This is a genomic window from Clostridium mucosae, assembly GCF_024622765.1.
GTDB lineage: Bacteria > Bacillota > Clostridia > Clostridiales > Clostridiaceae > Clostridium.
The window spans coordinates 288,358-519,043 of the sequence record NZ_JANKAF010000001.1 but is presented as its reverse complement, the minus strand read 5'-3'; the positions used below and the strand labels follow the sequence as shown (position 1 = coordinate 519,043).

Below are 230,686 nucleotides of genomic sequence, written 5' to 3'. Positions count from 1 at the left end.
TGATCAATTGCTAATGTAATTAAACAACTTCTCTTTTAAATATTACTGAACCATCATCAGGCTTTGGAATCCAACCTACTCCTTCATGAGGTTTTGTTAACCCTCCTACTAACTCCCAACCTAAATTTCCATAATTATTAAGTTCTTTTTGTAATTCTTCTTGATTTCCTAACCCTTTCAATGAGCCCATTTCGACAACTTTATATTCCCATTTCATAAAACATATAACCTCCTTTCTATTATTAATTTATTCAATATTATTCTTCCCACATATTTAACTCTATATCTCATTATTTTCAATTTTCTTAGTTAAATTCTTTATCTTTGATTCTATAGTTTTTGCTACTTTAATAAATTCTTCATCAGGTTTACCAGTAGGATCATCTAATCCCCAATCCTCAACATAACTAGCTGATATATTAGGACATACAACATTACATCCCATTTTTATTACAATATCTATATCTGGTATATCAGTAAGTAGTTTAGACTTTTGAGTTTCATTCATATCTACATTATATAAATCCTTAATTATTCTTACTGCATCTTGATTAATTTTGGGTTTTGTTTCAGTTCCAGCTGAATAACTTTCAAAAACTTCACTTCCATATAATTTTCCTAACGCCTCCGCCATTTGTGATCTACAAGAGTTATGAACACATATAAATGCTACTTTCTTTTTCATTTTTCAGGGTCTCCTTTTACTTATTATTTTTACAATTTGTTTCTTTTTCTTTGCAAATGCATTCTTCAGTATCAGTGATAATCTGCATTAAATTTAATATTAATCTGTTAGCATTGGTTATATGTAATTTATAATAATTCCATATTCCTTCTTTTCTAGACAATACTAATCCACATTCAGTTAAAACCTTTATATGATGTGATAATGTAGGTTGAGTAAACTTAAAACTTTCTAACAACTCACAAGCACATTTTTCTCCACAAGATAAAATATCTAATATTTTTAGCCTATTAGGATCTCCTAACGCTTTAAATATTTTAGCATTTTCTTCATAATCTCCATTCATACTCCCACTCCTTAAATAGATATTAATCTATCTATAAATATAGATCAACTTCCATAAACTGTAAATTTCACTTTAATATCCGCCTCTAAAGAATAACACATAGATATATATCTATATGTTATGACTAAAAAAATAATTTGTTACTATAAAAATAAAAAATCTTAACAAATAAAAATATTGTTAAGATTTTTATATAATATAATTATTTAAAATGAAAGTTTAATTTGCGAGAAATTTTTCCTTCCATGTTTTATTAATTATATATTTATTATTCACTATCAATCACTAATTATATATTATCAATTGCTACAATATACTTCCCATCATAGGATAATCATCTTCTCCATTTCCACCATTTATGGCTTTTATACCAGAATGCAAGAATGTTGATCTAATTACTGAATAGTTCCCATATCTTTCTCTAATAGAATCTATGGTTTTATCTAAAGCGCGTTGTTTTTCTAATCTTTCATTATCAAATAGAGAACTTTGGAAAAATTCATTACTACAAAGATTCGTAACTCTTACGCCTAACTGTCTTATTGGTTCTCCTCCCCAAGATTCATTAAATGCTTTTACAATTTCTTTATATATTTCCTCTGTACAATCTGTATAATTTGATAATGTCCTTTGATGTATATATCTTTCAAAATTAAATCCTTTTATAGATATTGAAATTACCTTACATAAACTCTTATTGTTTCTTAATCTTATACAAACTGATTCTGTAAGTGATAAAATTATTTTTAAGGCTTCTTCTTTTGAAGTTACGTCCCAAGCTATAGTAGTAGAATTTCCTATTCCTTTGACATTTATATAATTATATTTTCTAACTGACGATTCTTCTATTCCGTTTGCATAGTTATAAATAACCTTACCATGGCTTTTAAAAATGCTTTCCAGAATCCCTATATCAAAATTTGCAAGTTCACCTATAGTATTTATATTTAACTTATCCAACTTGCTTTTTGTAGCTCTTCCAACCATGAATAAGTCATCTACAGGTAGAGGCCACATTTTATCTTTAATTTCTTCTTTAAATAATGTATGAATAGCATTTTTAGGATCAAAGTCACTTGCCATTTTTGCAAGTAATTTATTAGTACTTATTCCTACATTAACATTAAAACCAAGTTCACTTCTTATTTTACTTTGTATTTCAATTGCTTTTTCAATATAATTTTCTTTAAAATGACTCATATCCATAAATACTTCATCTACAGAATACCTTTGAATCTTGGGTGAATATTCACAAAGCAAATTATACATAGCATTACTACAATCCATAAATAATCTATAATTAGGTTTAAATATTTTTAAATCAGGACATTTCTTTAATGCATCTACAACTGGCTCACCTGTTTTTATCTTATACTTTTTCGCAGGAATGGACTTAGCTAATACAATTCCATGCCTTTCATCAGTATTTCCACCTACTATTGATGGAATTTCTCTAATATCTTTTGTAGTTTCCCCTAGTTGTAACATCCTTACTGCTGTCCAAGAAAGATAAGCTGAATTAACATCGATATGAAAAACTATTCTTTCTTCCACAAAAGCACACTACCTTTCTAATACTTAAATAAAATCCACTTATAATTAGTTGCATCATATTTAATTTCAAATATTTTTTCTATACCATCTATACAGCTACTACATACAAACTTTTCCATTACCTTGCCTGATAGTTTTTCTTTCTCTCTCTTTAAAACCTTTTCTATCTTTATGACTTTACTTTCTTCTTCAAGTACTTTGAATCTAATGGGATTAATGGATCCATCTTCATTAAACCATGCTATCATTTGTATTGGTTTAGCTATAACCTTCAAGGATATCCCTCCTCTGGAAATTCTTAAATTAATTATATCGAACATATGTTCTTTTGTAAAGATAAATATATTATATGTTTTTATTGTATAAATTACTCATAATCTTATTAAAATACTAATTTAACTTATTAAGTATAGTACTTATTAGAATTTATAGAATTTTAATAATATATAATATGTATATACTATTTATATTACTTTTATATTTGTTAATATGATTTATTAATAAAATTACTTTGAAAATTTACATAATAGAAAAGTAGCTAACTATAAAATTATAATTAGCTACTTTGTATAAAACTTTATTTATATATTTTTTATTATTTTGGCAACTTTATAATTGTTTCCATAAAGTAGGAACTGTTCCTGGTAACCATCCCATATGTGATGTGTGAGCATATATACACTCATAAGTTTTTCCTTGATAAGTTACCTTATCTCCTAATTTGTAACTAACTCCTGATTGCCATTCTTGTACTGATGGTACTTCAACTTCTTTAACTTCTACTACGCAGTTTGCTGAAGTTACAGATACACCAGCTGCATCTTTTACTGTTACTGAGTAAGTATAAGTTCCATAAGCCTTATTCGTAAAATCCTTTTTAACTGTTTGAACAGATGTTAATCCTGATGTTAATGCACCTGTTGCTATAGATTTGCCATTTTCAAATAGCTCATATGATGTTGCAGTATTATAAGCTGGCACATTAATAGCTAATGAGTAGCTTTTATTAGCAACTGCTGATGCTTTAACTGATGCCGCTTTTAGTGATGGTTTTTCTGGAACTACTTCAGATAATGAATCAAAAAATGGTCTATAGCTCTTAACAAATTCTTTATTGTTTACGTTATCCCAATTTATTGACCAAGCCATTATTCCTCTAAGATTTGGATATTTCTCTCCTATCATTTTATAAGAACCACCATAGGATTGTCCTTTTATTAAATAATTTAAAGCTTTAAGCATTTCTGTTGGTGGAATATAGCCTGAATTTGGATTTAATGTTCCTTTTTGTGAAGCTGGAACACCAATTACTACTTGCTCTTGCTTTAATGGAGCAAAGAAGCTATTTTTTGATGCTCTTGTTTGGAATCCTTGTAATAGCATTTCTACCATAGCAACTTGAAAATCTGCTGTTCCTTGATTATAGGTAATTCCATCAAGGGCCATATTTCCTCCACAGTTATAGTGTTGAACTTGTAAATAATCAAGTTCATTTCTTACTGCATCTATAAGTGGAAGATATGCCCCCCAATTAGTTGCATAACCAGTATTACCACCTTGAACATATGATAATTCTGGAGCCATACTTATAATGAAATTGTCTCCATATTTTTTTACTAAGTCCTTGATAATCTTAATGAAGTTAACTATTTGAGGCGTAGTAGGATTTTTAAGATCTGTATCTCCAGGTTGAAGTATCATTCCACTTCCACCTTCAAGATCAATATCTATTCCATCAAATCCATATTTGTCTATTAAACCTGTAAGTGATGTCATAAATTTTTCTCTTGCTGCATCTGTTGGAACTTGAATTGTACCTTCTGCACCACCTAAAGATAAAACTACTTTCTTACCTTTACTTTGTACATAATCGATATCGGCTATGAATTCCTTTTCATCATAAACTGGATGTAGCTCTACAACTGCTCTATCTGTATATGTCTCTCCAAATGAAACATTTATTATATCCCATGCTGGATCTACATCTCTTATTTTAACAATCCCAGCTCCGTTATCAAAATTATGCCAATATCCAACAAGTAATCTTCCATTACCAGCTATATTGGTATCAGCTTTAAATTTTGAACTTGGCGTAATAGTCATTATTATTAGTGTAGCAATAAACAGTGATAAGATTTTCTTGAAATTTTTATACATATTATCCCTTCCCCTTATACATACCTTTTAAAATTATTTATCTTCTGTCTATCACGATTAATATTTATCTTTTAGATATATATCTTAAGATTCTATAAATATCACCTCCAAAATAAATAAAATAACTAAGCGCCCTTAATTACATTTTACATTATTTTGATATCATGTAAATATAATACACAATATATTTTTTAGTATATATTATAAAAAATAATGAACTAGCCCCAAGCAAGTAGGCTAGTTCATTTTAATTATCTATATGTTAAATTTTTGAACCATTTCATTTAGTTTTTGAGCAAATTCTGCTTGATTTTGAGCTGTTTGTGCAACTTGCTCAATTGCCTTTGTAGTTTCTCTCATGCTTTCTCTAATATCTTCTGCCTTTTCGCTAGATTCTTGTGAAGATGCAGCCATGTTTTGTACAGCATCACTAACTTGTCCAACTGTAGCTGTTATTTCTTCAGACATAGCAGCAATTTCATCAGACATTTGGCTTACAAATTCAGAATCGTCATGATACTTATTACCTGTTTCACCATATGCATCTAATTGTAAATTTACATTAGTGTTAACAAACTCTAGTATATCATTTCCTGCTTCAATGCTACTTTTAAATGCATGTTGTACTTTTAAAATAGTTTCTTTAATATTTTTCACTGATTCAGCTGACTGTTCAGCTAATTTTCTTACTTCATCTGCAACAACTGCAAAACCTTTTCCTTGTTCCCCTGCTCTTGCTGCTTCAATAGCTGCATTTAATGCAAGTAAATTAGTTTGCTCAGCTATACTTCCTATAGTATCTGCCATAACTTTTATACTTTCTACAACTTTACCATCTTCAATTGCTTTTTCCATCTTTTCTTTCTTTTGAGTATATACTTCTCTTGTTTCTTCAATTGCTTTTTTACTACTATCTTTAACTTCTATAGCCCTTTTCTTTGCAGCATTTGATATATTGCTTCCATCCATAGATTTAGCAGATAATATATTTATACTTGCATCAACTTCTTCAATTGATGCGCTTATTTCTTCTGTTACAGCTCCAGACTCCTGTATTCCAGAAGCAATAGTATCAACAGCTTCATCAATTATAACAATTTTAGAAAATAGTTCTTCTACTGTTGCTGAAAGTTCTTCTGACGAAGCTCCTATATTTTCAGAATCCTCAATAATTAATTTTACTAAGTTACTTACATTTTCCTGTGCTTTATTTAATGCATTTGCAGTTTCTCCAAATTCATCTTTACTTTTAAAGTCAATTGAATGGCTAAAATCATAAGAAGATAGTCTAATGGCAAAATCTTTTATTCTTATAAGTGGATTGGTTATTTGCTTACTTAAAATAAAAGCTAAAATTATAGCTATTAATAGTGAACCTGCTAGTAAAAATATATTAATAACTATACTATTTACTAAATCTTGTTTTACTATAGCTTCTCTAGCATCTATTATTTCATCAATATCATCTATGTAATTTCCTGTTCCTATTACCCAATTAAATGGTTTATAAAGCTTACTATAGCTTCTTTTAGGAGATGCCTCACTTTCTCCCACTTTAGGAAACCAATATTCAGTATATCCTCCCTCTTCTTTTTTACCATTTTCAATTATATCTTTTATCATATAATTTCCTTTAGCATCTTTATCATTAAGTCTATTTTTCCATTCAGTATCAGTTCCTAAATATACAACATTTACTCCTTCTACAGTATCTGCCCAGAAATAACCCTCTTCACCAAATTTTAAATTTCTTAGTAACTCTGCACTTTGTTTTTTAGCTTCATCAACTGTAAGTACTCCAGTTTTAATTTTTTCATTAAGTCCATCTATCATGGAAATAGCAATTTCTACTTGCTCCTTTATTCTTTGATCATAATCTTCATTTAAACTTTCTTTTTGAATAGATAATAATTTGCTATTACTTTGGATGTTTTTAAAAGTCATAGTAGCAGTTATGATTAAAGCTGTTACTAGAGATATAAACATCGTAACAATAATTAGTTTGTACTTAACTTTATTCATGAATAGTCCTCCTTATTATAAATCTTTAGTATATAATTGCATTTAAAACACACATTAAAATTTCAAAAATTATCCTGTATTATGTTTAATGCTATTTTAAATAGAATTAAAGAAACATCATTTCATTTTGATATTGTATATACCTTAATGATATTATTCTATATGTTTCAGACGTTTTTGATTTTCTCATATATAAATATTCGTATGTTATAGATGAAACTGTACTATAAAATGTATTGTAGTTATATATTTTTATTAATATAATAAAACTTAAATTTATAATTCTAAATTCCTTAAAATATAACTGTAGTTTTCTATATAAATATTAAAATAACTATGCAAAAATAATGAAGTGATTATTTTTGCATAGTTATTTTAATTAGTATAATTAATTTAGTTTTTTCTTCTTAAAAACTGTATTCCTGAAATAAAACCATAAACCATAAATATAGATGCTATTAGCTTTGCAAAAAAGCTAAAGTTATCATCACCATTTGAAACTAGAGATGAGATACTTATTCCTGTTAAAAAGGTAAAAATAGATATGAACATTAGTTTTTTATCTTCCATATCATGTTGCATAACTCTACATATAAGATATATTAATAATATTATAAAAAAAATTAAAGATATTAAAATATTACTCACCCCCATTTATTAAATATGTTATTTACAATATAAATTTTTTTATATTGTAAGCTTATATAACTTATATCTTTAAAGTAGTTTCATCAATCCATTTATATTTAGGCTTAATTTCTCTTATATCATCAACTAATTTAAATAGAGCAACATCTTTTTCTTTACATTCTAACATTATATCTATATCTCTATCAAATAATTTTAAAATTTCTAGAAATTCCACAAAAGTATATGGATTAATAAAATCAGCATGCTTCTTATCAATTTTATCAATTAAAGTTGTATCTTTGGGAGATGAAAAATGCATCTTAGGTGGCAAGCTTTCATTATCCCAAGTTCTTAATATATCACCTAAAATATTTGCAATGTCATCACCATCATTATTACAATTATGATGATGAATATCTAAAACCATAGGTATATTTAATATTTTGCATAATTTTAAGGTTTCTTTAGCTGTATATGTTTTATCATCATTTTCTATAATTAATTTGTCTCTTAGATTTTTAGGAAATTCATTAAAGTTATTAATAAATCTATCTATTGCTGCTTCTTTTCCTCCAGTTGCTCCACCTACATGAATTACCATTTTACCTTGCTTATAATTCATGTCTTCAAACCACTCTACTTGTCTCATTAAGTTTATTAATGTATTTTGAACAACTTTAGTATTACTGCTATTTATAACATTAAATTCATCTGGATGAGTATCGACTCTCATATTAGAATCCTTTATCAGCTTCCCAACATATTCAAAATCTTTTTTTAATATTTCTCTATGTCCCCAATATCCAACTTCAGGATGAGTTACTAAAGGAATTAATGCTGATGTTATTCTATAAAAATGTATATTATTTTTTATGTTATATTTTAATAATTCTTGTAATGCATTTAAATTTGATAAAGCCACAGTTTTTAACTTTTCTAATCTCTTTTCTTCTGATGTAATTTTATTATAATTTGCAAAAGTAACAGTACTAGAGCTTGTTACCTTTTTGCCTAATATGTTTGAAATAGCAACATATCCAAGTCTTACTATCATAAGTATTCTCCTATCTAAGCATTATTTAAGAGTAGTATTCCCTGATAAAAAAATTACATTTATAAATTTAAAATATGCAAAATTTTATTCTCACTCGAACTATTATATTTAATTCTCTATTAGCTAATCTTTATTGAAATATAGATATTGTTGTACCAGTTAAATAAACTATAGCTAATATAGTTACACATATACCTAATATAAATTGCTCCTTAAATGATACTCTAGAGTATTTTTTATATTTAAATTTACCATTTATAACAGAAGAAATTCCTGAAAATAAAAGTATTATTTGAGGTATTATATTGAAGATGTCTTTATTAATTGTTGTTAAGATAAACAATATTAATATTATGATAATAAAAATAGTATTTAAAACATTATATATTTTTTCACTCATACATTCTCCTTTATATTTGTGTAATATTACCTTACACCTTATTTTACCATGTTAGTATTTGGTATATAAAGGATTATCTTTATATAAAAATTTTGTTTTAATATAAAAATACACTAAGAAGTAAACTTAGTGCATTTAATTAATTAATATAAAATTAGATTTAATTTAAAGATTATTTATTTCTTTCATAAGGATATTAACACTTTCAATATCAAAACCTTCTTTATAATTTTGTTTACTTGCCCATAAGGCTACATTTTCATAATCAGGATGGTTTTTGTCATTAATTACTTCTAAAAATTCCATATATTCTTCTATTCCTCCGATATCTTCAGGTGGACAATTTCCTTCTGCTTCAATGCATTTAGGATAATCATTTATATAATAATCTTCAATTATTTCTTCTACAATAATATCATGTTTCCAGTAATCGCCAAAATCGTATACATATTCAATTTTTTTACTTTTAGTTAAATAATAATCTACATTAACTTCACTACTAAGTTTAGGTTTAATTTTAAGCATATTCTTTATAAATCCATGAGGATCATTTTTTTCATTTAACTTTAATTTAGAATAAAGTTCATATTCAGATATTGCTTCTTTATCACAAGTAACTCTTAAATTTTCTTCTTTAATATTAAAATCATATAAATAACTATTTCTCCATCCCATGGAAATCTGAATTATATTATGCAATTTTTCAAAACTAATATTAGAAGGAACTATAACTCTTCTATATATCAATGGTTCACTATCTCTTAATTCTATTTTTATCTTATATGCTCTCATAATCTATATCCTTTTCCTATATTTTAAAAGTATCTTGGTATTTGAATCATTTATTCCTATAATACTTATTATATTAATATTTTGAGTAATTAATAGTTGATTATATTTCCAATTACATAAGTGAACATTATTGATTTTAACTTCAAATCAAATTAATAACTTCCTTAGTCTAATAATAAATGCCCAAGGGGTATATCCCCTTGGGCACTTAATTATATTGCTAAAAGCATTGCTTTTGTTTCATCATCACAAAAAGCCGCATTAACACTATTTATATAAATTTCTTTGTATTCATCTAGATTTACTTTAAATGTTTCAATTAATTTGCTTGTTTCTTCATTTAAATTTATATTAGAAACTGTTCTATTATCCGTACTAAGATTAACTTTAATATTATCTTTATGATATTTATATATAGGATGATCCTCATATGAATTTACAGCTTTTGTATCTACATTACTTTTGGGGCACATTTCTAATGTTATTCCATTTTCTTTTACTAGATTATATGCTTCTTCATCATTATATATAAATACTCCATGTCCTATTCTTTCCGCTCCTAAAAGATTTATGGAATCTCTTACATTTTTACCGAATCCAGTTTCTCCTGCATGGATTGTAATTCTAAATCCCTTTTCCTTTGCAATTTTCATTGCTTCTATATATTCATAAGCAAAATCTTCTTTTTCAGATGATGCTAAATCTATTGCTACAACACCTTTTCCAAGGTATTTTTCTCCTGCTCTTATAGATTCATATACATGATTTAAATCTAATCCTCTAATACAAGAAATTATTACATTACCTTTTATATCATACTTATTTTCAGCATCTTTTATGCCGTCTATAACACTTTCTATAATTTCTTCTAAAGCTAGTCCTTTTTTTGTATGAAATATTGGTGCAAACCTAACTTCTATATATTTAATATTTTCTTTTGCAGCATCTTCTAACAACTCATAAGATGCCCTTCTTAAATTTTCTTTTGTTTGCAGAACTTCATTAGGTAAATCAAACCTCTTTAAATATTCATCTAAAGAATTACAATCCTCTGCAATAGTTAATAAATTTTTAACGTAATCATAATCATAACTGTCTAATAGAATATTTTCTTTTTTAGCAAGCTCTATAACCGTTTCAACTCTTAAGCTACCATCTAAATGACAGTGAAGCTCTATTTTAGGTAAGTTATTAATATCCATAAAATTAGTCCTCCTTAAAATTCTTATATATGTAAAAAATAATCTTCTCAATATACAAACAAACTACTTTAGTTTTAGATTAAATCAACAATATATTATTAATTTAAATATATTTAGATATAAAAAAATTCTTGATTACGAAGAAATCACAAATAAAATGATTTCTTCGTAATCAAGAATTTTTGGCTCTTGGTAGAAACCCCTAAACCATATTATTAGGGTTATACGAAGGTATTTAATGTATCTTTATTTAAATTAATATTTATTTTAGCATATATACATGAATAGTCAACATAAAATTTTGATGTGTTATATCATAATATTGATATTGCTTATATTTAGTTAATAAATAAAAAAGAGCAGCCGCACAATTGAAAATACAAAATTTCACATTCTTCATTTTGCATTAGCTTGCTTTATGCGGCAGCCCCTTAATTAAGTAATTACTATTCTATATTTCCTCTATAAAGAATTCTTTCTGGAATGTTTATTTTAAAACTCTTTTCATGCATTTTAATTATTTTTTCTTCTTTATCATCAACTAAAGAAATTACTTCACCAGTTTCTCCTGCTCTTCCAACTCTACCTGCTCTATGTAGATAGTCTTTAGAATCTTCTGGGATATCAAAATTAACAACATGAGTTATTCCTTTTATATCTAAACCTCTAGCTGCTATATCAGAAGCAATTAAAACATTAATTTTACCTTTTCTAAAGTTCTCTAAAGCTCTTTTTCTATCTTCCATCTTTCCATTTCCACCAATAGCTGCTACTTTAACATTGTTAAATGATAAATATTCAACAGCTGTGTTAGTAGTATAACTATCATTATTAAATACTAAAACCTTTGGAGATTTTAAGGCATTTAAAAGTTTTCTTAAAGTTTCAACTTTCTTTCTACTATCAGTCTTTATGTAATTATGATTAATATTCTCATTAACTTTGTTATTCTTAACTGATACTACTTTTATGTCTTCTGCTAAAGTTTTAGCAATATCTAAAGTTTTACCATTTAATGTAGCTGAAAACATCATAACTTGAGTTAGCTTTGGTGTAACTTTTATTATATCTTTTACAGTAGGAAGATTATTTTTATCTAAAAGCTTATCTACTTCATCAATTACAATAGTTTTTATTGTGTGAGCAGTTACTTTCTTTTTCCTTATTAATTCTAATATTCTTCCTGATGATCCTACTAAAATATGTGGCTTTGCTTTTAAATTATCTATTTGTCTCTTTATATTAGCACTTCCAATTAAAGGTGTAGAAGTTATTTCTAAACCTGATGCTTTTTTTACTTCATTTATAGTATTATTTATTTGAATAGCTAATTCATGAGTTGGTGCTAATATTATACATTGCATTTCTTTTTTATTTATATCTATGTTTTCAATTATAGGTAAAAGATATGCTAGGGTTTTTCCTGTACCTGTCTCTGATTGCCCAATTAAATTTGTCTTTTCTAGGGCTAATGGAATAATTTTTTCTTGTATTTCAGTAGGTTCCTTTATTCCCATAGCATTTAATCCACTAATTATTTTTTCGTTTATTTTTAGATTTTCAAAACTCTTTTCCATAACTAATACCTCTTTCATTAAACTATATGCTTCTTAACTTTATCAGTAGTTTAGAAGATTGTCAAAATATATTACTATTTATAAGTTTAGATTTATACATTTTTATAAGTTTATATAACTCAATATTTTTATTTATTACAACGAAAAAATTCTATATTGTTTAACCAACATAGAATTTTTTATTTACTTATTTACTATTATATTTTCTTACTATTCTAGCAACTTTAGTTAAGTATTCATCGCAACTATTATCCTCATCCAATATTTTCATAACTTCTGAATAACTATATTTTCTTAAATCTCTTGCTCCTTCTTTTCCAAACTCTGGAGGACACAACTCTTCTATAACATCCTTAACAGATCCTAAACTTATATAACGTTTTAATATTAAATTTTTAATATTATCCTCTTCTTTATTTATTAAACTTTGATTTTTAAAATAATCTAATACAACATTAATTTCCTCAATATCTTTTGTAATTTCTATCTTTTTCTCATTAAATTTTACTATTTCTATATCTACCCTTTCTTTTTCCTTAATATTCTTCTTTAATAAATTATTGAACTTGGTATCTACATTGATCATTTTTATCTCTCCCATTCATATTATTACTATATGATATTCATTTAAGCCTATATGATATTCATTTAAGCCTATATAATATTCATTATATATAAACTTTTTAAAAACTTTAGTATATATTTCAAATAAAAGGCAAATCAAATTACAAATAATTCACTATATACCTATTTTAAAAATAAAGATATTAAGTCTATGTTGCTTTATTTATAAAATAGACTTCTACTTCATTAACTTTAACATTTTCTGATAGTAATAGTATGCTTGAATACATTTTCTCTATAGTATTTAATTTATTTTAATCATAATATATGAACACTTCTAACTAAACTCTTCTAAATATATTAAAAATCAAAGTTATCAGGATCAGCACCAGTTCTTAAATTTCTATTCATTCCATCTATTAATTTCATATCTTCACTTGTTAAGTCAAAATCAAATACATCTGCGTTTTCTTTTATTCTTGATTCATGCACTGATTTAGGGAAAACTACTATTCCTTTTTGTAATAACCATCTAATAATAACTTGAGCTGCTGACTTGTTGTATTTTTTACCTATTTCTATTATTTCTTTATCATCAAGGCACTCTCCTGAACCAAGTGGTGACCAAGCTTCAAAAACTATTCCTTTTTCCCTGCACATTTCTAAAATATCATAATCTTGCATTTGAGGATTAAACTCCATTTGATTTACTGCTGGAACAATTTCTGTATTATCTAGTAAATCTTGAAGGTGATGAGTTTTAAAGTTTGATACTCCAATAGCTTTTGCTCTACCACTTCTATAGATTTCTTCCATTATTTTATATGAAGGTATATATTCATTTTTAACTGGCCAATGTATTAAGTATAAATCTACATAATCTAAACCAAGTTTCTTTAAACTTAATTCAAAAGCTTCCATTACCTTATGATCTCTCATATCTTGATTCCATAGCTTTGTTGTTATAAACAACTCTTCTCTTGGAATTCCACTTTCTCTTATCGCTTCTCCTACAGCTTCTTCATTTTTATATACTGCTGCAGTATCAATATGTCTATATCCTGATTTTAATGCAGCAAGAACAGCTTCTTTAGTTTCAGGACCACTTTGCCAAACCCCTAATCCAAATTGATAAATTTCAGTGCCAGTATTCATTTTTATCTTACTATCTATATTCATTTTTGACCTCCTAGATACTTTATTAATGTATATTTATTATATATCTAATTTATAAAATTAGAAACTTTTGATAAAAAAGATATAATATTAAATTTACACATAAAAAATTAAATTAAAATTTAATTATATAGGATAGTATTAGTATATAGATATAAAAATATTAATAAAGCTATTCTCATATTTATAACCAGCATATTATGCTAGAGCATTAAAAGATAAAAATAGATAACAATATCTTGATGTATCATTCTTTACAAACTGATTCGACACTTCCTATTAACTTACATTCTTCCACTTGTTAGTCTAGCTGAAAATATCTTTCCCGTTGATAAATTTCCTCTTGCTTTTATTTTTATTTCTATTTTTTCTTTTATAATCTCCTTTGGAATATGGTAAAGGTAATATGATACACCATTCTTTTCTTCATTTTCAATAATTTCTTTTTCTAACAATTTATCTTCTAAATAAATATCAAATGACGTTTTATCTTGATTTAATTTATTTAAATATAAATATAGCTCATCTTCTAATCCTGCTTCTAATAAAAAGCTAAAATGTCCCTTATCTAGTGCTTCTCTATATCCCATGCTATATTCTAAAGAATAACCTGAAATTGAATTTTTAGTACTTAGTTTATGTTCTATTTCCATTTGCTGCTCGTTAAAATTAATTTTATCTATAGTTATACTTTCTAATAATTCATTATAGCTAAATAATCCTTTGTTTTCATATTCACTTTTAGTCATTTTAGTAAAGTAAATACTATATCTTTCATGGTGAATATCATAAAATGGCTTTAATTTCACAAAATTATTGATATTTCCATTATTAAAATTTAGTTTAAACTCTAAGCTTTGATCTTCTATTTTCGTAATATTTTCCAGAAGCTTATTATCTTCACTTATTATCATAGGTACATCTATACATTTATAGTGATTCAATTTTAAGTGATCTTCTAATATATCAGTTTCTGGGAAATTTTCTCTACCAAATGTTCCTGCTAAAACTAATGGTCCATACATAAAGCAAATTTTATTTTTATCTTCTCTTGATGTATAAATGTGCAAATTCATATTTAAATTAATATTTAAAACATCACCTTTTTTCCATAGCTTACTTATAGAAATGTATCCTTCCTCTTTTTTATAATTTATTTCATCATTATTAAGAGAAACTTTAATATCTCCATTTAACCAATAAGGAATTCTTATTTTTATTTCATACATTAAATCATTTGTTTCTTCTATTATAATCTTTGTTTTTTCTTCTTTCGGAAAATCTGTAATTTGCTTTATTTTTACATTTTTATCTTCTAATTCTATGTTAGAAGCAACAAATAAATTTATATATACGTTATTATCATCTACGTAATATATATTCCCTGTATACTTACCTGGGTTTTCCATGCCAGTTCCTGTACAACACCAAAAGGAGTTATCTGGTGAACAATAAACCTTAAAATGGCCTGGTTTTGTTGATACAAAGTATGTTTTCATTCCACTTATTGGATCTTGTGATGCAAGTATATGATTATATAATGCTTTTTCATAATAATCCATATATTTAGTGTCATGATTCCACTTATATAAATATTCTGTAAGTTTTAACATATTGTAAGTGTTACAAGTTTCAGCTGTTGTAACCCCTAAAGTTTCACTTCCTATTTTTCCAAAATGTTCATCTATGCTATTTCCTCCAATAACATATGACCTTTTACTTGTAACTATATTCCAAAAATATTCACTAGCTTTTCTATATTTTTCTTCTTTTGTAATATCATAAAGCTTTGCAATTCCAAGAATTTTAGGTATTTGAGTATTAGCATGTTTACCTTCAAGTTCATCTTTTTCATCTATAAGAGGATATATAATTTCCTTATCTATAAATCTTATTGCTAATTTTAAGTAATCCTCATTTTTAGTTATTTCATATAACTCTCCCATAACTTCGCACATTCCGCCATGCTCACAATAAAGCATTTTATCAAATTCTTCTTCTGTTAAATTGTCCAATCCTTTTTTTGCCCAATTTGATAACTTTATTAATATATCTAAGGCTTTTTTATTATTTGTTAGCTTATATGAATCTAAAAGACCTGCATAAATTTTATGGATACTATACCACGGAACCCAACTGCCACCTAAATCAAATCTTGTTACATTAAAATTCTTACTAAAAACCTTATCAAAGCAATCTTTCTTAAAACCACTTACATATCCACTCTTTTCTATATCTTGTAAATATCCTAGCTCATCTATTGCATAATCTAACTTTCTTTTAATTTTTTCATCTTCCGTTGCTACATACATATATGATAGTGCTGAAAGATAATGACCAAGTGAATGACCGCTTATTTCTCTTTCTTCCCAACCACCATATCTTTTATTTTTAGGCTCTAATCCAATTGCTTCATAACATGGTGCTAACAATCTATCAACATCTAAATAAAGTAAGTATTCCTTTCCCTTACTTTCTGATTCTTTAAATATTCCATTTAACAACTTTATTTTACTCATATATTAACCTCTCAACTTTTAATAGTTTTTAATATAAAAAATAATATCAATTCTTATACTTTTAGTACTTAAATTGATATTATTTTTTATTTCTTATTTCTAAAATATCTCTACTTTGCCTATTTCATATTTTTACAAGCCTACTATTTTACCAATATTTATTTTTGTTAGGACAATAATTCTTTTTAACAGCAGCTCTAATTTCAACGAAACATCCGCACAATTTACACATTCCATTTATTAATGAATCACATTCTTTGCATATATTTAATCTTCTTTTATACTCTTCTTCGCTAGCCTTAATATAATCATCTATTGCAGAAATATATTCTTTCATATGAACATATTCTTCTTTACTTAAAACTTCATCCATAAGACATCGTCTGCAAAATGTTTTACTCATATTATTCAATAATAAATCTCATAACGCTACATTTTGGAATTGTGAAGTTTAATCCTTTTTCTGTTACTATAAAATTATTAAATTCTTCAACATTAACTACATTTGGATTTTCAAATGTATTGCAAGCTGTCATTTCATTAGTTAATATATTTGCAGTAATATTTGTAGGTTTTTTACCTAATAATTCTGTTTCCACTTTATAATCATCAGTTATGGATAAGTTATTAATAGTAAATATTATTCTGCCATCTTTATCTATTGAAGCTGATTCATGTAAATTAGGTACTAAATTATCTTCTTCTAATCCTATTTCTTTAGTTTCAATATAACTTTCTAAAAGAGTTGCTTCTTGATGATCTTTATACATATTAAAGACGTGATATGTTGGTGTTAATACCATATTTTCGCCTTCTGTTAAAATAACAGATTGTAGTACATTTACAAGTTGAGCTATATTAGCCATTTTTACTCTTTTTGAATTTTTGTTGAAAATATTTAAGTTAATACCAGCAATAAGGGCATCTCTCATTGTATTTTGTTGATATAAAAATCCTGGATTAGTTCCTGGTTCAACATCATACCAACTCCCCCATTCATCTACAATTAAACCAACTCGTTCTTCTTTATCGTATTTATTCATTATATTTATATGATTTTTTATAAACTCATCTATTTTAAGAGTTTTTTTCAATGTTTTATACCAGGTTTCATTATCAAATTCTCTAGCGCTACCTTTATCAGACCATCCTCCAGGGAAAGTATAATAATGCAAACTTAAACCATCCATAAAATTGCCAGCTATTTTCATTACCTCTTCTGTCCAATTATAATTATTGTCATTTGGACCACAAGCTATTTTATATAATTTGTTTCCAGGATAATTTCTACAATAAGTTTGATATCTTCTATACATATTTGCATAGAAATCTGGAGTCATATTTCCACCACAACCCCAATTTTCATTTCCTACTCCAAAATATTTAACCTTCCAAGCTTCCTCATGTCCATTTTCTTTTCTAATATCAGCCATTGGAGATACACCATTAAAAGTTAGGTATTCTATCCATTCTGACATTTCTTGAACTGTACCACTACCTAAATTTCCATTTATATAGGGTTCACATTCAAGTTGCCTACATAGCTCCATAAATTCATGTGTTCCAAAACTATTGTCTTCAATTGTTCCACCCCAGTGAGTATTTATAAGTTTTTTTCTTTTTTCTTTTGGCCCAATTCCGTCCTTCCAGTGATACTCATCTGCAAAACAACCACCTGGCCATCTTAAAACTGGTATTTTCATTTCTTTTAAAGCTTGTACAACATCTGTTCTCATACCATTTGTATTAGGTATATCAGAGTTTTCTCCAACATATATTCCTTCATAAATGCATCTTCCTAAATGCTCAGAAAAATGTCCATATATCTCCTTATTTATTTTTGAAATCTTTTTGTCAGTATTTATTATATATTTAGCCATTTCCTCACCTTTTAGTTACCCTTTCTTGAATCGTATATTTTTATATTTATATTAATCTTAATTTTTACGTTAACTTTAAATTCATCTTGATTTTGAATTGTTTCAACATCAATTCATTATTTATTTAACATCCAATAAATGCTATTCCATTTCAATTCATTTGAGAAATCTCTTATATTAGTATTTTCCCCTATTACAACTGCTTCTAAGCCATACATATCTGCAAGATAACATAATGATTCTGCATCAACTACATATGAAAATGAAGTATGATGAGCTCCACCAGCTAGTATCCAAGCTTCAGCTCCAACTTTCAATGATGGCTCTGGAGTCCATAAAACTCTTGCAACAGGAAGGTTTGGTAAATCTTTTTCTACTTCCTTAGCATTTACTTCATTTATTATTAATCTCATTCTTCCGCCTAAATCTATTAATGAAGCACATACAGCTTTTCCTGATTGGCCACTAAATATAAGTCTAGCTGGATCATTTTTATCTCCAATTGATAAAGGTTTTACATCTATTTTTGGCTTGTTTGCAGCAACCGTTGGACAAACTTCTAGCATATGAGCACCTAATATCATTTCATTTCCTGGCTCAAAATGATAAGTATAGTCTTCCATAAATGATGTTCCAATATTATTTGACATTATCTTCATTAACCTTACTAATCCAGCAGTTTTCCAGTCCCCTTCTCCTCCAAATCCATATCCATCTTCCATGAGTCTTTGTACTGCAAGTCCAGGTAATTGTTCCATTCCATGTAGTACTTGGAAGTTGGTAGTAAACGCTGTATAATCGCCTTTTTCTAGGAATCTTCTTAATGCAACTTCAACCTTAGCTTGATATTTTATAGCATTTCTAACACTGCCTTCTACTTTTCCTTCTTCACAAAAATCATATTTTTCTTCATAAATCTTAATTAATTCTTCTACTTCATTAGAAGTAACCTTTTCTATTTCCTCAACTAAATCACCAATCCCAAAAGCATCACAAGTCCATCCAAGTTTTATTGCAGCTTCAACCTTATCCCCTTCAGTTACAGCAACATTTCTCATATTATCATCAAATCTTGCTATTTTTATATTTTGGCCTTCAACAAATGCAGCAGCAACAGACATCCACTTATTTATATCTTTATGAACTTCTTCATCTTGCCAATGTCCAACTATAACCTTTCTCTTGTTTCCCATTCTCGCATTTATAAATCCAAATTCTCTATCTCCATGTGCAGATTGATTCAAATTCATAAAATCCATATCCATAGTATCCCATGGTATATCTCTGTTAAATTGTGTGTGGAAGTGAAGTTGTGGTTTATTTAAGATTGATAAACCTCTAATCCACATTTTAGCTGGTGAAAATGTATGCATCCATGTAATTATTCCTGCACAATTTTCATCATTATTTGCTGCTAAGCAAACATCATATATTTCCTTAGCATTTCTAACTGTTGGCTTATAAATTATATTGTATTTAATGCTATCAACTTCATTTAATCCTTCTACAATTTTTTGAGAATCTACAGCAACTTGCTTTAATGTTTCTTCGCCATACAAATCTTGACTTCCTGTTACAAACCAAAAACTATATTCTTTAACTCTTAACATATTAACCCCTCCTAAATTCTACTTTAAATTAATTATTTTATGTCCTATTAAAATAGCTTAAAAACTTTTTAATTCAATCACTTGTTAATAAATACTTATCCATTTATCTATTGTGTTGACTACTTTTGTCCGTAGTATGCATTTTCACCATGTTTTCTAAAGTAATGCTTATCTTGAAGTTCCTTATTTATTGGAGTTACATGATTATTTAAGTTTTCAGTTATAAGTGCCATTTTAGCAATTTCCTCTAAGACTACTGAATTTGATACTGCTTTACTTGGAGTCTCTCCCCAAGAAAAAGGCCCATGACTTCCAACTATTATTCCTGGAATACTTAAAACTTCTATATTTCTTGATTCTAAAGTTTCAATTATTACAAATCCTGTATTTCTTTCATATTCAGTTTTTATTTCATTATTTGATAACATTCTAGTGCATGGAACTGATCCATAGAAAGTATCTGCATGAGTTGTTCCATATGAAGGAATATCTCTTTTTGCTTGTGCCCATGATGTTGCAAATGTGGAATGAGTATGAACTATCCCTCCTAAATTAGGAAACCTTTTATAAAGCTCTACATGAGTAATTGTATCTGATGAAGGTCTTAAATTTCCTTCAACTATATTTCCCTCTAAATCTACAACTACCATATCCTCTTCTTTCATTTTTTCATAGCTTACTCCACTTGGTTTTATAACAATTAATCCATTTTCTCTGTCGATTCCACTAACATTTCCCCATGTTAAAACAACTAAATTATTTTTAACTAAAGCTAAATTAGCTTCAAAAACTTCCTTTTTTAATGCTTCTAACATAGTTACCTCCTAAAGTTTTCTCATTTTCTTTAGATCTTTCATCACATCGTTTTCACCCCTGCCGAAGTAATCGTGTAATCTATCATAATGAGCGTAAATTTTCGAATAAATTTCTACATTTTCTGGTATAGGAGTTATTACTTCATCTAGTAATCTTGGAATTACTTTTGCTGCTTCATGTATTGAGTCAAATCCGCCATTTTCTTTCCCAGCTACAACTGCTCCAAACATAGCTGAGCCTAATGCTGGTGTTTGAGTGGATTTAGAAATTCTAATTGGAAGATTTGTTACATCAGCATAAATTTGAACTAACATTCTATTTTTTTGTGGTAATCCCCCACAAGTATATAGCTCATTTATTTCAACACCATATTCATTAAAAGTATCTACTATTTTTTTATGTCCATAAGCTGTTGATTCAATTAAGGCTCTATAAATTTCTTCTGGCTTCGTATTTAAATTTAAGCCTAATATAAATCCAGTTAAATCTGTATCAACTAAAACTGTTCTATTACCATTTAACCAATCTAAAGCTAAAAGACCTGAATCTCCTGGATTTAACTTTTCTGCTTTCATAGTTAAATATTGATGTATATTTAATCCTAGCTTGTCCGCTTCCTCTATATATGATTGTGGCACACAACTATTAACAAACCATGCAAAGATATCTCCTACAGCTGATTGTCCAGCTTCATATCCATAAAGACCTGGTATTATTCCATCTTCTACATAACCACAAATTCCTGGTACAACTACTTCTTTATCTGATAAAACCATACTACATGTTGAAGTTCCCATAATCATAACCATTTTTCCTGGCTCTGTAACTCCCATAGCTGGCACAGCAACATGAGCATCTACATTAGCTATTGCTATTGGCATTCCAGTCTTTAGTTTAAGTTTTTTAGCCATTTCTTCAGTTAACTCTCCTGCTCTTTCTCCTAAACTAGTAACTTCACAATCATATTTATCTTCAAATAAATTTTCTAATCTTGGATCTAATGCTTTTAAAAACTCTTTTCTTGGAAATCCTTCTTGCTTATGCCAAACTGCTTTATATCCAGCTGTGCAACTATTTCTGGTTTCTTTACCTGTAAGTTGCATTATTACCCAATCTGTAGCTTCTATGAATTTATCTGTTGCTTCATAAACCTTTGAATCTTCATTTAGCACTTGCCATACCTTTGGAATAAACCATTCAGATGATATCTTTCCTCCATATCGACTTATAAATTTTTCACCCATATTATTTGCTATTTCATTTAACTTATTTGCTTCATCTTGAGCTGCATGATGCTTCCATAGCTTAACATAAGCATGAGGATTACTTTTGAATTCATCCAAATAACAAAGAGGAGTTCCATCCTTTTTCATAGGTAATATTGTACATGCTGTAAAATCAATTCCAAGACCTATAATATCTTCTGCTTTTACACCTGATTTCTCAATTATCTTTGGAATAATGTATTCCAATACATCCATATAATCCTTTGGATGTTGCAAAGCCCAGAAAGGCTCTAATTTTTTACCACAAGGAAGTTTTTCTGTCATAACAATATGAGGATAAGTCATCATTTCTGAAACAACTTCTTCTCCTGTACTAACATTAAGTAGTAATGCTCTTGCAGATTCACTACCATAGTCAACTCCTATAGAATATTTACTCATAAATTCCCCTCCATTTTACATACAAAATATAAAACATTTAAAACACTACCCATCAGTACGTATAATTATATATTTATTATAAATGTTACGTACAATTAAATGATAGCAAATAAAATTTATATTGTAAACATTTAAAAGTAACATATTTTTGCATTTTTCAGAAAATTATATTTTAAATAAAAAAAGTATGTTTAACACTTTGTTAATACATACTTCTATTTATGATTCAATATTTATATTTTTCTGACACTATCCTTTTTAACTATTTCTGGATCATATATATAATTTGCTTTATCTTTTTCCTTGTTTATTAATGAAACTAGAATTTCTGCTGCTTTTTTTCCCATTTTTTCTTTAGGATGGTTTATAGTAGTTATACCATAATCTAATATTTCAGAAATAGTTTCGTCATTATCGTAACCTACAATGGATAAATCTTCTGGTATTTTTAAGCCTAGTTCTTTAGCCACTTTAATTACTTTTATGGCTGTTTTATCATTATAACATACAACTGCTGTTGGTCTATCCCCTCTACTTAATAGGTTCTTTGCAAAAGCATATACATAAAAATCTTCTTCGTAAGTTTTAAAATTCCCTATTATTGTACTATCAATTTCTATTTTATTTTTTTCTAATGCTTTTAAATAACCCTTTTTACGCTCTAACCCCTGTATATCATCTTCTTTAAAAATTCCAGCTATTTTTTTATGACCTAAATTAATTAAATAATCACAAAGTGTATAAGTTCCCTTTTTATCATCCATTATAACATAAGATTGGTTTTCCTTATCATATGTTGCATTTATCATAAGATAAGGTATATTGTTTTTATCTATTTCTGCGTAGTAATCTTCATTAGTATTTCCTAAGGCACTTGCTGTTGGTTCAATTATTGCTCCAGCAACATCATATTCTAATAGCTTTTTTAATTGCTCTCTTTCCTTAGCCTTTTCATTATTAGTATTTAACAATAATATATCATAACCATTTTCATTTAATGCTTCCTGAATACCTTTAATTAAATATGGGAATATATACTCAGATATATATGTAGTTATTACTATAACAAGCTTACTATGTGTCTTTTTTAATTTATCTAATTTTTTAGCATAAGCACCTTTGCTTTTTTCTCTATAAATATAGCCTTCTTTTTCTAGTTCTACTATAGATTGCCTTACTGTATGCCTACTTACAGAAAAAATTTGCCCAATTTCTTGTTCTGTTGGTAGCTTTTCATTTTCCTTTATTTCTCCTGATGATATTTTATCTTTATAAAATTCAAATATTTCAATGTATTTTATTTTTTTATCCATGCCTTAACTACCTTTCATATATTGTACATACAATTATATTATATTTTGAAAGTTAATTGCAATATATTATTTAATGTATAATTTTTTTGAATGAATATTTATTTATGTATTTAGTTTGAATATTATAAATTATTTTAGTTAATAATCAAGATAGATTATTAACGGGAGGCCAATATTTTGGAAAGAAAAAAACGAATACTAATTCTATCTCTTGTACTTTTTTTACCTACATGCTTGCTAGTTTATCAAATATATTCTAAATCTACACAACAAACAAAAGTTAATAGTAATTCTATTTTAAATTTAGAAACTGATGATAAATACACTTTAAATAATCCTCAAAGAATTAACTTTAAAAAAGCTGATACTGAAGTATCTTCAGATGATTATTTGCAACATCCAAATGATAATAGTAATAATGAAAATGGAGATACTAACCCAGCCGAAAAAGATACCATCCCATCAGACTCAACTAAACCATCATCAGGTGATACAGAAATAACCCAAAATGCTTTTAAGTCTATTTCAATAGATTCTTATAAATCAAATTTAACAACTTCTACATATAAAGTTCAATCTGGAGATACTATAAGTAAAATCCTAAGAACTTATGAAGGTACCTGTAACTATACGACTGGGGTTAAACATTTAAAGTTGCTTAACCCACAAGTAGATTTAGACAATCTAGAAATCGGTTCTTTTATTAACTTACCAGACAAAGCGCTTGCAAATGGAAGATTATATAAAGTTATAGCTGGAGACACTTGGTATAAACTAGCTAAAACAAACTATCCTGAATACAGGACCGATGATATTATAAAATTTTTAATATCTATTAATAATTTACCCAATTCTGATCTTCCACTCGGTGAAAATGTATTTTTACCTAATTTATAAAGTTTATTATTAAATCTGTAATTTAAATTTCATCTTACATATATGATCTGACTTCATAAGCTCATATCAATTTAATAAGCTCATATCAATTTAATAAAATCAAAAAAGTTCTATAAATAACTGTGGTTATTTTATAGAACTTTTTTGATTGTTAATTATAGTATATACTATTTAACTTCTATTTTCTTAATATTGGAAAGTTCTTTATTTAACTTATGTAAATTTATTTTAAGAACTCCATTATCAAAATTTGCATCTATCTTATCATCTTCAATATTATCTACATAAAAGCTTCTCTTGAATTCTCCGTAACTTCTTTCTTGCCTTACGTAATTATCCTTTTTATCTTCTACGAAACTGTTTCTCTTAGCAGAAATAGTTAAGTATCCATCACTATAATTTATATCAATATCTTTTTTATCAACTCCTGGTAAATCAGCTTCAATGATATACTCATTGTCTGTTTCTTTTAAGTCTACAGAAAAATTATTTTTCACTAGACCAAAAGGAGCAATACTAAATGAATTAAAGAAATCATCATTAAAGAAATTATTTACCATGTTTTCAAAATCATCTCCTTTTCTTTGTACATAATTATTTTTCTTCCAAGGAACCATTTCAAACATACTAAAAACCTCCTTTAATATTAAAATTATAGTTTGAAATTATTTTTATAGTAAATTAAATTTATTTACTATTTCTTTTTACAATTTAATTATAAAACTAAGGTCAAAGAAAGTCAAGGTTAGATTTGATTTTTATTGTTTAAAAATTCATTTATAGAAAATGAAAAGTATCTATTATTCTCTTGCTTGAAAATATAGATACTAATTAAATAAATTATAGTTCTTTAATTCTTAAAATTTCTAATTTTGATAATATTTCTATTCATCAAATGTCTTATAAAATTTTTATAAATAAACTTTTTTTATAGGACTAATTGCTTGATAATGCCTTTTTAAAAATTCATCTGGATTATCGAATATACCGAAATCTCTTACTATACCTTCCTTTTGTATATAGGTATCATTTTCATTCCAATAAATAATAGGATTTTTAAAATTATCTGTTGCAACTCCATATCCACAAAAAGAGTTTGTACAACTTGAAAATTTACTTTGTAGATTATTTAAATATTTTATATCCAAAATAAAGCCTTCTAAGTTATACCATTTAGAATTATAATAAACCTCAACCCAACTATGGACTATTTCTTTAGGTGCAAGCTCATAATAAAATCCCTCCATAGCTCCTTTTTGTAATGATTTGTCTATAGTAAAACCATGAATTCTACATTTAATACCTACAGCACGGAATAAAGCCATAAGTAAAATACCTTTTGTATTACATTGTCCATAACCATCTTCTAAAACTTTTGAAGCTGAGATAGCGTCATCTTCATTATATCCAAATTCAATATCATCCCTTACATAATTATATATTTTAAGAATTTTATCATAATCACTTAGCTTAATCCATTTTTCTTTTTCTATTAAACTACTTATACAACTTGCAGAAAAGTTTAAAAGTTTAGTTTCTTCTAAATATCTCATCATAAAATATAGCCTCCATTTCATTTATTAGCTATATTTTATTCTATTTTGCAATTATACACTTTCAAAAATACGCTATCTTTACGAATATTTTTAGCTGACATTCCCGTTAACTTCTTACTTGTATATGCAAAATGTGATGGGCTATCAAATCCTGATTTCATTGCTGCATCTGTTATATTCCCACTTTCCAATAAATACATGTAGGCTCTTTTCAATTTGCATAACACAATGTAGCTTTTAAGAGGTATTCCTACATTTTCCTTGAATAAATGAGATACTCTACTTTCAGATAATGAAACAATTTTAGAAAACTCTTCTAATGAGTTTATTTCATAATCATAATTATCCATAGCCTTTAATATCTCAATAATTCTATCATCGTACTTAATTCTTTCATTTACTTTTATTCCTAAGATACTAAATAGTAAAAAAGTAAATTCAATATATTTTTCCATATTCAAGTTTTTTATTACTTGTTGAAGTGTTTCTTGAAATAAAGTAACTTCTTCACAATCAAGAATATAATAATCTTCTTCAAACAAGTATTTACTTCTAAATTCTTGAGCAATATCCGATGTTGCATCTATAAGCATTGTAAAATGAATAATGTTATCTGAATAAAAACGATGTTCTACATCAGTATTTACAATTATACATTTGCAAGATATATTTTTTCCTTTTATATTTATATTTAAATTATCTTTATAACTCATAAATAATTGAAGCATATAATGTTTGTGTGATTCAGCATTAATTGAATTTGTAAAAGCTGATATATAGCTTTCTCCCATAAAAATATAATTCATAATAACTCTCCTAAAAAATTAAGTTATAAAATTCATTACTAATTATAAGATACGATTCCTTTAATTAGTCTTATAACTTAATTATATAAGAAGCTGTATTAAAATTCATTCTAAATACAATAAAAATAAGTATGCAAAACATTTTAATTTTATTTTGCATACTTATTTACATCAATTATAATTTTTATTTATTTTTACTCTTATATTATTTTAATTAACCATCTAATTGCATTAAATAAAAATCTAGACTCATTACCAATTTTAGTTTTTATTATTTTTTTATAACAGCCATCCAAACCTCTTGTTTATTGTCTTGCATATAGCATTCAATAACAGGAAGATTGGCTAGCTCATATCCTGAACTTGGAAGCCATTCAGTATAAATTTGTTTATAAATTTCTTCTATTCTAGCTGCTAAGTCCCCATTTGCTTCAAAAATTGCCCACGTTGCAGCTGGGTAAGAAAAATCTTTCATACCTTCAAGTACTGGAACGTATTCGCAGTCTGATGTATCAACGTGATTTGTTACACCTATAATATATTCCATGTATTCTGACTCTCCCCACTCTCCTCCTTGTGCAATTCCTAAAAATCCTGATGGCCTATATCCAGGAAAATTCTCTAAAAATCTCTTCATAGTGCCATCTTTCCAAGCATCTCCCCAAATATTAGGAACTACTTTGAAAGCTTCATCAGTTTTGACTTTCTTAGATATCCCCATTACTTTAAATGCAGGCCATTGTTCAATTTGATAATTCATATGATTTTCTCCTTTAATTTTTATTTTGAATGAAAGCTTCGGACAGGACTTTAATTGGACTGTTTCATTTCTAACCTTTGAAGGCAATACCCCATGAAAATTTTTAAAAGCTCGTGTAAATGCATCTTGAGATTCGTATCCATACTTTAAAGAAATATCAATTATTCTTGCTGAATTGTTTAATAAGTCAAAAGCCGCCATAGTTAACCTTCTATTTCTTATGTATTCAGATAACGGCTTGTCTGCTATATACGAAAACATTCTTTGAAAATTATAAACAGAACATCCTGCAATTTTAGAAATAATCTCATACGATATATCACCTGTAAGGTTTTCTTCTATATAGTTTATTGATTCATTTAATTTATCTACCCAATCCATAACCTCTCACCTCAAATTAATAATAAACTTTCTATAATCATTTTACTCGATATTTGATGCCGCATTTTGCAGACTAATCTTTATTATTTTAATCTACTAATTTCAATTAATTACATTTTATGTATATATAATATCACAATTATGTAAAATTTATCTATTGGCTATGAAAGAAATAAATAGTATTGTAAATATAAATAGTTCGACATTTTAAACTGTTTATTGATTTGAACATTTGTATTTAAATATTAAATTTATTAAAAACAACGTATCTGGCATTATGACTCAACTAAAAAAAGAAGACAATAAAAATTTTACCCAGAAGTATTATTGTAAATGATACCTATTATTTGACTTTTCACAAAAAAAAATATTATAATACAAAAATAATTAAATAGAACTTGAGATAACGACACATGTGGTGCTTTGCACGTAAATCTGATTACGGTACAAACAAATCATATGTGTCGTTTTTTTGCGTTCAAAAAATTAAAATATAATTTCATTAGAGGAAAGGATGGTATTTATGCCAACAACAAAATTACAAAAATTATTTTTTGCCTTTTTAACCGTAATAATAACGGTACATTTATTTGTGTTTTATAATCTTTCAATTGAAATGGGGGGAATGTCTAATCAAGTATTTATAGAATCTCGTAGTATAGTTTGGATTGAATTTATATTTGCAATCTTACTTGAAGTATTTATTGCAGGTCCACTTTCATTAAAATTAGCTTTTAGAGCTGTAAATCCACGAGAAGAAAAACCATATATAGTTAATACAGCAATTATATTTTCAACTGTATGTTTAATGTGTCCAATGATGTCATTTGTTTCAACACTTATGTTTAATGGCCTTAACGCAGAATTTTTTGCTAGATGGATGCAAAACATAGTAATCAACTTCCCGTTTGCAATCTTTACACAATTGTTTTTAGTACAACCATTTGTAAGATTTGTCTTTAGACTAGTTTTTAAAAATCAATTATCTATGAAAAAATCAGATTTAGCAAATGAACTTGCGTAAGCATAAAAATTTATAAATTGATGATATAAAGGCGAAGATAAATGGATATCCTCCATAAAATAAATAGCTGCGCAAGAAGTGCTTCTGCTTAGCAAAACTTAATTAATTCTTTCATGAAAAATATACTGGAGGTTCTAGATGATTAAATTTGAGAAAAATAAAGAATTAGACTTATCAATGAAAAATCTTATATTATCTATGGTAAACATGAATGATTATTTATCATCAATTTTAACTTATAATGAACAGATTCTTACTCCAAATAAGGAAAAAGAACTAATAAAAATATTGAAAAAATATAATCTTCCTTACAATAACTTAAAGTACGACTCAAGACAACTTACAGATAACCCTTATTATAAAAACATTAAACTTGATAATATTTATTCAGATACTGTAAGATATGAAAAAGCAACTATTAAGAAAAGAACTTTAATGAATATGGATTTCTATAAACCTCTAGGAAAATATCTATTTCATTATCATCCAATTGGGTATTTTGAAAGTGATATCCATTTGCCAGTATTAAAAGAAGGTGAAAGAGTATGGATGTCCCCTGCTATTAGTGAAATTGAAAGTATGGGAGATGGAATAGAAAAAGGCCATGGAAATTGTATGACTATGGGGCTTGGAATTGGAGTTTTACCATATCTTTGGTTACTTAAAGATGAAGTAGAAAGTGTAACAGTAGTTGAATTTAATAAAGATGTAATTGATTTATTTGAAAAGTATATAAGGCCACAATTTAATACTAATAAAAAACTAGAAATTATTCATGGTAATGCATTTGATTACTATAATGAAGCTTATCTTAATAAGTTTGATTATGTATATATAGACTTTTGGGAATCTACTGAAGATGGTTTAAAATCATATATTAAGTTAATGGAAAAGAAGATCAACATTTCTCATATAGATTACTGGATAGAAAATTCTATACTATGTGATGTGAAATATATAGTAGCTCCATATATTTGTGCAATTTATGAAGGTAAAAGTATATTTGACTTTATTTCCTCTTTGGATGAAGATTCAAGTAAAATTGCAAAGAAAGTAAATAAATATTTTAAAACAAGAAATGATGTAATAAAAACTGAAGATAAACTATTAAGTATAATTCACAGTAAAGAAGTTTTAAGAGATATACTTGCCATATAAAAATATCCTTAGCTAATATTAATAAATAGCTAAGGATATTTTATGTTCCCATATTTATTATTAAAAATTCAATAATGACAAAGTTATTTCATTTATTATTCTTTAATTTTATTATTTTTGATATAAATTACTCATTATTTAATTAATCGATTCCATTATAAGACCAGTATTAGTATAATTAAATAAAAAGAACTATGGAGGAAAGATAAATGAGTAATATAAAAGTTATTATTATGGATGTAGATGGTACATTAACTAATAGTAAAAAAGTAGTAACTGAAAGAACTAAAAATGCTTTAATTAAAGCGCAAGAAAAAGGAGCTATACTGGTTTTAGCATCAGGAAGACCTACATCTGGGTTAATGGACCTTGCTAAAGAATTAAAAATGAATGAAAATAATGGGCTTTTAGTTGCTTTTAACGGATCTAAGGTTATAGATTGTGAAACTAATGAAGTTTTATTTAATGAAACTATGAGTATTGAAGAAGGACAAGCTGTCCTTGAACATATGAAGAAATTTGATGTTAAACCTATGATTGATAAAGGTAATTATATGTATGTTAATGATGTTTTTAATAATGAAATAAACTATAAAGGTGCGCCTTTTAATATAATTCAATATGAATCTCGTGGCGGTAAATTTAAACTTTGTGAAAAAGATGATTTAGCTGCTTTTGCTGATTATCCGTTAAATAAAATTTTAACTGCTGGAGAGCCTGAATATCTTAAATCTCATTATAAAGAAATGATGGAACCTTTCAAAGAAACTTTAAACTGCATGTTCACAGCAGATTTCTACTTTGAATTTACTGCTAAAGGAATAGATAAAGCTAAAGCATTAGATTCTGTTTTAATTCCTAGAGGATATAAAAAGGAAGAAATGATTGCTTTTGCAGATGGACATAATGATGCCTCAATGGTTAAGTATGCAGGTATAGGAGTCGCTATGGAAAATGCTGTAGATGATTTAAAAGCTATAGCTGATGAAGTTACTTTATCTAATGAAGAAGATGGTATTGCATATACACTAAGTAAATATATTAAAGAAATAGAAGTTTAAGCTATAAATAATTTTAAGAAACTAAAACTTATTAAAATATTGTATAATGTTCATGAGGTGATTCTTCATGAACATTTTTAGTAAATTGACTAAATTAACTAACTTAACTGAAAATGAAAAAATACTAGTTAAATATATGCAAGATAATCCAGAAAGCTTTGTTAAAATGAGTGCTTCCGAAATTAGTGAAGCCTGCTTTATTTCTACTTCAACAATTTATAGGCTATGCCAAAAATTAGATTTTGTTGGATTATCAGAACTTAAAGTACAAGTCTCTTCTTCTATTAAGGAGTATTTAAAAGAAAAAAGCTCCATAGATTATAACTATCCTTTTAAAGAAAATGAAACTCAATATGAAATTGTTCTTAAAATGAAAGAACTTTACGAGCAAACTCTGTTATCATCATTAAACTTAATAGATCTTGAACAATTAAAATTAATTGCTCATGTTTTAAAAAAATCAAACTTTATAGATTTTTATACATCTGCTGGAAATATTTATTTTGCAGCAAACTTTAAATTTCAGATGCAAGAAATAGGAACTTTTATTAATGTTCCTCTAGAGGAATATCAACAGCTTTTAACAGCTTCAACTAGTGATGAAAACCACATTGCAATAATTGTATCCTTTGAAGGCAGAGGAATAATAGCAGAAAACATAGCAGAGATTTTAAAAAAGAACAAAACTCCAATTATTTTAATATCCTCTACAAATGAAAATCCTCTTACTAAATATGCAAATTATCAAGTATATTTAAGTTCAAATGAAAACCACTTTAATAAGATATCATCATTTTCAACTAGGCTATCTTTATTATATATTTTAGATTGTATTTATACATGCTATTTTAATATTGAATATGATAAAAATGTAAGCTTTAAACTTAATACATATAAAAAATTATCAAGAAAATAAAAAAGGACTGATTTATAATATCTCAGTCCTTATAGTGTTTAACCTACTTATTAATCTTGTTTAAGCAATTTTGTGAATTCATCTCAACTTTACATTTTATTATATATTCTTTGATGACTCTATTCATATTGAAAATGCTTCCTGTAATAAAAATTATTACAAATTTTTGTAAGTATAATTTTAACAATAATATTAATTATAGTTGGTATTTTTATTTATAAAAGTAAACTATCTTTTATTAATGGATTAGGAATATTCTTAAGTATAGTTGGTCTAATTTTAATAAATAAGAAATAATTAATTTGTATTTATTTCATTAAAATATAAATTTGTATTAAATTTCCTCATGATTTATAATAAAAGTGACTATATAAAATGGAGGTTTTGTATGAATATAAAAAAAGAGGTAAGCATAAGAAAAATATCAAAAGACGCTGAGGATTTATTTAGAGGAGGATTTTTCTGCTCTGAAGCACTAATAAGTTCCATACGTTCTAACTTTGAGCTAGATATACCTGAAGAAGTAATTGCAATGGCTTCAGGATTTCCTGTTGGAATCGGACGTTCTAAATGTATATGCGGAGCAGTTTCTGGTGGGGTTATGGCTTTAGGTTTATTCTTTGGTCGTACTAAACAAGGAGATTCTAAAGTAGAGAAAAATTTAGAATTATCAAAGGAATTACATGATTGGTTCAAAGAATCTAACGGCAAAAATTCTCTTTGCTGCCGTATATTAACTAAAGAATTCGATATGTCATCTGGGGCTCATAAAGAACAATGTATACAGTTTACAGGTATGGTTGCTGGAAAAGTTGCAGAAATAATAGTAAGAGAACTAAATCTAGTTAATACAGATTCTTTAGTTACAGTATAGGAGATAAATTATGATAAAGAAAATACCACTCCCTATTTCAGGGGTAATGCTTGGTTTTGCGGCTTTAGGTAATTTACTTCAAAGCTATTCTGAATCTATTCGTTTAGTATGCGGAATTGTATCTTTAATTCTAGGACTACTACTAATATGTAAAATTGTAATGTATCCATTTATGATAAAAGAAGACATGAAAAATCCAATTATGGCTGGTGTATCTGCAACATTTCCAATGGCTATAATGCTTTTATCTACTTATATAAAACCTTTTATAGGGGACAAAGCTATTTATATTTGGTATTTAGGAATAATTATTCATCTATGTTTAATAGTGTACTTCTCGATAAAATTCATATTAAAGTTTGATATAAAAAAAGTTTTTACAACGTATTTTATAGTTTATGTTGGACTAGCTGTTGCAAGTGTTTCTGCCCCAGATTTTGAAAAAACAAATATAGGCACATTGGCATTTTGGTTTGCATTTATATTATGTATGATATTACTTGTAGTTGTAACATATAGATATGTTAAATATAAAGAAATTCCTAGTCCAGCTAAGCCATTATTCTGTATATATGCAGCTCCTGTAAATCTTTGTCTTGCTGGTTATATTCAATCAATGCAAACAAAGTCATTTTTAATGGTATCTTTTTTATCTATTTTAGCATTCATAACATTTATTATAGTTTTATTTAAGTTACCAAATTATTTAAAAATGCCATTTTCCCCAAGCTACTCTGCATTTACATTTCCATTTGTTATAAGTGGAATTGCAACAAAAATGAATATGAACTACTTAGCTAAAACAGGATATGATATGGGATTCTTAAAATATATCCTTTTATTTCAAACAATTATTGCTACAGTATTAGTAATTTATACTTTATTTAGGTTTATTCTTTTTTTAATTCCAGAAAAAAAGGATTATTCAATAACTCAATAATTTTTATCATAATTCACTTTTATAAAATAGAAAAATGAATTATACCAAGTATTATAATCTTTTAAGTAAATAAGAAACAACTTACTACATTAAAAACATTGTAAGTTGTTTCTTGTTATTTTATATCAATCACCTCAATAGAATCTTATTTATAAATCAATTCTTGGGCATTAGCTTTATCATTTTCATTAATTTTTCTTAAAACCTTACATGGATTTCCTACTGCAACAACATTTGCAGGAATATCTTTAGTTACTACACTACCAGCTCCAATTACTGTATTATCCCCAATTGTAATTCCAGGTAATATAATAGCACCTGCTCCTATCCAACAATTTTTCCCAATATGAACTGGTTTATTATATTGTGTTACAGGCATACGAAAATTAGGATCTATTGGATGTGCTGCAGTAGCAACAGTAACATTAGGACCAAACATTGTATAATCCCCTACATAAATATGTGTATCATCTACTAATGTTAAATTAAAATTAGCATATACATTATTGCCAAAATGTACATGTTTCCCACCCCAGTTACTACGAAATGGAGGTTCAATATAACACCCCTCTCCCATTTCTGCTAACATTTCTTTTAACATACTTTGGCGTTTTTCAAATTCTGTTGGGCGTGTTGCATTAAAATCATATAACTTATCCAAACACTTAGTTTGCATTTCTAATAATTCTTCATCACCACAATTATAAATCTTTCCACTATGCATTTTTTCATAATCTCTCATTTTCAATTCTCCTTCTCTATATAACCTTTTTTATAAAAAATAGCTCAATTCTAATAAATTATCGCCATTTGTATTAATTTCTTTAAATCTATACTTTTCGTGTCCCTACCATCAGATAAGAATATAACATTAAAATGTATTTTATAATATTCTAATCTATATTTTTAAACTAATTATAAAAAGATATATTTATTTATACTCATTAAAGATATCTGCACTCAAAATTTGTGAACTCCGAATAATTGCGGCAACCATCCCCATATGCATATAATCCAATAATAACACCTGTAAAACCTCCAGCAACCTCTGAAGAAAGGTATCTAGTTTTAGCTGTTCCAAGATTAGTTTCTTCACTAGCTGATTTAACATAAAAACTATAGTCACTATTATTTGCACGGATAACTAGGGAAACCTTATTGATATCATTTAAAATTACAGTTTTTTCTACTGATTTAATGTCTCCAATATTAAGACGTTTAATTGCCTCATATCCATTTTCAATTTTTCGTATTGCTAAATCATAATGATGATTTTCATCCATATATAAAGTTATTCCGCTTTCCCCTTCTGATATACATACCTCACAAGAAATAGTAGCATTGAAATCTCTTTGACGAAGTCCTATAAATGTTGGAGAATCAATATCATCAAGTGTAATATCTGTTCCTTTTAATACTAATTTATTCTCAGTGAATTTATAGTTTTCACTCTTAGGTGTACGTAAATAACACCAATCCTTATCCCAGTCAGTATTTTCAAAAGTATAGTATTTCTTGTCATTTTGAATAACATTATTAGTTATATTTACAAGATTAAATGAATTAGTTGTTGTACAATTATCTCCTGCTGTAAACCACCCATCTTCTCCAAAAGTAATTGGAGTTAAGAAAACCTCACGACCTAAATGATGATATTGCTCCCACTGTCCTATCTGACGGAATCCAAGATGAATTATCCACCAATTACCATCATTATCTTCAATAAGATCTCCATGCCCTACTCCTTGTATTTCATAGCCACCTAAATTGCGATTTGTCAAAACTGGATTATAATTATACCCTTCAAAATCACCATATGGAGAATCACCACGAGCATATGTTACCATATGTCCATATTCAGTTCCTCCTTCTGCTACAACTAAATAGTATTTTCCATTTATTTTGTACATATGTGGACTTTCAATAAAACGTCCGCCTGAACCTGTCCAAATTGTACGACTAGGTGTTAGCTTTTTACCAGTTTCTATATCAATTTCACATTGAACTATTCCACTCATTCCATAATCATCTCTTCCATTGCTTATAAAATAAGTTTTATCATTTTCAAAATATAAAGAAGGATCAATTCCTCCTTGATCTACATATATAGGCTCAGACCACTCATCATAAATATTATCAGTCCATACATAAAAATTCTGATTTGTTGTATTATTATTAGTGGTCATATAAAACCTACCATTATTATATCTTATAGTTGGTGCAAAGACCCCACCTGAACTATTTACATTCTCAAGTTGAACTTGACTCTTTCTCGTTAAACAATGTCCTATTTGCTTCCAATTAATTAAATCCTTACTTTCAAAAAGAGGATCACCAGGAAAATATTGAAATGAACTACATACAAGATAATATATATCATCAACTTTACATACACTTGGATCAGGATAAAAACCTTTAATTATAGGATTATTGTATTTCACTTTATTTACCTCCAATTATAACATAGTAAAAATTACTTATTTACATATCAATATTCTTTAAGTTATTTTATTATCTATTGCAAGAATTTTCTAAATTATATCATGAAAGTAAAATCCTAAATACCTATATTTTTTCAGATGAAATACATAAAATTTAAAAATGAATTATTATTTATTTTAATCCATTTTTACGGCTATAGACATTCATTAATACTCTTCTACCACATAGTCTAATTTAAGTTCATGTAATAAAACCTTTAATTAATTTCGAAAAAATATTATACTAAAATAAGTGTACGAAGATTTAATTGCACTTCCCCAAGCTTACTTATTGATATACATATAATAGTAAATAATATAAATATAAAAACTAGATTGAGAGGTTTATATATGATAAAAAAAGATATACTTGAGTTAAAAAGACGTTTAAAGAAGGATCACTGCACCTTTACTAAAATGTGTGGTTGTTATGTTAATGGAGAAAAACATGTTATTTTAAAATTTAGAGAAACCTTTTTAAATTTAGATGAAGATGAATACTTTAAATACTTGGAAATTGCTAAAAAAGTTCTGTCTGGTACTATTGGTAATAATATTTTAGAGCTTAACTTTCCAACTAATGAAGATCTTATAAATGAAAAACAAGTTTCTCTTATGAGACTTAAAAGCAGTCAATTGAGGGATGATGTTATTCTTGATGAATTTTATGACTCAATTATAGATAACTATGATTATACTGGTAACTTTTTAATACTTATTTTCCATGATGCTTATGATGTTATTACTAAAACTAGAGACAACGCTAAGTTAGATGAATCAGAAGAAGTATATGAATATGTATTATGCGCACTATGTCCTGTTTCACTTTCAGAGCCTGGACTTAGATACTTTGAGGAAGATAATAAAATAAAAGCTCGTATTAGGGATTGGGTAGTTGAAGCTCCAACTAATGGATTTGTTTTTCCTGCTTTTATTAATCGTAGTTCAGATGTAAATTCCATTATGTATTACACTAAAAATGCAAAAGATACACATCCTGAGTTAATGGAAAATGCTTTAGGTTGTTATTCAAAACAAACAGCTACTATACAAAAGGAAACCTTCCAATCAATCATTAAAGATACATTTAGCGCTGATGAAAAGAAAGCTGAAAAAATCTTTGTGGAAGTACAAGAAAATTTAAATAATATGCTAGATGAGTACAATGCTATATATGATGATACAGATGCTGAACCTATAAGTTTAACAAAAGATGATATCCAAAGTCTATTAATAGAAAGTGGAGTTCCTGAAGAAATTACTACAAAAATTGAAAAATCATATGTTGAAACCTTTGGTGATGAACTTCCTTTAGTAGAGAATTTAATAGATGCAAAAGTACTTAAAGCAAATGAACAAGTAAAAAAGGAAAAGCACCTTCAAAAACAAGTAGAAATACTTCAAACTAAACTTGAGCAAGTTAAGCAAGAAGCTACGGTAGATAATGAAAATCCAACAGCTACAGAAAATAATGATGCTAAATCAGAAGATAACAATGATGATTTAGAAGGTAATTCTGATAAGCCTAAAAATAATGATGATATTTTAGAAAGTAGTGCTGATGATATTATATTAGACGAAGCTTCTGAAACTGACTCAAATGAAGATTCAGAAAGCAACATAGAAAATTTTGATGATACAAATTCAGAAAATAATAATACTACAGCTAATTATGATGTTATTCTTCAAGTTAAACCTGAAAAAATACCTCAAATAAAATCTCAAATAATTGATGGTCAAAAATGTATAGTTATTCCTATTAATGAAGATGAGCAAACTACAGTTAATGGGTTAGATGACTTAATTTGATATAGCACTTCAAATTTGGTATAATATTCTGAAAAATATTAGGAGGATATAAAATGTTTGAAGAAGATCAATATGAAGAAAATATAAAGTCATTTAACAAAATACTTTCTATAGAAGCAGATGACTTATTAAATAATGAAGATAAAGCTATTGTATATATAGGAAGATCAACCTGCCCTTACTGTCGTAAATTTGCTAAAAAATTAAGTGAATTAGCTAGTAAAGTTACTACACCAATTCATTATGTTGATAGTTCAAACCATTTAGATAATGAACTTAGAGAATTTAGAGATAAATATAATATTGTAACTGTGCCAGGCTTTATTGTTCATAAAAATGGAGAAATTGAAGTTCGTTGTGACTCTTCAACTCCAGAGGATGAAATATTAGATATGTTAAAATGAATATAATATATTTAATCCAATTTTTATTAACAGAACTTTTCAATTGTATATACTAAATAATAGATAAAAACCAGTAATTTAACTTTAAAGACGTCTTTAAGCAAGTAAAATCAATGGTTTAAAAGGGGCTCGCGAAACGCGACCCCCTTTGTAAAAATAAGAGATTAACTTTTTAATGCAATTCTTCAATAATCTTTTTGATTTTAAAACTAACTTCTAGAATTTTTTCTTTTTCTACCTTACACACTTTCCTATCATAAGTATATAAACCATTAGCTTCATATTCTACATCACTCTTTTCATGATTAAACCATCCTGAAGTTGAATCTATAAAGCGAGTGCTATCAATATTCTTAACAAATTCATAAAGGTTATCACTTCGGAACTGCCCCCATCCTTCATTAAATATAGTCTATCCAATAATGCATGGGTGATTATAAAGGTGCTTTATTGTTTCTTCAGTATGCTTTATAAATATTTCTCTTTGTTCTTTATTACCTCTTCTTGTATCTTTAATATTAAGTACACCTATAGTAGGAAGGGCTGTATCTCTTATAAAAGAATATGAGCCGTTATTTACCATGCCTTGCATAATTAACATACCGTGTTTATCACAATAATAATAGAAATATTCTGGCTCCACTTTATTAAAGAAATAGCTTGATTTAAAGTAATGTATCTCATCCATATATAAAAGTAAAAGATTTTAAAATATAAAGTTAATGTCTATGTACATGATATAAATTATAAATTACAGGAAAATAATTAAAATATTTACATTTTATTATGAGTTTAGTACACTTACTATATAGATGTAATTAATTTAGATTATATCTTTTTCTTAATTAATAATGTTAGGAGTTGATTTTATGAAAAGTTTTATAACTGTAAATTCTATGAGGTGGTTTACTACTTAAATTTATAGGTACTAATCCACCTTTAGTTCTATTAAGTTTTTTTAATATTGAAAGGTGGAAAATAAAGTGGATTTAAAAAATATACAAACAATAAGGTTAATATTAATACCAATAACATTAGAAATAACTAAATCTTTAATGGATGGAAGCAGTAACGAAGTTGAGAAACTTGGAATTAAAATAGATAAAAAATGGCCAACGGATGATACTAAGGATATATTGCCTATTATATATGAATCATTAGAAAATGATAAAGTACCAAGTGGTTTTGAAGTTTGGATGATTATAAAAAAAGACACTATGAAGGTAATTGGAGACATAGGTTTTCATGGAAAGCCTGATGAAAAAGGTGAAGTTGAAGTTGGTTATGGATTAGTAGAAAGCGAAAGAGGAAAAGGTATTGGTTTTGAAGCATTAAAGGCTATTACGAATTGGGCAATTTCTCAAAAGAATGTCAGAATTATTAAGGCAGAGTGTTTAATTGATAACAAGCCTTCTGCACGACTATTAGAAAAGGTTGGTATGAAGGAATTTAATCGAGACCAGAATTTGATTTACTGGGAACTTATTAAACCAGTAGACAAGTAATATTAAAAACTATAGGCGGATAACTCCACCTATAGTTTTATTATGGTATATTTAAATATTATGTTAAAACATAATAACTTTTAAAGATAACCTGAAATAATATTTAACTTTAAATAATTATTTTTATTTTATATTGATATAACCTTATTAATAAGCTTAGTAATTATAATAGTTAAAATTATAATTGCTACAATTATTAAAATACTTAGCGGATTAAAACTAAACAACTCTATTGAATATGATAATGTAAAAGCTGTAATTAATTTTGATATTATTGCTATAGTAATGAATTTATATCCATTAAATTTGCCAATACCTGCTCCAATACAAATAACCTCATCTGGTAAAATAGGTAAGATAAATAATAATAAAATGATTAAAGTTTCATTTTTCTTTATATATTCATTAAACTTTTCTATCTTCTTACTATTTACCATCTTTTTTATAAGCTTTTGACTAGCATATCTAGAAAAAAGAAACATACTTATTATCCCTAATATAGTTCCTAAAAAGCCTATTACAGCTCCCTTAGTTTCTCCCAATATTAAACTACCTACCATTATTGTAACTGGTTCTGGTAATGGTAAAATAATTGGTTGTAGAAAGCATACTAAAAAATATATAAGCATTGACTTCTCTTTATACTTAATCAATATATTTATCAATGTGCTTTTATCTAAGATATCACCTATTTTTGATAATATAAACGAAATTATTATAATTATTACTAATATCATAGAAAGTACTAAACATTTTTTTATATTAAAGCTTAATTTATTTTTTATCCTTAATTTATGTTCCATAACTAAACTCCTCCATATACATATCTTCTATTAAACCTATATACTAATTTCTTAATTTTTTAAAAAAGTGATATGCAAAAATACTTATTATTAAGACGAAAATGCCTAATAAATATTTATTTAATACAAAAATTATTTTTCCTAAAACACTCATTTTTTACACCATCCTAGCAATAATATAATTAAATATTAACTTTTTACTTTTAATAATTTGCTTATAAATATATTAATTTTTCTTAATAAATAAAGCATAGCTAAATTGCTATGCTTTATTTAAAATAATTTTAAATTCTATATTTTCATTTAATTTTTTTACTAATAACTCTCCATCGTGTAATTCTACTATTTTTTTTGCAATTGCTAATCCTAATCCTGCTCCCTCATTCTCACTACTTCTTGCTTCGTCTATCCTATAAAACTTTTCAAAAATTTTATCTAAGTCATCTTCTTGTATCTCCTCACATTTATTAATAAAAGATATTGTTATATTAGTATTATTTTCTTCAACAATTACTAGAAATAAAGAATTTGGATCACTATATTTCTGAGCATTTTTCATTAAATTTTCAAAAACTCTATAAATTAATTTTTTATCTATAAAAGAATTTAATTCTTTATATGGATTTTCTAATCTAACTTCAATATCTTTTTCTGAAAAATCTATAATACTTTCACCAACAATTTGATTTATTAAAGCTGATATATTAAACTTAACTTTTTGAATTTTAATATCAGTACTATTCAATTTTGTATACTCAAACAACTCATTTACTAATGTCCTTAGCCTCAAGCTTTTATTATATGCAATTTTTACATATTCATCTTTATTTTCTTCATCAACCTTTTTAGCATTCAACAACTCTAAATATCCTATAATAGAAGTTAAAGGGGTTTTTAAATCATGAGATATGTTTGTTATTAGTTCATTTTTATTTTTTTCTATTTTCTTCTCATTTTCAATTCTTTCTTTAAGCTCTAATGACATTTCATTTATGCTCATACAAAGCTCAGTTAACTCATCTTTTCCTCTTAGCTCAATAGTTCTTCCAAAACCTTCACTTTTAATTTTTTTTACTTCTTTTGATATATAATTTATATATTTTGCCTTTCTATTTATTAAAAATAAGAATGTAAAAATAAATACTGTTATCGAAGAAAATATTAAAATAATGCCAGTAACCTGAATCTTAATAAGATTTATATTTTCTTCCATCATAAACTTTTCCATTATAGGTGCTGTAAACTTAATAAACTCAACACACACAAAAATAGAAACTACTAATGAAAAAAGCATATATATACTTAGTTTTTTAAAGCTAATTTTCATATCTTATAGCCTATTCCCCATACTGTTTTAAGATATTCTGGGTTTTTAGGATCTTTTTCTATTTTTTGCCTAAGTTTTGTTATATGAACCATTATTGATGTGTCTCCAACTGCATATTTATCTCTCCATATTTTTTCATATATTTGTTCAACACTAAATACCATATCTCTATTTCTGCATAGTAACTCTAATATTTTATATTCAGTAGGAGTTAATTTTACTTCTTTTCCTAAAATCATTACTCTATGCATTTTTGTGTCTAAAGTCAAATCACCTATTGTTATAATGTCTTTTTCTGAATTATTAAATACCGTATATCTTCTTAATTGAGCTTTAACTCTAGCTATTAACTCCATTGAACTAAAAGGTTTCGCTATATAATCATCTGCACCTAAAGCTAATCCTTTTATCATATCGATTTCTTCATTTTTAGCAGTTAAAAAAATTACAGGCATTGAATATTTTTTTCTAATTTCAATTAAAGCTTGCATTCCATCAACTTTTGGCATCATAACATCTAAGATAATTAAATCATAATTTTTTTCTTCAACCATTTTTAGAGCTTCTTCTCCATTGCAAGCTTTATCAACGTAAAATTCTTCGGTTTTCATATAAACAGCTACAAGTTCTCTAATATCTTTATCATCATCAACTACTAATATATTTTTATGCATTTTTTCCTCCTGTACATTTTAATACATAAGCTGGTGGTATATTTCTAATTACCTTTGTGTAATTAATTTCCCCAAAATACTCTTTAAAAAGTCTAATCTTCAAAAGTGAATATTGAAAAGTAATAAAATCTCCATTGCCACTTATTATTTTTGATGTCTTATTTAAAATGCAGTTTGAAACACTTTTAGGTAATGACGTAAATGGCAGTCCAGATATAATATAATCTACATTTGTTATTGAGTATTTTTTAAGTATTATATCAATATTTTCTACACTATCATTTACAATTATTACATTATTTTTGTGTCCATATATACTTTTTAAAATATTATAAAATTCTTCATTAATTTCAATTAATAATACTATAGTATCATCTTTAATTCTAGCAAGAATTTTTTCTGTAAAGACACCTGTACCAGGCCCATATTCTACAATGTATTTTGCTTTTTCAAAATTAATATTACTTATTATTTTATTAGCTAAATACTTTCCACTTGGTGCAATTGCCCCAATACTCTTAGGATCTTTTATATATTCTAATACAAACATCTATAGTTACCTCCTCCATTTATTTGGTTTATTATAGAAATAAATGTTTAAGCAATACTATATAAATGTTTTAAGATTTATTAATATTTAATCGTTATTTATACAAATTTTCTTATGCTGCGATTTTAAATACTCAATAATCTCAGTTTTATTTATAGGCGTTGAGTGTCCTGGAAAACAAATGTTAAACTCTAAATCTTCTAAGGTGTATATAAGTTCCTCTAACTTAAGTGAGTCATATTTGTAATTATTATAATAATCTACACCATATGCATCTCCTATAAATACTACTTTTTCTTCAGGGACATAAACTATTACTGAATCCTCTGAATGAGGAGCAATAATATTCTTTAAAATAACCGTTAATCCTCCTAAATCTATTTCTAAATCATTTTTAAACACTATATCTGCAGATATAACTTTTATATCTTGTAGCGATTTATATTCTTTACGAATATTAGTATCTGCAAACTCTATATCTTCTCCAGTTAAAAGACGTTTTTTCATCGCTTCGTCTGTCCATTGCCATTTTGACATAATCTCTAATTGTTCATTAGTTATTTCACACGCTATAGTTTTCCCTGTAACTGCATGCATCCCATAACTATGGTCCCAATGCCAATGAGTTATTGCTATATAATCAGGTAATTTTAAATTTAATTTTTTTATAGAATCGTTAAATTTTTTAACATGCTCTTTTGAGTTTCCTGCATCTACCATCAAAGAATACTTATCTCCTTTAATGTATCCAAGCACTGGTCTATCAGCTTCTCTGTCGTTTATAAGATAATAAATTCGTTCTGTAACCTTTGTTAAAGCCATAAAATTCCCAACCTTTCTTAATTTAAAATTAAAAATCCCCATAGACAAACAATATCGTCTATGAGGATTTTATTTATATAAAGATCTTTCATTATATTTAAATTAAATTAAATACAAATTCATATATATGTTTTGTATTTAAAGTTATTTTATTTTTATAAAAGAGTTTAAAGTAAGATATTGTTCTTAAAATGCACACTAATATAAAGTTCAACAATAGAACTTTTAAGCATCTTAAACTATTTAATTTTAATAGTTTAGTTAAGAACAACTAAAATCATCTCTTCAATTCTCCTTTTCATTAAATTAATCTTTTTAAGTATATAATATAGTATTTTAACTGTCAATATAATCTACTTTCCCAATCGTATACACATTATATTAATAGTAGTTACTTTATTCGTATTTAAAGTAACTAGGAAATTTATCTAAAGAAATTTAAAAATATAGTTGCCGATGCCGATTACAAAAGTGAGGAAAATTACGTATTTATAGAAAAAATAATCAAACATCTTATATAAAACCTCAATTTTATGAAAAGCAAAAAACAAAGAAATTTAAATCAGACATAAGTAAGCGAGAAAATATGGAATATAATTCTGAGAATGACGAATATATTTGTGTTTTAGGTAGACGTTTAAAAAATATTGGAGTAATTAAGGAAGATCCTAGCATAATATATTTTTATTATAACTCCTAAAATATCAATTTTAAAATACAAAAAAAGAGGTTGCTACAAAATGATTAAAAATAATTTTGCAACAACCTCTTTCCAATTATGGATATATATTTATTTTTTAACTAAAGCATTTCACCACTATAAAAAGAACTTTCTAATTTTTTAAAATCATAATTTTTAAGTTCCTCTATAGTTATATTTGCATGAGCTCCTTCATGAACCATAAGATTACTATCTTTACCTACATGAACTAAAATAACAGGTTTATCAGTAGCATAAGCATAACCAAGTTCCCATGCTGTTCCACTATCTGAGTAATTTCCATGATAAATACCTACAACGATTTCAGCCCACTTAATATGTTTTAAGTCATTCATAAAAGTTTCAATTGACCATTGGCGAGAACCAACTTCAGCATTTTTATCCATTGGATTTCTCATAGGTGAAAATACCTCTAACCCCTTTTCTTCTAAGATTTTCTCAACCTTTTCTAAATATTCAACTTCTGTATCATTAAAAAATGGACTAGCTAAATAAACTCTCTTCATTTCCTTTTACCTCCGTAAATTTTTCTCATATTATTCCTTTGTTTCAACATTTCTAAAATAATGTAAATACACTAATCAAAATTAATAAATTTTATTTTACTTATTATTTCAGCAACATTTAAATTTTCGTTTATTATGCATATTTTATCTACAAACTATTAAAAATTCTACTATAAATGGAACAATCAGTCAATAATTATAAAGTGAGTTATATATAAAACTCACGTTAACCTTATAAAAGGAGGAAATATAATTGAATGATATTTTTGAAAAGGAATATACAATAAATATTTTTAATGTTGATTCTGAACATAAATGTACATTTTCATCCTTAGCAGATTTCTTATGGGATGTCATCATAGCCCAATCTGATTACTTAGGAGAAACTAATGAAGGATTTGCTCAAAATAACTGTATTTGGGTACTTTTAAAGTATGATATAACTATATATGAATATCCTAAATTTAAAGATAAAATAACAGTTCAAACTAAGGTATTAGGTACAAAAAAGTTCTATGGCTATAGGCAAAACACTATGAAAAACTCTGAAGGGAAAATTATAGGAGAGGTCTTTTCAACAGCTATATTAATAGATTTCGATAAAAGGCGTCCTATGAGGATATCTCCTAAACAAAGCGAAATATATGGTCTTAAAGAGGAATTAGTTGAAGTACCTGTTTTAGATGATATACCTAAACTTCAAAAACCAGACTATATAAAAGACTATCCTGTTAGATATAGTGACATAGATTTTAATGGGCATGTTAATAATGTAAAGTATATGGAAATGGCTATGGATACTTTGCCAAGATCTATTTTAAACGAATATAATTTATTTAATATTAAAGTATTATTTAAAAAGGAAACAACTGATGGAGATACACTACATATTTCATCTGAAGTAATTTATGATGAAAATAGCGATATTAATACAATTCACAATATTACAAGTGATAATGGAGTACTTCTTACAAAGTTACAAATTATATGGAAGAAAAAATTTTAGCCTTATAAAAAATTAGAAATGATCTTGTTATTAATATATAACATGATTATTTCTAATTTGTTAATTATTAATTTTTTAATCGAATTCTACTACGCCTTTACTTGTGATCAATTTAAAGATTCCCTATAACTAAGCTTTTTTTTAGATTAATGATATATTTTTTAATACTCAAAATACAAATTTATTTACATAATGTCTTTTCTATTATTAAATTATTTTTCACCTCATATATTGGGGAACAATATTTCAAAATTGTCTTTCTATGTGTAACAGCAATAATAGTTTTATCATTTAAGTATTGATATATATTTTTACAAATTATCTCTTCTGATTCAATGTCTAGAGGTGATGTAGGTTCATCTAATATAATAATGGAATAATCATTAACAAAGATACGAGCTAATGCTAATTTCTGTGCCTGTCCTCCAGATAAAGAAATACCATTATCTCCAATAACTGTATTTATACCATTAGGCATATTTTTTATATCATCTGTTAAGCAGACAAGAGAAATAATTTCGTTAACTTTTTCTTCTGTTAACTCCTTATTATTCAATAAAATATTATCAAGTATTGTACCATTAAGTATAAACGGTCTTTGGCTAATACAAATAATATTTTCCCTTAGATAATCTAATTTATAATCTTCAATATTACACCCATCTAAAAGTATTTCTCCTTGATAATCTTCCTGCAACCTCATAAGCAATCTTATCAATGTTGTTTTACCTGAACCATTACTTCCTATTAATGCAATTTTTGATCGATTTTCAATATTAATATTAGCTTTATTAAATATAATCTCCTTACCATAACTAAAACTGAAATCTTTTAGAATAATATCACCATATAATGGTTGCTCTGAAGACTTATAACCTTCTTGAATTACATACTTTTTATTATGCAATATATTAGATACTCTTTTTAGTGAAGATTGTATCTTTTTTAATTCTACATATAAATTAGTAAGCACAGTTACTGGTGAAAATAATTGCTGAGTATAAACTGTTAATGAAAATAATATACCTACAGTCATTTCTTCATTTAACATCATATAACCACCTAAGCATAATGCTATAATTAAGGTTAAATTATTAAAAACAATTCCTACAATATTTGACCAAACCCCTAGATTTGTAATCCTCTTTTCCTTTTTAAAATATTCTATACACTTATTTAAATAATTTTTTTTATACTGATGATGATAGTTTAACATTTTAATATCAGATATATTAAATACCAATTCTTGTGTATGTGAATATAGTTCACCCTTACTTTTACTTAACCCTAATGAGTAGCTCTTTAATTTTTTTCCATTGTTTTTTTGTAAATATGCATACAAAATTAATAAAGCAATACAAACTATAGCTATATGATAATCTATTACAAATATTATAATTAATAATCCTATAATTGTAATTACTGAAACTAGAAACTCTGTTATTATATATATTCCTACTCTTTCAATCTGTTGTAGATCATTTTCAATTACTGATATAATCTGCGATCTTTTATATTCTCCAAAAAATATTTGAGAGTATTTACTTAACTGTTCCGTAATATCCTCTTTTATTTTTAATATTATTTTCTGGCATATAGTTAAAGATTTATTTGCAACAAAATATCTAGAAAGCGACTGAATTATTACAATAAAAAACATACTAAAAGTATATATAAACAATTTATTTATACTTTTATTAACTAATGCATCATCAATAACTAATTCTATAATATAAGGATATATCAGATTAGCTGAGGTGAAAATCATTATAGATAATAAACAAATAAAGATGTCCAAAAGAAAAGGCTTAATATATTTATTAAACAGTTTAAAATAATTGTGATTATTTAAGAAATTATTTAATGCAAGGTAACTCTTTTTGTTCTTTAAATAATTCATCAATCTCCTCATCGCTTAATCTTAAATATATATTAATTGCCTCAGCTGTTGTCTTTCTTTTATATTCACAAAATGGCTCATAAGGTAAATTCATATTATCTGTTAAAGAAAAATTAGTATGAACACATCCACCAACACATAAATTTCTAGTCCAACAACTACTGCACTTATCAAAGTTATATATCTTAGTTTTTTCAGCAAATTCTTTTTGCTTATCATCGTCTTTAAAGATATTACCTAGAATTGCTTTTTTACTACCTACAAATCTTTGACATGGGTATATATCACCATTAATATCTATAGCATACATGTTTTTACCTGCACCGCAAGCAGTTGTACGTATTCCAGAATTGTGAATATAACTCAAAGTTTCCATAACCATTACATTATTTTTCACTTCGTCAATTTTCTTTTCCTTAATACGATTTTCAAAATTTGAATAAAGATTTATATGTGCATCAGCTACTGCATCATATTCCTCATCATTTAATAAATTGAATGCTGGAGATAATACAACCCTGTTAAATCCTGTTGAATTTAAAAAATCATATGTATGCACTAAATCTAGTTCTTTTGTAGTAATTGTACCTCTAGCACTTAATAAACCTTTTTCTCTTAAAGATTTTGTTTTTCTCAATACTGTATCAAATGAACCAACTTTACCACTAAAATATCTATTTGAATCATAAGTATTCTTATCACCATCAATACTGATTTGAATAGCAATTTTATTTTCTATAATGAATTCTTCAATCTCTTTATTTAACAAAGTACCATTTGAAGTCATGCTAAAGTTAAATTTTTTGTTTATTTCTTTTTCATGGCAATAAGAAACAATTTCTTTTATTAATTCAAAATTTAAAAGCGGTTCTCCTCCAAAAAAACAAACTCCTAATTGTTCACTATCAGATTTATCTATTAAAAAATCTACTGCTCTTTTAGCGGTAGTAATATCCATTCTGCCACAATCGTTATATTTTCCCTCATCAGCATAGCAGTAAGAACATCTAAGATTACAATCTTGAGCAACTAAAAGAATGATTGCAGATAAGTTGTCAGTATTTATATCATAATTATTTTCAATGTTATCATCTTTATTTTCTATGATTCCGAACTCACGCATCGAGTTAATAAGTTCATCTAATTCCTCTTTACTAAATAATGAAGATAAATCTTTTTCGATCTCTTCATATGTTTTTCCTTCTTCGTTTAATAAAGCTAAAGTTCTGTCATCTATTTCAAATATCTTGCTATCGTTAACACAATACATATATTTATGGTCATCATTCTGAAATATTTTAAAATTTGAAAATTTAATATGTGTATCCATAAATCCCCCTTAAAGCTTTAATTTTTCAATAAATATATTTTATATTAATAAAAAATAAGCTACCTATAAAATAATTATAAGTAAGTTATCTTATTAATAATTTATTCTTATTTAAACAAAATAACCAATCTTCTATTTCTATAAGAAATAGAAGATCAATTATTTGTATTTGTTATAAAAACTTATATTAGACTATAGTAATAATTACGTTTTACTAACGTTCAACACTCTTGTTTACGTCCCACCAGCCACCATCACAGAAGATACAGTTAGCATCAAAACGACCACAACCTGCTTTAGCTTTAACGTTCATACTATTTGAATTCTTTAATTTTAACATTTTACATCCCCCTCTCATTATAAAGCAAATAATATACTTCTTATTTTATTTTTTTGACAAGCTTGTCTTCAAATTTACTATAACATAGAAAGCTTGTTAAATAAATACTAATATGTATTTTTTTTACACCTTTTTTTTTATGTGAGACTTAAAATCAATTTACCCTATAATAAGGTAAAAAAGGTTAGTATTTATCCTTTACATAGAAAAAATACTAACCTTTTTATATAAATTATTAAGCTTTAGGAAATGAAATAGATATAAAGAACCTACTATTATTATAATAAGCCTCTATTTTTCCATTCATCTGCATTGTAATTTCTTTAGCTATTGTCAAGCCTAACCCCGTAGTCTTTTTATTTCTAGATTGATCCTTTGTATAAAAACGGTCAAATATTTTATCTAAATCCTCTCCAGTCATTGGATCACTAATATTAGAAAACGTAAATATATAACTATCTTTTTCCTGGATTTGAAAACAATATTCTCCTTTACCATGAGTAATTGCATTAAATAAGATATTAGAAAATATTCTTTTTATCCCTTGTTCATCTCCTAGTATTATGCATGGCTTTTCTAATAAATGAATAGTAGGCTCTTCTCCGTTCTTATTAAAATCATCATAATACATAGCAAGCGTATCTATAAAAACTTTTTTTGCATCTATAGATACGTGTTCATAAATAATTTCTCCTGATTCAATACGTACATATTCAAATAATTGTTCCAGCAACATTTTAACCATATTTTGTCTTTCCAATATTATTCTTAAGTATTCTTGGCTTTCTTCTTCTGTAGCACTTGCCTGAAGCATTTGAACATATCCACTAGCAGTTGTAAGCGGTGTACGTAAATCATGTGCAATATTGGTTATACCCTTTCTAAACTTCATAGTTAACCTTTTAATTCGTATACGTGACAGTCTGATATCTTTAATTAGCTTATTTAGTATATTTACCAAATCTACGATATCACTTTGCCTTGCCAGTACTGTTAGAAGTTCATTAGTATCAGGTACATTCATTATTTCCAATAATTGTCTAGTAATATGCTTAATGTTCATACGATAATATAAATGATAAATAATTAGTATAATAAGCATAAACATAAGCAAAAAAGTTGTAACCACCCAAACATCCTTCATATTAACTCCTTTGCAACAATAAACTCGCAGCTATAATAAACATTAAATACTATACTAGTCCATCTTTCATTGCTTCTATAATATTACTTCTTTTAACAGACTTAGAAGAAAACCAATAAGCCAAAAGTATAGATATAAATACTAGTATAGCATAAACTAAAATTGATTTACCTGGGAAGACAGTTATAAATTCACTCCATGTCATTGATGTTAAATTTAGCATATACCAACATATAATAAATACTACAGGAATAGCAATAACAATTGGTTTTAATGCAAATAATAAGCCTTCTAATGTAAGCATTTTATTTAATCCTTTCGGAGTTAATCCTACTGACCTTAACATAGCAAATTCTTTTTTACGTAATCTCATATTATTTGAAACAATAGAAAATGCATTAAAAATACCAATCATACCAATCATTAATGCAACAGCAGAAACACCAATCTCAATAGCTCTCTGAACTAGTTCTTTATGATTTTTTTCTTCTAATAAAGTCCATATACTAAAATCTTCTGATCCTAAATAAGAGCTACAAGTCTGTGTTAATTCTTTCTTTGCATTTACACTAGCCTCATCCCCAACCAACAAATCAATTGACATTCTACTAGATTCAAGAATACGCTCTGGTGAAAAATCGTTAACTATTTTATCATAATTCTTCATTGGTATTATTAAAGCTAGACTATATCTGTTACTATTTATATCACTAGGATATTTATCTGTAACATCTCCTATTTTTATCTTAAAATTATTGGTTGTATCCATATCATCATCTACTTTTTCATATAAACTCATTTCACTTCCTTCTTTTGTATTTAAAAATGGAATTTCTTCTGCAACTTTTGAATCAACAGGTATATGATATGTTCTATTTATCAATATACCTGATACTGTACTTTCTGTATTATATTTTTCATAGTCAGTTCCAATATCATTGCAATATTTTTCAAATGATTCATCACTCAATCCTACTAGATTAACTATAATTCTATATTTATCATCTTCTTTTAATACATTGTATTTATTGCTGCTTATTTCAGTAAATCCACCTGATGCAGCAAAAACATCTGACTCGTCTTCTGAACTTACATATGTTGAAGTACGTACCTGCCTTCTAATAACACTATCTTTAACTTCTGGCATTGAAGTAATCCTATTAATCATTTCGTCGCTTGGTTCATCAACGACATTTAGAGAAACTGTAATATCATGACTAACTTCTTTGCTATTTTGAGAATCAGCTAAATTATATATGGAAATAATATTGGTATAACCAGCTATCAAAATAAAGCACATTGAAAGAGAAAGAACTGCTACTCGTAAACTTTTCTTATTTGCTGAAAATTGTGAACCTGCAAGCTCACCTTCTATCCCAAATATTTTCTTAATTATTAAATTACGTTTTTGCTTTTTAATTTTTATTACCTGACTATTTTGAAGTATTCCAGAAATAGCTGGCACTTTTGCTGCTTTTCTTGCTGGAATATATGCTGAAACTAGAACTGTAATTAATGATATGAGTAATGAAAAAATAACAACTATCCAAGAAAAACAAACCCGAATATTCTTATAATCTTCTATAAGGCTCAAAATTCCATTAACCTTAGAAAATACAAGATAACTAAACATATATCCTATTATTAAACCAATTGGAAGCTGAACAATCCATAGCAAAAATCCCTCATAGAGGACAGAATACTTAATTTGTTTTGGTGTTGCTCCTAAGCTCTTTAAAATACTTAATTCCTTAATTCTACTATTAGCTGATAAAGCAAATGCATTATAAATGATAAGAATAAATGCTCCCATAATTAGTAAAAGCATGATTACTGCTATAGCTAGAATTAAAATAAATTGAGTGTTTGTATTATTTTTATCGCTTATTCCATATAAATTCAATAACTGTGTATTATACATAACTCTATATTGTCCATGTTCGTCCTTACTTAATCCAATAGATTCAGCAATATCTGGTAGTTCCTTATATATCCCTCGAACATTCTTAAAATTCATATAAACTGTAAGTTCATCACTTGGTTGAATATCTGAAACATCCAAATATCCCATTGCAATATATCCTGGAAATAAAGAAATTGCAGATATGTCTAACTCTCCAACTATTGTATAAGTCTTTGTTCCTGATACCTCAAAGGTTTCACCTTCTTGTTTATAAGCTTGTGTTTGAATTGCTACGTTATTTAACATACGGTTCCCTATTGGGAGTGTTACCTTATCACCAACTTTATATTGTGGATTATCTATAAAGAATAGTTTCGATATAACAATTTCTCCCGATTCTTCTGGAAGTCTTCCTTCTATAACACTATTTTTAAAGTTCATGTTGTTCCAAAAATCCTTATTTGCATCTCTCAATAACAAATATTGGCGCTTTGTATCCTGAAGCTCTGCTGTAATCCAACTTCCTTTAATCATTGTAGTTTTAATAGCTGGATTTTCTGTAATATGTTTTAATTTATCACCAGAAATGGACTCAGTTATTTCTCCCTGCCAATAACCAGTTTGCTCAATTGCTGTATTTACCTTTGAGTCCCATATAGAATATAGAAAAATACATAATGAACACAATAATGATGAAGCAATTGTTATAGCTACTAATATAGAAATTGTATGCCGTTTATTCTTTTTTAACTGGTGATACGTGTATTCATTCATAATTTTCATGACTTATTCACCTCATCTGACACTATTTTCCCATCAATAATTGTAATCATTCTATGTGCTGATAATGCAATTTCTTCATCATGCGTTATCATTACAATTGTCTGATTATATTCCTCATTTGAACGCTTCAATAATTCAAGAGTTGCTTTAGTATTTTTCCTATCAAGATTTCCAGTAGGCTCATCAGCTAAAATAATTGATGGTTTATAAATTAGTGCTCTTCCTATAGCAACTCTTTGTTGTTGTCCACCTGATAGCTGATTGGGAAGATGATTAAGCCTTTTGCTTAATCCAAGCATTTCTATAACCTTATCAAATTCTTCTTTTTTAGGTTTTACTCCATCTAATAGCATTGGTAACAATATATTCTTTTCTACATTCAATGTAGGAATTAAATTATAAGACTGATAAATTATACCTATATTTTTTCGTCTAAATAAAGCTGACTCAGTTTCATTCATAGATGATATATCAGTATCCTCTATATATATTTTCCCTTCTGTTGGACGATCCACACCACCTAACATATGAAGCAGTGTAGATTTTCCAGAGCCACTAGGTCCAATTATTGAAACAAATTCACCTTTTCCTATTCTCAAATTTAAATTATCTAATGCATTAACCTTTGTATCACCCATACCATAAATTTTTGATAAATTTTCTGTTCTTAATATATTCAAAATCATCTTCTCCCTTCTCTTCCTATATATACCTTAAATAATTTATTACTTTTTTAAATCATCTTGTAATATCACTTACAAACTTTCTTTATTGATATAGTTACTCTACATCCCTTTTTGAAAATAATATACAAGATCCTAAAATTGCAGTTACACCAATTAACACTAAAACAAGACAACACTTCATAATATCCTCTGGTTTTGAAACAAAATTAATTATAATTTTACGCATATTACTAAGACCGTACATTAAAAAAGTATCATTATTTGTTAATAAGGCAAATATATTAACTATAAAATTACTTCCTACAGCCAATACTATAGACGCTATAATTGTAATACCTACATTTTTTAATAAATGAGATAAAAAAGTACCAACCCCTGTGCTTGCCCAAATTATACATAGCATTCCTAAATTCATGCGCATAAACACAGTAATGTCAATTTCACCTAATCCAGATAATATTGTAAATGACAATAAATTTATAAATCCAAAACCTAACACAACTATAGTAATAACCAAAGATATTGCTATATACTGACCAAGTACTAATCTCCATCTTTCTATTCCATGGCTAGCCATTTGACGTATGCTACCATTTGCATATTCAGCAGTAATTGAAAAAGCTACAAATATAAGAATTATATATATAATGCCATCTGCTTCATATGATGCTTGATAAGTAGAAATTCCTGTTCCTAGCATTTCAGAAGAACCAGAAGATAACTTTTCTTTAAACCCAGAAACAAATGCAATGACATTCATCACTAAAAATACTATCAAGGTTCCATAAAAAATTTTGTTTTTAAATATTTTATAAATTTCACTTGAAATTACATTCATAATCACTAATCTTCTCCCATCATTTTTATGAAATAAGCCTCTACATCATTGCCTTCCAAAGTTAAACCTGACACCAAGACATTATTTTCAACTAAAGCTTTATTAATCTGTTCCGGAATATCTAAGCAGTCATAAATACAGATTTTTCCCTCTTCCAATACTTTATAATCGGCACTTTTTATAGTATTTTTTATGATATAAACTGCTTTCTCAGAATTATTTACCACTAATGAAATGCACTTTTTGCAACGTTTTTCTAATTCCTTAGCTGAAAATTCATCAATCAATACACCTTTCTTAATAATGCCATATTTCGTTGCAATTTTAGCAAGTTCTCCTAAAATATGAGATGAAATAAAAATAGTAATACCATTTTCACAATTTAATTTTAAAAGTAATTCTCTAATTTCTTTAATACCAGAAGGGTCTAATCCATTAATAGGTTCATCTAAAATAAGGAAATCTGGATTACCTATTAAAGAAATTGCAATTGATAAACGTTGTTTCATACCCATGGAAAAAGATTTGGTTTTCTTTTTGCCCGTATCTTCTAAACCAACTAAAGCTAAAACTTCCTCAACATTACCATAGTCTGTAATACCAAGAAGCTTATCATAATAAATCAAATTTTCTTTTGCTGTCATGTTAGGATAAAGTGCTGGCTGTTCAATGATAGTTCCTATCCTTTTCCTACCTTTTTTTAAATTACTACTTTCAAAAAGCTTAATATCTCCTTGATTTTGGCTAATCAACCCACAAACCATTTTCATAATTGTAGTTTTTCCTGCACCATTTTTTCCTATTAAACCATAAATATCACCTTTCTCAACATTGATATTAACCTTATTTACAGCTATTTGTTTTCCATATTTTTTTGTTAAACTATCAGTTTGTAATACTAATCCCATATACTTTACCCCTTAATTTCTTTACATAGAAGTATTATTTTTTCCATATTTAAATAATAAAATAAAAATATTAAAATAAGATTTTTAATTTATCAAGAAAGTATAAAGTTTTATAAATTAATTATCCTGCATTTTATATCCTATACCCCAAACTGTTTTTATATATGATTCTCCATTTTTTAATTTATTACGAAGATTACTAACATGTACTGTAACCACTCTTTCATCAAAAAGATATTCTTCAGACCAGACGCTTTCAAATATATTCTGTTTTGTAAATACTTTCTTTGGATTACTAATTAACAGTTCTAATATTCTATACTCTTTTACAGTAAGCTCAATAGCCTCATCTTTAATAGTCACTATATGATTTTCACTATCTAAAACTAAGTCTTTGAATTTGTATATATATGTTTTATCTGGTAATGAACCCTTGTTTATTCTTCTTAACACTGCTGATATTCTTACAATTAATTCCTCATTGTTGAATGGCTTTGTTATATAATCATCTGCTCCATTTCTCATTATCTCAAGTTTAGTATCCAAATCATCTTTTGCTGATACACATATAACAGGAATTTGCAATTTATTAATTTTAGTTAAAACCTCTTCTCCACTTAATCCTGGTAGCATTAAGTCTAATAACACTAAATAAAAGGACTCTTTTTCTAATAACAAAAGAGCCTCTGTACCAGAAAATGCAGCTACTGTTTCATATTTGTTCTTTTTTAATAAAGTTTGTATCATCTTATTAATTTGAGGATCATCCTCTACGATTAATATCTTATTCATTCATCTCCCTACCCTTCAATAAACAATCTAATTTTCATCCAAATTTTTATTTATTTATGTTTTTTTACAGTTAATAATTATTATGTAGCACTACATAACACATGCTCTATGAGTATATTGTATATTTTTATTGTATAATATACAATTATTTTCCATTTAGAATTTCCATGATACAAGATAAAATTTTGATTATTTTCTTTTGCTACATAAGTAATATTGAAAAACTCTTTTGATTAAATTAAAAATTATATTCACTCTGATTTATTATAGGGTATTTAGGTTATAAAAATAGCCTTAGGCAAGATATATAAATGCCTAAGGCTATCCTATAGTTTTAATCTTTAAATATTATGGATAGTCTTTTAAATCCTATCTCAATAACTTTTATCTCTTAATATGTGAATGTATTATAATTTCTATTTATTTTGTATTACATTCTACAGTATTACAAATCCAATAAACAAAGTCTCTAAATATATTAAATTACTTATTACAAGATTCTTTACTGCTAATACATATGTATATTGGCTGGATGTATCTTTTATTTTCTAAGTCATCTTCCATTTCATAAATACTATTAGCCAGCATTGTAGTTTCTATTCCTGTTACAGCTGGTAACTTAATTATAAAAATAGATATAATAAATCCTTTGTAAAAATATCCGCTAATTTTAAAAACACTGCTTCTATTTTAGGAAGTGCCTCTCTTCCTTTTTGTATTAAATACAGGCTATTAATACGATTATCCTTTTCATCTGTCTCTACCTTAAGTTTATTATATTTATTGATGTTTATATTGGACGTTGTACATATCTATACTGCTGTAAGTTTGCTAAAAATCAATCGTATTAACTGATAAAATTAGCATAGCAACTTATTATATCCATAGTAAAGTAAAAAAAGTAGTATTAGGAATTTATATAACTTGCCTAATACTACTTTTTCATTTATTTAAAATGTTTATCAATTATATTAATATATAAAATATAAAAAATGTAGAGCCGACTGTAAATTCGAAGTTACTATTTTTATAACTTACTCTTAATTTACATTGCAGTTAATCCACCATCGATAACAAATTCTGATCCTGTTGAATAACTTGATTCATCTGAAGCAAGATAAAGTACTAGATTTGAAACTTCTTCAGATTTAGCCATTCTTCTAATTGGAATTTGTTTAGAAAGTTTCTCAATCACTTCATATGAATCTCCTTCAGTAACCATCGGTGTTTCTATTACACCTGGATGTACTGAATTAACTCTAATTCCAAGTGGTGATAATTGAATTGCCGCTGCCTTTGTCATTCCACGGACTGCAAATTTTGTATCTGTATAACCAATTGCCCCACCTACTAATCCATTCATAGATGAAATATTTATTATTGAACCATTTCCTGCTTTCTTCATAGAAGCCGCTACTGCCTTAGTCCCAAGAAAAACAGATACTTGATTTATATCTACAATTTTTCTATATTCATCTTCAGTAATTTCTAATAAAGGTTTATTTATACTTATACCAGCATTATTCACTAAAATATTAACTTGTCCAAATATTTTTTCAGTATCCTCTACAACATTTTTCCAACTAGCGGCATCTGTAACATCTTGTTTTATAAATTTTACATTACCACCTATTTCTTTCTCTAGTATTCTACCTTGTTCTTCATTTAAGTCAGTAAAGACAACTTTTGCACCTTCACTTGCAAATAAACGTACATGAGATGCTCCCATACCTCTTGCTCCACCAGTAATAATTGCCACTTTATTTTTTAAACGTTCCATTTATAATTCCTCCTTAACTAAATTTTTTTATTTATATCATATTCATTAATTCATATCTATTTTTAGATATTACAATTTTTGAATTGAACCTACAGGATAATTGTTATTTATTAGCAAATATCATCCTGTAATTATATATATTTTCTTTCTTACTAACAAATAGTTAGTTCAGCTTAAAGTATCTATAAGCTTATAACTAACACCAATATAAAAGAAGATGAATAAACTGTAGATTGGTCAATCACATAAATGTGAACAACAAGCCTAAGTTTTTTTATTCTTTACCTATCTTAGATTATAAAATGCTAATTATTTTTAGACTTTTAAAAAACAAATAGATTTGCTAAAAGAGCACCATATATAATAGATACATATTTATTAGAAGTTATTGGACATGTTCCACTGGCACATCCAATTTTTTTATAGTATATATATCCTAATAGAGCACCAATAATTGAAGCAATAATATATTTTCCCATAATTAAAAATCTCCTTATTATAAAAGTATTTGTTATATCTAATATTAAGGTAAAAATAAATTTTTATATGTAACTTAGTCACTGAAATATATATTAAATTAAGTTATTATAATTTATATAATAAGCATGTATTTATTTTACTAAAAATAAAATATAACATTTCATTTAGTAAAGGAGACTATAAATGAATAATCATAAATTTGATGTAAAAAAATTAAATAAACTAAATGATCCTGAAAGATTAAGTTTAATTGATTTAGATAAAATTATAGAAGAATTACAATTACCTAAAGATAGTACAATTGTAGATATTGGTATAGGTACTGGTATATTTTCTGAAGCCTTTTTAAGTAAATTACCAAATTCTAAGGGATTAGGATTTGATATTTCTGAAGATATGATTAAATGGGTAAAGGAAAATAGAAAGGATGCCTCAACTGGAAGGCTATCCGTAGCAATAATGAGTGAAAATGAAATACCTTTAGCTGAAAATACTGCTGACTTAGTTTTTATGATTACAGTTCATCATGAACTAAAAGATCCTGTAAGCTTATTAAAAGATGCAAAAAGAGTTTTAAAAAATGATGGTAAGCTTTTAATTTGTGATTGGAAAGAGGGAGTTCATAAACACTTTGTAACAAAGGAAAGTATATTACAAGACTTGGACTTGTCAGGATTTAAAAATATTAAAGAATTAAATAACTCAAATAAATTAATTTCTTTAATTGCCACTAAGTAGTTTTATTATATTAGATCTATGGAAATAGTATTTAAATATTATTTCCATAGATTTATTTGTAAATTTAAGAGCGACTAGATAATTTTGTGTAGTTTTTATTTTTATTGTTTTTTATATTACTGGAAATTTTTATTTCCAGTAATATTTTTTTATCTAATTTAGTACATACAGTTTCATATTTTTTTTATAATCTGTGGCTCAAGTTTTACATTTTTTAATTTCTTCATTGTAATCAAAGTTAGTATCAATTTTCTTTATCATAATAATTCATCCAAAATTTTTGTGGTATATTATTCTATAACTACCAACTGTTCATACAAAAAATAGTAGATAGTTTTGCTTTTACGCAAGACTATCTACTGCCCTAAATTTAATACATGTTAAATCAAAATTTTACCTCTTTTACTATTCTCATTTAATGCTTTTTCAACGATATCTAGACCTATCACTTCTATTTATTGATATCTTTAATCTCAAAATTCCATTACGTTATTTTCTCTTTACTGGAATCCAAACTTCACAATAGTAATTTTCATCTGAAATCCCTTTTTCATACTCACTTGGATCACTATACATTTCTACATTATAACCTGCAGCAATCTCATAATCTCTACAGTTTGGTAACCACTCTGAAAATATTTTCTTATTAGTTTCTTGAATTGATGTTTTTCCTTGTCCATAACAAGGGAAAACAGCCCAAGTAAACTTAGGAATTGTTTTAACTATATACCCTTCCATGCCTTCTTTCTCTTTAGAATAATCCTCTGCAATAAGGTACTCAAATTCATTGCCGCCCATTTCCTCATCAATGTTAATACCATACATTCCACATATATCCTTTAGTTTTCCTTGTGAAATATGCTCATTCCAGAATAAAGGTACCTCTGTAAATGCTGTATCATATTTAAATTTCTTAGACGCTCCTATAACCTTAAATGAATCCTTCTCAACTATTTTATAATCCATGATATATCCACCTTCCAATGAAAATTTAATTTTAAGGGCAACAAATGACTTTATCATAGCACCCTCTTTACGAACTGCAGATGGTGTAACCCCATGAAATCGTGTAAAAGCTTTAGTAAAGCTATCTGGAGAATCATATCCATACTTTATTGCAATATCTATTATTTTTTCATTACTAGATAAGACTTCACTGTCGGCAAGTGCAAGTCTTCTTCTCTTAATGTATTCACTTACAGAATAGCCACATAACATTCCAAATCCCTTTTGAAAATAAAAAGGTGAAATATTTACTCTATCTGCAATTTCTTTAATAGATAAATCCTCTGTAATATTTTCTTCAATATAAGAAATAGCTTCTCTAATACTTTCAATCCATTCCATAATTTTAACCCCTTTCAATTCGTTAATCTAATCTTATCATCATTAAAGATTGACATCCCGACTTTTTAAGTTTTCTTTTGTCCTACAATTATTATATCAAAAAGTGAATACGATAATTATCTTATAACAGGTATCTCGTATAATATTGAATTAATTTTTCCAATTAAAATCTATTAATTAATCTATCTTTTTAGCTTACATAACGGTATTTTACTTATAAAAATAGTCTTAACCATTAATTTTGCTTGATTAAGACTACTTTTCTCATTTATTTATTATATTTTCCATCATTAGTAAAAAGCATTTATCGGTCTATACTAAACTTCTATATCTGAATTACATTCATACATATCTATATAGTAGCTTATATTATAGCTTGTAAAACTTCTATATTTTCTACTTCCTTCAAAACATGTATCTCCATCCCATCTCTTACTCTTGTATTTAATGAATTTTTAGAATCATCAATGAAGATTATTCCTTTTTTATGCATATCTTTTATCTTACTTCTTGAAAGCCCAAGTTTATCACTTAAGAGCTTATCAACTCTCATTTCTATTGGATACTTACAAATAATTTCAATAACTAGTTCATTTTCTTTTATATAATCCGCCTCTAATTTTCTTTGAATTAAGTTATAATTTACATCTTCAAAAATAACTCCAGCTTTATTTTTATTATATACACTTAAATTAAAGGCATATTCTCTAGCTAATCCCTTGTCATTAGAAAGAAATTTTTCATATTCATATTTATTAATATCATTAGGATTTATTCTTTCATATATTGTCATATTCCAAGTAGATTTACATTTTTCACATTGATAAATTAGCCAAATATCAATGTTATTTTTATTTGCATTTACTCTAAATTTTTCACTATTTATATAATGTGATTTTTGATTACATTTAGGACAATTCCTTTTAACTATTGGTAAATTCTCAGGAACTATTTCCCATTGGTATTTTTTTAAATAGCTCATTTTACTCCTCCTAGTCATTCAATTTTTAGGATTTGCAAAGGCTATTTCATTACATTTTTATAATAATGCAATAGCCTCTGCTATGCATTAAAAATATCTCTTGTCATAAAGAATTCCTCCAGTCTTTTGTAATGTATATTTATATTTTATCAGCACTACATAGTGCATAGAACCTCATTCTTATTTAGTAAATAAAAATGAGCCAATATGATAAGATCATAATGGCTCATTTTTTTATAGTAAAAGCTTATTTATTCATGTTACTATCATGTAAATTTTTTAATAAATCTTCAAACCATTTAAGATTTACTAAATGATGAGAAAGTGAATTTTCCATCATCTTTCTAAAATACGTCTCAACAGTATTATCATTTTTAATAGATTCTTCTAATAAAAAAATTCTATCCTTAGTTTGTTCTATTTGAATTTCTATTATTTTTTCTAAGTCCTCTTTTTTATATTCATCAGCAAATAACATTGCCCCATAAAAAGGTAAATTTATATACTCAGTTTTACAGCCATACTTATACATTAACTTTTCAAACTCTTTATTTCCCAATTCTGTTATTATATAATTTTGAGTTTCTCTAACATTATTTAACTTATCAACTCTTTTAATATATTCTTTTTCTTCCAATTTTTGAAGATTATAATAAAAAGATCCTTTGGTAAAATTCACTATATATTTGTAGTGTCTCTCTTCCATTAATGATAGTAATTCGTATCCATAAGAACCTGGATTTTGTTTTATTAAACCTAATATTAATAATGGTATCAAAATATTATCCCCTTTATATTTTTCAATTTGTAATACACTATTTTTTAATTATATCATTAGTCATTATTAATTTTTGTAACTTGAGCTAAAAATTCATCATATGATATTTTCCCTAATGCAAAATTCATACTTTTCATATATATTTTCTCCGTCTTAGTATGTACTCTTGAACAAATTGAATTTACTAAATCACCTTCATTTGTTAATGGTTCTAATACATGCTTTCTATTATAAAAAGCCTCAAAATATCTTAATCCAAATTTTCTTTGAGAAATTGCATCAATATGAATTCCATCAGGATTAGAAGTTAAGCCTGATGCAGTAACAAAATAACATTTATCTTGTTCAATTGCAAACTTTTCTAATTCTTGATTGATAAGATTATATTCAGTGCAACCTTTTCCAAATCCTTCTTTTCCTAAAAAATCTGCTAATCCACCAATAATAACTGGAATGTTTTGAGCATTTAATTCTTTTCTAAGAGCTTCAATTATTAACAGTAACTTTTCATAGTATGTTTTGTAATTCCCATTATGACTATCACTTTCCCCTTGATGCCATATAACTCCAACCAATTCACTACTTTGCATAGCAAATTTGGCTTCATTTATTGCATGTCTAAAAAGTACTTTATCTACAGCCCACTCATCTATTGAACTTCCTCCTTCTGCGCAGGGAACTAAGCCAATAATATCATCTTCATTCTTACAACACCATGCCTCTGCAAATGAACTTGCTAGACTTACTCTTGCAACAGGTCTGTCATAATTAATTGGTTCAGTCATCATTTGCCATCTACCATTACGCAACATTTGTATCCTTTCATTATAAATTGGAGGCACTTCACTAATAAAACCTCTACCTGCCATATTTGACTGGCCTAACATTAAAACTGATTTAATCACTTTTTTCATCCTCTCTTTTATTGATGTAAAATTAATATAACTCATCAATAGTCTAATTAGACTATTTTTACATAATCATTATAGTCTAATTAGACTATTTGTCAACTATTCTCTTTATCATTAATACTCTCTAAAATATAAAAACTTCTATATGTAATATAATTACACATAGAAGTTTCTTGTAAATACTATCTTTATTTATTACAGTATTCTTAACTATAATATATATTTATATTTTAGATTTATTTTATTATAATAAATTAGTAAAAAAATTATATGCTAAGCTTCATTATAGCTTAGTGGTAATCTTATCTCAAAAATAGTTTTATTCTCATCACTACTTACTGAAATAAAACCGCTGTGTAATTCAATAATATTTTTTGTTATTGCTAATCCTAATCCTGTTCCTCCTATTTCTCTATTCCTAGATTTTTCAACTCTATAAAATCTATCGAAAATATGAGGCAAATCTATTTCAGGTATAGCCTCTCCATAATTAATAATTTGAACAATTGCCATAGAATCTTCAGCTTTTGTTATAATATCAACGTAATATCCCTGTTTTCCATATTTAATCGAATTAGATAATAGATTTTCAAATGCTCTTACTAACTTTCTTGCATCCGCATATACTATTAACTTATCCTCTGAAAAATTAATTCTTTCCTTCATATTTTCTTTTTTAAACTCATTTTTAAAATACACCACCAATTGTCCTAATAAATCTACTAAATTTATTTGTGATCTTTCTAAAACAATACTGCTATTTTGCATTTTTGTTAATTCAAACAAATCATTTATAAGTAAACTTAGATCTTTAGACTTTTGATATGCTATATTGATATAATATCTAAGTTCCACCTCATCTTTATACTTATCAGAATCAATAAACTCTAGATATCCTATTATTGATGTTAATGGAGTTCTTAAATCATGCGAGACATTAGTTATTAAATCATTTTTAGTTTTCTGACCTTTTCTCTCCTCTATCATAATCTCTTTAAGTTGGGTTGATATATTATTTATATTATCTACTAAACTTTTCATATAACCAGATGCTTTAATATCTATTAATTTATCTAAATTTCCCTCTACCATTATCTCTGTTTCTTCTATAATTGTAGCTAAGTCCTTATTTTTTTTGTACGTTATTGCGTAATTTATAATTAAAAATAAAGGTAAAGCTACAATTATATAAAGATATCTGCCAATATCCTCATACTGTAGTGTGTTCCATAAACTCCATATAAAGTCAATAATCTTAATATTTGTATACCTATATAATAAAATTATTAATTCTCTAATTAGACTTGCTGTTATATATGTTAACACTACTGATATTGCTATTTCACCTATTGGTTTTATCCAACAATTAACAATTATTTTATTTTTCAATTTTGTATCCAACTCCCCATACAGTATGTATTATCTTATCTCCATATGAGTTCTGTTCCAATTTATCTCTTAATCTGCTCATATGAACCATAACTGTATTATTTGATTGATAATATTTCTCTTTCCATACTCTTTCAAAAATTTCCTCCGCGCTAAAAACTCTTCCCCTATTAGTAGCTAACAAATATAAAATGTCAAATTCTCTTGCTGTAAGTACTACTTCATTTTTATTTACCGTCACCCTATGCTGTCTCTTATCTATAATCATATTGTCAATAATTATTATATTATCTGAATTTGATATTTTAGAATTTAAAAAATATGTCCTTCTAATTAGTGCCTTTATTCTAACTATTAATTCTAAGCTATTAAAGGGTTTGCATATATAATCATCTGCCCCAGTCATTATTCCCTGTATTTTATCCATATCCTCAACTTTTGCACTTAACATTAAAATAGGAATATTGTTATTTATTCTTACTCTTTTACAAACCTCTAATCCATCTATATCTGGCATCATAATATCTAATACTATCAAATGAATTACTTCTTTATTTAATATTTCTAACGCCTCTTTGCCACAACTAGCTTTAAATACAAAATATCCTTCACTTTTAAGATTTATCTCTAATAAATCTCTAATTTCTTTTTCATCATCTACTACAAGAATATTATTATAACTCATATTTCCTCCACACTTTATTTTTTTAGGTATTCTTCTAATGTAATTCCATTAACATAAATATATTTTGCCACATCTTTTCCTACATATCTAATATGCCAAGGTTCATATTCTATTCCAGTGATTCTTTTTTTATTCTTAGGATACCTTATAATAAATCCAAATCTACTGCAATTTTTTTCAAGCCATTCAGCTTCTAGTGTTCCTTCAGCAAAATACTTATACTCATTAGTAATATCTATACATAATCCTGTTTGGTGTTCACTAAATCCAGGTTTAGCTACATATGCATCTGCACTTCTTTTACCTTCATCTCTTACCCTATCATTATATATAATCTCTTGAGATTCATAAGACCTATATCCAGAATTACCTTTTAAGATTATTCCATCTTTTTTAGCTTCATTTATTAATTCTTCTAATGGTTCTTTTATAATTCCTGCTACCTGTTTTTCTTCATTTGTTACTTCATCAGAAAATGGTATTTCAGGTATGGTTAATCCTATGGGTATATAGCTTTTATCTAACCCATTTTTTTTATTTACTAAAATTAAAATATCATTTACATTACTATTTCTTTTTTCTATTCTAGTATAGTTTATACTATTTACTCCATACCAACATAATAACAATATTATTATAAACACTAGAATTGATTTAAATACTCTTTTCATATCTTCTACTCCCCCTCGCGCATTATGACTTTATTGTAGAAGATAGAGTTTACATCAATTATAAAAAATTCTTACGAAACCTTAAGTTTTTAAATTCATTTATATTTTTGATAAATAATATACTATTAACCTTATAATATGCTACTTAACTTACAAAACTAGCCTTAACAAGTTATCCTCCTTGATTAAGACTAGTTTTATCATTTATTTATGGTACTGTTCACCATTTATTATTTTAAATCCTTCCCTTCCTAACCATAACCTCAAACAACTTCTCCCCACTACCAATTTCATTTCTATTCCCATCTACGGCTATAATTCTTAAGTTTGACGTATTATCTAGTCTCAACTTTTCTTTATATTCATTTATTGTTGTTCTTAAGTTGAAGTGGCTTCCATCTACATAATGAAGTATGCATATAGTTTTATTATAATCTTCTATTAATTCTCTAAATAAGCCATTTATATGTCCATCATCACAATTGAAAGCAAATCCACACACGCAAATGATATCTGATTCTTTAAATTTATTAAACATATCTACGTATCTTTTAGACATCTTAACTGAGGTTAATGGTTTTATACCACTTTGAGTAAATAAGAAAGGTACTATTATATGCTTTTTCTCTTTGTTTTCATCAAAGGATATTATTTTATTTAAATATGGATCATAGTAATCATTTATACATCCATTTAGGTAATATACCTCTTCCTTAGTTATATCTTCTATAAATGAATTGTAGTTTGTTGTTCCTATTGCATTTATATCTACAAATTCTTTTAGATGTAAAACATCATGATAATATCCATTGTCTTCTCTTATTTTTTCTGTATTGCTTTTAGCTATTGATTCTATATATCTTTTTACTGTATATAAAAATATAACTATTTTGTTGAATTTACCCCAATCTGTTTTTGGACTATAAATGTATCTCCAGTTAGAATCAATTAATGTTTGATAATCTAATGCTCTTGACAATATCTTCTAATATCTGCAATCCAAATTTAGTTATTTTCTCTTCATTACTGTAGTCTTCTCTTATATTTAAATCTTCATTTTCTATTAATAGTTCTAAGCCTTTCATGCCTGTATTTGTATAATCTAATGTAAATATTGCTCCAAGATCATCAAATAAATCTATGCTTTCTGGACTATCATAAAAAATTCCATCATTTAATCTATGTATTAAATCTTCACCTAAAGATCCTATTAATAGTTCAAGTATTGCTCTTGTTATATTTCTTATATTTAACTTAAATGGATAACTCACATTTTCTATTTCCAGAAGTTTTAAAAATGCTGAAAAATAGTTACTTCCAAAAATGGAGTTATCTCCTCCTAGCAATGGATTTAACTTTATTATGTGAGAATAATTATAGGCGCCTAATTCTAATCCTGTTATATCTAAAAATACTTTATCAATATCAAGTCCATTATCATACAACCTTTGTGATATTAAGTTAACCTTTTCATCAAAGTTATTTAAGTAATCTAAAATATTGTTTCTTTTGTTTTCTAAACTACCTCTTACGATTGATTCATATTGTGTCTTTGTAAAAGCAGTTAGTTTTTTATTATCAAAGCCTTCTGGTAACCACCTTGCATAATTTGATTGCTTATCAACATTATTTAATTGTTCTTTTAAATTTATCTTATCATCACTAGTATTCATTCTAAAAATATCAAGTGCGAACTTTCCACCTGATGGTAGTCCATATGAACATTCAGCACCAGCTCCAAAAAACAAAGAAACTTTAGTCATAATCCTCCCCCTTTAACAATACTCTTCATGTTAATTATAGCATATATTACATTTATTAACATAATATTACACTTATAAAATACATATTAATTTCTTACTATAATAATAAGCAAATTTTCATGTATCTCCACTGTTTAAATAGCTAATTAAATAGCTAAACAAATTCACTTATTTGATATGTTTAAGCAATTTATAAATGTTAACTTGCTAGTTTACTTGAACAAGTCTAACTTAATCATCATAAACTTCTTCTTGCCATAATTAAAATTCAAATTATACATATTATAAAAAATGTAGTTACCTTGTTTATAGATAAAACTTCTATTTATTTTGAATTCATGTTTGATTTTAAATTTGTTAAATATATTTTTTTATACTGTATATAAATATTTTCATATATCACATAATAAGTATTTGATTATATGTAATATAAGATATCTATATTTAACAGATTAAATGCAAATATATATAATAAAAATAGAAATTTATTAAATAGATAATGGAAGGAAATATATTATGAAAAAAGATGAATTGTTAATTAACAATAATAGGAAAAAATATTTAATAGTATTCATATGTATGTTTATGCAAGCTATTCCATTTGCAATTGCACAAAATATTCAACCATTATTTATACCATATGTAATTAATAAGTTTGATTTTTCATTAGCATCATTCTCATTAATTTTTACATTTGGAGCATTAGCATCTGCTACATTTTCACCCTTTTTAGGTAAATTATTTGGTAAGATAAATATAAAAATATTATTTATAGTAGGAACAGTATTATCATCATTAGGATTTTTAGGTTTTGGTTTTGCTCAAACATTACCTCAATTTTATATATTATCTGGAGTATGTCAAGTAGGATGTGTTCTATTGTCAAGCTTAGGAGTGCCATATGTAATAAACAATTGGTTTCCTAAAAAATGTAGAGGTATAGCATTAGGTGTAGCATTTTCTGGGGGATCTATAGGTAATGTGTTTTTACAAGAAATCACATCACAAATGTTAGCATCAAAGGGATCAAGTTATAGTTATATAGTATTTGGGATAATTTCATTGCTATGCAGTTTACCAATAATACTATTATTTATGAGAATGCCTAAAGCTAATGAAGTAGAAGTAGTTGAGGAAAACTCTAATGAATCTAATATGGAAGATAATAGATTCAAAGGTTTAGGTGTAAAAGAAACAACTAAGAATAAGTATTTTTGGAGATGTTCAATAGGGTATGCAATAATAGCAATTGCTATATCTGCATTAAGTACTCAATATGCAACCTATTTTACAGGAGAACTTGGAATGAGTGCAACATTAGTTGGTACATTAGGTTCAGTATTTGCATTATTCGGTTTAATAGGAAATATAACTGGAGGAGTTTTATTTGATAAAATAGGTACATTAAAAACAATGTCTATGTCATTTGTACTTTCAATCGTAGCTGTAATAGGATTACTTATTTCAAGTAAAGTTCATAGTTTAGCATTTTTATTCTCGATAGCATATGGTTTAAATGTTTATTCATATATGTCAGCACCAGCATTTATGACTACAGATGTATTCGGTAAAAAAGACTCTAGTGTAATACTAGGTATTATAAATCTTATATTCGCATTAGGATATGCGTTAGGGTCAACCTTATTTGGGGTTATAGTAGATAATTTTGGCTTTAATATGGGATGGATAGTAATGATAGGATGTTTGCTTTTAGGATATATTTTATTACTTACATCAATAAAAAGAGTTAAAGATCAAAATAAAAAGTTTATATAAGGTAAATATTAGGATCTAAGAAAATGAGAAAAATATATTTCAATAGTAATATTATAACAATTAATGATAAAGAATCTAGAATATATGTAGTTTTAATTGAAAATGGAAGTATAATAAAAGACTAATTGTAAAATGAAATTCAAATTTAAATTTTATATAAATATAGCTAGTAAAGCTTTTATAATTTTACTGGCTACTTTTGAAAAATATCATTTGTCCAATCAGGTATTTTTTCTCTCCATATTATCTCGTTAATCTTGAATAGAATTTATAAAGACTTTTTATATTTCTTATAGTAATCTAAACTTAAAACAATATCAAAGGCACCTAAAATTATATATAGTAATGAAGAATATTTCTTCTCAATTAAATTTAAAATTCCTAACACCAAAAACATAACACCTGCAAATGCATATAATTTCCATGTAATTTTGTTATTTATTGCTTCACTTTTACATCTACCATTTCTTTTTATTTGCTTAATTCTAGAGTTATACGCTAAGTAAGGCATAAAATTAAAGACAAATATAAAAATATCAATTACTAATAACGCTAAGATAATCAGAAATATAGATCTTATAGCTATTGCAGAAAAAACTGACAACCCTATCAATAATATAGCCATTATTAAAGAATAGATTGTTCTCCTTCTCGTTTGATTTCTTACACGTGTATATTTATCTATTTCCGATTTACTATCACTATAAATAGGCTTAGTCCCAGCTTGCGCTAAAAAAATATGCATTTGGTTATTGACAGAAAGAACAAGCTCCCATCCTGCTTCTTTGAATATGGTAAAATACTCTCCATCGACATCCAATTGATAATCTAAACTATACACTATATTTTGAGGTTTATCTTTTCTTAGCTTATTGAAAAAACCTCCTACTATATCTTCTAGTATCCAACCTTGACTCGCATAATTTTTTAGTTTTTCCATATCACTTTCTTCACTAAAAGCAAGACCATTAATAATTACATATTTACTTTTCAAGAATATCACCCTTTCCTAACCCAAAAATTTTTCAGCAAATTTAACCATCTGCTTTTTACGTTCAATCTCTTTTATAAGCATCTCTTACCCTTTATTGGTTATTTTATACACCTTTTTATTTTCATCTGTATCACAACTTAACTCAACTAAATCTGCTGCTAAAAGCTTTTTTAGTGTTGTATAAAGCGATGCAGGACCAATAGTAACTTCATTATCAGTAAACTTCTCAATAGTCTTCATAATTAGGTAACCATGCTTTTCATCAATAACACTAGATAAAATATAGAAAGCAGAATCTGTTAACTCCCCAATATCAATAGAATCTTTTCTTGGCATAAAATTCTCCTTCGTACTTTTTATATCATTTATCATCATAAGCGTTCTCTTATCATAAGTAAAAATTCAAACTATACCCATTATACAAAAATGTAGTTACCTTATTTATAAATAAAGTAACTACAAAATTTCTCTCTTCAAATGAAATATATAACTTCACTACTCATATGTAACTAAAATAAATATTATTAATTTTGAAACAATAAATATAGGTAATTTATTAAAATATTGATTCTATATAATCTGAAATAAATATTACTACCGTATAATAATTCTACTATTGCTATTATCCTAATTAAACCTCATTTAATCCCTTCATAATTTCATATATTTTACGGGTAGTATTAACATTTCTTGCTGTCATTTTTTTATATGCGTCAGTTCCTATAAATTTATTTAAGCCGCTTTTCGTAATATTTTCTTTATCTAATGTCCATAAAATTGCTCCTTGTACATACATAACTGTATCTATTTCTGGTTTAATTTTTAATTCATCAATCACTGTTTCTTTATCGATTTCTTCCCATAAAAATAATACATCACTTCTCATGTATTTATCATTTTTCCATGACTCTGGCAAAAGCTTCATCATATTCTCAAAATCATCTATACTACGAATCAAAACTTTAATATTTAACTGAAAATCTCTAAATATAGCCTCTTCTAAAAGTTCTATTATTTCTTCCTTTGTGTGCTTCATATCGATAAAAATTACATTCCCAGAATTTATATATGTAATAACAGATTCCATACCTATTCTTTCAAATGTTTTTTTTAGAAGTTTCATATCTATTTTGTTGTTTCCCCCAACATTTATTCCTCTTAGTAAAGCAACATAAATCATTGTTTTCCCCCTTAATTTTTTTGATTAATTCATTTTATATATTTCTACACTAGTTTTTAAAACGAAGTTATTTTTCTTATGTTCATCGCGCTGTAAGTAAAAAAGCATAAGTTTTCCATCCTACAACATAATTAAGCTCATTTCAATTTCAAGTTTCTATAATATTTTTTATATCATCATCTTCTTAGAAAATCCCTTAATAGATTGGATTTATCTATTAATATACTATCTTATTTTCCTAAAACAATAAGATCCCCTAGTATTTTAAATCCATTTTTTTGATAGAAATTACATGAAGGATAATCTCTTTCTGTGTTAAGTATCATTCCTTCAACCTTTTCATTAATTAGTAATTTTTCTATATCTTTTAAAAACAAGCTGCCAATACCTTTTCCTTGAAGATCATAGCTTATACAAAATTCATCTATATAATATTCCATACCACCTATCCAAGACTTTTTCATTCCTAAGCTTAATGCTACAATCTTTTCATCTAACAATCCTATATATCCTAAGAAATAATTATTTCCCATATGATTTATAAAAAAATCCTTTACCTGCTCTCTTGAATCATATTCATCATACCAAGGTTCTCTTGAAAATGTATCTATAAATAAGTCTATGCATTCTTCCAAATTCTCTTCTGTTAACTTAATTACTTTTAACTTCATTTTACCCCGGCCCCTTTAAAATTAATACCTAAATCCACCACCAATCAAAGCCATCTGCCACTAACTACTCTTTTTTCTAACAGAATTTTGTTCTTATATTTAATTATTGCAGATGTACCTATATGATTAGGTTAATTTCATTTAGGTGCATTTATATCTATATAATAAAATTTTGAATTTGACATATTTATTTCACCTCTAATTTATTAATTAATTTGTATGAGGATTAATTTTTTGAAACAATCTAAATGCATATTAAAATTTATCGCTTTATTATATATCCATTGTGTTCAAGAACTTTTATTGATTTTTCAAAATTTTCTTCTTTAGTTAAAATATAATCTGTATTGTATGTTGATACTGCAAATATTCCGATTTTATTATCTGCTAACAAAGTTGATATTTTTGATAATATACCAATAAGAGAAAAATCTAATACGCCTTGTATTCTAAATGCTTTCCATCCATTATCACATTCAATTACATTTTTAGGTAACCTATTTGTACTGCATACTAATGATAATTCTTCATCTGTCTTTCCTATAAAACAAAATTCATCTGAATAATTTACTTCTGATAGATCTTGTATTTTACAAATTGAAAAATCCTGATTTATTATTTTTATTTCCATTTATTACTCTCCTTTTTAACTTCATATTTTCCTATGAGTAATATAATCGAACTTTAAATACTCATTTTTCTAATTGTTTCATCTAATGAAATACATTCTGCATATCTTCCATTCCACATAAATTCATTATCTATCGTTGTATTTACATTTTGTGAAACTAAAATATGGAATCCATGTTCAAAACCCTCTGTTCCTTTGGCTAGATCTCCGCCATCTCCATCATCATGACGTATATATATTACTTCAATGCTATTTTCCCTAGCCTTGTTTATTGTTTCTTTAACATTAGATACAAATGTGTCAAACCTATATAATTTTTCATTTGTTATTGACTTTTGTGTATCAATTACCAATAAAGCAATTTTAATCTCCTTATTAACTCTTTTTTGCTTAATCTAGTTATTAACCAAGGTCATAATATAAATTGTTTTATAATTATTGTATATTACTTTGGTGCTTTGGTAAATCATTTGATACTATTACGAACTAATAGTCTTTGAAAATTGAATAATACGGTATGAAAATATATGATATAATTAAGTCAAGTAATATTGAGAGGGGAAATTATTAATGTTTATAACAGTACTTAATACAATAGGACTAGTATTTTATTGGACATGGTTTATATGGCCATTCACTTTTATTTATTCATTAGTAAATGCGTTCAAGAATATAATTAATAAAGAATGTCCAACATTAAATATAGTTATTTCATCAATATCACTCCTTGTTATAATAGCAGGAATACAGCTAGCAGCACAGGGATAATAGAAGTACCGTATTATTCAAAATAATATGCGGTATTTTTTAGTGCGCAATTCAGAAAAAAGTAATCTAACTACATTAAGGCAATCTATATGGTGGGTACTCTTTCAAAACTATTAAATCTAATAATTTTGTTTTTTACGGAATTCTTCTTATCATAATTAAAAAGTCAAACTATATCAATCATAAACAAATGTAGTTACTTTATTTATATATAAATTAACTCCATTTACTTCAAATAGCTTAATAATTTAAAATGCATAAATAGAATCTATTTTACTACTTATATTGCTACTAATATTATTTATTATAAACATTCTTTATTAGTTACTTTTTCATCTTTTATGTATATAGTCCTATTGCCAAATTGAGCTGATTTTAATGAGTGTATAACTTGTATAATTATCTTATTATTATCCTTATTTATGTTTGTAATAAATCCTTGGATTCTACTTCTAATCCACTTTTAAAATATAAATTATATATTAACTATTATATCTATAAATTTATATATACTGTTTGACTTCAAATTAAAAAATATAATATAATTTCCTTATTATATAGTTTTGTATAGTAAAAGTGAATCCATTAGTATCATTATTCTGTTTATATTTGATTTTAGAACAGTATTATGCATTATAATTACTATATGGTTTTATCTAAAATATTGAAAAGTTTATTTTACTAGGAAACTAAGTGTAATTTACAAATTGGAGGTATAATTATGAATCAAGGACAAGAAAAGTTTTTAGGTTTTATTTTAGAAAGAGTTCAAGAAGATAAAATTGAGGAAGCAAAAGCATTACTTGCTGAAAGCTTTAAGAAACAATCAGAAGGTACTTTTTCACATGAATATATTATGGAATTTATTCCTAAGATGATTGCTTTATTAAAGTCAGAAAAGGTTGAAGAAGTTAAAGCTATTATGCAACAATTTGCTCAAAATCTAAATCGCTAAATAAATCTAGAGCATTATAAATAGGCTATCTCTAAATAGAAATTCAGTTTGTCCTATTTTAAAATAAATCCATCATAGTAGTAAGTTAAAATAACTAAAAAATAGTAGTTTATTTTGTGTAAAGGCAAAATAAACTACTATTTTTTTGTATCAATAAGAAGAAAGAAAAGGACATTTAGGTAAGATAAATATGAAAGAATGGAATATTCATATTTTTCCCAATTCATCTATAAAAGCAGGTCTTTTTATATATAGTTCCTTTAGCTCTTTAATAATTTTATATGTATCATTGTCTCCAAATAAGTTTTTATACCTTTTAATTACTTTACATACCTTTTTATACTGTTTTCTATCACTAGCACTCTCTGATATTTTTCCTATTAGGAATTTATACATATCATTAACATCATCTCTATAATCTTTTATAAGTAACTCATCATATATTTCTATTCTTCTAACATCATCCTTAGCAAACTGTAATAATTCCTCTAAATCATTTTCATTAATTAACATTTCTGGATATATACTAAGACTTACTAATCCCTTATCTTTAAGTTCTTTCTTAAGCCCCAAATAATAATTATTCCATTCATTTATATATAGAGCTTTAAGTTCTTTATAATAATTAATATCTCCACTAATAAATAATTCTTTAGCTAATTCTTTTTGTTTATCAACTATATTAAGATTTTTATAAGCTTCATATCTGTACTGCTTCCACTTATAAACTAACCCCATATAGTCTTTATCATAAATTTCTCCTTCTTCTGCTAACTTTATTACCCTATCATATTCATTATTTTCAATACATTTACTTATAAGTAACTCTCTGAACCCTGAATACTTAATATTGTCTTCAATAAATTTATTTTCCTCTTTTTCTGTGCCATATGTACCTATTATCTGAAGTTTTATTCCTAATAAATTTTCTTTATTGTGATTTCCTATCCAATCATCAGCATAACTTTCTAACTTATTATCTAATTTATTTTCAAATTTAATTCTTAGCTTTTCATCATCACAAAAATAGATACAGTTACTGATTATATCTAATCTCCACTCTTCCCAACCGTCATAAATAGCCTTATCTGCTTCATTTAATAATTTATTAAAAATCTTTGTTTTATCTTTTTTAGAAAATTCTTCAGCATTAATACAGCATTCATCTAATAATAGTATAGCTTCCCTTACGACCTCTCCAATATCTCCATTTGAATCATCCATATACTGAGTAGATGATATCATTTTTACTATAACAGCTATTGACGTTTCTACAGCAACTAATGGCTTACCTGTATCAAAGTAATAGTTTCTCGCATTATTTAGTATTTGAAACACTTCATTTGCATACTTACCACATTCTCTCCAAGAAACAAATCTTCTACCACTACCATACTTTTTAGTGATATCTGATAAATACTTTTTATTTTTCTTTATTTCTTCATCCTCTTCTAATGTTACATATTTAAATAATATTTTTTCTTCTAATCCTTCATATTCATTAACTAAATCTTTAAGAATAGATATTAAATCTTCTTTATTTAAAGAATTTAATAGCTGATCTATTTTATTTATTTTCATTTTTATCTCCTTATATCTATATTACTTCCATTAAATTATATAAACATTGCGCTTCTTAGCATTAAATAGTACTATAAGGCTTATTAATCCATATAATATCACATTTTTTAAAAAATAATGAAAAACTAATAAAAATAAATCGAAATCATCTATTCAAATGGATAAACTAAACCTATTTGATTTCTTACTTCATCCATTACTTTAGCTAGCTCTAATGTAACATTATGAGATGCTATATTGCTTTCTAAAGACTTATTAGTAATACAATTATTTGCTTCTTCAATTTCATATTTATATCCAGCTTCTTCATATTCATCTATATACTTTTCAGAAGCATCTTCATTATATAAATATGCTTCTTTTGACATCCAGAAGCTTGGTATAACTATTTTCCCTTTTTCACCATATATAACTGCTGTATTATCTGTATCAGCTGCTATTGAACATGTTAAAGAAGCCAATGTTCCATCTTCATACTTTAAATTAATAATATCGCTTTCATCTACATTAGTTTTTGTAAATTCGGCACTTGCATTTATTTCTTTTGGAAAAGCATTTGCTATATAATTAGAAAATAAAATTGGATAAATACCAACATCTAATAGAGCTCCTCCAGCTAAATTAGGATTATATAACCTTGAATTTATATTATATTCACTTTTAAATCCAAAGTTTGCTGTAATTAATTTAACTTTTCCTATTTTATCTTCTTTAATCCATGATTTTGCTTTGTTTATTGCTGGTAAAAATAAAGTCCAAAGTGCTTCCATTATAAATACATTATTTTCTTTTGCAAGTTCTAAAACTTCTTGCCCAGTTTTAGAATTATATGAAAATGGCTTTTCACATAATATATGTTTTTTAGCACTAATACATTTCTTAGCATAATCCATATGGTAATTATGAGGTGTTGCTATATAAATCGCGTCTATGTTATCATCACTTAAAAAGTCATCTATATTAGTATAATACTTTTCTATATTATACTTCTTAGCAAATTCTTTTGTTTTATCCTCGTTTCTTCCATAAACAGAAGAAAGAATTCCTTCTTTAGTATTATTAACTTCTTTTGCAAAAGCATTCGCTATTGTGCCTGGTGCTATAATTCCCCATTTTATCATAAATTTATTACTCCTCTCTTTTATTACTATAATTATATAAGACTTCATCTAATAATATCAAATAAAAAATGGATATATAAGTCTATTTATTTAGTCACTTCACTAAATATTACCATGAACTTATATATTCCATCTAAAAATGAAAATTTCTCTTATTTTGTTTGTGCAGGTAATTCATCTATTTTAATTCTAAACAAGCTATAAGGCTTTTATCTTAAGTCTTTACCATAGTAATAATCAGCTTGTCTATTTAATTGATTTGCAGTGAAATATAGGTTCAGAAAACATAGGCGAAGCTGTATCTAAAACAAAAAGTGTTCCTCTTCCATCTGCTACAACACTTTGCACACTTATAAATCTTTTGCTAGGATGATAATTATAATCTTCTTTATTTATCTCCATATTTGGATAAGGAACTAATTTATTCTTAACAGTTTCAGCTACTGTGAACTTAACATCGTCTCCCCACTTTGGAAAATTTACAAAATACGCACTTCTTCAGAAATGGTAACTCCTGTAGGCATTGGAACATAAAAAGCAAAGACTTGCTCTAAATGTCCAAAGTATTTTTCTCTAGGTAATTTTTTATGTTTCATAAAATCTCCTTTTTATTTTTATAATATGTATTAAATAAAATTTGATGAATAAAACATAAATAGTACGTAAAATAAGTCATGTACCACCAGCTATCTGATGGCTTGATTTAGCCATAAAATGGCATGATACTGACGGCACTACTCGTGCTCAGAATAACCACCAATCGCAAACCAGTTTCAGCTACCACCCTTATGGTGTGGTTTTTCTATTTGCAAATCTATCAAAAATCATTAAACTACTTTTTCCTTTTAATATACCTATTAATTTTGATATACTCATTTTCGACGGAATTGTAACTACCATATGTATATGATTCGGACAAGCATTCGCTTCTATTATTTCTACTCCATGTCTTATACAAATAGTTCTTAATATTTTCCCAATTTCAGCCTTATATTTTCCATATATTATTTACCTTCTATATTTTGGTGCAAATACTATATGATATTGACACCTCCATTTTGTGTGTGATAAGCTTTCTATGTCGTTACTCATACGACACACCTCCTATGATTAATTTGTTTTACGATTGTCAGTCGTTGCAATTATATCATAGGAGTTTTTTCTGTGCAGGGCTTAAACCATTTTATCCACCGGAATAGCCGTGGTTTTCAATACAAAAAAGCTATAAAATTTTTATTAAAGTTTATAGCTTCTATTTTATAAAGTATAGCTCGTTAACATTTTGAAATTTACCTTATATTCACTTAAAGTTTTAAAATATTATTATGCTAATCTTGCTTAAATAAAACCAACTATCTTATCTTCATCAATAAATATAATAACATCTTCATCAGTCTTAATACTAACAGTAGAGTCTATATTAAGTACAACTTCGCCAGTTATTACTCCTAATCCTTTTACTAAAACCGATATTCTAACACCAGAATATTTATTTCTTAATAATTCTCCAATACTTTCTTTTTTCTTATTAATTTCTATTGGCGATATCTCATCCTTTATAATTTCATTTTTATTCACTTGATTTACATTTATATTACTCTCTTCTTTAATTATATCTATTCTATCATTTAATTCATTATCTTTACTTATTAATTTATTTATTAAATCACTGTATTTAATATTTATATCTATATTAATTTCATTTTTATGGTTTTCTACTTCTATACCTTTAAAAATATTCTCTCCTTCATAATATTTTTTAATAATCTCATTATGATTTACTCTTATTTTCTTGCATTTTTTCTTCATTAGTTTATTACTTTCCCCCATATTATTATTTTCTAGCACTTTATTTTCATTCTCATTTTCATCATCATCTTTTAGTGCTTCATCTTCATTTGTTATTTTAATATATTCAGTAGTTTTGTTTTCATATTTATCATTTTTATAAAATTCTTCTTTACATTCTTCCTTGTTAATATAATTCAGATCATCTAAATTATCTATTTTTATTAAATTATTTATGTTGCTTAAATCATTAAAGTTCTTTATGTTATCTAAATATGTTTCTTCATAAATTTCTTTACTTTGTGACTTATTCTCTCTATTGATTATTTCTTCATCTATTAATCCTTCATCTATCAATTTTTCATCTACTATTTTTTTCATTTTTAAGTTCTCCATTACTAATACTTAATTTACTTTTCAAATTATTATCCATATAATATTCAGTATTTCTATTTCCTTTGATTGTATTTTCAAAATTTATTCTTTTATAGAAGTTACTTCGTAATTTGCTATTATGTTCACGTTGAGTTATAGCTAATAGTACATATAAGAAAAGTAACGTTTGCATCTTTCCCCTCCCTAGAAGCTTGATTTGAAAATCTTTTAGGCAAAAATCGGTGCAGATAATTATCTACACCAATTTTTAATATATTAATTTTAGTAAAAGAATGCTATATATTCCGCAGAGATATAGACAGTTCTATTATCTTTTAGTCTTAGTCCAACTATATTGTCTTTAGTTTCAAAAACTTCACCTGTAATTAACAACGGTAACCCTGTAAGTGCTACTGTTATAGAGACTCCTTTGTAACAACGTGATATTAATTCATACATATAGTAAACCACCTTTCTTCTAATTGTTATTTTTAATTTTTCAAAATTTTACTTTCATGATTCTAAATTATTTTTTATCTTAACTAATGCTTTTTATCAGATTTATGATCATCCTTTTTATCGCCTTTTTCTTCTTTTTTTCCGTCTTCATCGCCTTTTTTATGCTCTTCTTTTTTATGCTCTTCTTTTCTCCTATCTTCCCTATTATTTCCTTTTACTTCATTATTAGCATCTTTACTTTTGTCCTTTTTTTGATCTTCTTTATCAACATTTTTGCTGTCTTTTTCATTGCTTTCTTTACTATTCTTTTTATCATCTTCCTTATTTCTTTTTTCTTCTTTGTTCTCACCTTTGTCTTTTTTTTCTTTATCTCTATTTTCTACTTCTTTATTATCTGATTCTTCATTTACAGATTCTTGCTTTTCGGTTGAAGTATTCTCTGTCTCTTCACTTTGAGATTCTTTATTTGGGCTATTTTCGGCATTATTACTATCTTTATTTCCTTCCTTACCATCTTCTTTCTTGCCACCTTTTTCTTCCTTTTTAGGCATTAAAGACTTTAATGGTTGAAGATCTTCCCCTAAATCTTTTAGATCATTAAACCCATTAGTTCTATTTACTTCTTTTAAAGGATTAAATCCATCTTTTAAATGAGATAATTCTTGGAATCCACTATTTGGATCTTTCATTAATTCCTTAAGTGGAACTCCTATTTCTTTTAGTTCTTCAAAGCTGGTAATCTTTTTTTCCATACTACACCTCCATAATTACTTTTACTATAGTATCTTTATTTAACATTTTTTAAAGTCAAATGAAGTGTACTAGTAGAAAAATGCAATTAGGTTTGATTCCACATATATCTTACTTCCATTATTTAACCTTAAGGTTACTATATTATTATTACTTGAAACAACTTCACCTGTAATTAAAAGTGGTAACCCTGTAACTGCTAGAGTTATAGTAGCACCATGGAAATTTTTATTTATTATTTCAAACATTATTAGCACCTCTTTACATATTTAATTCAGAATCATTTTATAATATATACTATTAAATGCACATTATTTTTGTTACATATAGGTGATAAAATTAACCTTTTTTCACAATTCTCATAATATGTAATATATAGTTAAGAGTACCTATAAAGTATTTCTTATATTATTTTTTACCAAAGAAAAATAAGGAGGTTAAGATAATGATAGTCGTATTGACGCTGTCTTTAACAGTATATTTAGCTATGATTTTTTCTATAAAATATCGTACTGCTATTGCATGTATTGGATTAGGAACTATACTACTTTATGGAACATTAAGTAATACCTATCCTGCCCATAAAGTCTTTGAAAGCTTTCCATTAGAAATCATTGTACTAATCCTTACACTTGGATTATTTTCTAAAATATTTGAAAATAATTCTTTTTTTAAATATGTCGGCGATAAATTTATAGATATATCAAAAGGTCGAAAAATTTTTATTACTATTCTTCTTCCTTTTGTTATGTACTTCACATCATTATTTATGAATAACTTAAGTGTTGTTTTATTATTCACTTTTATATGTTTAAAATTATCAATAAAATTTAAACTACCGACAGTACCAATTCTTGTTTCTGGATTAATTGCCTCAAATATTGGTGGAGCTCCTCTTCCATGGGCAGATACACCAGCAGTAGTTTTAACATTATATTCAGATTTTACCCTTATGGACTTCTTGAATAAATTATTCATTCCATGTGCACTTTATATAATGTTATTAATTCTATATACCTTATGGTGGGTCAAACGTGATGAAAAAAAATCAAATATATCTATTAATCAAAAGGATGAGAATCCTAAATCATCAAATAGTTATATTATTAAAGATGATGATAACAAGTTAAAAGCAAAATTTATGCCGCCGCCACCTCCCCATCATCATTCTCATCATCATTCACCACCACCGCCACCTATACTTCATGAGAGGCATACCAATATATCTAAATTCAGAAAAATTTATGCCCCAATTTTTTTGTTTATTTCTTTTATATTTTTTATTTGTATAGCTCCATTTTTCTCTATTTCAATTGCATTTATATCTATTATCTATATAGGATTACTTTTATTAGTTGCTATAGAAAAACCTGAAGATATCTTAAATACTGTTTCTGTCCTTGATTCAATTGTCTTTATAGCTGCATTATTTATGATATCTAGTGCCCTGGAACATTTAGGCATATTAAATATGGCGCTTACAACACTTTTATCTTTTACTGGCACTAATAAACTATTGATTCTTTTATGTATATTATTTGTTGCTTTTTTTATATCAACATTCCTTTCAGCAGGACCTGCTGCAGCTACTATTCTACCAGTATGTATGCAACTAAACCTTATAATAGGAAATAACTTAGTTTATGCAGCATTAGCCTTAGGAATATTAGCAGGAAGTAGTATGTTACCTTGGTCAGCTACCGGTGGCCCTATAATGCTCAGTGAGACGGGAAGGTATTTAAACTCTTATAAGATTCCAATTGAAAAGAAAATTGAAATAAACCAAATTTATAATCTTAAAAAGTATATTTCATTTTCAATTCCTTTTTCATTAGTAATATTATTTTTCTCAGCATTATATCTAGCAGTATTCTAATTTTTAACTAATTTATATGAATAACTCAGTAATAATCTAACAATATAATAAATGAGATGTTTAAAACAACTCATTTACAGGTAAAAAAGACTTATATCTAGTTATATACTAAATATAAGTCTCTCTGGCATATTATTTTTTATTTAAGTTCCACAAAATGTTCTGTATGGACTATTTGAAGGTTCTGGTAATGTTGAATACTCATCTTGATCTTTAGAATATGCAAATGGTTTTGAAAGTGCATCTAAAAGTCTATCCATAACTCCATAATCGTCATTTTTTACTGCAGCATCTAATGCTTCTTCTACTCTATGATTACGTGGTATTATATAAGGATTAGAACTTTGCATAAGTTGTTTAGCAGATTCCTTTGTTTCTGATTGCCTTGTTAATCTTTCTTGCCACAATTCATTCCATTTACTAAACTCAGAGGTTTCAAACATTACAATACCATCTTTTTTATCTAGAGTTAATGCACTAAATGTATTTGTATAGTCTGCACCATATTTATGCATCATACTTAAAAGATTTTCAATTAGTGATTTATCTTCATCTTCTTCATTAAATATTCCAAGCTTTGATCTCATTCCAGATAACCAATTTTGCTCATATATATTAGCAAATTCTGAAATTGCGTTTTGTGCTAAGTCAACTGCTTCATCTTGATCAGTATGAAGTAGTGGTATTAATGTTTCTGCAAATCTTGCAAGATTCCAAGCTGCAAGCTTAGGTTGATTTCCATAAGCATATCTTCCTTGAATATCTATTGAACTAAAAACTGTTTCTTTGTCATAAACATCCATAAATGCACAAGGTCCGTAATCAATAGTTTCTCCACTAATTGTCATATTATCTGTATTCATAACTCCATGAATGAATCCTACTAATTGCCATTTTGCTATTAGCTCTGCTTGTTTTTTTACTACTTCTTTTAAGAAGGCTAAATATTTATTTTCTTCATTATCAATATAAGGATAATGCCTATTTATAGTATAATCAGCTAATTCCTTAAGCTCATGAATATTCCCAAACCTCGCTGCAAATTGAAAAGTGCCTACACGTATATGACTTGCTGCAACACGTGTTAATATTGCACCATGTAAGTAATCTTCACGTATTATTTTTTCACCAGTAGTAACTACAGCCAAACTACGAGTTGTAGGAATTCCAAGTGCAGCCATTGCTTCACTTATAATGTATTCTCTTAGCATTGGACCTAAAGCAGCTTTTCCATCTCCACCTCTTGAATATGGAGTTCTACCAGAACCTTTAAGTTGAATATCTACACGCTCTCCAATAGGAGTTATATGCTCTCCAATTAATGTTGCTCTACCATCTCCAAGCATTGTAAAATGTCCAAATTGATGTCCTGCATATGCTTGTGCAAATGGTGTAGCCCCTTCAGGAATCTTATTGCCAGCAAGAACTTCAACTCCACCTTTGCTTTGTAAAAACTTAGAATCTAATCCTAAAGAATTTATTAATGAATAGTTTAATGCAACTAGCTTAGGTGATGGAACAGTACTTGGTTCTTGTATAGTATAAAATATATTTGAAAGCTTTAAATAACTATTATCAAAATTGAATTTTGTATCTTTTATCATTTCTTTTTCTAACATATTCTCTCCTTTCTATTTTTATAAATGCTTTAACTGACTAATATTAGGGATCACTGTAATACTAGTCGGTTACTCTTTTTTTAATAGAATATAAAATTATTAAATATTTAATTGTATTTAGTTTTTACCTCTAATTAGTTATTATACTGGTTACATTTAACCAAACTTTTTATATATTTTTAAATTATGTTTACTTAATAAATTCATATTTTTTTACCAATAAAATAATTAACTCTATCAAATTTGAATAAATTATATTATTTAATAATTATTGTTGATATTATGATTATATCATAAAAATGAATGCTTATACTTATCTTTATCGTAAAAAAAAGGCTATGGAGATAAACAAAAAATCTCCATAACCTTTTTATTTTGTATTAGATAACTTACCTATTGCTTCTTCTTGAGTAGAAGTAAAATATATACAATTTCCTTTATTACTTTCATAAATAAAATCTCTTAATGCTTTACTTGTATATATTGAGAAATCTCCCCAAACTGCAAATTTAGTTCGGTAATTGCTAAAACGTTGTAAAATATCACCTGCAATCCCGGTACTTAGTTTAAAAAAATCTTCTATAATAGCTTCTTTATTAATAGCAAATCTATCGCACCCAGTTTCATATGATATTGTAGCCATTAGATCTAATGCCGATTGTACATCAGTTAATACTAAATCTTTACTTTCTACAATAGCAATTTCTATTCCATTATTATTAATTTTTGTAATTTTCATTTTAATTCTCCTTATTTAAAATTATTTAATAAACCTTTACGTACTATCTCAATCCAATTTAATTCATTTTCATAAGACATAATCATATTTTCATAAAGCATTTTCCAAATAAAATATTCTTGATTAGTTCTATCTTTAAAATGCTTTTCTCTTCTTTGCTCCTCTTTATACATAGATATATATTCTTTAACTTCTAATTCATACTTTGATAATAATGTTTCAACTTCATTTAACTCTAAACGCCCTGACCATGCTAGTTGTATCAAAAATTGCTTTTTGAATTCAGGTACTTCTACATTAGTATTGATAATCCAATTTTCTAATTCTTTTACTCCTAATTCTGTAATGGAATATATTTTTTTAGAAGGGGCACCCTCTTGATGTTTAACTTCATTTACTACTAAGTCCTTTTCTAACAATTTAACTAGCGATTTATATATTTGATTATTATTACCTGACCAGTAGAAAAATGGTGACTCTTGAATGATTTTTTTAATATCATAGCCAGTCAATGGCTGCCAGCTTAACATTCCTAAAATTGCATAATCTATTGTCATTAATATTTCTCCTTTAACATATGTTAATATTAACATAGGTATACAGTATCATATTAATAAGTTATTAGCAATATATAAATTAATATTTTTACTATATAAATAAGTAATAAGTTTTATAATATATATTTAAAGTCAATTATATAAAAAGAACTAATATTTCACTCAGTCTTTTATAAATATTCACCATTAATAACCGGTAAAGCTTTCCCAGTACATATTTAAAAAGCACCTCAATTCGAAGACGAGCATTTCTCATACATTTTATAAATTCAATATAAACTATTAAAGTATAAAAAATAAGATAGACCTATTAAAAGCCTATCTTAATAATCTTTAATTTATTCTTGTCAAACTCACTTTATCTTTACAACCTATTATAATTGGAACTTTCTCTATTTTAACAATGCTAGTATCTATTCCAAACCATTTAGCTGGTGAAACAGTTATTCTTTTAATTAATAATTTTGTACTAGTAATAAAGTTATCCCATCTAGAAAGCTCATTTTCGTTAGAAAGTACTTCTTCTAATAATACAAATTTAAAATCTCCAACTACAAACTTTCCATTTTGACTAATCATATAATCCTTCGGAGTATATTTAATTTCACCACATTTAACTAAATCCTGAATTATTTGATGTAAAAACACATTTACCTTTTGATCTATACGGAAACCAAGATTAAATTGAATACTAAATGCTTCATTTGGTACAATTGTGTTTACACTATATTCAGTAGTATATGGTTCATCTGTTACTCTTACATTCACAAACCAATAGAATTTTGCACGTTTAGGTTGCTTATTAAATATAGAAAATATTATCTTGTTTTCTATTTCTTTATAATTTTGTGACTCAGTTAAATAAACAAGATTAGTCGCATATAAAGGTATTTCCTTATCCTCTTGTAATGACTTAAAATGTTCTTTATAATCTGTTATATCAACATATTGACTAAATCTTTTTCTTATTCTTGTCCCATAAATCCATATATACATTAAGAAGATAAGTGCTCCTGAAATTATGATAGTAACATACCCACCATGTATAAATTTAAATAAATTAGCATATAAAAATGCACTTTCTATAACCATGAAAATTGCAAATACTATTACAGACATAACTTTTTTCTTTTTATTAAATTTTAAGTATTGAGATAATAAAACAGTAGTCATAAGCATTGTTATAGTAATTGCCAGTCCATATGCAGCTTCCATATTTTCTGATTTTTGAAATTTTAAAACTAATAATACACAACCAACATATAATAAATAGTTAACAGCTGGTATATAAATTTTCCCCTTATCATCATTAGGATATCTAACTTGAAGTTTTGGGAACATATTTAATTTAATAGCCTCAGAAACTAATGTAAATGAACCTGTTATTAAGGCTTGGCTAGCAATTATTGCTGCAATAGTAGCTATTATAGTTCCTGGTACAATAAACCAACTTGGCATAATTAAAAAGAATGGATTTTCCTTAATTACACTACCTTCTCTTAACATTAACCATGCACCTTGACCTAAATAATTTACTAATAAACATATTTTTACAAATACCCATGTGTAGTGTATATTTTTCTTTCCACAATGTCCAAGGTCAGAATAAAGTGCTTCCGCACCAGTTGTACAAAGAAAAACAGCTCCTAAAATATAAACACTTCTAGGATTTGTTATTAACAAATTAATTCCATAATAAGGGTTTATGGCTTTTATTATTTGAGGATATTGCATTACTTGACTTAATCCTAAAGCAAAAAGCATAAAAAACCATATAACCATCATTGGTCCAAATAGTTTCCCTATCACATCAGTTCCAAATCTTTGAAGTAAAAATAATATCGTTAATATACTTATTACAATTATAATTATTCCTTTAGTTTCTATTGAGAAAACTAAGTTTAATCCCTCTATTGCTGATGTTACTGTTACTGGTGGTGTAATCATACCATCTGCAAGCAATGTTGCTCCACCTATAACTGCAGGTATAATTAGCCACTTAGCTTTTTTCCTAACAAGAGTATATAAAGAAAATATACCTCCCTCACCCTTATTATCAGCTTCTAAAGTTATCAGCACATATTTTATTGTTGTTTGAAGCGTTAAAGTCCAAAAAACAAGGGATACTCCTCCCAAAATAAGCTGACTTGATATGTACCCATTGTCCACTCCTAGCATTGATTTCATAACATAGAGAGGTGATGTACCTATATCTCCATATACAATTCCTAATGCTACTAAAAGAGACGCTATGCTAACTTTCTTTTTCATTTTCTTACTTTTTCCTTCCTATGTTAACAAATTAAAAATCTAACCTACTCATTATAATCCTGACTTCTTTTAATGTCCATGTCACTTATATTATATATTTAGGCGTTATTTTTAAATATAGTTATATGTATTTATATAAATCTCTATTCATTATTAGAATTCTTTAAAATACTCAAAAATACTTTAAAATACTCAAAAATAAAAATCAGGAATAGATATACTAATAATATCTTCCTGATTTTAATAATATAAATTTTCTTAATATTTCTCTGTATTTTACATTTCAGCTTAATACAAATTAATTATAAAAATAATTTAAATTTATAATTAGATAAAAACATTTTTATGATATATTTCTTGTAATCCTTTTAACATGTTTCTTTCTTGCTCTATTACTATGCACGTTACCCTTCTTTATTGAATTATAAATGCAATCAATTTCTTCCTTTGAGAGCCTTATATTTGAAGGATATTTCCTAATAAACTTCTTTAGTTTTTTTAGTTGAATTACAGGGGTCTCTGTTTTTACTTTTTTCAATTTTGATTTGTTTGTAAAAACTATTACTGATATAAATACTCCTTTTCTACCTATATATTCTTCTAAAGCTTTTATATGTCCATAATTTTGTCTAATGGGATTATAAAATTGATTTTTATTTCTATTTATTATTTGAATCCAATATTTTGAATATTGATCTCCGTATATTGAACCACTATAATCCTTTGTTTCTATTACAAATATTCCTTTTTTACCTATTAAGATATGATCTATTTGACTCGAACCTTTTTCTCTTTTTATTAATATATCACTCAATAGTTTGTATCCTGATAATTTACTTAGAACTTGATTTACTTCTTTTTCTCCTAAGTTTAATTCCCTTTTTGATTTAATCTTTTTAACTACAATTGCAGCTATGACTAATACTAATAAAATTGTTGTAATTATCCTTTGTGTATTCATCTTTTTCTCCTAATTTTTGCTTTTGTATTGTATATAATAAATATTTTTGCTATATTATAGCAACTTTATAAATCTATTTCAAATAAAAATGGAAAGACATATTAAAAAGCTAGACAATCTTAATTTGTCTAGCTCCTTATAACCTTTACCCCTAAATTTTAAATTTTAATATCATTTCATTAAGCTTTTGTGCAAGCTCAGCTTGACTTTGAGCTGTTAGAGCAACTTGCTCTATAGCTCTTGTAGTTTCATCCATGCTTTCTTTTATTATAACTGAATCTTCACTTGACTTTTGTGAAGATTCTGCCATGTTTTGTACTGCTTCACTAACTTGTCCGATTGTAGCTGTAATTTCTTCTGACATAGATGCAATTTCATCAGACATTTTACTTACGAAATCTGAATCATTATAGTATTGATTTCCTGTTTCTTTATAAGCTTCAAATTGTTCATTTACATTTTTATTTATAAATTCTAATATTTCATTACCTGTTTCATTACTACTCTTAAAGGCAGCTTGAACATTTTTAATTGTTTCTTGAATTGTCATTGCTGATTCCTTTGATTCTTCTGCAAGTTTTCTTACTTCTTCAGCTACAACTGCAAATCCTTTACCTTGTTCCCCTGCTCTAGCTGCTTCAATAGCTGCATTTAAAGCTAGTAAATTTGTTTGTCCTGCTATGCTTTCTATTGTATCAACCATTACTTTTATAGTTTCTACTATTTTCCCATCTTCAATTGCTTTTATCATTTTGTTTTGTTTTTCATCATATATTTTTATTGTGTCTTTAATTGCATTTTCACTATTATTTTTAACTGTTAATGCTCTTTCTTTTGACTTGCTTGCATTATTACTTCCATCCATGGCAGTAGTAGATAGTACATTTATACTTGCATCTACCTCTTGAACGGAAGCACTTATTTCTTCAGATGCAGCACTTGATTCTTCCATTCCTGCCGCAATATTATTAACTGCTTCATCAATAATTTCTACTTTTGATAATAACTCTTCCACAGTTGCTGAAAGTTCCTCTGATGAAGCACTTATATCTTCTGAGTTTTCCATAATCATTTTTATTAAGTTATTTACATTTTCCTGTGCAGTATTTAGGGCTATTCCAGTTTGTCCAAACTCGTCTTTTCTAGTTATGCTGATAGGCATAGAAAAATCATAACTAGCTAATCTATCAGCTAAATTTTTTATTTTATCTAATGGATTTATAATATTTTTAATTAATATATAAGACATAAAGCTAATAATAACATACCCTATTAAAGTAACAATTAAAACTATATAGAAATATTTATTAAATTCTTGTATATTTTTTAAATTACTGTTTTTAGCTAAATTTTCATTTATTTCAATTGCTTTCATTAACTTGTTAAACATAGAGTCTATGATTTGTACTATCTCTGAATTATGAAGAGCTGATGCTTCATCATATTTATTTTCTTTTAATAATTCTATGACTTCAGACTTCAATTCTCTATATTTAAATAAATCACTCTTAAAATCTAAGAATACATCTTTTGCTTCCTCTATTGAATCAAGAGATTCAAACTCTTCAATTAATTCTTCGTTTTCATAAACTATATTACTAATTATTTTTAATCTTTCTTCTAACTTAGTTTCATCTTTTTCATAGATCACCTTCACTATATTAATATAATCATAATTTAAGTTTGATTTTAAACCTTGTAAATCCTTTATTGATATTAAATTAGTGCTATACATACTATTCGCATTTTTATTTATTGACCAAGAGCTAAATAATCCAATTCCTCCAATTAACAGCATTAAGATACTTATTGGTAAAAATTATGAAAATTTAAAATTTATCATAAATCCATAATTTCATTATATTTTATAACAATATTTACTTTTTAATCCTTTACTTTTTAAATATCAATAATATTATTCAAATAACTATTGTTAATACTTTCATATTATTTAGTATATCTTATTCTATTGATTTAGATAATTTTGTACACTTTTATTTTTTTGTTTTTTTTAATTATCATTTACGAGTATATTATTTAAGATTATATTGCCAAAATTTAATTTACTATTAATATTAAAATATGCAATATTAAAATATTTTTAAATATATTTCCACACAAAAATAATAAAAGGATTAATGAATTTTCATCATTAATCCTTTTATTATTTTTGTATTAAATTAAACAGTTAATTATTTAATTTGGTTTTCGTATTGTTCTACCATTCTCTTAACCATTTCTCCGCCAACACTTCCGTTTTGTCTTGAAGTAAGATTTCCTTTGTCTGCACTTTCATAGTTGCTTAATCCAACTTCTGATGCAACTTCATTTTTTAATCTGTTTAACCCTGCTTTTGCTTCTGGTACTAAATTTCTGTTACTTCCATTATTATTTGATGCCATATCTTACATCTCCTTTATATATTATTTTTGTTGACACTATTATATTAACCAGTTGGCTAATTAATAATCTATAAAAATAATAGTAATTTTAGTATAAATATCTTTAATTGGATAAGTTTGTACTAGGTACTTTTTATCATCAAAAATTTCTTTATGATTTATTATATAGATAAATAAAAAATCAGCATATACACTAAAGCTTAACTATATGCTGATTTAAAAACTTTAAATTAATTTTAATTTATAAATTTTTTCATTATTTATTATTGTTATTGTCCTTCCTTATCTATTACACACTTTCCTTCATAAAATACTTTAATAATGTCGTTAGTATCTGTAATTTCTAATCCTGGTACTCCTTTGCTTGCAATAAAGTTCGCTTTCATTCCAACTTTTAATGATCCTATTTTTTCTTCTAATCCTAATACTTTGGCTCCATTTAATGTGATTAATGATAAAATTTCATTTTCATCTAATCCCGCATCTTTCAACTTAAGCATACCTTGGTTTGATATTTTCATTAATACTTCTGGTCCTTTTGGGCTATCATCTTCAAAGTTTAACCATGGCAGGTTTATATCTGGAGGTAGATATGAATCTGTTGCTATTGCTATAATTATTCCCTCTTTAACTAATGCTTCAATTTCTTCTGGTGAATTTGGTTTTAAGTGTGTCCCACCTAATGGTGTTACAACAATTATTATATTTTCTTCTTTTGCTTTTTTAATTAATTCATTTGTTATTCCATGTCCATGATGTATAATATCTATTTTAGCTTCTATGGCCATTTTTATTCCTTCTTCTCCAGCAACATGGCATCCTATCTTCTTTCCTTTATTATGAAACATTTTTGATATTTTATTTAATTCTTCTTGTGTATAAATTATTTCTCCTGCCTTTGGAACTAATTCTTCTTTTAAATTAGCAGGAGTGGCATTTATAAATACATTTTCTCCTGGATATTCACTTTCATCAATTATCTTTTCTAATATTTCTTCATTTATAAGTGTGCTTTTATCAACTGAACTTTTTCCCGTAACAGATGTTAAATTAACTAAATTTTCAAAGCCTATTGTTATGCTATTAGTTGAAAATACTATATCTAAAGGTAAAGTTTTTGCTTTTTCTTTGATTTTATCTAAATTCATTTCATACATTGGTGATCCACAAACTTGTTCACCAAAAGCTGTTACTCCAGACATTAAGCCATTTAAAATTAAAGCATCTTGTGCAATTTCATAAGTTTTTTCTGTTACTGGATAAACTGTTGATGGTGCATATTCAAATAAATGAGTATGGCAATCTATAAGTGATGGCGTAATTACTAAATCCTTAAAATCTATAATTTCTAAATCTTTATACTTCGATTTGATATCATAGTAATTTCCTATATCAATTATTATTCCATCACTTACTACAATAGCACCATTATATAAAGTCTTAATATCACTTACTGTGATTATTTTGCTTGATTTAACAATATATTTATTATCCATATAAACCTCTAAACAATTAATGGTGTTAAAAGTAATCCAATTATTATGCAACTTGCAAATTTAATTACTGTACCTAATAGAGCTGCTAATAATGCTTCTCTTTCATTTAAATCTGAATTTTCTTTCCAAGTTACTGGTATTTGTCCAAATAAAACTGATAATGGTAAACCTGAATTTGCAAGTACAAACCCACCAACTACAAGTGCAGGTGCAATATTACTCATTTCATTTAACTGAGCCATTGCTAGAGTTGGGCTAGCTAATACAGATACAATACCTGTTGCTGGCTCTATACTTAACCATTGAAGAACTATTGTCATTCCATTTTGTATAACTGTCCAAATTCCAAAGAAGTCTAAAATTCCAATTATAGTGAACACTGCTGCTACTGCTGGTATAATGACTAAAAATAATAGATATGCTCCTTCTTTTGCAGAACTAAAAATAGTATCTAGCAGCTTAGTTTCTGGTGTAAACCTAGGTAATTCTTCTAACTCTACTGCCTTAGTATCTTTATATACTGTTTTAGATAAAATAATTGGAACTAATACTATAGGTAAAAAAATACTAACTAGTACTAAAGGCAATGCTGATATGCCAAACTTAGTTAATACAACTATACCAAGAACCAGTGTTGCAAATGACTGAGGTGATTGTATCATCGTTGCTATAGCAATTTTTTGCTCTGCCTTTGTAGTTTTTGCCTTTTTCAAAACTGGCCCAGCTATTGCCCCTGCTGCATTTATATCACCTAATACATTATATACACTTGGAATAATTACTGATGGGTTTATTTTAAATACTTTCATTATAGGAATAAAAATTCTAATTAATGCATCTGTAAAGCCTAATCTTTCTAAAATTCTGCCTACTATTACACTAATTATAATAGCTACACCAACCTCACTTAATAGAAATACATCAACTACTATAGGGAATACTTGATTTGTAATGCTGTCAAACAATCCAGATATAGATTCTGGGGATACTAAAAGTGTAATGAATGAAACAATAACTAAAACTAAGCCTACTATTTCAATTCCTCTCCACTTTCTCCTTGAATTTTTGTCTAATTCCATTTATATTCTCCTAATATTTCTGTATAATACATAGTATTGCGATACAATGGAAAAGTTTACAAAATACAAAATCTGGGTTCTAAGCGAACTTCACTATTACCCAGATTTTATCTTTTTTATTTTCTTATATATAAGTCTATTACCTTCAATTTATTAGCTTTAATAGCTTGCTTCCATCCCATCTCTGCAGCAAACTTATATGCAAATCTCGGAAAATTTGCAGAAATGAAGATATTATCGTCACTTGAATCATTTAATATATTTTTTGAAATAGTAGTTAATGCACTTCCTAAATTTTTCTTAGGTCCATGGCCTTCTGGAACATCTTTAACTGAGTGTAAAAGTGGACCAGCACCAATACCAATCCCCTGTCCCCATTTAAGTTCACATTTTTCAGACCAATTTTCAATTATTTCAATAGCTGACTTATTTTGCTCTCCTTCATAAAATCCACTATTAACTAAAGCATAAACTTTAATATTCTTTTCTTTGATATTTTTTAAGATTTCTTCTAACTGAACAAGGCAACTTAATAAATGAGATGGAACTCCATCTACATATAAAGGGAATATAAAAATTAAAATATCAGATGTTACTACTTCTTCAATTACAGCACTATCTAACTTATTTTTTCTAAAATTATATTCAGAAATACTTATGTTTCTCTCTGCTTCATCCTCACTATTATTCAAGAAAATTTTTAACTCATTTAATATAAGTCCTGAAGCACTATCTTTCACTTTAGGACTTCCGTTTATCAATGTTATTTTCATAGTATCAGCCCCTCCATTTCCTTAATATCATTAACAAATGAAACATTTGATATCTCCCAGTATAGATTTATACAATTGGCTTTTACTATTCTTCTTGCAGTTTGCTTTTCTTTCTCTGTTATTTTATTTTCATAAAACCAAACCTTCATATCAACTTTATTATCATATCTTCTTTGATGATGCATTTCCCCATTATTTATTTTAAAGAAAGGTAATACATAAGAAATACTCCTATCTAAAACATTTTTTACAAATGGACTAAATCCTCCATAAGTACATCTACTTATTATTATGACTTCACTACATTTTGATAAATGTTCTCCCATATCTCCATACTTATCTCTTATAACACAAGCTCCAGGTGTCTTTATCCAACACCCAAAACATCCAATACAATTATGAATACTTCCGTCATCTGAAATTATCAAAGTATCTTTTAAATTACTATAAACTACTTTTTCAAATTCTTCACTTTTTAAATCATGTATTATTAATCTCATCATATCACCCCATATTTTACTTTTAATATTCCCCTTTTATTATTTTACCTATTTTATAATATCTCATTATTATTAAATAGCTCTATATTATAATTATGCAATAATAAATTTAAAATATATACACTTTTATCCTAAAACTTTATTTTATTTACATTTTAATTCTATTAAATTCTATTATGGCACTAAAAGCAATATGATATTAATATGATATATTAATATCTATATATTAAGTTATAAAAAAAAACAGTAAATAGATTTATTTTCCACAAACCTATTTACTGCTTTTTTAATTATAAGTATTGTACTTAATACTTTATAGCTATAATTATTTTAGTACCTACTCCAACTTCACTTTCTATATTAATACTTCCATTATGAGATTCTATTACTTCTTTAGCTATTGCCATTCCAAGGCCTGATCCATTAGATGCTGAACTTGTATTTACGCCTTTATAATACCTATTAAAGATATTTTTTAGATCTTCTTTTCTTATTCCTTGCCCATTATCTTCTACAATTATATTTATATTATTTTCTTTCTTTAATACAAAAACATCAACGATAGTATCTTTAGAATTATGCTCTAAAGAATTTATTATAAGATTATTTATTGCTCTTTTTAAATATTTTTTATCACAGTTTAATCTTATATTTTCATCATGATAATTAAAATTTATTTCTCTATCACTATATTTAATATTATTTAATAAGTCTATTATACTTTCTTGTACTAAATTAATTAAATTTTCTTCCTTAAAATTAATAGGAAGCACTTTATTTTTCAATTTATAAACTAAAGATAAATCATTAACTAAATCTTGAATATAATTGCTGTTATCTAAAATAGCATTACCATATCTTTTGGCTTCGTCAATATTTATCTCATATTGATCTCCATTTAAAAGTTGTGCATATCCTTTAATTGAGCTTAATGGAGTTTTTAAATCATGGCTAATATTAGCTATCCATTCTTCTTTTGCTTTATCTGCTTCTTTTCTCTCTATTTCACTTTCCTTTAAAATAATAGATAAGTTATTAATATTTTTGCTTACCTCTTTAAATATCCCTTGCTTATTTTTCTTATTTTCATATATTCCATTTTTTAAATCATCTATATCCTCAACAACTGATACCATTGGCTTAACTAAACTTCGACTAAATATATAAGCTACAATAGTCATTAAAATTAATACAAAAATAATAATTGAAATATGATATTTAAAACTTTCCTCTGTAAATATCATTTTAAATCTAAAAATTTTATCTATTGGAAAACCAACTAATAATGTATAATTTTCATTTCCTTTAGCTATATTATTTATAGAAATAGTAGTAGGTGCCTTACTTCCCCATGGATCTTGTATAAAATCTATTAAATCTGCCTTAAGATAATTACTTGGTACATTTGTAGGCTTATTTACTTCATATACTTCATTATTTTCTTTATCTAAAACCTGTATCCATATGTTATTTTCAATTAATTTATTTGTATTATTATCATCTAACTTAAAATCATTTCCTTTTTCTAAATCTTCTATATATGGTTCCATAAACTCTGAAACTTTAAATGATACACTAAATAATTCTTCTCCAAAGGTTATATTACTATTATATATTACTAAATTTAACATCCCATATACTATCATTGTTATATAAAAAACTAATATCATAGATATTATTAATTTAATGGTTAATTTTACTTTCATATTAATTAACTAGCTTATAGCCAATCCCCTTCAAAGTTTTTATATATTTTGGATCACTTGGATTATCTTCTAGCTTTTCTCTTAAATGCCTTATATGAACCATAATTGTATTGTCATACCCATCATATTCATATCCCCAAATTGCCTCGCATAATGAGCTTTTACTAAATACCTTATTAATATTTTTAACAAGAAATAAGATTAATGAGTATTCTTTAGCTGTTAGCAATATGTTTTCTTTACCTTTTTTCACTTCTCCTGTTTCTTCATTAATAGATATATTACCAAAAGTATATAAATTAGTTTTCACTTCACTTACTATACTTCCTCTCCTTAGTTGAGATTTAACCCTAAGAACAACTTCTTTTATGTTAAAAGGCTTAGTTACATAATCATCTCCACCAGCTTCTAATCCTTTAATTTTTTCTTCATCTTCACCCATTGCAGTTAAAAATATAATTGGACATGTAGAAAATTTTCTAATTCTATCACAAACTTTATACCCATCTATATCAGGCAAATTAACATCTAAAATTATTATATCCGGATTTTTTTCTTTAACCTGTAATATTGCATCTATACCATTATCAACTGCATATATTTCTTTAAATCCTTCTTTTATAAATACTTCTTTTAATAATGATAGTAGCTCTCTTTCGTCATCTACTAACATTATCTTTTTATTTAATATTTCATCCATAACCATGATGCCAGCTCCTTTTTGTTAAATTCTCCAAGTTATCTAATTATAATACCGATATCCACTTTACATCATACTTACAATACATTTAGCTTAAAACACTGCATATCAAAAATTCTTTTATAATAATATCCTCTAGTTTCAAATATTTTAAGAAACTACATATATGAAATGTATTCAAAACCCAGATGTAATTGTTATCTATTCCATTACATCCAATTAGTTACATTTTACCATAATTATCTTTTACTTTATATCTGATTTGGTAAACCTTATAAAATCTAGAGAAAACATTGCAATAGATAACAATATAGATACCACAAGTGTTATATATCTTTCAAAGCTACTTATATTTCCTCCAACTATCATCATGGAATATGTCCAAGGAGCATACACCCAAAATCTACTTTGTGATATAAATATATTTGTAATTAACATAATAACTCCAATTGAAATCAATGGTATTATACTTGAAAAATTTCTACCAATTATAAATAGTAAAATTAATATAGGTAATGTTGTTATAAAAATTTGCAAAGCATATGATAACAATTGAAAATTAAAGCTTAAACTCTTACTTAAATAAAATTCAGATAAAACTATACAAGTAAAATATGATAGGATTGAAGTAATTAAAGTAACAATCATTACTTTATATTTAGAAAAATAAATACTACTTTTCTTAATCGGTAAAAGCATCAATTGTTTCCAACCACAATTATCATTTTCTACCTTTGTTATTACACATGCTGTATATATGTTTTGCAGTGGTAAAAGTAATGATAAATAAGCAATTACAGAAAATATAAATATTTCTTCATTAAGACTTATTCCATTCATACCTCCCATGCCTTGTATTCTTTTCATTACTATTAGCACTACTGGTATTGGGATAATTAAAGCTAAAAGTAATAAAGAGCTCTTTTTAACTTTTAATAATTCTATTTTTAATAATTCCATTTCTATCCCTCCACCTAATAAATTTTCTTATTATTAAAATAGGCTTTAATTAACAAAGAACCTATTAATAATATAAATATAGATATAACTAGAACTAAAGCTATTTCATTGTTACCTTGAGTTATTGAAAATAAAGAAAATCCATATGGATTAATATTTTTAATGTAGAAATCGTTATAATAAATATTTGAAGAAATCATACTTAATACTGCTGCTGTTCCTAAAGATATAAGCAAATTTTTATTTCTTAGGTTTATAAATAAATGTATAACCATAATTACTAATGATGATATTAATTGTATTGCAAACATAACTATGAAAAACTTCCAAGGTATTGGTTCTTTAAACTTAAATATTATTCCTACTATTATTAAAGAAATAACATTTAATAGTAGCATTAATATAGAATAAAAACTTGCTACTATATATTTTGATATTAAAATGCTACTTCTTTTTATTGGCTGTGTTAATAAAAATGTCCATGAATTATTTTTATATTCACTTTCAAATAATGTAGCTAAAATTAATGCTGCAAACATAGGCATAAAATCATTGAAATATAATATCCTTTGTTCTTTTATTAAAACCTGCCATGATGTTAAGCCTTTTTCCATAGCTTGAGGCAAGAGCCAACTTTCATATCTTATTAAAAAATCTACACATAAAAGTGCTGCCACACCTAGTGGAATAGCTAATATAAATAAAATTACTAAATTTCTTTTTTCTTTTATAAATTCATTTTTTATTAAAGTCATCAACATAATTAAACCTCCTTAGTTAATCCTAAGAATATTTCCTCTAAGGAGCTTTTTTCTTGTGATAAATAGTTAATATCATAGCCTGACATAACAAGGTCTCTACAAAGTGTAGATGCAGAAGCATTATTTCCTTTAACTTTTAGTTTTCCATTTTCCTCTTGAACTCTATATTTCCTAGAAGTAAGTAACTTAAATACTGAATCCTTATCTTCTTGCTTTTCTAAACCTATTAATACTTCGTTAGTTGAATTTTTCTTTAAATTATCTAGTGATCCTTGATATAATAACTTTCCTTTATTTATTACAGCAACTTCTGTAGCAACTAACTCAATTTCACTTAATATATGACTTGAAATTATTATAGTAATATTTTTTTCCTTAGCTAGATATTTTATTAAGTTCCTTATTTCTATAATTCCTGCTGGATCTAGTCCATTAGTTGGTTCATCTAAAATTAAAAGCTTTGGATTTCCCATAAGAGCTTGTGCTATTCCTAGTCTTTGCTTCATACCTAATGAGAATTCTCTAACCTTTTTATTTTTAGCATCCCATAAATTCACTAACTTCAATTTTTCTTCTATTTCATTTTTACTTACCTTTAATACTCTTCTTAAAATCTCTAAATTTTCATAAGCTGTTAAATGTCCATAATATGAAGGACTTTCAACTAAAGCACCTATATCTTTTAGTATTTCTTCTCTATCATCTTTAATTGATTTTCCAAAAACACTTATTTCTCCACTATTAGGTTTTATTAATCCTAATATCATTTTGATAGTTGTAGATTTTCCTGCTCCATTTGGACCTAAGAATCCATAAACTTCTCCTTCTCTAACTTTTAAATTCACTTTATCTACACTATTTACATTATTAAATTTTTTAATTAAATTTTCTGTTTTAACAATATATTGGCTCATCTTTACTCTCCTCTTAAACTTTATGAACCAATTATATATTTCCAATCTTAATGCTATTTTTAGCTGACCTTAATTTCACCTTAATTTTGTCCCCAGAAGAAATTCCCCTGGAGCCCTAAAATCACATATCAATACAACTTTGCCATATAATACTCATCCACATATTTTCCATCAATTATCATTGAATTCTTTTTAATTCCTTCCACTTTAAACCCATTTTGTTCATATAAATGTTTTGCAACAGTATTATGGCAAACTACAGTTAATTCTAATTTTCAGTATCATCAATTCCAACTAAAAGTAAATTACTGCCATCAATACATCTCTTTATAAGTAAATTAATATTGCTAATATCATTTGACCTTTCCCCCAGCTCAAGTAACATAAATTTCATTTCTTTATCAAGTTCTAATAACATTTTTAATAAATTATCTGCATCTTCAACCTTTATTTTACGAATATTCATTGCATTACTCCCCTATATAAAGTATTTTCCTTATTTTAGTATAAAGCTTAATTTATTAATATATTTTTTATTTATGAAACATATACATACTTCCACTGTTCATTGAAAATATTTTTATAAAATATCATCAAATGCACTAAAAAAATAATTTTTATTATAAATAAAATCTCATTATTCAATAAAAATTATTAATTAAGATTGATTTTTTCGTGAACATAGTTCATAATTAATTCATGTTTCTAATATACACTTTAATAAATATTAATCAAAAGAAGGAGAATTAAATTATGTTTTTAGCACTAAAAGAACTAAAGCACAATAAGGCAAGATTTGGTTTAATAATCGGAATCTTAACTCTTATTATATTTCTAGTACTATTTTTATCAGGTATTGCAAAAGGGTTATCTGCAGCTACTGGATCTTTAATTGAAAATTCTAAAGCAAATTATTATATTCTAGATGATTCTGCAGATAAATTAATTACTCGTTCAGTTATCGAGAATGATGAGCTAAAGGAATTAAATAACCTTAATGGATTAATAGATTTAAATGAAAATACTACTCCTATTAATTTACATACAAGTAATTTCACTATGGATTCCTTAGATAAAAAAATCAATTTAGTTTACTTAGCTATTGATCCATCAGCATTTCTTATGCCTGAAGTTATTGAGGGAAATAACTTAAATAATGATAGAGAAATAGTTTTAAACAACTCATTCAAAGAAGATGGTATAGAAATTGGAGATAAAATCAAAGATACATCTTCTAATTTAGAATTAACTGTAGTAGGATTTACTAAAAATCAAATGTATGCACATATTTCTGTAGGGGTAATATCTTTAGATACATATAAGGAAATAATGACTTCTGCTACTGGTAGAGATTATAATAATTTTCAAGCATTAGCAATTAATATGGACAAGTCTTCAGAAAATCTAGATTTACTTACTAACCTTGTTAATGATAATTTAGATAAAAAAGTTTTATTAACTAAAAGTGAAATAATTTCAAATGTACCAGGACATTCACAAGAACAAGCTACTATTCTTATGATGTTAGTATTCTTACTTATAATATCTTCATTTATAGTTGGCGTATTCTTCTATATAACAACTATGCAAAAGCTACCTGAATTTGGAGTTTTAAAAGCATTAGGCGCCAAAATGTCAACTTTAGCAGTATCTTTAACATCTCAAGTATTTATACTTTCAGTAATAAGCATGATTATAGGAAATATATTAACATTTTCTTTAGCCAGTGTATTACCAGCAAGTATGCCTTTTGTATTAAGTTATAAAGATGGAGCTTTAGTTTCACTATTATTTATAGCAATAGCACTATTAAGTAGTCTATTTTCTATAAGAAAAGTAAGAAAGGTAGATGCTATATCTGCAATAGGAGGTAATTATTAATGAGAAAATACGCACTTCAATTAAAGAATATAACTAAGACATATATAGATGGAGATAGTGAAAATACCGTTTTAAATAATGTTTCAATTAATGTTAAACCTGGTGAATTTGTTGCTATTGTTGGACCTTCAGGTTCTGGTAAAAGTACATTTTTATCTATAGCTGGAGCATTACTTACAGCAAGTAATGGCGAAATAATAATTGGAGATACAAATCTAAGTTCAAAAGATAAAAATGATTTAGCAGATATAAGAAGAAATCAAATAGGCTTTGTATTTCAATCTCATCAATTAATACCTTATTTAACAGTTATTGATCAGCTAAAATTAATACCAAAGCTTTCTAAAAATAAAGACATAAAAGAAGTTAATGACTATGCTAATAAGCTTTTAAAAGATTTTGGACTAGAACATAGGCTTAATCACTATCCTTCCAAATTATCAGGTTGTGAAAAACAAAGAGTTGCAATAGCAAGAGCATTAATGAATCATCCTGATATAATTTTAGCAGATGAGCCAACAGCAAGTCTTGATGGCAATCGTGGTCGTGAAGTTGTTACTATGATTAAAGATGAGATAAAAAAATATAATAAAGCTGCTTTAATGGTAACACATGATGAGCGTATCCTTGATTTAGTAGATACAATATATAGAATTGAAAATGGAAATATTACTTTAGAAAAGAAAATTTAACTTTAAAATGGCTGATAATACAAAAAGAACAGTAGTTAGTTTTGTTTTTACACAAAACTAACTACTGTCCTATTTAGAAAATTCACTTATGTAATTTATAATAATGATTATAAGATATTTTAAATATTATTTTTAATATAATCTTGTACTTCATCTACATTAATGTCTAACACTATTGCCATTTCTTGATATAGCTGTTTTCTAGCACTAATCATAATATCTTCATCTGTTTTATTAAGTTTTTTACCTAATGAATTCTTTTCATTTTTTTCTAATCTTATTGAATTTATTACCTTTATAAGTTCTTCCGCATTTCCTCTTTTTATTATAGCCTTATACTCTTCAATTCTTTTTCTTGAATCTTCTATTTCAACAGTTTCATTTTTTGCAATTTCTTTTATTAAATTCGTAATTTCAGCTTTTGTCATAAGCTCTCTCATTAATATCTTTTTATTGTTTACAGGAATTTTAATAGTCATCTTATCATTATAAACTGGAGATAAAATATAATATTCTAACTCTTCATTTCTTAAAGTTACCTGTTCTATATCTGTAACCTTGCAAACTCCATTTGAACCATATACAACATAATCATTTATTTTAAACATAAAATTACCTCCCTATGTGTTTTATTTATAATGAAAAAAAGCAGCTCCTACAGCTAAAAACTTTTAGGAACTACCTGTTGTATACTTATTATACCACAAATGTGCTAAAATTTCTTCAAATCTTTCTAATAATATGAATATTTAAGTATTTTCTTATAATAACTCATTGAATTTTCTATTTCTAATAGAAAATTATATAAATTTAATATAATTATTCATTACACAGTTCACTTAAGTAAGTAATCATCTTAATATTAGAATTTTCAATTTCTTTATAATAATAAGTTCTACTTTATGTTAGTAATGAATATTTTAATCTATGCTTTACTCAACCTCTTTAAGATAATTATAAAATTTAATAATTATAAATACATGTTTAAACTAACTTATAGACTAATATATTTAAGGCATCTATAAGTAATAAAATATTTAATTAAAGTAAAAAAATAATAATTATATAACGTTATGACTTGAGGTTTGATACATTACTTTTCTGATTTTTTATAATATATGAATGTAGTTACTGCATTTAAACTTATAGTAACTACAAGTAAAACTGCTGATACGAATACTAATGCATCAGTTATATCCATAAGAGCAGACCAATCATTGATTTGAACCAAATGATTGTTATAAATAATCTGTAGAAATAAAGAAATTGCACAAGAACTAATACTAATAATTGAAAGAATAATCCAGCTCCTATTTTCATGTTTTTTAAATTGCATAAGGTTAATAATTGGAAGTATCCAAGCAATTAAACCAAGCAATAGACTTGTAGGATTAAGTAAAGTAATCATAGTAACATACTCCTTTTTAATTTAATCAAGATCTATAAATTCAACCTTCCATATTCCTAAACTTCCAAAATCATATTCTAATTTAATAGTATTATTATCTACCCATGTGATTTTATATTGATTATTTGAAAAAGGTCTAAACCCATCGTCAGTAGAAATACATTCATTTAAAGATTTAATAAATATTCCAAATTTTCTTTCATAAAAGTTACTATATCCTGATAAAAGAAATGCTTTTTCTTCTACTACTAAAGTATTATTTTTATTTGGTGATTTAAATGTAAAATACTTGGTTTCACTATAAAAAAGCATATAAAATAAAATGCTTGATAAAATAAAAATTATAGCAAACATACTATAAGCACCCTTTATCCATTTATGCTTTTTAAAATCAAAAAGTATTATCAAGTATATTAATCCTAAAATCAATATATAACTAAAAAAACTAGGGCTAACTTTGTAGATAAGTATCTTGTATCCTAATGGTCTAAGAATAAAATTTATTATTACAAATAATATAAGAAATCCTAGCCATAATTTCTTTATACGTGATTTTAACTTAATATTAAATTTTTCCATATCCCTCACTCCATTTTTTATAAGTATAATTTAGTTTTTAGCCCGTATAGTTTGTACTTTATAAATTATTTATAATCTATAAAGTTAAATTCCCATATCCCATCTTCATTTTTTTCTACTGAAACTTTATATACTTTTTCTTTGTTAGTAAAATCAACATTAAATTTTTGACTATAAAATGTGTTGTTATTTTTATCATTAACAGATAAAGAAAATTCATTACTATTCATAAGAAACTTCATATTATCACCTGATTTTATCGAACTATTATCTGCGTATGCTGCTCCCCCAGAAGAATTCCTCTCTTTATATCCAAAACTATTTATTCCTTCTTTACTATTATTAATAACAATTAAATTATATCCTCTTGACTTACTCCTGCCTTGGAAACTTGTACATCCTATAAAAAGAGTACTTTCCAATAATATTAAAATTGAAATTATCAAACTTATCGATTTCTTTTTCATAGCACTACCTTTCACCTTATATACTTATATGATAATTTATTGATTATAGTAAGTCAATAATATTTTATCGTTTTTCAATAAAATATTATTATTAAAAGATGTTACACGCATTAAAACATTTATTATTTAAGGTTAAAAGATTATAAAAAAAGTTCTTAAAGATGCTTTTAGCTTTCTTTAAGAACTCTTCATTTTACAATTACAAAAATCATATTTAACATATTAATATTGTATTTATTTAGATTTAAATTTTTACCTCATAATAATTCATTGTTGATTTTTCTTTAAATCCGCAAGATTTATATAAATGTATTGCATTATTATTTTTTATCTCTACATCCAAGGCAACTTTATTTATTCCATCATGCTTTAAAATATTTAAAACTTGCATCAAAGTTGCTCTTCCATATCCTTTATTCCTAAATTCAGGAATTATTCCAAACCCACTAATAAATGCTGAATCGAATTCCTTACTTACTTTTATTTTACCAATTACTTCATCATCTGCTTTAATTAGATAAGTAATAATGTTATTTTTTTCTTCATCTTCTGGTAATAACATTTCATTACAGGCTTCTCCAAAGAAAACTTCATTTAAATTATCTATTTGATCTATATCCTTATTTTTTGCATTACTTAAAAAAATGTTTTTATTGTTTTCATATACAATCCAATTAATGCACTCCATTCTACACTCTGAAAATGAATAGCTAGATTTATTTATATTCTTTATAAATCTCATTGCAGAATTTGATTTATCATCACTAAGTAGCAATATTTTATCAAACTCTCTTCTTTTACATTCTTCTATAGCCATATCTGTTAACTTAGTAAAAATCCCTCTTCTTCTAAAATCAGGATGAACAATCCCATTAATTTCAGCAATATTTCCACCAAAGCATGAAATTCCTAAATATCCAACTAACTTATCATTGATGTAATATAAAAACTCATTTATATCATTTGACTCTTTTTTATAGTCTTTATTAATTTGTGTTCTATATTCTAATTCCAGTTTTAAATTTACTTTATCTTCATTTATACAAATATCTTCTAACTCTTTTATCTTCTTATTTTCTTTATCATTTATATATTTTTTTAAAACAATATACTGATTCAACACATCATTATTTACATTCATCATTTATTTTATACACCTCTCCTTGTTCAATGACCGTAATAAAGACTGTTAACTTATCACGGTATTAAGTTTATTTTATTTGAATATTATTATTGAGCATGATATATTATATAGTATTAAAGTATATTTTTTGGGGATGAATATTTTATGCAAAAAGAAAACACTATTAAAGAAATTGAATATATTAAAGGAATAGCTATTATATTAGTCTTTGTAGGACATGCTGCTACTCCTTCATTCTTAAAAAGACCTTATACTTATGAATTTTTAGTTCAATTAATTTATTCTATGCATATGCCATTATTTTTTCTAGTGTCGGGATTTTTATCACTTAAAATTTTAGATATGGATTTAAAGAAAGACTACTTTAGTTTCATAAAAAATAAATTTTATAGACTTGGTATTCCGTTTTTAACTTTGTCCATTGCAACCAACCTAATGATTATTGTTTTTAAAATAATACTTAACCAGCCTAATTCTAGTAAAGATTTAATAAATATGATTAAAACAATATTCTTATATCCTGAAAACGGAATCATGGGAGCTCTTTGGTTTTTATATACTTTATTTATAATTAGTATAATCTCACCAATTATTGTTAAATTACCTATGCGATTTATTCTTACATTAGGAGTACTAATAAACATATTTTTTCCTAAAGAAATTTATTTTCTATCACTTAATAGAGTTACTTTCTTTTTAGTATATTTTCTTATAGGACTTTATTTTAGAAAATATTGTTTTGCTAATAAAGATATATTTCATAATAAAATTTCTAATTACAAAAAAATTTTTCTATTTATGATTTCTATAGCATGTGTATTTTTCTATTCATATTTAATTACTAATCAAATATTTATAACAAAGTATCTTTTGAACACTTTGAATTTTCTTTGTGGATTATCTGGTATGATATTGGTGCTTATCGTAATAGAAGGATTAAAAAATTCAAGTATGTGTAATATACTATCATTTTTAGGAAGATATTCTATAGATATATATATTTTTTCATGGTTTTTCCAAATAGCATCAATGATTTTAATAACATACATATTAAAAATATCTAACTATAGCATATTTTTAATATGTAATTTATTTATTGGTTCTTTTTGTCTACCATTTGCTCTTTATATAATTAGGAAATTTAAGATTCTTAAATTTCTATTTTTAGGAGAATTCTCAAAATAGCCTGTCATAGATTAGAATCTATAAATATATAATTAGGAATTTATATTACTATCAGCTAATAATAGTATATTATGAAATATGATTAAATAAATATTAAGGATTAGACCTAGTTTATACTCTCTAGTCCTTTTATTTTTCATATATATTATTCAAAATATATAATTTCTACCATTTTCCCATAATAAGTGTATTATAATAACTACCATCTTTATGAACACGATCATTTACTAGATATATTAAATTTTCACCTCGAATTACTCTATCAGTAATGATCATAAGCTACCTCCGATTATATTTTTAAATATAAGTAATTTAATCAATTGCATCTTTAAAGTTTTGATTTATTGTACTTTCATATAAATTATAAAATATCGTACCTTCATTATGAAAATACGATACTTTCTGTCATTGATTTTCTTATTGCCTTTTATCTTTTATAATCTTATATATTTCATTAGTTATTTCTAAATTATATTTGGAAACTTCATTTTCTACCAGTTGCTTGGTTTAGTAATAGATTTAGGTAATCTTGTATTGCTATCACCTTTTGCACTATTAATTTGAGCTTGAGTTATAAAAATACTATTGCTTAAATTAGCTCCACTTAAATCTGCATCTCTTAAATCTGCTCCAATTAAGTCTGTAAAGCTTAAATCTACTCCTCTTAAATTTGCTGCAATTAGAAAAGCCCCACTTAAATTTACTCCTTTTAAATCCTTTTTTCTAAGATCAGAGCCCATAAGATTTAGACCTCCACCTAGAGCTTTTTTACCTTTTAAAGTGTTTTTTCCGTTATTAACTTTTTTCCTTAAGAATTCACTAGTTTGTAAAAGCAAAGTATTAACTCCTACCTTAATTGATATTAAATCTAACTTTAAGATTGATTTTGCTTCTAAATGTGTTAAGTTCTTTATTTCTTCTATTTTTTTAATCAGCTTCTCTTTATTAATATTACTATTATATTGTAGCCTAACAGCTTCATTAAGATACCAAAGCATTTCATGTAGTTGCTTCATAATAATAAAAACATCAAACATTTCTTTTGAAGACTCAGGTTTTTCCTTCCAATCATGTCCTGAATAAGTAACTTGAGCTACCTTTTGTCCAGCACCAATGCAATCATATGCTATGCAACCTTTTAACCCCTTCTTATTAAGATTTTCGTGAACTTTGCATTTAAAATTACCTGCTAAATTAATACAAGGTTTACCTGCATCCTTATTAACTGGGAATCCATCCATAGATGAAAAGTATAATGCAACACAACATAATCCAAAGCACTTTTCACACTCAGGCTGTAGTTCTTTATAATTCATTTTATCCATCTCACATTCATAAAATATACTATATAAATTATATCATATACACATTATTATTCAATTTCAAAAAATATTTTTATTAATAATCGTCAAAATCTACAGTTACTGTATTTTTCCCTCCAACAGCTTTTATAGTAAATTTATTTTGAGGTCTATCCTTCATAATATATTGAGAATATCCACTAAAATCTCTAAAATTATAGTTGCTTGTACTTCCCTCTAACCTTTCTCCATCATTATCGACAGCATAAAAATATGAACTACTATAATAATCTTCTTTTTCATTTGTTATAATTTCATACCTAAATTTAAATGAAATATCAGATCTACTTGCTTCTGTAATTTTAACAATATCTCCATTTGGCATTTCAATTATATTATTTTCATCAAGCTCTACCCTTTGTATTGACTTTTTAATATCATCTGCATTAATACTAAAATTAAATTTCCAATTACCTTCTATAGGATATACTGTGCCTGAATTTGGCTTCATTTCATTTGGAACAAAATCGTAAAACTTATATTTAATTTTTATATCTAAAGTATTATCTAAATTTATATCATTAAAACTATATATACTAATCATATTAATAACATCATCAGAAACATTATATAAATCTGAATATGCCTGTTTAGAAATTTCACCATTTATATTTACTTCAACATCTGTTTCTTGTGATCTTGTATATCTTTCCTTATTTTTAAATAAAAGGCCATCTTCTTCAGTTAATTTAGAGTAGTCTAAAGTTTCATTAATAATTATTAGATCTTCATCAACTATAATTTCATTTACTGTTATACTAATGTTTTTATCTGTAACTGTTGTACCTATTGGAGTAATGTACTCACTAAAATTTCTATTGATTTCTTTTCTAAAATACTGCCTTAAGTTTCTGGATATATTTTCTATACCTGCACTAACTACATCGTTGTTTGAAAGAATAGAGAAAATAAATATTCCTGCTAATGTAGCTACAAGTGGCTTATAATTATATTTTCTTTTTTTATTAAGCTTACTACTTAATCGTTTTTTTATAATATTAATTTCATCTTCATTAAGGAAAAACTCCTCATATTCATCTAAATTCATTTCAACCTTATTAAATTTATCATAAATACTTTTCATAAATTCACCTCAATTCAATATATCTCTTTTAATATTTTTCTAAGCTTTTTTCTACCTCTTGATAGTTGATTATAAACTTGATGTTTTGCCAAATTCATTTCTTCTGAAATTTCATCTACCTTTTTATTTTCTATATAGTATTTAGTAAAAATATTTTTATCATTTTCTTTCAAATTATTTAATATTGAATACACCTCTTCCTTAAATTCTTTTAAAATAATATCTTCTACTAAATTACTTTTATCTGAAATAACAATATTATCAATATCCTCAAAACTATTTAGCTTTAAATACTTACGCTTATAATCAATTGCTTTAAATTTTGAAATAACTGCTATCCAATTCTTAAATGAACCTTTGCAATCAAAAGAACTAATATTATCCCAAATTGAAAGTAATATATCATCTATACATTCATCTTCATAGTAGCTTATATTCTTAAGATGCTTATGAACTATCCCCTTGATTAATCCACCGTGCTCTTTTAATAATAATTCCAATCCTTCTTCATTTTTTCTTTTGATGTATTTAATTATTAGTGAATCATCCATTAAATCACTCCCTTCTGTAAAGCCTTATACTATATATAACGTATATCAAACAAACTATTTGTCACTTTTCTAATATGTAAATAAAAAAGATTGCTAAAGGCAACCTTTTAATTTCTTAATTATATAGCTTATAAATTATTGATAATGTCTAATTTTTTTTCATTTATTATGTTTACGATATAAATTCAAATAAGTAATCATCTTGCTTAATAAATCCCAAAGACTCGTAAGTCTTTCTTGCAATAATATTTAATGATGAAGTTTGTGTTACTGGTATCTTATTAGCAGTAATAGTATTATCTATCATATATCCCATTAGTTTTTTACCAAAACCTTTTCCTCTATAATTAGGGTCAATATAGACTGTTGTAATATCAATATAATTTTTACTTTCTCCACTATATCTAGACATACCTATTGGTTGTCCCTTATATTCGATAAAATATACTCCTACCTTTATATCTTCAATTAACTTTCTTTTATCAGTTATGTCTGCAATCTCCTGCTCATTTGTAGGTTCAAAAAAAACAATCATAAATTCACTAATTTTACTCATATCATCTTGCGCACAAGTAGCCTGTCTAAATTTAATATCTGGTATTACAGTTTGTTTAAAATATTTGCTTATATCGAATCTATAATAGATATTTAAAGCAGATATCACATCTTTACCAACATAGACTAATATTTTAGATACATCTTTACTCTTTCCAGCCAATAGAATTCTTTTATAGTTTAATATTTCAAGTTGCTTTGCAATTTCATTATAACCAGTTTCACTTCTTGTACAAAAGCTTGTAAAATAAGAATTACCATCAAATTTTATATAAAGTATACTATTAATTTCATCATCTGACTCTTCGATATACAGTTCTCCAATATCTTCAATTTGATTTTCTATAATATTAATTAGGAATACATTGAACAATTCATCTTCATATAGAAAATCTAATATTCTCTTCTTAAATTCATCATTTATAACTGTGATATATATCATTAATTTTGCTCCTTTATCACTACTAAGCACTATACTAATTAATCTCATTAAGCATATACTCGCAAAACCTTTTAGCTTCCTCTTCATCTACTTTCATTATTTCGTTTGTCTTATAACTATACAGAGCCTCATTTATAATTTTATGATAGCATCTATTTAAATTACATATTCCCCATTCTCCACCTTGCTTTTTAGAAAGATTTAAGTTATCTCTAACATATGCTAGCACCCTACATAAATTTAGAATAATATATACTGGATTATCATAAATTTCTGATTTAGCTTCAGATATGTCATTCTTAATACTATCTAAATAATCTTCTCTAGGAACTTCAGCAAACACCTGATTTATTGGCAATCCATATAAAACTATTCCTGCATTTTTTATTATAGTAAAATGTGCAGCTAAGTCTTTATCAAATCCAATCATTTTCTCACAATAATCTTTTGAATCATTATTATACCAATCAACATGCCTGTTAGAAAAATGTAACTCAAATGGAGTTGGATATATAAAATTAGTACAATACTCCTTTAAAACTATACTCATTTCTAACCCTTTTGGTGGAGCTTGCTTATTTAACTCTATGGTAATATCCATAAGTTTTAGTTTTATATCTTCTGTTAATGGCTTATTAACTACAACTATATAGTCAATATCACTTTTATCAAAGTTAAAGCAATTTAATACAATTGATCCGTGTACATAAATACCTATTAAATTATCTCTTAATATATTTTTATACTCTTTAGAAATACACTTTAAAACTTCTTCATAATTCATGCTTTTTACCTTCCATGCAAATATTTTTAAAACAGATGTTTACCTTGCAAAAAATCAAATATAATTTATAGCTATTTACTTGTTTTCTTTAATCAAATCCATATTTAACTCTATTATATTCCTTGTATCAATACCATATAATATATCTCCTATATCACCTTCAAGTTTGACCTTTTTAATACCAAATGTTTCATTTAAAACTAATGTAGCCGTTATTGAATAGATAATATGCCTTGTTACTGTGCTTGATCCATAATTTCCATGTTTAGAAAAAGGAACACTTTCATGTATATTAACATAAGCAACGCCGTCTTTAACTACTATATCTACCACTTCTAATTCTTTTGGTAATCTAGTTCATTTACTCCATTTTTATAGTCATACCCCATCTTTTTGTAAAACTCACATGCAGTAATCGATGCTGGTATTTCTACTCTTATTGCTCTTAAAAAATATTCATCTTTTTCTAATGTTTAATTATTAATTTGCCTATGCCTTTCCCCTGTAATTCAGGTACAACAATATAGCCAATAATATACTTTCATCCTTACTTCCCCAAAAACTTGATATAGCTCCACATCCAACAACATTATCATCTATACATGCAACATACATATGAGTATAACTTGCTATATTTAATATCTTTTCACTATTATAAAGCTTAACTAAAGATTCCATTTCTTCTTTGGGATAATCCTTTATATTTACTTCTAAAAAATTTCTACAAATTATCTTTGATACAATATCTGAATCATTATTATCAAATCTTCTTATTTTTAAACTCACATCTTAGTCCTCTTTTTAAATTTATATTTTAAATAATTATTTTTCTTAATATTAAATTTTATGAAAGCCTTAGAAGATTTAATTATCCCATTCTTGATTTAATTCGATAGTTTCTTCATTATTATTCCATTTCATAACTATTGCTAACTTGTCTTTATTTTCGTACTTTGATAGTTTATAATCATGCTCCTTTTCTAAAGAAAACCCACCTACTTTATTTAATACTTCCCCATATTCCATATATCCACCGCTAGTATTGCCTGATAAATCTTCAATAGTAAATTCTACATCCATAGGAGGCTTTTCTATTCCAGTATATTTTATATTAACTTTGCATTTATTATTATTATCATAATTTATAGTTGCTTCCCAACTTTGACTAGATCCTTGGAATGATAATTCACCTATAGATTTGCTTTCACATCCAATTGTAATAGCACCAAATATTATTGCTATAATAATAAATATAAGCTTTTTCATATTTATCTCCTTTATAATATAAGATTACTAATTTATAACTACTTTCTAATATTACTCTTTGCAAACTGAAATTAGACTTATTCATTATTCAGGAAGCACTTTTTTAGTTACGTAATTTCAATAATATAATTAGTATTACATCTTAAATTTTGATGTTTCAACCCACTTATCTAATGCATTTTTACTAAATATAAAATCATCTCCTATCTTTACATAGGGTATATTGGCTTCCTCTTTATTTATTGCTTGCATTAATCTTTCTTCAGTAATACCTAAATAAGTAGCTGCATCAGATAATCTTAAAACCTCCTTTTTATCTAAATTATTATTTATATTTTCTTCATTAATTACATTACTATAATTAAATAATCCTTGGCTTATCCCCTCTCCAACAAACCTCCCATTATTTTCTATGCTATTAGCTATTATTGAAGTACTAATAATAAGTGAAATCGCTAAGCTAAAAATTGAAATTGGTAGTAATTTTTCTTTTGACATTTTTATACCTCCATTTAATAATAAATAAACTTTAATTATCCAATAAATTCACGCTCTCAATTTTTTCAATTCGTATTATTTTACTTTTATTATCACCACTCTTATTAATAAATGAGAACCGCATCAATTCCAAAGATATCCCCTTGTCTTATTTAATAAACTACTACATTGATTTTTGCTGTGAATGCAGATTTTATATGTCCAATCCTTAATAGCTTAGACCTTAATGCAGTATATAAATTATAATGTAATATAACAATCAAAAAACATGCACTTATTGCAATTAAAGTACCTATAAACACTTTCTTAAGTTTTGCTTAACCTATAATCAACTTTATTTAATTTATAAATATAAAAAAGATTATTAGCCATTATTTGGTTTATATGTAAATGATATCACAAATCCTTTGTGCTTTACTAGTAATTTAAATAAACTTTATTTATGAAATCTTCTATATAGCACAATAAACATATTGATTTAGATTTTTTTAGGTAGCATATCTTGATTTTATCATAAAAAAATACCGTATTTTTTGAACAATACGGTATCTTAACAATCATTCTCATTCATTATATTTTAATAATAAATTCTATGTTGAAAAATTTATTCTTCTATAAACTTTATTAATTCTTCATTAAACTTATCTCGTTGATCATAAAATGACGCATGACCACTATACTTAAATGGTATTATCTTTGAATTTTTAATACTTTGATTTTGTACTTCACCCAGTTCAAAGGGAACAACTTTATCATGAATACCATGTATTATTAAAGTTGGAACACTTATTGTTCCTAAATCTGAAAATAGCACTTCATCTATCCATGTATTTGCAATAGCTGCAGTTGCCCACCCTGCTGCCTGTAATCCTAATTGAAAGAACCAATCAGATAATGGTTGTGATATATTTTGAAAGAAAAATATATCTCCAAAATCTCTCAGCATTTTAGGACGATCAGTATTTGTTCCTTGAATAATTTTGATTATTTCTTCTTTTTCTGCTCCATATGGAAAATTGGGACGCTTGATAAGACTCGGTGCTGCTGCTGCAAAAAGTGCAAGCTTGGATACTCCACTCCCTTTATGACGGCTCATATATCTAATTGCTATGGCTCCACCGGTTGAATGTCCTGCCAATGTAAAATCTTTTAATTTTAATGATTCAACCACACATCTAACATCATCTGATAATCTATTGTAGTCATATCCTTCATAAGGCTTACTTGAATCACCAAATCCTCTAGTATCTATTCCGATACATCTATATCCCATTTTAGGTAAATTATCAAATTGATACTCAAATAGTTTATGACTTCCAGGCCAACCATGTAAAAATAATATTGTCTTATTGCCGCATGGATTAATATCCTCTACATAAATTGTTACATTAGGTTCTACTCTAACATAGTACCCCACATATATACCTCCATAAAAATTTTCTTTCTTAAATAGGTTATTCGTATGTACATTAATTTATGAATTGTACATCTAGTTTTTTTGATACCATGTTATTTAATTCTAAAATAATAAGTTTTAATATTTCACAATAATTTCAACTTTAAAACTTTAACATTCTGTTTAATTTTATAGCCAAGTACGAACTTAAAATACATTTAAAAATATCTCCAATTATAAATGGAAATACTGCTAAGGATAATGCAGACATAATACTTATTTTTTGTATTAAACTCATATATATTGATCCAAAACCATACAACACAATCATTCCAATAAATATTGTTACAAAAACATATCTTTTAAAGCTATTGCTTTTACCCTTTAAATAGCTCATTAATGGAGCTATAACTAAAAATCCTAATATAAATCCACCTGTTGGTCCAAATAATCTTCCAAATCCACTTGTTCCTCCTGAAAAAACAGGTAATCCAAAAGCGCCTAAAAATATATATAATAGAACAACTACAAATGATTGCTTAGGCGTAAGTATTAATGCTACTAAATTAATTGCAATTGTTTGTGCAGTTATCATTGTAGGTGTAAATGGCAGTGGAAAAGAAATATATGATGATATACAAATTATTGCTATGCAAATTGACATTTTGGTTAATTCTTTTATTTTCATATTAATCCCCCAGTCTTTATTGATTCTATGAAATCACATCCGATATAATATATTGTTTAACTTTTTATTTCTTTTGCTACTTATTTTAGTTAATGATTTTGCAAAATCTTTTATAAAATAATCTAACATATTTTATATAATACTTTTTATTTTCACAACAGTCAACCATTTTAATATTTTAAGGTGACAATAATTGTGTTATAATATATTTATAAGATAACAATACTGAAAATAAAATAGGTGAAAACATGAGTGTAAAAGATAAAACTTTAAGCGTACTTGAAAATAATAAAGGAAATTATATATCTGGTGCTGATCTTGCCAAAGAACTTTCAGTAAGTAGAAATGCCATTTGGAAAGCAATTAAATCATTACAAAATGAAGGTTATAATATTTATGCTGTGCCTAACAAAGGCTATTGTCTTTCTACTGATACAGATATTTTATCGTCACAAAGCATTTCTAAATACTTGAATAAAAAAGATAATAATTTTAATATTAATGTTTATAAGACAATTAGTTCAACTAATAGTGCAATAAAGGAACTTGCAATTAATGGTGAAAAAGAAGGTACTGTAATTATTTCAGAAGAACAAACTGAAGGACGAGGAAGATTTGGTAGGAAGTTTCACTCTCCTAAAGGTACAGGAATTTATATGAGCATTCTTTTACGACCACAAATGCATGCTTCAAAGGCATTTCTTATTACTGCTGCTACTGCTGTTGCTGTTGCTGAAGCTATAGAAGCTATTTCTGATAAGGAAGCTAAAATAAAATGGGTTAATGATATATATTGTGATAATAAAAAGGTATGTGGAATATTAACAGAAGCATCTTTTGATTTTGAAAGCGGTATAATTGATTATGCGGTTTTAGGTATTGGTATTAATGTAATAATACCAAAAGAAGGCTTCACTGAAGAAATTAAAGATATTGCAACTGGAATTTTTGAAGATAACTCTTCTGCATCTATTGACATTAGAAGTAAACTTATAGCTGAAGTTTTAGAATGCTTTTGGATCTACTACAAACATATAGAAGATAAATCCTTCCTAGAACCTTATAAAAGAAGATCTATATTAATTAATAAAGAAGTAAGTATACTATCTAGTAAATCTTCAGAAAAAGCTACAGTTCTTGAAATTGATGATGAATGTAGACTTAAAGTTAAAATGGAAGATGGATCTATTAGGTTATTATCTTCTGGTGAGGTAAGCATTAGAATGTAATGAGCTGTTGCAGAAAATCATACAATGTAAAATGTAGAATGTATAATTTAAAATTAAGGTGGTATTTCATACTAAAATACTTAAAATTATATTATTTAAAAACTACTTTCAGTAGTTTTCACCTTAATTCTACATTCTAAATTTTACATTTTTAATTATGCAACAGCCCCTTTATAATCATTAAATAATATATCTAATTTAATTAAAAATATCTATAATACTAACTTCATTAAATTATCTGTTTGTTCATCATCACCAAGTTTAAAAACATGTGTATCAAATTTTACAAATCCCTGTTTTTCATAAAATTTTATAGCACTTATGTTGTTTTCCCAAACACCTAACCAAATATAACTTAAATTATTATTTTTTCCAATTTCTATTGCTTTTTTCATTAACATTTTACCTATGCTCTTACCCTTATATTCATGTAGAACATAAATCCTTTGAACTTCTAATGTATTATCATGACCTTTTTCTGTTTGTGCATTATCAAAATTAACTTTCATATATGCAACTACATCTTTATCATTTTCTACAATATAAAACTTTGAGTAATCATTTTTTACTTCACTCTCTATCTTTTCGTATGAAAAATTTTCTTTTAAATAATTTTCCATATCTTCTTTTGTATTCTCATTAGCAAATGTTTCATAGAATGTTTTTTCACTTATGCTTTTAATTTTTTCTACCTCTTTTAAACTACATTCTTTAACTAAAAATTTTTCCATAAACTGCATTCCTTTCATTTGTAATTCTTTAGATTGTTTAATATAAAATAAAAAACGTTATAACTTCATATCTTCTATGGCCTAATGATATGAAGCATAACGTTAATTTATTTACCCGGCGGCAAATTTAATATTTATTTCACTATTTTTACACAATCATAACACAAAATAATATTATTTTCAACATAACCATAATAAAATATCTTAACACTAAGAAAAACTATTTATTTTTTATAAGCCTTATCTTAATTTATTTTTATGCTTTTGTACTATTTTCGTTATTTAACCTTACATTTTATATCATATCTTTTATAAGCATATTTCGAGTTATTTCTGAATTGCACACTGAAAAATACCGTATATTCATTTTTTATATGTTATAATCATCTTTGATGAAAGATATCTTCCTATCTGATAGATAATCCTCCCAATCGCCCTTTTGTATATCGGCAATGGAATTCCTGGAGCATATCTCATTCCGACATACTTTTTCCAAAAAACTCCGTCTTGTGTTGAGTATTCTGTTCCAGGTGCATATTCTTCACACATGGCTTGAAATAAGTTGAAAGGAATTAAAACTCCAATTTTGGGAGAATGAAGTTTTTTTGATTTTAGATTCATATAAAATGCCTTCGATATTTTATATGCCTTTTTCTTATGTTTTTCAGTTGGTTTGTAGTCGTTCCAACTTAATGCAACAATAGGCAGTTGATAGCATTTATTAAAACCCCACCCCGGTAAAGTATTGGCAAGAGATTGTGTAACAGTATTTGCAGAGACACCACCTGTAGTTGAAATAATTAAAGCTTTTTTATTAAAGTATCTGGGGCGATGAAGCAAAAATGCTAAATGGTCGGTAAAATTTTTAGTAAGGGCAGTAATAGCACCTTGAAAACAGGAAACAGAAAAAATCACTCCATCACAACCTTCAATTTTATCCATAATAGGCTGAATATACTTATTATGAGGGCAAAAAGCATGTCCTTTTCTAAAACACGCGCTACAACCTGTACAGAATGGAAGATTTAATTTGCTTAAATGTACCTCCTCATATTTTACTGTATTATCGAGAATTGCTATTTGTTCTTTTACTTCCTCGGTTAAACGCCATGTATTCCCTTTATGTGGACTGCCATTAATTATTAATATTTTCATTTCATATATCTCCATTATATTATCTACTTCGCTTTTTAGAATAGAAATTTATATTGATTCTAAAATATACTAAAAAACGCACTTTTTATAGCTAATGCAACTTTAATACTGTAAAACATATAGCTAATACAATTCCAAATTAGAACCAAAATTATTTTTAAACTTACGTCCTATAACTATAGATATTAAAAATAATATTATTGACACTATCATTGTTGGAAATGATACTCCAATTTCATGAAGTATTTCTTCGCCTATAGAATTACTTCCTAAATAAGTGAATGAAAAGGCTATTCCAAATATGCTCAATATCAATGATATAGTACCTATACCTACTCTTTTAATACTCATTTTTTCTCTCATAATTTCATATTCCTTTTAAATATAATTATTTATTTAACTCAATATAATCACTTCTCTGAATTCTCAATAATTGATTCAACAAACATTGATATATCATAAGGTCCAAATTCTTTGTTTGATAAAGATGTAACTTCTATTTTAGTATCTGGGTAAAATGACGACATAAAAGCTACACCTGGATCACTACCAGTAATATAATATTTTAGTATCTTATCTTCCCTTTTTATAATCCATACTCCATACCCATAATAAACATCATTATGGACATGTACATGTGGTGTTAATAATTTCTTTGTTGTTTCTTCACTTAAAACATTGAATGATAATAATCCGTCCCATAATTTGCTTATATCCTCTGCTGTTACAAATATTCCTCCATCTCCTCCACCTATAACTGGTATTGAATATATATTAGTTTTATATTTTCCATCCTTATTCTTAATATATCCATATGCACAGTTTTTAGGTAAAATATCAAGAGAATAATAACCTGAATCAACCATATTAAGTGCATCTAAAACATTCTCTTTAATGAATTCTATAAATCTATTTTTAGTTAAATTTTCTATTACTAGAGCCAATACTATAAAGGCTGCATTGTTATAATGAAACTTTTCTCCCGGACTAAACATCATAGCTGAATTTTTAAACATTGGAATAAAGTCTTTAGGTTCTCTAAGAAGATACATAGGAGTTTTTTTCCACAGCTCATCAAAATTACTTATTGTATTTTCATCAAAATAATCTGGGATTCCTGAAGTGTGTGTTAGTAAGTGATGTATAGTTACTCCTTTATCGAAATATGGTAGTTCTAAATCTAAGCAATCTTTTAATAATGTATCAAAAGTTATCACTTTACTATCAATTAATTTACATATACCTATTGCTGTAAATAGTTTAGCTCCAGATGCTATTCCAAAGCGTGTATCAATTGTATTTTCAATATTATTACTTATATCAGCAAGACCAAATGCTTTTTTTAAAAGTATATTTTTATTTTCTTTAATTGATACAACTCCTGAATAGTCGTTAATCTCATTTATTTTTTCTAAAATCCTATTTATATCTTTATCTCTCATTACCTCAACCTCTCAGTTTTACTATATTAGTTATACTATAAATAATAATTAAAACTTAACCACTAAATTTATTACTCATTTAAGATCATAACATCAAATTCAATTGCATTAATATGAGAAATTCTCATAAAAGAATAGACTTTTCTAAATCCTACTCTTTCATATACTTTTATTGCACGTTTATTGAAACTTGCTACTGTTAAACGAAATTCTTTCACATTAAATTCCTCTCTAGCAAAATCTAATCCTATTTTTAAAAATTCTTTTCCAAGTCCTTGTCCACAAAATTCTGGATTTATTCCTAACCCTATATCCATTATACTTTTATTATTGTAAACATCGTATTTATGGCCAATTGGAACTTGAGCAGATCTACCAAAGCAATAGTATCCAACTATACTATTTTTCATATCTACTGCTGAATAATAATCCCCATTAAGAAGTTCCCTTATGCAGTTATTATTTCCATCCAAACTATAAATTGAGTAAGGTTCTTTATAAATCCATTTAGAAATTTTTCTTGCTTCATTATCAGTAACCTGCTTTATTATTATATTCATATATAATCCCCACTTAAAAATTTTATAAAACCCTCTCTTATATACTCAAATCTTTTTACAATATGAATTTTATTTAATGGTTTCCTTTGCTCATCAAACAAGTCCCTTAGCCCCATTAGTTACTCCTACAAATCTACCATTATTATAGTTACTTTAAATAATTATTTAGTAACTACAAAAGTACCCTGATGAAAAATCATCTTCCAATTTCCATCAATATATCTCCATACTGAGCTACGAATTGATGATGTTTCAGCAATTGATTTTCTAGTTTAAAAATTAAATCTTCAATACTATTCATATTATAAATATCCAACTTTCCATTTAATCTTTAATTTTTTATAATAAATTATAGCTATAGATTTAAAAGAAGAAAGTACAATTTAATTTTATTTACTTATTTTTAATGTTTCAAAGATATGATAAAAGGTTAAGCAAAATATTCTGATTTAAAAATACTGTAATAAAGTATATTAACCTCTTTATTATTTAAAAATTTTAATTTTTCTCTTCTAGTGAACCTATATTTAAATCCACACTTTTCATTTACTCTTTTAGAGTTGTTATTAAAATCAAAATGACCACACCAAATTAAATCTAAATTTAATTCGTTAAATCCATAATTAAGCAAACAATTTACAGCTTCAGGTACATAGCCATTCCCCCAATATTTAGGATTCAAAACGTATCCTATTTCTCTTTGGGATAAATTATTCAAATTAATATCAGGCTTTCTCCTATGCAATCCAATGCTACCAATAACTTTATCTTCAGATTTTAAGACTATAGCATAAGTATCATTATTACGTATGAACATTTTTATTTTTTCTTTACTTTCATTTTCATCTTTATGAGGTGACCACCCCGCATTTGGACCTACTAAATTACTTTTTGCGTATTCATATAAATCCTTACTATCACTTTCCTGCCATTGTCTTAATATCAGTCTATTGCTTGTTATTTTTTTCATTTAACATTCCCCTTTTACCAATGCATTAATACAATTATAAACTAATTAACCATATAATTACATATATTTCTTTATAATAACTATTAAATTTTCGATAAACTATTTTAATAATTATCTATAACTAATTTAAAATTATTCTTCTTATATTTAATAGATTTCTTATATATCCTCTTATATTTTATAGATTCTTATATAATTTGAAAATTTATATTTCAATAAAAAATACCGCATATTCACTTTTGAATAATACGGCATTTCATAAAATAATATTTAAATTTACTTCTTAGTTCATTAAAATCAATTATATAAAACTTTATATTTTTAATTATATAATTTATTGTTTTTTTATCATCTAACCTTGTAATCCATTTTCTTGACGTTCCATATTTTCAATAACAACATCATATATATCCCCTAATGAAGCAGCATATTCAAGTACTTTCCATGGAGTATTAGTATGAAAATGAATCTTTATTAAGTCTTCATCACCAACTGCAAGTAAACAGTCACCTTCAATATTTTTAGTTATATATTCATTTATTTCATCTTCAGAAAGATCATGCCCTTCAATTAATAACTGAGTATCAAATTTATATTCAAGCATATTTTATTCTCCTTTTAAACTTCAAATTCAATTTATATATTAGATAGGTAAAAATTTTACCTTATCCTATTATGGATAGATTATAACATATTTTTCAAAATATATACACTTAAAAGAGTATCAATACTATATTTATTAATTAACCTATAAATATAATTTCAATGAATAAACTAGTTACATTGAATAATTTAAATCATACTACTTTTTTTCATTTAACTTTTTCTCATATTGGATTAGAGTTACTTCGATTACTATTACTAATACCCATAATATAAATTTCAATATACTATGCTCCATATAGAAATTAATTATATATAGTAGAAAAATAGCAAGTACTAAGGCTAATATTGTAATTTTATATTTTTTAAATTTATTAAATAATTTACTCATAAACCTCTCCTAATTTAAATTTTACAATTCTACTACATATGAATTGTAAAATATTTTCCAAACACAATTTATTCAATAAAAAGCTAATTTTATTATTTAATTGCTGATATAATATTAAAGCGAATAATAAGCTAAAATTTCTTTATTCTATTTTATCTCTTTTAAGTGCTGAAGATGTATTCCTATATGACCAATTCCAAGCATTATTACAGATATAATCATCCAAATTACTTTTCCATATATACCAAGTAGCAAAAATGCAATAACAGGAAGCGTTGCTCCAGGAACAGGAATACCACAAAAACTACGATAGAAAACCATTAAAGTATGCTCTCCTGTGAAATACCTAACCCAATATATTTCATATAGAATCATCAAAATTAATGATATAATCAGCCATAAACTCCACAAAGAAAATGTAGTAATATTGAAATCTGAAAAAATTAAAGCACAACCTGTCACCGCTACTTGTCCAACTCGCTCAAATATTAACAATATTTTATTTTCATTGCTATAATCATAATTTTCTGGCTGATGCTTTGTCCATATAATATTAGGTATAAATAGCATCAACAAATAAATTAATCCTACATATGAAAATCCTAAATGTCCTAACATAGAATTTCCTCCAAAATTCAATTTATATATTCAACCTAATTATACTATTTCATCAAATATATTCCATATACTATTTATATGCTGTAAATAAAATTTACTTATCAGTTTCCATTAATACACAAATCAAACACCCTATATTATTTTAAGTAACATTGATAGTATTTAAAGTAATTTAAATTTGCTTCTTGTTATCAATTGCGTCTTTAACTTCATTTAATTTTTTAATAATTATGCATGTACATACTATAATAACTCCACATAATATCATTAATCCTGTATATGTAAACATATGATAAGATATAGTAACAGCATCTCCTACAAATATAAATTGTCCTATAATTTGCATTATAAACATATTAAATATATAAAATAATACAACTGATAATATAGGAATATCATGCAATTTATTTTTAGATACTTTAATTGCACTTCCTTTTATTTCATAATTACTTTTTAGGACTAATTAATTTCTCATCCAACTCTTTAACACTTTTTATCCTAATCAATTTATCTTCATATCCTAATAGCATATTTTCGTATTTATCTCTTTTCATTTCAAAATTCTTTGTCCACATAAACATATTTTTTAACATTTCTAAGGTAGGCTTGTAATTACATTTTTCTATTCCAAGCCTTTGCTTAAAAAAGCGTGTAATTATTCTTACCCTTCTAATATGTAATGGAGTATCTAGGAAAATAATTTTATCTGCCATATCAAATAAACATTTTTGACTTTCTCTATAAGTTCCTTCAATTATCCACTGACCTTTTTTGTCAATTTCTAAAATTCTATTTAATTGCTCAGAATCTGAGCGTTTATATCTCTCTTCCCCCTCTCCTCCCCATGCTATGCTATCACCTTCATAACAAGGGATATTGTATTTTAAAGACAATTTTCTTGAAAGTGTTGTTTTTCCACTTGCAACTATACCAAAGATTAATATTTTCATATGTTCTCCAATCATACTAAATCCAAATATATAGCTTATAAAATAAGTAACCCATTTTCATCGTACTTAAAATTAGGTCCCCATGCAACTTCCCAATAATAACCATCAAGATCAGCAAAATACGCATGATATCCACCCCAAAATACATCTTGAGGTTCTTTAGCTATAGTTGCTCCAGCATTCCTAGCTAACTCAATAACTTTATCAACATCTTCCTTAAACTCCACATTATATGCTAATGTAACACCTGAAAACCCATTATTTATTTTAGGAGGATTTTCTTCATTTATATCTTCAGCCAATAAATCTAAAGGATAAAGTTCAAATTTTGTTCCTGCTGTATCAAAGAACACTACTTTTGGATTATTTTCCTTTTCATCAGTTTTAAATTCAAGTCCATCTCTATAGAACTTTATCGATCTTTCCATACTTCTTACCCCTAAACAAATACATGTGATTTTATTCATTCTTAATTCTCCTTTTACACAATATTGTTTATAATTTCACTTAATTAAAGCTTATTCAAAGTTAAATTTACATAACAAGTTTTAAATTTAAAAATAATTATAGTTTATCTATTAAAGTATTCCATGTAAGTTCTAGAATTCCTGTCATATTCTTGGGCTCATTTGAAACATAAGTTACAACTGCATTCTTATCTGGCAAAATCACTACATAATTACCATATAATCCATCCATACGATATGAACCATTATATGAATTCATCCAAATTTGATAACCATACCCCTGAAGATGATCTGCAGTAGCAAAATGTGCATTAAAATCATTCGTTTTTATTTGAACAGATGTTGCCTCTTCTATATAACTTGAAGGAATAAGTTGCTTACCATTCAAAACTCCTTTATCAAGTATTAATTGCCCAAATCTAGATAGCTCATCTGCCGTTAAATATAGTCCAGAGAATCCTTGTGGAATCCCTTTTGGACATTTATCCCACTTAGGTTTTGGTATTTCTAAATATTTAAATACTTTTTCATTTAAATATTCATCTAAGTCACTTCCTGTTGTAAGACTTATAATCTTTGAAAGCATGTAAGTTGCTGAATTATCGTATGTGAAATGGGTGCCTGGCTTAAATAATATAGGTTCATCGAAAAATAATTGAGATATATCCCATTTCCTACCACTATTCCAATCAGCCTGCATTACTGGACACTCTGCATGTCCACTCCCCATACAAAGCAAATCATGAATAGTCATTTCTCTTAAATAATTATTTATACGTATACTTTTAATATCAGGGAAAAAATCTATAACACGATCCGTAATTTCAAAATATCCTTCATTGATTGCAATTCCTACAGCCATTGATGTAAATGTTTTACTTACAGAATATAAAAGGGTTGGTTTTTCTTCTTCAAAATCAAATTTTGCAATTATATTACCATTTTGCCTAACAACAATATTAAGTACATGAAGATTTTGATCTTTCACTGATAATATTAAATCATTCAATATTTCATTACTCATTTCACCTTTCTCCATTCATAATATATTTTTTATTCATTGTATAGCCATCATTAAAAGCACTACGAATACTGATAATCTATCATAACCATATAGAACTATTAGTTAATTATAGCATATTTATCCAAATAAGATTATTCAATTTGTTCTAAAAAATTTATTAATTACTTTGTATAAATTCAAGTTGATTTTATATTTGAATTTATAATTAAAAAATACCGTATATTCTTTTTTCCAATAATACGGCATTTCGATTTAATTCCAAAGAAGAAATTATCTTTAATACGCTTCTTCTAATCTAAACTTACTTTTCATTTATTTATAATTTATATTCTATAACTATCTAACATAAATCTTTTGTTTCATTAACAAGATCTTCAAGTATCTCTAATCCTCTTCTTGTATTATTCTCATTAGAAGAAAGTAAAGTAATAACCTCATCTATTCTTTTCTTATAATCTACTGGTTTAATTTTAAAAGTATCTATCATTTTTACAGCTTTTTTCTCATTGATACAATATTCATTATTTAAAGCAAACAAAACTTGATTTAATGAAGAAATACTTCTAAAACAATGTCCACAAACATATGAAATATCATCCTTATCTATATTTGATTTAGTAAACATCAAAGAAAAAGATGCTTCAAACATATAGCAACCAATTATTGCATTCTTTAAATTTTCTGGATATGGTATAGTTTTTGCTTTTAGTTCTGATATTTTGTTTTTAGGATCATCTAATACTTTGCAAATTGCTACTTCTCCCATATACATAGCATTTAAATAGGCATGTGGATGTCCTGTCTGATAATTTGATGAAATCTTTCCATTTAAACAATCATTAATTACTTTAGATACACGATTTATATCACGAAATATGAAATCTACATGGTATCCTTGAATTATTAACCATCCTCCAGCATTTACCCATGGTCCCCACTCTCCTAATGAACTAACTAAATTTTTTCTATGTTCATCATCTAGTTTTGTAGCAATTTTATCAATTTCATTTACATTAAATCTCTCTGATTCATCATAGTATATTCCAATATCAATATCAGAATCTTGGTGATTTGTACCTCTTGCCCTTGAACCTCCTAGAACTACCCCTACAACACCAGGAATATTTTTTAGCTCGGTAGTTATGTTATTTAGAATTTTTTCGATAACCATATAATTATTTCCTTCCTTATATATGCACATTTAATTATCAAATTAACGAATTTCTATTATTGATTATGATTCATACAATCATTGGTTAATTATAGTATTATTCAGTTTTAAAAACAAATTTAATTAATTTATTTGAACTAAATTCAAGTTACTCTTATATTTTTACTACATTTATCACAAACCCATTTAGCATTAAATGTTTTCCAGCTAAGCAAAAACCACGAAATCATAATATAGAATATTAAACATAAAACTTCTAAAAAGAAATTTTTTATATGAATTAAAACAGACATAATAAATAATGTTATAAAATAAATATACAATCTTATAGAATTACTCATATCCCCCCTTAGCTTTCTATTTTTTTAATGATTCTAAAAAATATTTTAAAATCCACCAGCAATTATACCAAATCTAAAAATCATAAATGTCATAATTAATATATTAATTACATACCCAATTATTAAAGCTATCCATTTTTTATAATTCATTTTTCCTTCTATACTCCTATATGTAAAAAATCCAATTATAATTATTATTCCAAGCAATATTAAAATATAAAACATATCAAATTTAAAACTCTCTGATGTTATAACATTTAAGAATTCTAAACTTGTAGCTCTATAAATACTATTTATCATGTTATATGTCATATCTGCTATTGGCACAACAATCCCTTGAGTAATAAAAATCATAATAATAATTTTCCATATCTGTTTTTTCTCAATAAAAAATGATAATGCAATTTGAGCAGTCATTGCAATTAAACAATATTTAATATATCCTGAATACATAAAATACCCCAAAAATAACATTGCAAAAACTACTTCCATATGCAAATCCTCCTAAATAGTCTTTACGCTCCTAATTAAAATTCTAATTCACTTATAGTATATTTTGTAAATATCGTATTATTAGATTTTTAAAGAGCAAACTTTCTTAATTAGTTCTTAATTATTATAAATTGCATTATTATATTCAAATTGTACACTAAAAATACCATACACTCTTTTTAATAATACTGTATTTTTCTAATTTATTATTTAGTTTTATCTTCGTAACATATTTTAACTATTCATTTAGCCTTATGCTATTTTTAGTTTTTTTCATTAATATACTAATAATTACGTAATACATAAAGATAACTATTCCAACAATTGAACTAAACCATTTCACATAATCATAATATCCTATAATGCAAAGCAACACAGTTAATACAATTAACGCTCCAAAACCACTTCGTTGTATATATTTTTTCTTACTAACAATTCCCATTCCTACAATACCTAACAATATTGTAATTGGAATATGTATCATCCAAATCATGCCTGCCACCTTTGAATGTATAGCTAATAACAGTAATAATTCAATCCCTAATGGAATAAATGCTAATATTTTTAATAAAGATTTCATATTATTCCTCCTTCCTTCTTTTTTCACTTGACTAGCTTGACTATACTATTACGAGTTAATTACAAAATATTTTGTAATTACCGTACTTTTTCATCATCTACATTATCACTACAACATTTTATATAATCATTACTAAATACAGGATTAAATTCACGAATATTAATAATGATTCGCTTTTTAGGGTTGTAGATAATTCAACTATATTATAAAAATTCTCTTAATAAGTTACTATACATTTCTCTTTTATACTGATAAGATAACAGCTATTCTACTATTACCCTAAATATACTTGATGTATAATTCCCTTCACTCCAATATCCATTAACTTCATAAATATATTCTCCTTTTTTATCTGGTAAGGTTATATTATTTATTGTTTTTGAAGAATCAAATTTTATAGTTTTAGCATTCATAGAATCGCCAACAACCCATGACCTTAAAATTATTTCAGGAGGAGCTGACTTAAAAGTAACTTCAACTTCGCTATTAGGATTTGCAGAAAACCTTGAAACTTCCATTCCAGCATCATATGATGGACCTACTAAATAACTACTTCCTGCTTTTTGTCCTTTTGGTAAACTTCCAGACCATGTATGTTCTCCAATACTTGTAGGAACAGTTTTCCCATTGTATTTTATAGTTACAGATGGACTTTTCATAGGTATATCACTTGTTATTTTTGCATAATCATAGCTAGATATTATCCATACTACAAATATGCAAATAAATAAATTCACTAATAACTTCCTATTTTTTAAATTTAATATGCTTACCTCTTTTTAACTTTTTAATAATTATTAATTAAAATTCTTTTACTAATAAGGAATTTATATAAAAATGTATTTTTAATAAATAATAATTCTTTATTAATTATTAATATGATATAATATACTTAATATATTTTATATAAAGGAGGATAATAAAAATGAAATATTTTATTATTGAAGGTAAATTAAACACTACTGTAGAAATAGATGAAAGTGTTATGAATGCACATATAGCTTATTCTCAAAAAGCAATAGAAAAAGGTGTAACTCTAATAACAGGACTTAAAGAAGATATGAGTGGCGGAGTTTTAATTATGAAAGCAAATTCACTTGAGGAAATAGAAAATTACTTAAATTCTGATCCACTTAAAACTGCTGGTTCTCAAGAATATCGTATTTTAGAATTTACACCTCATTATACTCTTCCTCAAACTAATGAATGGTTTGAAAGATAATTTTCTTATAAATTTAAATAAACAACTGATAATATTAAGATATTAGTACATTTTTAAGGAAACCTAGGGATTTCCTTAAAAATGTTCATGATTTACAAGTATTATTAATTAAATTACTAAACATTTATATTTATTATAAATCATGACTATCCATATCTATATCAAATATATACATATATGATTCGCCATCATCAATATATTTATCTTCTCCATGTCCAAAGTTATATCCTATTAATGTCAAATTCAACACTTTCTCATTTCCGATATTAGATATTTTAAATTTAAAAATTGCATCACCAGAATATAATTTATCTCCTCTTATTTTATATGAAGAAACTCCATCCTTACCATCACTTCTATATTCCTTAATTGATGTTTCTGAAATATCCATATAGTCCTTTGAATTTAGTTTTTCTGCTATATTTATCTCTGAACTTATATTACTACCAGTATATAAATGCCATCTTCCTTGTAACTTTGCTAGAGATAAATAACTTCTAAAAAAGTACACTAACACGCAGCATGTTACTAATAAATAAAGGCTTCTTCTTAAATTCTTTACCATATAACTCCCTCTTTTAAAATTTATTCATCATATAATTTCTCTATCTTATTTATATAATTGCTACCTAATCCATTTAAATACCTATCAATAGGTAACCTCTTCATTCTCTAATACATAATATAAAACTATAAACTTCTTTCAAAAAATCTAAGTTTCTTCTCCAAAAAAGAAATCTATCAATTAAAATTATATATATTTTACATTTTAAGTTAATTATAGCATATTTCGTAAGCACATTGTTGATTGATTTCCATTATAATTCTTAAATATTAATTATATTTTGTTATATATTCTTAGTTTTTCGTCTACTTCTCACTTTAATCAACTAACAAGTAAGATAGAGCTTATCTAGTTTGCTTTGAAATTTCGTTTTCTATGAAATCTTTAGAAATATACATTGATTTTATGATAGGTACGAATCGCCTATATTGAGTAGTTCCTTTGTCATACTTGCTTTGAGCTTTTTCTGTTTTATTTATAATCGAAATCACGGGTGGTAATGCTTTTTCTAAATCAAACAAAGTATATTGATCCTTATTACAATCATCTTCTATCAAAGCCTTTGAAATACATAATCCCTTAATTCTATTGGTTAAAAGAGAATGCTGGGACGTACCTTCTGCAAATTTTAACTGCATCTTCTTACAATTACTGATAGTAGAAGATATGAACTTTAAAGCATCCTCTAATTCCTTTTGTAAATAAATTTCCATATATTACTTCACCTCAAATTCTAACTTATATAATTTTAAGTTAATACTATTATAAATAGATTATAACATAATTTAAAATACCTTTTTTATTCAACAAAAAACAAATCTTCTGAACTGGTTCATAATAATTTGAAATCACTCATTATAGTTTAATTGAACACAAAAAATACCGTATATTTTTTTAGAATAGTACGGTATTCTAATGCTTTACTAATATATTTATAATCATGATATTCTAAAATACATTTCTGGTGTATCTTCATTAATAGTTTTAAATTCATATCCTTGATCTTTATAATAATCTATTATATTAGTGAGTGCCTCGCAAGTATTTTTATTCATATCTGTACAATGCATAAGTAAATTTATAGTTTTCAAATCTTTACTTCCTTTAATTGCATTCCTATATAGTGCATCTTTCGATTGTTTTGGATTTAAACCATCAGAGTTGTCTAGATTCCAATCATAAACTTTAAGATTATTTTCATGTAATCTATTTAAAAGATTTTTATTTAAATGTTTGTAACTACCTCCTGGAAATCTAATTATATTAGGTGAAACACCTACTACCCTATTTATCTCATTTCTACAATCAATCATTTCTTTCATAAATCTATCTTCATTACAATAAATACAATTATATTTATGAGTAAATGTATGTAACCCTATGCTATGTCCTTCATCATTCATTCTTTTTAATACATCTTCCCTATCCTGAATTTGATTACCAATTACGAAAAATGTTGCTTTTACCTCTTTTTCTTCTAATACATCTAAAATTTTGCCTGTAACTGTATAACTAGGTCCATCATCAAAAGTTAGATATATAACCTTCTTTTTATTACTAACATCATTTTCATTTACTTCACTTTCTTCTATTAATGAATTTACAGAGATACTTCTCATATCTATTTTAAACATAAAGCTTAAAATAACTGCACTTACTAAGATAGCTAGAAAAATCTTTACTTTATATCTCATATTCATTTTCTCCTTTTTGATTTATTAATTAGTCTATTATAAGACTCATTATATTTTATAATTTACTCTTTCACACTTTTTATTTATGGTAATTTAAAACATCACTGGCAGTTGTTCATTTTTTAAAGTCTTTCAGATAATCATTTTTATACTAAGTGAATAATCTATGTAGTCCATTTATAACGTGTTTAATTTATAAATAAAAAATACCGTATATTCATTTTTGAATATACGGTATTTGTATAAATACTACTTTTATATAGATTTTTATTAACTAATTATATCCTTTAAATGGCTTTTGCTCTGCATAGTATGGAGATATATTGCCATCTATATTAGTAACTTCTTTTCCCTCTTCTGAAAGACCAATAATATCAAAATCTGAACCCTCAAATTTATCCATATAAACAAGCCATATTCTTGTACCATTTGCATTAATTATTTTTGCTTCATCTTCTATATTTCTTTTTTTCTCAATAATTTTGACTTTACTTATATCAGGGTTCCCAATTAATCCAAAATATATTGGAATTTCAGTCTTTTTTATAGATGGAAAATAATTGTATGATAAACCAAGTTTTTCTGATGTAAATTTTATATCTCCTTGCACACCACTGTAAACTGTTTTGTACCCACTAATTCCTTTACTTACAATCGCAGTATATAATGTATTACCATCAGAAGTATAGCTAAATACTATACTACCTTTATCATTTTTTTCTTCATGAATGATACTTACTTGTTTTGAGCCTAATACATTTATTGCTTCTTCTATTGTTTTTGCACCACTGTTAAACTTAATAAGTAAAAATAAAGAAACAACTATTAATATAAATGTAATCAAAATTACCTTCTTTTTCATAAATCCCCTTTCAAACATCAATCTAGAACCTTATAAAGTAATCATCTTCTTTAACAATATCTTCTGAATCATCCTTAGATGCTCCTATTGAAATTAAATACTTATAAATTAGAGATAAGCCATTTTTCACTAAATCATATACAGCATCCCTAATTTTCCTCTCTCCCCTTACAAGTTATCTTTTATGGTACCATGTATATATAACTTTTTTGCATGGTAAAAGGTGAAAATACAAATTAAAATTTTTATTATTTGTTATTCAATATCGAAGGTATTCTAATTAACTATTGCTAATTGCTGATAATCTTTTTTATGAATATCTCAAACGAGTAACATTATAGCTATAAAATAAATAAATAGTTAATATTAATAAAAAGCTAAAAATAATTATAACTTTTTCTTTGTAGTTATATCTTCTCCATTATCCATAATCTTTCTGTTTATAACACCAGTAAAGAACGGCATAATATAAATAAATACTAATGATCTTTTATTAATTGAGTAGATTAATAGCAATAATGTAAATAAATTTATTACTATTGCTGACATTACTGGATTTTTATATAGTATTTTATTCATAAATTTATCTCCATATAAGAATTATCTTCTTGCCTTTCCAGATATATAATCTATACTAAGCTTTATTACTTTAGTTTTAGCACTAGCGTTTTTGATGTATCCTTTACCCTTTTCAATATAATCTTTTGAGTATTTATTAATTAATTCTAAAAAAGCTTCATTCTTTTCATCTTGAAAAAGTTCTTTTGCTCTTCCAAATATTATTACACTTTCATATTTGGTGCTAAACTTATCTGGTAATAAATCTGTTTGTCCAACTACACAAAATGATACTTTATCATTATTCTTTATATTTTCCAACTTATGTCCTTCTACTGCGCTATGAAAATATATTGCATTATTTGCATAAACATAACTTAATGGAACTCCATATGGATATCCATTTTCATCTACTGTAGATAAAATTCCATATTCGCATTTTTTTAATATATCTATTGCTTCTGAAGTTTCAATTTTTCTATCTTTTCTTCTTATTTCTTTAAACATATTTATTCCTCCATAACCACATTCAATTAATCTATTTATTAACTTATTTAATTTTCCATTTCTATCAATGTCAATTGCTTATATTAAAGATATTATTTAACTCTCTTAATCCTTGGAATATTTCTTCTCTTGAAAAATTTCCTCTCTCTAATTCCTTATCTGTTTCTTTAAATAATAAATCATAAAAATCAATTGCAACATTATAAATATCAAGAGATTTATTTATATTAATTTCTTCAAAAAGAATGTTTTCAGCTTTATTATATTCTTGCCTATATACAAGACCTTTTAAAACTATCCAAAGCATATTAGTAGAATCACAATTATCCAAGTTAATAATTTCTGTACTGTCTTCTTTCTTATGCATAATAGTTTTACCAATATTTTTTGAAAGCTCATTTATCAATTTTTCTATATTCATAATACTCATCCCTATAAATCTAATCTTAATTACTTTCTAGATATAATCATAAAATGAGGACTCATACCCATAATTTCCTCTTCATTTTCTGTTAATCTAATGATATCTAATAGCTTTTCTCTTGATTTTTGCTCTTTCCACTTATCATCTAAGCATGGAGTGAACCAAATTATACCTTCTATTGCATGTTTTTTAATAGTCTCAAATCCCATTGATTCAATTTCTTCTTGTAATTCTATAGGTGTATGAAAATATGCCTGTGCAATAAAATATGGATACTCTTTTGGTCTTATATGAACTCCTGATAATAATTCAGATTTAATCATATTTATATAAATATCATCATCCAAGTAATTATTTTCTTTGCCATAGGTTGATATACCCCAAGTAGTAGAGCTAAATTTTGATATTCCCACAGAAAATAATAAACCATCTTTCTTTAAAATTCTTTTAGCTTCACGTAAAACTCGTAGCCTATCTTCTCTATTTTGAAGATGATATAACGGACCCATAAGTAAAACTATATCTGCACTTTCATCAGGTCTATTTATATGACGCGCATCACTTACTTCTGCCATAAAACTATTTTTTTCATTTTGATTTTCAATAGCATATTTAACTGCTACTGGAGATAACTCTAAAAGATGTACCTCATTTCCCATACTAGCAAGCCAAGAAGAATAAACTCCAATTCCACCACCAATATCATAAATTACATTATTACTTTTTATATATCTTCTTATTATTTCTTTAGATCTATAAAATTCAACTTTTCCAAGTCCTTTTTCTAATCTTCCAATCTCAGCTCCAGCATTATAAAATTCAATAACTTCATCTACATTTTCCATACAACTCCCCCTTTATATTTATTCTTACATTAATCCTTCTTATATTTCATTATGTCAACTTATATATTTAAAATTTATACTTTTATATATTTTTAGTAAACCATGACATAAAAACTAATTTCATAAGCACTCTACATTAATCTGCATATTGATTAATTACTTAAAAATACTATATATTCACTATCCAACATATGATATTTTATAATTTATATATTTCGTTTATGTAAATAGAATCTAGTCAAATAATGTTTTCCAATTTGAACTTCTATATGCTTCAAAGCACATTTTGATTTGCTCTTCGTTATTTTTTTCTGTTGCTAATAATGGTAAGTTATCTAATGAAAAATAATCACTTTTTATTGTTTCAATATTTTCCTTAAATTCTCCATCTATTAAAGAACATAATACAAAAACTTTGCACACTTTATATGCATATACAGGTAAATTATGCTTTTCTCTATCTTGAACAGCAATTATCGTATCTGCTTTAACATTTAAACCTGCCTCTTCCTTGACTTCTTTTATTGTATTTTCCTTTACTGATAGATCTACATCTACCCAACCACCTGGCAATGACCAAGTACCATTGTTTTCTTGAACTAATAAAATTTTATTATCTTTAAATATTGCTGCTCTTGTATCTAATTTAGGAGTTTGATATCCAATTTCATTACAAAACAAGTCCTTTACTTTTTCTAAAGGTATATCTGATTGTAAACTTATCATTTCTGCTGAAATTTCTCGAATTCTTTCAAAACGTTCTATATCAAACTTATCTTTACTATAATAAAGACCTCCTTGTGCAATACTTTGTAATTCAATAGCCCAATCTAATATCTTATTATTCATTTTTATTCCTCAACCTCTTTATAAATTTATATTTGTTAATTATCTTTAAATTCCTTACATAATATAAATATTTATTTAATATATATCTAAAGAAAGGATGTGTATTTTAAGTGAAGAAAATCTATAAAACCATTATAATATCAATAATACTTTTAACTATATGCACAACATTAGGATATGTATATTCATATATAAGAAAAGAAAGTTCTATATCCAAATTAAGTAAACTAGATAATCTAGAAACCACTAAATCCATTGATGAAAATAATGATGCATCAAATGCAACTCTATTAGATACTATTAAAGATGTAACTAGTGATAATTTATCTACGCCTTTTTCATCTGATATAGTTATATATAATAGTCATCCAGACGAAAATTATGAATCTGGTATTAAAGTAACTGATTTAGGCGCTTTAATTAATCATGAACTTAATACTGAAGGCTTAAACAGTAGTTTTATTAGCTCCCAATCAAATATAGAGTATATAAGTTCATATAAAATTTCAAATGAATCTATAACTGAAAATATACCTGGATATGAAAACACAATCCTTTTAAATATTCATAGAAGTAGTAGTGATTCTTTTGAATCTGATTCTAAAATGATTACTTTTGTCCTTGCAAAAGATAATCCACATTTTGAAGAAAATAATAAATTTGCAGAACAACTAGTAAATGAAATTTTAAAATCTGATAAAGTAAAAGCATCAATATATTATTATGATATTACTACTGAATATTTAAGACGTAATCAAGAATTATCTAACAATTCAGTAATAGTGGAAATAGGCACTGATAAATCAAATGATAATTTTATTCAAGAATGTGTAGATGTACTTGTAGGCTCATTAAAAAATATTAAAAATTCTTAATTTAATTATACTTATAGGCTTACTGCTATCTTATATGTAGTAAGCCATTACCCTTTTCAATAATAATTTATTATATATTTCCATAAGGTTCTAGATATATTTTAGCATTTCCTCTACATCACATCCATTTAATGAGTACCACGTAATTCTTTCCCATATATCACCTATATTATTATCTTTAAACACTTTTGCACTAAAAAAATCCTCTAAGCAATCATAATTATAAGCTTGCGATCCATCCTCAACCAATCCATACCAATAAATTTCTTTATTATTATCCTTGTTTGAAGTTTTACCTAACCAACAATCTTGATATTCTATATCATCATCAATACAAAAATTCATTTCAATACACGTATTATTCTCTAATACATTTACATTAAGAATTCTTATTAAATCCGTTAATTTAATTTTCATCAGACTGTCTCCTTTACTAAATTTAAGATTCTTTTATTCCAAAACCTATCCATCTACCATCAATATCCTCAATAACAAATTCTTTATTATGATAATCAGTCTTTGATAATTGACGAACAACTTTAGCTCCTGATTTTTTAAATTCCTCTTGTAAGATTGCTTGATTATCTGTTATAAAATACGCATCATAACCATATCCATATAACTTTCTATTTGGAATCACTTCTTGTCCATTTGACTTTGTTAAAATAATTTCAGTATAATTGCGATACAAGCAAATATGCGGCTCATTTACATCAAGATATTCTTTCACTGTGAATCCTAATACTTCTTTATAATAAGCTGCTGTCCTTTTTATATCAGGCGTTGGGAAAACACAATGTGACATATATAAAATTTCTTTCATGATATCAACTCCTATATGAAAATACTAATCCAAGCTGCTCTATAATAAATATATTCTAAAGTCATTTTATAATATTATCATCTTGCAGCACTTGTCCATAATTTCATTAACTAAATCTTCATCAATATTTTTAATTGATATTAATGGTTTTGGTTCAAAGTAACTATCATTAATACTCTTTTCATACCAAGTAACATCATGCCATTTTCCAAATTTATATCCAGTATTATGATAAACTCCTAGCTTCTTAAATCCAAAATACTCATGTAACTTCTCACTATTCAAATTATTAGAAGTAACTCCTCCATAAAGATTTTTGATATTTTGTAGTTTAGATATTTCAATTAAAGCTGTATAAAAAGCTTTTCCAAGCCCATAACCTATATATTTATTATCAATATAAACAGATAATTCAACATTCCACATATAAGCTGCTCTTTCCTTCTGTCTATATGAATACGCATATCCAATTATTTTTTCATTTAAAGTACAAACTAAATAAGGATAATCTTCGGATATCTTTCTAATACGATCTTTGAATTCATCAACTGTTGGTACTTCATATTCAAAAGTTATTGCTGTATTCTTTATGTATGGTGTATATATTTCTAATATTTCTTCTGCATCATTTTCATTAGCCATTCTTATTTTTATATCCATTATGTCCTCCTAATGATCTAATAATTTATTTTTCCTCCTCACTTTTTTTATCTATTATTTCCTTTATTTGAATATTTAATTTTTTCACTTCATTTTTAAGTCTTTTTTGAATAATCAATACTCTGAATATAAATATTACTAAAACTATTGGTATAACTAGTTCTAGTAAAGTAACTAACCATTTCATACCTATTCCCCCTTAATAGTTTTTCTATTGTAATTTTTAAAATTCAATTTTTTTATCTATTCTTTTTATAAATATATAAATATTACACTTCTTTTGATAATTATACCACAATTTGGAATATATTATGTATTCTATTTATTTTATTTTTATTATCATTTACGAGTATATTTTTTAAGAGTTAATTTTAAGAACTTCATATAGGTTACATCATTAAAACAAATATTATAAATTTAAATAAAGTATCATTTATAATTTAATAAAATATCTGAAACTATACTAAAAGTACTATTACTTAATATTAATCTCAAAGGGGCTCGCGAAACGCGAGGTCCTTTGAGATTTAGATATCTCTCGTGTTAAAGTTAATCTGATATTGTTAGTTCAATTAAAACTATATTTGAATCATTTAAATACATCTCATGTTAATGTTAATCACAATATCAAAATCTGTATTATTAACAAGTTTCTTATTTAAATACATCTCATGTTAATGTTAATCGTTTTAGTTAATCTATCTAATGTCATTTCAACCCTATTTAAATACATCCATGTTAATGTTAATCTACTTTAGCTTTACTATCTGCTAGCAAATTAACATTATTCAAATACATCTAAGGTTAATTTGAATTTAAGTGTTTCTTAAATTATATATTTTAGCAAAATCCATGTAAATACTAGAATTAATAAGACTTTTACCATCCGTATTAAAAGTGAATGAAATTTATTTATATACAATCCTTAATTATAAATATTTAATATTTGTTATTAAACTCTATCTCTATATAAGTTATAACATGTTTTGTAAAACTACATTCTATTAATTCTATATGGAATAAACATAATATTTAATATATAATATATTCGAAGTAAATATTTGTAAGAAGGTGTTGCAAATGAAATTTTCTAAATTAATCGCACTATGTACATTAAGTATATTTTTAATTGGTTGCAATAAAGTTCAACTTAAAAGTAAATCTGACGATAACGATTCAATTATAACTGAAGAAACTAATGAAGAAACTAATAATACTACTTTGAATAACATTATAGAAGATAAAAATAAAATTGAAATTCCTGATAACAGTAAAAATGTTGATAATCCTGAATTAAGAAATTACACCTTTGTAGATAAATACATACAAGGAATAAATTTAATTAAGGAATTTTGTAAAATTAACTCTTTAGATTTGAAGTATGTTGAGCCTATTCAAGATAGAATCGGTAGATTTGATGCAGAGCATGGTGTAAATCTGTTAGAAATTTTATCCTCAAAAGGTTCAGAAACTGTTAATTATTTTACGGAAGATGATGTCTTAAACGTCGATATAAGTATTGACATAACACAAATAGACCCAAACTTAAGAACTCCTGAAAACAATACCTTTTCTCATATAATATATAAAGCTTCAATAGAAAATATAGATGAGCAATTTAATTTTAAGAATTCGAAATTAAATGAATTTAGAAATACTTTAGTTGGAATTAATAATTTAGATTATGAAAAAATAAATAGTTATATAAATGATATGAGTTCTAAGAAAAATAAAGACTATATGGTGTTCTTTAATAAAATTGATGACGATAGATATGAAGTTATTAGAATAGAAAATAATAATTGCTATTATCGGCTTGTTTACGATCCTAATCTTTAGCATTTTCCTTATAATAAAAAGTTTGATTTTGTAACTTTAATATTGTTTATAATAAAAGCTTGATAACTTCCATAATAAGCTATCAAGCTTTTTATTTTATTCAATGTATTTTTACTCTTAATTTTATAATAATTGATTAACTAACTTATCTTTTAATTATATAATAATATTATTACGATTATAGTTATCATAAATAGTATCACTGTGACTACAAATATAAATTTAACATACTTATTTACCGACTTAATTTTAATAGTGTTAATAAACTTTATTAAAAGACATACCATCATTGATATAAAAAATTCTTGCGGATAATACTTTTTATTAATTTTAAGTTCATTTCTCCATTAAGCCATCTTTTATTCTAATAATTCTAATATCTTTTTTACGATATCAACAGAATTTTTAGATGCAATTGAACAATTAGATTCAAAAACATCTACCCCACTTTCATCCTCAGTATCTGTTATTGACCTAATTGCTATAAAAGGAATTTCATTTACATAACAAACATGAGCAATACTTGCTGTTTCCATATCTACACAAAGTGGATTAAATTTTGATATTATTTCACTTCGTCCTTTATTATCTATAAATGCTTCACCAGTTACTATTTTCCCAAATAGTATATTTTGACTATAAGTATTTTCATTCACTATTATCCTACATAACGATAATAACTTTTTATCACTTTCAAAATATATTGTCTTCATCCATGGATGATACTCTGTTAAAATCTCTTCTGCAACATCATGGTATGCTACTTCTGTTGAAATAACTGTATCTCCAATATTTAAGTTTTTATCTATTGCCCCTGCTACTCCCGTTACAATAATATGATTCACTTGAAACTTGTCTATTAAAATTTGAGCTGCAATTGCTGCATTAACTTTACAAACACCACAATATAATACAACAATATCTATATTCTCATATTTACCAATATAAAACTTTAGCATTGCATGTTCTTCTAATTTCTCGGCTGAAAGTTCATCAATAAAAGGTTTTATTTCATCTTCTGAAGGACCTATAATTCCTATTTTCATAAATTCATCTCCAATTTCACCATTTATTTCTGTTATCCTATTAATAATCCATTCTAAAATTAACAATATCTATCGTAAATGTATTTCTACAAATTCTTTTCATGTCCTTTATACATTTTGATAATTTATTAGGATATATTATTAATATATATAGGTTATTACTCTAATAGATAGATTCTTCAGCAATTAATGGACGAATAAAAACTTTCTGAAAAAGGGTATTTTCATAAATTAATTTATCAGCAATAGAAATACTTATTAAAAAGTTAAAAATACAAAAATTATATACCCAATTTTATATAAATTAGATACTTTAAGTGATGTTTTACAATTGATACACTCATATGGTTTGTGTTGAAATATATCTATTTCATCAATCATTACAGATTTGCATGCAGGACATTTCATTTTAAATATTTTCTTAAACATTTTTTGTTACCTAATCAAAATTAAAATAATTAATTATTTCTTTTAAGAATCTTCTTCTCTTATTCCTATTTCTATTTTACCGTAAATTTCATAATACTATAATCTTTTGTAAACATCTTATAATTAAAACAATAATTGCCCTAATCTTACGTATATGAGGAAAAAGGCAAAACTAAATATATGAAAAATAAAGTTAATAACTTAACTTATACATCATTATCACTTCTATCCTTATAATTAATTAAAAGACATAATAAAAATCCCAAGTAAATAAATACTTGAGATTTTAAATTTATTGCAGCTCGAAAGCTCCTGTATAAAGTTGATAGTATTTTCCTTTTTGCTCAATTAAATCATCGTGATTTCCACGTTCTATTATTCTTCCTTGTTCAAGAACCATAATTACATCTGAGTTCTTAACTGTAGAAAGTCTATGAGCAATAACGAATACTGTTCTACCATGCATAAGTTTATCCATACCTTCTTGAACTATTGCTTCAGTTCTTGTATCTATACTTGATGTTGCTTCATCTAGTATTAATACTGGAGGATCTGCAATGGCAGCTCTAGCAATTGCTAATAGTTGTCTTTGTCCTTGTGATAAATTAGCTCCATCACCTGTTATCATTGTATCGTAACCTTGTGGTAAATGCTTAATAAATGTATCTGCATTTGCTAGTTTTGCAGCCGCAAATACTTCTTCATCAGTTGCATCTAGCTTACCATATCTAATGTTATCTGCTATTGTTCCTGTAAATAGATGAGTATCTTGAAGAACTATTCCTAGTGATCTTCTTAAATCATCTTTTTTAATTTTATTAATATTGATTCCATCGTATCTGATTTTCCCATCTTGAATATCATAGAATCTATTAATTAAATTAGTTATTGTAGTTTTACCTGCACCTGTTGCTCCAACAAAGGCTACTTTTTGGCCTGGCTTTGCAAATAATTTTATATTATGAAGAATTATTTTCTTTTCATCATATCCAAAGTCTACATCATCAAATACCATATCTCCAAGCATTCTTGTGTAAGTTATTGTACCATCGCCATGAGGATGTTTCCAAGCCCATATTCCTGTACGTTCTTTAACTTCTTCTAATTCTCCATTTTCTTTTACTTTAGCATTAACTAATGTAACATATCCATCATCAGTTTCATGCTTTTCATCTAAAAGTTCAAATATTCTTTCTGCACCAGCTAGTGCCATAATTACTGCATTAAATTGTTGTGACATTTGTGATATTGGTTGATTTAGATTTCTTGTAAGTTGTAAGAATGATGCAAGAGCACCTAATGTAAATCCACCAACTCCTTTTATAGCTAAAATACCACCAGCAATTGCTGTAAGAACATAGTTTATATAACCTAAGTTACCCATAATAGGCATTAAGATATTTGCAAAAGTATTAGCTTTATATGCGCTATCACATAAATTTTCATTTAATTTATCAAAATCAATTTTTGATTCATCTTCATGACAAAAGACTTTAACTACTTTTTGTCCTTCCATCATTTCTTCGATAAATCCATTAACTTTTCCTAAATCTCTTTGTTGCTTTCCAAAGTAAAGTGAACTTTTTCCACCAATTACTTTTATAACTCTAAACATTATAAAAATCATTACTAGTGCAACTATAGTAAGTGGAAGACTTAGAACTATCATTGATATAAATACACTAACTACTGTTATTACAGATGATACTAATTGTGGTAAGCTTTGGCTTATCATTTGTCTTAATGTATCTGTATCATTAGTATATAAGCTCATTACTTCTCCATGAGGATGAGTATCAAAGTACTTTATTGGTAAACCTTCCATATGCTCAAACATGTCATCTCTAATCTTTTTAAGACTTCCTTGAGCAACAACTACCATAATTCTGTTATATAAATAGGTTGAAAATGTTCCTATATAATATATTACTGCCATCATTCCAATTGTCTTTAATAATGGTCCAAAGTTAGGATTTGATTGACCTAAAAATGGTGTTATATAATCATCTATTAAAGTTTTAAGAAATAATGTACTTGCTATAGTTGCAAGTGAACTAATTAATATACAAATTACAACAATTATAAATTGAAATTTATATTCTTTAAAGACATAACCCAAAAGTCTACTTAATGTCTTCATTGGATTTTTGCTTTTTCTTCCAACTGGCATTTTCCCTGGTGCTCCTGGGCCATGGCTTTTTGATCTTTGTCCATTATTTGGCTTCATCTTCACCAGCTCCTTTCACTTGACAATCATATACTTCTTTGTATATTTCATTTGTTTTTAATAACTCTTCGTGAGTTCCAATTCCATCAATTTTACCATCATTTAATACTATTATCTTATCTGCATCTTCAACTGAAGAAATACGTTGTGCAATAATTATTTTTGTAGTATCTGGAATTGATTCTTTAAATGATTTTCTAATTAATGCATCTGTTTTTGTATCAACTGCACTTGTTGAATCATCTAAAATTAATATTTTTGGTTTTTTAAGTAATGCTCTTGCAATACATAATCTTTGCTTTTGTCCACCTGATACATTTGTACCACCTTGTTCAATATAGGTATCATATTTATCAGGGAAGTTTTCTATAAACTCACTAGCTTGTGCTGCATTACACGCCTGTACAATTTCTTCATCAGTAGCATTTTTATTACCCCATCTTAGGTTTTCTTTTATAGTTCCTGAGAAAAGTACGTTCTTTTGAAGAACCATAGAAACTTCATTCCTTAATGTTTCAATATCATAATCTCTAACATCTACTCCACCAATCTTTAATGATCCACTTGTTACGTCATAAAGTCTTGGAATAAGTTGAACAAATGTTGATTTTGCACTTCCTGTTCCACCTATGATTCCAACAGTTTCACCTGATTTTATATTTAAGTTTATATTTTCTAAATTTAAATTATCTTCTTTTTTACTATAACTAAAGTTAACATTATCAAATTCAATAGAACCATCCTTAACTTTATATATAGGATTTTCAGGATTTTTTAAATCACTTTCTTCTTCTAATACTTCAATAATTCTTTCTCCTGATGATTTTGCCATTGTAACCATAACAAATACCATTGACATCATCATAAGACTCATTAAAATATTACCAGCATATGTGAATAAACTCATAAGTTCTCCAGTTGTCATATTATTTGATACTATCATCTTTGCACCAAACCAAGAGAATAACAAGATAATTGTGTACATAGTAAATTGCATTATTGGTGCATTTAAAATTATTATCTTTTCTGCTTTTACAAACATATTATATAAATTTTGTGAAGCCTTATGGAACTTATTAGTTTCATGCTCTTCTCTTACATAAGCTTTAACAACACGAACACCTGTTAAATTTTCTTGAACACTAGCATTTAAATCATCATATTTTCTAAATACCTTTTTAAAAATAGGATGAGCATTTGAAATTACTAAAAATAAAGAAACACCAAGAAATATAATTGCACCTAAGAATATTAAAGACATCTTAGAATTAATATAGAAACTCATTACCATAGCTGCTACAAGCATAAATGGTGCCCTTACTAATGTTCTAATTATCATTAAATATGCATTTTGAACATTTGTTACGTCTGTTGTTAATCTCGTTACAAGTCCTGCTGTGGAATATTTATCTATATTTGAAAAAGAATAATCTTGTATTCTATAAAACATTCCTTTTCTCAAATTTTTAGCAAATCCTGTAGATGCTTTAGCACCAGTTTTTCCAGCTAAAGCCCCAAATGTTAGGGATATGAATGCCATAACTAACATGATTACTCCAAGTACAGTTACATACTTCATATTTCCCTTCTCTACCCCATTATCAATAATCATAGCCATTAATACAGGTATAATTACTTCAAGTATTACTTCAAAAGCAATAAAAACAGGAGTTAAAATTGAATCTTTTTTATACTCCCTAATATAACTAGCTAATTTTTTAATCATACTATTCCTCCTTTTGTTAGATTTCTAACCTTAGTATTAAAAAATCACTCTATTTTTATTAGCTTTCCACCATACCAACAAAATATAATATACATCTTACTTGAATCTTTACTCGATTAAATTTATTACTTTATCTAGTAAGAGAATTTAAATAAAATCTAATATTATAATCATTTAATTTGTTAGGCTTCTAACTAATTAACTAAAAAAAATTGCATTACTCTGCAATCTTCTTACTTAGCCTTTCTAATATATCATTAAACAATTCAAGCTCTTCTTCACTTAATGAATTATAAATTATAGATTCTACAGTTTCAATTTCTTTATATACAGATTTATGAACTTCAGCTCCCTTATCTGTTAATATAATCTTTTTTAACCTAGCATCTTCACAAACGCTTACTCTTTCGATTAATCCATTCTTTTCCATTAAAGAAAGTACACTCGTTACAGAAGAACGTCTAATATCAAATTCTTCTTCTATTGTTTTTTGAAATATGTCTCTCTTAGGTGCTTGATGAAATATATACCCTAGAATTTTTGCTTGCATAGTGCTTATCCCATATTCTAAGGATACTTTACCTATTCTTCTTTTAATTTTATGAGATAGTATATTGATTTTTCTTCCAATGTGTTTTATTTCACTCATTAATTACACCCACACTTTTGTTAGACTTCTAACTAATTATAAAACTATTTATAATTCTTGTCAATCTAGTGGTTTCGATTACACTAAATATTTAATTTTTATATTAATTTAATTAAATATTTATAAAACATCTATTGTAAAATAATGTAATTTGCGTTTTAATTTCAAGGGTATCATATTTCGTTAGTCCCCTGATTTTTTTATATTGTAAATTTAAATACATCTCATGTTAATGTTAATCGAATGGTGAAAAAGTTAAACTGGCTAACAAAGTCGGATTTAAATACATCTCATGTTAATGTTAATCCATTGATTTTAAGCCTTTCATAAATTATACAATCCTAAGGAATCTTTGTAAATACCTCACTTTCCAAACTTTTTACCAACCTTACTTAAATTAAAGAAACTTTATATAAATGACAGCCTAAACAGGCAATATAACTTATTTTTCAAATACTTCATGAAATAATTACTTGGTAAAATACTTAATATGTTTTTTAACACTCAAATAATATCAAGGGGGTCGCGTAACGCGACCACCTTTGCAATCTGAATAATAAGTCTATTTATAATTTATTCAAATGAATATAATACTAAATCATATAAAAATTATTACTACTTTCCACACACTTTATGTAAGGTTAGCTTGACACTCACCTAAAGAAATGCTAAATTAGAAATGTAAGGTAAACATTACAAGGAGTGATATTTGATGAAAAATAAATTAAAACAATTTCGTGAAGATTTGGGGTTAACTCAAGAGCAATTAGGAAAGCTTGTAGGTGTTTCCAGACAAGCAATTAATGCTATTGAAACTGAAAAATTTGAACCATCTATTTGGTTAGCTTATGATATTGCTAAAGTATTTCATAGTAATATAGAAGAAGTTTTTCTTTTTGAGGAAAGTGAAAGGAAATCAAGATCTGAACAAAGTAGAGGTGTTGTTTAAATGGCTTTAAGACAAATTAGATTATTTGACGATGAAATATTAAGAAAAAGAAGTAAAGAGGTTGAAGTTGTTGATGATAAAATAAGACAAATATTAAATGATATGGCTGATACTATGTATAATACAGAAAATGGTGGTGGATTAGCTGCTCCACAAGTTGGTATTTTAAAAAGATTGGTTGTAATAGATATGGGACAAGGGCTTATAAAGCTTGTTAACCCTAAAATAATAAAAAAAGAAGGAACTCAAGAAGTTATTGAAGGTTGCTTAAGTATTCCAAATAAATGGGGAAAACTTAAAAGACCAGCAAAGGTAACAGTTCAAGCATTAAATGAATATGGCAAAAAAATTATTTTAACAGGTACAGGTGATTTAGCAAAATGCTTCTGCCATGAAATAGATCATTTAGATGGTATTCTTTTTACTGATTTTGTTACTGAATATATAAAATAGCATAGTTAAATTTATCAGTAAATAGGTTAAATTTTCACCGATAAACCTACTCCTCCATAATATGTAATATAGTTATTTAATTTAACTATACTATGAGTCTACAGCAATTTATACAGAATTCATTGATTCAATTATTTCAATGCCTCCTAACTCTACTTTACTTCTTCAAATAACTAATAGTTTATTATCTATCCAAATAATTGCTATAAATATATTTTGGTACGAAATTTAAATAAAATAGGAGATATATCTAAAGTCCTATTTATATACACTACACTTTAACTATCTCCTATTTCTTATTATAATCTTTCTTTTATCTCTCTTTTTATAAATCTACCACTACCTTTTTCCCCTATAAAATTATTATCCTTTACTATAATATTTCCCCTTAAAATAGTATAAATAGGATAACCTTTTACTTTGATTCCTTCATAAGCACTGTAATCAACATTTGAATGCAAATCATTTATAGTTAATTCTTTTTCTATAGTTGGATCAATTATAACTATATCTCCATCTGACCCTACTTGTATTGAACCTTTTTTAGGATACAATCCAAAAATTTTAGCAGGATTCGTACAGCAAACTTCAACAAACTTATTAATGTTGATTTTTCCTTTCATTACTCCTTCTGAAAAAATTAATGGTATTCTCTCTTCAATTCCTGGTGCTCCATTAGGACATTTTGTAAAATCATCTTTTCCAAGTTGTTTATCTTTACTAAAGGCAAATGGACAGTGATCTGTTGCTATAGTTTGTATATATCCATCCTTAATTCCCTTCCATAAAGAATTTATATCATCTTCTTTTCTTAAAGGAGGACTCATAATATATTTTAATCCCTCATTATTTTCCAAATCATATTTGCTATCATCTAAAACTAAATATTGAGGACATGTTTCTGCATATATGTTTTGTTCTCTATCTCTTGCCATTTTTATATAGCTCAATCCTAAATTTGAAGATAAATGAACTATATATAAAGGTGCATCACCTGCCATTGATGATAAATTTATCATTCTGTTTACAGCTTCACCTTCTGCTTCTACAGGTCTACTTAAAGGATGATATTTAGGAGCTTTTAAACCATTTTTCACATAATAATCTTTTAATACCTTTATACTACCATGATTTTCACAATGAACAGTTGTAACTCCATTAAGTTCTTTTAATCTATTTAATACTTTTAATACTTCCTCATCATTTACCATATAATCATATGTTAAATAAACTTTAAAGCTTGGTATCCCTTCATCTTTCACTATGCTTTCCATTTCATTAAGTATTTCTTCATTGACATGTTGAATTACTCCATGAAAACTATAATCTATTACTGCATTTTTATCTGCATATCCATGATATACATCTACTTGATGCTTTAAATTACATCCCTTAGGTCCAAAACCCATATGATCAACTATCGTAGTTGTTCCTCCACAAGCTGCTGCAACTGTACCTGTATAAAAATCATCATTTGCTACAGCAATTCCAACATCTAAATTTAAATGCGTATGAACATCTACCCCACCTGGTATTACATATTTCCCCTTAACATCAATTACTTCATTTGCTTCTTTATTGATACAAGTACTAATTTCTTTTATAATGTCATCTTCAATATATATATCACCTTTATATGTTTCACTTGCTGTTACAATTGTCCCATTCTTTATTAGTAATGACATTAGCTTCACTTCACTTTCTTATATTTAAAATAATATATCTTTACATTATTTATTATATATAAGCAATGAATATGCCAAATTATATTTAATTGTAACAACTCATTTTTTAAGTATAATTTAATATCAATTTGAGAATTGATTATCATTTTGATAAAGCATTTTATACCATGATATCTTTAAATAGATCCTACACAATTTAAAATTATATATTATGCATTTCATGCTAAAGCAATTCTATAAAATCATTCAATAAAATAATAAGACATCCCAAAATTTTAATATTATGAGATGCCTATTTTATTAATATTTTTATTATCTTAATATTGATTGAGCCATTCTTCTATAAGTATGTCTAATTCCTCTTATTGTTACTGAAAGAGCCATTATGTTTTCAGGTAATGCTATTCCAAAAGTTCCACAATCTCCAATATGTTGAATATCAGCTCCTGCCATTTTTGAATTTAATGCTATTTGCTCTATTATACTTTTACTTGAACCTTCTTGAGATGTTCCTATTGTAGTCATTGCAAGTGCATCATTTTCATGAATAAGAGAAATTATTTTCTTTGCTAAATCTAAATCATATCCTGGTACTGTTCCTGGAGCTGGTATTAATACAACATCTGCCCCACAATCTATAAAGCCTTTTATAGCATTTTCATCATATATATTTCCACTTCCTGCTCCATGCATTTTTCCTGCTATAATCAAAGTGCTATCACCTAATACTTCCTTAGCAAGTTTTATTCCTTCGCAAATGGTCTTTTCAGTAACACCTGTATTAGGGTTTCCTGTTAATACTATATAATCAAAACCATATTCCTTAACCTTCTCAAGATTTTCTCTATTTAATGTATATCCTCTTTCATAAGTGCTTCCTGCTGGTACAGGTTCTAAATTTACTCCTATCATTCTACCAACTAGCTTTTTAATATTTTTTATATAATCTTTATTATTTAAATTATCTTTAATTTGATCTCCTATTTTAGCTAAGTTATCTATTGAAGAAAGTAAGTTTGTTCCCCCATCTATTCCAAAAATAAAAGGTTTTTCAAAATTAAATGTATTTAAAGTTATCATATCTGCTCCAAAACTTGCAGCAAGCTCTAAATTTGATACTTCTCTTATAAATGGAGTATAACTTATAATAGTCTCTGACATAACAGTTCTACCTTCTGAAGTCTTTATTATCTCCTTAAGAGTATTCTTATTTAAACTTTCGATATCACTTGTTGTTAATTCAAATATTCTTTTCATAAATCTATTCTCCTTTATAGTTATTATGTAAACTATTATATAATACTTTTCTCCTTTTGAAAACGTTAACCGATATGAACATTATTATAATACTATTTAATAATATGGAGAAAATACATATAATATGATATCCTAATATTTACAAGGGGGTATAGATAATGAAAAAACTAATTTTCTTTTTAACCTTATTATTTTCATTAACAATTCCTATTACTGTATTTGCAGATAGTAAGAATTATTCAATTGATAAACTACTTATTAATGCTGAAATACAAAACAATGGGGATGTTTTAGTAAATGATGAATTTACTTATACTTTTAATGGAGATTTTAATGGTATTTACCTAAATCTAAATTTAAATGGATCTAATGGTTATTCTATTAATAATGTAACACTTGAGGATTCTACTGGATCATATAATTTAGAAAACAAAAATGATAAATCAAATAACAGTTACGAAATTATAAATACTGATGGGAAAGTTCAAGTAAAGATTTATTCTAAAAGTAGTAATGAAGAAAAGAAATTTAAAGTTGAGTATTTAATAAGCTCTGCTGCAAAGAAATATGAAGATTTTAGTTCTTTAAATTGGAGCTTTTATACAGCTTCAGCAGATAATCCAGTAAATAATGTTGAACTAAATTTAAAATTAAATTCCGCAAATTTTAATGCAAATAATTTATATTATACTGTTTATGGTGATGGAATTTTTAATGCAGGAACTTCAGAAGATAAAATTAAAATTACTGGTGAAAACTTAACTTCAAATTTTGGTCTTGATTTAAGATTTCAGTCTGATTTTCTTACAATTCCAATTACAACTTTACCAATTGAAAATAATAACTCAAATATTATGGATAATAATATAAATGGATATTTAGAAAAAGATTCTTCTGATATGTTATTACCTATTTTAATTCCTTCTTCATTGATTTTGTTAATAGCTATAATATTTTATCTTGCACACAAGCGTTCAAAAAGAATTTTCAATGAAGCTTTAAATGAATATAGATCAAACTTTATTTTTATACAGGAAGATATGCTTCCATATCCACCTTCTAACACAAGCCCAGCTTTGGTTGCATATTTATATAACAAAAATAATATTAATTGGCCTCTAGTTCCTTCTACATTAATGTATCTTGCAAATAAAGGTTTTTATATTCTAGATAGCACTATATCTGATGGAGATGAACTTATTAATGTAAAATTTAAAAGAATAAAAGAAAGTTCAAAATGTGAATATTCACATTTAAAAGTTTTAATGGATTGGTTTAAAAAATATGAAGATAGTAATAATGAATTTTCTTTTGAATCTATAAAAAAGAAAATTAATAATAGCCAAAAGGCCGCTAAAAAATTTAATAATTCATATTATGATTTTATAAATGAAGTTAAACAAAATGGAAAATCTCATAATTATTATATAAGTATTAAGAATAAAGAAGTATTAAATAATGATGCTTATAATGAATATCTTAAATGGTCTGCTTATAAAAAATACTTATTATCATTAATAAATACTGAAAATATAGATAATATTAAAGAATCTATAATATATGCTCCTGCATTGGGAATAAGTCATTATGATTTAGATATAGATACTCCTAATGGAGATTCCCTTTCTAATAATAATTTTAATCACACTTTTTATAGTTGCTATATGACAAATTTATTTTTATTTAATGAAATACACAATTCAGTAAATGAGAATTATGGAAATGATACAAATTTCAATAATATCATGGATTTTAGCAATAATAGTTTTAATGACTTTTCATCTGGAGGAGATTTTTCAGGTGGCGGAGGCGGAGATTCTGGCGCATTTTAAAATTAAGGAAGTCTATTTAAATTAGACTTCTTTTTATATTAGGCTTATTTTAGTATTAATATTTTATTTTATTAAATTATTATATTCTAGATATAAAGCATTTTATAATTATGATAATGAACTCAACTTAGTTTTATATTTTAATTTTTCATTATCAAATTCTTAAATAAATCTTAAAAGCCTTCTATTTTTCTACTTTCTTTAATAATATTAAAGTAAAGCAATTTTATATATGTAAAAGGAGTTTTTTATTATGAAAAAAAATATACTAAAGCTAATTACAGCATGCACTGTTGCATTTTCCTTATTTAGTTTTACTGTACAAGCCCAAAATAATGAAAGAGTTACTTTTGGTATTGACTTAACAGATGCTCAGGAATCTGAAATGTTAAAAGAATTTGGTGTTAAAGAAAATGAAGTTAGCATAGATAGAATAACTAATGAAGATATTATAAAACAATTAGGTCTTGATCCAAATGATCAATCTAATTATCAAGGTGGCTGTTATTCCTCTTCATATGTTAAGCTTACTAATAATGGTGGAATACACGTAACAGCTAAGAATTTAACAGAAGTCACTCCACTTATGCTTTCGAATGCTCTAGTTACATCTGGAGTAACTAATGCTGAGGTAAAAGCAAGTTCACCTTTCCATGTTACTGGTACTTCTGCATTATCAGGAATATTAAAAGGTTTTGAAGCTGTTAAAGGTGAAGAGTTATCATTAAAAAATAAAAAGACAGCTCAAGAAGAAATAGAAACAACATCAGATCTTGGAGAAGAAATTGGATATGATGAAGCTGCTAAAGTTATTAATGATGTTAAAACAAAAGTTATAAAAGAATCTCCAAAAAATAGTGAAGAAATATCAAAAATAGTTGAAACTGTTACAAATAATTATACAGTTGAAATATCAGATGAGCAAAAAGAGCAAATAAAAGCTTTGATGGCTAATATAAATGACTTAGATATAGATTATGATAATGTTAAAGATACTTTAAAAAATATAGGTAATCAAATTTCAGAAGCACTAAAAAACTCTGGGAAAGATATTCAAGATAGTGGATTCTTTCAAAGACTTTTTGATGCAATAGGTAACTTTTTTTCTAAGTTTCTTGATTGGATAAAAGGATTAGGAAATAATTAAAAACTCCATACTTACTTATTAAACTAAAAGCAATTAAATTTTATAGTATAATATATAAAGTTCCAACCATTTGCCTTAAATTTGGTTGGAGCTTTATAATTTCCTATGTCATATCCTTAATAATAAAGAATTATATATTTCATGAAATTAAATATGGTTAATTTATATTACCACTACAAATAAGACTATTTATACTAAGTCAGCTAACTGAAATCTAATAACTTTTTTAAGCTCATCTAAGCTTAATTCCACTTGATATCCTATTTTACCAGCACTAAAAATAAATGTTTCTAGTTCTTCAACTGATATATCAATTGTTGTAACAAATGATTTCTTCATACCAATAGGTGAACATCCCCCGTGAATATATCCTGTCAATGGTAGTAATTCTTTTGATTTTATCATTTCAATAGATTTTTCACCAACGCTTTTTGCTGCTTTTTTTAAATTCAACTCTTTTTCTACAGGTATTACAAATACATAATAGTTTTTTGATTTACCTACTGTAACAAGAGTTTTAAAAACCTGATTTGGGTCTTGCCCTAAAACGCTAGCAACTTCTACTCCACTTATAGCATCAGTATTTACATAAGAATAACTATTATATTTAATCTTCTTTTTATCCAAAATTCGCATTACATTTGTTTTTTCATCCATTTAGTATCCCTCCAAACAATACAATTATATCACTTTATAAAAACATTACCATTTTAAAACACTATAAGATTATTTAATAAAAATCACTAGTACCTCTAGCTAACTTTCTAAAACATTGTATATCTATAATTATTCTAATTTTATATTGTAATAAATAACGCCTTATTAAATCGTTTTCTAAAATATATTTCCATGCTAAAATATTAATATATAAATGAAATGAATATAACCTAACTTTTCATGTTTAAACTATATTTATCATATATTTAAAATAAACTCTACTTAATATTTATTAACATTAAAAGGGAGATTGAGATTTATGAAATTACAAAAAGAACTGCAAATTTTGCTAGAAGATTAAAATTAGAAAATGATGTATTTTTTACAGGTGGACTTGCAAATTCAAATTCATTTAAAGAAATATTAAGTGATTATTTAGAATTCAAAGTTGTAACTGATGAATTAAGTCAATATGCAGGAGCAATTGGTGCATCAGTTATAGGCTACAAGAAACATAAAAAATTATATACTAAATAAAGATAGCCAAAATTTTGGCTATCTTTATTTTATTCTATATAAATGTTAGAAAACTCCATATCCATGGTTTGAACTAACCTATTATTTATAAGATTCATATCTAATAATTCAGTATCATCTGAAACTACTTTATTAGGAAGGATAATAATAAAAGTACTACCTTTTCCCAATTCACTTGTTAATTCTATTTTTCCGCCCATAGAATTTATAAGCATTCTAACTAAGCATAATCCTATTCCTGTTCCTTCAGACTTTCTTGTTAATTCATTATTCACTTGTCCAAACCGATTAAAAATAATTTCTTGTTTTTCTTTAGGGATACCTACTCCCTCATCTTTAACTTTAATATTAGTATAGCTAGCATCACAATCTAGCTCAACCTTTACAGTCTTACCATTTGGAGTAAATTTAATTGCATTTGATAATAAATTCAATAATATTCTTTCATACTTTTCATCATCAACAGCTATAATTTTTTTATCAATATTACAAGTAAATTCAAGATTAATATCCTTTCTCACAGCAAAACTTCTAACAGATTCAGTAATTGCTTTAGACATACTTACAATATCATAGTTGCGTAAATTTATATTCAAATAGCCAGCATCAGCTCTTGTTATATCTAAAAGATTATTTACAAGCCTTAGCTGTTGTAATGTACTTAGACTTATTTTATCTATATAACTTACAACTTTTTCAGGTAAATCTTTTCTATAAACTAAATTTAATAGTTGAGTCGTAGAACTCATAACTGTTAATGGTGTTCTAAACTCATGTGCAATAAAAGAAAAAAATTCCTCTTGAGTTTTTAATATTTCTTCTAGTTCTTTTTGATGACTTATATTGTCAGTTATGTCTATTCCAACTTTTATAATTTCCTTTATTTCACCATCAACATCAAATATATATTGATAGAAAGTTTCTATATATATATCTTTCCCATTAAGCACCACTTTAATATTACTTCCCCTAATCATAGAACTATTTTTTTGTTCTTTATCTAACATTTCTCTATCATTACTTGGAATTTGTAAAAAGGATGAATAAGTATTCTGATTAGAATATATTATTTCTTCTTTTACTTTTTTATTATAATGTATTACTTTAAAATCTGGATATGAAAATCTACATATAAGTAAATCTAAACTATCTATAATATTAAAAAAATTATCTCTTTGCTTTTTTAAATAATTTTCAACTCTCAATGAATCATTTAAACATCTAATACTAGATATTGCTCCAACCAACTCATTATTTTGATTATATAAAGGATTGCAACTTATATCTGTTTTGATAGTTTTATCAGGTCTTTCACATATAAATCTCATACTTCTTATAATTTCTCCATTCAATGACCGAGAAGATGGTAATTCACTTATATGCAATATATTCCCATTCAAGTCATAGTACTTAGTATGAGCAAGTGTTTGACCTAATACTTTTAACTTATCAGGTTCATAGAAAAAATCTTTAGCTGCTCTATTTAAAAATTCAACTTTCCCCTTTTTATCCAAAAAAATTAACCCGTCGGTTATATTTTCAACTATGTTTTTATATTTAAAAACTTCTTTACTTAATTTAGAATTTTCTTCTTTTAATCTTGTATTTTCCTCCTTTAATTTTAAAATTTCATTTTTTAGATTTTCTTTTTCAATAGCACTTTCTGTTACATTTAAAAGTGTTATTATTAAAAAAATCAGTGAATTTTCTTCCTTTACAGGAGTAATTACACATTTTAAGTAATCTATATCACCATTTTTATTTTTATGAATAAGATCTTGAGACATTTGTATTTTTCCGCTTTCTATAGAATTTTTTAGAAGATTTAATACATTGTCTTTATCATTTATATCCATAATTTCTTGTAGTGACATCTTTAAATATTTTGATTTTTTAATACCTATGCCTTCTAATATATCTGTATAAAACTTATTCGATCTAATTAGCTCTAAATTAGGGAAGCTATAAACACCAGTCCCCGACTTATCATCATTAATCAAGTCATCTAATGAAACTACTCCGCTTAAATCATCTCGTTCTAATTTAGAATCTTTATCACAAAAATTAACTAAATTACCCATATTTTTCACCCTAATCCCATATAAAATATAAAATAAAATTTATTATTTAATAAGCAATATATATAATACCATATTTTACGAATTTTTACCACATTTCACCTTAAAAATGCAAATCCATTCTACATTATAACTTTATACTCCACATCACCTAGAAAATAATTAATAAATATATATTTTATAGTATTGTTATATATTTTTCAATATTTGTATATTTGAATATATTATTCTCTTGATTAACGGTAGAAAACTTAACTCAATTTTTCGTTCTATTCTATTAGAACTTTAATAGTTTTAGTTATTTTCAACAGTTCTAAACCTATACTAAAAAATATAACTTTAATAATAATCTATATTTTAAATCATTTATATTTTTTATTTTGTAAAATTCCCTTTATTTTTTGTTAGTAAAAATATTTAATATATATAAAACTAAAAATAACAAATAAAAGTATACTTAAATAAAATAAGTATACTTTTAAATTAATTTTTATATTTTTATATTTATTAATATAAATGTTTTATGTTTAGCTTTATGAGTTTACAATTTCTCCTCCATTAACATGAATAGTTTCTCCTGTTATGTATGATGCACCATCACTTGCTAAGAAAACATAACTTTCCCCAAGTTCAACTGGCTGAGCTGCTCTTTTCATTGGGCTAGTTGTACCAAAGCTAGCTACATCACTTTCAGCAAATGATGCTGGAATTAATGGTGTCCATACTGGTCCTGGCGCTACAGCATTAACTCTTATCCCTTTATCAGCTAAATTTAATGCTAATGATCTTGTAAATGAAGTTAACGCACCTTTAGTCATTGAATAATCTATTAAAGTCTTATGCCCATGGTAAGCAGTAACTGAAGTAGTATTAATAATACAGTCTCCTTCACTTAAATGTTTTAAAACTTCCTTTGTTATAAAAAATGCTCCAAATACATTAGTTTTAAATGTTCTTTCAAACTGTTCTTTAGTTATCTCTGTTAATGCATTACATACATGTTGTTCAGCAGAATTATTTACTAGTATATTAATTTTATTGAACTTACTTACTACTGAATTAACAGCAGATATACAGAAATTTTCATCACCAACATCACCACTTATTAAAATACATTCTCCATTAATGTCTTCTATAAGCTTTTTAGTTATTTCAGCATCTTGATGTTCATTTAAATAAATTATTGCTATTTTGGCACCTTCTTTAGCAAATGCTATAGCTACAGCTCTACCAATTCCGCTATCTCCACCTGTAATAATTGCTACTTTATCTTTTAACTTATTGCTTCCTTCATTACATGTAACTGACTTAAAAATTGGTTTTGGATTCATATTTTCCTCTATTCCAGGCTGTACACTTTGATGCTGTGCTGGAAACTGTGTAGGATAATTATTATTCATTTGATTTCTCCTTAATACTATAATTATTTTTAAACTTTGCATTAGCCTCTACGCTTTCTAAGTAATTAGTCTTATTAACTATATTCTTTTCGAAGCTTTTTACAGCGTTTCTAGTAAAATTTCCTATATTCATTAAATCGCTATACTCTTCACTCATAATAACTACTCCTTTCTATATGTTAATAATTATATTTTTTATAATTTACTGAAAAAATATACTTTTCTGAATCTTATATTCTTCATATATTTAGCTATCAGTGATATAATATTTTTATTATATAAAATTTACTAGAGGTGGAATCTTATGTATTTAAGGGAAATTGAGAAAACCAGAGAAAAAATTAAAGATGTTATTAACAAAACTCCAATTTTGTATAGTCCTATTTTTTCAAAAATGACAAATTGCTCTGTTTATATGAAATGTGAGAATCTACAGCTTACAGGAGCTTATAAAATAAGAGGCGCACTTAATAAGATTCGTTCTTTAAGTGAAGAAGAAAAAAGCAAAGGTGTTGTTTGCTCTTCTGCTGGTAATCATGCACAGGGTGTTGCATATGCTGCAAGCCTTTTAGGCGTTAAATCTACAATAGTTATGCCAAAAACTACTCCCTATCTAAAGATACAATCTACTAAAGACTTTGGTGGTAATGTAGTTCTTCATGGAAATTGCTATGATGATGCATTTTTAAAAGCTAAAAGTATTGAAGAAAATAATAATTCAGTATTTATACACCCTTTTAATGATATTAATGTAATTTATGGTCAAGGGACAATTGCTTTAGAAATACTAGAAGAAATAAGTGATATTGATATAATCTTATGCCCGATTGGTGGTGGTGGATTAATCAGCGGAATCTCTTTAGCTGCAAAAGAAATTAATCCTTTTATAAAAATTATAGGTGTACAAGCTGAAGGCGCAAATGCCATGGAACAAAGTTTTAAAAATGGTGATTTAATATCTTTAGATTCTGTTAATACTATTGCTGATGGTATTGCTGTTAAATCTCCTGGTGATTTGACATATAAAATAATAAAAGACTATGTTGATGATATTGTTACAGTTTCTGATCAAGAAATAGCTGAAGCATTTTTAATATTATGTGAAAAACATAAATTACTTGCAGAAGCTTCAGGTGCTGCATCTCTTGCAGCATTAAAAAAGTTAAACTATACAGGTAAAAAAATAGCTTGCATAATTAGTGGTGGTAACATTGATATGATTACTATTTCATCTTTAATAAATGATGGTTTAGTTGAAAGAGGTAGATTATTTTGCTTTACTCTTGAACTTCCAGATACACCTGGACAACTTCATGAAATCTCTAGAATGCTTTCAGAATTAAATGCAAATATTGTACAGTTAGAGCATAATCAATTTAAAGCTTCTAATAGATTGAAAAATGTTTTATTAGAAGTGACTATCGAAACTAATGGTATTGAACATATAAATTTAATAAAAGATGCTTTTATTAATAAGGGATTCAAAATAAATCAAATGTATTAATATATTTAATAAAAATTTAATTTCCAAAACAAATTCTATTTTATTAAATAATGACTTTATAACATATTTGAAAAAGGAAAATATCAAATTAATATTATAGATATGGAATAAGTAGATAGTATAAGTACTTATTCCATATCTTTTTTATATACTATATTAATAAAATTATTTTGATAGCATCTGATTAAATATTCCTTTTTTAAAATTTCTTAATTTAGATATATCATGATTTTCAGAATACACCCCAACAAATATTAATGTTAATCCTAATCCCACAGATAATCCTTTTATAAACTCAGGTAATAAATCAGTATAATTTCCTAATAAGAAAACACCATTAAATAATAAACCAAAATTTATATATTTATTAAATTTCTTCATACAACTCCTCTTCTCCCTTTTATTAATGCATATATATTATACAATTCTTACAATTTTCTGTATAAAATAATTTATTATTTTCCTTATATTTAATAATTTATATACACCTTTTTGTTAGTAATTAAATAAAAAATTATTTTTACATAGCGTTATCTATTCTAAAATTAAGTTAATAGCTAAAAATGCAAAAAGATTTACTGCACTTTCTAAAATATCTTCATCAAAATTAAATCTTGGACTATGAAGTGGGTATATTATCTCTTTATCTATATTTTTTGTTCCAACATATATGAATAAAGAAGGTACTCTTGTGCTAAAATAGCAAAAATCTTCTCCTGTCATAGAACCATCCTTTAAAATAGATACTTTATGACTTGTTTTACTTAGTATATTTTTAGCTTTTACTACTAAATTTTCATCATTTATAACTGCTTTTATAGGTTTTGAACATGTTATTGTATATTGGGCTCCTTGGCTTTCTGTTATGCCTTTTGTTATGCTTTCTAGCAAGTTAGTTATTTCAACAACTTTATCATAACTTTCTGCTCTTATTGTTCCTTCAATTATCACTTTGCTAGAAATAACATTATAAGATCCATTTCCTATAAATTTCCCTATTGTTAATACAGCATTACTAAATGGAGATGTTCTTCTACTTATTATTTGTTGAGAAGACATATAAACCTGATTTGCTATAGCTATAGGATCTATAGTCTTATGAGGTTCGGCACCATGTCCACCTCTTCCACTTATCTCGATAATAAACTTATTTGCAGCTGCCATTGCTCTTCCATTTACAATCCCATATTCTCCAGAATTAATTTCTGGCCAAACATGTCCTGCTATTGCATAATCTACTTTAGGGTCTGATATTAGTATATCATTACTTTTTAACAACTCATCAGCTCCACCATAATCTTCTTCTGCTGGTTGAAATAATATCTTTATATTGCCACTAATTTTATCTTTTAGCTTATTTAAAACATATGCCGTTCCAAGCATCCAAGTAACATGACCATCATGTCCACATGCATGCATTATTCCTTTGTTTATTGATTTATAACTACAATTATTTAGTTCGTCTATTGGTAATGCATCCATATCAGCTCTTAATAAGATAGTTTTCCCTGGCTTTTTTCCTCTTATAATTGCTAATACAGCAGTTTTATATATATCATTACTAACTTCTTTAATTCCAAATTCCTTTAGCTTTTTATATATAAATTCACTAGTTTCATATTCCTTTAATGATAGCTCTGGATTAGAATGAAGCCTTCTTCTGATATTAATTAAATCATCTTTTATTTCATCAACAATATTCTTAATTTCTTCTTCCATCAGTCTCCCGCCTAACTAAATATAATCATTATATAATATACATTTCAGTGTATATGGTTGCTATAAAGGTTTTATATTTCCTAAAATATATTATTAATTAATTTGGATTACAGTATTGATTAAGGATTAAGAGTTAAGAATTAATAATTAAATACATCATAACTAATTCAATTGTCAAACAATATTATCATTAACTTATATAATTATTTAGTGCTTAAATTAATGTTTTAAAGTATTTACAGTAATTTAAAAGTAATAGTAAATTACTATAAAAAAAGTAATATCTAATGTTACATTAGATATTACTTTTTTGTTTATTTCATTTTTCTTTTTGCTTTATTAATTTTTTTATATAATTTTGCATTATGAACTATATCCATAAAGTCATCAGCCATTTCTAATAATAAATTGCCTTTTTTCTTAGCTCCTTTAAGATTTCTCTTAACTTTTCTCATTAGTTTGCTCATGTTTAACACCTCCTAAGGTTGTACTTTACATTTATAGTTTCCCCTTAAGAGTAAATTTTATTATAGAAATTAAACTATTGTAGTTATTATAGTATTTACAAAATCTTCCTTTTTAGAATTTAAATACTCTCCATAATAATCATTATTTATATCAACATTCATTGCAATTATGCTAGATAATATAAAGCTATCTATATCTATAGAGTATCTAACTTCAATTTCATTTTTAATACTTCTAAATTCTTCAATTCCACCATCTTTTCTATATTTTCTAATTAAAGAATCTAAATAAGTGTTATATTCCTTTATCTTATAAACTATTTTTTGAACGTATTTCTTTTTAGTTTTTATATAATTTTTTTCATATTCTAACTTTATTTTAAGTAAGTCTGAAATCGAATATTTTTTTTCTAGTACTTCTATATATGCATATTCATTTTGGAAAGAACTTTGTAATATAAGAAGTGCTAATTCATTATCACTTTTTATAGTTTCTAAAAGTTCTTTTCCTCCCACTATTTCAATAGCTTTTCTAAGCTGTTTTATTTTTTCTTCTAACATCTTATTATTAATAGTTAACATACCATTCTCCTTAAATAAATAACTTTTCCTTCGTAATTCATTAATTATTATATAACCTAAGGAGTTTATTGTCTATTATATTATTAACCTCATTATATTAACTTTTATAAAATATTTATGCAATTTATATCTAAGTTATAAGTTACATCCTTACGCTCCACAATTACCTTTATCTTTTCTCTTATTTCTTTATCTTCCATAACTTTATCTAAAAGTTCTTTTGTAGGATTTATTGCATATGGTATTCCTACAGAGTTGAACATAGTTATGTCTCCAGATGTATCTCCATATGCATAACTTTTGCTTAAATCAATATTATATTTTGCTTGTAATTCATTAATAGCATTTAATTTGCTTTCATGATCCCACATAGGAATTACTTCACCACTATATTTATTATCACCATCTAATTTATAGATTGTTCCTCTATAATCATCCATGTTATATTTCTTGGACATTTCTCTTACTAATTCGCTTGGAGATCCTGATATTGCAATAACTATATGCCCTTGTTCCTTATGCCACTTTATTCTTTCTCTACTAAAGGTATATACTCTATCTCCTTTTTGCTCTATAACCTTTTTAGCTATATAATCTATGTGATATTTATCTATACCTTTTATTGCTTCAACATAAACATCTACCATCTTTAAAAGATAAGTGTCATAATCACCTTGCCTTTTATCCCATTTTATATATGAAGGTCTTACGTCTTTATACCATTTATTTTCACTTACTAGTTCATATTTTATTATTTTTTTAAATACTTCTGTAATTAAACCTTCTCTATATATAGTCCCATCAATATCAAAAAATGCTGCTACGTTTTTCATAAAACCCCTCCTATTTACTTTTTACTATCTATTATATATTAAATTTTTTAAATTTCCATAATTATTGGTATAATTGTTGGTCTTCTTTTTGTTTTATCATAAATATATCTCTCTAAAGCTTTCTTTACATTTGTTTTCATTAAATACCATTCTAAAATTTTGTCATCTAAACAATTTTGCAGTTCATCAGCTGCAATCTTCTTTAATTCTTTAATTAATTCTTCTGACTCTTTTACGTATACAAAACCTCTTGTTATTATATCTGGACCTGCTATAATGCTATAACTTTCTTTTTCTATAGTAACCACCATATTAACTAATCCATCTTGTGCTAAATGCTTTCTGTCTCTTAATACTAATGATCCTACATCGCCAACTCCTAATCCATCAACTAAAACAGTACCTGTAGTTACTTTTCCAGATATTCTGGCACCTTCATTACTTATTTCTAATACTTCTCCACGTTCTACTACAAATACATCTTTAGAATCCATCCCTAGACTTATTGCTAAATCTTTATGATGCTTTAAATGTCTGTATTCACCATGAACTGGCATAAAGTATTTTGGTTTTATTAATCTATGCATTAGTTTTAACTCTTCTCTGTATGCATGACCTGATACATGAACTTCTTCTAAATCTTCATAAATAACATCTGCACCTTTTTTAAATAATTGATTTATAACTTTTGAAATTAATTTATCATTACCTGGTATTGGTGATGCCGAAATTATAAACAAGTCATCCCTTTCAATTCTTATTTTCCTATGAGTTCCAAATGCTATTCTTGCAAGTGCTGCCATTGGTTCACCCTGACTACCTGTTGTAATTATAGTTATTCTTTCGTTAGAATAATTATTTATATCATCTATTTCAATTAACATTCCTTCTGGTATATGAAGATATCCAAGCTCAAAAGCTACTTTTGATATACTTTCCATACTTCTTCCTGAAAATGCTACTCTTCTATTATTTTCTATAGAAGCATTAATTATTTGTTGCATTCTATGTATATTGGATGCAAATGTTGCTACAATTATCCTCCCCCTTGCCCCTCTAAAAATTCTGTTAAAAGTATTACCAATTGATTTTTCTGACATTGTATGCCCAGATCTCTCAACATTGGTACTATCAGCCATTAATAAAATAACTCCCTTTTTTCCTATACTTGAAATTCTATCTATATCTATAACTTTATCATCTATAGGTGTTAAGTCTATTTTAAAATCACCAGTATGAAATATAACCCCAAGAGGAGTACTTATAGCTAAACAACAAGATTCAGCTATACTATGAGTACTTTGTATAAACTCGATACTTATATTTTCTAAATCAACTTTTGAACCAGGGTCTACACTAATTAAATTGCTAGTTTCTATTAAATCATGTTCTATTAGTTTATTTTTAATAATTGCTAATGCTAATTTTGTTCCATATATAGGTACATTTAATTGTTTTAATATATATGGAATTGATCCAATATGATCTTCGTGCCCATGAGTAATAAAAAAGCCTTTTACCTTGTCTTTGTTTTGTATTAAATATGTTATGTCTGGAATTATTAAATCTACTCCATACATTTCTTCGTCCGGAAAAGCCACTCCACAATCTACTACTATTATTTCATTTCCAACTTCTATCGCTGTAATATTTTTTCCTATTTCTCCTACTCCACCTAAAGGAATAATTTTAACAGATAAATCATCATTCATTGAAAAAACCTCCTATTCTATTAAGAATAGTATTTCCTAAATATTGATTTAAAATTATAGTTTGCATAGGAATTTTGTTAATTTATAAAAAAACTATCTCTAGAATATTCTAAAGATAGCTTTAAGTTTCTAATTATTATAGTATAAACTTTCACTTTGATACTCTGGATCACAAGTTATATCTATTCCAAGTCTTCTAAAAGTTTGTTCATCATTTGTGGTTATAATAGTTGTTGAATGAGCCTGACAACCTTTTAGATCCTTTAGCTTATCTAGTGCAACTTGAGCTGTTGGATTAGTTGCAGCACATATGCTTAATGCTATTAATATCTCTTCACAATTTAAAACTGTATTATTTATTCCTAATGTCTTAAGTTTTAAATTTTTAATTGGTTCTAATATTACAGGTGATAAAAGATGAATATCATCTGATATATTAGCAAGATATTTAATTGAGTTTAATATAACTGCTGCTGAAGCATCCATAATCTTTGAACTCTTACCTGTTATAATAGTTCCATCCTCAAGCTGTAATGCTACTGCTGAAAAAACTTCACCTTTATCTGCTAAACTTCTAAGTCTTAATAAATACTCTCTTGCTGGAACAACTACATTTCTATCAGTTTCTTTTAAATTTAGCTCTTCCATAATTAATTTAGCTCTATCAGATGTTTCTTTATCAACATATCCTTTTTTGTATTCACAAATAGTTTTAAAATATCTTCTTATTATTTCTTGTCTTGATGCTTCTTTAACTACTTCATCATCTACTATTCCATATCCAACTCTATTTACTCCCATATCTGTTGGGGATTTATAAACTGACTCTTCACCAGTAATCTTTTCTATAATTCTTTTTAATACTGGGAAACTTTCAATATCTCTATTATAGTTTACAGCTACCTTGTTATAAGCATCAAAATGGAATGAGTCTATCATATTTACATCTTTTAAATCTACAGTTGCTGCTTCATAAGCTATATTTAAAGGATGTTTTAATGGAACATTCCAAACTGGGAAAGTTTCAAATTTAGAATATCCTGCAACATTTCCTCTCTTATTTTCATGATATAATTGACTTAAACATGTAGCTAGTTTACCACTTCCTGGTCCTGGAGCAGTAACTACCACTATTGGCTTAGTGGTTTCTATGTAAGGATTTTTTCCATAGCCTTCATCACTTACTATAGTATCAACATCTGTTGGATAACCCTTTGTAGCTTCATGCTTATAAACCTTTATCCCTCTACGCTCTAATTTGTTTATAAAAACAGTTGTTGCTGGTTGTCCATTATATCTTGTTATAACAACACTATTTACATCAAGTTCATAAGCTCTTAAATCATCTATTAATCTTAAAACTTCTAAATCATATGTAATACCAAAATCGCCTCTTATTTTATTTCTTTCTATGTCTCCTGCATATACACAAATAACAACTTCAACTTTTTCTTTTAGTTTTTGTAAAAGCTTTATTTTAGCATTTTCATCAAATCCTGGCAAAACTCTTTTTGCATGTAAGTCAAACATAAGCTTTCCACCAAATTCTAAATATAATTTATCATAATTATTTACTCGCTCTAATATATATTTAGATTGCTCTTCTAAATATTTTTTATGGTCAAATCCTACTTTCATCTTAATGCCTCTTTCCTTTTTATTCTTTATGTTACCCATTAAGTATTAATTATACAGTATAATTTTTTTTCTTTCTACATTAAGTTAAAAAATGAACAGATATAAGTTTACTAAAAAAAGAACAATATAAAATATACTTACCTTTAAAACTGATATATAATACTTTATATAATTACATTGCTTTAATTTAAACTTTTATATTTTCTATATTAAATTAAAGTATATGCTTATTAGGGTTTATAAGCATATACTTATAGGTAAAATCATTATCATTTTTCCCTTTATATTACACTCGGGTTTTTTAGGAAGAATTATATTATTTTTTCTCAAAACTTCTAAATATGGTTCTATAGAATCTAATATTTCTTGATAATAATCTTCTTGTGATGATTTTCTTAATAAACTTATGCATTTATTATTATCTTCTTTTATCATCATAACCTTACCAAATATTTTGCAAGAACAATGAACTAAATCAAATATGTGAGAGTGATTACTTAAGAAATTATTTTCACTTATTGTTAGAACTAATGATGCTTTTTCATTTTGAATTACTAAATCATAACTTCCCCTTGCAGTTATGGATTTTCTTAATCTTTCTAAAAGCTTACAAATTATATTAAAATTTAAAGTCTTTAAATTTTCCTTTTCTAGTAGTGTGTTTAAAAAATCTACACCATAGCAATTTATACTATCAATTAATGTATCTATATAAAATGGAAGTGAAATTTCTTGCACACATCCACTAATTTGTACATAATCTCCTTCTTTTACCTCTCCATTTTCAATAGAATTACTGTCTACTTGCTTAACGTTCTTGCTAGTAATCATATTATTTAACAACTCATTATGCAGGGTAAAAATAGTAGTGATTTTTTTTACTTCTTGCTCATTTCTATCAAAATCTCTTCCTTCAAAACCTAAGCTTTTATCTCTTCCATTTTGATAGTGGTCTTCATAAGTTTTATGTTTAGTTTTATATCCATCTATTTTATCTCTATGATCTCTAAAATCTGAGCCATTTGATTCTCTATCTCCTATTTTTACATTGCCTCCAAATGTTCTATCCTTAATCCTTCTATATGTTCTTATATCAATATAACCTCTTAACGCTACTGAATTTAAATTTTTGATTAAAGCTTCATCTAAATATATTAATAAGTCCAACATAAGTGTCCCCCTAAAGCAATTATATACTTTTACACCATATTATATTAGACTAAATCTTATTTAATAACTTAAGAAATTATTTTTTATTTTTATTTAATAAAATACTTTCAATTTCATTTAAAAGTTCTCTATCCCCATTTTCTAATATAAGATTACCTTTTTTGCTACCTTCTATAATTCTTAATATTGTCACTTCATCTTCTAATTCTTTTATTTTTTTATTAATTTCAATTTTGTTCTTTTTAGATAATTCCAAAGAATATACTTCATTGCCACAAACTAAGCATTTTCCATATAGTTTATCATAAGTAATTTTCCCTATATTAAATTCTTTACTTTCTTTGCAACTATTAACTTCTATATATTGAATCTTATTACATTTCTCACAAAAACATCTATTTTGTTGCATAACTTCACCTCTAATATATTATATTAATATATTGTATCATACACTTTATTATTTTTTATGATTTTATTGGCATTATAATAATAAAATATTATCTTCTGTAAAAATTTATTAACTATTTATATACGTTATTATATATATATTCGTCCATTTATTCTTTTATCAAAATTACTCCACTCACCACTCTCTACATCATTTGATATTATACTTATCTTATTTAATGTAGCATCAACATAATCAGCATAATGAACTATATAGGCTTCCATAGAATTTGGCTCTTTAGGAGATCCAAATTCAGGTTTACCATGATGCTGAATAATTATAGCCTTTAATCTATTAATAAAATCATTAGAATAAATCTCTCTATTGCTATTAAAAGCTTCTTCTAACATATTTAACCCAATAACAATATGTCCTTGAAGTTCTCCTTCTAATGTATAAGAAAATGGTCCATCATAAACCATTTCTCTTATTTTTCCTATATCATGTAATTTTGCTCCTAATATAGCTATTTCTTTATGTTTACAATCATATCTATAAGCTAACTCACGTGCTAGGCTTGTTACTGCTAAAGTATGCTCAGCTAGACCTCCTATATAATTATGATGATTAAATACTCCACCTATTGCCTTTTTAAATTTATCTATAAATTCTTCATTACCAAAAAAATAATCATTAATTGTTTTAGCTTCTAAGCTTTTAAATTCAAATTTACTTATATCATTTAATTCATTCATAATTTCATTTATTGATCTCTTAACTGAAGGTAAGTAATCCAATATATTTATGTCTGAAATCTTTTTTATAAAATTAACTTTAAATTTTGATAAGAGTTTTCCTTTAACTAATATAACATCTCCAATATTTATAACTGTATTTATATTTTTTATATAAGCTTTTACTTCTCCTGAATTATCTCCAATAACTGCAACAAAATCATTTTTATCATAAGATAATATTTTTATCACCATAAAAGTAGTTTCAATAGTTTCATTCATTTTTGCATCTTTTAAATATAATTTTTTCATATATACCACCTTATTTATCTTTTACTTATAAATTATTATTAGCCTATATGAAAAAAAAATTCTTACATAAATCTGTATTTCATATCAGATTTTAATTTTAATAATAAAAGGATGCTAATGCATCCTTTTACTATTTTACTACCAACAGCCACCTAGTAATAATAACCATAATAATGGAAAGAATCCTCCACAACCGAATCCACAATTACCAAATCCGCCACAGCCACCGAAACCTCCACAGCCTCCGCAGCCTCCGAATCCGCCACCACAGTTATTACAGCATCCTCCGCCACAACAGTTATTTCTACAGCAGCACCTGTTACAACAAGATCTTCTTGACATGTTAATCAACTCCTACTCTTTTGTATAGTACATTGTATTCATTACATATTGTTTGTGTTCGGTAATATTTCTTTTATTTTTATTATCATTTACGAGCATATTACTTAAATGTACATTCATTAAATTATATGATAAACTATATTATATATAAGGAGGGTATTATATGGATAAAAGAAATAGATTAGTTGCACCTAGAAATGTAGTAAACACAAAAATGCTTTATAGCTTCTATATATTAAAAGAATTATCAAAAGGCAATGTTATATTTGGAAATAGGGTTCTTGAGGAATTTAGAAATAGATTTTCAGAAACTTCTCTGCCATTTCCTGTTTCATCTAGTACAATATATGAAACTCTTTATGACTTAGAATTAAAAGGATATGTTAAAAGCTCATGGACTGGTGATGAATTTTTAAATAAAAGAAGTAAAAAAGTATATTCTATTACAGACAGTGGAGTTGAATATTATAAAAATCATATTGCAGATTATATTAGTAACTTAAATAAAACTAAAGCTACCTTAGATATAATGATAGATATGCTGATGAGATGATCAGCATTTTTTCTTTTTATTAATAAAACTTCTCTTTCAAAATAACTTGTAACTTTTCTTAGCCATAGAAATATTATAGTTAATATATATGTTTTCAAGCTTTTCATTTTATTTAAATTAATTTACTAACTTTAATACTAATAGAATTAATTTAAACTTATATAATTCAAATAAAATCTTTAACATGTTTATTAAATTATAACAATATATTATAAATATATTTTATTTGTTTAATTACATAACAAAATAGCTTTAAAACTTATATAAGTTGTATTTATATTTATTTAAATAATATCAAGTACAGCTTATATAGTATTTCTAAGGAGGAATATTATGAAGGAAACTAGAAATATTGATAATTTTTTCAAACTACATCTCAATAATTTTAATATTTTAGAAAAAGATATAATTTCGTTTGAATTAAAAAATGATAAATTATCTCTAAATTTTGATAATATCAACTATCTACCTACAAACAAAATATCTGTATTTTTAAAAAATATTAAAACTCGTGAAATATTTAAATGCTCTTCTGTTATAAACGATAACATCTTAAGCATTGATTTAAGCAATTTAAAATATTTTTGTACTGATTATGAGTATAGTATTATTATAATTAATGAATTTAATAACTCATCAACAATGATTTATCCTAAATATAAAAATAATGCTCAAAACTACTCTATAATTGGTAGTTCATTAAATCAACATATTAAATGGTTTTTAAGATTATTGGAAAATGGAGAATTTAGATTATCTACAATTGTCTTATTTCCAAATTATAATAATATTGAAGAAAATATTTCTTCATAAAAATAAGGGTACCTAATTAAGGATACCCTTTAAAAATATTTACAATTTAAATTTTCTATAAAGCACTTTTTAGAACAATATATATTTAAATCTTCTTTATCTATGTATGAATCTTTAATATTAATAGCTTTATTACAATATTTACATTTTAAAGTTATTTCATCTATTCTATCTTCTTCTAAATCATCATTATTAATTTTTTTTATAAAATTCTTTAAATGGTTCATAAATATCCCCTACTTATCTAATAAACTAACATTAATTATTATGATAGACAAGTATAATTTATGTCTTTTACAAAAAGGTTCATAATAAATTATTATTTCTTGCAATAATAAAATAATCTTTTATACTTTCTTCATCTATATTATCTTTATCATAAAACAGTGGAAACTTTAAATTATAGTTTCCCCATATTGTAACTGGTCCTTTAGTAAAATAGAATGTTATAAAAAATAATTCTCTAGTGCATAACTTAGTTAATAATTTTATGTATTTTTTGTCACTTATTTCAAAAAACATATCATTTATAGTACCTGAATTTAAAATTTCATTGAATAGTTTTATTTCTTCTAAATCAAGATTATTTTCAATAAATTCAATACTATCTTTATCTAGTTTGTTTTTATAAAAATCTACTATTATTTTATTTTCATCGTAATTTAAATAAAAAAAGCTTTCTAATGTTTTAATAAAATCCTCTTCAATTTCTTTATTTTCTTTATATTTTCTAGAATAAAGCTCAATATAATTAAATTTTTCAAATCCATCTAAAATATTATTAAACTTTATTTTCACTATTTTATCAAAATCTATTTTATTTATGGCTTTAATCCCCATACTTCCCCCTATTTAATTGTTTATTTATATAATTCTGTTCCATTCATAAAGTTGTTTCCTAACTTCACTAATTAATTCATTTAAATTTTCTGTTTCAATTTCTGTAACTTCATTTAAAGTATTATTTTTAATTACCTGTTTATATTTTATTATCTTATTATGATTGTAGTTCCAAATCTCTTGTATTTTTCCTTTTTCTATTTCCATAACTATTCTCCTTTTATATATTAAATATTAAAGGATAATATTAAAACTTAAAAACAGCCTTTTTTTCTCCTACAACATCACTATAACAAATACCTATCTTTTTCTTAGTAATTTTACCTTTTTCAAATAAATATCCATTATAGTAACTCTTATCATTTAGTATATCCCTAATTATATAAATTACTAACATATCTTTTTTTATTTCTAAATATGACGTATTAATTATATTGTTAAGATAATCTATACGTGCATTTGATGAAGTTTCTAATATTTGTACATATGCTTTATCGGGATCTTCTTTTACTTTATACAATAAGTTTTGTATTACCTCCAAATCATTAACTAAATCATCTTCTCTAAAAAGCTGTAATTTTATAGAACTTGAGGATAATGTATTAAAATCATAATCTTTCCATGCTACTTCAATATTACTTAAAGAAGCTTCATCATCATTATTTATTCCCTTGTGCATTACTGAATAGCCTAAAAATTGTCCAAGCATTATGAAATATTTAATTTCTCTTTTTACTGCTTCAAATCTACTACTATTCTTATTTAAACCGAAATTTGCATAATTTCTTATAAATCCATTAAATATATTCATTAAATCAAAGTCTAACATATCTACTCCCTGTCCCAAATTTATATATAGTATTCTATCACTTATATTCAGATTATTCCACCTAATATAAATTTTTATTTTATTATTAATATATGTTCAAATTAGTAATAATATATCTATTTCTTTAACTAAAGTTACAGCTAGACATCCTTTTTATTTTGTTCCTATTATATAAATGAAAAAATTTCCTAATGACTAACCAATCTTAAGGCTTCTATATAAAGAAAAAGAGAATAAAATATTCTATTCTCTTTTTCTTACTTCTTACTATATTAATTTTTGATCAAATACTTTATCTAAATTAACCTTTTTAATTCTATCTTTTATTTCTTCTCTATCAACAGTATACAATCCTAATTCTTTCATTCGTTTAAAGTATTCTGCTCCTGCAAATGTATATCTATTTTTTCTACCTTCTCTTGTTCCTGCTTTTTCATTTGCATAAGATATTATATCCCCTATAGCTATTGATCCTGGTAGAATTAATAGCGGTATTCCCATTGCAAGCCTTACAGCATTATGCCCAGCTAGGCTACCAGTACATATTGCTTCTGTATGCCCAACAAAAAGACCAGATTTTTCACCTGCACAAAATAAATTATCTACGCCTTTTACTTTTAGATCATTAGTTCTTGGCGCAACTGATAAATATCTTATTGAATTTCCTTTACTACCTGCATATGGATCTACATATTTTGCATTTTCTAATCCTTTAATTTTTCTTAGTTTCTTCAATGGATAGTACGTAGTCATAAGTTTAGCATGTCCAGTATCTAGAAGAATTATATTTTCTGCAAATTCTTTTAAGGCATATTGTTGACATACTTTGGCATTAAGCTTATCATAATTTACATCTTCCTTTGGAACTTCCAAAATAACGCATCCAGTCTTGTCTAGTTGTTCGACTATTTCCTTTGATAAACTTTCCTTAGCTAATTTACAAGATCCTGAAAAAGCACCTAATGTATCTTCATCTCTTTCTCCTTGTATATCGGCTACTCCACATCTTTCACTTATACTAAGTCTTGGTCCAAAAGCTGGACATCTTAAGACGCACATTGAACATCCATTTCCATATCTTAAGCAATTTCCCATTGGACCTGTTGTTCCGGTAGTTTCAATAAATACATCTCCTTCTTCATAAGTACCATCACTAAGATATATTCCTTTTATCTTACTTCCTTCCAACTTAACATCAGTAACTCTGCTTTCTATATGAATATTTATACCCATTTCCTCTAAATATTTACTTACTTTACCTTCAATTAAATTTACGTCATATAATGTTGCATGCTTATGACCTGGAAATTCTATATTTTTATGCCTTGCAGTATCATCTACAATATTAATTAAATCTCCAGCCCCAAGCTCTATTAATTCTTCTGAAGCTGTCCATCTTCCGTTATTTCTCATTATCCCCCCAACATTTCCAAGACCTAATAATAAATCTGTCTTTTCATATAAATGCACTTCTGCTCCTGCCTTCTTTGCAGTGATAGCTGCGGCGCATCCAGACCAACCTCCACCGACGATAATTGTCTTTATCATATAAATCTTCTCCCTTCAAATACATTCCTTGGATCAGCTTGAACTTTACAAAAACGTTTTACTCTATGCCCAGAAAATCTAGCTGTACAACTGCCACATACTCCTTCTCCACAGCACATTTTTATATTATTGCAACAAGATAATTGAATATTTTCTCCTTGTATCGTATCTAAATATTCAATTATTTTTACAGTTAATATATCTGCTCCAGCAATGTGAATATAGTTTACATTTTTATCTCTTATATAAGATTTTATAAGAACCTTTACTTCATCAGTTAATTGCCCCTTATCTAGCACTGATTCTTCTATCATATTCAAATCATATTCTGATAAAAATTCTTGAACATAATTATCTTTATATGGCGCCTTATCTAGAATTAAATTTATATTATTATTATTTAAAGACAACTTTCTAATTACTGGCATCACAGGAGCCATTCCAATCCCTCTAGCTATTACTAATACATTATTATTAGTTTGCTTATTTAAATTTTTAAGTCCAAATACTCCATTCCAGTATGGACCTCTAATAGTTATTTCTTCACCTTCTTTTATATCTAATAATTTCTTTGTTTTAATTCCCCTTATTTCAATCATTATAGTTACTATATTTGTTTCTATATTAGATTCTAAAATAGAAATAGGTACATCAAAATAAACATTTTCGTTTGTTCTTATAAATATAAAGCTTCCAGGCTTAACTAAATCAATTGCTAATTTATGTGGAGCTTTGAATTTTATTAAAAGAACATCATCTTCATAAAGAGTCTTTTTTTCAACTAAACAATTATATGTTTTTCTTCCCTCTTTTGCCTTAGATCCATTATTTATAAATTCATGATATATACATACTCCATTCCAATTTAAGCAATCACAAAAGCAGCTTCCTTGTAATTGAGAGCATAATATACATTCATTTGATTCCGCCAGATGACAAGGACAAAACTCTGTTCCAGCATCTATACAATCAACAGCTTCTTTCATTATTTGAATCTCCCCACTAGATTTCTTACATATTAATAGATTATTTTCTATTTTTTATTTTGTTACACTATATTTATATATAATAAAAAAAGTAGAAGATACCTCTTCTACTTTTTAAAGATTATATTTTCAAACTCTTCTTTACTCATATTTATATTGCTTATTAACGGAAATTTATTTTTTTCTTGTTTTTCATCTTTTATTGATATTTTCCCTAGTATATCTCCAGTTTCAACATCCGAAGTCCTATTAAACACCTCTACTTCAACTATATCCTTTTCTTTATATCCATAAGTTATATCTTCTTCTTGTATTATATTACCCAATCCTGCAAGATTTTCTTTTTGTAATATATCTTTATTAGATATTTCTGCAAAAGTATTTGTGCTTATAACATAATTAAAGATTTTTTCTGTTACATTCCATCTATCTACACAATTTAAAACAACAATAATAATATTTCTTCCATTGTGGTTAACAGATGAAACTAAGCATTTCCCTGCTCCGCCTGTATATCCTGTCTTTACCCCATTTGCACCAGGTATTCTATACAATATTTTGTTTATATTTTGATAATCTCTTGTAAAATTATATTTATCTTTATATATAACTTTTTCTCCTACAATTTCTCTAAAAACATCATATTCCATTCCCTTAGCTGTTAAAATTGCTAAATCATATGCCGAAGAATAATGTTTTGCACTATCTAGTCCATGAGGTGATTCAAAATGTGAATCTATAATTCCTAAACTTCTTGCAAAATCATTCATTATATTAGAAAAATTTTCTACTGATCCGCCTATATCTTCTGCTATTGCAATCGCAGCATCATTACCAGATCTAAACATTAATCCAAATAACAATTCTCTCATTGTTATTTCTTCACCAGCTTTATATCCTACAGTTGAACCCCTAATAGATGAAGCATTTTTACTGATGGTTACTATTCTATCTAAATCTCCATAATTTATTGCTATAAGGGATGTCAAAATTTTAGTAGTACTGGCCATTGGAACAATTTCATATCCACTTTGATTCCATAGTACTTGCCTACTTTCTGCATCTATAGCTATGGCATTTCTAGCCGAAACCCTTAATGGAAGTTTACTGTCAACTTTATTTCCGTCAATATCAATATAATCTTCATCAAGCATTTCTACTGTCTCATCATCCATATCTACATCATCATCAATAAATGCTTTTACTGAATAAATATTCCATTGTAATGTCAATAATACTAATAAAATAGTAAAAATAACTTTTTTTAAAACTTTCATAAAATCACCCTCTACACTAACCATCTATGAGTAGTTTGTTCTAAAAGTTATTTTTTAAACATTTTTTTGTTATTTTTTTATTTTTAATTATAGTAATTATTAGAATAACATAGAAAGGAGTGTGAAAATGGCTTTAATATTAACACTTTTAATTATTATATTACTACTGATTTTTCCTATACCAATGAAGATTGAAATTAGTTTTAAGGAAGGTATATTTAAATTAAAATTGTTTAATTTAAATATTTTTTCATCAAATAACGGTGTTGAAAATAAATTATTAAAAAAACTAATTAATAAAACTAATATAGATTTAAAAAAAGAAACTACAATAGAATATAAAAATAAAAAAGCCATTAAATCCTCACCCCTTAAACGTAAAAAAGTTATGAAGAAAATATCGATACGAAAGTTATATACCAATATTTCTTGTAATAAATTTAAACCATTTATAAAAATAAATGGGCACTTAACTTTTGGTATTGATGATGCTGCATTTTGCGCAATTCTTTATGGATTATTATGTAATACTCCAACATTACTTAGATTAATATTAGAAAAAGTATTTAAAGTTAAGGATATAAAACTTAATATTACTCCTAAATTCAATGTCAATACCATATATTTTGGTATAACTAGTATATTTTACTTTAATGTTGCTAATATTATATATATATTATTTTTAATATATAAATCTTTTGAAATTAAGGAGGTGACTCCCGAATAGGGAGATATATTATGTCAAATGAACATCCTGTTGAAAATTTAATGAGAAGTACCATGGAAAATCTAAGAGATATGATAGATGTTAATACAGTTATTGGGGAAGCCGTAGAAACACGTGATGGTAGCTATATAATCCCAATATCAAAAGTAACCTTTGGTTTTGCATCTGGAGGAAGTGAATTTGGAAATCAATGCAGTCCAGCTCCTGATAAAGAAGCTAAGCACCCTTTTGGTGGTGGTTCTGGAGCTGGTGTTACAGTTAAACCTGTTGCATTTTTAGTTCTTAGAGATGATGCCGTAAGGCTTCTTCCTGTTGATCAAAATAATACATATGATAGAATCGTTGATTCTGTCCCTCAAATCCTTGATATGTTTAAAAACTTCTTTAATAATGATAAAAAGAAATCAAATTCTCAAAATTCTAATGTTGAAGATACAGTATGTAATTGTAACCCATGTGATGATAGTGATTCATCTTCTAACAACCTGTTCTAGAAATTTATAAGATATATTTTAGAAAAATTCTAAAATATATCTTATATTTCTTTCATCATATCATTCATAATCTCTACTGTTGCTTCATCATTTTCTGAATACAAGTCTAAAGATGGCAATTCATTTAATTCTTTTAATCCAAATTGTCTTAAAAATTCTTCAGTCGTTCCAAATAAAATAGGTCTTCCAGGAACATCTAATCTTCCAACTTCTTTTATTAAATCTTTTTCTAATAATTTATTAATAGCACTTTCAGATTTTACTCCTCTTATTTCATCTATATCAACTCTAGTTATAGGTTGCTTATACGCAATTATAGCTAAACTTTCTAAAGAAGCTTGTGACAAAGATTGTCTCTTATTCTTTTTTAGTAACTTTTGTATATAATCACTATTTTCAGCCTTACTAACTAGTTGATATTCACCATTTATTGATATTAATTTTATTCCCCTTTTTTCTTCTTCATAATCTAAGATCATTTCATTTAAAATATTTGATATTATTTTAGGTGAAACTTCTATAGAATTACTTAAATCCTTAAGAGTTAAAGGTTCTCCACTTACAAATAATAACGCTTCTATTGCAGATTTTATTTTAGGCTTTGATGAAATTTCTTCAAATTCATATTGCCCAATTTCAGTTTTATTCACTTAATTTTCTCCTTTCAATTAATATGTCATCAAAATTGTCATTTTGATAAGCTTTGATCATTCTAAGCTTTATAAGTTCAAGAAGAGCTAAAAATGTTACTACAGCTTCTAACTTACATTCGCTTTCTCTTATTATATCTCTAAATTTAACAATTTTTTCATTTTCAATATTACGTAATAGCTCGTCCATTTTATCTTCAATCTTATATTTATCTACATAAATTTTTCTTTGAATTACATTTTCTTTATTTTGTTTCATAAGGAAATTTTCTATTAACTTATTATAAATATTGTAAAGATCAAGTAACGTAATATTTTTAAATATATCTTCTTCTTTTTTATCACTTTTGATTTCTTCAATTATTTCTGGCTTTTTTGTATATATATCTCCAGAATTTATGTATTTTTCTCTAAAGAATAAAGCAGCACCTTTAATTTTCTTGTATTCTATAAGCTTTTCCATAAGATTTTTTTCTATGTCTTCTTCATTTTCTTCTGAAACCTTAATATTAGGCAATAGCTTTTTAGATTTTATTTCTATAAGAGTAGCTGCAACTACTATAAATTCTGATGTAATCTCTAAATCCATAATTTTCATATCATCTAAATATTTTAAATATTGACTAGTAATTTTATATATCTCTACATTGTAAATATCCATTTCATTTTTTTTAATTAAATGCAGCAGCAAGTCAAATGGACCTTCAAAGTTTGCTACCTTTACTTTTGGCATTTCCATAAATATCATCCGCCTTTGATAATGCTATATTCCTTCTAATATATAATATCAATTTTAATAGTAAAGAACAACCTTTGTTTAAAATTGCAAAGCAATTTTAAAGTGAAAAGTTAAGAATGAATAATGAAACGTTTATGATGTTTTGCTACACGGAACTTAAATTATATATGAAAAATACTTTTATTTAAAAACCCAACAGGGATTTTCTCCTTAATTCTTTTGCTTTGCAAATGATAGAAAATATAAAATATCGGATATAAGTATTTTCACTTAATATCCGATATTTCATTATGTATATTTTAAAATATAATTATTTTTACTATACTCCTTTTTTAAACATGTTTTTCATATTGAATTTGAAGTTTTCAAATATTCCACCAAGTTTTATATCTCTATCTGAATATAATTCTACTTCTCCAATCTTTTCTTCTCCTAGATAAACTTCACATTTACCTACGACATCTCCTTGCTTATATTCCTTTTTAACTTCATCTATTACTATTCTCTTTTCTAATTCTGTATTTGTTCCCTTTGGTACTATTGCAACTAAATCTTCCTTTGCTCTAGCAACTAAGAACTTATCAGTTTGTTTGCTTAAATAAATATTCTCTACATCTTCATCCTTGGATAAAATCTTTTTACCTTCAAATTTAGAGAATCCATAATTTAAAAGCATTCCTGCATCTCTATTTCTTACCTTATATGTTGGTGCTCCCATAATAACAGATAGCATTCTAACACCATTTCTAGTTGCTGTTGCAGAAATACAGTATTTTGCTTCTTCAGTATATCCTGTTTTTAACCCATCGCAACCTTCAAAAAATCTTACAAGCTTATTATGATTAACTAATTCTATAGGTGATTTTCTTCCTTCAGATATAGTTTCCATATAAATTCCTGAATATTTTAATATTGTTGGATGTTTTAAAAGCTCCAAGGACATTATTGATATATCTCTTGCTGTAGATAAATGACCTTCTGTAGGTAAGCCATTACAATTTTTAAATGTTGTATTAGCCATACCTAATTCTTGAGCTCTTTTATTCATCATTTCTACAAAAGCTTCTTCTGTTCCACCTAAATATTCAGCTAATGCTACAGCAGCATCATTCCCAGATGCAATGGCAACACCTTTTAATAATTCTTCTACTGTTCTTATTTCTCCTGTATCTAGGAGCATTGTGCTTCCACCCATTTTCTTAGCATTTTCGCTACATGTTACCTTATCTTGTAATGTTATCTTTCCGCTATCTACAGCTTCCATAGTTAAAAGCATAGTCATTATTTTTGTTACAGATGCTGGAGCAAATTTTTCATCGATATTTTTCTCATAAAGAATTTTTCCACTTGTTGGCTCTATTAATAATGCTGATCTCGCATCTACATTTATTCCTTCATCACTAAAAACCTCTGTAGTCCATTCTTCATAAGTTTCTATAGACATATCATATGGTTCTATATCTGCCTTTACTGGAACTACAGATATAGATAATAAACTTAAAACAATTGCGACAACTTTATTCATAAATTTTTTATTCATTATATTGCCTCCCTTCAAAGCTTATTATTACCAATAAAAATAAAAATATGATAAAAAGAACTAAATTCTTCTTATCATATTTTTTTATTTATTCTATAACATCATATATTAGAGGAATTTCCTTATCTAGAGAGTTAGATATAATCATGTTCTTAATTATATCATTCTTAGCTTTTTTTATGTTACTTTCATCATTACTATGAATATAAGCTAGTATATCCCCCTCTTTTACTTTTTCACCTCTTTTTTTATTTAAAACTATACCTACAGATAGATCTATTGTACTTTCCTTAGTTTCTCTTCCTGCTCCAAGTTCCATTGCAATTAACCCAAAGGCTTCTGCATTTATTTTTGAAATCACACCCTCTTGAGTGGCTTTTACTTCAACTATATATTTTGCTTTAGGGAATTTATTAGTATCATCTACAAAACTTTCATCTCCACCTTGGGCCTTAACAAATTCCTTAAGTTTTTTTAATCCCTTACCATTATTAATATTTTCTAGTAATAATGCCTTACCTTCTTCGAAGTTTCTTGCTTTATTTCCACAAACAAGCATATAACTACCTAAAGTTAATGTTAATTCTAATAAATCTTTAGGTCCATTTCCTTTTAATAATTCTATAGCTTCTTTAACTTCAAGAGAATTACCTATTGCATATCCTAAAGGTTGATCCATATCTGAAATTATACCTATAGTTTTTCTTCCTACTGAACTTCCTATATCAACCATTTCTCTTGCTAGATCTTTAGCATCTTCAGGAGTCTTCATAAATGCTCCATCTCCAACTTTTACATCTAATACTATAGCATCTGCTCCTGAAGCAATTTTTTTACTCATTATACTTGATGCTATTAATGACATATTGTCTACTGTTGCTGTAACATCTCTAAGGGCATATATTTTCTTATCAGCTGGAGCAATATTTCCTGTTTGTCCAGTTAATGCTATCCCTATTGTATTTGAATTTTTTATAAATGTTTCTTCAGAAAGTTCTACCGAAAATCCATTAAATGCTTCTAATTTATCAATAGTTCCACCAGTATGCCCTAACCCTCTACCAGACATCTTAGCAACTGGAACTCCAAGCGATGCAACTAATGGTGTTAAACAAATGCTGGTCTTATCTCCAACTCCACCAGTAGAATGCTTATCTACCTTTACTCCATTTATTGAAGATAAATCAATTTTATCTCCTGAATCGACCATTGCCATAGTTAAATCTGCAGTTTCTCTTTTATTCATCTTATTAAAAAATATAGCCATAAGTAATGCTGATGCTTGATAATCTGGAACTTCTCCATTTGTAAATCCATTTACAAAAAACTCAATTTCTTCTTTAGATAATTCTAGACCTTTTCTTTTTTTTAATATAATGTCATACATTCTCATAAGAACATGACCTCCTACTTTAGTATATTATTTTAAAATTTTTATCTATTTAATTTGCTATATTGCAATAATAAATTTGCTTTTCTTAATTTCTAGAAGCTACTTTACATTCTTTTTGTATTTTAAAATTCTTAATTTAATACTTTTAATTTATCTAACTTCTTAAATTATATTATTTCATATAAATATTCCATATTATTATGCTCTAGGATGGGAATTTTTATATACAATATTTATTTTATCATTATTAATTATTTCATAATATGTGTCCATATAAGTTAGAACTTGATTTCCTAAAAGTTTTTGCACAGCTCTTACATTAGCTCCATTTTGTAATAAATGTACCGCAAAAGAGTGTCTAAAAGTATTTAAATTAACTTCTTTTTTAATTCCTGCTTTATGGGAATATTCTTTTACTATTCTCCATACACCTTGTCTTGTTAAATGATTTCCATTTAAATTAACAAATAGGGTATCAACTCCTGCAGATGCAATTTGATCTCTTATTTTTAAATATTCCTTCAATGCTTCTGTAGCACTTCTTCCAATTGGAATAAGCCTCTCATAATTTTTATTATCATGACATTTTACAAAGTTTAATTCTAAGTTAACATCCTCAACATTTAATCCAATTATCTCTGAAACCTTCATTCCAGTAGCATACATAAGTTCCAATAAAGCATTATCCCTTATTCCCTTATTGCAATCTTTATCTACAATTTTAATTATTCTGTCTACCTCATCTATAGTTAGTATTTCAGGCAACTTTTTAGTTGTAGTTGTATTCTTATAATATATCTTAGGTATTTCACTTACAACTTTTTGATCTTTCAAATAATTATAAAAACTTCTCAGACTTATAACTATTCTATTTATCGATCTTTCAGACTTACCTTGACTAAGTAAGTATTGTATATATCCAAGTACTGATACATTATCCGTTTCATCAATACTCATATTTTTACTCTTTAAATACTTAACATATAAGTTTACATCAGTTACATAGGCATAAACAGTGTTTTCACTTTTATGACTTTTTAATAAAGCTTCCTTATAATTATTCACAATTTCTTTCATAATTCTCCCCTATCCTAATACATTATTAATTCGACAAAAAAATTCTTATTCCTTCTTTATTTTCATTGGATTAGGTTAATTTATAAACTTTCGTTACTACCATTTTTATTAACCCTGGGCTCATATAGCACTCAATTATAACCCCTATGGCAAATAGGATAACAAAGAAACTTAATTTCATTACTAGTCCATTAAACATCAACTTACTACTTCCAATTCCATTAAAAAACTTTTCTTTTAACTTTACTGAAGATAATTCTAAAGAAATAATACTTATACCTATAAAGAAAGGTATATAAAATATGTTTTGCGGAACTGTCGATGCTAGAGCAAGCCAAACACCTTTACCTTCAAAGGTAGTTAATAAAAAACTAAAGGTATAACCTAAAGTAAATCCCTTTATTAAATCTATTATTAAAATTATAGGTGCTCCAAAGACAGTAAATCCTAGTGCTATTATAAGTAAAATAATCACTATATTATTTTTTATTATGCTTATAAGCAATTCATTTGTTTTTACCTCTTCAACATTTATACTTTTAATGAATCCTGTAAAGTAATCAGCTAAATCCTTTGCATCTACTCCATCCATATATTTTATGGTATATGAACCTAGTAGTATACCTACAAAGAAAAAAGTTAATACAAGTAAATAAAATATTTTATTTTCTCTAAAGTTTGAATTCAACTTTTCTATTAAATTCATATTATTCCTCCTCCATAGTTGCTATAGAACATAATATGTTTAAAGTTTCCTCATTATTCATAATTGAATATATGTAAAATATTTTTTTATAAAAAAAATAAAAAAATAGAGATAAACTACAAGTAATAGTTTATCTCCATTTATTTTTATCATATTAAAGTTTATAAGTATGAAAATACACTTATGGTTTTACCATCAATTATTTCACCTTTTTTTATCATTTCTTTAACATTATTTATATTTAATATTTTTACACTTGTAAACTCGTCTTCATCCTCATTTTTTTCACCTAAAGATAAATCCCAAGCCTTATATAAATGTATAATTTCATCACAAAAACCAGGTGCTGTTGCAATAGAACCTAAAAATTCTATTTCTTTTGCAATATATCCAGTTTCTTCTTGCAATTCTCTTTTTGCACACTCCATTGGATTTTCATTTTTATTAAGCTTTCCTGCTGGTATTTCTAATAATATCTTATTTAATGGTAATCTAAATTGTTCTACTAATATTATATTTTCAGAATCTAGAAATGCTATAACTGCACAAGCTCCTGGATGTTTTATAATATCTCTATTGCTATTTTTACCATTAGGTAACTCTACATCAATATTTACAAAATCTATAAAATTTCCTTTATGAATTAATTTTTCATTTAATATCTTTTCAGTTAAATCCATTATATTTCTCCTCATATTCATAAAAATTTTCTTAATAAAATTAATCATAGTAATTCTAGGCTAATTACTGCTGCTTTGACTAGTTAATTATTTAAATAATTCATTATATTTATATGTATAATTTTAATTCTACTTTAAATTAACCATTAACAAATTATTATAATAATTTAATAAAATCTTTAATATCTTCGACTTTCTCTTTAAAAATCATACTTATTCCGAACTCTTATTTATTGGTATATTTTCTTAAAAAACTAATAATTATATCAATTGTATCTTTGCAATAAAACAAACTGCCGCCATGATCTGCATCATCTACACAATAAAAATCTACATTCTTATTATGACTTGAACACTTTTCGTACAACTCAATACTTTGTTCAAATGGAACAACTCTATCTTTATTGCCATGAATTATTAATAGTGGATCATCATTTGAATAATCATTAATATAAAAAATAGGTGAAGCTTGTAATGCTAAATCCAAATTATCTGAAAGACAATCAACCCCAATTATATCAGTTGCCGGTGAATTTCTTTCATGATCAAAAGCTGAACAATATTTATTCATAGTAGCCAAATTACTTACTCCATACAGATTTATAAATCCCCTTACGTCACATAACAGTTCATTTGTATAATCTATTTTATAATTATTCCAAGTTGCCCAACATAAAGAAGCAGTATGTCCTCCGCTTGAATCACCTGATATAAATACATTATTTATATCAATATTTAACTCATTACTATGCTTTTGAATATATCTCATTGCACATTTTGTATCTAATACTTGTCCTGGAAATAATGCAACATTACTTGGACGATACTCAACAATAGCTAATACATATCCACTAGTAACAATATCTTTAAAATCCAAAACATGCTCATTTAAATCTTGTTTCATCCATGCAGACCCTTGAACATGAAGAAATAAAGGATACTTTTCATTTTCTTTAAGCTGTTCTGGATAAATAAATCTTAATTTTAATTCCATACCATCTTTTTCACAGTAAACTATATCCTTTCCAATAAACGCTCTTACATTTTTTTTATCGCCTTTTATTACCTTTGTTCTTCTTGGATAATTTGTTACCTTTGGCATATCATCATATGTATATTTGATAATTGAATCCTTAACATTACCTCTCATAATCTGACTCACTTCCTGTGAGCCTTTAATTTACTCATAGTATTAGTATATCATTTATTTACAAAAATTTAATAAATAATTATAATATAAATGTGCATTTTCTTTCCAAGCTCTAGAATTTTATTAAATAAAAAACACCTCCTAAACAGTATGGAATAAACCCAACTGATAGAAAGTGTTCTGTCTACTTAAGTTAATATTAATTTATTAGTATAAAATATACTTTGTTGCTATAAACAACATAGATTTAACTTTTTCAAATTACTTGTTCAACAGCCATTTTACTGACTTTAATAAGTATTAGCTAACTTTATTCTTAAGTCTTAGCTTGTCAGCTATGATTGCTATGAATTCACTATTAGTTGGCTTACCTTTTTCATTGTGAATTGTATATCCAAATAGCTTGTTAATAGCATCAACTTGGCCTCTTCCCCAAGCAACTTCGATAGCGTGTCTTATTGCTCTTTCAACTCTTGAAGCTGTTGTGTTATACTTTTTAGCTATTGATGGATATAATTCCTTTGTAACAGCAGACAATAATTCCATATCGTTAACAACCATTGTAATTGCTTCTCTTAAATACATATATCCCTTAATATGAGCAGGCACCCCAATTTCATGGATTATGCTTGTAATTTCAGTTTCTAAATCTACTGGTCCTCTAGATTGATGCTTAACTTCTTGTTCTATTACAGTAGATTGTTTCCTAATTACTTCGTTTGAAGATCCATTAAACATTTCTCTTATTCTCTTAGTGAAAACATCCATATCGAAAGGTTTTACAACATAATAATCAGCACCTAAAGTAATAGCTCTTTGCGTAATTTTATCTTGTCCAACTGCAGAAAGAACTATAATTCTTGGCATTTTTTCTAAATTCATTGAGTTTAATTTTTCAAGCACTCCTAGACCATCTAAATGTGGCATGATTATATCTAAAACTACTAAATCTGGTTGTTTTTCCTCTATAAGAGCTAAGGCTTCCCTTCCATCCTTAGCAACTGCAGTAACTATAATATCTCTTTGATTTAATAAATAATCGTTTAAGATACTGCAAAACTCCTTGTTATCATCAGCTATTAAAACTGAAATTTTTGAATCATTCATACTTTTCTCCCCCATCTTCCCAAAATACTCGAATTAATCCGAGTACATACTAAGTTCTTTTAAAAATTTATCTTTTAAAATTCATCTATAAATATTATATATAGACATAACAGAAAAAAACAATCCTTTTCAAGATTAATTAATATCATTATAACACAATTTATTTGATTTTAATAGTTTTTTTACATTTTTTTCAAAATTTTATTATAATATTTATTTTTTATATAGATAAATTTCATTTTTCTGACAGCAAAAATGATAAGAGTACTAATATACCCTTACCATTTTATATAATTATAACACTAAAAGTATTATAAAACTATTCAAATTTACTAATATTTTATTCAATTATCCCTGCATCTTTTAGCATCCATTCAATATATATTCCATAACCTACATCTGGTTTATTTATTAATACATGAGTTACCGCTCCAACTAATTTATCATTTTGAATAATAGGGCTTCCACTCATTCCTTGAACTATTCCACCTGTTTTTTCTAGAAGTTCTTCATCTGTAACTTTTATTACCATACTCTTAGGTCCAGGTTCCTCTTGAGGTAATAATTTTACTATTTCTATATCATACATTTTAGGACCATTTTCATCTATTGTTGTTATAATCTGTGCTGCTCCTTCTTTTATCTCATTTCTAAATCCTACTTTTAATGGTTTATTAAAACTTTCATTAACCAAGTCAGTACTTGCTTCACCAAATATACCCGCTTCTGTATTCTTTTCTATTTTAGCTAAACTTTCTTTTTCATTCACAAATAATCCTTTTAATTCTCCTGGTGAGCCTTTTTCCCCTTTTCTAACACTTATTACTGAAGAATTTAATAAATCTCCATTTCTTACTGTAAAAGGTTTATTAGTATCACCATCTGTTATAGGATGCCCTAAAGCACCAAATATTGAAGTATTTTTATCATAAAATGTTAATGTTCCTATTCCTGCAGTTGAATCTCTAACCCAAAGCCCTAATTTATACTCATTATTTTCTTTTTGTAAATCTATTTCTTTGCTTTCTATATTACCATTTCTAAGATAATCAACATTTATTTTAGAATTATCTAGATTTTTAATTTTTTTTGATAAATCCTTTGAGCTTTGTATTTCCTCTCCGTTAATCTTTATAAGTACATCTCCAAGTTCTATACCTGAATTTTTGGCAGGACTTTCAACCTTACCTTCTAATGATTCTATATCAGAATGTCCCACAACTAAAACACCTTTAGTTGATAACTTTATTCCAACACTTGTTCCACCTGGATACACCTCTAAATCATTCACTTTAGATACTGCAACAGACTTAATAGGAATAAGACCTAAAAGTTTTACTTGAAGCTCATCCTTCTTTATTTTGCTGTTCTTCATAAATATATTATCTGATAGTACTACATCAGAAGTTGAAGAAGCTTCATTTACATATATTTTTTCTGGAATACTACTTAAGCTAAAGAAAGTAATTAAACCCAGAATCAACATTGGAGTTATTATTACGCCTAAATATTTTAACTTTTTCATCCTCATATCATCTCCTCCTTTGCTTCTGTATTTAACTTTCCCTCATCTACATTCTTATATGCTGTATTAAGTTTGTTAAAAACGTTAAAAATTTTAAAGATATAACTACAAAAATATAAAAAAATAAAATCATGGTAAATAACCATGATTTTAGTGTATTCATTTTTTTATTAAGTTATGTATCATATTTATGAATAACTTTTTAATATTTCTTGTTTTTTTAACTCTGCAAAAGCGACCATTTCTGAAGCATTTTCTAAAGTAACATCACTTACTTCATCTCCACTGGTCATTTTTGCAATTTCTTTAACTTTGTCATATTTATCTAAAGTTCTGATTTGTGTAAATGTTTTTTCATTTTCAACTTTTTTTGATACAAAATAATGACAATCAGAAAGTGCCGCTATTTGAGGTAAATGCGTTATACACAACACTTGATGTTTAGTAGAAACTTCATACATTTTTTCTCCAACTCTTTTAGCTATAGTTCCACTTATTCCAGTATCTATTTCATCAAAAATAAGAGTTGGTATTTTGTCCTTATCAACAAAAACACATTTAAGTGCTAACATAATTCTTGAAAGCTCACCACCTGAAAGAACTTTTTCTAGTGGTTTTAAAGGTTCTCCTGGATTTGTAGAAATCAGAAATATAACTTCATCAAATCCTCTAGAATTAAATGATTCACATTTTTCTATTGATATTTTAATTTCTGCTTTTTCCATTCCAATATAAGATAGCTCATACTTTACTTTTTCTTCAAGATTCGCAGAATTTTTTTCTCTTATATTATGCATTTCTTCAGAAACTTGTCTCATTTCTTCTTCTAATTTTTCTTTTTTTAAATTTAATTCTTTAATTATTTCTTCAGAATTAATTAGTTCATCATATTGTAATTTTAACTTTTCTAAATAACTCAAAATTTCTTCTACTGATTCCCCGTATTTTTTCTTATATAAACTAATTTCATATATTCTAGAATTTATCTTTTCTAATTCAAATTCATCATAATAAATTTCAGATGATAAATCTCTTACTTCTCTTGAAATTTCCTCTAAAGTGTAAAGGGCTTCTTCCATTCTTTCTCTTTTATCTATTAATTTTTCAAAATGCTTTTCAACTATTGATAATTCATTAACAGCTTTTGATATTCCTTCAATAACTGAAATACCTTCCATTGGATTATCTAAAACAGAATAGGTTTTACTTAGAGCTAAAGAAATTTTTTCAGCATTTGAAAGCAAATTAAATTCCTCATTTAAACTTTCTTCTTCACCAACTTTTAATTTAGCTTTTTCTATATCATCAATTTGAAATTTTATATAATCCACTAACTTTTCTCTATCTGCATTACCATTTAACTCTTTTATCTTTTCTAAAATCAAATTTTGTTCTTTTCTTAAGTCTTCAAACTTTTCTAAATATGGATTTAATTCTTCTCCTATAAAATCATCTAAATAATATATGTGAAACGCTCTATTTAGTAAATTCTGATTTTGATGTTGCCCATGTATATCTAATAGTTTTTCTCTTATTTTCCTTAGATATGAAAGTACTACTGATTTTCCATTTACTTTTATTATGCTTTTACCAGATAAAGTTGTTTCTCTTGAAATTATTAATATTTCTTCATATTCAAGATCTAGCTCTTTTAAAACTTCAATGATCTCTTCATTTTCAAGTGAGAATATTGCTTCAACAAAAGTTTTCTCTTCCCCATATCTTATTAAATCCTTTGAAAATTTTCCACCTAAAACATAATCTATAGTATCAATTAATATAGATTTACCAGCACCTGTTTCTCCTGATAATATATTAAAGCCTTTTCCAAATTCAACACTTAATTCCTGAATTAAAGCAAAGTTCTTTATATTTAATTGTAATAACATATTATATCACCTTTAATTTTATAAAATCATTTTTCTAACTTTCTCTACTAATTCTTCAGCTTTATCTAAACTTCTTACTAAGATAAAGATTGTATTATCTCCAGCAATTGTTCCTGCAACTTCTGTATCAAATAATGTATCTATTGCTTCAGCAACTGCCATAGCAGATCCAGTTAGTGTCTTTACAACAACAAATTTATCTACATTTTCTACTGATACAGCAGCATTTGATAAAATGCTCGATAACTTATCATTTATATCCTTTGATTCCTTAGATGATGCAACATATCTGTAATTTCCTGAAGCCCCTTGCATCTTTATTAACTTTAGTATTTTTATATCTCTAGAAACTGTTGCTTGCGTTACATCAAATCCTGCCATTTTTAACTCTTCTGCAAGCTCTTCTTGTGTTTCTATATCTTTTTCACTAATTATCTCTAAGATTTTATTATGTCTTTTTGATTTCAAATTAATCACCTTCACATTCTTTCCAGTTATTTAGAATTTTTGCCCGTAGTACTTTAAAATAATCATAATCATCAAACAAAACTATATTTGCATATTCTTCTGCTTTTTTTATTTTTATTATAGTTTGATTTGTTGTTTTTATAGCTTTTTGTCCATCAAAAGTTATATATACTTCTTCTTCTTCATTTTCTGCTTTAATTTCAATTTCGCTACTACTATTTAAAACAATTGTTTGCATTCCTTTGGGATGAGGACAAATTGGAGTTAAAGTTATTACATCTACATCTGGATAAATAAAGGGACCTCCAGCTGAAAATGAATATGCCGTTGATCCAGTAGGTGTTGCTATAATTAATCCATCACCTTTAAAATTATAATATCTTTTACCATCTATAAATATCTGAAACTTTACCATTCTTGATAATGTTCCTCTTGCTACAACTATATCGTTTAGAGCCAATGATTCATTTTTTATGCCTTCTAGAGGTAAATCGCATGTTAAAAGCATCCTTCTTTGAGAAATATAATCCCCTTCTTTTAGTTTTATAAAAGCTTTATCCATTTCAGAGACTTCTATACTTGATAAAAAGCCCAAATTCCCAATATTAATCCCTAAAATAGGTACATTTAATTTTCCATTTATACCTCTAGCAACACTTAAGATAGTTCCATCTCCACCTAAAACTATTATAAGATCAAGCAGCTCCTTAAATTCATATTTTATTATATCATAACTATTTAACATAATTATTTCTACATTATTAAAATATTTATAAAGCTTTTCTTTTACTTTCATAGCAATTTTATTATTTTTATCTTTAGATGGATTGATTGCAATGGCAACTTTCTTCATAATCACGCCCCCTTATACTGTATTAATATCTCATATAAATTTCATTTAAGACTTCAAGTATTATCCTGAAGCCTTAAACAAAAACTATTTTTAATATATTTTATAGTGAATTATGAGATTCATTTACTATTTTTTCTATATCATCTAATGTAAATGTTGATTCTTTCTTTGTGTCTTTAGTGAAATAAACTAAATATTCGATATTTCCCTCTGGTCCCTTAATTGGAGAATAACTAACTGATAGAATATTTAGGTTTTGACTAATTAAAAATTCTACTATGTCTAAAACTACTTCTTTATGAACATTTATATCCCTAACTACACCTTTTTTTCCTACTTTTTCTTTTCCAGCTTCAAATTGAGGCTTTATTAATGCAACAACTTCTCCACTTTCATTTAATAAACTTAAAGTTGCAGGCATTATTTTCTTTAGTGAAATAAAAGATACATCTATAGAAGCAAAATCTGTTAGTTCTCCTAATGTTTCAGGCGTTACATATCTGATGTTAGTACGTTCCATACAAACAACCCTAGGATCTGTTCTAAGCTTCCAAGCAAATTGCCCATATCCAACATCAATTGAAAACACTTTCTTTGCATCATTTTGTAACATGCAATCAGTAAATCCTCCAGTAGAAGCTCCTATATCCATACAAATCTTATCTTTTAAGTTTACTCCAAATTCCTTTACAGCTTTTTCAAGCTTTAATCCACCTCTACTTACATATGGTATCTCCTGACCTTTAAATATAATATCTGCATCGACACTAACCTTTTCTCCAGCTTTATCAACTCTTTGCCCGTCTACAAATATTTTACCAGCCATTATGTTAGTTTTAGCACGTTCTCTTGATGTGAATATGCCTTTTTCAACTAAAAGTATATCTAATCTTTCTTTTTTCCCAGACATCTTTATCTCCTTTTTTTGTTAAGTTCTATGATAACTTCTGCTATTCCTTCTGGATCTAATTTATTTTCTTTATATAATAAATCTACATTTCCTTGTGGAATAAATTTATCTTTGAATCCTAATGCTTCAAATTTATTTCTAAAGCCTAGCTCATATAACTTCATTAGAACATAGCTACCAAATCCACCATTAGTTATATTATCTTCAATAGTCACTATATCATAGCCTTCTTCTACTAAACTCTCTAGCATATTATTATCCAATGGTTTTACAAATGTAGCATTTATTATTGTAGGATTAATGCCATTAGCTTTTAATATGTCTTTAGCTAGTAATGCATGTTGAAGCATTTTTCCTACTGCAATTATAGCAATCTTTTCTCCACTTATAATTTTTTCCCACTTACCATAACTTATTTTTGTTAATGGATTCATTTCAGTACAACAATCTGCACCCCTAGGGTATCTTATAGCTACTGGTCCATTTTGTGTAAGAGCCCACTTTAACATAACCTTTATTTCATCTAAATGTTTTGGCGCCAATACAGTCATATTGGGAACTTGAGATAAATAGGATAAATCAAACATTCCTTGATGTGTTTCTCCATCCTCTCCAACTAATCCTGCTCTATCTATTGCAAAAATAACTGGCATATTTTGAATACACACGTCATGAATTAATTGATCGAAGGCTCTTTGCAAGAATGTAGAATATACAGCAAAAATAGGTTTTAAGTTTGCACTTGCAAGACCTGCTGCAAGTGTTGTTGCATGTGCTTCAGCAATCCCTACATCAAAAAATCTATTTGGAAACTCTTTTGCAAAACTCTTAAGTCCTGTTCCATCAGGCATAGCAGCAGTTATTGCAACTATTCTATCATCTTCTTTTGCTAAATCTATCATAGCATCACCAAATACCTTTGAGTATGATCTTTCGCTAGGAATATATGCTTCTCCACTTTCTAAATCAAAAGGGCTTACTCCATGGTACTTATTTGGTTTTTTTTCTGCTAATTCATAACCTTTTCCTTTATTTGTAACCACATGTATTATAACAGGCTCATTAATTTGTTTTGCCTTTTCTAATACTTCCGTCATCATTTCTATATCATGTCCATTTATAGGTCCTATATACTTTAATCCCATATCTTCAAAAAGCATAGATGGCACTACAAATTGTTTAATACTATCTTTAAATCTTGATATACAACTTGCAATTTTTTTACCTGCTTTAGAATTACTTAAGGTTTCATTTATATTTGATTTTAGTTTATTATATTTAGGTTCCATCCTTAAGTTATTTAAATGTGTTGATAATCCACCAACATTAGGTGATATAGACATTTGATTATCATTTAAAATAACGATCATTTTTGTCTTATTAAATCCTACATCATTCAATGCCTCTAAAGCCATTCCACCTGTCAATGCTCCATCACCTATAACTGCAATAACTTCATTATCTTCATTTTTAATATCTCTAGCTCTTGCCATTCCTAGTGCAGCAGATATTGATGTGCTACTATGTCCTGTATCAAAAGCATCATATTTACTTTCACATCTCTTTGGGAATCCACTTAATCCATTATACTGTCTAAGATTATTAAATTGATCTTTTCTACCTGTAAGTATTTTATGAACATAGCTTTGATGACCAACATCCCAAACTATTTTATCTTTTTCTAAATTAAAACTTTTAAATAGACTTATAGTCAGCTCTACAACTCCTAAATTAGAAGCTAGATGTCCTCCTGTTTTAGATACACTATCTATTAAAAATTCTCTAATTTCTCCAGCAAGTACTTCTAATTCAACATTTGATAACTCTTTAACTTCTTTTGGAGAAGTTATCTTATCTAACATTTTACCCATAATTAAACCTTTCTTTCTATTAAAATTCTCTATTTAATAAATCTAAAGTTATTGTTTCTAAATTTATCGATTCTACAGAAAGGCCTTTCAACAATTCAATACATTCTTTTGTTAAATTTTCACATTCTCTTTTACAATATTCTAACCCAAATAAAGATATAAAATTGGATTTATTATTATTTTCATCGCTTTTAGTATTTTTACCAAGCTTTGAAATATCCCCTGTTATATCTAAGATATCATCCTTAATTTGAAATGCTAAACCAAGCTTTAATCCGAAATCATTTAAAATTTCTATATCTTCTTTAGGAGCATCTGCAAGTATAGCTGCTGCTACAATAGATACCCTTATTAGTTCTCCAGTTTTTTTACTATGCATATAAAGAAGTTCTTCTTTAGATATTAACTTTCCTTCATTTATAACATCTACTATTTGCCCGCCTATCATTCCTTCTGGCCCTGCTGCTTCTGCTATTTCCCTTGATGCTAATAGTGCTTTAGAACCATTTTTTATAGAAAATTTCATCATTAAACTCATTGCCTCATTTAATAGCATATCTCCTGCTAATACGGCTATATTTTCACCAAATTTTTTATGATTAGTCGGCATTCCTCTTCTTAAATCATCATTGTCCATACATGGAAGATCATCATGTATAAGAGAATAGGTATGAATCATTTCTATTGCTGAGGCCATTTCTATTATGTCTTTATAATTTTCTTTGTATAATTCATAAGTCAATAAAAATAATATAGGTCTTATTCTTTTGCCTCCTATATTTAAACTATAACTTGCTGAATCATATATAATTTTATTATAACTTCCTTTGTCATTAAAATATACATTTAAATACTCATTTATAAAATCTCTATGTTTTTCTATAATATTACTCATTCTTTAGCTCCACTTCCATATTCTCTTTTATTGTTGTTAGCTTTCCTTCTAAAGAATTTAGTGTCTTGTATAATTTATTAATAAGTTTAACTCCACTCTCGTACTCTTTCATTAACTCTTCAAGCGGAAGTTCATTATTTTCCATATTACTCAAAATAGTTTGTAGGCCTTTAACCATATCATCGTAAGATTCTTTCTTTGCCATAAACTCTTCAACTCCTTAATCCATGGAAATAATTTTTCCTTTAACTTTTCCATCTTTAAATATTATATTAAATTCATCTAAATCCTTTATATCTTCTTTAGATGAAATTATATTCTTTTCATTATCTTCAATAAATGTATATCCTTTTTTCAACACATTTATTGGGTTATGAGCCTCTAAAATATCATTTAACGATTTAATTCTAATCTTTTCTTTTTCCATTCTACTGAAAACTAATTTTTTCATTCTATCTTCTATTCTATCTAGTTCCAAATAAGAATTAGATAAAATTACTTCTGGACTATTTAAAGATAATATTTTTTTATAATTCGATAACTTTTCTTTTTCATAACTAAATTTATTAAATACTATTTCATTTATTCTTTTGTTATAGCTATCTATTTCATTTATTATATCAATTTCTAGTGGCACAGCAATTTCTGCAGCCTGAGACGGAGTTGATGCTCTATAGTCACTTACAAAATCAGATATTGTAAAATCAACTTCATGCCCAACAGCTGAAATTATAGGTAGCTTAGATTTGAATATTTCTTTAGCTAAAGCTTCCTCATTAAAATTCCATAACTCTTCTATTGAACCTCCACCTCTACCAATTATTATAACATCCACACTTTTAGTATCATTAAAATATTTAATTCCATCGATTATTGTTCTGTAAGCGCCTTCACCTTGAACTAGAGCAGGATATAATACAATATCAATTAAACTACTCCTTCGCTTTGATACATTTATTATATCCCTTATAACAGCTCCAGTTTCTGATGTTACAACCCCTATTCTCTTTGGCATTCTAGGTATTGTTTTTTTATACTTCTCATCAAAGTAACCTTCTTCTTGAAGCTTTTTCTTAAGTTTTTCAAATTTTATATGTAGTTCACCAATACCTTCTTTTTGTAACTTTTCTATATATAATTGAAGTGATCCAGTTCCTGGATAAATTGAGCACCTAGCATTAGCTACAACTTCCATTCCTTCAGTTAATTTAAAGTCTAAATCCACGCTATTACTTTTAAACATAACACAATTAATTTTACTTACTGAATCTTTTAAAGAAAAATATATATGTCCACTACTATGATATTTTAAATTTGATATTTCTCCCTTTACTAAAAGATTGTTTAAAATAAAATCATTATCTAATGTCTTTTTGATATAGTTATTAAGTTCACTAACTGTTAAAGTTTTAATTCTCATTGTTCTCTAACGCCTCACATGAATTTTTTATAAGTAGAGTCGTAGTTAAAGCTCCAACTCCTCCTGGAACTGGTGTTATCTTTTGTACAATCGGCTCTACTTTATCAAAATCTACATCTCCAGTAATTTTACCATTTAAAGATGAGGTTCCAACATCAATTATTATAGAATTACTATTTACATATTCATCAGTTAAAAATTTAGGCTTTCCTATTGCTACTACAATAATATCTGCTACTTTACAAACCTCTTTTAAGTTGTTAGTTTTTGAATGGCAAATTGTAACTGTAGCATTTTTATTTAATAATAATTGTGATACTGGTTTTCCTACAATATTACTTCTTCCTATAACTACAATATTTTTACCCTCAAGTTCAATATTTGATCTCTCCAATATTGTTATTATTGAATTTGGGGTACAAGGCAAATATGTTTTTTCATTACAATATAATTTGCCTTGATTAATATATGTTAAACAATCTATATCTTTTGCTGGGGAAATGGCATTTATTATTTTCTTCTCATTAAATCCTTGCGGAAGAGGAAGTTGCAATATTATTCCATCTACTTTTTCATCAGAATTTAATAGTTCTATTTTTCTTAATAGTTCCTCTTCTAATATATCTTCATTAAGTAATAGTTTTTCAAAATTACAACCAAGTGAAGTTGCTACTTTTTCTTGACTATTAATGTAGTAGACAGATCCACCATCATTTCCTACTAAAATTGATACTATCTTTGGAGGTCTAAGCCCTAACTCTTTTCTTTTTAATATGTACTCTTTTATTTCTTCTTTTACATTATTTGAAATTTCTTTACCATTTAAAATTTTCCCCATGAAAAATACCCCCATTACATTTTATAAACTCTTAAATGCTTTATCTAAAACTCCATTTACAAATGAAACACTTTTTTCGTCTGAATATTTTTTTGTTAATTCAATTGCTTCATTTATAGCAACCTTTTCTGGAACGTCTTCTACATAAAGCATTTCTGCAATTGCTAATCTCAATATTGAAAGATTAACCTTTGATACTCTATCTAGCTTCCAATTTGTTAATGCTTCTTCTATTTTTTTATCTATTACAGTTATATTTTCTTCAACCTTAGCTAAAATCCCTTTTATGTATTCTAAATCTATAGTTTTTAAATTCATTTCATAATCTTCTATAAATGTTTCTATTGTTTCCTCTAATGTATTTTTGCTTAAAGTCATCCCAAAAAGTAATTCCATGGCTATTTCTCTAGATCTTTTTCTATTCATCTTATCCTCCTAAGTGTTCTTACTACTAATATTATTAACCTTCTAAAACTTTCTAATCATAAATATACTACAACAAATTTATTTAAAGCACAAGGAAAACACCCTCTGAAAAATCAGAGGGTGAAATTAATTTTCCTTACTTTCTTCTTTTTCAGTTTTTGGTAAGTAAATGCTTTGAACATTTATATTAACATATTCAACATTCAATCCAGTCATTGCTTCAACAGTCTTTTTAACATTTTCTTGAACTGCATTTACTACTTCTGGTATTTTTACACCATACTCTACTGCTAAATTTAAATCTATTATAGCACTATTTTCGCTTAATGTTACTTTTACATTTTTTCCTACATTCTTCTTACCTTTTAGCAATTGTGATATGTTGTTACCACCCATTTGTTGTAAGTCTTCTACGCCTTTAATTTCTTCAGCTGCAATTCCTGCTATTACACTAACAACTTCATCAGAAATTTTTACTCTCCCTAGATTATCATCATAGTTTTTATTTTCCATGTACTTACCTCCTAAGCGTTTTGATGACAAAACTCTTTTTTTCTTATGTTTATTATATCAAACCAATAATTATATTACAATGAATTATTTCTTTGATTCTATTATCACATCACTAATCCCAGAAACATTTTCAGCTATTTCTTGAATTGCTGCACTATCAGCTTCTGTTACTTCATCAGCTTTAACAACTATTCTAACTTTATTACCTTCTATTGAGCATAATGCATCTTCAAATCCTTGATTTTTAACATTTACTTCTATTCTACTTTCTTTATCTATAAGCATAGTCTTTTCTCTTAATTCATTATCTGCAAGATCTTTTTGTTCTTGAGATGTATTTACATCATTTTTTAATGAAGTTAATTGTTGAATTGTTGCTGCGTCCTTTTGATCTCTTTCACTTCTTAAGCTATAGAAATAATCTTGAGTTCCTAAAGTTTCCTTATCATCTTTCTTTTCATTATCCTTATCTTCTTCTGTTCCTTGTGATATTACTTGGCTAAAATCTGTTGGATCATTTAACCCCGTCTTATTTAATTTTGCTGCAATAACTCCTACACATACTATAAGAGCCATTAGTGTGAAAATAATACCAAATTGTTTTTTTGTCATTTTAATTTCCCCCCATCTTTTTTTCATTTTAATTATATGCTAATTTTTCATAGGATATACATTAACCTTATCTATAGAAATTCCATATAAACTAGACACAGCTACCTGTATATCATATTTAACTTTACTACTGCTTGCGCCTTCGGCTACTATAACCACTCCACTAATTTCTGGCTTATTAGTCTGTAAAATATATGGTTCATTTTTGCTTCCATCACCTGCCATAACAACTTTACTTCCATCAGTTTGCTGAGTATTCGTTCTCTTTCCACCTTGATTATCTGTTTCTTCTGTTGTTGCTTCTTGGGTAGTATTTTCTGTTGCTGGAACCTTTACTTCTCCACTTTTAAAGTAAATCATAACCTCAACTTCTCCTACGTTCTCTATTTTTGTTAAAAGATTTTTCAACTCTTTTTTTTCTTGAGCTTCATAACTATCAATTATTTCATCTGATTGATTTTGTAAATCAGATGAATTTTGCGTAGTAGTGTTTACACTTGTTGGTTTTGTTTCTTTTTTTCTGCCCGTTGTCAAAAAGCTAATAGCTAATAAAACAAAAGCTAAGACTAATGCAATACAAACTGCATTTAAAAACTTTTTATCATTTATAACGTTAGCTAGCTCTTTTTTCCAATCACCTTTCCCCATTTTCTCACTCCCATCAATTTACTTTATACACTTCTATTTTATCTTGAGAAACATTTAAAGCTTCTGCTAAGTAACTTATTATTTCATCTTCGTTATTTACTTTTCCATCCTGAGAAGATACGCTTTGACTGTCTTCCTGTGCATTTATAATTATCTTTTGTACTTTCGAAACATCTTTATTTTTAACCCCTATTTGAACTTTTTCAATAGAGTAGTTAATGTTACTCATATCAACTTTACAATCTATGTCACTAATAAATTCTTTATCAGAAAACTTTTCTTTTAAAAGTCTATTACAATTTTGCTCTAAATTTTCCTTAAATGCATTTTCATTATTAATCTTATAATTCTTACTTACTTCGACACTTTCATTTTCTCTAAGCTCTATATAATTTTGTATCTGTAAAGAAATACTTTCTTCACCTTTACTAAACAAAGAAATTATTGGAGATAACATAACAGATATAAGAATTAAGCCTAAAACAAATTTTAAGTACTTTTTCATATTGTTATCAGGAGCTATAAATTCAATTGCCGTCATTAATATAAGCATAGTAACTAGGGTTATTACAAATCCTTTTATTTCTTCCATATCCCTCTTTACCCTCCTATAACAAATTTGCCTGCTGATGCCATAATTCCAAGTAATACAAAGAACATGAGGCTTACCGATAATACACATGACATTATAAGTATCAAAGAATCACCTGCTGATGCTATTGAACTTGTTATTCTTTTATCGCTTATTGGCTCTATAATTGCTGCTGTCAATTTATATACAAATGAAATTAATACTAACTTTATTATAGGATATAGCATCATAAGTATTATTATGATTAATCCTATAGAGCTTACAGCATTTTTTATTATTAGTGAATATCCTGCTACAGACGCTATAGCATCTGAAAAAGCTTTTCCTACTATAGGTATAAAATTATCTATAGCAAATTTAGCAGTTTTTAATGTAACAGCATCAATAGTTGATGATGTTATCCCCCTTACCGTTAATAATCCTATGAAGATAGTTAGAATTATACCTTGAAGCCATATAGTAATTTGCTTTGTTAATTTACACAAATTACTTATTTTATGTTCCGTAGAAATATTGTTTGCAAATTCTAAAACAAAGGTAATAAGTATTAATGGTATTATTACTGTTGTATATATTCTTGGAATAATTAATGTTGCTCCAACTACTATAGGATCCATAGTTGCTGCTTGTGTAAATCCTCCAATTGTTCCAATCATCATAACTAATACAGGTAAAACAGCACTCATAAAATTTGATAAATCTTGTATTATATTAATTGCTATATTTATAGAAACTATGAAACTTCTAGATAATATAACTATCAGTAAAGCATAACATGCAAAGAATGCTATATTTGATATTCCTTCATTTGAAAATGCTGTTTGTAAATTTTTAAGTAGTGCACATATTATTGCAATTACTATTATGCTTATTGATAATGCAAGTACTGTTTTAACTTCCTTAAATAAGAAACTTATAACAGCATCGCTAATAGTTTTAAATGATAAATTTCCTTCTCCATTTTTTATATATCCCTTAATATAATCAACTGGATCTAGGTCATTCATTATCTCAATATCTAATTTCATATTATTTATATAGTTATATAGTGAATCTAATTTATTATTGACTTCCTCATTTTCTATCTTAATTTCTTCCTTAGATGTTTGATTATTAATATTTATACTATTAATATCATTTTCATTAGCTAAAGCACTTTTACTAGGAAGAACTACAAAAGCTATAATAATTATACTTATAACTAATATAATTCTCTTTGTGAAAATATTTTTTATCATAAAAACACCTACAATATTTGTAAAATTGATTGAAGGACAGCCATAAGTATTGGTATTGCTAATGTTAATATCAAAATTTTAGCCGAAAATTCAACCTTACTAGCTATACTAGCAGCTCCTGCATCTTTGCATATTTCACTGCAAAATGTGGCTAAATATGCTATAGCTAGTATTTTTAAAACAACCCCTATATATACCATATCAATATTAGCTTTATCTGCTATATTCTTTATAAAGTAAATTACATCATTAAGTTGTGTAATTACAACTAAGAAAATTATAGCTCCTGCAGATAAAGATATTAATGTTGATATATCGCTTCTTTTATCTTTAAAGAGAAGAAACATAAATAATGCAGCAAAAGCAAATGCAACAATCTTAATAATATCCATAATAACACCTATAACATAAACATAGTTCTTACAGTATTAAATAGATCTCCTATAAGGCTTATTACTGTAATTAGAATTATTACTATCCCTACAATATTTGCTATTGTTGCAATTTCATCTTTACCACTAGCTTTTAATACTTTCTCTAAGACTACAAGAAGGACACCCATAGCCCCTATTTTAAATATAATAGTTACGTCTAGCATTTATTACCCTCCTACTAAATTAAAAAAATCGAAATCATAGCGCCTATACATACCCCTATAGCTCTATACATCTTTACATTTTTCTTTGCTAATTCTTCAGCAGATTTGCAGTTTAATTTCATATTTTCTATTGTTAGGTTAAATAATTTATCTTGTCCGTAAACTCCTGATTCCCCAAGTGATCTCAAAAAATCTTTTATTATTCTTTTATCCTCTTCATTTAAATTAAATTCTGATTCATTGTTTTTGTACTCATTTTCAAAGGCTTCATATACGCTTGTACTTTCTCCATTCAAAAGCTTATCTGACACAGCTGATAAAATAGAATTTATAGGAGCTTCAACCTTTAATGAAATATATTTTAAAGCTTCAGGAAGAGGTGTATTTGCATATATTACCTCATTATTTAAAAACAAAATTGATTTTAATATCGAATTAAGTTGCTTACTCCTCTTTTTAAAATTTTCACCATAGTAAAATCCTATATAGGTACAAGATAAAAATATAATGATAACTGCTGTTATCTTAAGCACTTAAATTCCCCCTCCAATCCTATTGAATATATTTGCTCAATTGCTCCTACGCCATTTCTATTGCTTAAAATTACTATTCTATCTAAAATAGAATTTTCTAATAAATCTTTAAAAACTTTTCTTTTATATATATCATCTATACTATATCCATGAATAGTAACTATAATATTAACTCCAGAATTAAATGCCATGTGAAGAGCCTCTATATCCCCATCACTTCCTATTTCATCACAAATCAGTATATCTGGAGATAAGCTCCTAATAGCCATTATCATTCCATCTTTTTTTAAGCAATTATCTAAAATATCACTTCTAATCCCTACATCTAATTGTGGAACTCCATTAAAACAAGCAGCTATCTCACTTCTTTCATCTATAATCGATACTTTTTTCCCTTTCAAATTTACAATAGGCATCCCAGTTGAAATGTTTTTAGCTATATCTCTTAAAATAGTTGTTTTACCACATTTAGGTGGAGATACTATCAAGGTATTAAATACTCTGTCTTCTTTAGTTATGTACTTCATAATTTCATTTGAGCATCCTATTACTTCTCTACATATTCTTATATTTAAAGAAGATATATTTCTTATAGTTCTTACCTCTCCATTTACTAAAACACATTCTCCAGCTATTCCTATTCTATGTCCACCTTTAATTGTAATATATCCTTGCTTTATTTCTTCTTCATAAGCGTATAATGAATAATTTGATATCTTCACTAAAATTTGTTTTATATCATCAACTGTAGTTACATATTTTAATATTATTTCCTTATATGCTAAATTAACTATTATCGGCTTATGAGCTTTTATCCTTATTTCTTGGACAGGTTCTTTTAAAAGTATTTCTCTTAGTTCATTACTAATCTTTAAAGGCAATACCTTTAAAATCTCCTCCTCATTTCTCACTTCATCACTTCCTTTTCTAATGTTATATATCAAACTTGTTTCTCTCTATAAAATAATATTCATACTTATAATAAAATATGTAAAATATTTTTAATTAACTAAAAAAAATTAAAGTTAATTATAGAGATATGTTTTTTATAAATATCTATTAGTTTAATTAATATTTTAAAACTCTTTCTTGTATTCGTATATTTTTTTATATTTACTTAAGTTAATTATTTATATAATTAAAATCAATATTAATATACTTATTAGATGAAATATTAAATACTTATTGTAACTCACAAATCAATATTATTTTGCTATTAAGCTGTAATATAAGTTATTTTAAATTTCATTCTCAATATAAAATCTTATTAAAACAAAAAAACTATCAGCTAACCAACTGATAGTTTTTTTGATAATAATTTCTTATTCTTAATTTAATTAAATTGCTTCTTCCTGACAAAATGGACAAGGTATTGATTTATTGTTATCTATAGCATCTTTTTCAACAAAAAGTGGCTTATTGCAATTTTTACAATTTACTTCGATATATTCATCTTCCATTTCTATAAGATCTTCTATTGAAACTTCTTCAAATAATTCATCTTGTAAACCTGTAAGATCTTCATCTATGTATTGCACATTTTCTTCTAAATAATCTTGTCTATTATTCATATCTTCAATTACATCTGACATTTCATCTAAAACTGATAAAATACTGCTAAAAATATTTTGATATTTATCATCACTTATGTTAGTAACATTAGTTTTAATATTTTCTATTTTATCTTTTATATCCTTCACATCTTCACTTCCTTTTAAATAGAAATACTGTCTATTCAAATTATACCCTAATATTGGATATTTTATATATAAATTTATGTTTATTTAACTTTTATTGTAATTTTTATAGAATAAAAAAGCTAAGTAAAAACTTAGCTTTTGTTATTATACTCTTTCCATGTATTCACCAGTTCTAGTGTCTACTCTGATTACGTCTCCTTCATTAACGAACATAGGAACATTTACAACTGCACCTGTTTCTAATGTAGCAGGCTTCATTGCATTTGTAGCAGTGTTTCCTTTTATTCCTGGGTCTGCTTGAGTTATTAATAATTCAACAAAGTTTGGAGCTTCTACTGAGAAAGCTTCTCCTTTATAGAACTTTATTACAGCAAACATATTTTCTTTTATGAACTTTATAGCATCTTCTACTTTTTCGTAGTTTAATGGAATTTGTTCAAAAGTTTCTTGATCCATGAAGTAGTATAGTTCTCCATCTGAATAAAGGTATTGCATTTCTTTTCTTTCAATTACCGCTTCTTGTAATTTAGCTGTTGGGTTAAAAGTTGTATCAGTAACACCACCAGAAATAACATTTCTTAATTTTGTTCTTACAAATGCTGCACCTTTACCTGGTTTAACGTGTAAGAAGTCTATTACTGTATAAACTTGTCCTTCATGCTCGAAAGTAGTACCTTTTCTTAAATCTCCTGCTGATATCATTAAATATCCCTCCAAAAACTTTATTCCATATATTTAGTATAACTCTTTGTTACCTAAATAGTCATAACTTCAACAATGTTTATGACATAACAAAAATATTTTATCAAAATTCACAAATAAATGCAATTACTTATAATAACTTCTAAAAAATATTGTCATTATTTACTTTTTAACTCCATCTCTAGTAATATATTTTCTTTGTCATAATTTAAATTATAATTATTTATATAGTAATCATCTAATTTATTTAATGCATCTAGAATCTCATTTTTATCACCTTTTAAGACGCATTTTACTATCCAATTACTTTCATCTATCTTATTATAACTTAATATCGTTGAATTATTTACATCATTAAATTCATTCTCTATATCTTTTATATATTTAACATTTTTCACTTCCGTTATACATGGTACAACTTCTTTAGATAAATCTTTTTTATAAAAAATTAATAGACATACTTGGATAATTGTTATAACTATAACTATCAAATGCAGTGTTTTAATTCTTTTCATATACTAACCTCTAATGTGAAATCATTTTGTTCATCTTTAATAATGGATTTTATCTTTATTATACCTTTCTCTTCTATTATAAAAACATCTTCTTTTCCCTTCACCTTAATGGATCCATTATTATTTTGTATATTCATACTTAAAATATTAGGTAAGATATTATTTATCAATTCCTTTATATCTTCTTTTTTAAAACCTTTTTCAGTATTTATATTATCATCTAAATTATTATTATTTACTTCTACATTTTCTTTATTATGTAAAACTCTATTTGCTGATGTAGGAATAACTATTATATTTAGCATTAATAGTATTAATATTAGTTTGTTATTTTTCTTATTTTCATTTATACCTATCTTCTCTATAAACTCATTTGGTATAAAGTTCTTATTTTTTAAATATTTTTTCATAAATTTTTTCTCCTATATTTATAATATAGTCATAATTATTATCAGTCACATCTTTTATACTTTTATCAATAATTAGCTTTTTATTTTGAGTTTTATACTCTATTATAAATTTCTTTATATCTTCAGCATCATTAGTTATATAAGAATTTTCAAGAGCTCCATTTTCTATATTTATTAAATGAAATAATCCCTTAATTCTATATATTATTATTGATGATTTGCTTCCCTTTATCTTTTTTATAATATATTCTTTTACTAAAAATTGTACTGGCTCTACCTTAAGATAATTAATATCTTTACATAAATCAAGTAAGTTTTCACATCTTATAGAATAGATATAAAGAATCTTTGAACTTTTTAAAAATTCATAATGAAATAATAAATTTTTCTTATCTGAGAAATCCTCTGATATCTTCTTTTCAATGAATCTATCAACATTTATTCTTTTATTATAAATTTCATATTTCTTTATAAATATTTGTTGTGATAAGATTAATAATTTTCTTTTGCTACCTAGCTTTTCTAACAATGAATTTATATTATAGCACTCATACTCATATCCATTGCAATAATACTTATTTTCAAATATACCTATAGAATTAACCATTTTTTTACTCCTTTATATAAATATATTTAGTTTTATAAGTAGTTGGGGTAAAATAAGTTTTATTATCAACTCTATTTTCATTTAATTCAATATACATAGCTGAATTTTCCTTTTTCTTTTTTAAGTAATAGCTTCCATCTTGGTATATGAATTCTACTTTTGTTAATTCAGGATAATCTTCAGATTTTTTTTTATTCACTTCCTTTAAAAGTTTTTCCTGATCTAGATTATTACCTTCTGCCTTAGTATTTATAATTTCTAAAACCCTTTCTTCATCTACTTCTAGAGTATACAAATCCTTATATGTTAAATAATTTTGAGATTTTAAATAGTTATTGTATATTATTTTTATTGAAAGGTTTACAATAAAAATTACAAATAAGAACACTATTAAGCTTTCAATAAATGCATATCCTCTTTTTTTAAACCCATTTTTTATATGCATATTACTCTTTCCTCACCACTAAGACTATTTATCTTTAAATAATATATTTTCTCTTTCTTCGTTATTATAAAACTAGACACTTCTCTCATTATTATGTTAATACCTTTTCTTTTGCCATCTTTATATGTTTCTAAAACTATTTTTCTATTTACATTATCTAAAAAAATTCTTTTATCTTTAACTTCATTTTTATTGTGATCAATTTTGTATGTTATTTTTATCATAGCATTATTATTTAAGTCACTCTCTTGAATCTCTATTGATTTAACCATTTGTGTTTTTAGCAATCTATCGATATTCAATATTGCATCATCAAAAGAATCTTGTGATAATGCATCTTTTATTAATTTTGTATAGTTTTTATTAGCAGTTAAGGCAATTTTAAAAGATAAACTAAGTAAAATTAATTGGATAAACATAACTAAAATAAGTTCTATTAAAGTAAAACATCGCTTTCTTTTATTACTTTTACTTCTTTTCCATCCAATAAGATTTAATAAATTCTCTTTCACATAAAATCCCTCCCTCTTCATCACTAACTCTTATTTTTAATAAAATTGCTTTTGAAGCTTTTTCACCAGTAAAAATGGAATTATTTAACTTCTCCAATGTAATACCATTCCCCCTCTCTATCTCTAGTATAGGTGTGGTAATAAGTTTATTTAAAATATCTTTTGAGTAGTTATACGATAATTTGCCTCCATTAAAAGCTCTATTTAGTTCTTCTAATGTAACATTATATTTTATTTCACTTTCTATTGCATAAGCTACTCTATCTGCTTCATTTTTTATATTTCTTATTTTTCTAGACTTAGCAGCAACTATTCCAATTTCTACTGCTAAAGTTGCTGCAATTAATAAAATCCCAAGTGCTACTATACTTTCAACCAAAGTACTTCCTTTTTTCAATCTATTATATCTCCTTCATTTTCATCTATATCATTTCCTCTTATAATATCATTTCCAACAGATACTGTTATTTCTATAAATTTATTATTTTTATATGATAAACTTATAGTTCCTGCTGTCTTTATAAAACCTTCTCTATTAATATTATTAATTCCACCTTGAAAATTTGATGATACATTAATATCATTATCCAGCTTTAATATCTTTGTTAATTTATGATTTAATTCAAGCACTTCAAATACAACTTCTTTCTTGTTCTTATTTATAGCTATATTTCCAACCACTTCATTTTTCCTACAATAGCTCTTTGCAAAACTTAACAATGCTCTAACTTCATACACATTATTTTGAAGTTTTAAACTTTCACTTTTATCCTTAAAATATTTAACACCACTAAATCCAACTGTTGCCAATAATGCAATTATTGATAACACTATTATCAATTCTATAAGTGTATAACCACCTTTTTTCATTATAATCCACCATCTAATAATGAACTAAATAAAGGAACAATAAATATCATTAAAAAAATTATTACAAAAGCACCCATAATTAAAATTGATGCTGGTTGTAGAATTGCCATATATCTATTTATATCTGATAATAATTTCTTTTCTAAATGAGTAGAAAGGGATTTTAATCTTTCATCCATAGCTCCACCTTCTTCTCCCAGCTTTATTATAGAAATTGTATAATTGGAATAGTTACCTTGTTTCTTTAAGCTCTCAGATATTGTTTCACCTTTCAATATACTTGAATTTAAGAGTATGAATTTTTCTTTTAAATTTGAATTTTTAAAGCTTGTTGCAGAGTACATTAATCCATTTGACAAATTCACACCACTTCTAATTATTATAGATAGAAGTGAAATAAAAACAAATTCGTTAAACTCTCTAATTATTTTTATTTTATTAAATAACACTTTGATATACTCTTTTAAATAAAACCTATAGATTATATATGGTAGCAAAATTCCCCAAGAAAGAAAGTATATCAAAGAATATATTGGATTAGTTTTTATATAATTTACAATATTATAAAGAAACTTACACACACTAGGTATTTCTATGTTTAAGTTAAGATAAAAATCATATAAACTAGGTATGGTTACAAAAGCAATGAATATAAAAACTGTAATAATAGATAAGAATAATAAGATTGGATATGATAAAACATTTTTAATTGTAGATTTGATAAAGCTAATTTTATCATAATACTCTTCTAACCCCTTTAAAACTTCCGATAAATTACCACTTTTTTCTCCCATAGAGACCATTCCAACAAAAAACTCTGGATACAAATCATTAAATTCGTTAAAGCTTTCATTTAACGATTTTCCTTCAACAATAAAGCCTTTAATATTTTTCATACTTTCTCTATAAGATTTTCTTAATGGTAATTCCATAATTAAATCTATCATAATTAAAAGAGAAATTCCTTCTTTATGAAGCATTGCCATATTCCCTGATAATAAGCTTAAACTATTAAAATCGGGCTTATTAAATATCAATTTTATTTTCTTCATAACTAATACCTTCTTCTATTATGAAATTATTGTAATCTGTAACAGATATTTTTCCATCAGTTAATAGGTCATTTAAATTATCTATCATTTCTTCATTATTTAGACCTCTTATTTCCTGGAAAATATTTGAAATATTTTTTTTGATTTCTTTATCAATAAATATAACTGAGCTCACTACTTTTCTCCCTTTATAACCTGTATAGTTACAATTACTGCATCCAATAGATTTATAATTTATTACTTCTTTTCCTTTAAAATAAAATTTTATGTCTTCTCTTTTGCAGTTATCACAAAGTACTCTTATCAACCTCTGTGAAATTATTCCAATCAAAGAATCCTTAATTAAATATTGTTTTACCCCCATATCTTCAAGTCTAAAATATACTTCTTGGGGAGTCTTTGTATGAATTGTAGAGTATACTTTATGTCCAGTTAGAGATGCAGTAACTGCCATATTAGCAGTTTCTTCATCTCTAATTTCTCCAATCATTAGAACATCAGGATCTTGTCTTAATATACTTCTTAGTCCAGTTGCAAATGTAATGTTTGCTTTCCTATTTAAACTAACTTGATTTATACCCTTAATTATTACTTCCACTGGATCTTCTAAAGTTGTGATATTAATATCTTTTTTATTAATTTCTTTTAAGATACAATATAGAGAGCTTGATTTTCCACTTCCTGTAGGGCCATTAATAATTACTAATCCATTTTTTAGTCCAAGTATCTTTTTTAATTTTTTTATTTGATTTGTATTTAAATTTAAACTATCAATATTATAATTAAATATTTCTCCATATAGGATTCTAATTACTAATTTTTCGCCATAGATTATCGGAATAGTAGATAATCTTAAATCATAGTTCTTTCCATTTACTTTTATTAGACTTTTACCATCCTGAGGCCTTCTTTTTTCTGTAATATCCATATTCCCACATACTTTTATTTTGGATAATAATTTTTGATATTCTGCATTTTTTATTTTTGTAACTCCTATTAATATACCATCAACTCTAAATCTTATGAAAACATCTTCCCTATGGGGCTCAAAATGAATATCTGATGCATTTAATTCTATTGCTTTAAGTAATAATACATCAAATAGCTCCTCTAGTTCTCCTAAAAATATATTTTTAATTAGTTCATTAATAAAGTCTTCACTTAATTTTATAATTTTTATTTTTTTTATTAAACAAAAACTCTATTTCCTCTTTATTTTCTAATATCTCCTTTGATGCTAGTACTATTACTCTATCTTCCTTTATCATAATAGGTAAACATATATTTTCTATAGCTTTTAATTTATTTAATTTTCTAGCTATTTCTAAATTAACTTTCTCCAAGTCAAATTCAAAAATACTCATATAACATCACCATTTAAATTTATATCCAATAAAGTTAAAATTATACATATAAAATTAAAGAAAAAAGATATTTATAAAATAAATTATAAATATCTTTATCTACACTCTATAAAATTGTATGTTCCCGACTCACCATCAATTATGCTTATAGCATCATTAGTACATCTATATACTTTTTCTGTTATAACATCTTCACCACCAACAAAGATTATATTACCATCCTTATCTTTAGAAAGACCTTTTTCTAAATTTATTAATTTTGGGAAATCATACACTAATCTCCTAGCTTTCTTATCATGATACTTGTATAATGAATAGCTATTATTTTCCAGTTTACCCAGTATGAATATACCATCTGGAGTAGACTCAACATCACTAACATCCAAAACATCTTCTATTACTTCATTAACTTCCCCAGATTCGTCTATAACTTTTAATATCTTTTGTTTTCCTTCTTTTTCTTGAACAAAAACTATTCCATTATCTAAAACTTTTAAAAATTCAACGTATCCTAAATCTAATTTATATAAAAGCTTTTCTTCATTATTATTAATGTTATAAGTAAATATTCCATTAATTTTATCTTCACTTATTCCATAATATACTAAAGTATTTTCATTTAGCCAGTCAACTAACTCACCTGAAATTGAAACCTTAGTATCAATTGATATATTCTTATTTTTAGACAAATCTTTAATTTTTAAATCTAAGAATTCATCCTTTAAAAAATAAGCTAAATATTCTCCATTTTGTGCTATCTTAGGTGAAATGACTTTCTTCCCGTCTTCTATTCTTTCTTCTTTTCCTAGATATTTTATTTTATATTCACCATTTTCATTATATATAAAATTACCACTTTCTAAATCATAAGCTGTAATTATATATTCAGTATCTACTTTTTCATATTTATCATTTGTTAAATTATAAATTTTGTATTCCCCTGAATTTTCTATGGCAATTGCTCCATTTAGTATATCAACTTTATTTTCTTCTTCTATTTCACTTTTACATCCATAAAGAAATATACTTATTAACAAAATAAAATTAACAAGGAAAATATTCCTTATTCTTTTTTTATTCATCTTTTACCTCTTTTAATTAATATAGCTCACCTTTACAAATAAACTCTGCAGATCCTATCATATATACATCATTATTTATAATCTCTACCACTAAATTTCCTCCTAAAGTTTCTACATTAACCTTATTTGAGCATACCCCTAATTTTTTTAAAGCCACAACTGAGGCACAACATCCTGTTCCACAAGCCAAAGTAGCTCCAGCACCTCTTTCCCAAGTTTTTACCTCTATATTGTTAATATCGATTACTTTTACAAAATTAACATTTGTTCCTTCAATAAATAAACTATTTTTTTCTATAGCTTTTCCTTCACTAATATTATATTCATCATTATTATTAATTAAAATAGTATGAGGTACTCCCATCAATAAGGTAGTTAATTGATATTCCTTTTCTTCAATTTTAATTACTTCATTTATTAATGAGTTTTTATTATTTAAAGGAATATCTTTGCCGCTGAAACTTGCCTTTCCCATATTGACTTTAACTAATTCAACCTTATTTTTATCATTTATATAAAGTTCTACAAACTTTATTCCATCTCCAGTTTCTATGCTAATTATATTCTTTTCCACTAACTCATATTCATATAAATATTTTGCAAAACACCTAATAGCATTTCCACACATATTAGCACGAGATCCATCACTATTTATTATTACCATTTTAGCATCTGCAATATTAGATTTTCTTATTATAACTAATCCATCTGCCCCTATTCCAAATCTTCTATTACAAACAGTTTTAGCAATTTCAGTTTCAGTTTTAATCAGCTCATTTTCATCATCTCTAATAAAAATAAAATCGTTTCCTAATCCTTGCATTTTTATAAAATTCATAAAAACTCCCCCCTTAACCTTATATGCCATTGATAAATTTGCTAATTAAGTGTTATACTATCTTTATCTTATTACCAAAGAAAGGATGATACTTATGGCTTTGGATGGCATCTACTTATATAGTTTAGTATATGATTTAAAAAAATCAATATTAAACTGTAAAATAGATAAAATTAATCAACCAGAAAAAGATGAAGTAATTTTAACTCTAAGAAAAGATAGACAAAATATAAAATTATTAATTTCAGCTTCTTCTAAGTTTCCTAGAATTCATTTAACTAATATAAGTAAGCCTAACCCCTTACAAGCACCAATGTTTACAATGGTTATGAGAAAATATTTAATTGGTGGTCGAATAACAGACATAACTCAATTAAATGGTGATAGAATTCTTCAATTGCATATTGAGTCTACCGATGAATTAGGATTCGATAGTAAATATATATTAATAGTTGAAATTATGGGAAGGCATAGTAATATAACTCTTGTTAGAGAAAGAGACAATAAAGTTATGGAATGTATTAAGCATATTTCGGCTGATATAAATACTTATAGAGTTTTATATCCTGGTGTAAATTATGTATATCCTCCTAGCTCTAACAAACTAAATCCCTTTGATTTCTCAATTAATGATTTTGATTCATATTTAAATAATAATGATATAAGTATTGATGAAGGAATATTTTCGAAGACATTTACTGGTATAAGTAAATCTCTATCAATAAGTATATATGAAAATTTCCTACAAGATAATAATACCATAAATCAAGAAAATATTTTTAATTTCTTTAAAAATTTTATGATAAATCTAGAAAATAATTTTAATTTTAAGATCTATAAAGATAAAGAAGTTTTCAAGGATTTCCATTGTGTCAAATTAAGTAATTTAGAAAGTGCTTATTCTTCAATATCTTTTGAAAATCCAAGTGAATTGCTTGATGAATTTTTTACAGTAAAAGATAAACAAGATAGATTATTAAATAGATCTACAGATTTGCAAAAATTAATTTCAACTAATATAGATAGATGTAACAATAAAGCTAAGAAATTAAAAAATATTCTTAAAGAATGTGAAGAAAAAGAAACATATAAGATTAATGGTGATTTATTAACCTCATATATATATATGTTAAAAAAAGGATTAAAAGAAATATCCTTATTAAATTTTTATAATGCTGAAGAAGACTATGTAACTATAAAACTGGATGAAAATAAGACACCATCTGAAAATATACAATATCTTTATAAAAAATATAATAAACTAAAAAAATCTGAAGAATCTGCATTAGAACAATTAGAAAAAAATACAGAAGAACTTGAATATCTAAATTCAGTTATGACAAACATATTAAATTGTGAAAGCTATATTGAAATAGATGATATAAAAAAAGAATTAATTGAAACTGGATACTTAAAATTCAAAAATACTAATAAAAATAATAAAAAAGATAAATCATCTAAGCCTATACATTTAATTTCTTCTGATGGAATAGATATTTATATTGGTAAAAATAACATTCAAAATGACTATTTAACATTAAAGTTTGCTAATAAAAACCATACATGGCTCCATACAAAAAATATTCCTGGATCACATGTTATACTTTGTAGCGATAATCCATCTGATATAGCTTTAGAAGAAGCTGGAATACTTGCTTCTTATTATAGTAAAGCTAAAACTTCTACAAAAGTTCCTGTTGATTATACTAAAGTAAAAAACTTAAAGAAACCTAATGGCTCAAAACCCGGTATGGTTATATATCATACTAACTATACTTTATATACAGAACCATCATTCTATAGTAATTTAAAAATTGAAAATAATAAAATAATAAAATAATAAAAAAGAAACCATATCTTGTATTTGCAAATATGGTTTCTTTAATTTAGCCTTCAATAAAAATTTTATACTTAATTAAATGCATCCAATAATTAATAATGTTTTGTTGCTTTTGTAATTTGTAGTATTACTTAAATTAAATATTATATATGATTTATGAGCATATCACCATCATTTTTAATAAGCTCATTATCAAAATATTGGTAGTAATAGCATTTTAATTTACCATTATATAATTTCCTATTTTTACTTGATTTTTTTCCAAATGGCCCTTCAAAGCCTTCATAAGATGTAAGAATATTATAATCCCAATTGAAAAATTTCTTTTTAAAACTTCCAAATGTTTTATATAACTGCTCTACTTCTTTTTTTTCTCCTAATCTTTCTCCATATGGAGGATTAGAAATTATAAATCCATATTTATTACTACTTGAAAAATCCTTAAAATCTCTTCTTTGGAATTCAATATATTTTGAAACTCCTGCCTTTTCAGCATTACTTCTTGCTACTTTAAGAATTCTACCATCTATATCATATCCTATTAACTTAATATCTTTATTTTTAATTGCTCTTTCAGCACCTTCTCTTACTTGTTCAAAAATATCTGAATCCATTGTTGGCCAAGTTTCGCACGTAAAACTTCTACACATTCCAGGTGCAATATTTTGCATAATCATAGCTGCTTCTATAAGGATAGTACCTGAACCACAAAATGGATCAACTAAAACAAAATCTTCCTTCCATCTTGAAATAAGAACCATTGCTGCTGCTAAAGTTTCTTTAAGTGGTGCTGCACCTGCCTCTTCTCTATATCCTCTCTTATGTAATCCTGGTCCTGATGTATCTATAGTTAATGTTACTACATCTTTTAAAATTGATACTTCAATTTTATATAATGGACCACTTTCTTCAAACTGGTTTATTCCATAAGAATTGCTCATGCTATCTACAATAGCTTTTTTTACTATAGATTGACAATCTGGAACGCTATGTAAAGTTGATTTAACAGATTTACCATTAACATGCATTATACCATCTTTAGGTATTATTTCACTCCATTTTATATTTTTTGTACCTTGGAATAGTTCCTCAAAACTTCTTGCTTCAAACTCTCCCATTTTTATTAATATTCTATCTGCAGTTCTTAAATGGATATTAGCTATTGCAATATCCATTTCATCTCCAGTAAAATGAACTTTACCATTTTCAGTTTTTAAATCTTCATAGCCTAAAGCTTTTAATTCTTTTGCTGTAATACCTTCTAAACCAAAGGTAGTAGTTGCAATTAAGTTATATTCCATATTTTTCTCCTCTATTTTCCTTCGTAAATTTTTACTGAATCATTTCCATCGATTTCTGCTATTTCAACTGCTATTATTTCACTCTTAGCCGTAGGAAGATTCTTTCCTACGTAGTCAGCTCTAATTGGTAGTTCTTTATGACCTCTATCTATTAATACAGCAAGTTGAATTTGTTCTGGTCTTCCAGAGTCAATTATAGCATCAATTGCTGCCCTTACTGTTCTACAAGTATATAAAACATCATCTACCAAGATAACCTTTTTACCTATAACCTCTACCCCTAAGTCAATATTATTTACTCTTGGTGTGTCTTTTATCTCTGTAATATCGTCTCTATATAAAGTTATATCTACATAACCAACAGGAACTTTTACTCCTTCAATACTTTCTATATTTTTTGCAATTCTTTCTGCTAAAGGATATCCTCTTCTTTTAATACCTACTAAAACTACGTTTTCTACACCCTTATTTTTTTCTATTATTTCATGAGATATTCTTATTAAGGTTCTTTTAATAGCTTTGTCATCTAGCAAATTTGCTTTTAATTTCATTTAATCCACCTCTATTTTCTTATATTTTCTAATAGTTCTAAATAATATTTAGGTAAGTCTGAATCAAACTCCATATACTCATTACTTCTTGGATGAATAAATCCTAATGTTTTCGCATGCAATACTTGCCCTTGTAATTTAAATTTTTGCTTTTTATTACCATACAAAGGATCTCCTACTAAAGGATGACCAATTGAAGCCATATGCACTCTTATTTGATGTGTCCTTCCAGTTTCTAAAGTACATTTTACTAAAGCAGTTCCATTATTATATTGTTCTAGTACATTATAGTGAGTTACTGCTCTCTTACCATCCTCCACTATAGCCATTTTTAATCTATCTTTCTTATTTCTTCCTATAGACTTATCTACTGTACCTTCTATCTTACTAAACTTACCTTCAACTAAAGCATAATATTCTCTTTTAATAGTATGATCTTTAAATTGTTTAGCTAAATGATTATGTGCATCATCATTTTTTGCAATAACTAATATTCCAGATGTATCTTTGTCTATCCTATGAACTATTCCTGGTCGTATAACTCCATTAATACCTGATAGATCCTTACAGTGATAAAGTAACCCATTTACTAATGTACCACTATAATTCCCTGGAGCTGGATGCACAACTACTCCTTGCGATTTATTTAAAACTATTACATCTTCATCTTCATATATTATGTTAAGATCTATATCCTCCGGTTCAACATCAAGTTCAATTGGTTCTGGCATAATTACAATAATTTCATCTTGGTTTCTCAATTTGTAATTACTCTTGACTTCTTTATTATTTACTAATACAACTCCTGAATCAATTAGTCCTTGTATAAATGATCTTGATTTTCCTTCTATAATATTAGATAAATATTTATCTATTCTAAGTCCTATATTTTCTTCTTCAGTTATTTTAAATATTAATTCATCCATTAATACGAATCTCCACTTTCTTCATAATTGTTAACTCATTATAATTCTTAACACATTATAATACATTAAAACATTACACTCAATAGTTTAAAATTTATTAAAAATAAAAAATCCGTATTAAACGGATTTTATGTATTAGTTTTTAGCGAAAAAGCTCTTTATTTCGTCCATATCCTCAGTATAAACTTCTTCTAATTCCTCTATGTTTTTACTGGATAGTTCTATGCTTTTTTCTACAGCTACTTCTTGTAACGGCTCTGCAATATTATAATTTTTAGTTAAATCTTTTTCTAATTCATCAAAAGTTTCAGTTTGAGCATTCATAAAGTTTCTAAATTTAGCTCTAAACTTTACAAATTCTTGCTTAACTTTCTCATATTCATCATTTATTGAAACTACATCGTTATGAGCCTTATCTAAAATTTTCTTAGCTACATCATTAGCATTTTTCAAAATCATTTCAGATTCTTTTTGAGATGCTTCTCTAGCTTGCTCAGCTGCATTTTGAGCCAATAGCAATGTATTTTGAATAGTATTTTCTATCTTAACATAATGTTCTAATTTTTCATTTACTCTTGATAAATTTTCTTTTAATCTTGAATTTTCTTTATAAAGCTCTTCATAATTTTCTATAATTTCATTTATAAATTCATCAACCTCATCAGTATCGTATCCTCTAAATCCCTTTTTAAATTCTTTGTTACTTATATCCATTGGAGTAAGCTTCATAAAATCACCTCTACACATTATATATATTTTTTAATTACAATTCTCTTTTTACCACTTCTAGTTCCGCCAATAACATCTCCAATTATAAATTTTCCAATTCCTCTAATTGTAATTCTAGTGTCTTTCACAATGTCTTGACTTTTATCTTTTGCTTTTACATAATTTATTAAAACCTTGCCACTATCTATAAGCTCAATAGCTTTTGCTCTTGACAGGTTGGAGAGTTTTGCAACAATACTATCAGCTCGTAAAGAAGAAACATTAATAACTATTTCTTCAAAATTAACAGATGGTATATCACTAATATTATCTATAACCTTTATCTCTATTGGGGATTTCCCAATATGAGATAAATTACTTATTATATAACCACTTATTTCATCTAAAACAGGCAAATATGCCTTATTTTCTTTTACAATTATATCACCTAATTTATTGCGTTCAATTCCTAATGATAAAATTGAACCTAAATAATCCTTATGCTTTAAATTAGAAAAACTTGATTTGTTCTTAATTTCCAATATTTTTATAGGATAATCAACATTGTAATAATTATTAAAACAAATCATTCTTCTTTCACACTCTTCAAAGAAACCATTTGCTTCAAATGTAATTTCATTATTACAACAATAATTTTCAAAAAAGCTCCATATATTAGGTGAATAAAAGCTATTTGTAAAAACAGTTATGTCTTTTTCATAAGCTATCTTATATTTTTCATATATTTTTATAGCATCCTTTGCATCATCTTCATTAAAACTTTTTAATATTGTTTCTTTTTTAAGCATTAAAATAACACCCTAATATAAGATAATAACATAATAGCAAATAGCGGTGAGAAATCAATCATACTATTTCTTAAAAGTTTATCTTGTAAAATCCTAAAAGGTTTTAATATCGGACTATTAAATGATGCAATCAGCCTATAAAAATCATTTTCTCTAATACTTGGTAAAATAGACATTATAACTTCTGCAAAGATAGTTATCTCTAAAACTCTTGTTATTAAATTTATTGCTGCAAATATTATTCCTATTTAAATCTCCTCCTACTTGTTCCAATTAAATAATGCCTTTGAACTAAGTTCATTTTTTAATTCATTTGTAACTTCTACATTTGAAGGTGATAATAAGTAAACCCTTTGTTCAATTTCTTGTAAAGTAGCACCTAAAACATAACAAGATCCACTTATAAAATCTACTAATCTTTGTGCTACTTTTGTTTCTAAAGTAGTAGCATTAACTAAAACTATTTTTCTTGCTTTAATTGCATCTGCGATTTCTCTAGCATCATCATAATTAGTAGGCTTTGTTACCACTACTTTAGCAGTTGATGCAGTATGAATATTTACCACTTTATTTCCTTTTTGCTTTGATATAATTGGCTCAATTTCCTCTTGTACTTCTTCTTCCTCTACTTCAGTATCTTCTAAATCTTCAAAATCATCCTCATATTCACCAAGACCAATTATTTCCCTAAACTTTCCAAACATATTACCCATTCTTCAATCCTCCCACTACATTTCTTTTACCAAATATTCCTTCTCCAACTCTTATCAAGTTAGAACCTTCTTCAATAGCTATTTCATAATCATTTGTCATTCCCATAGATAAAATCTCCATAGAAATATTGTTATATGATTTTTTACTTAAATCATCATATATACTTTTCATTTTCCTAAAATAATATCTATTTTTATCTTCATTTCCTTTTGGAATTATGGCCATTAATCCTTTAATCTTGCAATAATTGCAGATTTTAATTTCATTTATCAAATCATTTAGTTCTTCTTCAAAAATTCCACTTTTACTTTCTTCTTTACCTATATTAATTTGAATTAAAAGATTCGCTATACAATTTTTTTTAGAAAATTCGCTTTCTATCTTTTTTAATAGCTTAATACTTGATAAAGAATGTATTAAGTAAACTTTACCAACTAAATATTTTACTTTATTAGTTTGTAAGCTTCCTATGAAATGCCATCTTATATCTTTTTCAAGAGATTCTTCTTTATCAATAAGTTCTTGGACTTTATTTTCTCCAAAATCTCTTTGACCAGTTTTATACGCAATTTCTATATCTTCTATAGGCTTAGTTTTTGAAACTGCTACTAGTGTGACATCCTTAGGTAAACTTCTTTTTAATTTAATTAAATTTTCTTCTATATCCAAGTCATTTCCTCCTAAAGAAGTTATTTACACATTGTAAATATTCTTCAAAAAAACTTAAATTCCTTCAATTTTAAAATATTTTTTAATAAAATTTTATTTTTCTTCATATCTTTGCATATATCTTGCTTCTACGCTTTGCTTTGTAACAGGAACAATTATCTCATTCCTTACTTCTATTTCTACACTTATCTTTCTTATAAGCAATTTTTGTATAAAACTAGTCTCTGATAATAAATATGCCTTCATTTCTTCTGGATTACCTATAGCATAAATATAAAATGGGGCAGAAACACTTGATTCATCTTCAAATCCTATAGCAGCTGAAAAACAAGCAACTCCAGTATTAGGCAATATCCTATGATCATTTATAGCTATAGCTTCTGCACCCGCATTTTTTAATTCGTTTAGCACCATTGCCATATCTGCATCATGCAATATTTTTCTTGCTATATCTTCATTAGTATCAAATTTAAAATCTATATCTCCATCTTTTATCTTAATCACTAATCCTGATCCTTTAACTGATGCAATTCCACTTAAAGATCCATAATCAACTAGTTGACTTTTCATATCTTCCACTAATTTTTCTTTTTTTTCAGGATCATTTCCTTTATATTTACTTATTTTATATCTATAATCTATATTTTCACTTTTTATGCTTTCTATTTCCTTATATAATTTACTTCTTTCTTCTACTGCATTTTTATATTCTAATGCATTTAAAGAGATGCTTCTTCCTGTATTATTTAAATTAATACTATTTATTATTAAAAATCCTGTTATGATTGTAGCTATTAAAATAAAAAATCCTGACTTTATATTTTTCATTTATTCACCTCGTTTACGAGATTTTAACTTTTCAATTAATAGTCTTCTTATAACTGCAAAGTTATCAAATATTCTACCTCCAAAAACAATAACCGCTGCTATATACATTGGAATTCCAAGTTTATCTCCTAAGTATGCAAGACCTGCTGCTAAAGCTGCATTACCAAAAAAACCAGAAATAAATATATCTGACTTAAAGTTTTTTGATAAAGATGCTCTTACTGCTCCAAAAACAGAATCTAAGCAAGCTAAAATTGCAACAGACATATAGGGAGATAATGTATCTGGTATATTTACGTCTAAAATTAAACCTAAAAGCACACCTATCAATAATCCTATAAATGCTATCATATAATCCCCCTCCTTTAATCCACAGGTCTAATAAATTCACTTTTTAGAGACTGTGTAGTTTTATTTATAATAATTTCATCACTTTCTTTTACTTCACTATTATAATTTTGCAGCGCACCATACTCTAGCACTCCAACAAAAGTTACTGCATTTTTTAAGATTTGTTTATCACCTATGGCCTTTATTACTATCTTATCATTTGGATCTATTTTCCCAGCAGTCCCTACCCAAATCCAATTACCTGAATTTTTAATACCACTTTGAGGAGTAATTATATAGTCATTTACAGATATAGCCTCTGCTTTTGCGAATTTTAAAGAATTAACTATATAAACTATTTCTTCTTCACTAATAATTCTAGTTGAAGTTGAATTATTTGATCCAAATATATTATTTTTAGAAGTTATAGTTATAACTATACCAGGCCCCTTTACATCTAGTAATCCTAAGTTCATTCTTGAACTGTCAAGTTGTTTTTTTATTTCCGCTTCAACTTCGCCTTCCTTAGCTGCTGTTTCTTCTAATTGTTTTAATTCCTCTGACAAGTTATTATTTGATTTAACTAATTCTTCTTTTTCCTTCTTTAAAGCTTCTATCTCAGCATTTATATTTAAATTTTGCGTTGCTATATTACTTTTATTTTTTTCATTCAACAGCTTAAATTGATGTGCAAGCAAAAATCCGAGAAACGCACAAACAATAGCTATAAATATTTGTGATGTAGTTCTTTTCATATAGTTTCCCCCTTATCTAGTTAATTTGCTTTATAACTGCTGGCCCATTAAAACTCATATCAATATAACCTTTTGAAATAACTCCTTGTTCAATAGCATTAAGTGCTAAATTCATTTTATCCGTCAAGTCACTACTATCACCAATCATTATTTCTATATTTCCTATATAACATACTATATTATTTAAATTTTCAATTTCTATTTGAGAAAAAATATACTCTTGTGGCATAACTTCTATTATGTTATAAAATTTTTCTAGGGTATCTAGAATATTTATATTATCTGATATCTTATCTCCAACGGTTTTCCCAGATAAATCAATCCCTGTTAGCTTAATTAAGTTTCTATCATTCATTTTATCTAATTCTTCAACTATTACCCCTTCATTATTAATAGCTTTTATTTTTCCATCACTTTCGAAATAATATGCAATTTTATTTTCTTTTATGTTTATATTTAAAGAATTTATTCCCTTTTTATTAACTTTAATTTCTTTTATATATGGATTTTCTTTTAGCTCTTTTTCTATTTCATTATAATCTATAGTAAATATATTTTGTCCTATATAATATTTCAAGTTTTCTTGTAAGCTCTCATTAGATAATGTAACTAAACCAGTTATATCTATTTTCTTTAAATTAAAAATTGGAGATTTATATATAAATATTATAATACCGACTATAATAACAAATAAACCCAATATTAATCTCTTAATTATTTTATTCCTCTTTTTTCTTCTTATAAACTTATTCGACTTATTATTCATAATTCCCCTACTTTTACATAATATAATGACATACTATAATAATATCACTTTCTGGGTATTTTTTCATTATTATTTTTACTAAATTTAAATTTTTTATAATAATTTAATATTTTTTTAATTATTTTAATAACTGCAAAAAAGTGTATTAATTAGTTTCCTTATTATGTAACTTGAAATTTATCAGTATATAACAAATTAAAACTGTATAAAAGAAGGTATAAAGTCGTATATTGATTTTAAAAGTAGTAAATAATTTATATAACTTATTCTTTAAAACATTATACTTTACTAACTATTAAATAAAAAAAGAGTAAAGATCTTATTAATATCCTACTCTTTTTTATTTAATAGTTATACTTCTTTTCCTTGTACTTGCCTTGATATGTTCAAAAGTATTCCCATTGCCATCATATTTATTACTAGTGATGTTCCACCATAACTAATAAAAGGCATTGGTACACCAGTTACAGGCATTGATCCTGTTACAACCGCAATATTAATAATAGCTTGAACTGCAATTATAGATGTTATTCCTATAGATAAAAGTGTTCCATAAGTATCCTTGGCTTTCATGGCAACTTTAATTCCCCTCCAAACAAAGAATACAAATAATGCAACTATAAATAAACATCCAATTAACCCAAGTTCTTCCCCTATAATAGAGAAAATAAAATCATTATGTGGTTCTGGCATATATAATGTTTTTTGTCTTGACTGTCCAAGACCAAGTCCTGTTATTCCTCCAGCTCCTAATGCATAAAATGATTGAATCAACTGATAACCATCTCCAGCTGGATCTTTCCATGGATTTAAAAAGTTAAGCATTCTTGCTCTTCTATAATCTTCTCCAAATATAAAAAACATAACAGCAACTAATAACACTGGAGCAACTTTCCCAAATAAATCTTGGATTCTCCCACCTGCTACAAATAACATTATAAATGTAACTATCATTATAATAGCTGCTATACTTAAGTTTTTTTCTAATAATATCATACCTGCGAAAAAACCTGCAACTCCTAAATATGGTACTATACCAGTCCAGAATTTTTTAACCCCATCTCCCTTTAAATCTAAGCTCATTGCTAAAAATAAAACTACTACATATTTAGTAAGCTCAGATGGTTGAAAAGATAATGGTCCAAGTTGTATCCATCTCTTTGCCCCATTTACTGCTGGAAAGAAAAATACTGCTACTAATAACGGTATAGTTATAATTAAAAGATGAGGAGTAAATTTTTTCAGCTTATGATAATCTATACTGGCAATAAACACCATAACTACTAACCCAGTAATAGCCCAAATCAGTTGCTTTTTTAAATATAGCATGCTATCGCCCTCTTTAAACATAGCATAATATGAACTTGCTGAATATATCATAATTACCCCTATTGCTAATAATAATATAACAGCATAAAATATACAATAGTCAATTTCGCCCATTCTTACTTTTGGCTTTTTTTCTCTCATAAAACTCCTCCAATCTAGTGATTAAAGGGCTATAAATCCTACAAAGCATAATATTACAGTTACTATAGCAAAGACTGTAACGATTTTCGTTTCACTCCATCCTACTTGCTCAAAATGATGATGAATTGGTGCCATTTTAAATAATCTTTTTCCTCTTAACTTGTATGATGAAACTTGTAAAATTACTGATAAAGTTTCAAATACATATATTCCACCAACAATAAATAATATTAAAGGTAATTCTAAAATCAATGCAATAGTTGCTATTGCACCTCCAATTGCTAAAGATCCAGTGTCACCCATAAACACTTTTGCAGGATATGCATTAAACTTTAAAAATCCTAACAATCCTCCTGCTAATACAATTGAAAATACCGCTAATGATTCATGCTTCATTGTAAATGCTATAACTGCAAAAAATGTTAAAACTAAAACACTAACAGTAGATGCTAATCCATCTAATCCATCTGTTAAATTTACTGCATTTGTCGCACCAGCATAGTATACTATTACAAAAGGAATATAAAGAATTCCAAGTGGAATTTTTGTATCTATAAATGGTATTCTTAAAGCCGTTCCTAAATTAACATATCCATATACTGCAATTGCAGTTGAGAAAATGATTAATAGCAACATTTTTTGCCATGCTTTTAATCCTTCATTTTGTTTCTTTATAATCTTTAGAATATCATCTAAAAATCCTATAAATCCAAAAGCAAGTAATGAATATAGTGCAATCATTGCTTCATCTGTAGGACTAAATCTCATTACCACCATAACTATTGCTGTTGAAATTATAAATATAATTCCCCCTATAGTTGGAGTTCCTGCTTTTTTTAGATGGCTTTGAGGCCCTTCTTTTCTTATATTTTGACCAAACTTTAATCTTCTAAGCATTGGTATAGTTATAGGACCCAGTATTAATGATACTATAAATGCTAATACTAACCCTATTGTTAAGTTAGACGTAAATATGTCTATTATTTTATCCCCCATTGTACCTGCCTATAAAGGCAGTTCACCTCCTTCGTTATATTGAGACTTCTTCTAATGAACTAACTATATCTTCAAACTTCATACCTCTTGAAGCCTTTACTAAAACTACATCATTTTCTTTTATTATAGTATCTAATTTATCTCTACATTCTTCTTTTGTAGTAAAAGTAATGATATTTTCTTCTGTAAATCCTTTTTTAAAACAATCTTTGTATTCTCCTATTGCTATTAATAAATCAACTTTATTTAAAGCATAGTTTCCTACTTCGATATGTGACTTTACAGCTTCTTCACCTAATTCATTCATAGTCCCAAGTATAGCTATTTTTCTTCCTATTTTATAAGTACTAAGTACATCCATTGAAGATTTCATTGAATCCGGGCTAGCATTATAACAATCATTTATAATTGTTATTTTATTTTTCTTAATAACTTGTAGCCTCATTGATGTAGCTTCTAAATTTTTTATACCTTTTTTCATTTCATCAAAAGTAACATTTAATTTTTTAGCTACCCCTATAGCAATCATTGAATTTAATATATTATGCTTCCCCGCCATAGGAATTGTAAATATACTCTCTTCATTTTTATCTTTAACAGTAAATGTTGTTTTATCTTCCTCTAGTATAATATTAAATGCACATACATCATATTCATGATTATAACCAATTTTTAGAATTTCAAAACACTTATCTTTTATTTTTAATAAATTTTCATCTTCTCCATTTATTATAAGAGTGTTTGTTTCATCAAAATAATTAAATATTTCACTCTTAGCTTTTAATATATTTTCTTGAGTTTTTAAATTTTCTATATGAGATAATCCTATATTTGTGATAACTGCTATATCCGGTCTTGCACAATTTGCAAGAACATCTATTTCACCTAAGTTACTCATTCCCATCTCTAAAACAGCTACATCTATGGAATTATCAAGTTCTAAAATCATAAGAGGCAAGCCTATTTGATTGTTGAAATTTCCTTTAGTCTTAAAGACATTGTATTTCTCGCTTAAAAAAGCAGCAATCAAGTCCTTTGTAGATGTTTTTCCACATGATCCAGTAACTCCAACAACTTTTACACCTAGCTTCTTTCTATAATAATGAGCAAGATTTAGTAAAGCTTTCTCAGTATCTTCAACTTTTATTATTGTTTGCAGATTTTGGGTGTTATTTACATCAAATAATATTTCATCAACTATTGATATAGAAGCTCCTTTTGAAAAAGCTTCCACAACAAATTTATTTCCATTAAACCTTTCGCCTTTTATAGCAAAATATATATTGTTCTTTTCTATTTTTCTTGTATCAATACAAACTCTATTGAAATCAGTTTTTCCTTTAACTATTAATTCACCACTCACGGCTTCTAAAAGTTCATTTAAAGATAATTCCAATTCATCCACCTCTAATTATTTCTTCTTACTTATTAAAATTTCATCTACTACTTCTCTTTCATCAAAATGAATTACACCTTCACTTGTGATTTGATAATTTTCATGACCCTTACCAGCTAAAACAACTACATCGCCTTCTTCAGCCATTCCAAGGGCAAGCTTAATTGCTTCCACTCTATTTTCAATCGCTAAATAATTTGATTTTATAATACCTGCAACTATTTCTTTTATAATTGCCATCGGATCTTCTTCTCTAGGATTATCTGATGTAATTATAGCTAAATCTGCAAGTTCTGTTCCAATCCTTCCAAGTTCAGCTCTCTTTACTTTATCTCTATCTCCACCACATCCATATACAGCTATTAATCTATTTTTAGTAAATCCTTTTAATGTTTCTAAAATATTTTTTAATCCATCAGGAGTATGCGCAAAATCTATTATTATGTCATAAGGTATGTCATATTTATAACCTATTCTTTCGCATCTACCTGGTACAACAACATCTAATAAGCCTTTCCTTATTGACTCATTGCTAATTCCTAAAATACTCATTGCGCCTACTGCACCTAAAGCATTATATACATTATATCCTCCTGGTAAAACTGAATTGAATTCTTCTCCATTTATTTTAAAATGTATATCTCCTTCTTTTAACATAAGATCTGATGCTTTAAAGTCACTATTATTTTTTATTGAATAAGTTTTGATTTTCTTATTTTCTAATTTTTCAACATCTTTTAACACTCTATATCCAAAATCATCATCAACATTTATTACGCAAGCTTTACTTCTTTCAAACAATTTAAATTTTGCATTGTAATAATTATCAAAAGATTTATGGAAATCTAAATGATCTCTTGTTAAGTTTGTAAATATTCCAACTTCAAACTCACAACCATAAACTCTATCTAGCTGTAATGAATGTGATGAAACCTCCATAACACAATACTCACAATTCGCATCTACCATATCCTTAAATAATTTTTGAAGTTCTAATGATTCAGGAGTAGTTCTTTCAGATTTAAGCTTATTTTCTCCAATATAATTAGCTATTGTTCCAACAAGACCTACTTTCTTCCCTGCTTTCTCAAGCATTGATTTTAGTAAATATACTGTTGTAGTTTTACCATTTGTACCTGTAACACCTATTAATTTTAAAGCTTTTGTTGGATGACCATAATAATTTGCTGACATCGTAGCAAGCGCTTTTCTTCCTTCCTCAACAAGAACAACTGTTATATCTTTACTTTTTATATCTATTTTTTTCTCACAAAGTATTACTTTTGCCCCTGCTTCTATAGCTTTATTTGCATAATTATGTCCATCAACTTCGAAACCCGTAAGACATACGAATAAGTCACCTTCATTTACTTTTCTACTATCATATTGAATGTGATCTACTTCTTTTTCTACTGTTCCTTCTAATAATTTATAATCTACTCCCTTTAATAAATCTAATAACTTCATTTCACCATCTCCTTAATATTCTAAAAAGAACTCCCTATGTCTTTTGTATAAAAATTTAGCATGTGAGTGTCCCACATGCTAATGTAAAGGGATATTCTAAATTAATCTCCATATTCTTCGTTTAATACAAGTTTTACATTCGTTCCTTTTATTATCATTTCACCCTTTGGAATACTTTGCTTAACTATTGCACCTTCACCTTCAAATGTATAATTTATGCCTAAATCATTTAAGATTTTAGATGCAGACTCTAAGGAGTACCCCCTTAAATCAGGCATAACGACATTTTTATTATAAGACTCTGAGTCTCCTGTGTCTATATTAATCTTAGAATTTTCTTTAACTGTGTATCCTGGATAAGGCTTCACACTTGTTATTATAGACCCATTTCCTTCGATATTATACTCTAAATTATATTCTTTTAATATTTTTTTTGCTTCTTCTATTTTAAGTCCTCTTATTTCAGGAATAACTACATCTTTAACAATACTATCTATATCATCCTTTGATATTTCTGAGTTCATATAATTAAATATATCTGTAAATAATTCATTAGCAAGTGGAGCTACTATTTGTCCTGCATAATAAGTCCCTGTCCCAGGTTCATCTATAGAAATAAACACTGAAATTTGTGGATCATCAGCTGGTGCAAATCCTGCTAAGGAAGATATATATTTACCTGATTCATATCCACCACCATTTGGATTAACTTTTTGAGCTGTTCCTGTTTTAGCCGCAATATGATATCCTTCAACGTAAGCCTTGCTTG

General features: G+C 26.3%; 253 protein-coding genes, 2 pseudogenes and 1 riboswitch (1 of these 256 cut by a window edge). Of the genes and pseudogenes, 34 read left to right on the top strand and 221 right to left on the bottom strand.

Annotated elements, in window-relative coordinates; translation table 11 throughout:
* Positions 1 to 19: 19 nt before the first annotated feature.
* The 22 genes from NSA50_RS02680 to NSA50_RS02575 form a co-directional block, all read right to left on the bottom strand.
* Positions 20 to 217, bottom strand: a complete 198-nt coding sequence (locus NSA50_RS02680; protein ID WP_195430296.1) for a DUF4177 domain-containing protein — start codon at positions 215 to 217, stop codon at positions 20 to 22.
* A gap of 63 nt (positions 218 to 280) precedes the next feature.
* Positions 281 to 685 (bottom strand): arsenate reductase ArsC, encoded by a 405-nt coding sequence (locus NSA50_RS02675; protein ID WP_257442749.1) that lies wholly within the window; start codon positions 683 to 685, stop codon positions 281 to 283.
* Positions 686 to 701: 16 nt separating this feature from the next.
* Positions 702 to 1,031, bottom strand: a complete 330-nt coding sequence (locus tag NSA50_RS02670; protein ID WP_257442747.1) for an ArsR/SmtB family transcription factor — start codon at positions 1,029 to 1,031, stop codon at positions 702 to 704.
* A gap of 306 nt (positions 1,032 to 1,337) precedes the next feature.
* Positions 1,338 to 2,585, bottom strand: coding sequence for a Y-family DNA polymerase (locus NSA50_RS02665; protein WP_257442745.1), 1,248 nt, complete (start codon positions 2,583 to 2,585; stop codon positions 1,338 to 1,340).
* A 17-nt stretch (positions 2,586 to 2,602) separates the two neighbouring features.
* Positions 2,603 to 2,860, bottom strand: coding sequence for an alpha-crystallin domain-containing protein (locus NSA50_RS02660; protein WP_257442743.1), 258 nt, complete (start codon positions 2,858 to 2,860; stop codon positions 2,603 to 2,605).
* Positions 2,861 to 3,194: 334 nt separating this feature from the next.
* Positions 3,195 to 4,742, bottom strand: a complete 1,548-nt coding sequence (locus NSA50_RS02655; RefSeq protein ID WP_257442741.1) for a carbohydrate-binding protein — start codon at positions 4,740 to 4,742, stop codon at positions 3,195 to 3,197.
* A gap of 255 nt (positions 4,743 to 4,997) precedes the next feature.
* Positions 4,998 to 6,764 carry a methyl-accepting chemotaxis protein gene (locus tag NSA50_RS02650; protein ID WP_257442740.1) on the bottom strand — a complete coding sequence of 589 codons (1,767 nt, stop codon included), beginning with the start codon at positions 6,762 to 6,764 and terminating at the stop codon, positions 4,998 to 5,000.
* A 393-nt stretch (positions 6,765 to 7,157) separates the two neighbouring features.
* Entirely contained in the window at positions 7,158 to 7,334 is a 177-nt protein-coding gene (locus NSA50_RS02645; RefSeq protein WP_195430325.1) for a hypothetical protein, read from the bottom strand.
* 139 nt (positions 7,335 to 7,473) lie between these two features.
* Positions 7,474 to 8,448, bottom strand: coding sequence for a UV DNA damage repair endonuclease UvsE (gene uvsE / locus NSA50_RS02640; RefSeq protein ID WP_257442734.1), 975 nt, complete (start codon positions 8,446 to 8,448; stop codon positions 7,474 to 7,476).
* A 130-nt stretch (positions 8,449 to 8,578) separates the two neighbouring features.
* Positions 8,579 to 8,848 carry a hypothetical protein gene (locus NSA50_RS02635; RefSeq protein WP_257442732.1) on the bottom strand — a complete coding sequence of 90 codons (270 nt, stop codon included), beginning with the start codon at positions 8,846 to 8,848 and terminating at the stop codon, positions 8,579 to 8,581.
* A gap of 165 nt (positions 8,849 to 9,013) precedes the next feature.
* Entirely contained in the window at positions 9,014 to 9,640 is a 627-nt protein-coding gene (locus NSA50_RS02630) for a plasmid pRiA4b ORF-3 family protein (RefSeq protein WP_257442730.1), read from the bottom strand.
* Positions 9,641 to 9,852: 212 nt separating this feature from the next.
* Positions 9,853 to 10,842 (bottom strand): adenosine deaminase, encoded by a 990-nt coding sequence (gene add / locus NSA50_RS02625; RefSeq protein ID WP_257442728.1) that lies wholly within the window; start codon positions 10,840 to 10,842, stop codon positions 9,853 to 9,855.
* Between the two features lie 149 nt (positions 10,843 to 10,991).
* A riboswitch (purine riboswitch) is annotated at positions 10,992 to 11,091 on the bottom strand.
* A 197-nt stretch (positions 11,092 to 11,288) separates the two neighbouring features.
* A complete protein-coding gene (locus NSA50_RS02620; RefSeq protein ID WP_257442726.1) occupies positions 11,289 to 12,419 on the bottom strand; it encodes a DEAD/DEAH box helicase in 1,131 nt (376 codons plus the stop codon).
* 187 nt (positions 12,420 to 12,606) lie between these two features.
* The gene (locus NSA50_RS02615; RefSeq protein WP_257442723.1) at positions 12,607 to 13,005 is read right to left on the bottom strand and encodes a hypothetical protein; all 399 of its coding nucleotides are present in this window, start codon (positions 13,003 to 13,005) and stop codon (positions 12,607 to 12,609) included.
* A 338-nt stretch (positions 13,006 to 13,343) separates the two neighbouring features.
* Complete coding sequence (locus NSA50_RS02610) at positions 13,344 to 14,162, bottom strand: aldo/keto reductase (protein WP_257442721.1); 819 nt, start codon at positions 14,160 to 14,162, stop codon at positions 13,344 to 13,346.
* 281 nt (positions 14,163 to 14,443) lie between these two features.
* Complete coding sequence (locus NSA50_RS02605) at positions 14,444 to 16,678, bottom strand: glycoside hydrolase family 127 protein (RefSeq protein ID WP_257442719.1); 2,235 nt, start codon at positions 16,676 to 16,678, stop codon at positions 14,444 to 14,446.
* A 148-nt stretch (positions 16,679 to 16,826) separates the two neighbouring features.
* On the bottom strand, positions 16,827 to 17,081 hold the full coding sequence (locus NSA50_RS02600) for a DUF6171 family protein (protein WP_195265721.1): 255 nt from the start codon (positions 17,079 to 17,081) through the stop codon (positions 16,827 to 16,829).
* A gap of 1 nt (position 17,082) precedes the next feature.
* On the bottom strand, positions 17,083 to 18,558 hold the full coding sequence (locus NSA50_RS02595) for an alpha-N-arabinofuranosidase (RefSeq protein WP_195265723.1): 1,476 nt from the start codon (positions 18,556 to 18,558) through the stop codon (positions 17,083 to 17,085).
* 116 nt (positions 18,559 to 18,674) lie between these two features.
* Positions 18,675 to 20,168 carry an L-arabinose isomerase gene (gene araA / locus NSA50_RS02590; protein ID WP_257442714.1) on the bottom strand — a complete coding sequence of 498 codons (1,494 nt, stop codon included), beginning with the start codon at positions 20,166 to 20,168 and terminating at the stop codon, positions 18,675 to 18,677.
* 119 nt (positions 20,169 to 20,287) lie between these two features.
* A complete protein-coding gene (locus tag NSA50_RS02585; protein ID WP_195265727.1) occupies positions 20,288 to 20,983 on the bottom strand; it encodes an L-ribulose-5-phosphate 4-epimerase in 696 nt (231 codons plus the stop codon).
* Between the two features lie 9 nt (positions 20,984 to 20,992).
* Positions 20,993 to 22,651, bottom strand: a complete 1,659-nt coding sequence (locus tag NSA50_RS02580) for a ribulokinase (RefSeq protein WP_257442710.1) — start codon at positions 22,649 to 22,651, stop codon at positions 20,993 to 20,995.
* Between the two features lie 233 nt (positions 22,652 to 22,884).
* Positions 22,885 to 23,964 (bottom strand): GntR family transcriptional regulator, encoded by a 1,080-nt coding sequence (locus NSA50_RS02575; protein WP_195265731.1) that lies wholly within the window; start codon positions 23,962 to 23,964, stop codon positions 22,885 to 22,887.
* A 177-nt stretch (positions 23,965 to 24,141) separates the two neighbouring features.
* Between NSA50_RS02575 and NSA50_RS02570 the strand changes: the two genes are divergently transcribed.
* Complete coding sequence (locus NSA50_RS02570) at positions 24,142 to 24,861, top strand: LysM peptidoglycan-binding domain-containing protein (protein WP_257442708.1); 720 nt, start codon at positions 24,142 to 24,144, stop codon at positions 24,859 to 24,861.
* Between the two features lie 167 nt (positions 24,862 to 25,028).
* Here NSA50_RS02570 and hsp18 read toward each other — a convergent pair whose 3' ends face one another.
* The 4 genes from hsp18 to NSA50_RS02550 all read right to left on the bottom strand — a co-directional run bounded on the left by hsp18 (position 25,029) and on the right by NSA50_RS02550 (position 28,364).
* Positions 25,029 to 25,487: a heat shock protein Hsp18 gene (gene hsp18 / locus NSA50_RS02565; protein ID WP_257442705.1), complete on the bottom strand. Its 459-nt coding sequence runs from the start codon at positions 25,485 to 25,487 to the stop codon at positions 25,029 to 25,031.
* Between the two features lie 285 nt (positions 25,488 to 25,772).
* Positions 25,773 to 26,417, bottom strand: a complete 645-nt coding sequence (locus NSA50_RS02560) for a transglutaminase-like domain-containing protein (protein WP_458339755.1) — start codon at positions 26,415 to 26,417, stop codon at positions 25,773 to 25,775.
* A gap of 35 nt (positions 26,418 to 26,452) precedes the next feature.
* Entirely contained in the window at positions 26,453 to 27,223 is a 771-nt protein-coding gene (locus NSA50_RS02555; RefSeq protein WP_195265737.1) for a helix-turn-helix transcriptional regulator, read from the bottom strand.
* Between the two features lie 271 nt (positions 27,224 to 27,494).
* Positions 27,495 to 28,364 carry an AraC family transcriptional regulator gene (locus NSA50_RS02550; RefSeq protein WP_195265739.1) on the bottom strand — a complete coding sequence of 290 codons (870 nt, stop codon included), beginning with the start codon at positions 28,362 to 28,364 and terminating at the stop codon, positions 27,495 to 27,497.
* 523 nt (positions 28,365 to 28,887) lie between these two features.
* On the opposite strand from NSA50_RS02550, the gene NSA50_RS02545 reads away from it, so the two are divergent.
* The 6 genes from NSA50_RS02545 to NSA50_RS02520 all read left to right on the top strand — a co-directional run bounded on the left by NSA50_RS02545 (position 28,888) and on the right by NSA50_RS02520 (position 34,337).
* The gene (locus NSA50_RS02545) at positions 28,888 to 29,388 is read left to right on the top strand and encodes a DUF2798 domain-containing protein (protein ID WP_195265741.1); all 501 of its coding nucleotides are present in this window, start codon (positions 28,888 to 28,890) and stop codon (positions 29,386 to 29,388) included.
* A gap of 138 nt (positions 29,389 to 29,526) precedes the next feature.
* The gene (locus tag NSA50_RS02540; RefSeq protein WP_195265742.1) at positions 29,527 to 30,546 is read left to right on the top strand and encodes a polyamine aminopropyltransferase; all 1,020 of its coding nucleotides are present in this window, start codon (positions 29,527 to 29,529) and stop codon (positions 30,544 to 30,546) included.
* A 209-nt stretch (positions 30,547 to 30,755) separates the two neighbouring features.
* Positions 30,756 to 31,607, top strand: a complete 852-nt coding sequence (locus NSA50_RS02535) for a Cof-type HAD-IIB family hydrolase (protein WP_257442693.1) — start codon at positions 30,756 to 30,758, stop codon at positions 31,605 to 31,607.
* A 67-nt stretch (positions 31,608 to 31,674) separates the two neighbouring features.
* Positions 31,675 to 32,523 carry a MurR/RpiR family transcriptional regulator gene (locus tag NSA50_RS02530; protein ID WP_195265769.1) on the top strand — a complete coding sequence of 283 codons (849 nt, stop codon included), beginning with the start codon at positions 31,675 to 31,677 and terminating at the stop codon, positions 32,521 to 32,523.
* Positions 32,524 to 32,911: 388 nt separating this feature from the next.
* Entirely contained in the window at positions 32,912 to 33,397 is a 486-nt protein-coding gene (locus tag NSA50_RS02525) for a C-GCAxxG-C-C family protein (RefSeq protein WP_195430364.1), read from the top strand.
* Between the two features lie 10 nt (positions 33,398 to 33,407).
* A complete protein-coding gene (locus NSA50_RS02520) occupies positions 33,408 to 34,337 on the top strand; it encodes a TDT family transporter (RefSeq protein WP_257442690.1) in 930 nt (309 codons plus the stop codon).
* Between the two features lie 145 nt (positions 34,338 to 34,482).
* On the opposite strand, the gene NSA50_RS02515 is transcribed toward NSA50_RS02520, so the two are convergent.
* Positions 34,483 to 35,079, bottom strand: coding sequence for a sugar O-acetyltransferase (locus NSA50_RS02515; protein WP_257442687.1), 597 nt, complete (start codon positions 35,077 to 35,079; stop codon positions 34,483 to 34,485).
* 202 nt (positions 35,080 to 35,281) lie between these two features.
* Positions 35,282 to 36,778, bottom strand: coding sequence for a glycoside hydrolase family 43 protein (locus NSA50_RS02510; protein ID WP_257442684.1), 1,497 nt, complete (start codon positions 36,776 to 36,778; stop codon positions 35,282 to 35,284).
* A 390-nt stretch (positions 36,779 to 37,168) separates the two neighbouring features.
* Between NSA50_RS02510 and NSA50_RS02505 the strand changes: the two genes are divergently transcribed.
* Positions 37,169 to 38,626 (top strand): DUF4317 domain-containing protein, encoded by a 1,458-nt coding sequence (locus NSA50_RS02505; protein WP_257442681.1) that lies wholly within the window; start codon positions 37,169 to 37,171, stop codon positions 38,624 to 38,626.
* A gap of 53 nt (positions 38,627 to 38,679) precedes the next feature.
* Positions 38,680 to 39,030 carry a thioredoxin domain-containing protein gene (locus tag NSA50_RS02500; protein ID WP_195430379.1) on the top strand — a complete coding sequence of 117 codons (351 nt, stop codon included), beginning with the start codon at positions 38,680 to 38,682 and terminating at the stop codon, positions 39,028 to 39,030.
* Between the two features lie 412 nt (positions 39,031 to 39,442).
* On the opposite strand, the gene NSA50_RS02495 is transcribed toward NSA50_RS02500, so the two are convergent.
* Positions 39,443 to 39,631: a hypothetical protein gene (locus tag NSA50_RS02495; RefSeq protein WP_195430382.1), complete on the bottom strand. Its 189-nt coding sequence runs from the start codon at positions 39,629 to 39,631 to the stop codon at positions 39,443 to 39,445.
* Positions 39,632 to 40,013: 382 nt separating this feature from the next.
* Here NSA50_RS02495 and NSA50_RS02490 point away from each other — a divergent pair, with 382 nt between their 5' ends.
* Positions 40,014 to 40,535, top strand: coding sequence for a GNAT family N-acetyltransferase (locus tag NSA50_RS02490; RefSeq protein ID WP_257442675.1), 522 nt, complete (start codon positions 40,014 to 40,016; stop codon positions 40,533 to 40,535).
* Positions 40,536 to 40,663: 128 nt separating this feature from the next.
* On the opposite strand, the gene NSA50_RS02485 is transcribed toward NSA50_RS02490, so the two are convergent.
* The 6 genes from NSA50_RS02485 to NSA50_RS02460 all read right to left on the bottom strand — a co-directional run bounded on the left by NSA50_RS02485 (position 40,664) and on the right by NSA50_RS02460 (position 45,938).
* Positions 40,664 to 41,338: a VTT domain-containing protein gene (locus tag NSA50_RS02485; protein WP_257442672.1), complete on the bottom strand. Its 675-nt coding sequence runs from the start codon at positions 41,336 to 41,338 to the stop codon at positions 40,664 to 40,666.
* Between the two features lie 262 nt (positions 41,339 to 41,600).
* The gene (locus tag NSA50_RS02480; RefSeq protein ID WP_257442669.1) at positions 41,601 to 42,665 is read right to left on the bottom strand and encodes a sensor histidine kinase; all 1,065 of its coding nucleotides are present in this window, start codon (positions 42,663 to 42,665) and stop codon (positions 41,601 to 41,603) included.
* Positions 42,662 to 43,339 (bottom strand): response regulator transcription factor, encoded by a 678-nt coding sequence (locus NSA50_RS02475; RefSeq protein WP_195266763.1) that lies wholly within the window; start codon positions 43,337 to 43,339, stop codon positions 42,662 to 42,664. The genes NSA50_RS02480 and NSA50_RS02475 overlap by 4 nt, the downstream gene beginning before the upstream one ends.
* Positions 43,332 to 43,889, bottom strand: coding sequence for a class I SAM-dependent methyltransferase (locus NSA50_RS02470; RefSeq protein WP_195266762.1), 558 nt, complete (start codon positions 43,887 to 43,889; stop codon positions 43,332 to 43,334). Before NSA50_RS02470 ends, NSA50_RS02475 begins: the two co-directional genes overlap by 8 nt.
* 87 nt (positions 43,890 to 43,976) lie before the next feature.
* Positions 43,977 to 44,711 carry an MBL fold metallo-hydrolase gene (locus NSA50_RS02465; RefSeq protein WP_257442664.1) on the bottom strand — a complete coding sequence of 245 codons (735 nt, stop codon included), beginning with the start codon at positions 44,709 to 44,711 and terminating at the stop codon, positions 43,977 to 43,979.
* Positions 44,712 to 45,512: 801 nt separating this feature from the next.
* The gene (locus tag NSA50_RS02460) at positions 45,513 to 45,938 is read right to left on the bottom strand and encodes a nucleoside 2-deoxyribosyltransferase (RefSeq protein WP_195430395.1); all 426 of its coding nucleotides are present in this window, start codon (positions 45,936 to 45,938) and stop codon (positions 45,513 to 45,515) included.
* 253 nt (positions 45,939 to 46,191) lie between these two features.
* Between NSA50_RS02460 and NSA50_RS02455 the strand changes: the two genes are divergently transcribed.
* A complete protein-coding gene (locus NSA50_RS02455; RefSeq protein ID WP_257442659.1) occupies positions 46,192 to 46,944 on the top strand; it encodes an acyl-[acyl-carrier-protein] thioesterase in 753 nt (250 codons plus the stop codon).
* A 181-nt stretch (positions 46,945 to 47,125) separates the two neighbouring features.
* On the opposite strand, the gene NSA50_RS02450 is transcribed toward NSA50_RS02455, so the two are convergent.
* The 11 genes from NSA50_RS02450 to NSA50_RS02400 form a co-directional block, all read right to left on the bottom strand.
* Entirely contained in the window at positions 47,126 to 48,844 is a 1,719-nt protein-coding gene (locus NSA50_RS02450; protein ID WP_257442656.1) for an ABC transporter ATP-binding protein, read from the bottom strand.
* On the bottom strand, positions 48,801 to 50,174 hold the full coding sequence (gene papB / locus NSA50_RS02445) for a PapB family radical SAM/SPASM ranthipeptide maturase (protein ID WP_257442654.1): 1,374 nt from the start codon (positions 50,172 to 50,174) through the stop codon (positions 48,801 to 48,803). The genes NSA50_RS02450 and papB overlap by 44 nt, the downstream gene beginning before the upstream one ends.
* Before the next feature lie 214 nt (positions 50,175 to 50,388).
* Positions 50,389 to 50,532 carry a hypothetical protein gene (locus NSA50_RS02440; RefSeq protein WP_195266756.1) on the bottom strand — a complete coding sequence of 48 codons (144 nt, stop codon included), beginning with the start codon at positions 50,530 to 50,532 and terminating at the stop codon, positions 50,389 to 50,391.
* A 217-nt stretch (positions 50,533 to 50,749) separates the two neighbouring features.
* On the bottom strand, positions 50,750 to 51,658 hold the full coding sequence (locus tag NSA50_RS02435; RefSeq protein ID WP_195266755.1) for a sensor histidine kinase: 909 nt from the start codon (positions 51,656 to 51,658) through the stop codon (positions 50,750 to 50,752).
* A gap of 49 nt (positions 51,659 to 51,707) precedes the next feature.
* Positions 51,708 to 54,344: an ABC transporter permease gene (locus NSA50_RS02430; protein WP_257442642.1), complete on the bottom strand. Its 2,637-nt coding sequence runs from the start codon at positions 54,342 to 54,344 to the stop codon at positions 51,708 to 51,710.
* Complete coding sequence (locus NSA50_RS02425) at positions 54,341 to 55,024, bottom strand: ABC transporter ATP-binding protein (RefSeq protein ID WP_195266753.1); 684 nt, start codon at positions 55,022 to 55,024, stop codon at positions 54,341 to 54,343. The genes NSA50_RS02430 and NSA50_RS02425 overlap by 4 nt, the downstream gene beginning before the upstream one ends.
* 100 nt (positions 55,025 to 55,124) lie before the next feature.
* Positions 55,125 to 55,868 carry an ABC transporter permease gene (locus NSA50_RS02420; protein WP_207733857.1) on the bottom strand — a complete coding sequence of 248 codons (744 nt, stop codon included), beginning with the start codon at positions 55,866 to 55,868 and terminating at the stop codon, positions 55,125 to 55,127.
* Positions 55,869 to 55,873: 5 nt separating this feature from the next.
* Complete coding sequence (locus NSA50_RS02415; RefSeq protein WP_257442639.1) at positions 55,874 to 56,776, bottom strand: ABC transporter ATP-binding protein; 903 nt, start codon at positions 56,774 to 56,776, stop codon at positions 55,874 to 55,876.
* 117 nt (positions 56,777 to 56,893) lie between these two features.
* Positions 56,894 to 57,568: a response regulator transcription factor gene (locus tag NSA50_RS02410; RefSeq protein WP_195430410.1), complete on the bottom strand. Its 675-nt coding sequence runs from the start codon at positions 57,566 to 57,568 to the stop codon at positions 56,894 to 56,896.
* A gap of 1,045 nt (positions 57,569 to 58,613) precedes the next feature.
* On the bottom strand, positions 58,614 to 59,348 hold the full coding sequence (locus tag NSA50_RS02405; protein WP_257442636.1) for a glucose 1-dehydrogenase: 735 nt from the start codon (positions 59,346 to 59,348) through the stop codon (positions 58,614 to 58,616).
* A gap of 323 nt (positions 59,349 to 59,671) precedes the next feature.
* On the bottom strand, positions 59,672 to 59,827 hold the full coding sequence (locus NSA50_RS02400) for a DUF6132 family protein (protein WP_142418785.1): 156 nt from the start codon (positions 59,825 to 59,827) through the stop codon (positions 59,672 to 59,674).
* A gap of 184 nt (positions 59,828 to 60,011) precedes the next feature.
* Here NSA50_RS02400 and NSA50_RS02395 point away from each other — a divergent pair, with 184 nt between their 5' ends.
* Positions 60,012 to 60,566, top strand: a complete 555-nt coding sequence (locus NSA50_RS02395) for a class I SAM-dependent methyltransferase (RefSeq protein ID WP_257442632.1) — start codon at positions 60,012 to 60,014, stop codon at positions 60,564 to 60,566.
* A gap of 489 nt (positions 60,567 to 61,055) precedes the next feature.
* Here the strand turns inward: NSA50_RS02395 and NSA50_RS02390 are convergent, their stop codons facing one another.
* The 9 genes from NSA50_RS02390 to NSA50_RS02350 all read right to left on the bottom strand — a co-directional run bounded on the left by NSA50_RS02390 (position 61,056) and on the right by NSA50_RS02350 (position 69,092).
* A complete protein-coding gene (locus tag NSA50_RS02390) occupies positions 61,056 to 61,913 on the bottom strand; it encodes an AraC family transcriptional regulator (RefSeq protein ID WP_257442630.1) in 858 nt (285 codons plus the stop codon).
* Positions 61,914 to 62,277: 364 nt separating this feature from the next.
* A complete protein-coding gene (locus NSA50_RS02385) occupies positions 62,278 to 62,895 on the bottom strand; it encodes a DUF1062 domain-containing protein (RefSeq protein ID WP_257442629.1) in 618 nt (205 codons plus the stop codon).
* A 247-nt stretch (positions 62,896 to 63,142) separates the two neighbouring features.
* Entirely contained in the window at positions 63,143 to 63,673 is a 531-nt protein-coding gene (locus NSA50_RS02380) for a PadR family transcriptional regulator (protein ID WP_257442627.1), read from the bottom strand.
* A 56-nt stretch (positions 63,674 to 63,729) separates the two neighbouring features.
* Positions 63,730 to 64,578: a sialate O-acetylesterase gene (locus tag NSA50_RS02375; protein ID WP_257442625.1), complete on the bottom strand. Its 849-nt coding sequence runs from the start codon at positions 64,576 to 64,578 to the stop codon at positions 63,730 to 63,732.
* Positions 64,579 to 64,857: 279 nt separating this feature from the next.
* Complete coding sequence (locus NSA50_RS02370) at positions 64,858 to 65,973, bottom strand: sensor histidine kinase (RefSeq protein ID WP_257442622.1); 1,116 nt, start codon at positions 65,971 to 65,973, stop codon at positions 64,858 to 64,860.
* Complete coding sequence (locus tag NSA50_RS02365) at positions 65,963 to 66,658, bottom strand: response regulator transcription factor (RefSeq protein ID WP_195266744.1); 696 nt, start codon at positions 66,656 to 66,658, stop codon at positions 65,963 to 65,965. The genes NSA50_RS02370 and NSA50_RS02365 overlap by 11 nt, the downstream gene beginning before the upstream one ends.
* Before the next feature lie 14 nt (positions 66,659 to 66,672).
* Positions 66,673 to 67,329: a M15 family metallopeptidase gene (locus NSA50_RS02360; RefSeq protein ID WP_195430415.1), complete on the bottom strand. Its 657-nt coding sequence runs from the start codon at positions 67,327 to 67,329 to the stop codon at positions 66,673 to 66,675.
* Between the two features lie 235 nt (positions 67,330 to 67,564).
* Positions 67,565 to 68,308, bottom strand: coding sequence for a hypothetical protein (locus tag NSA50_RS02355; RefSeq protein ID WP_257442620.1), 744 nt, complete (start codon positions 68,306 to 68,308; stop codon positions 67,565 to 67,567).
* On the bottom strand, positions 68,274 to 69,092 hold the full coding sequence (locus NSA50_RS02350) for a hypothetical protein (RefSeq protein WP_257442618.1): 819 nt from the start codon (positions 69,090 to 69,092) through the stop codon (positions 68,274 to 68,276). Before NSA50_RS02350 ends, NSA50_RS02355 begins: the two co-directional genes overlap by 35 nt.
* 516 nt (positions 69,093 to 69,608) lie before the next feature.
* Between NSA50_RS02350 and NSA50_RS02345 the strand changes: the two genes are divergently transcribed.
* Positions 69,609 to 70,868, top strand: coding sequence for a conjugated bile salt MFS transporter (locus NSA50_RS02345; RefSeq protein WP_257442616.1), 1,260 nt, complete (start codon positions 69,609 to 69,611; stop codon positions 70,866 to 70,868).
* A gap of 268 nt (positions 70,869 to 71,136) precedes the next feature.
* Here the strand turns inward: NSA50_RS02345 and NSA50_RS02340 are convergent, their stop codons facing one another.
* The 6 genes and pseudogenes from NSA50_RS02340 to NSA50_RS02315 all read right to left on the bottom strand — a co-directional run bounded on the left by NSA50_RS02340 (position 71,137) and on the right by NSA50_RS02315 (position 74,706).
* On the bottom strand, positions 71,137 to 71,862 hold the full coding sequence (locus tag NSA50_RS02340; protein WP_257442614.1) for a DUF2812 domain-containing protein: 726 nt from the start codon (positions 71,860 to 71,862) through the stop codon (positions 71,137 to 71,139).
* Between the two features lie 15 nt (positions 71,863 to 71,877).
* Positions 71,878 to 72,198: pseudogene (locus NSA50_RS02335) on the bottom strand (PadR family transcriptional regulator).
* A 295-nt stretch (positions 72,199 to 72,493) separates the two neighbouring features.
* Positions 72,494 to 73,042 carry a DUF1697 domain-containing protein gene (locus NSA50_RS02330; protein WP_257442613.1) on the bottom strand — a complete coding sequence of 183 codons (549 nt, stop codon included), beginning with the start codon at positions 73,040 to 73,042 and terminating at the stop codon, positions 72,494 to 72,496.
* 230 nt (positions 73,043 to 73,272) lie between these two features.
* Positions 73,273 to 73,713 (bottom strand): GNAT family N-acetyltransferase, encoded by a 441-nt coding sequence (locus NSA50_RS02325; RefSeq protein WP_195430431.1) that lies wholly within the window; start codon positions 73,711 to 73,713, stop codon positions 73,273 to 73,275.
* 262 nt (positions 73,714 to 73,975) lie between these two features.
* The gene (locus NSA50_RS02320; RefSeq protein ID WP_257442607.1) at positions 73,976 to 74,344 is read right to left on the bottom strand and encodes an ACT domain-containing protein; all 369 of its coding nucleotides are present in this window, start codon (positions 74,342 to 74,344) and stop codon (positions 73,976 to 73,978) included.
* A 53-nt stretch (positions 74,345 to 74,397) separates the two neighbouring features.
* Positions 74,398 to 74,706, bottom strand: coding sequence for an isochorismatase family protein (locus NSA50_RS02315; RefSeq protein WP_257442963.1), 309 nt, complete (start codon positions 74,704 to 74,706; stop codon positions 74,398 to 74,400).
* Positions 74,707 to 74,914: 208 nt separating this feature from the next.
* Between NSA50_RS02315 and NSA50_RS02310 the strand changes: the two genes are divergently transcribed.
* Positions 74,915 to 75,112, top strand: coding sequence for a hypothetical protein (locus NSA50_RS02310; protein ID WP_257442605.1), 198 nt, complete (start codon positions 74,915 to 74,917; stop codon positions 75,110 to 75,112).
* A gap of 721 nt (positions 75,113 to 75,833) precedes the next feature.
* Positions 75,834 to 76,067, top strand: a complete 234-nt coding sequence (locus NSA50_RS02305; RefSeq protein ID WP_257442603.1) for a hypothetical protein — start codon at positions 75,834 to 75,836, stop codon at positions 76,065 to 76,067.
* Positions 76,068 to 76,274: 207 nt separating this feature from the next.
* On the opposite strand, the gene NSA50_RS02300 is transcribed toward NSA50_RS02305, so the two are convergent.
* From NSA50_RS02300 to NSA50_RS02260, 9 genes and pseudogenes are all read right to left on the bottom strand, one after another.
* Complete coding sequence (locus NSA50_RS02300) at positions 76,275 to 77,648, bottom strand: hypothetical protein (RefSeq protein WP_195431141.1); 1,374 nt, start codon at positions 77,646 to 77,648, stop codon at positions 76,275 to 76,277.
* 149 nt (positions 77,649 to 77,797) lie between these two features.
* Positions 77,798 to 78,769 (bottom strand): Gfo/Idh/MocA family protein, encoded by a 972-nt coding sequence (locus tag NSA50_RS02295; protein ID WP_257442601.1) that lies wholly within the window; start codon positions 78,767 to 78,769, stop codon positions 77,798 to 77,800.
* Positions 78,770 to 79,015: 246 nt separating this feature from the next.
* On the bottom strand, positions 79,016 to 79,171 hold the full coding sequence (locus NSA50_RS02290) for a hypothetical protein (RefSeq protein ID WP_257442599.1): 156 nt from the start codon (positions 79,169 to 79,171) through the stop codon (positions 79,016 to 79,018).
* A gap of 396 nt (positions 79,172 to 79,567) precedes the next feature.
* A pseudogene (tnpA, locus tag NSA50_RS02285) lies at positions 79,568 to 79,861 on the bottom strand (IS200/IS605 family transposase); the annotation flags it as partial.
* Positions 79,862 to 80,107: 246 nt separating this feature from the next.
* Complete coding sequence (locus NSA50_RS02280) at positions 80,108 to 80,938, bottom strand: hypothetical protein (RefSeq protein WP_257442598.1); 831 nt, start codon at positions 80,936 to 80,938, stop codon at positions 80,108 to 80,110.
* On the bottom strand, positions 80,919 to 81,125 hold the full coding sequence (locus tag NSA50_RS02275; RefSeq protein ID WP_257442597.1) for a hypothetical protein: 207 nt from the start codon (positions 81,123 to 81,125) through the stop codon (positions 80,919 to 80,921). The genes NSA50_RS02280 and NSA50_RS02275 overlap by 20 nt, the downstream gene beginning before the upstream one ends.
* An 89-nt stretch (positions 81,126 to 81,214) precedes the next feature.
* Positions 81,215 to 81,391 (bottom strand): DUF6897 domain-containing protein, encoded by a 177-nt coding sequence (locus NSA50_RS02270; RefSeq protein ID WP_257442596.1) that lies wholly within the window; start codon positions 81,389 to 81,391, stop codon positions 81,215 to 81,217.
* Positions 81,392 to 81,474: 83 nt separating this feature from the next.
* Positions 81,475 to 82,143 (bottom strand): hypothetical protein, encoded by a 669-nt coding sequence (locus NSA50_RS02265; RefSeq protein ID WP_257442595.1) that lies wholly within the window; start codon positions 82,141 to 82,143, stop codon positions 81,475 to 81,477.
* Positions 82,144 to 82,212: 69 nt separating this feature from the next.
* A complete protein-coding gene (locus NSA50_RS02260; protein WP_257442594.1) occupies positions 82,213 to 82,389 on the bottom strand; it encodes a DUF6897 domain-containing protein in 177 nt (58 codons plus the stop codon).
* Positions 82,390 to 82,586: 197 nt separating this feature from the next.
* On the opposite strand from NSA50_RS02260, the gene NSA50_RS02255 reads away from it, so the two are divergent.
* The gene (locus NSA50_RS02255; RefSeq protein WP_257442592.1) at positions 82,587 to 84,017 is read left to right on the top strand and encodes an ArsB/NhaD family transporter; all 1,431 of its coding nucleotides are present in this window, start codon (positions 82,587 to 82,589) and stop codon (positions 84,015 to 84,017) included.
* Positions 84,018 to 84,160: 143 nt separating this feature from the next.
* Here NSA50_RS02255 and NSA50_RS02250 read toward each other — a convergent pair whose 3' ends face one another.
* The 17 genes from NSA50_RS02250 to NSA50_RS02170 form a co-directional block, all read right to left on the bottom strand.
* Positions 84,161 to 85,636, bottom strand: a complete 1,476-nt coding sequence (locus tag NSA50_RS02250) for a protein adenylyltransferase SelO (RefSeq protein WP_257442591.1) — start codon at positions 85,634 to 85,636, stop codon at positions 84,161 to 84,163.
* A gap of 370 nt (positions 85,637 to 86,006) precedes the next feature.
* Positions 86,007 to 86,375: a DUF4180 domain-containing protein gene (locus NSA50_RS02245; protein ID WP_195431121.1), complete on the bottom strand. Its 369-nt coding sequence runs from the start codon at positions 86,373 to 86,375 to the stop codon at positions 86,007 to 86,009.
* 11 nt (positions 86,376 to 86,386) lie between these two features.
* On the bottom strand, positions 86,387 to 86,932 hold the full coding sequence (locus NSA50_RS02240; protein WP_257429821.1) for a PadR family transcriptional regulator: 546 nt from the start codon (positions 86,930 to 86,932) through the stop codon (positions 86,387 to 86,389).
* 333 nt (positions 86,933 to 87,265) lie between these two features.
* Positions 87,266 to 89,203 carry a KUP/HAK/KT family potassium transporter gene (locus tag NSA50_RS02235; protein ID WP_257442587.1) on the bottom strand — a complete coding sequence of 646 codons (1,938 nt, stop codon included), beginning with the start codon at positions 89,201 to 89,203 and terminating at the stop codon, positions 87,266 to 87,268.
* Between the two features lie 343 nt (positions 89,204 to 89,546).
* Positions 89,547 to 90,164 (bottom strand): nuclease-related domain-containing protein, encoded by a 618-nt coding sequence (locus NSA50_RS02230; protein ID WP_257442585.1) that lies wholly within the window; start codon positions 90,162 to 90,164, stop codon positions 89,547 to 89,549.
* Between the two features lie 151 nt (positions 90,165 to 90,315).
* A complete protein-coding gene (locus NSA50_RS02225; protein WP_308463889.1) occupies positions 90,316 to 91,974 on the bottom strand; it encodes a methyl-accepting chemotaxis protein in 1,659 nt (552 codons plus the stop codon).
* A gap of 382 nt (positions 91,975 to 92,356) precedes the next feature.
* Complete coding sequence (locus NSA50_RS02220) at positions 92,357 to 92,566, bottom strand: alpha/beta-type small acid-soluble spore protein (protein WP_195266293.1); 210 nt, start codon at positions 92,564 to 92,566, stop codon at positions 92,357 to 92,359.
* 269 nt (positions 92,567 to 92,835) lie between these two features.
* The gene (locus tag NSA50_RS02215; RefSeq protein WP_257442580.1) at positions 92,836 to 94,062 is read right to left on the bottom strand and encodes an amidohydrolase family protein; all 1,227 of its coding nucleotides are present in this window, start codon (positions 94,060 to 94,062) and stop codon (positions 92,836 to 92,838) included.
* Between the two features lie 8 nt (positions 94,063 to 94,070).
* The gene (locus NSA50_RS02210; RefSeq protein WP_257442578.1) at positions 94,071 to 95,141 is read right to left on the bottom strand and encodes a hypothetical protein; all 1,071 of its coding nucleotides are present in this window, start codon (positions 95,139 to 95,141) and stop codon (positions 94,071 to 94,073) included.
* Positions 95,142 to 95,257: 116 nt separating this feature from the next.
* On the bottom strand, positions 95,258 to 95,914 hold the full coding sequence (locus tag NSA50_RS02205; RefSeq protein WP_257442576.1) for an NAD(P)H-dependent oxidoreductase: 657 nt from the start codon (positions 95,912 to 95,914) through the stop codon (positions 95,258 to 95,260).
* Positions 95,911 to 96,414, bottom strand: a complete 504-nt coding sequence (locus NSA50_RS02200; RefSeq protein ID WP_257442953.1) for a flavodoxin family protein — start codon at positions 96,412 to 96,414, stop codon at positions 95,911 to 95,913. The genes NSA50_RS02205 and NSA50_RS02200 overlap by 4 nt, the downstream gene beginning before the upstream one ends.
* Before the next feature lie 305 nt (positions 96,415 to 96,719).
* Positions 96,720 to 98,120: a sensor histidine kinase gene (locus tag NSA50_RS02195; RefSeq protein ID WP_257442575.1), complete on the bottom strand. Its 1,401-nt coding sequence runs from the start codon at positions 98,118 to 98,120 to the stop codon at positions 96,720 to 96,722.
* Between the two features lies 1 nt (position 98,121).
* Positions 98,122 to 98,826: a response regulator transcription factor gene (locus NSA50_RS02190; RefSeq protein WP_257442573.1), complete on the bottom strand. Its 705-nt coding sequence runs from the start codon at positions 98,824 to 98,826 to the stop codon at positions 98,122 to 98,124.
* 240 nt (positions 98,827 to 99,066) lie between these two features.
* Positions 99,067 to 99,780 carry an ABC transporter permease gene (locus NSA50_RS02185; RefSeq protein ID WP_257442571.1) on the bottom strand — a complete coding sequence of 238 codons (714 nt, stop codon included), beginning with the start codon at positions 99,778 to 99,780 and terminating at the stop codon, positions 99,067 to 99,069.
* A 14-nt stretch (positions 99,781 to 99,794) separates the two neighbouring features.
* Positions 99,795 to 100,541, bottom strand: a complete 747-nt coding sequence (locus NSA50_RS02180) for an ABC transporter permease (RefSeq protein WP_257442569.1) — start codon at positions 100,539 to 100,541, stop codon at positions 99,795 to 99,797.
* Between the two features lie 2 nt (positions 100,542 to 100,543).
* A complete protein-coding gene (locus tag NSA50_RS02175; RefSeq protein ID WP_257442567.1) occupies positions 100,544 to 101,455 on the bottom strand; it encodes an ABC transporter ATP-binding protein in 912 nt (303 codons plus the stop codon).
* Between the two features lie 268 nt (positions 101,456 to 101,723).
* On the bottom strand, positions 101,724 to 101,921 hold the full coding sequence (locus NSA50_RS02170; protein WP_257442565.1) for a hypothetical protein: 198 nt from the start codon (positions 101,919 to 101,921) through the stop codon (positions 101,724 to 101,726).
* Positions 101,922 to 102,208: 287 nt separating this feature from the next.
* Between NSA50_RS02170 and NSA50_RS02165 the strand changes: the two genes are divergently transcribed.
* Both NSA50_RS02165 and NSA50_RS02160 read left to right on the top strand, forming a co-directional pair.
* The gene (locus NSA50_RS02165; RefSeq protein ID WP_257442563.1) at positions 102,209 to 103,336 is read left to right on the top strand and encodes an ABC transporter permease; all 1,128 of its coding nucleotides are present in this window, start codon (positions 102,209 to 102,211) and stop codon (positions 103,334 to 103,336) included.
* Complete coding sequence (locus NSA50_RS02160; protein WP_257442562.1) at positions 103,336 to 104,028, top strand: ABC transporter ATP-binding protein; 693 nt, start codon at positions 103,336 to 103,338, stop codon at positions 104,026 to 104,028. Before NSA50_RS02165 ends, NSA50_RS02160 begins: the two co-directional genes overlap by 1 nt.
* Positions 104,029 to 104,147: 119 nt before the next feature.
* On the opposite strand, the gene NSA50_RS02155 is transcribed toward NSA50_RS02160, so the two are convergent.
* From NSA50_RS02155 to NSA50_RS02135, 5 genes are all read right to left on the bottom strand, one after another.
* Positions 104,148 to 104,636 carry a CarD family transcriptional regulator gene (locus NSA50_RS02155; protein WP_195266275.1) on the bottom strand — a complete coding sequence of 163 codons (489 nt, stop codon included), beginning with the start codon at positions 104,634 to 104,636 and terminating at the stop codon, positions 104,148 to 104,150.
* A gap of 485 nt (positions 104,637 to 105,121) precedes the next feature.
* Positions 105,122 to 105,436, bottom strand: a complete 315-nt coding sequence (locus NSA50_RS02150; RefSeq protein ID WP_195266273.1) for a hypothetical protein — start codon at positions 105,434 to 105,436, stop codon at positions 105,122 to 105,124.
* A gap of 21 nt (positions 105,437 to 105,457) precedes the next feature.
* Entirely contained in the window at positions 105,458 to 106,015 is a 558-nt protein-coding gene (locus NSA50_RS02145; RefSeq protein ID WP_257442561.1) for a hypothetical protein, read from the bottom strand.
* A 65-nt stretch (positions 106,016 to 106,080) separates the two neighbouring features.
* On the bottom strand, positions 106,081 to 106,482 hold the full coding sequence (locus NSA50_RS02140) for a hypothetical protein (protein ID WP_195266261.1): 402 nt from the start codon (positions 106,480 to 106,482) through the stop codon (positions 106,081 to 106,083).
* Positions 106,483 to 106,726: 244 nt separating this feature from the next.
* A complete protein-coding gene (locus NSA50_RS02135; protein WP_257442560.1) occupies positions 106,727 to 107,626 on the bottom strand; it encodes a GNAT family N-acetyltransferase in 900 nt (299 codons plus the stop codon).
* Positions 107,627 to 107,770: 144 nt separating this feature from the next.
* Here NSA50_RS02135 and NSA50_RS02130 point away from each other — a divergent pair, with 144 nt between their 5' ends.
* Positions 107,771 to 108,811, top strand: a complete 1,041-nt coding sequence (locus tag NSA50_RS02130) for an acyltransferase family protein (protein ID WP_257442559.1) — start codon at positions 107,771 to 107,773, stop codon at positions 108,809 to 108,811.
* Positions 108,812 to 109,302: 491 nt separating this feature from the next.
* Here NSA50_RS02130 and NSA50_RS02125 read toward each other — a convergent pair whose 3' ends face one another.
* The 11 genes from NSA50_RS02125 to NSA50_RS02075 form a co-directional block, all read right to left on the bottom strand.
* Positions 109,303 to 110,127, bottom strand: coding sequence for a pentapeptide repeat-containing protein (locus NSA50_RS02125; protein ID WP_257442558.1), 825 nt, complete (start codon positions 110,125 to 110,127; stop codon positions 109,303 to 109,305).
* A gap of 82 nt (positions 110,128 to 110,209) precedes the next feature.
* Positions 110,210 to 111,256, bottom strand: coding sequence for a DUF4179 domain-containing protein (locus NSA50_RS02120; RefSeq protein ID WP_257442557.1), 1,047 nt, complete (start codon positions 111,254 to 111,256; stop codon positions 110,210 to 110,212).
* A 14-nt stretch (positions 111,257 to 111,270) separates the two neighbouring features.
* Positions 111,271 to 111,807: a sigma-70 family RNA polymerase sigma factor gene (locus NSA50_RS02115; RefSeq protein ID WP_257442556.1), complete on the bottom strand. Its 537-nt coding sequence runs from the start codon at positions 111,805 to 111,807 to the stop codon at positions 111,271 to 111,273.
* 172 nt (positions 111,808 to 111,979) lie between these two features.
* Positions 111,980 to 112,852 carry a GNAT family N-acetyltransferase gene (locus NSA50_RS02110; RefSeq protein WP_257442554.1) on the bottom strand — a complete coding sequence of 291 codons (873 nt, stop codon included), beginning with the start codon at positions 112,850 to 112,852 and terminating at the stop codon, positions 111,980 to 111,982.
* The gene (locus NSA50_RS02105; RefSeq protein WP_257442552.1) at positions 112,839 to 113,588 is read right to left on the bottom strand and encodes an aminoglycoside adenylyltransferase domain-containing protein; all 750 of its coding nucleotides are present in this window, start codon (positions 113,586 to 113,588) and stop codon (positions 112,839 to 112,841) included. The genes NSA50_RS02110 and NSA50_RS02105 overlap by 14 nt, the downstream gene beginning before the upstream one ends.
* Before the next feature lie 75 nt (positions 113,589 to 113,663).
* The gene (locus NSA50_RS02100) at positions 113,664 to 113,921 is read right to left on the bottom strand and encodes a hypothetical protein (RefSeq protein ID WP_257442551.1); all 258 of its coding nucleotides are present in this window, start codon (positions 113,919 to 113,921) and stop codon (positions 113,664 to 113,666) included.
* 156 nt (positions 113,922 to 114,077) lie between these two features.
* Positions 114,078 to 114,374: a hypothetical protein gene (locus NSA50_RS02095; protein ID WP_257442550.1), complete on the bottom strand. Its 297-nt coding sequence runs from the start codon at positions 114,372 to 114,374 to the stop codon at positions 114,078 to 114,080.
* Between the two features lie 78 nt (positions 114,375 to 114,452).
* Positions 114,453 to 114,854 (bottom strand): hypothetical protein, encoded by a 402-nt coding sequence (locus NSA50_RS02090; RefSeq protein ID WP_257442549.1) that lies wholly within the window; start codon positions 114,852 to 114,854, stop codon positions 114,453 to 114,455.
* A 135-nt stretch (positions 114,855 to 114,989) separates the two neighbouring features.
* The gene (locus NSA50_RS02085) at positions 114,990 to 115,352 is read right to left on the bottom strand and encodes a helix-turn-helix domain-containing protein (protein WP_195431082.1); all 363 of its coding nucleotides are present in this window, start codon (positions 115,350 to 115,352) and stop codon (positions 114,990 to 114,992) included.
* A gap of 604 nt (positions 115,353 to 115,956) precedes the next feature.
* Entirely contained in the window at positions 115,957 to 116,769 is an 813-nt protein-coding gene (locus NSA50_RS02080) for an alpha/beta fold hydrolase (protein ID WP_257442548.1), read from the bottom strand.
* Between the two features lie 142 nt (positions 116,770 to 116,911).
* Positions 116,912 to 117,436: a biotin transporter BioY gene (locus NSA50_RS02075; protein ID WP_257442547.1), complete on the bottom strand. Its 525-nt coding sequence runs from the start codon at positions 117,434 to 117,436 to the stop codon at positions 116,912 to 116,914.
* Between the two features lie 248 nt (positions 117,437 to 117,684).
* Between NSA50_RS02075 and NSA50_RS02070 the strand changes: the two genes are divergently transcribed.
* Positions 117,685 to 118,665, top strand: a complete 981-nt coding sequence (locus NSA50_RS02070) for a biotin--[acetyl-CoA-carboxylase] ligase (protein WP_257442546.1) — start codon at positions 117,685 to 117,687, stop codon at positions 118,663 to 118,665.
* Between the two features lie 212 nt (positions 118,666 to 118,877).
* On the opposite strand, the gene NSA50_RS02065 is transcribed toward NSA50_RS02070, so the two are convergent.
* From NSA50_RS02065 to NSA50_RS01985, 17 genes are all read right to left on the bottom strand, one after another.
* Entirely contained in the window at positions 118,878 to 119,396 is a 519-nt protein-coding gene (locus NSA50_RS02065; protein ID WP_257442545.1) for a GNAT family N-acetyltransferase, read from the bottom strand.
* 363 nt (positions 119,397 to 119,759) lie between these two features.
* Positions 119,760 to 120,566, bottom strand: a complete 807-nt coding sequence (locus tag NSA50_RS02060) for a flavodoxin family protein (protein ID WP_257442544.1) — start codon at positions 120,564 to 120,566, stop codon at positions 119,760 to 119,762.
* Positions 120,567 to 120,674: 108 nt separating this feature from the next.
* On the bottom strand, positions 120,675 to 120,902 hold the full coding sequence (locus NSA50_RS02055; RefSeq protein ID WP_257442542.1) for a hypothetical protein: 228 nt from the start codon (positions 120,900 to 120,902) through the stop codon (positions 120,675 to 120,677).
* A gap of 59 nt (positions 120,903 to 120,961) precedes the next feature.
* On the bottom strand, positions 120,962 to 121,993 hold the full coding sequence (locus NSA50_RS02050; RefSeq protein ID WP_257442540.1) for a serine hydrolase domain-containing protein: 1,032 nt from the start codon (positions 121,991 to 121,993) through the stop codon (positions 120,962 to 120,964).
* Positions 121,994 to 122,064: 71 nt separating this feature from the next.
* Positions 122,065 to 122,553 carry a GNAT family N-acetyltransferase gene (locus tag NSA50_RS02045; RefSeq protein ID WP_257442539.1) on the bottom strand — a complete coding sequence of 163 codons (489 nt, stop codon included), beginning with the start codon at positions 122,551 to 122,553 and terminating at the stop codon, positions 122,065 to 122,067.
* A 430-nt stretch (positions 122,554 to 122,983) separates the two neighbouring features.
* Complete coding sequence (locus tag NSA50_RS02040) at positions 122,984 to 123,523, bottom strand: GNAT family N-acetyltransferase (RefSeq protein WP_195431058.1); 540 nt, start codon at positions 123,521 to 123,523, stop codon at positions 122,984 to 122,986.
* Positions 123,524 to 123,875: 352 nt separating this feature from the next.
* Positions 123,876 to 124,127, bottom strand: a complete 252-nt coding sequence (locus NSA50_RS02035; protein WP_195431055.1) for a kinase to dihydroxyacetone kinase — start codon at positions 124,125 to 124,127, stop codon at positions 123,876 to 123,878.
* A gap of 198 nt (positions 124,128 to 124,325) precedes the next feature.
* Positions 124,326 to 124,517, bottom strand: a complete 192-nt coding sequence (locus NSA50_RS02030) for a hypothetical protein (RefSeq protein WP_195431052.1) — start codon at positions 124,515 to 124,517, stop codon at positions 124,326 to 124,328.
* A 147-nt stretch (positions 124,518 to 124,664) separates the two neighbouring features.
* Positions 124,665 to 125,135, bottom strand: a complete 471-nt coding sequence (locus tag NSA50_RS02025; protein WP_195431049.1) for a hypothetical protein — start codon at positions 125,133 to 125,135, stop codon at positions 124,665 to 124,667.
* Positions 125,136 to 125,307: 172 nt separating this feature from the next.
* Entirely contained in the window at positions 125,308 to 125,538 is a 231-nt protein-coding gene (locus tag NSA50_RS02020) for a hypothetical protein (RefSeq protein WP_257442533.1), read from the bottom strand.
* 43 nt (positions 125,539 to 125,581) lie between these two features.
* Complete coding sequence (locus NSA50_RS02015; protein WP_257442531.1) at positions 125,582 to 126,085, bottom strand: P-loop NTPase family protein; 504 nt, start codon at positions 126,083 to 126,085, stop codon at positions 125,582 to 125,584.
* A 35-nt stretch (positions 126,086 to 126,120) separates the two neighbouring features.
* Positions 126,121 to 126,552, bottom strand: a complete 432-nt coding sequence (locus NSA50_RS02010; RefSeq protein ID WP_257442530.1) for a VOC family protein — start codon at positions 126,550 to 126,552, stop codon at positions 126,121 to 126,123.
* A 97-nt stretch (positions 126,553 to 126,649) separates the two neighbouring features.
* Positions 126,650 to 127,576, bottom strand: coding sequence for a serine hydrolase domain-containing protein (locus NSA50_RS02005; RefSeq protein ID WP_257442528.1), 927 nt, complete (start codon positions 127,574 to 127,576; stop codon positions 126,650 to 126,652).
* A 340-nt stretch (positions 127,577 to 127,916) separates the two neighbouring features.
* The gene (locus tag NSA50_RS02000; RefSeq protein ID WP_195431032.1) at positions 127,917 to 128,747 is read right to left on the bottom strand and encodes a nucleotidyltransferase domain-containing protein; all 831 of its coding nucleotides are present in this window, start codon (positions 128,745 to 128,747) and stop codon (positions 127,917 to 127,919) included.
* Positions 128,748 to 129,133: 386 nt separating this feature from the next.
* The gene (locus NSA50_RS01995) at positions 129,134 to 129,580 is read right to left on the bottom strand and encodes a hypothetical protein (RefSeq protein WP_195431029.1); all 447 of its coding nucleotides are present in this window, start codon (positions 129,578 to 129,580) and stop codon (positions 129,134 to 129,136) included.
* Positions 129,581 to 129,818: 238 nt separating this feature from the next.
* Positions 129,819 to 130,160 carry a hypothetical protein gene (locus tag NSA50_RS01990; protein ID WP_257442526.1) on the bottom strand — a complete coding sequence of 114 codons (342 nt, stop codon included), beginning with the start codon at positions 130,158 to 130,160 and terminating at the stop codon, positions 129,819 to 129,821.
* A gap of 263 nt (positions 130,161 to 130,423) precedes the next feature.
* A complete protein-coding gene (locus NSA50_RS01985) occupies positions 130,424 to 130,897 on the bottom strand; it encodes a hypothetical protein (RefSeq protein ID WP_257442524.1) in 474 nt (157 codons plus the stop codon).
* 188 nt (positions 130,898 to 131,085) lie between these two features.
* Here NSA50_RS01985 and NSA50_RS01980 point away from each other — a divergent pair, with 188 nt between their 5' ends.
* Positions 131,086 to 131,382, top strand: a complete 297-nt coding sequence (locus NSA50_RS01980) for a YciI family protein (RefSeq protein ID WP_257442522.1) — start codon at positions 131,086 to 131,088, stop codon at positions 131,380 to 131,382.
* A 133-nt stretch (positions 131,383 to 131,515) separates the two neighbouring features.
* Here the strand turns inward: NSA50_RS01980 and NSA50_RS01975 are convergent, their stop codons facing one another.
* The 9 genes from NSA50_RS01975 to NSA50_RS01935 form a co-directional block, all read right to left on the bottom strand.
* On the bottom strand, positions 131,516 to 131,947 hold the full coding sequence (locus NSA50_RS01975) for a hypothetical protein (protein WP_257442520.1): 432 nt from the start codon (positions 131,945 to 131,947) through the stop codon (positions 131,516 to 131,518).
* Positions 131,948 to 132,291: 344 nt separating this feature from the next.
* Complete coding sequence (locus NSA50_RS01970) at positions 132,292 to 132,660, bottom strand: hypothetical protein (protein ID WP_257442518.1); 369 nt, start codon at positions 132,658 to 132,660, stop codon at positions 132,292 to 132,294.
* 225 nt (positions 132,661 to 132,885) lie between these two features.
* Positions 132,886 to 133,641, bottom strand: a complete 756-nt coding sequence (locus tag NSA50_RS01965; RefSeq protein ID WP_195266851.1) for a polysaccharide deacetylase family protein — start codon at positions 133,639 to 133,641, stop codon at positions 132,886 to 132,888.
* Positions 133,642 to 133,915: 274 nt separating this feature from the next.
* Complete coding sequence (locus tag NSA50_RS01960) at positions 133,916 to 134,503, bottom strand: hypothetical protein (protein WP_195431011.1); 588 nt, start codon at positions 134,501 to 134,503, stop codon at positions 133,916 to 133,918.
* A gap of 387 nt (positions 134,504 to 134,890) precedes the next feature.
* Positions 134,891 to 135,082, bottom strand: a complete 192-nt coding sequence (locus NSA50_RS01955) for a hypothetical protein (RefSeq protein WP_257442514.1) — start codon at positions 135,080 to 135,082, stop codon at positions 134,891 to 134,893.
* 21 nt (positions 135,083 to 135,103) lie between these two features.
* Positions 135,104 to 135,568, bottom strand: coding sequence for a pyridoxamine 5'-phosphate oxidase family protein (locus NSA50_RS01950; RefSeq protein ID WP_257442512.1), 465 nt, complete (start codon positions 135,566 to 135,568; stop codon positions 135,104 to 135,106).
* 70 nt (positions 135,569 to 135,638) lie between these two features.
* The gene (locus NSA50_RS01945; RefSeq protein ID WP_257442510.1) at positions 135,639 to 135,989 is read right to left on the bottom strand and encodes a DUF6483 family protein; all 351 of its coding nucleotides are present in this window, start codon (positions 135,987 to 135,989) and stop codon (positions 135,639 to 135,641) included.
* A gap of 29 nt (positions 135,990 to 136,018) precedes the next feature.
* A complete protein-coding gene (locus tag NSA50_RS01940) occupies positions 136,019 to 136,837 on the bottom strand; it encodes a class I SAM-dependent methyltransferase (RefSeq protein WP_257442508.1) in 819 nt (272 codons plus the stop codon).
* A 234-nt stretch (positions 136,838 to 137,071) separates the two neighbouring features.
* Entirely contained in the window at positions 137,072 to 137,686 is a 615-nt protein-coding gene (locus NSA50_RS01935; protein ID WP_195431005.1) for an NUDIX hydrolase N-terminal domain-containing protein, read from the bottom strand.
* A gap of 110 nt (positions 137,687 to 137,796) precedes the next feature.
* On the opposite strand from NSA50_RS01935, the gene NSA50_RS01930 reads away from it, so the two are divergent.
* On the top strand, positions 137,797 to 138,561 hold the full coding sequence (locus tag NSA50_RS01930) for a stage II sporulation protein P (protein WP_257442506.1): 765 nt from the start codon (positions 137,797 to 137,799) through the stop codon (positions 138,559 to 138,561).
* A 90-nt stretch (positions 138,562 to 138,651) separates the two neighbouring features.
* Here NSA50_RS01930 and NSA50_RS01925 read toward each other — a convergent pair whose 3' ends face one another.
* From NSA50_RS01925 to NSA50_RS01910, 4 genes are all read right to left on the bottom strand, one after another.
* Positions 138,652 to 138,978 carry a hypothetical protein gene (locus tag NSA50_RS01925; protein WP_195431002.1) on the bottom strand — a complete coding sequence of 109 codons (327 nt, stop codon included), beginning with the start codon at positions 138,976 to 138,978 and terminating at the stop codon, positions 138,652 to 138,654.
* Positions 138,979 to 139,000: 22 nt separating this feature from the next.
* Positions 139,001 to 139,384, bottom strand: coding sequence for a VOC family protein (locus NSA50_RS01920; RefSeq protein WP_195431000.1), 384 nt, complete (start codon positions 139,382 to 139,384; stop codon positions 139,001 to 139,003).
* Positions 139,385 to 139,450: 66 nt separating this feature from the next.
* Positions 139,451 to 140,044, bottom strand: a complete 594-nt coding sequence (locus NSA50_RS01915) for a GNAT family N-acetyltransferase (RefSeq protein ID WP_257442500.1) — start codon at positions 140,042 to 140,044, stop codon at positions 139,451 to 139,453.
* A gap of 25 nt (positions 140,045 to 140,069) precedes the next feature.
* Entirely contained in the window at positions 140,070 to 140,231 is a 162-nt protein-coding gene (locus tag NSA50_RS01910; protein WP_195266842.1) for a hypothetical protein, read from the bottom strand.
* 893 nt (positions 140,232 to 141,124) lie between these two features.
* Here NSA50_RS01910 and NSA50_RS01905 point away from each other — a divergent pair.
* Entirely contained in the window at positions 141,125 to 141,883 is a 759-nt protein-coding gene (locus NSA50_RS01905) for a hypothetical protein (RefSeq protein WP_257442497.1), read from the top strand.
* Between the two features lie 359 nt (positions 141,884 to 142,242).
* Here the strand turns inward: NSA50_RS01905 and NSA50_RS01900 are convergent, their stop codons facing one another.
* From NSA50_RS01900 to NSA50_RS01885, 4 genes are all read right to left on the bottom strand, one after another.
* On the bottom strand, positions 142,243 to 142,995 hold the full coding sequence (locus NSA50_RS01900; RefSeq protein WP_374940955.1) for a 5'-methylthioadenosine/adenosylhomocysteine nucleosidase: 753 nt from the start codon (positions 142,993 to 142,995) through the stop codon (positions 142,243 to 142,245).
* Positions 142,996 to 143,650: 655 nt separating this feature from the next.
* A complete protein-coding gene (locus tag NSA50_RS01895) occupies positions 143,651 to 145,585 on the bottom strand; it encodes an ABC transporter ATP-binding protein (RefSeq protein ID WP_195430799.1) in 1,935 nt (644 codons plus the stop codon).
* Positions 145,572 to 147,311, bottom strand: a complete 1,740-nt coding sequence (locus tag NSA50_RS01890) for an ABC transporter ATP-binding protein (protein WP_257442491.1) — start codon at positions 147,309 to 147,311, stop codon at positions 145,572 to 145,574. The genes NSA50_RS01895 and NSA50_RS01890 overlap by 14 nt, the downstream gene beginning before the upstream one ends.
* Positions 147,312 to 147,528: 217 nt before the next feature.
* Complete coding sequence (locus tag NSA50_RS01885; RefSeq protein ID WP_195266837.1) at positions 147,529 to 147,960, bottom strand: MarR family winged helix-turn-helix transcriptional regulator; 432 nt, start codon at positions 147,958 to 147,960, stop codon at positions 147,529 to 147,531.
* 712 nt (positions 147,961 to 148,672) lie between these two features.
* Between NSA50_RS01885 and NSA50_RS01880 the strand changes: the two genes are divergently transcribed.
* Both NSA50_RS01880 and def read left to right on the top strand, forming a co-directional pair.
* A complete protein-coding gene (locus tag NSA50_RS01880) occupies positions 148,673 to 148,909 on the top strand; it encodes a helix-turn-helix transcriptional regulator (RefSeq protein ID WP_195264607.1) in 237 nt (78 codons plus the stop codon).
* The gene (gene def, locus NSA50_RS01875) at positions 148,910 to 149,362 is read left to right on the top strand and encodes a peptide deformylase (protein ID WP_257442486.1); all 453 of its coding nucleotides are present in this window, start codon (positions 148,910 to 148,912) and stop codon (positions 149,360 to 149,362) included.
* Between the two features lie 299 nt (positions 149,363 to 149,661).
* Here the strand turns inward: def and hydA are convergent, their stop codons facing one another.
* Both hydA and NSA50_RS01865 read right to left on the bottom strand, forming a co-directional pair.
* Positions 149,662 to 151,047, bottom strand: coding sequence for a dihydropyrimidinase (hydA, locus tag NSA50_RS01870; protein ID WP_257442484.1), 1,386 nt, complete (start codon positions 151,045 to 151,047; stop codon positions 149,662 to 149,664).
* 312 nt (positions 151,048 to 151,359) lie between these two features.
* Positions 151,360 to 152,304, bottom strand: coding sequence for a DUF7916 family protein (locus NSA50_RS01865; protein WP_195430805.1), 945 nt, complete (start codon positions 152,302 to 152,304; stop codon positions 151,360 to 151,362).
* Between the two features lie 158 nt (positions 152,305 to 152,462).
* Here NSA50_RS01865 and NSA50_RS01860 point away from each other — a divergent pair, with 158 nt between their 5' ends.
* Both NSA50_RS01860 and NSA50_RS01855 read left to right on the top strand, forming a co-directional pair.
* Complete coding sequence (locus NSA50_RS01860) at positions 152,463 to 154,136, top strand: DUF2207 domain-containing protein (protein WP_257442482.1); 1,674 nt, start codon at positions 152,463 to 152,465, stop codon at positions 154,134 to 154,136.
* Between the two features lie 253 nt (positions 154,137 to 154,389).
* Positions 154,390 to 155,283, top strand: coding sequence for a DUF1002 domain-containing protein (locus NSA50_RS01855; RefSeq protein WP_195264602.1), 894 nt, complete (start codon positions 154,390 to 154,392; stop codon positions 155,281 to 155,283).
* 189 nt (positions 155,284 to 155,472) lie between these two features.
* Here NSA50_RS01855 and ybaK read toward each other — a convergent pair whose 3' ends face one another.
* A complete protein-coding gene (ybaK, locus tag NSA50_RS01850; protein WP_257442479.1) occupies positions 155,473 to 155,940 on the bottom strand; it encodes a Cys-tRNA(Pro) deacylase in 468 nt (155 codons plus the stop codon).
* A gap of 285 nt (positions 155,941 to 156,225) precedes the next feature.
* On the opposite strand from ybaK, the gene NSA50_RS01845 reads away from it, so the two are divergent.
* A complete protein-coding gene (locus tag NSA50_RS01845; RefSeq protein WP_308463888.1) occupies positions 156,226 to 156,477 on the top strand; it encodes a BadF/BadG/BcrA/BcrD ATPase family protein in 252 nt (83 codons plus the stop codon).
* Between the two features lie 29 nt (positions 156,478 to 156,506).
* Here the strand turns inward: NSA50_RS01845 and NSA50_RS01840 are convergent, their stop codons facing one another.
* From NSA50_RS01840 to NSA50_RS01830, 3 genes are all read right to left on the bottom strand, one after another.
* Positions 156,507 to 158,558, bottom strand: a complete 2,052-nt coding sequence (locus NSA50_RS01840) for a PAS domain-containing sensor histidine kinase (RefSeq protein WP_257442478.1) — start codon at positions 158,556 to 158,558, stop codon at positions 156,507 to 156,509.
* Between the two features lie 530 nt (positions 158,559 to 159,088).
* Complete coding sequence (locus NSA50_RS01835; RefSeq protein WP_195264599.1) at positions 159,089 to 159,955, bottom strand: SDR family oxidoreductase; 867 nt, start codon at positions 159,953 to 159,955, stop codon at positions 159,089 to 159,091.
* Positions 159,948 to 160,112 (bottom strand): hypothetical protein, encoded by a 165-nt coding sequence (locus NSA50_RS01830; protein WP_195430815.1) that lies wholly within the window; start codon positions 160,110 to 160,112, stop codon positions 159,948 to 159,950. The genes NSA50_RS01835 and NSA50_RS01830 overlap by 8 nt, the downstream gene beginning before the upstream one ends.
* Before the next feature lie 147 nt (positions 160,113 to 160,259).
* Between NSA50_RS01830 and ilvA the strand changes: the two genes are divergently transcribed.
* A complete protein-coding gene (gene ilvA / locus NSA50_RS01825) occupies positions 160,260 to 161,459 on the top strand; it encodes a threonine ammonia-lyase (RefSeq protein WP_257442472.1) in 1,200 nt (399 codons plus the stop codon).
* A 165-nt stretch (positions 161,460 to 161,624) separates the two neighbouring features.
* Here ilvA and NSA50_RS01820 read toward each other — a convergent pair whose 3' ends face one another.
* The 11 genes from NSA50_RS01820 to NSA50_RS01770 form a co-directional block, all read right to left on the bottom strand.
* A complete protein-coding gene (locus tag NSA50_RS01820; RefSeq protein ID WP_195264596.1) occupies positions 161,625 to 161,840 on the bottom strand; it encodes a hypothetical protein in 216 nt (71 codons plus the stop codon).
* A gap of 153 nt (positions 161,841 to 161,993) precedes the next feature.
* Entirely contained in the window at positions 161,994 to 163,178 is a 1,185-nt protein-coding gene (locus tag NSA50_RS01815; RefSeq protein WP_257442470.1) for a M20 metallopeptidase family protein, read from the bottom strand.
* 314 nt (positions 163,179 to 163,492) lie between these two features.
* Entirely contained in the window at positions 163,493 to 163,645 is a 153-nt protein-coding gene (locus NSA50_RS01810; protein WP_195264595.1) for a hypothetical protein, read from the bottom strand.
* A gap of 69 nt (positions 163,646 to 163,714) precedes the next feature.
* Entirely contained in the window at positions 163,715 to 164,227 is a 513-nt protein-coding gene (locus NSA50_RS01805; protein ID WP_257442467.1) for a hypothetical protein, read from the bottom strand.
* Between the two features lie 104 nt (positions 164,228 to 164,331).
* On the bottom strand, positions 164,332 to 165,060 hold the full coding sequence (locus NSA50_RS01800) for an HAD-IB family hydrolase (RefSeq protein WP_257442465.1): 729 nt from the start codon (positions 165,058 to 165,060) through the stop codon (positions 164,332 to 164,334).
* A 47-nt stretch (positions 165,061 to 165,107) separates the two neighbouring features.
* Positions 165,108 to 166,772: a ribonuclease J gene (locus tag NSA50_RS01795; protein ID WP_195264592.1), complete on the bottom strand. Its 1,665-nt coding sequence runs from the start codon at positions 166,770 to 166,772 to the stop codon at positions 165,108 to 165,110.
* Between the two features lie 129 nt (positions 166,773 to 166,901).
* On the bottom strand, positions 166,902 to 168,410 hold the full coding sequence (locus NSA50_RS01790; RefSeq protein ID WP_195264591.1) for a DUF1846 domain-containing protein: 1,509 nt from the start codon (positions 168,408 to 168,410) through the stop codon (positions 166,902 to 166,904).
* A gap of 237 nt (positions 168,411 to 168,647) precedes the next feature.
* Complete coding sequence (locus tag NSA50_RS01785; RefSeq protein WP_257442463.1) at positions 168,648 to 169,580, bottom strand: DUF6414 family protein; 933 nt, start codon at positions 169,578 to 169,580, stop codon at positions 168,648 to 168,650.
* Positions 169,581 to 169,656: 76 nt separating this feature from the next.
* The gene (locus tag NSA50_RS01780; RefSeq protein WP_195264589.1) at positions 169,657 to 169,989 is read right to left on the bottom strand and encodes a hypothetical protein; all 333 of its coding nucleotides are present in this window, start codon (positions 169,987 to 169,989) and stop codon (positions 169,657 to 169,659) included.
* A 128-nt stretch (positions 169,990 to 170,117) separates the two neighbouring features.
* Positions 170,118 to 171,014 carry an HD domain-containing protein gene (locus tag NSA50_RS01775; protein WP_257442460.1) on the bottom strand — a complete coding sequence of 299 codons (897 nt, stop codon included), beginning with the start codon at positions 171,012 to 171,014 and terminating at the stop codon, positions 170,118 to 170,120.
* 138 nt (positions 171,015 to 171,152) lie between these two features.
* Entirely contained in the window at positions 171,153 to 171,356 is a 204-nt protein-coding gene (locus NSA50_RS01770) for a hypothetical protein (protein WP_195264587.1), read from the bottom strand.
* 163 nt (positions 171,357 to 171,519) lie between these two features.
* Between NSA50_RS01770 and NSA50_RS01765 the strand changes: the two genes are divergently transcribed.
* Both NSA50_RS01765 and NSA50_RS01760 read left to right on the top strand, forming a co-directional pair.
* Positions 171,520 to 171,909, top strand: coding sequence for a PadR family transcriptional regulator (locus tag NSA50_RS01765; protein WP_195264586.1), 390 nt, complete (start codon positions 171,520 to 171,522; stop codon positions 171,907 to 171,909).
* 333 nt (positions 171,910 to 172,242) lie between these two features.
* Positions 172,243 to 172,722 (top strand): hypothetical protein, encoded by a 480-nt coding sequence (locus NSA50_RS01760; RefSeq protein WP_257442455.1) that lies wholly within the window; start codon positions 172,243 to 172,245, stop codon positions 172,720 to 172,722.
* Between the two features lie 29 nt (positions 172,723 to 172,751).
* Here the strand turns inward: NSA50_RS01760 and NSA50_RS01755 are convergent, their stop codons facing one another.
* The 7 genes from NSA50_RS01755 to NSA50_RS01725 all read right to left on the bottom strand — a co-directional run bounded on the left by NSA50_RS01755 (position 172,752) and on the right by NSA50_RS01725 (position 178,079).
* On the bottom strand, positions 172,752 to 172,949 hold the full coding sequence (locus tag NSA50_RS01755) for a hypothetical protein (protein WP_195264584.1): 198 nt from the start codon (positions 172,947 to 172,949) through the stop codon (positions 172,752 to 172,754).
* A 79-nt stretch (positions 172,950 to 173,028) separates the two neighbouring features.
* On the bottom strand, positions 173,029 to 173,562 hold the full coding sequence (locus NSA50_RS01750; RefSeq protein WP_257442452.1) for a hypothetical protein: 534 nt from the start codon (positions 173,560 to 173,562) through the stop codon (positions 173,029 to 173,031).
* A gap of 24 nt (positions 173,563 to 173,586) precedes the next feature.
* Entirely contained in the window at positions 173,587 to 173,769 is a 183-nt protein-coding gene (locus NSA50_RS01745; protein WP_195264582.1) for a hypothetical protein, read from the bottom strand.
* Positions 173,770 to 173,809: 40 nt separating this feature from the next.
* On the bottom strand, positions 173,810 to 174,391 hold the full coding sequence (locus NSA50_RS01740; protein WP_195264581.1) for a hypothetical protein: 582 nt from the start codon (positions 174,389 to 174,391) through the stop codon (positions 173,810 to 173,812).
* A 267-nt stretch (positions 174,392 to 174,658) separates the two neighbouring features.
* Positions 174,659 to 175,936, bottom strand: coding sequence for an FAD-dependent oxidoreductase (locus NSA50_RS01735; protein WP_257442948.1), 1,278 nt, complete (start codon positions 175,934 to 175,936; stop codon positions 174,659 to 174,661).
* Positions 175,936 to 176,925 carry a sulfide/dihydroorotate dehydrogenase-like FAD/NAD-binding protein gene (locus NSA50_RS01730; protein ID WP_207733810.1) on the bottom strand — a complete coding sequence of 330 codons (990 nt, stop codon included), beginning with the start codon at positions 176,923 to 176,925 and terminating at the stop codon, positions 175,936 to 175,938. Before NSA50_RS01730 ends, NSA50_RS01735 begins: the two co-directional genes overlap by 1 nt.
* A gap of 107 nt (positions 176,926 to 177,032) precedes the next feature.
* Positions 177,033 to 178,079, bottom strand: coding sequence for a D-alanyl-D-alanine carboxypeptidase family protein (locus NSA50_RS01725; RefSeq protein WP_374940959.1), 1,047 nt, complete (start codon positions 178,077 to 178,079; stop codon positions 177,033 to 177,035).
* A 250-nt stretch (positions 178,080 to 178,329) separates the two neighbouring features.
* Between NSA50_RS01725 and NSA50_RS01720 the strand changes: the two genes are divergently transcribed.
* Both NSA50_RS01720 and ytfJ read left to right on the top strand, forming a co-directional pair.
* Positions 178,330 to 178,929 carry a DUF2953 domain-containing protein gene (locus tag NSA50_RS01720; RefSeq protein WP_195264507.1) on the top strand — a complete coding sequence of 200 codons (600 nt, stop codon included), beginning with the start codon at positions 178,330 to 178,332 and terminating at the stop codon, positions 178,927 to 178,929.
* An 11-nt stretch (positions 178,930 to 178,940) separates the two neighbouring features.
* Positions 178,941 to 179,423, top strand: coding sequence for a GerW family sporulation protein (gene ytfJ / locus NSA50_RS01715; protein WP_195264506.1), 483 nt, complete (start codon positions 178,941 to 178,943; stop codon positions 179,421 to 179,423).
* A 41-nt stretch (positions 179,424 to 179,464) separates the two neighbouring features.
* Here ytfJ and scpB read toward each other — a convergent pair whose 3' ends face one another.
* The 43 genes from scpB to dapF form a co-directional block, all read right to left on the bottom strand.
* On the bottom strand, positions 179,465 to 180,073 hold the full coding sequence (gene scpB / locus NSA50_RS01710) for an SMC-Scp complex subunit ScpB (protein ID WP_195264505.1): 609 nt from the start codon (positions 180,071 to 180,073) through the stop codon (positions 179,465 to 179,467).
* The gene (locus NSA50_RS01705; RefSeq protein WP_195264504.1) at positions 180,066 to 180,812 is read right to left on the bottom strand and encodes a segregation/condensation protein A; all 747 of its coding nucleotides are present in this window, start codon (positions 180,810 to 180,812) and stop codon (positions 180,066 to 180,068) included. The genes scpB and NSA50_RS01705 overlap by 8 nt, the downstream gene beginning before the upstream one ends.
* A gap of 319 nt (positions 180,813 to 181,131) precedes the next feature.
* Complete coding sequence (locus tag NSA50_RS01700; protein ID WP_195264503.1) at positions 181,132 to 182,352, bottom strand: D-alanyl-D-alanine carboxypeptidase family protein; 1,221 nt, start codon at positions 182,350 to 182,352, stop codon at positions 181,132 to 181,134.
* Between the two features lie 88 nt (positions 182,353 to 182,440).
* Entirely contained in the window at positions 182,441 to 183,745 is a 1,305-nt protein-coding gene (locus NSA50_RS01695) for a pyrimidine-nucleoside phosphorylase (RefSeq protein ID WP_195264502.1), read from the bottom strand.
* Between the two features lie 198 nt (positions 183,746 to 183,943).
* The gene (locus NSA50_RS01690) at positions 183,944 to 184,822 is read right to left on the bottom strand and encodes a tyrosine-type recombinase/integrase (protein WP_195264501.1); all 879 of its coding nucleotides are present in this window, start codon (positions 184,820 to 184,822) and stop codon (positions 183,944 to 183,946) included.
* A 70-nt stretch (positions 184,823 to 184,892) separates the two neighbouring features.
* Positions 184,893 to 185,528 (bottom strand): stage II sporulation protein M, encoded by a 636-nt coding sequence (gene spoIIM / locus NSA50_RS01685; RefSeq protein ID WP_195264500.1) that lies wholly within the window; start codon positions 185,526 to 185,528, stop codon positions 184,893 to 184,895.
* Positions 185,529 to 185,689: 161 nt separating this feature from the next.
* Positions 185,690 to 186,208, bottom strand: coding sequence for an NUDIX domain-containing protein (locus NSA50_RS01680; protein ID WP_195264499.1), 519 nt, complete (start codon positions 186,206 to 186,208; stop codon positions 185,690 to 185,692).
* A gap of 226 nt (positions 186,209 to 186,434) precedes the next feature.
* Positions 186,435 to 187,358, bottom strand: a complete 924-nt coding sequence (locus NSA50_RS01675; protein WP_257442445.1) for an alpha/beta hydrolase — start codon at positions 187,356 to 187,358, stop codon at positions 186,435 to 186,437.
* A 300-nt stretch (positions 187,359 to 187,658) separates the two neighbouring features.
* Positions 187,659 to 188,465 carry a sporulation transcription factor Spo0A gene (spo0A, locus tag NSA50_RS01670; RefSeq protein WP_195428364.1) on the bottom strand — a complete coding sequence of 269 codons (807 nt, stop codon included), beginning with the start codon at positions 188,463 to 188,465 and terminating at the stop codon, positions 187,659 to 187,661.
* Between the two features lie 340 nt (positions 188,466 to 188,805).
* Positions 188,806 to 189,996 (bottom strand): SpoIVB peptidase, encoded by a 1,191-nt coding sequence (gene spoIVB, locus NSA50_RS01665; protein ID WP_257442441.1) that lies wholly within the window; start codon positions 189,994 to 189,996, stop codon positions 188,806 to 188,808.
* 182 nt (positions 189,997 to 190,178) lie between these two features.
* Entirely contained in the window at positions 190,179 to 191,879 is a 1,701-nt protein-coding gene (recN, locus tag NSA50_RS01660) for a DNA repair protein RecN (protein WP_257442439.1), read from the bottom strand.
* A gap of 18 nt (positions 191,880 to 191,897) precedes the next feature.
* Positions 191,898 to 192,347, bottom strand: a complete 450-nt coding sequence (locus NSA50_RS01655) for an arginine repressor (protein WP_195264494.1) — start codon at positions 192,345 to 192,347, stop codon at positions 191,898 to 191,900.
* 1 nt (position 192,348) lies between these two features.
* Positions 192,349 to 193,200 carry an NAD(+)/NADH kinase gene (locus NSA50_RS01650; RefSeq protein ID WP_195264493.1) on the bottom strand — a complete coding sequence of 284 codons (852 nt, stop codon included), beginning with the start codon at positions 193,198 to 193,200 and terminating at the stop codon, positions 192,349 to 192,351.
* A 100-nt stretch (positions 193,201 to 193,300) separates the two neighbouring features.
* Positions 193,301 to 194,110, bottom strand: a complete 810-nt coding sequence (locus NSA50_RS01645) for a TlyA family RNA methyltransferase (protein ID WP_195264492.1) — start codon at positions 194,108 to 194,110, stop codon at positions 193,301 to 193,303.
* Positions 194,111 to 194,112: 2 nt separating this feature from the next.
* Positions 194,113 to 195,981: a 1-deoxy-D-xylulose-5-phosphate synthase gene (dxs, locus tag NSA50_RS01640; protein WP_257442436.1), complete on the bottom strand. Its 1,869-nt coding sequence runs from the start codon at positions 195,979 to 195,981 to the stop codon at positions 194,113 to 194,115.
* 19 nt (positions 195,982 to 196,000) lie between these two features.
* Positions 196,001 to 196,876: a polyprenyl synthetase family protein gene (locus NSA50_RS01635; protein ID WP_195264490.1), complete on the bottom strand. Its 876-nt coding sequence runs from the start codon at positions 196,874 to 196,876 to the stop codon at positions 196,001 to 196,003.
* Positions 196,869 to 197,081 (bottom strand): exodeoxyribonuclease VII small subunit, encoded by a 213-nt coding sequence (gene xseB / locus NSA50_RS01630; RefSeq protein WP_195264489.1) that lies wholly within the window; start codon positions 197,079 to 197,081, stop codon positions 196,869 to 196,871. The genes NSA50_RS01635 and xseB overlap by 8 nt, the downstream gene beginning before the upstream one ends.
* 15 nt (positions 197,082 to 197,096) lie before the next feature.
* Positions 197,097 to 198,296, bottom strand: coding sequence for an exodeoxyribonuclease VII large subunit (xseA, locus tag NSA50_RS01625; RefSeq protein ID WP_195264488.1), 1,200 nt, complete (start codon positions 198,294 to 198,296; stop codon positions 197,097 to 197,099).
* Positions 198,286 to 199,134, bottom strand: coding sequence for a bifunctional 5,10-methylenetetrahydrofolate dehydrogenase/5,10-methenyltetrahydrofolate cyclohydrolase (locus tag NSA50_RS01620; protein WP_257442431.1), 849 nt, complete (start codon positions 199,132 to 199,134; stop codon positions 198,286 to 198,288). Before NSA50_RS01620 ends, xseA begins: the two co-directional genes overlap by 11 nt.
* Positions 199,135 to 199,155: 21 nt before the next feature.
* Complete coding sequence (gene nusB / locus NSA50_RS01615; protein WP_195264486.1) at positions 199,156 to 199,560, bottom strand: transcription antitermination factor NusB; 405 nt, start codon at positions 199,558 to 199,560, stop codon at positions 199,156 to 199,158.
* Between the two features lie 126 nt (positions 199,561 to 199,686).
* The gene (locus NSA50_RS01610; protein WP_257442428.1) at positions 199,687 to 200,073 is read right to left on the bottom strand and encodes an Asp23/Gls24 family envelope stress response protein; all 387 of its coding nucleotides are present in this window, start codon (positions 200,071 to 200,073) and stop codon (positions 199,687 to 199,689) included.
* An 84-nt stretch (positions 200,074 to 200,157) separates the two neighbouring features.
* The gene (locus tag NSA50_RS01605; protein ID WP_195264484.1) at positions 200,158 to 200,685 is read right to left on the bottom strand and encodes a SpoIIIAH-like family protein; all 528 of its coding nucleotides are present in this window, start codon (positions 200,683 to 200,685) and stop codon (positions 200,158 to 200,160) included.
* 39 nt (positions 200,686 to 200,724) lie between these two features.
* Complete coding sequence (gene spoIIIAG / locus NSA50_RS01600; RefSeq protein WP_257442425.1) at positions 200,725 to 201,333, bottom strand: stage III sporulation protein AG; 609 nt, start codon at positions 201,331 to 201,333, stop codon at positions 200,725 to 200,727.
* Positions 201,334 to 201,346: 13 nt separating this feature from the next.
* Positions 201,347 to 201,925: a stage III sporulation protein AF gene (gene spoIIIAF / locus NSA50_RS01595; protein ID WP_257442423.1), complete on the bottom strand. Its 579-nt coding sequence runs from the start codon at positions 201,923 to 201,925 to the stop codon at positions 201,347 to 201,349.
* An 8-nt stretch (positions 201,926 to 201,933) separates the two neighbouring features.
* Positions 201,934 to 203,163: a stage III sporulation protein AE gene (spoIIIAE, locus tag NSA50_RS01590; RefSeq protein WP_257442422.1), complete on the bottom strand. Its 1,230-nt coding sequence runs from the start codon at positions 203,161 to 203,163 to the stop codon at positions 201,934 to 201,936.
* 8 nt (positions 203,164 to 203,171) lie between these two features.
* Complete coding sequence (gene spoIIIAD, locus NSA50_RS01585) at positions 203,172 to 203,555, bottom strand: stage III sporulation protein AD (protein ID WP_195264480.1); 384 nt, start codon at positions 203,553 to 203,555, stop codon at positions 203,172 to 203,174.
* Between the two features lie 8 nt (positions 203,556 to 203,563).
* Positions 203,564 to 203,761: a stage III sporulation protein AC gene (gene spoIIIAC / locus NSA50_RS01580; protein ID WP_195264479.1), complete on the bottom strand. Its 198-nt coding sequence runs from the start codon at positions 203,759 to 203,761 to the stop codon at positions 203,564 to 203,566.
* Positions 203,762 to 203,775: 14 nt separating this feature from the next.
* Entirely contained in the window at positions 203,776 to 204,294 is a 519-nt protein-coding gene (gene spoIIIAB, locus NSA50_RS01575; RefSeq protein WP_195264478.1) for a stage III sporulation protein SpoIIIAB, read from the bottom strand.
* Positions 204,282 to 205,205 carry a stage III sporulation protein AA gene (gene spoIIIAA / locus NSA50_RS01570; protein WP_257442946.1) on the bottom strand — a complete coding sequence of 308 codons (924 nt, stop codon included), beginning with the start codon at positions 205,203 to 205,205 and terminating at the stop codon, positions 204,282 to 204,284. Before spoIIIAA ends, spoIIIAB begins: the two co-directional genes overlap by 13 nt.
* A 426-nt stretch (positions 205,206 to 205,631) precedes the next feature.
* Positions 205,632 to 205,994, bottom strand: coding sequence for a CD1247 N-terminal domain-containing protein (locus tag NSA50_RS01565; protein ID WP_195264477.1), 363 nt, complete (start codon positions 205,992 to 205,994; stop codon positions 205,632 to 205,634).
* 144 nt (positions 205,995 to 206,138) lie between these two features.
* Entirely contained in the window at positions 206,139 to 206,696 is a 558-nt protein-coding gene (gene efp, locus NSA50_RS01560; RefSeq protein WP_008679144.1) for an elongation factor P, read from the bottom strand.
* A 158-nt stretch (positions 206,697 to 206,854) separates the two neighbouring features.
* Positions 206,855 to 207,211 (bottom strand): hypothetical protein, encoded by a 357-nt coding sequence (locus NSA50_RS01555; protein ID WP_195264476.1) that lies wholly within the window; start codon positions 207,209 to 207,211, stop codon positions 206,855 to 206,857.
* On the bottom strand, positions 207,208 to 207,621 hold the full coding sequence (locus NSA50_RS01550) for a hypothetical protein (RefSeq protein ID WP_257442421.1): 414 nt from the start codon (positions 207,619 to 207,621) through the stop codon (positions 207,208 to 207,210). The genes NSA50_RS01555 and NSA50_RS01550 overlap by 4 nt, the downstream gene beginning before the upstream one ends.
* Positions 207,599 to 208,228 (bottom strand): hypothetical protein, encoded by a 630-nt coding sequence (locus NSA50_RS01545; RefSeq protein ID WP_195264474.1) that lies wholly within the window; start codon positions 208,226 to 208,228, stop codon positions 207,599 to 207,601. Before NSA50_RS01545 ends, NSA50_RS01550 begins: the two co-directional genes overlap by 23 nt.
* Before the next feature lie 4 nt (positions 208,229 to 208,232).
* On the bottom strand, positions 208,233 to 208,673 hold the full coding sequence (locus NSA50_RS01540; RefSeq protein ID WP_257442420.1) for a hypothetical protein: 441 nt from the start codon (positions 208,671 to 208,673) through the stop codon (positions 208,233 to 208,235).
* A complete protein-coding gene (locus tag NSA50_RS01535) occupies positions 208,664 to 209,185 on the bottom strand; it encodes a type II secretion system protein (RefSeq protein ID WP_195264472.1) in 522 nt (173 codons plus the stop codon). Before NSA50_RS01535 ends, NSA50_RS01540 begins: the two co-directional genes overlap by 10 nt.
* Complete coding sequence (locus NSA50_RS01530) at positions 209,142 to 209,582, bottom strand: type II secretion system protein (RefSeq protein WP_257442417.1); 441 nt, start codon at positions 209,580 to 209,582, stop codon at positions 209,142 to 209,144. Before NSA50_RS01530 ends, NSA50_RS01535 begins: the two co-directional genes overlap by 44 nt.
* Positions 209,579 to 210,055 (bottom strand): type II secretion system protein, encoded by a 477-nt coding sequence (locus NSA50_RS01525; RefSeq protein WP_257442415.1) that lies wholly within the window; start codon positions 210,053 to 210,055, stop codon positions 209,579 to 209,581. Before NSA50_RS01525 ends, NSA50_RS01530 begins: the two co-directional genes overlap by 4 nt.
* Complete coding sequence (locus NSA50_RS01520; RefSeq protein WP_257442413.1) at positions 210,055 to 211,107, bottom strand: type II secretion system F family protein; 1,053 nt, start codon at positions 211,105 to 211,107, stop codon at positions 210,055 to 210,057. The genes NSA50_RS01525 and NSA50_RS01520 overlap by 1 nt, the downstream gene beginning before the upstream one ends.
* Positions 211,082 to 212,164: a GspE/PulE family protein gene (locus NSA50_RS01515; RefSeq protein ID WP_257442944.1), complete on the bottom strand. Its 1,083-nt coding sequence runs from the start codon at positions 212,162 to 212,164 to the stop codon at positions 211,082 to 211,084. Before NSA50_RS01515 ends, NSA50_RS01520 begins: the two co-directional genes overlap by 26 nt.
* 100 nt (positions 212,165 to 212,264) lie before the next feature.
* Positions 212,265 to 212,471 carry a hypothetical protein gene (locus NSA50_RS01510; RefSeq protein WP_257442411.1) on the bottom strand — a complete coding sequence of 69 codons (207 nt, stop codon included), beginning with the start codon at positions 212,469 to 212,471 and terminating at the stop codon, positions 212,265 to 212,267.
* A gap of 95 nt (positions 212,472 to 212,566) precedes the next feature.
* Positions 212,567 to 213,553, bottom strand: a complete 987-nt coding sequence (locus NSA50_RS01505) for a hypothetical protein (RefSeq protein WP_195428378.1) — start codon at positions 213,551 to 213,553, stop codon at positions 212,567 to 212,569.
* A 16-nt stretch (positions 213,554 to 213,569) separates the two neighbouring features.
* On the bottom strand, positions 213,570 to 214,391 hold the full coding sequence (gene dapF / locus NSA50_RS01500) for a diaminopimelate epimerase (RefSeq protein WP_195264060.1): 822 nt from the start codon (positions 214,389 to 214,391) through the stop codon (positions 213,570 to 213,572).
* A gap of 94 nt (positions 214,392 to 214,485) precedes the next feature.
* On the opposite strand from dapF, the gene NSA50_RS01495 reads away from it, so the two are divergent.
* On the top strand, positions 214,486 to 216,231 hold the full coding sequence (locus NSA50_RS01495) for an Rqc2 family fibronectin-binding protein (protein ID WP_257442408.1): 1,746 nt from the start codon (positions 214,486 to 214,488) through the stop codon (positions 216,229 to 216,231).
* A 143-nt stretch (positions 216,232 to 216,374) separates the two neighbouring features.
* On the opposite strand, the gene NSA50_RS01490 is transcribed toward NSA50_RS01495, so the two are convergent.
* From NSA50_RS01490 to NSA50_RS01415, 17 genes are all read right to left on the bottom strand, one after another.
* Positions 216,375 to 217,532, bottom strand: a complete 1,158-nt coding sequence (locus NSA50_RS01490) for a THUMP domain-containing class I SAM-dependent RNA methyltransferase (protein ID WP_195264058.1) — start codon at positions 217,530 to 217,532, stop codon at positions 216,375 to 216,377.
* Between the two features lie 11 nt (positions 217,533 to 217,543).
* Positions 217,544 to 218,083, bottom strand: coding sequence for a bifunctional pyr operon transcriptional regulator/uracil phosphoribosyltransferase PyrR (gene pyrR / locus NSA50_RS01485; RefSeq protein WP_195264057.1), 540 nt, complete (start codon positions 218,081 to 218,083; stop codon positions 217,544 to 217,546).
* An 11-nt stretch (positions 218,084 to 218,094) separates the two neighbouring features.
* Entirely contained in the window at positions 218,095 to 219,009 is a 915-nt protein-coding gene (locus NSA50_RS01480) for an RluA family pseudouridine synthase (protein ID WP_257442405.1), read from the bottom strand.
* Between the two features lie 135 nt (positions 219,010 to 219,144).
* A complete protein-coding gene (locus NSA50_RS01475; RefSeq protein WP_195264055.1) occupies positions 219,145 to 219,738 on the bottom strand; it encodes a DivIVA domain-containing protein in 594 nt (197 codons plus the stop codon).
* A 17-nt stretch (positions 219,739 to 219,755) separates the two neighbouring features.
* Positions 219,756 to 220,526, bottom strand: a complete 771-nt coding sequence (locus NSA50_RS01470) for a YlmH family RNA-binding protein (protein ID WP_195428382.1) — start codon at positions 220,524 to 220,526, stop codon at positions 219,756 to 219,758.
* Entirely contained in the window at positions 220,526 to 220,744 is a 219-nt protein-coding gene (locus NSA50_RS19910; RefSeq protein WP_374940958.1) for a YggT family protein, read from the bottom strand. The genes NSA50_RS01470 and NSA50_RS19910 overlap by 1 nt, the downstream gene beginning before the upstream one ends.
* Positions 220,745 to 220,786: 42 nt before the next feature.
* Positions 220,787 to 221,239 carry a cell division protein SepF gene (locus NSA50_RS01465; RefSeq protein ID WP_257442401.1) on the bottom strand — a complete coding sequence of 151 codons (453 nt, stop codon included), beginning with the start codon at positions 221,237 to 221,239 and terminating at the stop codon, positions 220,787 to 220,789.
* Complete coding sequence (locus NSA50_RS01460) at positions 221,232 to 221,909, bottom strand: YggS family pyridoxal phosphate-dependent enzyme (protein WP_257442399.1); 678 nt, start codon at positions 221,907 to 221,909, stop codon at positions 221,232 to 221,234. Before NSA50_RS01460 ends, NSA50_RS01465 begins: the two co-directional genes overlap by 8 nt.
* A 93-nt stretch (positions 221,910 to 222,002) precedes the next feature.
* Complete coding sequence (locus NSA50_RS01455; RefSeq protein WP_195264051.1) at positions 222,003 to 222,737, bottom strand: DUF881 domain-containing protein; 735 nt, start codon at positions 222,735 to 222,737, stop codon at positions 222,003 to 222,005.
* Positions 222,738 to 223,088, bottom strand: a complete 351-nt coding sequence (locus tag NSA50_RS01450) for a small basic family protein (RefSeq protein ID WP_195264050.1) — start codon at positions 223,086 to 223,088, stop codon at positions 222,738 to 222,740.
* A 14-nt stretch (positions 223,089 to 223,102) separates the two neighbouring features.
* A complete protein-coding gene (locus NSA50_RS01445; protein WP_195264049.1) occupies positions 223,103 to 223,822 on the bottom strand; it encodes a DUF881 domain-containing protein in 720 nt (239 codons plus the stop codon).
* A gap of 16 nt (positions 223,823 to 223,838) precedes the next feature.
* Positions 223,839 to 224,588 carry a cell division protein FtsQ/DivIB gene (locus NSA50_RS01440; protein WP_257442395.1) on the bottom strand — a complete coding sequence of 250 codons (750 nt, stop codon included), beginning with the start codon at positions 224,586 to 224,588 and terminating at the stop codon, positions 223,839 to 223,841.
* 351 nt (positions 224,589 to 224,939) lie between these two features.
* On the bottom strand, positions 224,940 to 226,058 hold the full coding sequence (gene spoVE / locus NSA50_RS01435; RefSeq protein WP_257442393.1) for a stage V sporulation protein E: 1,119 nt from the start codon (positions 226,056 to 226,058) through the stop codon (positions 224,940 to 224,942).
* A gap of 21 nt (positions 226,059 to 226,079) precedes the next feature.
* On the bottom strand, positions 226,080 to 227,054 hold the full coding sequence (gene mraY, locus NSA50_RS01430) for a phospho-N-acetylmuramoyl-pentapeptide-transferase (RefSeq protein WP_195264046.1): 975 nt from the start codon (positions 227,052 to 227,054) through the stop codon (positions 226,080 to 226,082).
* Between the two features lie 34 nt (positions 227,055 to 227,088).
* Positions 227,089 to 228,450, bottom strand: coding sequence for a UDP-N-acetylmuramoyl-tripeptide--D-alanyl-D-alanine ligase (locus tag NSA50_RS01425; protein ID WP_257442391.1), 1,362 nt, complete (start codon positions 228,448 to 228,450; stop codon positions 227,089 to 227,091).
* A 15-nt stretch (positions 228,451 to 228,465) separates the two neighbouring features.
* Entirely contained in the window at positions 228,466 to 229,917 is a 1,452-nt protein-coding gene (locus NSA50_RS01420; protein ID WP_257442389.1) for a UDP-N-acetylmuramoyl-L-alanyl-D-glutamate--2,6-diaminopimelate ligase, read from the bottom strand.
* Between the two features lie 101 nt (positions 229,918 to 230,018).
* Positions 230,019 to 230,686, bottom strand: the 3' portion of a protein-coding gene (locus NSA50_RS01415; protein ID WP_257442387.1) for a stage V sporulation protein D. It continues 1,528 nt past the right edge of the window; only the last 668 of its 2,196 coding nucleotides appear in the window; the start codon falls outside the window, past its right edge; its stop codon occupies positions 230,019 to 230,021.

What these genes read in the sequence shown, in the direction of transcription:
- NSA50_RS02680 (WP_195430296.1), bottom strand. Translation starts at nt 217, where the DNA reads ATGAAATGGGAATATAAAGTTGTCGAAATGGGCTCATTGAAAGGGTTA.
- NSA50_RS02675 (WP_257442749.1), bottom strand. Translation starts at nt 685, where the DNA reads ATGAAAAAGAAAGTAGCATTTATATGTGTTCATAACTCTTGTAGATCA.
- NSA50_RS02670 (WP_257442747.1), bottom strand. Translation starts at nt 1,031, where the DNA reads ATGAATGGAGATTATGAAGAAAATGCTAAAATATTTAAAGCGTTAGGA.
- NSA50_RS02655 (WP_257442741.1), bottom strand. Translation starts at nt 4,742, where the DNA reads ATGTATAAAAATTTCAAGAAAATCTTATCACTGTTTATTGCTACACTA.
- NSA50_RS02650 (WP_257442740.1), bottom strand. Translation starts at nt 6,764, where the DNA reads ATGAATAAAGTTAAGTACAAACTAATTATTGTTACGATGTTTATATCT.
- NSA50_RS02645 (WP_195430325.1), bottom strand. Translation starts at nt 7,334, where the DNA reads ATGGAAGATAAAAAACTAATGTTCATATCTATTTTTACCTTTTTAACA.
- uvsE (WP_257442734.1), bottom strand. Translation starts at nt 8,448, where the DNA reads ATGATAGTAAGACTTGGATATGTTGCTATTTCAAACATATTAGGCAAA.
- NSA50_RS02635 (WP_257442732.1), bottom strand. Translation starts at nt 8,848, where the DNA reads ATGAGTGAAAAAATATATAATGTTTTAAATACTATTTTTATTATCATA.
- NSA50_RS02630 (WP_257442730.1), bottom strand. Translation starts at nt 9,640, where the DNA reads ATGAGAGCATATAAGATAAAAATAGAATTAAGAGATAGTGAACCATTG.
- add (WP_257442728.1), bottom strand. Translation starts at nt 10,842, where the DNA reads ATGGATATTAATAACTTACCTAAAATAGAGCTTCACTGTCATTTAGAT.
- NSA50_RS02620 (WP_257442726.1), bottom strand. Translation starts at nt 12,419, where the DNA reads ATGGAAAAGAGTTTTGAAAATCTAAAAATAAACGAAAAAATAATTAGT.
- NSA50_RS02615 (WP_257442723.1), bottom strand. Translation starts at nt 13,005, where the DNA reads ATGATCAATGTAGATACCAAGTTCAATAATTTATTAAAGAAGAATATT.
- NSA50_RS02610 (WP_257442721.1), bottom strand. Translation starts at nt 14,162, where the DNA reads ATGAATATAGATAGTAAGATAAAAATGAATACTGGCACTGAAATTTAT.
- NSA50_RS02605 (WP_257442719.1), bottom strand. Translation starts at nt 16,678, where the DNA reads ATGAGTAAAATAAAGTTGTTAAATGGAATATTTAAAGAATCAGAAAGT.
- NSA50_RS02600 (WP_195265721.1), bottom strand. Translation starts at nt 17,081, where the DNA reads ATGAGTAAAACATTTTGCAGACGATGTCTTATGGATGAAGTTTTAAGT.
- NSA50_RS02595 (WP_195265723.1), bottom strand. Translation starts at nt 18,558, where the DNA reads ATGGCTAAATATATAATAAATACTGACAAAAAGATTTCAAAAATAAAT.
- araA (WP_257442714.1), bottom strand. Translation starts at nt 20,168, where the DNA reads ATGTTAAGAGTTAAAGAATATAGTTTTTGGTTTGTAACAGGAAGTCAA.
- NSA50_RS02585 (WP_195265727.1), bottom strand. Translation starts at nt 20,983, where the DNA reads ATGTTAGAAGCATTAAAAAAGGAAGTTTTTGAAGCTAATTTAGCTTTA.
- NSA50_RS02580 (WP_257442710.1), bottom strand. Translation starts at nt 22,651, where the DNA reads ATGAGTAAATATTCTATAGGAGTTGACTATGGTAGTGAATCTGCAAGA.
- NSA50_RS02575 (WP_195265731.1), bottom strand. Translation starts at nt 23,964, where the DNA reads ATGGATAAAAAAATAAAATACATTGAAATATTTGAATTTTATAAAGAT.
- hsp18 (WP_257442705.1), bottom strand. Translation starts at nt 25,487, where the DNA reads ATGTTTGAAATGGTTCCTTGGAAGAAAAATAATTATGTACAAAGAAAA.
- NSA50_RS02560 (WP_458339755.1), bottom strand. Translation starts at nt 26,417, where the DNA reads ATGATGAGATATTTAGAAGAAACTAAACTTTTAAACTTTTCTGCAAGT.
- NSA50_RS02555 (WP_195265737.1), bottom strand. Translation starts at nt 27,223, where the DNA reads ATGAATTATATTTTTATGGGAGAAAGCTATATATCAGCTTTTACAAAT.
- NSA50_RS02550 (WP_195265739.1), bottom strand. Translation starts at nt 28,364, where the DNA reads ATGGATTGGGTAGATAAATTAAATGAATCAATAAACTATATAGAAGAA.
- NSA50_RS02545 (WP_195265741.1), top strand. Translation starts at nt 28,888, where the DNA reads ATGCCAACAACAAAATTACAAAAATTATTTTTTGCCTTTTTAACCGTA.
- NSA50_RS02540 (WP_195265742.1), top strand. Translation starts at nt 29,527, where the DNA reads ATGATTAAATTTGAGAAAAATAAAGAATTAGACTTATCAATGAAAAAT.
- NSA50_RS02535 (WP_257442693.1), top strand. Translation starts at nt 30,756, where the DNA reads ATGAGTAATATAAAAGTTATTATTATGGATGTAGATGGTACATTAACT.
- NSA50_RS02530 (WP_195265769.1), top strand. Translation starts at nt 31,675, where the DNA reads ATGAACATTTTTAGTAAATTGACTAAATTAACTAACTTAACTGAAAAT.
- NSA50_RS02525 (WP_195430364.1), top strand. Translation starts at nt 32,912, where the DNA reads ATGAATATAAAAAAAGAGGTAAGCATAAGAAAAATATCAAAAGACGCT.
- NSA50_RS02520 (WP_257442690.1), top strand. Translation starts at nt 33,408, where the DNA reads ATGATAAAGAAAATACCACTCCCTATTTCAGGGGTAATGCTTGGTTTT.
- NSA50_RS02515 (WP_257442687.1), bottom strand. Translation starts at nt 35,079, where the DNA reads ATGAGAGATTATGAAAAAATGCATAGTGGAAAGATTTATAATTGTGGT.
- NSA50_RS02505 (WP_257442681.1), top strand. Translation starts at nt 37,169, where the DNA reads ATGATAAAAAAAGATATACTTGAGTTAAAAAGACGTTTAAAGAAGGAT.
- NSA50_RS02500 (WP_195430379.1), top strand. Translation starts at nt 38,680, where the DNA reads ATGTTTGAAGAAGATCAATATGAAGAAAATATAAAGTCATTTAACAAA.
- NSA50_RS02495 (WP_195430382.1), bottom strand. Translation starts at nt 39,631, where the DNA reads ATGTTAATTATGCAAGGCATGGTAAATAACGGCTCATATTCTTTTATA.
- NSA50_RS02485 (WP_257442672.1), bottom strand. Translation starts at nt 41,338, where the DNA reads ATGGAACATAAATTAAGGATAAAAAATAAATTAAGCTTTAATATAAAA.
- NSA50_RS02480 (WP_257442669.1), bottom strand. Translation starts at nt 42,665, where the DNA reads ATGAAAATTAGCTTTAAAAAACTAAGTATATATATGCTTTTTTCATTA.
- NSA50_RS02475 (WP_195266763.1), bottom strand. Translation starts at nt 43,339, where the DNA reads ATGCATAAAAATATATTAGTAGTTGATGATGATAAAGATATTAGAGAA.
- NSA50_RS02470 (WP_195266762.1), bottom strand. Translation starts at nt 43,889, where the DNA reads ATGTTTGTATTAGAATATATAAAAGATCCTAAGAGTATTGGGGCAATT.
- NSA50_RS02465 (WP_257442664.1), bottom strand. Translation starts at nt 44,711, where the DNA reads ATGGCTTTAACAAAGGTTACAGAACGAATTTATTATCTTATAAACGAC.
- NSA50_RS02460 (WP_195430395.1), bottom strand. Translation starts at nt 45,938, where the DNA reads ATGAAGAGAGTTTATTTAGCTAGTCCATTTTTTAATGATACAGAAGTT.
- NSA50_RS02450 (WP_257442656.1), bottom strand. Translation starts at nt 48,844, where the DNA reads ATGAATTATTTAAAGAACAAAAAGAGTTACCTTGCATTAAATAATTTC.
- papB (WP_257442654.1), bottom strand. Translation starts at nt 50,174, where the DNA reads ATGGATACACATATTAAATTTTCAAATTTTAAAATATTTCAGAATGAT.
- NSA50_RS02440 (WP_195266756.1), bottom strand. Translation starts at nt 50,532, where the DNA reads ATGAGAGGGGGATGTAAAATGTTAAAATTAAAGAATTCAAATAGTATG.
- NSA50_RS02435 (WP_195266755.1), bottom strand. Translation starts at nt 51,658, where the DNA reads ATGAAGGATGTTTGGGTGGTTACAACTTTTTTGCTTATGTTTATGCTT.
- NSA50_RS02430 (WP_257442642.1), bottom strand. Translation starts at nt 54,344, where the DNA reads ATGAAAATTATGAATGAATACACGTATCACCAGTTAAAAAAGAATAAA.
- NSA50_RS02420 (WP_207733857.1), bottom strand. Translation starts at nt 55,868, where the DNA reads ATGAATGTAATTTCAAGTGAAATTTATAAAATATTTAAAAACAAAATT.
- NSA50_RS02415 (WP_257442639.1), bottom strand. Translation starts at nt 56,776, where the DNA reads ATGGGATTAGTATTACAAACTGATAGTTTAACAAAAAAATATGGAAAA.
- NSA50_RS02410 (WP_195430410.1), bottom strand. Translation starts at nt 57,568, where the DNA reads ATGAATAAGATATTAATCGTAGAGGATGATCCTCAAATTAATAAGATG.
- NSA50_RS02405 (WP_257442636.1), bottom strand. Translation starts at nt 59,348, where the DNA reads ATGGAACGTTTAAAAAATAAAGTGGCAATTATTACTGGTGGAGCAAGA.
- NSA50_RS02400 (WP_142418785.1), bottom strand. Translation starts at nt 59,827, where the DNA reads ATGGGAAAATATATTATTGCTTCAATTATTGGTGCTCTATTAGGATAT.
- NSA50_RS02395 (WP_257442632.1), top strand. Translation starts at nt 60,012, where the DNA reads ATGAATAATCATAAATTTGATGTAAAAAAATTAAATAAACTAAATGAT.
- NSA50_RS02390 (WP_257442630.1), bottom strand. Translation starts at nt 61,913, where the DNA reads ATGGAATGGATTGAAAGTATTAGAGAAGCTATTTCTTATATTGAAGAA.
- NSA50_RS02385 (WP_257442629.1), bottom strand. Translation starts at nt 62,895, where the DNA reads ATGAGCTATTTAAAAAAATACCAATGGGAAATAGTTCCTGAGAATTTA.
- NSA50_RS02365 (WP_195266744.1), bottom strand. Translation starts at nt 66,658, where the DNA reads ATGAGTTATAATAATATTCTTGTAGTAGATGATGAAAAAGAAATTAGA.
- NSA50_RS02360 (WP_195430415.1), bottom strand. Translation starts at nt 67,329, where the DNA reads ATGAAAAGAGTATTTAAATCAATTCTAGTGTTTATAATAATATTGTTA.
- NSA50_RS02350 (WP_257442618.1), bottom strand. Translation starts at nt 69,092, where the DNA reads ATGACTAAAGTTTCTTTGTTTTTTGGAGCTGGTGCTGAATGTTCATAT.
- NSA50_RS02345 (WP_257442616.1), top strand. Translation starts at nt 69,609, where the DNA reads ATGAAAAAAGATGAATTGTTAATTAACAATAATAGGAAAAAATATTTA.
- NSA50_RS02330 (WP_257442613.1), bottom strand. Translation starts at nt 73,042, where the DNA reads ATGATTTATGTTGCTTTACTAAGAGGAATAAATGTTGGGGGAAACAAC.
- NSA50_RS02325 (WP_195430431.1), bottom strand. Translation starts at nt 73,713, where the DNA reads ATGAAGTTAAAAGTAATTAAGTTAACAGAAGAGAATTTGGAAGAATGC.
- NSA50_RS02320 (WP_257442607.1), bottom strand. Translation starts at nt 74,344, where the DNA reads ATGGAAATAAAAATAATAAATCAGGATTTTTCAATTTGTAAAATACAA.
- NSA50_RS02310 (WP_257442605.1), top strand. Translation starts at nt 74,915, where the DNA reads ATGTTTATAACAGTACTTAATACAATAGGACTAGTATTTTATTGGACA.
- NSA50_RS02305 (WP_257442603.1), top strand. Translation starts at nt 75,834, where the DNA reads ATGAATCAAGGACAAGAAAAGTTTTTAGGTTTTATTTTAGAAAGAGTT.
- NSA50_RS02300 (WP_195431141.1), bottom strand. Translation starts at nt 77,648, where the DNA reads ATGAAAATAAATAAAATAGATCAGCTATTAAATTCTTTAAATAAAGAA.
- NSA50_RS02295 (WP_257442601.1), bottom strand. Translation starts at nt 78,769, where the DNA reads ATGATAAAATGGGGAATTATAGCACCAGGCACAATAGCGAATGCTTTT.
- NSA50_RS02290 (WP_257442599.1), bottom strand. Translation starts at nt 79,171, where the DNA reads ATGGAGATAAATAAAGAAGATTATAATTATCATCCTAGCAAAAGATTT.
- NSA50_RS02280 (WP_257442598.1), bottom strand. Translation starts at nt 80,938, where the DNA reads ATGAAAAAAATAGTAGATGAAAAATTGATAGATGAAGGATTAATAGAT.
- NSA50_RS02275 (WP_257442597.1), bottom strand. Translation starts at nt 81,125, where the DNA reads ATGCAAACGTTACTTTTCTTATATGTACTATTAGCTATAACTCAACGT.
- NSA50_RS02270 (WP_257442596.1), bottom strand. Translation starts at nt 81,391, where the DNA reads ATGTATGAATTAATATCACGTTGTTACAAAGGAGTCTCTATAACAGTA.
- NSA50_RS02265 (WP_257442595.1), bottom strand. Translation starts at nt 82,143, where the DNA reads ATGGAAAAAAAGATTACCAGCTTTGAAGAACTAAAAGAAATAGGAGTT.
- NSA50_RS02260 (WP_257442594.1), bottom strand. Translation starts at nt 82,389, where the DNA reads ATGTTTGAAATAATAAATAAAAATTTCCATGGTGCTACTATAACTCTA.
- NSA50_RS02255 (WP_257442592.1), top strand. Translation starts at nt 82,587, where the DNA reads ATGATAGTCGTATTGACGCTGTCTTTAACAGTATATTTAGCTATGATT.
- NSA50_RS02250 (WP_257442591.1), bottom strand. Translation starts at nt 85,636, where the DNA reads ATGTTAGAAAAAGAAATGATAAAAGATACAAAATTCAATTTTGATAAT.
- NSA50_RS02245 (WP_195431121.1), bottom strand. Translation starts at nt 86,375, where the DNA reads ATGAAAATTACAAAAATTAATAATAATGGAATAGAAATTGCTATTGTA.
- NSA50_RS02240 (WP_257429821.1), bottom strand. Translation starts at nt 86,932, where the DNA reads ATGACAATAGATTATGCAATTTTAGGAATGTTAAGCTGGCAGCCATTG.
- NSA50_RS02235 (WP_257442587.1), bottom strand. Translation starts at nt 89,203, where the DNA reads ATGAAAAAGAAAGTTAGCATAGCGTCTCTTTTAGTAGCATTAGGAATT.
- NSA50_RS02230 (WP_257442585.1), bottom strand. Translation starts at nt 90,164, where the DNA reads ATGAATACACAAAGGATAATTACAACAATTTTATTAGTATTAGTCATA.
- NSA50_RS02220 (WP_195266293.1), bottom strand. Translation starts at nt 92,566, where the DNA reads ATGGCATCAAATAATAATGGAAGTAACAGAAATTTAGTACCAGAAGCA.
- NSA50_RS02215 (WP_257442580.1), bottom strand. Translation starts at nt 94,062, where the DNA reads ATGGATAATAAATATATTGTTAAATCAAGCAAAATAATCACAGTAAGT.
- NSA50_RS02210 (WP_257442578.1), bottom strand. Translation starts at nt 95,141, where the DNA reads ATGGAATTAGACAAAAATTCAAGGAGAAAGTGGAGAGGAATTGAAATA.
- NSA50_RS02205 (WP_257442576.1), bottom strand. Translation starts at nt 95,914, where the DNA reads ATGAAAATAACATTGATAAACGGAAGTCCTAAAGTGAAAGATAGTGCT.
- NSA50_RS02200 (WP_257442953.1), bottom strand. Translation starts at nt 96,414, where the DNA reads ATGAGATTAATAATACATGATTTAAAAAGTGAAGAATTTGAAAAAGTA.
- NSA50_RS02195 (WP_257442575.1), bottom strand. Translation starts at nt 98,120, where the DNA reads ATGAAAGTAAAATTAACCATTAAATTAATAATATCTATGATATTAGTT.
- NSA50_RS02190 (WP_257442573.1), bottom strand. Translation starts at nt 98,826, where the DNA reads ATGGTTATGGATGAAATATTAAATAAAAAGATAATGTTAGTAGATGAC.
- NSA50_RS02185 (WP_257442571.1), bottom strand. Translation starts at nt 99,780, where the DNA reads ATGGAATTATTAAAAATAGAATTATTAAAAGTTAAAAAGAGCTCTTTA.
- NSA50_RS02180 (WP_257442569.1), bottom strand. Translation starts at nt 100,541, where the DNA reads ATGTTGATGACTTTAATAAAAAATGAATTTATAAAAGAAAAAAGAAAT.
- NSA50_RS02175 (WP_257442567.1), bottom strand. Translation starts at nt 101,455, where the DNA reads ATGAGCCAATATATTGTTAAAACAGAAAATTTAATTAAAAAATTTAAT.
- NSA50_RS02170 (WP_257442565.1), bottom strand. Translation starts at nt 101,921, where the DNA reads ATGAATATTCGTAAAATAAAGGTTGAAGATGCAGATAATTTATTAAAA.
- NSA50_RS02165 (WP_257442563.1), top strand. Translation starts at nt 102,209, where the DNA reads ATGTTTTTAGCACTAAAAGAACTAAAGCACAATAAGGCAAGATTTGGT.
- NSA50_RS02160 (WP_257442562.1), top strand. Translation starts at nt 103,336, where the DNA reads ATGAGAAAATACGCACTTCAATTAAAGAATATAACTAAGACATATATA.
- NSA50_RS02155 (WP_195266275.1), bottom strand. Translation starts at nt 104,636, where the DNA reads ATGTTTAAAATAAATGATTATGTTGTATATGGTTCAAATGGAGTTTGC.
- NSA50_RS02150 (WP_195266273.1), bottom strand. Translation starts at nt 105,436, where the DNA reads ATGATTACTTTACTTAATCCTACAAGTCTATTGCTTGGTTTAATTGCT.
- NSA50_RS02145 (WP_257442561.1), bottom strand. Translation starts at nt 106,015, where the DNA reads ATGGAAAAATTTAATATTAAGTTAAAATCACGTATAAAGAAATTATGG.
- NSA50_RS02140 (WP_195266261.1), bottom strand. Translation starts at nt 106,482, where the DNA reads ATGAAAAAGAAATCGATAAGTTTGATAATTTCAATTTTAATATTATTG.
- NSA50_RS02135 (WP_257442560.1), bottom strand. Translation starts at nt 107,626, where the DNA reads ATGATGAATGTAAATAATGATGTGTTGAATCAGTATATTGTTTTAAAA.
- NSA50_RS02130 (WP_257442559.1), top strand. Translation starts at nt 107,771, where the DNA reads ATGCAAAAAGAAAACACTATTAAAGAAATTGAATATATTAAAGGAATA.
- NSA50_RS02125 (WP_257442558.1), bottom strand. Translation starts at nt 110,127, where the DNA reads ATGAATTATAAAGAACTACAGCCTGAGTGTGAAAAGTGCTTTGGATTA.
- NSA50_RS02120 (WP_257442557.1), bottom strand. Translation starts at nt 111,256, where the DNA reads ATGAAAAGTATTTATGATAAATTTAATAAGGTTGAAATGAATTTAGAT.
- NSA50_RS02115 (WP_257442556.1), bottom strand. Translation starts at nt 111,807, where the DNA reads ATGGATGATTCACTAATAATTAAATACATCAAAAGAAAAAATGAAGAA.
- NSA50_RS02110 (WP_257442554.1), bottom strand. Translation starts at nt 112,852, where the DNA reads ATGAGATTAATTAGTATAGTGCTTAGTAGTGATAAAGGAGCAAAATTA.
- NSA50_RS02105 (WP_257442552.1), bottom strand. Translation starts at nt 113,588, where the DNA reads ATGAATTATGAAGAAGTTTTAAAGTGTATTTCTAAAGAGTATAAAAAT.
- NSA50_RS02090 (WP_257442549.1), bottom strand. Translation starts at nt 114,854, where the DNA reads ATGAAAAAGCTTATATTTATTATTATAGCAATAATATTTGGTGCTATT.
- NSA50_RS02085 (WP_195431082.1), bottom strand. Translation starts at nt 115,352, where the DNA reads ATGTCAAAAGAAAAATTACTACCAATTTCAATTTTTAGCTTAGCGATT.
- NSA50_RS02075 (WP_257442547.1), bottom strand. Translation starts at nt 117,436, where the DNA reads ATGAAAATAAAAGAATTAACCAAAATGTCAATTTGCATAGCAATAATT.
- NSA50_RS02070 (WP_257442546.1), top strand. Translation starts at nt 117,685, where the DNA reads ATGAGTGTAAAAGATAAAACTTTAAGCGTACTTGAAAATAATAAAGGA.
- NSA50_RS02065 (WP_257442545.1), bottom strand. Translation starts at nt 119,396, where the DNA reads ATGGAAAAATTTTTAGTTAAAGAATGTAGTTTAAAAGAGGTAGAAAAA.
- NSA50_RS02060 (WP_257442544.1), bottom strand. Translation starts at nt 120,566, where the DNA reads ATGGAGATATATGAAATGAAAATATTAATAATTAATGGCAGTCCACAT.
- NSA50_RS02055 (WP_257442542.1), bottom strand. Translation starts at nt 120,902, where the DNA reads ATGAGTATTAAAAGAGTAGGTATAGGTACTATATCATTGATATTGAGC.
- NSA50_RS02050 (WP_257442540.1), bottom strand. Translation starts at nt 121,993, where the DNA reads ATGAGAGATAAAGATATAAATAGGATTTTAGAAAAAATAAATGAGATT.
- NSA50_RS02045 (WP_257442539.1), bottom strand. Translation starts at nt 122,553, where the DNA reads ATGAATATAATAATAAAGCAGGTTACTGATAATGAAGCAAGAAAAATT.
- NSA50_RS02040 (WP_195431058.1), bottom strand. Translation starts at nt 123,523, where the DNA reads ATGAAAAAAATAACAAGCAATAGACTGATATTAAGACAATGGCAGGAA.
- NSA50_RS02035 (WP_195431055.1), bottom strand. Translation starts at nt 124,127, where the DNA reads ATGCTTGAATATAAATTTGATACTCAGTTATTAATTGAAGGGCATGAT.
- NSA50_RS02030 (WP_195431052.1), bottom strand. Translation starts at nt 124,517, where the DNA reads ATGAGTAAATTATTTAATAAATTTAAAAAATATAAAATTACAATATTA.
- NSA50_RS02025 (WP_195431049.1), bottom strand. Translation starts at nt 125,135, where the DNA reads ATGTTAGGACATTTAGGATTTTCATATGTAGGATTAATTTATTTGTTG.
- NSA50_RS02015 (WP_257442531.1), bottom strand. Translation starts at nt 126,085, where the DNA reads ATGAAAATATTAATCTTTGGTATAGTTGCAAGTGGAAAAACAACACTT.
- NSA50_RS02010 (WP_257442530.1), bottom strand. Translation starts at nt 126,552, where the DNA reads ATGAATAAAATCACATGTATTTGTTTAGGGGTAAGAAGTATGGAAAGA.
- NSA50_RS02005 (WP_257442528.1), bottom strand. Translation starts at nt 127,576, where the DNA reads ATGAGTAATGAAATATTGAATGATTTAATATTATCAGTGAAAGATCAA.
- NSA50_RS02000 (WP_195431032.1), bottom strand. Translation starts at nt 128,747, where the DNA reads ATGGTTATCGAAAAAATTCTAAATAACATAACTACCGAGCTAAAAAAT.
- NSA50_RS01995 (WP_195431029.1), bottom strand. Translation starts at nt 129,580, where the DNA reads ATGGAAGTAGTTTTTGCAATGTTATTTTTGGGGTATTTTATGTATTCA.
- NSA50_RS01990 (WP_257442526.1), bottom strand. Translation starts at nt 130,160, where the DNA reads ATGAAATCTTTATTAAAAATATTAGCATTTATTCCATTAGGGATTGAA.
- NSA50_RS01980 (WP_257442522.1), top strand. Translation starts at nt 131,086, where the DNA reads ATGAAATATTTTATTATTGAAGGTAAATTAAACACTACTGTAGAAATA.
- NSA50_RS01975 (WP_257442520.1), bottom strand. Translation starts at nt 131,947, where the DNA reads ATGGTAAAGAATTTAAGAAGAAGCCTTTATTTATTAGTAACATGCTGC.
- NSA50_RS01970 (WP_257442518.1), bottom strand. Translation starts at nt 132,660, where the DNA reads ATGGAAATTTATTTACAAAAGGAATTAGAGGATGCTTTAAAGTTCATA.
- NSA50_RS01965 (WP_195266851.1), bottom strand. Translation starts at nt 133,641, where the DNA reads ATGAGATATAAAGTAAAGATTTTTCTAGCTATCTTAGTAAGTGCAGTT.
- NSA50_RS01960 (WP_195431011.1), bottom strand. Translation starts at nt 134,503, where the DNA reads ATGAAAAAGAAGGTAATTTTGATTACATTTATATTAATAGTTGTTTCT.
- NSA50_RS01955 (WP_257442514.1), bottom strand. Translation starts at nt 135,082, where the DNA reads ATGAATAAAATACTATATAAAAATCCAGTAATGTCAGCAATAGTAATA.
- NSA50_RS01950 (WP_257442512.1), bottom strand. Translation starts at nt 135,568, where the DNA reads ATGTTTAAAGAAATAAGAAGAAAAGATAGAAAAATTGAAACTTCAGAA.
- NSA50_RS01945 (WP_257442510.1), bottom strand. Translation starts at nt 135,989, where the DNA reads ATGAATATAGAAAAATTGATAAATGAGCTTTCAAAAAATATTGGTAAA.
- NSA50_RS01940 (WP_257442508.1), bottom strand. Translation starts at nt 136,837, where the DNA reads ATGGAAAATGTAGATGAAGTTATTGAATTTTATAATGCTGGAGCTGAG.
- NSA50_RS01935 (WP_195431005.1), bottom strand. Translation starts at nt 137,686, where the DNA reads ATGAATAATAAGATATTAGATTGGGCTATTGAATTACAAAGTATTGCA.
- NSA50_RS01925 (WP_195431002.1), bottom strand. Translation starts at nt 138,978, where the DNA reads ATGAAAATTAAATTAACGGATTTAATAAGAATTCTTAATGTAAATGTA.
- NSA50_RS01920 (WP_195431000.1), bottom strand. Translation starts at nt 139,384, where the DNA reads ATGAAAGAAATTTTATATATGTCACATTGTGTTTTCCCAACGCCTGAT.
- NSA50_RS01915 (WP_257442500.1), bottom strand. Translation starts at nt 140,044, where the DNA reads ATGGATATAAAAATAAGAATGGCTAATGAAAATGATGCAGAAGAAATA.
- NSA50_RS01910 (WP_195266842.1), bottom strand. Translation starts at nt 140,231, where the DNA reads ATGAAATGGTTAGTTACTTTACTAGAACTAGTTATACCAATAGTTTTA.
- NSA50_RS01905 (WP_257442497.1), top strand. Translation starts at nt 141,125, where the DNA reads ATGAAATTTTCTAAATTAATCGCACTATGTACATTAAGTATATTTTTA.
- NSA50_RS01895 (WP_195430799.1), bottom strand. Translation starts at nt 145,585, where the DNA reads ATGAAGCCAAATAATGGACAAAGATCAAAAAGCCATGGCCCAGGAGCA.
- NSA50_RS01890 (WP_257442491.1), bottom strand. Translation starts at nt 147,311, where the DNA reads ATGATTAAAAAATTAGCTAGTTATATTAGGGAGTATAAAAAAGATTCA.
- NSA50_RS01885 (WP_195266837.1), bottom strand. Translation starts at nt 147,960, where the DNA reads ATGAGTGAAATAAAACACATTGGAAGAAAAATCAATATACTATCTCAT.
- NSA50_RS01880 (WP_195264607.1), top strand. Translation starts at nt 148,673, where the DNA reads ATGAAAAATAAATTAAAACAATTTCGTGAAGATTTGGGGTTAACTCAA.
- def (WP_257442486.1), top strand. Translation starts at nt 148,910, where the DNA reads ATGGCTTTAAGACAAATTAGATTATTTGACGATGAAATATTAAGAAAA.
- hydA (WP_257442484.1), bottom strand. Translation starts at nt 151,047, where the DNA reads ATGTCATTACTAATAAAGAATGGGACAATTGTAACAGCAAGTGAAACA.
- NSA50_RS01865 (WP_195430805.1), bottom strand. Translation starts at nt 152,304, where the DNA reads ATGAAAAGAATATTTGAATTAACAACAAGTGATATCGAAAGTTTAAAT.
- NSA50_RS01860 (WP_257442482.1), top strand. Translation starts at nt 152,463, where the DNA reads ATGAAAAAACTAATTTTCTTTTTAACCTTATTATTTTCATTAACAATT.
- NSA50_RS01855 (WP_195264602.1), top strand. Translation starts at nt 154,390, where the DNA reads ATGAAAAAAAATATACTAAAGCTAATTACAGCATGCACTGTTGCATTT.
- ybaK (WP_257442479.1), bottom strand. Translation starts at nt 155,940, where the DNA reads ATGGATGAAAAAACAAATGTAATGCGAATTTTGGATAAAAAGAAGATT.
- NSA50_RS01840 (WP_257442478.1), bottom strand. Translation starts at nt 158,558, where the DNA reads ATGGGTAATTTAGTTAATTTTTGTGATAAAGATTCTAAATTAGAACGA.
- NSA50_RS01835 (WP_195264599.1), bottom strand. Translation starts at nt 159,955, where the DNA reads ATGAATAATAATTATCCTACACAGTTTCCAGCACAGCATCAAAGTGTA.
- NSA50_RS01830 (WP_195430815.1), bottom strand. Translation starts at nt 160,112, where the DNA reads ATGAGTGAAGAGTATAGCGATTTAATGAATATAGGAAATTTTACTAGA.
- ilvA (WP_257442472.1), top strand. Translation starts at nt 160,260, where the DNA reads ATGTATTTAAGGGAAATTGAGAAAACCAGAGAAAAAATTAAAGATGTT.
- NSA50_RS01820 (WP_195264596.1), bottom strand. Translation starts at nt 161,840, where the DNA reads ATGAAGAAATTTAATAAATATATAAATTTTGGTTTATTATTTAATGGT.
- NSA50_RS01815 (WP_257442470.1), bottom strand. Translation starts at nt 163,178, where the DNA reads ATGGAAGAAGAAATTAAGAATATTGTTGATGAAATAAAAGATGATTTA.
- NSA50_RS01810 (WP_195264595.1), bottom strand. Translation starts at nt 163,645, where the DNA reads ATGAGCAAACTAATGAGAAAAGTTAAGAGAAATCTTAAAGGAGCTAAG.
- NSA50_RS01805 (WP_257442467.1), bottom strand. Translation starts at nt 164,227, where the DNA reads ATGTTAACTATTAATAATAAGATGTTAGAAGAAAAAATAAAACAGCTT.
- NSA50_RS01800 (WP_257442465.1), bottom strand. Translation starts at nt 165,060, where the DNA reads ATGAAAAACGTAGCAGCATTTTTTGATATTGATGGGACTATATATAGA.
- NSA50_RS01795 (WP_195264592.1), bottom strand. Translation starts at nt 166,772, where the DNA reads ATGAATGATGATTTATCTGTTAAAATTATTCCTTTAGGTGGAGTAGGA.
- NSA50_RS01790 (WP_195264591.1), bottom strand. Translation starts at nt 168,410, where the DNA reads ATGAAAGTAGGATTTGACCATAAAAAATATTTAGAAGAGCAATCTAAA.
- NSA50_RS01785 (WP_257442463.1), bottom strand. Translation starts at nt 169,580, where the DNA reads ATGTTGGACTTATTAATATATTTAGATGAAGCTTTAATCAAAAATTTA.
- NSA50_RS01780 (WP_195264589.1), bottom strand. Translation starts at nt 169,989, where the DNA reads ATGCAACAAAATAGATGTTTTTGTGAGAAATGTAATAAGATTCAATAT.
- NSA50_RS01775 (WP_257442460.1), bottom strand. Translation starts at nt 171,014, where the DNA reads ATGAAAAAATTATATTTAAAAGATGCAAAAATGAATGAAACTATTGAA.
- NSA50_RS01770 (WP_195264587.1), bottom strand. Translation starts at nt 171,356, where the DNA reads ATGTCAAGAAGATCTTGTTGTAACAGGTGCTGCTGTAGAAATAACTGT.
- NSA50_RS01765 (WP_195264586.1), top strand. Translation starts at nt 171,520, where the DNA reads ATGGATAAAAGAAATAGATTAGTTGCACCTAGAAATGTAGTAAACACA.
- NSA50_RS01760 (WP_257442455.1), top strand. Translation starts at nt 172,243, where the DNA reads ATGAAGGAAACTAGAAATATTGATAATTTTTTCAAACTACATCTCAAT.
- NSA50_RS01755 (WP_195264584.1), bottom strand. Translation starts at nt 172,949, where the DNA reads ATGAACCATTTAAAGAATTTTATAAAAAAAATTAATAATGATGATTTA.
- NSA50_RS01750 (WP_257442452.1), bottom strand. Translation starts at nt 173,562, where the DNA reads ATGGGGATTAAAGCCATAAATAAAATAGATTTTGATAAAATAGTGAAA.
- NSA50_RS01745 (WP_195264582.1), bottom strand. Translation starts at nt 173,769, where the DNA reads ATGGAAATAGAAAAAGGAAAAATACAAGAGATTTGGAACTACAATCAT.
- NSA50_RS01740 (WP_195264581.1), bottom strand. Translation starts at nt 174,391, where the DNA reads ATGTTAGACTTTGATTTAATGAATATATTTAATGGATTTATAAGAAAT.
- NSA50_RS01730 (WP_207733810.1), bottom strand. Translation starts at nt 176,925, where the DNA reads ATGAAAGAAGCTGTTGATTGTATAGATGCTGGAACAGAGTTTTGTCCT.
- NSA50_RS01725 (WP_374940959.1), bottom strand. Translation starts at nt 178,079, where the DNA reads ATGCTTGATGAAGATTATATTGATATTGACGGAAATAAAGTTGACAGT.
- NSA50_RS01720 (WP_195264507.1), top strand. Translation starts at nt 178,330, where the DNA reads ATGGCTTTAATATTAACACTTTTAATTATTATATTACTACTGATTTTT.
- ytfJ (WP_195264506.1), top strand. Translation starts at nt 178,941, where the DNA reads ATGTCAAATGAACATCCTGTTGAAAATTTAATGAGAAGTACCATGGAA.
- NSA50_RS01705 (WP_195264504.1), bottom strand. Translation starts at nt 180,812, where the DNA reads ATGGAAATGCCAAAAGTAAAGGTAGCAAACTTTGAAGGTCCATTTGAC.
- NSA50_RS01700 (WP_195264503.1), bottom strand. Translation starts at nt 182,352, where the DNA reads ATGAATAAAAAATTTATGAATAAAGTTGTCGCAATTGTTTTAAGTTTA.
- NSA50_RS01695 (WP_195264502.1), bottom strand. Translation starts at nt 183,745, where the DNA reads ATGAGAATGTATGACATTATATTAAAAAAAAGAAAAGGTCTAGAATTA.
- NSA50_RS01690 (WP_195264501.1), bottom strand. Translation starts at nt 184,822, where the DNA reads ATGAAAGAAATTGTGAATAATTATAAGGAAGCTTTATTAAAAAGTCAT.
- spoIIM (WP_195264500.1), bottom strand. Translation starts at nt 185,528, where the DNA reads ATGAATTTAATAGAAAAGTTGAATTCAAACTTTAGAGAAAATAAAATA.
- NSA50_RS01680 (WP_195264499.1), bottom strand. Translation starts at nt 186,208, where the DNA reads ATGGATTTAACTGAAAAGATATTAAATGAAAAATTAATTCATAAAGGA.
- NSA50_RS01675 (WP_257442445.1), bottom strand. Translation starts at nt 187,358, where the DNA reads ATGAGAGGTAATGTTAAGGATTCAATTATCAAATATACATATGATGAT.
- spo0A (WP_195428364.1), bottom strand. Translation starts at nt 188,465, where the DNA reads ATGAATGATTCAAAAATTTCAGTTTTAATAGCTGATGATAACAAGGAG.
- spoIVB (WP_257442441.1), bottom strand. Translation starts at nt 189,996, where the DNA reads ATGAGGATGAAAAAGTTAAAATATTTAGGCGTAATAATAACTCCAATG.
- recN (WP_257442439.1), bottom strand. Translation starts at nt 191,879, where the DNA reads ATGTTATTACAATTAAATATAAAGAACTTTGCTTTAATTCAGGAATTA.
- NSA50_RS01650 (WP_195264493.1), bottom strand. Translation starts at nt 193,200, where the DNA reads ATGAAGAAAGTTGCCATTGCAATCAATCCATCTAAAGATAAAAATAAT.
- NSA50_RS01645 (WP_195264492.1), bottom strand. Translation starts at nt 194,110, where the DNA reads ATGTCTGGGAAAAAAGAAAGATTAGATATACTTTTAGTTGAAAAAGGC.
- dxs (WP_257442436.1), bottom strand. Translation starts at nt 195,981, where the DNA reads ATGGGTAAAATGTTAGATAAGATAACTTCTCCAAAAGAAGTTAAAGAG.
- NSA50_RS01635 (WP_195264490.1), bottom strand. Translation starts at nt 196,876, where the DNA reads ATGAGTAATATTATAGAAAAACATAGAGATTTTATAAATGAGTATTTA.
- xseB (WP_195264489.1), bottom strand. Translation starts at nt 197,081, where the DNA reads ATGGCAAAGAAAGAATCTTACGATGATATGGTTAAAGGCCTACAAACT.
- xseA (WP_195264488.1), bottom strand. Translation starts at nt 198,296, where the DNA reads ATGAGAATTAAAACTTTAACAGTTAGTGAACTTAATAACTATATCAAA.
- NSA50_RS01620 (WP_257442431.1), bottom strand. Translation starts at nt 199,134, where the DNA reads ATGGGGAAAATTTTAAATGGTAAAGAAATTTCAAATAATGTAAAAGAA.
- nusB (WP_195264486.1), bottom strand. Translation starts at nt 199,560, where the DNA reads ATGAATAGAAAAAGATCTAGAGAAATAGCCATGGAATTACTTTTTGGG.
- NSA50_RS01610 (WP_257442428.1), bottom strand. Translation starts at nt 200,073, where the DNA reads ATGGAAAATAAAAACTATGATGATAATCTAGGGAGAGTAAAAATTTCT.
- NSA50_RS01605 (WP_195264484.1), bottom strand. Translation starts at nt 200,685, where the DNA reads ATGACAAAAAAACAATTTGGTATTATTTTCACACTAATGGCTCTTATA.
- spoIIIAG (WP_257442425.1), bottom strand. Translation starts at nt 201,333, where the DNA reads ATGGGGAAAGGTGATTGGAAAAAAGAGCTAGCTAACGTTATAAATGAT.
- spoIIIAF (WP_257442423.1), bottom strand. Translation starts at nt 201,925, where the DNA reads ATGGAAGAAATAAAAGGATTTGTAATAACCCTAGTTACTATGCTTATA.
- spoIIIAE (WP_257442422.1), bottom strand. Translation starts at nt 203,163, where the DNA reads ATGATAAAAAATATTTTCACAAAGAGAATTATATTAGTTATAAGTATA.
- spoIIIAD (WP_195264480.1), bottom strand. Translation starts at nt 203,555, where the DNA reads ATGGATATTATTAAGATTGTTGCATTTGCTTTTGCTGCATTATTTATG.
- spoIIIAC (WP_195264479.1), bottom strand. Translation starts at nt 203,761, where the DNA reads ATGCTAGACGTAACTATTATATTTAAAATAGGGGCTATGGGTGTCCTT.
- efp (WP_008679144.1), bottom strand. Translation starts at nt 206,696, where the DNA reads ATGATATCAGCAGGAGATTTAAGAAAAGGTACTACTTTCGAGCATGAA.
- NSA50_RS01555 (WP_195264476.1), bottom strand. Translation starts at nt 207,211, where the DNA reads ATGAAAAGAATTAAAACACTGCATTTGATAGTTATAGTTATAACAATT.
- NSA50_RS01550 (WP_257442421.1), bottom strand. Translation starts at nt 207,621, where the DNA reads ATGAAAAAATATTTAAAAAATAAGAACTTTATACCAAATGAGTTTATA.
- NSA50_RS01545 (WP_195264474.1), bottom strand. Translation starts at nt 208,228, where the DNA reads ATGGTTAATTCTATAGGTATATTTGAAAATAAGTATTATTGCAATGGA.
- NSA50_RS01540 (WP_257442420.1), bottom strand. Translation starts at nt 208,673, where the DNA reads ATGCATATAAAAAATGGGTTTAAAAAAAGAGGATATGCATTTATTGAA.
- NSA50_RS01525 (WP_257442415.1), bottom strand. Translation starts at nt 210,055, where the DNA reads ATGAAAAAAGGTGGTTATACACTTATAGAATTGATAATAGTGTTATCA.
- NSA50_RS01520 (WP_257442413.1), bottom strand. Translation starts at nt 211,107, where the DNA reads ATGAAGAAAATAAAATTGATATTTAATAAGCCCGATTTTAATAGTTTA.
- NSA50_RS01510 (WP_257442411.1), bottom strand. Translation starts at nt 212,471, where the DNA reads ATGAGTATTTTTGAATTTGACTTGGAGAAAGTTAATTTAGAAATAGCT.
- NSA50_RS01505 (WP_195428378.1), bottom strand. Translation starts at nt 213,553, where the DNA reads ATGAATAAAAAAAGAATAAGGAATATTTTCCTTGTTAATTTTATTTTG.
- dapF (WP_195264060.1), bottom strand. Translation starts at nt 214,391, where the DNA reads ATGAATTTTATAAAAATGCAAGGATTAGGAAACGATTTTATTTTTATT.
- NSA50_RS01495 (WP_257442408.1), top strand. Translation starts at nt 214,486, where the DNA reads ATGGCTTTGGATGGCATCTACTTATATAGTTTAGTATATGATTTAAAA.
- NSA50_RS01490 (WP_195264058.1), bottom strand. Translation starts at nt 217,532, where the DNA reads ATGGAATATAACTTAATTGCAACTACTACCTTTGGTTTAGAAGGTATT.
- pyrR (WP_195264057.1), bottom strand. Translation starts at nt 218,083, where the DNA reads ATGAAATTAAAAGCAAATTTGCTAGATGACAAAGCTATTAAAAGAACC.
- NSA50_RS01480 (WP_257442405.1), bottom strand. Translation starts at nt 219,009, where the DNA reads ATGGATGAATTAATATTTAAAATAACTGAAGAAGAAAATATAGGACTT.
- NSA50_RS01475 (WP_195264055.1), bottom strand. Translation starts at nt 219,738, where the DNA reads ATGAAGCTTACTCCAATGGATATAAGTAACAAAGAATTTAAAAAGGGA.
- NSA50_RS01470 (WP_195428382.1), bottom strand. Translation starts at nt 220,526, where the DNA reads ATGCTTAAAAAAGAAACAATATTAAAAAGTTTTAATGAAGATGATGCA.
- NSA50_RS01465 (WP_257442401.1), bottom strand. Translation starts at nt 221,239, where the DNA reads ATGGGTAATATGTTTGGAAAGTTTAGGGAAATAATTGGTCTTGGTGAA.
- NSA50_RS01455 (WP_195264051.1), bottom strand. Translation starts at nt 222,737, where the DNA reads ATGAAAAATATAAAGTCAGGATTTTTTATTTTAATAGCTACAATCATA.
- NSA50_RS01450 (WP_195264050.1), bottom strand. Translation starts at nt 223,088, where the DNA reads ATGATAGCATTTATAGGATTATTGATAGGTGTGCTTTTAGGTTTAATT.
- NSA50_RS01445 (WP_195264049.1), bottom strand. Translation starts at nt 223,822, where the DNA reads ATGAAAAGAACTACATCACAAATATTTATAGCTATTGTTTGTGCGTTT.
- NSA50_RS01440 (WP_257442395.1), bottom strand. Translation starts at nt 224,588, where the DNA reads ATGAATAATAAGTCGAATAAGTTTATAAGAAGAAAAAAGAGGAATAAA.
- spoVE (WP_257442393.1), bottom strand. Translation starts at nt 226,058, where the DNA reads ATGAGAGAAAAAAAGCCAAAAGTAAGAATGGGCGAAATTGACTATTGT.
- mraY (WP_195264046.1), bottom strand. Translation starts at nt 227,054, where the DNA reads ATGGGGGATAAAATAATAGACATATTTACGTCTAACTTAACAATAGGG.
- NSA50_RS01420 (WP_257442389.1), bottom strand. Translation starts at nt 229,917, where the DNA reads ATGAAGTTATTAGATTTATTAAAGGGAGTAGATTATAAATTATTAGAA.